General features: G+C 70.6%; 211 protein-coding genes, 1 tRNA gene, 1 other RNA gene, 4 pseudogenes and 2 riboswitches (2 of these 219 cut by a window edge). Of the genes and pseudogenes, 117 read left to right on the forward strand and 100 right to left on the reverse strand.

Annotated features, from left to right (window positions below):
• Nucleotides 1-245, forward strand: partial view of a hypothetical protein gene (locus ACFY10_RS03090; RefSeq protein ID WP_390663280.1) — the 3' portion only. The gene continues 181 nt to the left of window position 1, outside the view; 245 of the gene's 426 nt are visible here — the last part of the coding sequence; the start codon falls outside the window, past its left edge; the stop codon is at nt 243-245.
• Between the two features lie 358 nt (nt 246-603).
• Here ACFY10_RS03090 and ACFY10_RS03095 read toward each other — a convergent pair whose 3' ends face one another.
• The 4 genes and pseudogenes from ACFY10_RS03095 to ACFY10_RS03110 all read right to left on the reverse strand — a co-directional run bounded on the left by ACFY10_RS03095 (nt 604) and on the right by ACFY10_RS03110 (nt 5455).
• Complete coding sequence (locus ACFY10_RS03095; RefSeq protein WP_390663281.1) at nt 604-1824, reverse strand: MFS transporter; 1221 nt, start codon at nt 1822-1824, stop codon at nt 604-606.
• 95 nt (nt 1825-1919) lie between these two features.
• Nucleotides 1920-2868: pseudogene (locus tag ACFY10_RS03100) on the reverse strand (endonuclease/exonuclease/phosphatase family protein).
• Nucleotides 2869-3155: 287 nt separating this feature from the next.
• On the reverse strand, nt 3156-3800 hold the full coding sequence (locus ACFY10_RS03105; protein WP_390663282.1) for a TetR/AcrR family transcriptional regulator: 645 nt from the start codon (nt 3798-3800) through the stop codon (nt 3156-3158).
• 65 nt (nt 3801-3865) lie between these two features.
• Entirely contained in the window at nt 3866-5455 is a 1590-nt protein-coding gene (locus ACFY10_RS03110) for an MFS transporter (protein ID WP_390663283.1), read from the reverse strand.
• 189 nt (nt 5456-5644) lie between these two features.
• On the opposite strand from ACFY10_RS03110, the gene panB reads away from it, so the two are divergent.
• The 3 genes from panB to ACFY10_RS03125 all read left to right on the forward strand — a co-directional run bounded on the left by panB (nt 5645) and on the right by ACFY10_RS03125 (nt 8606).
• Nucleotides 5645-6520: a 3-methyl-2-oxobutanoate hydroxymethyltransferase gene (gene panB / locus ACFY10_RS03115; protein ID WP_390663284.1), complete on the forward strand. Its 876-nt coding sequence runs from the start codon at nt 5645-5647 to the stop codon at nt 6518-6520.
• Nucleotides 6521-6765: 245 nt separating this feature from the next.
• Nucleotides 6766-7794: an ATP-binding cassette domain-containing protein gene (locus ACFY10_RS03120; RefSeq protein WP_390663285.1), complete on the forward strand. Its 1029-nt coding sequence runs from the start codon at nt 6766-6768 to the stop codon at nt 7792-7794.
• On the forward strand, nt 7791-8606 hold the full coding sequence (locus ACFY10_RS03125; protein WP_390663286.1) for an ABC transporter permease: 816 nt from the start codon (nt 7791-7793) through the stop codon (nt 8604-8606). The genes ACFY10_RS03120 and ACFY10_RS03125 overlap by 4 nt, the downstream gene beginning before the upstream one ends.
• A 30-nt stretch (nt 8607-8636) precedes the next feature.
• On the opposite strand, the gene ACFY10_RS03130 is transcribed toward ACFY10_RS03125, so the two are convergent.
• Together ACFY10_RS03130 and ACFY10_RS03135 are read right to left on the reverse strand one after the other, a co-directional pair.
• On the reverse strand, nt 8637-12371 hold the full coding sequence (locus ACFY10_RS03130) for a BTAD domain-containing putative transcriptional regulator (RefSeq protein WP_390663287.1): 3735 nt from the start codon (nt 12369-12371) through the stop codon (nt 8637-8639).
• An 86-nt stretch (nt 12372-12457) separates the two neighbouring features.
• Nucleotides 12458-13042, reverse strand: a complete 585-nt coding sequence (locus ACFY10_RS03135) for a DUF6578 domain-containing protein (protein ID WP_390663288.1) — start codon at nt 13040-13042, stop codon at nt 12458-12460.
• Nucleotides 13043-13148: 106 nt separating this feature from the next.
• Here ACFY10_RS03135 and ACFY10_RS03140 point away from each other — a divergent pair, with 106 nt between their 5' ends.
• Entirely contained in the window at nt 13149-13949 is an 801-nt protein-coding gene (locus ACFY10_RS03140; protein WP_390663289.1) for a site-2 protease family protein, read from the forward strand.
• On the opposite strand, the gene ACFY10_RS03145 is transcribed toward ACFY10_RS03140, so the two are convergent.
• The 3 genes from ACFY10_RS03145 to ACFY10_RS03155 form a co-directional block, all read right to left on the reverse strand.
• Nucleotides 13939-14124 (reverse strand): hypothetical protein, encoded by a 186-nt coding sequence (locus ACFY10_RS03145; RefSeq protein WP_390663290.1) that lies wholly within the window; start codon nt 14122-14124, stop codon nt 13939-13941. The two genes, ACFY10_RS03140 and ACFY10_RS03145, sit on opposite strands and share 11 nt — an antisense overlap.
• An 84-nt stretch (nt 14125-14208) precedes the next feature.
• Complete coding sequence (gene npdG, locus ACFY10_RS03150) at nt 14209-14925, reverse strand: NADPH-dependent F420 reductase (protein WP_390663291.1); 717 nt, start codon at nt 14923-14925, stop codon at nt 14209-14211.
• A gap of 37 nt (nt 14926-14962) precedes the next feature.
• Nucleotides 14963-16036: an exo-alpha-sialidase gene (locus tag ACFY10_RS03155; RefSeq protein ID WP_390663292.1), complete on the reverse strand. Its 1074-nt coding sequence runs from the start codon at nt 16034-16036 to the stop codon at nt 14963-14965.
• Between the two features lie 79 nt (nt 16037-16115).
• On the opposite strand from ACFY10_RS03155, the gene ACFY10_RS03160 reads away from it, so the two are divergent.
• Nucleotides 16116-16718, forward strand: coding sequence for a hypothetical protein (locus ACFY10_RS03160; RefSeq protein ID WP_390663293.1), 603 nt, complete (start codon nt 16116-16118; stop codon nt 16716-16718).
• A 249-nt stretch (nt 16719-16967) separates the two neighbouring features.
• On the forward strand, nt 16968-18287 hold the full coding sequence (locus tag ACFY10_RS03165) for an MFS transporter (RefSeq protein ID WP_390663294.1): 1320 nt from the start codon (nt 16968-16970) through the stop codon (nt 18285-18287).
• Here the strand turns inward: ACFY10_RS03165 and ACFY10_RS03170 are convergent, their stop codons facing one another.
• A complete protein-coding gene (locus tag ACFY10_RS03170; protein WP_275771706.1) occupies nt 18288-18518 on the reverse strand; it encodes a hypothetical protein in 231 nt (76 codons plus the stop codon).
• Between the two features lie 58 nt (nt 18519-18576).
• Here ACFY10_RS03170 and map point away from each other — a divergent pair, with 58 nt between their 5' ends.
• Nucleotides 18577-19434, forward strand: a complete 858-nt coding sequence (gene map, locus ACFY10_RS03175) for a type I methionyl aminopeptidase (RefSeq protein WP_390663295.1) — start codon at nt 18577-18579, stop codon at nt 19432-19434.
• Nucleotides 19435-19587: 153 nt separating this feature from the next.
• Nucleotides 19588-20235, forward strand: a complete 648-nt coding sequence (locus tag ACFY10_RS03180) for a heme oxygenase (biliverdin-producing) (RefSeq protein WP_390663296.1) — start codon at nt 19588-19590, stop codon at nt 20233-20235.
• Here the strand turns inward: ACFY10_RS03180 and ACFY10_RS03185 are convergent.
• Entirely contained in the window at nt 20232-20888 is a 657-nt protein-coding gene (locus tag ACFY10_RS03185) for a PhzF family phenazine biosynthesis protein (protein WP_390663297.1), read from the reverse strand. The genes ACFY10_RS03180 and ACFY10_RS03185 overlap by 4 nt on opposite strands.
• A 358-nt stretch (nt 20889-21246) precedes the next feature.
• Here ACFY10_RS03185 and efeO point away from each other — a divergent pair, with 358 nt between their 5' ends.
• From efeO to ACFY10_RS03205, 4 genes are read left to right on the forward strand one after another with little or no spacing between them, the layout of a single operon-like run.
• On the forward strand, nt 21247-22386 hold the full coding sequence (gene efeO, locus ACFY10_RS03190; RefSeq protein ID WP_390663298.1) for an iron uptake system protein EfeO: 1140 nt from the start codon (nt 21247-21249) through the stop codon (nt 22384-22386).
• Between the two features lie 15 nt (nt 22387-22401).
• The gene (efeB, locus tag ACFY10_RS03195; RefSeq protein WP_390663299.1) at nt 22402-23679 is read left to right on the forward strand and encodes an iron uptake transporter deferrochelatase/peroxidase subunit; all 1278 of its coding nucleotides are present in this window, start codon (nt 22402-22404) and stop codon (nt 23677-23679) included.
• A 3-nt stretch (nt 23680-23682) separates the two neighbouring features.
• Nucleotides 23683-24555, forward strand: a complete 873-nt coding sequence (gene efeU / locus ACFY10_RS03200; RefSeq protein ID WP_390663301.1) for an iron uptake transporter permease EfeU — start codon at nt 23683-23685, stop codon at nt 24553-24555.
• Nucleotides 24515-25516 (forward strand): hypothetical protein, encoded by a 1002-nt coding sequence (locus ACFY10_RS03205; protein ID WP_390663302.1) that lies wholly within the window; start codon nt 24515-24517, stop codon nt 25514-25516. The genes efeU and ACFY10_RS03205 overlap by 41 nt, the downstream gene beginning before the upstream one ends.
• A 4-nt stretch (nt 25517-25520) precedes the next feature.
• Here the strand turns inward: ACFY10_RS03205 and ACFY10_RS03210 are convergent, their stop codons facing one another.
• From ACFY10_RS03210 to ACFY10_RS03230, 5 genes are all read right to left on the reverse strand, one after another.
• Entirely contained in the window at nt 25521-26258 is a 738-nt protein-coding gene (locus ACFY10_RS03210; protein ID WP_390663303.1) for a bifunctional DNA primase/polymerase, read from the reverse strand.
• A gap of 39 nt (nt 26259-26297) precedes the next feature.
• Complete coding sequence (locus ACFY10_RS03215) at nt 26298-26960, reverse strand: TetR/AcrR family transcriptional regulator (RefSeq protein ID WP_390663304.1); 663 nt, start codon at nt 26958-26960, stop codon at nt 26298-26300.
• A gap of 41 nt (nt 26961-27001) precedes the next feature.
• Complete coding sequence (locus ACFY10_RS03220; RefSeq protein ID WP_390663305.1) at nt 27002-27997, reverse strand: small ribosomal subunit Rsm22 family protein; 996 nt, start codon at nt 27995-27997, stop codon at nt 27002-27004.
• 247 nt (nt 27998-28244) lie between these two features.
• Nucleotides 28245-29432 (reverse strand): serine hydrolase domain-containing protein, encoded by a 1188-nt coding sequence (locus tag ACFY10_RS03225; RefSeq protein ID WP_390663306.1) that lies wholly within the window; start codon nt 29430-29432, stop codon nt 28245-28247.
• On the reverse strand, nt 29384-30682 hold the full coding sequence (locus ACFY10_RS03230) for a multidrug effflux MFS transporter (protein WP_390663307.1): 1299 nt from the start codon (nt 30680-30682) through the stop codon (nt 29384-29386). The genes ACFY10_RS03225 and ACFY10_RS03230 overlap by 49 nt, the downstream gene beginning before the upstream one ends.
• Before the next feature lie 101 nt (nt 30683-30783).
• On the opposite strand from ACFY10_RS03230, the gene ACFY10_RS03235 reads away from it, so the two are divergent.
• Nucleotides 30784-31584 (forward strand): SDR family oxidoreductase, encoded by an 801-nt coding sequence (locus tag ACFY10_RS03235; RefSeq protein WP_390663308.1) that lies wholly within the window; start codon nt 30784-30786, stop codon nt 31582-31584.
• Nucleotides 31585-31848: 264 nt separating this feature from the next.
• Here ACFY10_RS03235 and ACFY10_RS03240 read toward each other — a convergent pair whose 3' ends face one another.
• Nucleotides 31849-32997, reverse strand: a complete 1149-nt coding sequence (locus ACFY10_RS03240; protein WP_390663310.1) for a D-alanyl-D-alanine carboxypeptidase family protein — start codon at nt 32995-32997, stop codon at nt 31849-31851.
• A gap of 200 nt (nt 32998-33197) precedes the next feature.
• Here ACFY10_RS03240 and ACFY10_RS03245 point away from each other — a divergent pair, with 200 nt between their 5' ends.
• Both ACFY10_RS03245 and ACFY10_RS03250 read left to right on the forward strand, forming a co-directional pair.
• The gene (locus ACFY10_RS03245) at nt 33198-34679 is read left to right on the forward strand and encodes an ABC transporter permease (RefSeq protein ID WP_390663311.1); all 1482 of its coding nucleotides are present in this window, start codon (nt 33198-33200) and stop codon (nt 34677-34679) included.
• Nucleotides 34680-34762: 83 nt separating this feature from the next.
• Nucleotides 34763-35488, forward strand: coding sequence for an ABC transporter ATP-binding protein (locus tag ACFY10_RS03250; protein WP_390663313.1), 726 nt, complete (start codon nt 34763-34765; stop codon nt 35486-35488).
• A 40-nt stretch (nt 35489-35528) separates the two neighbouring features.
• Here ACFY10_RS03250 and ACFY10_RS03255 read toward each other — a convergent pair whose 3' ends face one another.
• Complete coding sequence (locus ACFY10_RS03255; protein WP_390663314.1) at nt 35529-36518, reverse strand: aldo/keto reductase; 990 nt, start codon at nt 36516-36518, stop codon at nt 35529-35531.
• A 107-nt stretch (nt 36519-36625) separates the two neighbouring features.
• Nucleotides 36626-36952, reverse strand: coding sequence for a nuclear transport factor 2 family protein (locus ACFY10_RS03260; protein ID WP_390663315.1), 327 nt, complete (start codon nt 36950-36952; stop codon nt 36626-36628).
• A 152-nt stretch (nt 36953-37104) separates the two neighbouring features.
• Between ACFY10_RS03260 and ACFY10_RS03265 the strand changes: the two genes are divergently transcribed.
• The 3 genes from ACFY10_RS03265 to ACFY10_RS03275 all read left to right on the forward strand — a co-directional run bounded on the left by ACFY10_RS03265 (nt 37105) and on the right by ACFY10_RS03275 (nt 39860).
• On the forward strand, nt 37105-37671 hold the full coding sequence (locus ACFY10_RS03265; RefSeq protein WP_390663316.1) for a DoxX family protein: 567 nt from the start codon (nt 37105-37107) through the stop codon (nt 37669-37671).
• A 22-nt stretch (nt 37672-37693) separates the two neighbouring features.
• Nucleotides 37694-38098, forward strand: coding sequence for a MazG-like family protein (locus ACFY10_RS03270; protein ID WP_390663317.1), 405 nt, complete (start codon nt 37694-37696; stop codon nt 38096-38098).
• Nucleotides 38099-38258: 160 nt separating this feature from the next.
• Entirely contained in the window at nt 38259-39860 is a 1602-nt protein-coding gene (locus ACFY10_RS03275) for an AMP-binding protein (protein WP_390663318.1), read from the forward strand.
• Nucleotides 39861-39878: 18 nt separating this feature from the next.
• Here the strand turns inward: ACFY10_RS03275 and ACFY10_RS03280 are convergent, their stop codons facing one another.
• A complete protein-coding gene (locus ACFY10_RS03280) occupies nt 39879-40280 on the reverse strand; it encodes a hypothetical protein (protein ID WP_390663320.1) in 402 nt (133 codons plus the stop codon).
• A 50-nt stretch (nt 40281-40330) separates the two neighbouring features.
• Here ACFY10_RS03280 and ACFY10_RS03285 point away from each other — a divergent pair, with 50 nt between their 5' ends.
• Nucleotides 40331-40933, forward strand: coding sequence for a TetR/AcrR family transcriptional regulator (locus ACFY10_RS03285; protein ID WP_390663321.1), 603 nt, complete (start codon nt 40331-40333; stop codon nt 40931-40933).
• Between the two features lie 70 nt (nt 40934-41003).
• On the opposite strand, the gene ACFY10_RS03290 is transcribed toward ACFY10_RS03285, so the two are convergent.
• The 6 genes and pseudogenes from ACFY10_RS03290 to ACFY10_RS03315 all read right to left on the reverse strand — a co-directional run bounded on the left by ACFY10_RS03290 (nt 41004) and on the right by ACFY10_RS03315 (nt 44788).
• The gene (locus ACFY10_RS03290; protein WP_390663322.1) at nt 41004-41267 is read right to left on the reverse strand and encodes a Txe/YoeB family addiction module toxin; all 264 of its coding nucleotides are present in this window, start codon (nt 41265-41267) and stop codon (nt 41004-41006) included.
• Complete coding sequence (locus tag ACFY10_RS03295; RefSeq protein ID WP_390663323.1) at nt 41264-41536, reverse strand: type II toxin-antitoxin system Phd/YefM family antitoxin; 273 nt, start codon at nt 41534-41536, stop codon at nt 41264-41266. Before ACFY10_RS03295 ends, ACFY10_RS03290 begins: the two co-directional genes overlap by 4 nt.
• 385 nt (nt 41537-41921) lie before the next feature.
• Nucleotides 41922-42324: RNase P RNA component class A (gene rnpB, locus ACFY10_RS03300), an RNA gene on the reverse strand.
• Between the two features lie 115 nt (nt 42325-42439).
• A pseudogene (locus ACFY10_RS03305) lies at nt 42440-43222 on the reverse strand (DMT family transporter); the annotation flags it as partial.
• 22 nt (nt 43223-43244) lie between these two features.
• Nucleotides 43245-44066 (reverse strand): helix-turn-helix domain-containing protein, encoded by an 822-nt coding sequence (locus tag ACFY10_RS03310; RefSeq protein WP_390663324.1) that lies wholly within the window; start codon nt 44064-44066, stop codon nt 43245-43247.
• A 74-nt stretch (nt 44067-44140) separates the two neighbouring features.
• On the reverse strand, nt 44141-44788 hold the full coding sequence (locus tag ACFY10_RS03315) for a TetR/AcrR family transcriptional regulator (protein ID WP_390663325.1): 648 nt from the start codon (nt 44786-44788) through the stop codon (nt 44141-44143).
• A 48-nt stretch (nt 44789-44836) separates the two neighbouring features.
• On the opposite strand from ACFY10_RS03315, the gene ACFY10_RS03320 reads away from it, so the two are divergent.
• From ACFY10_RS03320 to ACFY10_RS03330, 3 genes are read left to right on the forward strand one after another with little or no spacing between them, the layout of a single operon-like run.
• A complete protein-coding gene (locus tag ACFY10_RS03320) occupies nt 44837-46408 on the forward strand; it encodes an FAD-dependent monooxygenase (RefSeq protein ID WP_390663326.1) in 1572 nt (523 codons plus the stop codon).
• Nucleotides 46409-46441: 33 nt separating this feature from the next.
• Nucleotides 46442-47197 (forward strand): MerR family transcriptional regulator, encoded by a 756-nt coding sequence (locus ACFY10_RS03325; protein ID WP_390663327.1) that lies wholly within the window; start codon nt 46442-46444, stop codon nt 47195-47197.
• Nucleotides 47194-47808: a hypothetical protein gene (locus ACFY10_RS03330; protein ID WP_390663328.1), complete on the forward strand. Its 615-nt coding sequence runs from the start codon at nt 47194-47196 to the stop codon at nt 47806-47808. Before ACFY10_RS03325 ends, ACFY10_RS03330 begins: the two co-directional genes overlap by 4 nt.
• On the opposite strand, the gene ACFY10_RS03335 is transcribed toward ACFY10_RS03330, so the two are convergent.
• Nucleotides 47759-49198: an RNB domain-containing ribonuclease gene (locus tag ACFY10_RS03335; RefSeq protein WP_390663329.1), complete on the reverse strand. Its 1440-nt coding sequence runs from the start codon at nt 49196-49198 to the stop codon at nt 47759-47761. The two genes, ACFY10_RS03330 and ACFY10_RS03335, sit on opposite strands and share 50 nt — an antisense overlap.
• Nucleotides 49199-49262: 64 nt before the next feature.
• On the opposite strand from ACFY10_RS03335, the gene yaaA reads away from it, so the two are divergent.
• Nucleotides 49263-50045 (forward strand): peroxide stress protein YaaA, encoded by a 783-nt coding sequence (gene yaaA, locus ACFY10_RS03340; RefSeq protein ID WP_390663330.1) that lies wholly within the window; start codon nt 49263-49265, stop codon nt 50043-50045.
• 72 nt (nt 50046-50117) lie between these two features.
• Nucleotides 50118-50768, forward strand: a complete 651-nt coding sequence (locus ACFY10_RS03345; protein WP_390663331.1) for a bifunctional 4-hydroxy-2-oxoglutarate aldolase/2-dehydro-3-deoxy-phosphogluconate aldolase — start codon at nt 50118-50120, stop codon at nt 50766-50768.
• On the opposite strand, the gene ACFY10_RS03350 is transcribed toward ACFY10_RS03345, so the two are convergent.
• Genes ACFY10_RS03350 through ACFY10_RS03360 form a run of 3 tightly spaced genes read right to left on the reverse strand, consistent with a single transcriptional unit; the run spans nt 50743 to nt 53539 of the window.
• Complete coding sequence (locus ACFY10_RS03350) at nt 50743-51930, reverse strand: bifunctional RNase H/acid phosphatase (RefSeq protein WP_390663332.1); 1188 nt, start codon at nt 51928-51930, stop codon at nt 50743-50745. The genes ACFY10_RS03345 and ACFY10_RS03350 overlap by 26 nt on opposite strands.
• Before the next feature lie 11 nt (nt 51931-51941).
• Nucleotides 51942-52685 (reverse strand): zinc ribbon domain-containing protein, encoded by a 744-nt coding sequence (locus ACFY10_RS03355; protein ID WP_390664121.1) that lies wholly within the window; start codon nt 52683-52685, stop codon nt 51942-51944.
• Nucleotides 52682-53539 (reverse strand): Nif3-like dinuclear metal center hexameric protein, encoded by an 858-nt coding sequence (locus ACFY10_RS03360; RefSeq protein ID WP_390663333.1) that lies wholly within the window; start codon nt 53537-53539, stop codon nt 52682-52684. Before ACFY10_RS03360 ends, ACFY10_RS03355 begins: the two co-directional genes overlap by 4 nt.
• A gap of 222 nt (nt 53540-53761) precedes the next feature.
• On the opposite strand from ACFY10_RS03360, the gene ACFY10_RS03365 reads away from it, so the two are divergent.
• Complete coding sequence (locus tag ACFY10_RS03365; protein ID WP_390663334.1) at nt 53762-54925, forward strand: hypothetical protein; 1164 nt, start codon at nt 53762-53764, stop codon at nt 54923-54925.
• 96 nt (nt 54926-55021) lie between these two features.
• Entirely contained in the window at nt 55022-55177 is a 156-nt protein-coding gene (locus ACFY10_RS03370; protein ID WP_390663335.1) for a hypothetical protein, read from the forward strand.
• Between the two features lie 68 nt (nt 55178-55245).
• On the opposite strand, the gene ACFY10_RS03375 is transcribed toward ACFY10_RS03370, so the two are convergent.
• The 3 genes from ACFY10_RS03375 to ACFY10_RS03385 are packed head-to-tail and all read right to left on the reverse strand — an operon-like array spanning nt 55246 to nt 58177.
• Complete coding sequence (locus ACFY10_RS03375) at nt 55246-56184, reverse strand: 3-oxoacyl-ACP reductase (protein WP_390663336.1); 939 nt, start codon at nt 56182-56184, stop codon at nt 55246-55248.
• An 11-nt stretch (nt 56185-56195) separates the two neighbouring features.
• Nucleotides 56196-57272, reverse strand: a complete 1077-nt coding sequence (locus ACFY10_RS03380; RefSeq protein WP_390663337.1) for a Zn-dependent alcohol dehydrogenase — start codon at nt 57270-57272, stop codon at nt 56196-56198.
• A 29-nt stretch (nt 57273-57301) separates the two neighbouring features.
• Complete coding sequence (locus ACFY10_RS03385) at nt 57302-58177, reverse strand: MaoC/PaaZ C-terminal domain-containing protein (RefSeq protein ID WP_390663338.1); 876 nt, start codon at nt 58175-58177, stop codon at nt 57302-57304.
• 277 nt (nt 58178-58454) lie between these two features.
• Between ACFY10_RS03385 and ACFY10_RS03390 the strand changes: the two genes are divergently transcribed.
• The 3 genes from ACFY10_RS03390 to ACFY10_RS03400 are packed head-to-tail and all read left to right on the forward strand — an operon-like array spanning nt 58455 to nt 61359.
• Nucleotides 58455-59360: an ABC transporter ATP-binding protein gene (locus ACFY10_RS03390; RefSeq protein ID WP_390663339.1), complete on the forward strand. Its 906-nt coding sequence runs from the start codon at nt 58455-58457 to the stop codon at nt 59358-59360.
• Entirely contained in the window at nt 59360-60076 is a 717-nt protein-coding gene (locus tag ACFY10_RS03395) for an ABC transporter permease (RefSeq protein WP_390664122.1), read from the forward strand. Before ACFY10_RS03390 ends, ACFY10_RS03395 begins: the two co-directional genes overlap by 1 nt.
• Nucleotides 60077-60093: 17 nt before the next feature.
• Nucleotides 60094-61359: a sensor histidine kinase gene (locus tag ACFY10_RS03400; RefSeq protein WP_390663340.1), complete on the forward strand. Its 1266-nt coding sequence runs from the start codon at nt 60094-60096 to the stop codon at nt 61357-61359.
• On the opposite strand, the gene ACFY10_RS03405 is transcribed toward ACFY10_RS03400, so the two are convergent.
• Nucleotides 61337-62878: an alpha-L-arabinofuranosidase B gene (locus ACFY10_RS03405; RefSeq protein ID WP_390663341.1), complete on the reverse strand. Its 1542-nt coding sequence runs from the start codon at nt 62876-62878 to the stop codon at nt 61337-61339. The genes ACFY10_RS03400 and ACFY10_RS03405 overlap by 23 nt on opposite strands.
• 260 nt (nt 62879-63138) lie before the next feature.
• Here ACFY10_RS03405 and ACFY10_RS03410 point away from each other — a divergent pair, with 260 nt between their 5' ends.
• The gene (locus ACFY10_RS03410) at nt 63139-63771 is read left to right on the forward strand and encodes a response regulator (protein ID WP_390664123.1); all 633 of its coding nucleotides are present in this window, start codon (nt 63139-63141) and stop codon (nt 63769-63771) included.
• Between the two features lie 4 nt (nt 63772-63775).
• Here ACFY10_RS03410 and ACFY10_RS03415 read toward each other — a convergent pair whose 3' ends face one another.
• The 4 genes from ACFY10_RS03415 to ACFY10_RS03430 all read right to left on the reverse strand — a co-directional run bounded on the left by ACFY10_RS03415 (nt 63776) and on the right by ACFY10_RS03430 (nt 67903).
• A complete protein-coding gene (locus tag ACFY10_RS03415) occupies nt 63776-64594 on the reverse strand; it encodes a hypothetical protein (RefSeq protein WP_390663342.1) in 819 nt (272 codons plus the stop codon).
• Nucleotides 64594-65136, reverse strand: coding sequence for a SigE family RNA polymerase sigma factor (locus ACFY10_RS03420; RefSeq protein ID WP_390663343.1), 543 nt, complete (start codon nt 65134-65136; stop codon nt 64594-64596). Before ACFY10_RS03420 ends, ACFY10_RS03415 begins: the two co-directional genes overlap by 1 nt.
• A gap of 63 nt (nt 65137-65199) precedes the next feature.
• Entirely contained in the window at nt 65200-66648 is a 1449-nt protein-coding gene (locus ACFY10_RS03425; protein ID WP_390663345.1) for an MFS transporter, read from the reverse strand.
• 64 nt (nt 66649-66712) lie between these two features.
• Nucleotides 66713-67903, reverse strand: a complete 1191-nt coding sequence (locus ACFY10_RS03430; RefSeq protein ID WP_390664124.1) for a lipid-transfer protein — start codon at nt 67901-67903, stop codon at nt 66713-66715.
• A 201-nt stretch (nt 67904-68104) separates the two neighbouring features.
• Here ACFY10_RS03430 and ACFY10_RS03435 point away from each other — a divergent pair, with 201 nt between their 5' ends.
• The 6 genes from ACFY10_RS03435 (at nt 68105) to ACFY10_RS03460 (ending at nt 74016) form a co-directional block, all read left to right on the forward strand.
• Nucleotides 68105-69841 (forward strand): MFS transporter, encoded by a 1737-nt coding sequence (locus tag ACFY10_RS03435; protein ID WP_390663346.1) that lies wholly within the window; start codon nt 68105-68107, stop codon nt 69839-69841.
• A gap of 166 nt (nt 69842-70007) precedes the next feature.
• A complete protein-coding gene (locus ACFY10_RS03440; RefSeq protein WP_390663347.1) occupies nt 70008-70658 on the forward strand; it encodes a class I SAM-dependent methyltransferase in 651 nt (216 codons plus the stop codon).
• 22 nt (nt 70659-70680) lie between these two features.
• Nucleotides 70681-71649: an N-acetylmuramoyl-L-alanine amidase gene (locus ACFY10_RS03445; RefSeq protein WP_390663348.1), complete on the forward strand. Its 969-nt coding sequence runs from the start codon at nt 70681-70683 to the stop codon at nt 71647-71649.
• An 83-nt stretch (nt 71650-71732) separates the two neighbouring features.
• Nucleotides 71733-72551: a hypothetical protein gene (locus ACFY10_RS03450; protein ID WP_390663349.1), complete on the forward strand. Its 819-nt coding sequence runs from the start codon at nt 71733-71735 to the stop codon at nt 72549-72551.
• A 118-nt stretch (nt 72552-72669) separates the two neighbouring features.
• Complete coding sequence (locus tag ACFY10_RS03455) at nt 72670-73680, forward strand: LLM class F420-dependent oxidoreductase (RefSeq protein ID WP_390663350.1); 1011 nt, start codon at nt 72670-72672, stop codon at nt 73678-73680.
• Between the two features lie 48 nt (nt 73681-73728).
• Entirely contained in the window at nt 73729-74016 is a 288-nt protein-coding gene (locus ACFY10_RS03460) for a hypothetical protein (RefSeq protein WP_266954699.1), read from the forward strand.
• A 28-nt stretch (nt 74017-74044) separates the two neighbouring features.
• Here ACFY10_RS03460 and ACFY10_RS03465 read toward each other — a convergent pair whose 3' ends face one another.
• Genes ACFY10_RS03465 through ACFY10_RS03475 form a run of 3 tightly spaced genes read right to left on the reverse strand, consistent with a single transcriptional unit; the run spans nt 74045 to nt 77279 of the window.
• Complete coding sequence (locus ACFY10_RS03465) at nt 74045-75115, reverse strand: prenyltransferase/squalene oxidase repeat-containing protein (RefSeq protein WP_390663351.1); 1071 nt, start codon at nt 75113-75115, stop codon at nt 74045-74047.
• Nucleotides 75112-75861 carry a class I SAM-dependent methyltransferase gene (locus ACFY10_RS03470; protein ID WP_390663352.1) on the reverse strand — a complete coding sequence of 250 codons (750 nt, stop codon included), beginning with the start codon at nt 75859-75861 and terminating at the stop codon, nt 75112-75114. Before ACFY10_RS03470 ends, ACFY10_RS03465 begins: the two co-directional genes overlap by 4 nt.
• Entirely contained in the window at nt 75855-77279 is a 1425-nt protein-coding gene (locus ACFY10_RS03475; protein ID WP_390663353.1) for a glycosyltransferase family 4 protein, read from the reverse strand. The genes ACFY10_RS03470 and ACFY10_RS03475 overlap by 7 nt, the downstream gene beginning before the upstream one ends.
• A gap of 230 nt (nt 77280-77509) precedes the next feature.
• On the opposite strand from ACFY10_RS03475, the gene ACFY10_RS03480 reads away from it, so the two are divergent.
• Nucleotides 77510-78151, forward strand: a complete 642-nt coding sequence (locus ACFY10_RS03480) for a TetR family transcriptional regulator (RefSeq protein WP_390663354.1) — start codon at nt 77510-77512, stop codon at nt 78149-78151.
• Nucleotides 78152-78194: 43 nt separating this feature from the next.
• A riboswitch (TPP riboswitch) is annotated at nt 78195-78382 on the reverse strand.
• Between the two features lie 78 nt (nt 78383-78460).
• On the opposite strand, the gene ACFY10_RS03485 is transcribed toward ACFY10_RS03480, so the two are convergent.
• Together ACFY10_RS03485 and ACFY10_RS03490 are read right to left on the reverse strand one after the other, a co-directional pair.
• On the reverse strand, nt 78461-78694 hold the full coding sequence (locus ACFY10_RS03485) for a ferredoxin (RefSeq protein ID WP_390663355.1): 234 nt from the start codon (nt 78692-78694) through the stop codon (nt 78461-78463).
• A 6-nt stretch (nt 78695-78700) separates the two neighbouring features.
• Nucleotides 78701-80158 (reverse strand): aldehyde dehydrogenase, encoded by a 1458-nt coding sequence (locus ACFY10_RS03490; RefSeq protein ID WP_390663357.1) that lies wholly within the window; start codon nt 80156-80158, stop codon nt 78701-78703.
• 170 nt (nt 80159-80328) lie between these two features.
• On the opposite strand from ACFY10_RS03490, the gene ACFY10_RS03495 reads away from it, so the two are divergent.
• Nucleotides 80329-81357 (forward strand): MBL fold metallo-hydrolase, encoded by a 1029-nt coding sequence (locus tag ACFY10_RS03495; protein ID WP_390663358.1) that lies wholly within the window; start codon nt 80329-80331, stop codon nt 81355-81357.
• Between the two features lie 41 nt (nt 81358-81398).
• Nucleotides 81399-81866 (forward strand): nuclear transport factor 2 family protein, encoded by a 468-nt coding sequence (locus ACFY10_RS03500; protein WP_390663359.1) that lies wholly within the window; start codon nt 81399-81401, stop codon nt 81864-81866.
• Here ACFY10_RS03500 and ACFY10_RS03505 read toward each other — a convergent pair.
• Nucleotides 81863-82528: a phosphotransferase gene (locus ACFY10_RS03505; RefSeq protein ID WP_390663360.1), complete on the reverse strand. Its 666-nt coding sequence runs from the start codon at nt 82526-82528 to the stop codon at nt 81863-81865. The genes ACFY10_RS03500 and ACFY10_RS03505 overlap by 4 nt on opposite strands.
• 64 nt (nt 82529-82592) lie before the next feature.
• Nucleotides 82593-82730, forward strand: a riboswitch (cobalamin riboswitch).
• 108 nt (nt 82731-82838) lie between these two features.
• On the opposite strand from ACFY10_RS03505, the gene ACFY10_RS03510 reads away from it, so the two are divergent.
• The 6 genes from ACFY10_RS03510 (at nt 82839) to ACFY10_RS03535 (ending at nt 89187) form a co-directional block, all read left to right on the forward strand.
• Nucleotides 82839-84071 carry a prenyltransferase/squalene oxidase repeat-containing protein gene (locus ACFY10_RS03510; protein ID WP_390663361.1) on the forward strand — a complete coding sequence of 411 codons (1233 nt, stop codon included), beginning with the start codon at nt 82839-82841 and terminating at the stop codon, nt 84069-84071.
• On the forward strand, nt 84068-84694 hold the full coding sequence (locus tag ACFY10_RS03515; protein WP_390663362.1) for an SCO2322 family protein: 627 nt from the start codon (nt 84068-84070) through the stop codon (nt 84692-84694). Before ACFY10_RS03510 ends, ACFY10_RS03515 begins: the two co-directional genes overlap by 4 nt.
• Nucleotides 84687-85874 (forward strand): energy-coupling factor transporter transmembrane component T, encoded by a 1188-nt coding sequence (locus tag ACFY10_RS03520; RefSeq protein ID WP_390663363.1) that lies wholly within the window; start codon nt 84687-84689, stop codon nt 85872-85874. The genes ACFY10_RS03515 and ACFY10_RS03520 overlap by 8 nt, the downstream gene beginning before the upstream one ends.
• On the forward strand, nt 85871-87601 hold the full coding sequence (locus ACFY10_RS03525; RefSeq protein ID WP_390663364.1) for an ABC transporter ATP-binding protein: 1731 nt from the start codon (nt 85871-85873) through the stop codon (nt 87599-87601). The genes ACFY10_RS03520 and ACFY10_RS03525 overlap by 4 nt, the downstream gene beginning before the upstream one ends.
• A complete protein-coding gene (locus ACFY10_RS03530; RefSeq protein ID WP_390663365.1) occupies nt 87598-88455 on the forward strand; it encodes an ECF transporter S component in 858 nt (285 codons plus the stop codon). Before ACFY10_RS03525 ends, ACFY10_RS03530 begins: the two co-directional genes overlap by 4 nt.
• Nucleotides 88456-88767: 312 nt before the next feature.
• The gene (locus ACFY10_RS03535; protein WP_390663366.1) at nt 88768-89187 is read left to right on the forward strand and encodes a transglycosylase SLT domain-containing protein; all 420 of its coding nucleotides are present in this window, start codon (nt 88768-88770) and stop codon (nt 89185-89187) included.
• Here ACFY10_RS03535 and ACFY10_RS03540 read toward each other — a convergent pair.
• Nucleotides 89184-90431: an alpha/beta hydrolase family protein gene (locus ACFY10_RS03540; protein ID WP_390664125.1), complete on the reverse strand. Its 1248-nt coding sequence runs from the start codon at nt 90429-90431 to the stop codon at nt 89184-89186. The two genes, ACFY10_RS03535 and ACFY10_RS03540, sit on opposite strands and share 4 nt — an antisense overlap.
• Nucleotides 90432-90543: 112 nt before the next feature.
• On the opposite strand from ACFY10_RS03540, the gene ACFY10_RS03545 reads away from it, so the two are divergent.
• Nucleotides 90544-91239 carry a YoaK family protein gene (locus ACFY10_RS03545; RefSeq protein ID WP_390663367.1) on the forward strand — a complete coding sequence of 232 codons (696 nt, stop codon included), beginning with the start codon at nt 90544-90546 and terminating at the stop codon, nt 91237-91239.
• Nucleotides 91240-91272: 33 nt separating this feature from the next.
• Here ACFY10_RS03545 and ACFY10_RS03550 read toward each other — a convergent pair whose 3' ends face one another.
• The 3 genes from ACFY10_RS03550 to ACFY10_RS03560 form a co-directional block, all read right to left on the reverse strand.
• Nucleotides 91273-91740, reverse strand: a complete 468-nt coding sequence (locus ACFY10_RS03550; RefSeq protein WP_390663368.1) for a pyridoxamine 5'-phosphate oxidase family protein — start codon at nt 91738-91740, stop codon at nt 91273-91275.
• 2 nt (nt 91741-91742) lie between these two features.
• Nucleotides 91743-92195, reverse strand: coding sequence for a hypothetical protein (locus tag ACFY10_RS03555; protein ID WP_390663369.1), 453 nt, complete (start codon nt 92193-92195; stop codon nt 91743-91745).
• A gap of 70 nt (nt 92196-92265) precedes the next feature.
• Nucleotides 92266-92796 carry a GNAT family N-acetyltransferase gene (locus ACFY10_RS03560; protein WP_390663370.1) on the reverse strand — a complete coding sequence of 177 codons (531 nt, stop codon included), beginning with the start codon at nt 92794-92796 and terminating at the stop codon, nt 92266-92268.
• A gap of 174 nt (nt 92797-92970) precedes the next feature.
• Here ACFY10_RS03560 and ACFY10_RS03565 point away from each other — a divergent pair, with 174 nt between their 5' ends.
• The gene (locus tag ACFY10_RS03565; RefSeq protein ID WP_390663372.1) at nt 92971-93591 is read left to right on the forward strand and encodes a hypothetical protein; all 621 of its coding nucleotides are present in this window, start codon (nt 92971-92973) and stop codon (nt 93589-93591) included.
• Nucleotides 93592-93655: 64 nt separating this feature from the next.
• On the opposite strand, the gene ACFY10_RS03570 is transcribed toward ACFY10_RS03565, so the two are convergent.
• Nucleotides 93656-94825, reverse strand: a complete 1170-nt coding sequence (locus ACFY10_RS03570) for a steroid 3-ketoacyl-CoA thiolase (RefSeq protein ID WP_390663373.1) — start codon at nt 94823-94825, stop codon at nt 93656-93658.
• Between the two features lie 257 nt (nt 94826-95082).
• On the opposite strand from ACFY10_RS03570, the gene ACFY10_RS03575 reads away from it, so the two are divergent.
• Entirely contained in the window at nt 95083-96318 is a 1236-nt protein-coding gene (locus ACFY10_RS03575) for a cytochrome P450 (protein WP_390663375.1), read from the forward strand.
• Nucleotides 96319-96431: 113 nt separating this feature from the next.
• Here ACFY10_RS03575 and ACFY10_RS03580 read toward each other — a convergent pair whose 3' ends face one another.
• Entirely contained in the window at nt 96432-98477 is a 2046-nt protein-coding gene (locus tag ACFY10_RS03580; protein ID WP_390663376.1) for a bifunctional glycosyltransferase 87/phosphatase PAP2 family protein, read from the reverse strand.
• A gap of 150 nt (nt 98478-98627) precedes the next feature.
• Here ACFY10_RS03580 and ACFY10_RS03585 point away from each other — a divergent pair, with 150 nt between their 5' ends.
• On the forward strand, nt 98628-99761 hold the full coding sequence (locus tag ACFY10_RS03585; protein ID WP_390663378.1) for a DUF2330 domain-containing protein: 1134 nt from the start codon (nt 98628-98630) through the stop codon (nt 99759-99761).
• Nucleotides 99762-99863: 102 nt separating this feature from the next.
• Nucleotides 99864-100535, forward strand: coding sequence for an O-methyltransferase (locus ACFY10_RS03590; RefSeq protein ID WP_390663379.1), 672 nt, complete (start codon nt 99864-99866; stop codon nt 100533-100535).
• Nucleotides 100536-100581: 46 nt separating this feature from the next.
• Here the strand turns inward: ACFY10_RS03590 and ACFY10_RS03595 are convergent, their stop codons facing one another.
• Complete coding sequence (locus ACFY10_RS03595) at nt 100582-100974, reverse strand: hypothetical protein (RefSeq protein WP_390663380.1); 393 nt, start codon at nt 100972-100974, stop codon at nt 100582-100584.
• 81 nt (nt 100975-101055) lie between these two features.
• Between ACFY10_RS03595 and ACFY10_RS03600 the strand changes: the two genes are divergently transcribed.
• Nucleotides 101056-101523 (forward strand): DUF1992 domain-containing protein, encoded by a 468-nt coding sequence (locus tag ACFY10_RS03600; protein WP_390663382.1) that lies wholly within the window; start codon nt 101056-101058, stop codon nt 101521-101523.
• 114 nt (nt 101524-101637) lie between these two features.
• Nucleotides 101638-102132, forward strand: a complete 495-nt coding sequence (locus ACFY10_RS03605) for a GNAT family N-acetyltransferase (RefSeq protein WP_390663383.1) — start codon at nt 101638-101640, stop codon at nt 102130-102132.
• On the opposite strand, the gene ACFY10_RS03610 is transcribed toward ACFY10_RS03605, so the two are convergent.
• A complete protein-coding gene (locus ACFY10_RS03610; RefSeq protein WP_390663384.1) occupies nt 102125-104206 on the reverse strand; it encodes an MDR family MFS transporter in 2082 nt (693 codons plus the stop codon). The genes ACFY10_RS03605 and ACFY10_RS03610 overlap by 8 nt on opposite strands.
• 168 nt (nt 104207-104374) lie before the next feature.
• Here ACFY10_RS03610 and ACFY10_RS03615 point away from each other — a divergent pair, with 168 nt between their 5' ends.
• Nucleotides 104375-105325: a peptidoglycan-binding domain-containing protein gene (locus tag ACFY10_RS03615; protein WP_390663385.1), complete on the forward strand. Its 951-nt coding sequence runs from the start codon at nt 104375-104377 to the stop codon at nt 105323-105325.
• Between the two features lie 92 nt (nt 105326-105417).
• On the opposite strand, the gene ACFY10_RS03620 is transcribed toward ACFY10_RS03615, so the two are convergent.
• On the reverse strand, nt 105418-106086 hold the full coding sequence (locus tag ACFY10_RS03620) for an HAD family hydrolase (protein ID WP_390663386.1): 669 nt from the start codon (nt 106084-106086) through the stop codon (nt 105418-105420).
• A gap of 198 nt (nt 106087-106284) precedes the next feature.
• Entirely contained in the window at nt 106285-106866 is a 582-nt protein-coding gene (locus ACFY10_RS03625; RefSeq protein ID WP_390663387.1) for a TMEM165/GDT1 family protein, read from the reverse strand.
• 352 nt (nt 106867-107218) lie between these two features.
• Between ACFY10_RS03625 and ACFY10_RS03630 the strand changes: the two genes are divergently transcribed.
• The 5 genes from ACFY10_RS03630 (at nt 107219) to ACFY10_RS03650 (ending at nt 113044) form a co-directional block, all read left to right on the forward strand.
• Nucleotides 107219-107863 carry an HNH endonuclease family protein gene (locus ACFY10_RS03630; RefSeq protein WP_390663388.1) on the forward strand — a complete coding sequence of 215 codons (645 nt, stop codon included), beginning with the start codon at nt 107219-107221 and terminating at the stop codon, nt 107861-107863.
• 91 nt (nt 107864-107954) lie between these two features.
• Nucleotides 107955-109598, forward strand: a complete 1644-nt coding sequence (locus tag ACFY10_RS03635; protein WP_390663389.1) for an alkaline phosphatase D family protein — start codon at nt 107955-107957, stop codon at nt 109596-109598.
• Between the two features lie 148 nt (nt 109599-109746).
• Nucleotides 109747-111636, forward strand: coding sequence for an FAD/NAD(P)-binding protein (locus ACFY10_RS03640; RefSeq protein WP_390663390.1), 1890 nt, complete (start codon nt 109747-109749; stop codon nt 111634-111636).
• An 83-nt stretch (nt 111637-111719) separates the two neighbouring features.
• Nucleotides 111720-112175 (forward strand): DoxX family protein, encoded by a 456-nt coding sequence (locus tag ACFY10_RS03645; RefSeq protein WP_390663391.1) that lies wholly within the window; start codon nt 111720-111722, stop codon nt 112173-112175.
• Between the two features lie 257 nt (nt 112176-112432).
• Nucleotides 112433-113044, forward strand: a complete 612-nt coding sequence (locus ACFY10_RS03650) for a DedA family protein (RefSeq protein ID WP_390663392.1) — start codon at nt 112433-112435, stop codon at nt 113042-113044.
• A 215-nt stretch (nt 113045-113259) separates the two neighbouring features.
• Here the strand turns inward: ACFY10_RS03650 and ACFY10_RS03655 are convergent, their stop codons facing one another.
• Complete coding sequence (locus tag ACFY10_RS03655) at nt 113260-113484, reverse strand: DUF2277 domain-containing protein (protein WP_390663393.1); 225 nt, start codon at nt 113482-113484, stop codon at nt 113260-113262.
• A 94-nt stretch (nt 113485-113578) separates the two neighbouring features.
• On the opposite strand from ACFY10_RS03655, the gene ACFY10_RS03660 reads away from it, so the two are divergent.
• On the forward strand, nt 113579-114478 hold the full coding sequence (locus ACFY10_RS03660; RefSeq protein WP_390663394.1) for a ketopantoate reductase family protein: 900 nt from the start codon (nt 113579-113581) through the stop codon (nt 114476-114478).
• Between the two features lie 42 nt (nt 114479-114520).
• On the opposite strand, the gene ACFY10_RS03665 is transcribed toward ACFY10_RS03660, so the two are convergent.
• Together ACFY10_RS03665 and ACFY10_RS03670 are read right to left on the reverse strand one after the other, a co-directional pair.
• Nucleotides 114521-115033 carry a GNAT family N-acetyltransferase gene (locus ACFY10_RS03665; RefSeq protein ID WP_390663395.1) on the reverse strand — a complete coding sequence of 171 codons (513 nt, stop codon included), beginning with the start codon at nt 115031-115033 and terminating at the stop codon, nt 114521-114523.
• 51 nt (nt 115034-115084) lie between these two features.
• The gene (locus ACFY10_RS03670) at nt 115085-116047 is read right to left on the reverse strand and encodes a DMT family transporter (protein ID WP_390663396.1); all 963 of its coding nucleotides are present in this window, start codon (nt 116045-116047) and stop codon (nt 115085-115087) included.
• A gap of 257 nt (nt 116048-116304) precedes the next feature.
• Here ACFY10_RS03670 and ACFY10_RS03675 point away from each other — a divergent pair, with 257 nt between their 5' ends.
• The gene (locus ACFY10_RS03675; RefSeq protein WP_390663397.1) at nt 116305-116631 is read left to right on the forward strand and encodes a hypothetical protein; all 327 of its coding nucleotides are present in this window, start codon (nt 116305-116307) and stop codon (nt 116629-116631) included.
• A 73-nt stretch (nt 116632-116704) separates the two neighbouring features.
• Here the strand turns inward: ACFY10_RS03675 and ACFY10_RS03680 are convergent.
• Nucleotides 116705-116776 (reverse strand) — tRNA-Val (locus ACFY10_RS03680).
• Between the two features lie 208 nt (nt 116777-116984).
• Between ACFY10_RS03680 and ACFY10_RS03685 the strand changes: the two genes are divergently transcribed.
• Nucleotides 116985-118361 carry a hypothetical protein gene (locus tag ACFY10_RS03685; RefSeq protein ID WP_390663398.1) on the forward strand — a complete coding sequence of 459 codons (1377 nt, stop codon included), beginning with the start codon at nt 116985-116987 and terminating at the stop codon, nt 118359-118361.
• A 41-nt stretch (nt 118362-118402) separates the two neighbouring features.
• Nucleotides 118403-118624: a zinc ribbon domain-containing protein gene (locus ACFY10_RS03690; protein ID WP_390663399.1), complete on the forward strand. Its 222-nt coding sequence runs from the start codon at nt 118403-118405 to the stop codon at nt 118622-118624.
• A 63-nt stretch (nt 118625-118687) separates the two neighbouring features.
• Here the strand turns inward: ACFY10_RS03690 and ACFY10_RS03695 are convergent, their stop codons facing one another.
• From ACFY10_RS03695 to ACFY10_RS03705, 3 genes are read right to left on the reverse strand one after another with little or no spacing between them, the layout of a single operon-like run.
• The gene (locus tag ACFY10_RS03695; RefSeq protein ID WP_390663400.1) at nt 118688-119503 is read right to left on the reverse strand and encodes an HAD family hydrolase; all 816 of its coding nucleotides are present in this window, start codon (nt 119501-119503) and stop codon (nt 118688-118690) included.
• The gene (locus ACFY10_RS03700; RefSeq protein WP_390663401.1) at nt 119503-122085 is read right to left on the reverse strand and encodes a phosphoribosyltransferase; all 2583 of its coding nucleotides are present in this window, start codon (nt 122083-122085) and stop codon (nt 119503-119505) included. Before ACFY10_RS03700 ends, ACFY10_RS03695 begins: the two co-directional genes overlap by 1 nt.
• Nucleotides 122086-122109: 24 nt before the next feature.
• A complete protein-coding gene (locus ACFY10_RS03705; RefSeq protein WP_390663402.1) occupies nt 122110-123276 on the reverse strand; it encodes an HpcH/HpaI aldolase/citrate lyase family protein in 1167 nt (388 codons plus the stop codon).
• A gap of 209 nt (nt 123277-123485) precedes the next feature.
• Here ACFY10_RS03705 and ACFY10_RS03710 point away from each other — a divergent pair, with 209 nt between their 5' ends.
• The gene (locus tag ACFY10_RS03710) at nt 123486-124286 is read left to right on the forward strand and encodes a TerD family protein (RefSeq protein ID WP_390663403.1); all 801 of its coding nucleotides are present in this window, start codon (nt 123486-123488) and stop codon (nt 124284-124286) included.
• A gap of 100 nt (nt 124287-124386) precedes the next feature.
• Here the strand turns inward: ACFY10_RS03710 and ACFY10_RS03715 are convergent, their stop codons facing one another.
• The 6 genes from ACFY10_RS03715 to ACFY10_RS03740 all read right to left on the reverse strand — a co-directional run bounded on the left by ACFY10_RS03715 (nt 124387) and on the right by ACFY10_RS03740 (nt 128920).
• The gene (locus ACFY10_RS03715) at nt 124387-125124 is read right to left on the reverse strand and encodes a Tellurium resistance (RefSeq protein WP_390663404.1); all 738 of its coding nucleotides are present in this window, start codon (nt 125122-125124) and stop codon (nt 124387-124389) included.
• A 111-nt stretch (nt 125125-125235) separates the two neighbouring features.
• Nucleotides 125236-126384 carry a DUF475 domain-containing protein gene (locus tag ACFY10_RS03720; protein ID WP_390663405.1) on the reverse strand — a complete coding sequence of 383 codons (1149 nt, stop codon included), beginning with the start codon at nt 126382-126384 and terminating at the stop codon, nt 125236-125238.
• A gap of 50 nt (nt 126385-126434) precedes the next feature.
• Nucleotides 126435-127010, reverse strand: coding sequence for a TerD family protein (locus ACFY10_RS03725; RefSeq protein ID WP_390663406.1), 576 nt, complete (start codon nt 127008-127010; stop codon nt 126435-126437).
• 139 nt (nt 127011-127149) lie between these two features.
• The gene (locus tag ACFY10_RS03730; protein WP_390663407.1) at nt 127150-127725 is read right to left on the reverse strand and encodes a calcium homeostasis/redox stress adaptation protein; all 576 of its coding nucleotides are present in this window, start codon (nt 127723-127725) and stop codon (nt 127150-127152) included.
• Between the two features lie 112 nt (nt 127726-127837).
• Nucleotides 127838-128296: a peroxiredoxin gene (locus ACFY10_RS03735; RefSeq protein ID WP_390663408.1), complete on the reverse strand. Its 459-nt coding sequence runs from the start codon at nt 128294-128296 to the stop codon at nt 127838-127840.
• Nucleotides 128297-128488: 192 nt separating this feature from the next.
• Complete coding sequence (locus ACFY10_RS03740; protein ID WP_390663409.1) at nt 128489-128920, reverse strand: DUF3052 domain-containing protein; 432 nt, start codon at nt 128918-128920, stop codon at nt 128489-128491.
• A 353-nt stretch (nt 128921-129273) separates the two neighbouring features.
• On the opposite strand from ACFY10_RS03740, the gene aceE reads away from it, so the two are divergent.
• Together aceE and ACFY10_RS03750 are read left to right on the forward strand one after the other, a co-directional pair.
• Complete coding sequence (gene aceE / locus ACFY10_RS03745; protein ID WP_390663410.1) at nt 129274-132021, forward strand: pyruvate dehydrogenase (acetyl-transferring), homodimeric type; 2748 nt, start codon at nt 129274-129276, stop codon at nt 132019-132021.
• A 138-nt stretch (nt 132022-132159) separates the two neighbouring features.
• A complete protein-coding gene (locus ACFY10_RS03750; RefSeq protein ID WP_390663411.1) occupies nt 132160-132897 on the forward strand; it encodes a potassium channel family protein in 738 nt (245 codons plus the stop codon).
• A gap of 220 nt (nt 132898-133117) precedes the next feature.
• Here ACFY10_RS03750 and ACFY10_RS03755 read toward each other — a convergent pair whose 3' ends face one another.
• Complete coding sequence (locus ACFY10_RS03755; RefSeq protein ID WP_390663412.1) at nt 133118-134737, reverse strand: MFS transporter; 1620 nt, start codon at nt 134735-134737, stop codon at nt 133118-133120.
• A gap of 66 nt (nt 134738-134803) precedes the next feature.
• Here ACFY10_RS03755 and ACFY10_RS03760 point away from each other — a divergent pair, with 66 nt between their 5' ends.
• The 3 genes from ACFY10_RS03760 (at nt 134804) to ACFY10_RS03770 (ending at nt 137663) form a co-directional block, all read left to right on the forward strand.
• Nucleotides 134804-135430: a TetR family transcriptional regulator gene (locus tag ACFY10_RS03760; protein WP_390663413.1), complete on the forward strand. Its 627-nt coding sequence runs from the start codon at nt 134804-134806 to the stop codon at nt 135428-135430.
• A gap of 103 nt (nt 135431-135533) precedes the next feature.
• The gene (locus tag ACFY10_RS03765; RefSeq protein ID WP_390663414.1) at nt 135534-136751 is read left to right on the forward strand and encodes an alpha/beta hydrolase; all 1218 of its coding nucleotides are present in this window, start codon (nt 135534-135536) and stop codon (nt 136749-136751) included.
• Nucleotides 136752-136808: 57 nt separating this feature from the next.
• Nucleotides 136809-137663: a DUF4429 domain-containing protein gene (locus tag ACFY10_RS03770; protein ID WP_390664126.1), complete on the forward strand. Its 855-nt coding sequence runs from the start codon at nt 136809-136811 to the stop codon at nt 137661-137663.
• Nucleotides 137664-137741: 78 nt separating this feature from the next.
• Here the strand turns inward: ACFY10_RS03770 and ACFY10_RS03775 are convergent, their stop codons facing one another.
• Entirely contained in the window at nt 137742-138758 is a 1017-nt protein-coding gene (locus ACFY10_RS03775; protein ID WP_390663415.1) for an aldo/keto reductase, read from the reverse strand.
• On the reverse strand, nt 138755-139225 hold the full coding sequence (locus tag ACFY10_RS03780; protein WP_390663416.1) for a MerR family transcriptional regulator: 471 nt from the start codon (nt 139223-139225) through the stop codon (nt 138755-138757). The genes ACFY10_RS03775 and ACFY10_RS03780 overlap by 4 nt, the downstream gene beginning before the upstream one ends.
• Nucleotides 139226-139322: 97 nt before the next feature.
• Here ACFY10_RS03780 and ACFY10_RS03785 point away from each other — a divergent pair, with 97 nt between their 5' ends.
• The gene (locus tag ACFY10_RS03785; RefSeq protein ID WP_390663417.1) at nt 139323-139793 is read left to right on the forward strand and encodes a GNAT family N-acetyltransferase; all 471 of its coding nucleotides are present in this window, start codon (nt 139323-139325) and stop codon (nt 139791-139793) included.
• Nucleotides 139794-139811: 18 nt separating this feature from the next.
• Entirely contained in the window at nt 139812-140633 is an 822-nt protein-coding gene (locus ACFY10_RS03790) for a serine hydrolase domain-containing protein (RefSeq protein ID WP_390663418.1), read from the forward strand.
• A 100-nt stretch (nt 140634-140733) separates the two neighbouring features.
• Here ACFY10_RS03790 and ACFY10_RS03795 read toward each other — a convergent pair whose 3' ends face one another.
• On the reverse strand, nt 140734-141387 hold the full coding sequence (locus ACFY10_RS03795) for a pirin family protein (RefSeq protein ID WP_390664127.1): 654 nt from the start codon (nt 141385-141387) through the stop codon (nt 140734-140736).
• A 74-nt stretch (nt 141388-141461) separates the two neighbouring features.
• Here ACFY10_RS03795 and fasR point away from each other — a divergent pair, with 74 nt between their 5' ends.
• The 5 genes from fasR (at nt 141462) to fabF (ending at nt 146404) form a co-directional block, all read left to right on the forward strand.
• Nucleotides 141462-142667, forward strand: a complete 1206-nt coding sequence (gene fasR, locus ACFY10_RS03800) for a fatty acid biosynthesis transcriptional regulator FasR (RefSeq protein ID WP_390663419.1) — start codon at nt 141462-141464, stop codon at nt 142665-142667.
• An 89-nt stretch (nt 142668-142756) separates the two neighbouring features.
• Nucleotides 142757-143674 carry an ACP S-malonyltransferase gene (locus ACFY10_RS03805; protein ID WP_390663420.1) on the forward strand — a complete coding sequence of 306 codons (918 nt, stop codon included), beginning with the start codon at nt 142757-142759 and terminating at the stop codon, nt 143672-143674.
• A gap of 20 nt (nt 143675-143694) precedes the next feature.
• Nucleotides 143695-144696, forward strand: a complete 1002-nt coding sequence (locus ACFY10_RS03810) for a ketoacyl-ACP synthase III (protein ID WP_390663421.1) — start codon at nt 143695-143697, stop codon at nt 144694-144696.
• A gap of 108 nt (nt 144697-144804) precedes the next feature.
• On the forward strand, nt 144805-145053 hold the full coding sequence (locus ACFY10_RS03815) for an acyl carrier protein (RefSeq protein WP_030931809.1): 249 nt from the start codon (nt 144805-144807) through the stop codon (nt 145051-145053).
• A 79-nt stretch (nt 145054-145132) separates the two neighbouring features.
• Nucleotides 145133-146404: a beta-ketoacyl-ACP synthase II gene (gene fabF / locus ACFY10_RS03820; protein WP_390663422.1), complete on the forward strand. Its 1272-nt coding sequence runs from the start codon at nt 145133-145135 to the stop codon at nt 146402-146404.
• A gap of 153 nt (nt 146405-146557) precedes the next feature.
• Here the strand turns inward: fabF and ACFY10_RS03825 are convergent, their stop codons facing one another.
• Nucleotides 146558-147052, reverse strand: coding sequence for a DUF3145 domain-containing protein (locus ACFY10_RS03825; RefSeq protein WP_390663423.1), 495 nt, complete (start codon nt 147050-147052; stop codon nt 146558-146560).
• 266 nt (nt 147053-147318) lie between these two features.
• Between ACFY10_RS03825 and ACFY10_RS03830 the strand changes: the two genes are divergently transcribed.
• Together ACFY10_RS03830 and ACFY10_RS03835 are read left to right on the forward strand one after the other, a co-directional pair.
• Entirely contained in the window at nt 147319-148206 is an 888-nt protein-coding gene (locus ACFY10_RS03830) for an SGNH/GDSL hydrolase family protein (protein ID WP_390663424.1), read from the forward strand.
• A 15-nt stretch (nt 148207-148221) separates the two neighbouring features.
• Complete coding sequence (locus tag ACFY10_RS03835; protein ID WP_390663425.1) at nt 148222-149196, forward strand: aldose epimerase family protein; 975 nt, start codon at nt 148222-148224, stop codon at nt 149194-149196.
• Between the two features lie 91 nt (nt 149197-149287).
• Here ACFY10_RS03835 and ACFY10_RS03840 read toward each other — a convergent pair whose 3' ends face one another.
• The gene (locus tag ACFY10_RS03840; protein ID WP_390663426.1) at nt 149288-151732 is read right to left on the reverse strand and encodes a beta-glucosidase; all 2445 of its coding nucleotides are present in this window, start codon (nt 151730-151732) and stop codon (nt 149288-149290) included.
• 105 nt (nt 151733-151837) lie between these two features.
• On the opposite strand from ACFY10_RS03840, the gene ACFY10_RS03845 reads away from it, so the two are divergent.
• The gene (locus ACFY10_RS03845) at nt 151838-152416 is read left to right on the forward strand and encodes a TetR/AcrR family transcriptional regulator (RefSeq protein WP_390663427.1); all 579 of its coding nucleotides are present in this window, start codon (nt 151838-151840) and stop codon (nt 152414-152416) included.
• A gap of 9 nt (nt 152417-152425) precedes the next feature.
• Here ACFY10_RS03845 and ACFY10_RS03850 read toward each other — a convergent pair whose 3' ends face one another.
• Both ACFY10_RS03850 and ACFY10_RS03855 read right to left on the reverse strand, forming a co-directional pair.
• Nucleotides 152426-152764, reverse strand: coding sequence for a YrdB family protein (locus ACFY10_RS03850; protein WP_390663428.1), 339 nt, complete (start codon nt 152762-152764; stop codon nt 152426-152428).
• 11 nt (nt 152765-152775) lie between these two features.
• On the reverse strand, nt 152776-153165 hold the full coding sequence (locus ACFY10_RS03855; RefSeq protein WP_390663429.1) for a RidA family protein: 390 nt from the start codon (nt 153163-153165) through the stop codon (nt 152776-152778).
• Between the two features lie 49 nt (nt 153166-153214).
• Here ACFY10_RS03855 and ACFY10_RS03860 point away from each other — a divergent pair, with 49 nt between their 5' ends.
• Both ACFY10_RS03860 and ACFY10_RS03865 read left to right on the forward strand, forming a co-directional pair.
• Nucleotides 153215-154150 (forward strand): LysR family transcriptional regulator, encoded by a 936-nt coding sequence (locus tag ACFY10_RS03860; RefSeq protein WP_390663430.1) that lies wholly within the window; start codon nt 153215-153217, stop codon nt 154148-154150.
• 131 nt (nt 154151-154281) lie between these two features.
• The gene (locus ACFY10_RS03865) at nt 154282-155538 is read left to right on the forward strand and encodes a pyroglutamyl peptidase (protein ID WP_390663431.1); all 1257 of its coding nucleotides are present in this window, start codon (nt 154282-154284) and stop codon (nt 155536-155538) included.
• On the opposite strand, the gene ACFY10_RS03870 is transcribed toward ACFY10_RS03865, so the two are convergent.
• Both ACFY10_RS03870 and ACFY10_RS03875 read right to left on the reverse strand, forming a co-directional pair.
• Nucleotides 155516-156331, reverse strand: a complete 816-nt coding sequence (locus tag ACFY10_RS03870) for an EI24 domain-containing protein (protein ID WP_390663432.1) — start codon at nt 156329-156331, stop codon at nt 155516-155518. The two genes, ACFY10_RS03865 and ACFY10_RS03870, sit on opposite strands and share 23 nt — an antisense overlap.
• Nucleotides 156332-156436: 105 nt before the next feature.
• Nucleotides 156437-157300: a hypothetical protein gene (locus ACFY10_RS03875; protein ID WP_390663433.1), complete on the reverse strand. Its 864-nt coding sequence runs from the start codon at nt 157298-157300 to the stop codon at nt 156437-156439.
• Between the two features lie 196 nt (nt 157301-157496).
• Here ACFY10_RS03875 and ACFY10_RS03880 point away from each other — a divergent pair, with 196 nt between their 5' ends.
• Nucleotides 157497-160040 carry a M14 family zinc carboxypeptidase gene (locus ACFY10_RS03880; RefSeq protein ID WP_390663434.1) on the forward strand — a complete coding sequence of 848 codons (2544 nt, stop codon included), beginning with the start codon at nt 157497-157499 and terminating at the stop codon, nt 160038-160040.
• A gap of 15 nt (nt 160041-160055) precedes the next feature.
• On the forward strand, nt 160056-161207 hold the full coding sequence (locus tag ACFY10_RS03885; protein ID WP_390663435.1) for a serine hydrolase domain-containing protein: 1152 nt from the start codon (nt 160056-160058) through the stop codon (nt 161205-161207).
• A 123-nt stretch (nt 161208-161330) separates the two neighbouring features.
• On the opposite strand, the gene ACFY10_RS03890 is transcribed toward ACFY10_RS03885, so the two are convergent.
• Together ACFY10_RS03890 and ACFY10_RS03895 are read right to left on the reverse strand one after the other, a co-directional pair.
• Nucleotides 161331-161750 (reverse strand): organic hydroperoxide resistance protein, encoded by a 420-nt coding sequence (locus ACFY10_RS03890; protein ID WP_390663436.1) that lies wholly within the window; start codon nt 161748-161750, stop codon nt 161331-161333.
• A 116-nt stretch (nt 161751-161866) separates the two neighbouring features.
• Nucleotides 161867-162865 carry an NADP-dependent oxidoreductase gene (locus ACFY10_RS03895; protein ID WP_275775067.1) on the reverse strand — a complete coding sequence of 333 codons (999 nt, stop codon included), beginning with the start codon at nt 162863-162865 and terminating at the stop codon, nt 161867-161869.
• Nucleotides 162866-162986: 121 nt separating this feature from the next.
• Between ACFY10_RS03895 and ACFY10_RS03900 the strand changes: the two genes are divergently transcribed.
• Nucleotides 162987-163424, forward strand: coding sequence for a MarR family winged helix-turn-helix transcriptional regulator (locus ACFY10_RS03900; RefSeq protein WP_390663437.1), 438 nt, complete (start codon nt 162987-162989; stop codon nt 163422-163424).
• 246 nt (nt 163425-163670) lie between these two features.
• On the opposite strand, the gene ACFY10_RS03905 is transcribed toward ACFY10_RS03900, so the two are convergent.
• Nucleotides 163671-164474, reverse strand: a complete 804-nt coding sequence (locus ACFY10_RS03905; protein WP_390663438.1) for a hypothetical protein — start codon at nt 164472-164474, stop codon at nt 163671-163673.
• A 335-nt stretch (nt 164475-164809) separates the two neighbouring features.
• Between ACFY10_RS03905 and ACFY10_RS03910 the strand changes: the two genes are divergently transcribed.
• The 8 genes from ACFY10_RS03910 (at nt 164810) to ACFY10_RS03945 (ending at nt 175218) form a co-directional block, all read left to right on the forward strand.
• Nucleotides 164810-165967 carry a mandelate racemase/muconate lactonizing enzyme family protein gene (locus ACFY10_RS03910; RefSeq protein ID WP_390663439.1) on the forward strand — a complete coding sequence of 386 codons (1158 nt, stop codon included), beginning with the start codon at nt 164810-164812 and terminating at the stop codon, nt 165965-165967.
• Complete coding sequence (locus ACFY10_RS03915; protein WP_390663440.1) at nt 165964-166968, forward strand: zinc-binding dehydrogenase; 1005 nt, start codon at nt 165964-165966, stop codon at nt 166966-166968. The genes ACFY10_RS03910 and ACFY10_RS03915 overlap by 4 nt, the downstream gene beginning before the upstream one ends.
• Nucleotides 166969-167078: 110 nt before the next feature.
• On the forward strand, nt 167079-168059 hold the full coding sequence (locus ACFY10_RS03920) for a hypothetical protein (protein ID WP_390663441.1): 981 nt from the start codon (nt 167079-167081) through the stop codon (nt 168057-168059).
• Between the two features lie 142 nt (nt 168060-168201).
• The gene (gene chvE / locus ACFY10_RS03925; protein ID WP_390663442.1) at nt 168202-169311 is read left to right on the forward strand and encodes a multiple monosaccharide ABC transporter substrate-binding protein; all 1110 of its coding nucleotides are present in this window, start codon (nt 168202-168204) and stop codon (nt 169309-169311) included.
• Between the two features lie 62 nt (nt 169312-169373).
• Nucleotides 169374-170924, forward strand: a complete 1551-nt coding sequence (gene mmsA, locus ACFY10_RS03930) for a multiple monosaccharide ABC transporter ATP-binding protein (protein WP_390663443.1) — start codon at nt 169374-169376, stop codon at nt 170922-170924.
• The gene (gene mmsB, locus ACFY10_RS03935; protein ID WP_390663444.1) at nt 170921-172168 is read left to right on the forward strand and encodes a multiple monosaccharide ABC transporter permease; all 1248 of its coding nucleotides are present in this window, start codon (nt 170921-170923) and stop codon (nt 172166-172168) included. The genes mmsA and mmsB overlap by 4 nt, the downstream gene beginning before the upstream one ends.
• A 57-nt stretch (nt 172169-172225) precedes the next feature.
• Nucleotides 172226-173389 (forward strand): aldose epimerase family protein, encoded by a 1164-nt coding sequence (locus ACFY10_RS03940; RefSeq protein WP_390663445.1) that lies wholly within the window; start codon nt 172226-172228, stop codon nt 173387-173389.
• A 209-nt stretch (nt 173390-173598) separates the two neighbouring features.
• Nucleotides 173599-175218 carry a pyridoxal phosphate-dependent aminotransferase gene (locus tag ACFY10_RS03945; protein WP_390663446.1) on the forward strand — a complete coding sequence of 540 codons (1620 nt, stop codon included), beginning with the start codon at nt 173599-173601 and terminating at the stop codon, nt 175216-175218.
• Nucleotides 175219-175360: 142 nt separating this feature from the next.
• Here ACFY10_RS03945 and ACFY10_RS03950 read toward each other — a convergent pair whose 3' ends face one another.
• Both ACFY10_RS03950 and dnaK read right to left on the reverse strand, forming a co-directional pair.
• A complete protein-coding gene (locus tag ACFY10_RS03950; RefSeq protein WP_390663447.1) occupies nt 175361-176350 on the reverse strand; it encodes an arabinan endo-1,5-alpha-L-arabinosidase in 990 nt (329 codons plus the stop codon).
• Between the two features lie 128 nt (nt 176351-176478).
• Nucleotides 176479-178182, reverse strand: a pseudogene (dnaK, locus tag ACFY10_RS03955) (molecular chaperone DnaK); the annotation flags it as partial.
• Between dnaK and ACFY10_RS03960 the strand changes: the two are divergent.
• The gene (locus ACFY10_RS03960; RefSeq protein WP_390663448.1) at nt 178144-178398 is read left to right on the forward strand and encodes a DUF397 domain-containing protein; all 255 of its coding nucleotides are present in this window, start codon (nt 178144-178146) and stop codon (nt 178396-178398) included. The pseudogene dnaK and the gene ACFY10_RS03960 sit on opposite strands and share 39 nt — an antisense overlap.
• Here the strand turns inward: ACFY10_RS03960 and ACFY10_RS03965 are convergent.
• A complete protein-coding gene (locus tag ACFY10_RS03965; protein ID WP_390663449.1) occupies nt 178361-179329 on the reverse strand; it encodes a winged helix-turn-helix domain-containing protein in 969 nt (322 codons plus the stop codon). The genes ACFY10_RS03960 and ACFY10_RS03965 overlap by 38 nt on opposite strands.
• Nucleotides 179330-179464: 135 nt before the next feature.
• Between ACFY10_RS03965 and ACFY10_RS03970 the strand changes: the two genes are divergently transcribed.
• Complete coding sequence (locus ACFY10_RS03970; RefSeq protein ID WP_390663450.1) at nt 179465-180244, forward strand: intradiol ring-cleavage dioxygenase; 780 nt, start codon at nt 179465-179467, stop codon at nt 180242-180244.
• A 61-nt stretch (nt 180245-180305) separates the two neighbouring features.
• Here the strand turns inward: ACFY10_RS03970 and ACFY10_RS03975 are convergent, their stop codons facing one another.
• From ACFY10_RS03975 to ACFY10_RS03985, 3 genes are all read right to left on the reverse strand, one after another.
• Entirely contained in the window at nt 180306-180956 is a 651-nt protein-coding gene (locus tag ACFY10_RS03975) for a DUF4360 domain-containing protein (RefSeq protein ID WP_390663451.1), read from the reverse strand.
• Between the two features lie 168 nt (nt 180957-181124).
• Complete coding sequence (locus tag ACFY10_RS03980; RefSeq protein ID WP_390663452.1) at nt 181125-181694, reverse strand: redoxin domain-containing protein; 570 nt, start codon at nt 181692-181694, stop codon at nt 181125-181127.
• Complete coding sequence (locus ACFY10_RS03985) at nt 181691-182155, reverse strand: hypothetical protein (RefSeq protein WP_390663453.1); 465 nt, start codon at nt 182153-182155, stop codon at nt 181691-181693. Before ACFY10_RS03985 ends, ACFY10_RS03980 begins: the two co-directional genes overlap by 4 nt.
• A gap of 130 nt (nt 182156-182285) precedes the next feature.
• On the opposite strand from ACFY10_RS03985, the gene ACFY10_RS03990 reads away from it, so the two are divergent.
• The gene (locus ACFY10_RS03990) at nt 182286-182774 is read left to right on the forward strand and encodes a DUF3515 family protein (protein ID WP_390663454.1); all 489 of its coding nucleotides are present in this window, start codon (nt 182286-182288) and stop codon (nt 182772-182774) included.
• 3 nt (nt 182775-182777) lie between these two features.
• Here the strand turns inward: ACFY10_RS03990 and ACFY10_RS03995 are convergent, their stop codons facing one another.
• Nucleotides 182778-183236, reverse strand: coding sequence for an RrF2 family transcriptional regulator (locus ACFY10_RS03995; protein ID WP_390663455.1), 459 nt, complete (start codon nt 183234-183236; stop codon nt 182778-182780).
• Between the two features lie 224 nt (nt 183237-183460).
• Between ACFY10_RS03995 and ACFY10_RS04000 the strand changes: the two genes are divergently transcribed.
• Nucleotides 183461-186472: a beta-galactosidase gene (locus ACFY10_RS04000; protein WP_390663456.1), complete on the forward strand. Its 3012-nt coding sequence runs from the start codon at nt 183461-183463 to the stop codon at nt 186470-186472.
• Here ACFY10_RS04000 and ACFY10_RS04005 read toward each other — a convergent pair.
• The 5 genes from ACFY10_RS04005 to ACFY10_RS04025 all read right to left on the reverse strand — a co-directional run bounded on the left by ACFY10_RS04005 (nt 186459) and on the right by ACFY10_RS04025 (nt 192194).
• Nucleotides 186459-187970: an alpha-N-arabinofuranosidase gene (locus ACFY10_RS04005; protein WP_390663457.1), complete on the reverse strand. Its 1512-nt coding sequence runs from the start codon at nt 187968-187970 to the stop codon at nt 186459-186461. The two genes, ACFY10_RS04000 and ACFY10_RS04005, sit on opposite strands and share 14 nt — an antisense overlap.
• Before the next feature lie 93 nt (nt 187971-188063).
• Nucleotides 188064-189035 carry an arabinan endo-1,5-alpha-L-arabinosidase gene (locus tag ACFY10_RS04010; RefSeq protein ID WP_390663458.1) on the reverse strand — a complete coding sequence of 324 codons (972 nt, stop codon included), beginning with the start codon at nt 189033-189035 and terminating at the stop codon, nt 188064-188066.
• A complete protein-coding gene (locus ACFY10_RS04015) occupies nt 189032-189913 on the reverse strand; it encodes a carbohydrate ABC transporter permease (RefSeq protein WP_390663459.1) in 882 nt (293 codons plus the stop codon). The genes ACFY10_RS04010 and ACFY10_RS04015 overlap by 4 nt, the downstream gene beginning before the upstream one ends.
• Complete coding sequence (locus ACFY10_RS04020) at nt 189910-190848, reverse strand: carbohydrate ABC transporter permease (RefSeq protein ID WP_390663460.1); 939 nt, start codon at nt 190846-190848, stop codon at nt 189910-189912. Before ACFY10_RS04020 ends, ACFY10_RS04015 begins: the two co-directional genes overlap by 4 nt.
• On the reverse strand, nt 190845-192194 hold the full coding sequence (locus ACFY10_RS04025) for an extracellular solute-binding protein (RefSeq protein ID WP_390663461.1): 1350 nt from the start codon (nt 192192-192194) through the stop codon (nt 190845-190847). The genes ACFY10_RS04020 and ACFY10_RS04025 overlap by 4 nt, the downstream gene beginning before the upstream one ends.
• Nucleotides 192195-192405: 211 nt before the next feature.
• Between ACFY10_RS04025 and ACFY10_RS04030 the strand changes: the two genes are divergently transcribed.
• Entirely contained in the window at nt 192406-193008 is a 603-nt protein-coding gene (locus ACFY10_RS04030) for a toxin-antitoxin system, toxin component family protein (RefSeq protein WP_390663462.1), read from the forward strand.
• Entirely contained in the window at nt 193005-194243 is a 1239-nt protein-coding gene (locus tag ACFY10_RS04035) for a DUF6545 domain-containing protein (RefSeq protein ID WP_390663463.1), read from the forward strand. Before ACFY10_RS04030 ends, ACFY10_RS04035 begins: the two co-directional genes overlap by 4 nt.
• A 196-nt stretch (nt 194244-194439) precedes the next feature.
• On the opposite strand, the gene ACFY10_RS04040 is transcribed toward ACFY10_RS04035, so the two are convergent.
• Nucleotides 194440-195285, reverse strand: coding sequence for an SMP-30/gluconolactonase/LRE family protein (locus tag ACFY10_RS04040; protein WP_390663464.1), 846 nt, complete (start codon nt 195283-195285; stop codon nt 194440-194442).
• Complete coding sequence (locus ACFY10_RS04045) at nt 195282-196055, reverse strand: IclR family transcriptional regulator (RefSeq protein ID WP_390663465.1); 774 nt, start codon at nt 196053-196055, stop codon at nt 195282-195284. Before ACFY10_RS04045 ends, ACFY10_RS04040 begins: the two co-directional genes overlap by 4 nt.
• Before the next feature lie 135 nt (nt 196056-196190).
• Between ACFY10_RS04045 and ACFY10_RS04050 the strand changes: the two genes are divergently transcribed.
• Nucleotides 196191-197243: an NAD-dependent epimerase/dehydratase family protein gene (locus ACFY10_RS04050; RefSeq protein ID WP_390663466.1), complete on the forward strand. Its 1053-nt coding sequence runs from the start codon at nt 196191-196193 to the stop codon at nt 197241-197243.
• Nucleotides 197244-197267: 24 nt separating this feature from the next.
• Here ACFY10_RS04050 and ACFY10_RS04055 read toward each other — a convergent pair whose 3' ends face one another.
• Together ACFY10_RS04055 and ACFY10_RS04060 are read right to left on the reverse strand one after the other, a co-directional pair.
• The gene (locus ACFY10_RS04055; protein ID WP_390663467.1) at nt 197268-198509 is read right to left on the reverse strand and encodes a helix-turn-helix domain-containing protein; all 1242 of its coding nucleotides are present in this window, start codon (nt 198507-198509) and stop codon (nt 197268-197270) included.
• Between the two features lie 4 nt (nt 198510-198513).
• Nucleotides 198514-198666: a hypothetical protein gene (locus tag ACFY10_RS04060; RefSeq protein WP_390663468.1), complete on the reverse strand. Its 153-nt coding sequence runs from the start codon at nt 198664-198666 to the stop codon at nt 198514-198516.
• 164 nt (nt 198667-198830) lie between these two features.
• Between ACFY10_RS04060 and ACFY10_RS04065 the strand changes: the two genes are divergently transcribed.
• The 10 genes from ACFY10_RS04065 (at nt 198831) to ACFY10_RS04110 (ending at nt 211449) form a co-directional block, all read left to right on the forward strand.
• On the forward strand, nt 198831-199805 hold the full coding sequence (locus ACFY10_RS04065; RefSeq protein ID WP_390663469.1) for a DUF3068 domain-containing protein: 975 nt from the start codon (nt 198831-198833) through the stop codon (nt 199803-199805).
• A gap of 206 nt (nt 199806-200011) precedes the next feature.
• On the forward strand, nt 200012-201163 hold the full coding sequence (locus ACFY10_RS04070) for a glycosyltransferase family 4 protein (RefSeq protein WP_390663470.1): 1152 nt from the start codon (nt 200012-200014) through the stop codon (nt 201161-201163).
• Between the two features lie 155 nt (nt 201164-201318).
• Entirely contained in the window at nt 201319-202011 is a 693-nt protein-coding gene (locus ACFY10_RS04075; protein WP_390664128.1) for a class I SAM-dependent methyltransferase, read from the forward strand.
• On the forward strand, nt 202008-206402 hold the full coding sequence (locus tag ACFY10_RS04080) for an alpha-(1->3)-arabinofuranosyltransferase (protein ID WP_390663471.1): 4395 nt from the start codon (nt 202008-202010) through the stop codon (nt 206400-206402). Before ACFY10_RS04075 ends, ACFY10_RS04080 begins: the two co-directional genes overlap by 4 nt.
• Nucleotides 206399-208078, forward strand: coding sequence for a condensation protein (locus tag ACFY10_RS04085; RefSeq protein WP_390663472.1), 1680 nt, complete (start codon nt 206399-206401; stop codon nt 208076-208078). Before ACFY10_RS04080 ends, ACFY10_RS04085 begins: the two co-directional genes overlap by 4 nt.
• Nucleotides 208075-208821 (forward strand): methyltransferase domain-containing protein, encoded by a 747-nt coding sequence (locus tag ACFY10_RS04090; RefSeq protein ID WP_390663473.1) that lies wholly within the window; start codon nt 208075-208077, stop codon nt 208819-208821. The genes ACFY10_RS04085 and ACFY10_RS04090 overlap by 4 nt, the downstream gene beginning before the upstream one ends.
• A gap of 25 nt (nt 208822-208846) precedes the next feature.
• Nucleotides 208847-209776, forward strand: a complete 930-nt coding sequence (locus tag ACFY10_RS04095; RefSeq protein WP_390664129.1) for a hypothetical protein — start codon at nt 208847-208849, stop codon at nt 209774-209776.
• On the forward strand, nt 209773-210051 hold the full coding sequence (locus ACFY10_RS04100; protein WP_390663474.1) for a Trm112 family protein: 279 nt from the start codon (nt 209773-209775) through the stop codon (nt 210049-210051). The genes ACFY10_RS04095 and ACFY10_RS04100 overlap by 4 nt, the downstream gene beginning before the upstream one ends.
• Nucleotides 210048-210884 carry an FkbM family methyltransferase gene (locus tag ACFY10_RS04105; RefSeq protein ID WP_390663475.1) on the forward strand — a complete coding sequence of 279 codons (837 nt, stop codon included), beginning with the start codon at nt 210048-210050 and terminating at the stop codon, nt 210882-210884. Before ACFY10_RS04100 ends, ACFY10_RS04105 begins: the two co-directional genes overlap by 4 nt.
• A complete protein-coding gene (locus tag ACFY10_RS04110; protein WP_390663476.1) occupies nt 210850-211449 on the forward strand; it encodes a hypothetical protein in 600 nt (199 codons plus the stop codon). Before ACFY10_RS04105 ends, ACFY10_RS04110 begins: the two co-directional genes overlap by 35 nt.
• A gap of 25 nt (nt 211450-211474) precedes the next feature.
• On the opposite strand, the gene ACFY10_RS04115 is transcribed toward ACFY10_RS04110, so the two are convergent.
• Complete coding sequence (locus ACFY10_RS04115; protein WP_390663477.1) at nt 211475-211891, reverse strand: TIGR03668 family PPOX class F420-dependent oxidoreductase; 417 nt, start codon at nt 211889-211891, stop codon at nt 211475-211477.
• 104 nt (nt 211892-211995) lie between these two features.
• Here ACFY10_RS04115 and ACFY10_RS04120 point away from each other — a divergent pair, with 104 nt between their 5' ends.
• Nucleotides 211996-212580, forward strand: a complete 585-nt coding sequence (locus tag ACFY10_RS04120; protein ID WP_390663478.1) for an ArsR/SmtB family transcription factor — start codon at nt 211996-211998, stop codon at nt 212578-212580.
• A gap of 14 nt (nt 212581-212594) precedes the next feature.
• On the forward strand, nt 212595-212783 hold the full coding sequence (locus ACFY10_RS04125) for a hypothetical protein (RefSeq protein ID WP_390663479.1): 189 nt from the start codon (nt 212595-212597) through the stop codon (nt 212781-212783).
• 47 nt (nt 212784-212830) lie between these two features.
• Here the strand turns inward: ACFY10_RS04125 and ACFY10_RS04130 are convergent, their stop codons facing one another.
• Nucleotides 212831-213712 (reverse strand): RimK family alpha-L-glutamate ligase, encoded by an 882-nt coding sequence (locus tag ACFY10_RS04130; RefSeq protein ID WP_390663480.1) that lies wholly within the window; start codon nt 213710-213712, stop codon nt 212831-212833.
• A 167-nt stretch (nt 213713-213879) separates the two neighbouring features.
• Here ACFY10_RS04130 and ACFY10_RS04135 point away from each other — a divergent pair, with 167 nt between their 5' ends.
• The gene (locus ACFY10_RS04135) at nt 213880-214965 is read left to right on the forward strand and encodes a MerR family transcriptional regulator (RefSeq protein ID WP_390664130.1); all 1086 of its coding nucleotides are present in this window, start codon (nt 213880-213882) and stop codon (nt 214963-214965) included.
• A gap of 77 nt (nt 214966-215042) precedes the next feature.
• Here ACFY10_RS04135 and ACFY10_RS04140 read toward each other — a convergent pair.
• Nucleotides 215043-216146: pseudogene (locus tag ACFY10_RS04140) on the reverse strand (acyltransferase family protein); the annotation flags it as partial.
• The gene (locus tag ACFY10_RS04145; protein ID WP_390663481.1) at nt 216143-218524 is read right to left on the reverse strand and encodes a glycosyltransferase; all 2382 of its coding nucleotides are present in this window, start codon (nt 218522-218524) and stop codon (nt 216143-216145) included. The gene ACFY10_RS04145 and the pseudogene ACFY10_RS04140, both read right to left, overlap by 4 nt.
• A 157-nt stretch (nt 218525-218681) precedes the next feature.
• Here ACFY10_RS04145 and ACFY10_RS04150 point away from each other — a divergent pair, with 157 nt between their 5' ends.
• From ACFY10_RS04150 to ACFY10_RS04170, 5 genes are all read left to right on the forward strand, one after another.
• Nucleotides 218682-220139: an acyl-CoA synthetase gene (locus ACFY10_RS04150; protein ID WP_390663482.1), complete on the forward strand. Its 1458-nt coding sequence runs from the start codon at nt 218682-218684 to the stop codon at nt 220137-220139.
• Nucleotides 220132-221571 carry a carboxyl transferase domain-containing protein gene (locus ACFY10_RS04155; RefSeq protein ID WP_390663483.1) on the forward strand — a complete coding sequence of 480 codons (1440 nt, stop codon included), beginning with the start codon at nt 220132-220134 and terminating at the stop codon, nt 221569-221571. The genes ACFY10_RS04150 and ACFY10_RS04155 overlap by 8 nt, the downstream gene beginning before the upstream one ends.
• A 105-nt stretch (nt 221572-221676) precedes the next feature.
• Complete coding sequence (locus tag ACFY10_RS04160) at nt 221677-222048, forward strand: CU044_2847 family protein (protein WP_390664131.1); 372 nt, start codon at nt 221677-221679, stop codon at nt 222046-222048.
• Nucleotides 222045-223706, forward strand: a complete 1662-nt coding sequence (locus ACFY10_RS04165; protein WP_390663484.1) for a trypsin-like peptidase domain-containing protein — start codon at nt 222045-222047, stop codon at nt 223704-223706. The genes ACFY10_RS04160 and ACFY10_RS04165 overlap by 4 nt, the downstream gene beginning before the upstream one ends.
• A 33-nt stretch (nt 223707-223739) precedes the next feature.
• A protein-coding gene (locus ACFY10_RS04170; protein WP_390663485.1) for an AAA family ATPase crosses the window boundary here: on the forward strand, nt 223740-224184 show its 5' end (the start). It continues 560 nt past the right edge of the window; only the first 445 of its 1005 coding nucleotides appear in the window; it begins with the start codon at nt 223740-223742; its stop codon lies off the right edge, out of view.

Genomic DNA, 224184 nt, shown 5'->3' on the forward strand with positions numbered 1-224184 from the left:
TCTTCGTCGACCGGACCGGCATCCTGGTGGAGCGTCCGCACTCCGGTCCCGGTGTGTTCGCCATCGTGGCGGAACTCACGGCACGGCTGGCAGCGGTGATCTTCGATCCGAGCCAGGGCACGTTCTTCTGCGGCTCCGAAGCACATGCGCACCTTCCCACGGACATGCGGCAAGAAGCCGTATTGATCGACATGACCGGTGAAGCGATCGAGGCCGCGCTGATCGGCCGGAGCACCCAGAACTGACCGGCGCGGACTTCTCCATCGACTTCTTCAAGGCGGACCGGCGCTTCGTCGACCACGGGGTGAATCCCTACCTGCGCACGCCGGGACTGCCGGTGGTCGACTTCGCGCTGGGTATGTACACCGGAGGCCTCTACGTCCATTTGGTGGGTGATGAACCGCGTCGAGCACATCGCACCTGACCTGGCCTGGCCTGTCAGCGAGTGTCCGAGCCGAAGTACGCCGCGGCGATGCGCACGGCCCAGGAGGCCAACTCCCCACAGCGCCCAAGCCGCTGAGGTCGAGGACGGCGACTGAGCGGCGACCAGCCGTCCAGGAGATCCGGCCATCGGCCGCGACCCGTCTACGCCGGGCGCCGTCCTCAGTGGTGCAGCGCCTCCGCCTCCTGCGGGACGTGGGAGGCAACCACGCGCTGCCGCCCTGCCAAAGGGACCCGGCGCCGGTCCACCGTGTACGCCAGCCCCGCCACCGCCAGGCCGAGCGACGCCAGTGCCGCACCGGCAACCGCAGGCGACGTAACCCCGAAGCCCGCCGCCAGCGCCAATCCCCCGATCCAGGCGCCGCCGGCATTCGCCAGGTTGAACGCCGCCTGGTTGGCGGAGGAGGCGAGGGAGGGAGCCGCCGCGGCCTTCTCCATGACCATCAGCTGCAGCGGCGACCCGGTGATGAAGGCCGCCGCGCCGAGCAGGATCACCGCGAGGGCCGCGCTCCACTGCGCCGACATCAGCAGCGGGAACAGGCCGAGGACCACAACCAGGGACACCAGCCCCCCGAACAGCGTCCCCCGCAGCGAGTGGTCCGCGAGGCGCCCGCCCACCAGGTTGCCCGCCGTCGCACCCACGCCGAACAGCGCCAGCAGCCCCGTCACGCTGCCCTCGGCGTACCCGGCGGAGTCCGTGAGCATCGGCGTGATGTAGCTGTACGCGGCGAACAGCGCGCCGAAGCCGGCGACCGTGGTGCCGAGCGCCAGCCAGACCGGCACGGACCGCAGGGCGGCCAGTTCGCCGCGCAGGCCCGTTGCCGGGGCGGCGTGGGTGTGGTCGTGCGGGATCAGGGCCGCCAGAGAGGCGATCGCCGCCAGTCCGATCGCGCTGACGCCGAGGAAGGTGGCCCGCCAGCCCAGGTGCTGGCCCATCAGCGTGGCGACCGGAACACCGGCGATGTTGGCGATCGTGAGGCCGAGGAACATCAGCGAGACGGAGCGGGCCTTGCGCTCCGGAGCGACCATGTTCGTGGCGACGACGGCGCCGACGCCGAAGAAGGCGCCGTGCGGCAGACCGCTCAGGAAGCGGGCGGCCAGCAGGGAGTCGTAGCCGGGGGCGAACGCGGAGAGCGCGTTGCCCGCCACGAACAGGGCCATCAGGCCGATCAGCACCGTGCGGCGGGACATCCGGGCGGTGACCGCGGCCAGCAGCGGGGCGCCGATGACGACGCCCAGCGCGTACGCCGAGACCAGGTGCCCGGCGGTGGGGACGGAGACATGCAGGTCGTCCGCGACGTCGGGCAGCAGGCCCATCATCACGAACTCGGTGGTGCCGATTCCGAAAGCGCCGACGGCCAGAGCGAGCAGGGCCAGAGGCATGGAGGGGCCTGTGCCTTTCAAAGGGAGAGCGGAGTTCCGTACCAGTTTAAGTTCAGTTGCGGAACAAAGCCTCTCAGGCCCAGTATTCCGGGAGGTTAAGAGCTGGTGTCGAGGCTCACACGGGCCGCGATCGGAAGGTGGTCGCTGCCGGTCCTGGGCAGGGTCCACGAGCTCACCGGCTCGATGCCCTGGACCATGATCTGGTCGATCCGCGCCATCGGGAACGAGGCCGGCCAGCTGAACCCGAAGCCGCTGCCCGCCGCACCCTGTGTGGAGCGCATCTGGGAGGTGACGCCGTTGAGGGAGTGGTCGTTCATGGTGCCGTTCAGGTCGCCGAGCAGCACCTTCCGCTGCAGCGGCTCGTGGGCGATGGCCTCGCCCAGCGCGCCCGCGCTCCTGTCGCGCTGCCGGGCCGTGAACCCGGCCTCCAGCTTCACGCGCACCGACGGCATGTGGGCGACGTAGAACGCCACCTGCCCCTCGGGCGTGGTCACCGTGGCGCGCATGGCGCGCGTCCAGCCCAGCTTGATGTCGACGGCCTTGACACCGGTCATGGGGTACTTGCTCCACAGGCCGACGGTGCCCTGCACCGAGTGGTACCTGTACGTCGACGCCAGCGCCTTCTCGTAGACCGGGACCGCCGTCGCGGTCAGCTCCTCCAGGGCCACCACGTCCGCGCCGGACGCGGCCACGTCACGGGCCGTACCCGAGGGGTCGGAGTTGTCGGCGTTGACGTTGTGCGTGGCGACGGTGAGGTCGCCGCCGGCGCCGGTCTTGTCGGTGAGCAGCCCGCCGAAGAGGTTCAGCCACACGATCGACGGGAGCAGTACGGCGATCAGCGCGGTGGCCGACCTGCGCACCAGCGCCAGCAGGAGCAGCACCGGGATCAGCAGACCCAGCCAGGGCAGGAAGGTCTCGGTGAGACTGCCCAGGTTGCCGATGCGGTTCGGGATGCGGGCGTGCAGCAGCATGACCAGGGCGAGGAGCACCGCGAGCGCGGCGACGACGACGCCGCGGCGCCAGATTCTCGGGTCGCCGCGCCATCCGGAGAACAGGCGGTTCATCAGGCGCCGGAGCCGGTCTCCCCGGTGCTCGGGCCCCGAGCCGCCGTTGTCCGTCTCCGTCAAGTACGCCTGCTGAGCCATACCGCGTCGCCTCACTGCCTGCCGTGCATCCCGTCCGTCCCCCTGGCACAAAACCCTAGGGGATGATCGGTTCCGATCCTGCCGTCCCATGACGGCCGTACGGGCACGAGGACGACGAACCCGGCACGGGGAGTTCCGAATGCGACCCGGGAAAGCGCCCTCTGTGACGCAACGCGCACATTAGAGCTAGGTAGTTGAGGATTTGACGGGTCGAAGCCCTTCGAGCAGCGTGTCCACGATCCGTTCCGACAGGCCTTCGGAGAGGTCGGTCTCCACGTCCGCCTCCGGACGCATGACGGTACGCAGCAGCATCGGGCCCACGAACAGGTCGTTCACCAGCTCTACGTCGACGTCCTCGCGGAGTTCGCCGTTCTCCTGGCCGCGGCGCAGGATCTCGATCTGCAGTCTGCGCCGCGGCCGGACGACGGAGGCGTGGTAGGCGGCCCAGACCTTCGGGCTGCTCTTCATCTGGGCGAACACGTTGTGCAGGAGCACCGAGGTACGGGTCATGACGCCGCGCTGCCGCAACTGCTCCAGGAGGGCCACGAGGTCGTCGCGCATGGAGGTGCCGGGCAGTTCGGGGAACGGGGGCTCGGCGGCGCGTACGACGTCGACGAAGAGTTCCTCCTTGCCGCTCCAGCGGCGGTAGAGGGTGGCCTTGCCGACGCCGGCCGTACGGGCGATGCGCTCGATGGAGAGTTCGGCGAGCGGGACCCCGTCCTCCAGGAGCTTCATCACGCCCTCTATGACGGCGCGTTCGACCGCCTCACTGCGGGGGCGTCCCCGTGCGGGCACCCCCGGTGCGGCGGCTGGGCTGTCGGCGAGGCTCACTGTCTGCGTCCCTTTCCTCGTACTGGAACGATTCTCCCTGGTGCCCCCCGGTGCGGCGGAAGGTGTTATTCCGCCGCTGCCACCAACTCCTGCTCCTCCTCGCCCTTCTGACGGACCGGCGGCTTCCCGGGCAGGAACAGGAACGCCACCAGCGCGCCGAGGATCGCGACGACCGTGCCGCACAGCGCGGTGACGTGCATGGCGTGCAGGAAGGCGTCGTTGGCCGGGTCGACCAGGGCCTTGCCCCGCGGGCCGAGCTTCGCGGCGACGCCGAGTGTGGCCTCGATGGACTCGCCGGCCGTGTCCCTGAGGCCGGCCGGGAGGAGACCCAGCTTGTCCTCGATGCCGGTGCGGTACGCCGTCGACAGGACCGAGCCGAGGACGGCGATGCCGAGGGCGCCGCCGACCTGGCGGAAGGTGTTGCTCAGCGCGGACGCGGAGCCGGCCTTCTCGCGCGGCAGGGTCTGCATGATGACGACGCTGGTCGGGGTCATGACGTGTGCCATGCCGGCGCCCATGAGGAAGAACACGACCTCCAGGACCCAGATCGGGGTGTCCGCCTCGAAGCCCGCGAAGGCGGCGAGCGTCCCCGCGAGCAGCAGCAGTCCGGCCCCGGTGGTGGCCTTGTTGCCGAACCGGTCGACGACCAGCCGGGCCCGCGGCGCGAAGATCATCTGCGCGGCGGCCAGCGGCAGCATCAGCAGACCGGACTGCAGCGGCGAGTAGCCGCGCACGCTCTGGGTGTAGAAGACCGCGAAGAAGGTCACGCCCATCAGCGCGAAGAAGACCAGCGCGATGGCGGCCATGGCGGCCGAGAACACCTTGTTCTTGAAGTACGTGACGTCCAGGGACGGGTGGTCGCTGCGCTTCTCGAAGACGACGAACGCGGCGAGTACGACGAGGCCGGCACCGATCGTCGACAGCACCTTGGCGTCGGTGAAGTCGGCGAGCTCGCCGCCCTTGATGATGCCGTAGACGAGCAGGACCAGGCCGACGACGGACAGGACGACGCCGACGGGGTCGACACGGCCCGGCTGCGGGTCGCGGGAGTCGGGGACCAGCCACAGCATCAGCGCGAGGGCGAGCAGCACGATCGGCACGTTGATGAGGAAGACCGAGCCCCACCAGAAGTGGTCGAGGAGGACGCCTCCGGTGATCGGGCCGATGGCGATGGCGAGGCCGACGCCGCCGGCCCAGATGCCGATGGCCTTGGGCTGCTCCTCGCGCTCGAAGACGTTCATGAGGACCGCGAGGGTGGCCGGCATGACGAAGGCGGCGCCGAGGGCCATCAGCGCGCGGAAGGCGATGAGCTGGGTCGGCGAGCCGGACTCGGCGGCGAGCGCGGAGCCGACGCCGAACACGACGAGACCGCCGAGCAGCACCTTCTTGCGGCCCACCCGGTCGCCGATGAGACCCGCGGTGAACAGCAGGCCCGCGAAGACGAGGGTGTAGGCGTTGATCGCCCACTCCAGCTCGCTCTGCGTGGCGCCCAGCCCGGTGGGGGCCGGGGTCGAGATCGTCTTGATGGCGACATTCAGGATCGAGTTGTCGAGCACCACGATCAGCAGGCTGAGCATCAGGACGCCGAGGATCGCCCAGCGGCGCCGGTGCACCGCCTCGGGTATCCGGGGGGCGGGAACGGGTGGAGTCGTCATACCGACCAGGCTAGGGGAATTCCGATACGAGACCGACCCGTATCGTAAATGTTTTTACTCAGTCCTTACGTGTGCTACGTGACCGATCTCCCGCGCCCCGCTCTGGTCGCGAGTGGCACGAAGTGCCACCATGGAGGTGATCCGGGGACGCCGTCAGGGTGCCTCGAGATGACTGAAGGAGCCGTTGCAATGACGCAGCTTTCGGCTGCCCAGACTGTCCAGAACAGCCCCTCCGACGGCAGCAAGGCGCTGTACGGGGGGAAGGGCACACGCCGTATCACCGTTCGCGACATCGCTCTCGCCAAGGAACGCGGCGAGAAGTGGCCCATGCTCACCGCCTACGACGCGATGACCGCGTCCGTCTTCGACGAGGCCGGGATCCCGGTGATCCTCGTCGGCGACTCGGCGGGCAACTGCCACCTCGGGTACGAGACGACCGTGCCCGTCACCATGGACGAGATGACGATGCTGTCGGCCGCGGTCGTGCGCGGCACGCAGCGCGCCCTCATCGTCGGCGACCTCCCCTTCGGCTCCTACCAGGAGGGCCCGGTGCAGGCGCTGCGCTCGGCGACCCGGCTGGTCAAGGACGCCGGCGTCGGGGCGGTCAAGCTGGAGGGCGGCGAGCGGTCGCACGAGCAGATCCGGCTGCTGGTGGAGTCCGGCATCCCGGTCATGGCCCACATCGGGCTCACCCCGCAGTCCGTCAACGCCATGGGCTACCGGGTGCAGGGGCGCGGCGAGGAGGCCGCCCAGCAGCTGCTGCGGGACGCGAAGGCCGTGCAGGACGCGGGTGCGTTCGCGGTGGTGCTGGAGCTCGTGCCTGCTGAGCTGGCGGCCGAGGTCACGCGCGTGCTGCACATCCCGACCGTCGGTATCGGCGCCGGGCCGGAGACGGACGCGCAGGTGCTGGTGTGGACCGACATGCTGGGGCTGACCGGCGGTCGCGTGCCGAAGTTCGTCAAGAAGTACGCGAACCTGCGTGAGGTCATGGGCAACGCGGTCAAGGAGTTTGCGGAGGACGTCGTCGGCGGGACGTTCCCGGCCGAGGAGAACTCCGTCCACTAGAGCCACAGTGGCACAGAGGCAGCCCGCCGATCTTCCCCCGTCGGCGGGCTGCTGCTTTGTTTTCTCGCCCCCGCCGCCCCTACCCGTCCCGTCCCTGGGGGCTGCGCCCCCAGACCCCCGCTTTCGGCCTGAACGGCCTCGTCCTCAAATGCCGGACAGGCTGAAACTGCCGGTGTCGGTGACTTGTCAGTGGGTGTCGGTGAGCTGTCGGTCGTTTGTCGGTGGGCGCTGGCACCGTTCTCGGCATGACGCGAATCGACAAGAACCCCAGCGACGGCGGTATCGCCGTCACCGTGCGGGGGCTGGTCAAGCACTACGGCGAGACCAAGGCGCTGGACGGCGTCGACCTGGATGTGCGCGAGGGCACCGTGATGGGTGTGCTCGGGCCGAACGGCGCCGGCAAGACCACCCTCGTACGGATCCTGTCCACCCTGCTCGCCCCCACGTCGGGGCAGGCGACCGTCGCCGGCTACGACGTCCTGCGGCAGCCCCGGCAGCTGCGCCGGGTGATAGGCCTCACCGGGCAGTATGCGTCGGTGGACGAGAAGCTGCCCGGCTGGGAGAACCTCTACATGATCGGGCGGCTGCTCGACCTGCCGCGCAAGGAGGCACGCGCGCGTGCCGACGAGCTGCTTGAGCGGTTCTCGCTGACGGATGCCGCCAAACGGCCCGCGAGTACGTACTCCGGCGGTATGCGGCGGCGGCTCGACCTGGCGGCCTCGATGATCGGGCGGCCCGAGGTGCTGTTCCTGGACGAGCCCACCACCGGACTCGACCCGCGCACCCGCAACGAGGTGTGGGACGAGGTCAAGGCCATGGTCGGCGAGGGCGTGACCGTGCTGCTCACCACCCAGTACATGGAGGAGGCCGAGCAGCTCGCCACCGAGCTGACCGTCGTGGACCGCGGCAAGGTCATCGCGGGCGGTGCGATCGACGAGCTGAAGGCCAAGGTGGGAGGACGGACGCTGCGGGTACGGCCCACCGATCCGCAGCATCTGCGGCCGCTCGCCTCCACCCTCGACGACCTCGGCATCACCGGGCTCGCCACCACGACCGTCGACACCGAGAGCGGTTCCGTGCTCGTCCCGATCCTCAGCGACGAACAGCTGACCGCGGTGGCCGGCGTGGTCATCGCCCAGGGCATCACGATCAGCTCCATCACCACCGAACTGCCCAGCCTGGACGAGGTGTTCCTGTCCCTCACCGGCCACCGCGCCAGTGCCCCGCAGGACGCCGCACCCACCGACACCACCCTCGAGGAGGTCGCCGTATGAGCGCGGCAACCGCCACCGCTCCGGCCGTCGATGCGCACATCTCCCTGCGCGGCCACCTGCGCCACACCGGCGCCCTGATCCGCCGCAACCTGCTGTGGATCAAGCAGGACCCCGAGTCGATGTTCGACGCGCTGCTGATGCCGATCATCTTCACCCTGCTGTTCGTGTACGTCTTCGGCGGCTCGATCGGACAGGCGCTGGGCGGCGGACAGCACGGGTACGTCCAGTACGTGATCCCGGGCATGATCGCGATGATGAGCATGTCGATGTCCCAGGGCGTCGGCACCGGGTTCAGCCAGGACTTCAACTCCGGTGTCATGGACCGCTTCCGGTCGCTGCCGATCGGGCGCGGCTCGGTGCTGTTCGCGAAGATCTCGGTGGAGCTGGGGCGGATGCTCTTCGCGACCACCGTGCTGATGATCGTCGCCGTGCTGGTCGGCTTCGACATCAAGCACTGGGGCGGTCTGTTCGCGGCCGTGGGCCTGTCCGCCGTGTTCGCCTCGTCGATCATGTGGGTGTTCCTCACCCTGGGCGTGGTCCTGAAGAACGCGCAGTCCGTGCAGGCGATGGGCTTCCTGGTGCTGTTCCCGCTGCAGTTCGGCTCGTCGATCTTCGCGCCGACGAAGAACATGCCGGGCTGGCTGCAGACCTTCACCGACTACAACCCGCTGTCCACGCTGGCGGACGCCTCGCGCGGGCTGATGGTGGGCGGCCCGGTCGCGCACGACCTGTGGGTGACGCTCGGCTGGTCCGTGGCGATCACGGCGGTGGCGGCGCCGTACGCGATCCACAAGTTCCGCACCAAGAGCTGACGTTCAGGCTCTACGGCACTTCGGTCCGCGTCAGACCAGGGCGGCGGCCTCCTCCGGGGAGAGGCCGCCGCCCTCCGCGTGGGCGGCCTCGTACGCCTCGTCGCCGAGGGCGGCGCGCGCGTGCCGTTCGGCCCGGACGTACACCTCACGCTCCATGGACGTGGCGAAATGGCCGGCCGGCAGCAGCATGCGCGCGGCCCCGATGCAGCGGGCGGCGTCCCGGGCCCGGCTGCCGCCGTCGGCCCCGGCGAGGCCGATCGCGGCGAGGGCCAGGTACAGGGGCCGCATGTGCGGGGCGATGGCCTCGGACAGCGGGTCGCGGGCCCGTTGCAAGGCCTGCCGGGCCTTGTCCAGGGAGAACTCGTAGTTGCCGTCGACCGCCTCCACAAAGGCCTCCGAGCCGAGGATGAACGCGTCGAAGACGATGAAGTGGGCGATCCTGAACTCCTCGCGCAGCCGCCGCAGTTGCTCGCGCGCCTCCGCCATCCGGCCGGTCATGGCGAGCCGCCCGGCGAGGAACATCCGGGCGGCGGGCATGGCCTCGTTGCCCGAGCCGTCCTTCCGCTCGATCACCTCGCGCAGCAGCCGCTCGCCGCGCTCCGTCTCGCCCGACTCCAGCAGCGCGCTGCCGAGCCGGGCGCCCAGCACGGCCACCTGGGCGCGGGCGCCGAGCCGTTCGGCCTGTTCCGTCGCCGCCTCGTAGTCGGCGGCGGCCGCCGCGTACTCGCCGATCCGTTCACGGGCCTCGCCGCGGGCGGACAACGCCTCGGCGGTACCCCACAGGTCGCCGATCCGCCGGTAGATCTCCAGCGACTCGTCGGCGTCGCGCTGCGCGTCGCCCGCCCAGTCGCTGCGGTTGGCGAGCAGGTTCGCACGCATCTGCAGAGTGGCGGCGAGTTCCCAGTCCATGCCGGGGGTGGCGCGGCAGGTGCCGACGCTCGCGTCGAGGATCCCGGGCAGCCGGTCCACGCTGCCGGTCAGCATCACGGCGTAGAACCAGAGCAGGCCGGGGGTGCGGCAGGTCTGCGGGAGGCCGGGTGCGTACACCTCGGTTATGGTGCGCAGCTTCTCCTTCGCCTGCGGGGACTCCCAGGCCTCCAACTCGGTGTCCATGCAGGCGAGATGGGCGAGATGGACACCGCGCCGGGCCTCGGCGAGGAGTTCGCCGGACAGCGGGGGCGGGACGTCGGTGCAGCGCTGCCAGACCGGGGCGGCGGGTTGGGCGGGGGCGGCGAAGGGGTCGGGGCCGAGGGCCATGACCTCGGCGCACCAGTTGCGGGCCTCGATGCGCGCGTCACGCATCTGCCAGTACCAGGCCAGCGACAGGATGAGGCAGATGGCCTCCTGTTCGTCGCGCTCGGCGACGGCGTGCCGCAGGGCGGTGCGCAGGTTCTCGTACTCGCGCTCCAGCAGCTCGATGGCGGCGAACTGGCCCGGGCCGCGCAGCAACGGGTCGGTGGTGCGGGCGAGTTCGCGGTAGTACGTCAGGTGGGCGCGCTCGGTCTCCGGGCGCCGTCCGGTCTCGTCCAGGCGCTCGCCGGCGTACTCGCCGACGGTCTCGAGAAGCCGGTAGCGCATGCCTCCGTCCCCCGAAGGGGCGGCCACGACAAGGGACTTGTCGACGAGCGAACCGAGGGCCTCCAGCGCTCCGGACCCGCAGACGGCCTCGGCGGCGGTGAGATCACAGCCGCCCGCGAAGACGGAAAGCCGCCGCAGGACCTCCCGCTCGCCCTCGTCGAGCAGCTCCCAGGACCAGTCGACGACCGCGCGCAGGGTCTGCTGGCGGGGCAGGACGGTACGGCTGCCGGACGTGAGCAGCCGGAAGCGGTCGTCGAGCCGGTCGGCTATCTGGCGGGGCGTCAGCATACGGAGCCGGGCGGCGGCGAGTTCGATCGCGAGGGGGAGCCCGTCCAGCCGCCGGCAGATCTCGGCGCACGCCTCGGGGTCCTCGTCGACCCGGAACCCGGCCCTGGCCGCCGCGCCCCGGTCGGCGAGCAGCCGCAGCGCGACCGGCTCGGGCAGCGGCTCCACGGGCCGCAGCAACTCCCCCGGCACACCGAGGGGTTCACGGCTGGTGGCGAGCACCGTCAGCTGCGGGCAGCGCTCGAGCAGCTCCTCCACCAGCCGGGCGGCGGCCTCGACGACATGCTCGCAGTTGTCGAGGACGATCAGCATGCGCCGCCGGCCGCAGTGCTCGGCGAGCCGCTCGAGGGGATCGTCGTGCCGCTCGGCCCCGGCCGCCCGCATCGCCTCGGCCCCGGCGCCGTACAGCACGGTCTCCCGGGCGCCGACAGCGGTAAGTACGGCTTCCGGTACGGCGTCCGGGTCGTCGACGGGCGCGAGCTCGGCCAGCCACACCCCGTCCCGGGCCGCGTACCGCACGGTCTCGGCGGCCTCCTGCGACAGCCGGGTCTTCCCTGCCCCGCCGGGGCCGAGCAGCGTGACCAGCCGGGCCGCCGCGAGATCCCCGCGGATGGCCTCGATGTCGGCCTCCCGGCCGACGAAGGAGGTGAGGCGGGCGCGGAGGTTGCCGGGGAGCTGGGGGGCGGGGGCAACCGCCGCGAGGGCGATCGGGGCGTGCCCGGCCGCTCCGGCGGCGAGCGGGGCGCGGGCGCCCTCCCCAGGAGCGCCCGGAGCACGGACAGCCGCCCCGGGGTCGGGCTGAGCTCCGGCATCCCGCCCGGTAGCCGTCGAAGGTCCGGTGCCGGCCGGACCGCGGACGCCCACCCCGGAACCAGGCGAAGCCTCAGCCGGTCCCTCGAAAGCCGCCGGGCCGTGGGCGCCGCCGGGTCGCGAACCCGATGCCGCGCTGCCGCCGACGGTACCGGCCGGACCGCGGACGCCCACCCCGGAACCAGACGAAGCCTCAGCCGGTCCCCCGAAAGCCGCCGGGCCGTGGGCGCCGCCGGGGCGCGAAGCCGGTGCCGTGCCGTCGCCGACGGTGCCGAGCGTATGGGCCGATCGCCCGCCGAAGTCCGCCCCGTAGCCGTCGGCGGCCCCGCTGGGAGCGTCCCCGCGCCCGCGCGCGCCACGGGCGTCCGGGTGGAGCAACTCCCCGTACAGATCCCTCAGTTCGGCCCCCGGGTCCGCTCCCAAGCGGTCCGCCAGCAGCCGCCGTACGTCCTCGAACGCGGCAAGTGCCTGAGCCGTGCGGCCCGCGTCGCGCAGGGCGCGCAGGCGCAGGGCCTGGAGGGGCTCGTCCAGGGGGTGGGTGTCGCACAGGGCGGTCAGCTCGGGCAGGGACTGCTCGGCGTGGCCCAGGGCGAGAGCGGCGGTGTGGCGGGTGCGCAGGGCGTCGAGGCGGCGGGTGTCCCAGCGGGCCGCCTCCGCGGTGCGGTCGGGGAGGTCGGCCAGGGCGGGCCCGCGCCACAGGCCGAGGGCGTCGTCGAGAACGACGGCCGCCTTGGCCGGGTCGCCGTCGGCCAACGCGCGCGTGCCCTCGCCGGTAAGCCGCTCGAAGCGGTGCAGGTCGACGTCGTCGGGCCGGGCGGCGAGCCGGTAGCCGCCCTCGGCGGAGGCGACGGCGTCCGCGCCGAGCGCCCGCCTCAGCCTGCCGACCAGCGCCTGCAGCGCACCCGGCGCATCGGCGGGCGGGTCACCGTCCCACACCTCGTCGACCAGGACGCCGCCGGGCACGGTGCGCCCGGCGCGCAGGGCCAGCACGGTCAACAGAGCACGCAGCCGCGCCCCGCCGACCGGGACGAGGGTGCCGTCGGGGCGGAGCGCCTGAGTGGTGCCGAGGATGCGATAGCGCACGGGGTCCATTGTCTCTGTTGACGTCGGGGCCGGTCACGGGGTTCGGGATGGCGGGGTGGCGTGACCGGCGGCGGGGAGGAAGCGGCGAGCGTTGTTCAGCCGGCCGCCGGTGTCGCTTGTAGCTCCGGGTCGCCCTCCGCCACCTCCAGCGTCACCACCACCCCCGCCTCCATGAACCGCCTCCCCTTCTCCCCTCGCTCCCCGTCGGCGAACCACTTCGGGCACTCGTCCACCGACCGGAACCGCCGCGCCCCGGTCCCGCGCACCGGCTCCCAGGAGCGCGAGCCCGGTGGCATCTCCGCGTACTCCTGGCTCACCACCCGGACCGCCCGTACCCGGCCGCTCACCTCGGGCCACTCGTCCCCGTGCGCCTCCACCGAGAGGAGGCCGACCAGGCGGACCCGGTCCCCCGGACCGACGTCGGCGCCGGACTCGCCGCCCAGTGCCACGGTGAGTCCGGTCTCCTCCCGCAGGACCCGCACCGAGCCGTCCTCGTCGTCACCCTCAGGCAGATCCCCGACCGGCCCCACGACCTTGGAGAGCTCCTCGTGCCAGCCACCGCCGAGCATCCCGTCCGCGTCCGTGAACAGCAGCTGCCAGCTCACCTCGTCCCCCACCGAGAACGGAGTACCGCAGCACTCCATCTGCCAGCCCGCGTAGTACACATGCCAAAGACCCATGTCCCCCACCTTCCCTGGAACCCGGGACCCGGCGCGAGACGTTTTCCCCGTACGCCCGGTACCGTCGGGCAGTCCCACCGCGCGCACGCACAGTCCAGGGAGCCCCATGACCACCGCCACCACCAGCCGCAGCGACCGGAGGATCAGCCCCGTCTTCGTCGGGATCCTGGCCGTCACGGCGGTCACGGGATGGGCCACCTGGACCGGGTTCGCCGCTCAGCCGGGCCTGGCCGTGTTCCTGTTCGTGACGGCGGCCTGGATCGTCTCCCTGTGTCTGCACGAGTACGCACACGCGCGTACCGCCCTGCACAGCGGCGACATCTCGGTCGGCGCGAAGGGCTATCTCACGCTGAACCCCATGAAGTACACGCATGCGCTGCTGAGCATCGTGCTCCCGGTGCTGTTCGTGATCATGGGCGGCATCGGTCTGCCCGGCGGCGCCGTCTTCATCGAGCGGGGGCGGATCAAGGGCCGCTGGCGGCACAGTCTCATCTCGGCGGCCGGCCCGCTGACGAACGTCCTGTTCGCGGCCGTGTGCACCGCCCCGTTCTGGCTGCATGCGCTGGACGGTGTGCCGCGCGACTTCCAGTTCGCGCTGGCCTTCCTCGCCCTGCTCCAGGTCACGGCCGCCATCCTGAACTTCCTGCCGGTGCCCGGCCTGGACGGCTACGGCGTCATCGAGCCCTGGCTGTCGTACAAGATCAAGCGGCAGGTGGAACCCTTCGCACCCTTCGGCCTGCTCTTCGTCTTCGCGCTGCTGTGGGTGCCGTCGATCAACACCGTGTTCTTCGACGTCATCGACTCGATCCTGCGGAGCCTGGGGATCGGCGACTTCTCCACGTACTGCGGCCAGGAGCTCTACCGCTTCTGGCAGGGCACGAACGAGTTCTGCTCGGTCAGCCCGTGACGGAGGACCGGCGCTCGGCCCGGCCCCGCTTGACGTAGTACCAGCACATGTTGCTGGACAGCCCCGCCAGCAGCACCCACACGATCCCCAGCCAGCTGCCCTGCGCGAAGGAGACCACGGCAGCGGCCACGGCGAGCACACAGACGATCAGGGCATAGAGGCCAAGGCGGGGCATTTCAGTCGGCTCCTGTCGGGGGGACACTGCGGGAACTGCTCGTACTGCGGGTACTGCTTGCTCCGACCAGTGTCCCCCATCCCCTCACACGTCCGTGACGCGGAGCCCGGCGTGCGCCTTGTACCGCCGGTTCACCGAGATCAGGTTGGCGACCAGCGACTCGACCTGGTGGGCGTTGCGCAGCCGGCCGGCGAAGATGCCGCGCATGCCGGGGATGCGGCCGGCCAGCGCCTGCACGATCTCGACGTCGGCCCGCTCCTCCCCCAGCACCATCACGTCGGTGTCGATCTCGTCGATCTCCGGGTCCTGGAGAAGGACCGCCGACAGGTGGTGGAAAGCGGCGGTGACCCGGGAGTCCGGCAGCAGGGCGGCGGCCTGCTCGGCCGCGCTGCCCTCCTCGGGCTTGATCGCGTAGGCGCCCTTCTTGTCGAAGCCGAGCGGGTTGACGCAGTCGACGACGAGCTTGCCGGCCAGTTCCTCGCGCAGGGACTCGATGGTCTTGCCGTGTCCGTCCCAGGGCACGGCGACGATCACGATGTCGCTGCGGCGTGCGGTCTCGGCATTGTCGTGGCCCTCGACGCCGTGGCCGAGCTCGTCGGCGGCGGCCTGCGCACGCTCGGCCGCACGCGAGCCGATGATCACCTTCTGGCCGGCCTTGGCCAGCCGGTAGGCCAGGCCCTTGCCCTGCGGCCCGGTCCCGCCGAGGACGCCGACGACGAGCCCGGAGACGTCGGGGAGGTCCCAGGGGTCCTTGGCGGGGGCCTTCGCGGGGGTCTGTGCAGCACTGTCGGTAGAGGTCATGGGCCGACTTTACGTCCGCCCCGACCGGCCCTGTCCGTCAGGTGAGCCGCGTCACGGGCAGCCGCCTCAGCACGATCCGCTCGTAGGCGCCGAAGTCCCCGGTCTCGTAGAGGATTCCGACGGTCGAGGCGTCGATCCGGACGAGGTCGGAGTAGGCGGCGGGCAGGCCGTCCATCGCGTACACCGGGCGCCAGGTCGTGCCGTTGTTCGTCGAGGCGCGGATGGTCATCAGGGCGCGGGCGTCGGGGTGGGCGGGGCCGGAGAAGAGGAGGACGTCCGGGTCGCGGAGCTGGAGGAGGCTGCCCTCGCACACCGGGCCGTCCAGGCCGGCCTGGGGGCGGAAGGGCATGCGCAGGGTCTTGCCGCCGTCCTGGGAGTGGGCGTCGGCGCGGTTGCCCGGGGACGGGGAGTCGTTGCGCGTGTTGAAGTAGACGCTGCCGTCGGGGAGTTCGGCGGCGGTGGTCTCGTTGGCGTTGATGTAGCCGTCGGTGTTGTCGTCGACGTAGCCGATGGACCAGGTCTCGCCGCGGTCGTCGCTGAGCAGGCAGTGGCCGCCGTTGTACCGGGCCTCGGTGCCGAGGTCGGTGCCGGTGGGCGGGAGGCTGTGGTTGGCGGGGACGACGATCCGGCCGGTGTTGAGCTGGATCGCGTGGCCGGGGGTGGTGGCGTACCAGCGCCAGCCCGGCTTCTTCACCGACTTGGTGATCTCGGTCGGCTTGGACCAGGTGAGGCCGTCGTCGTCGCTGTGCTGAACCCATACCCGGCGGCCGTCGGCGTCCTTCACCTTGCCGAGCCGGATCGTCTCCTCGGAGGCGGAGGCGGCGTTGCGGACATGGACGAGGAGGACACGGCCGGTGTCGAGGACCACCGGGGCGGGGTTGCCTGCGAGGTCGGTGCCGTTGTTGGCGGCGACCTGCAGCGGGCCCCAGGTGCGGCCCCCGTCCGTGGAGCGCTTGAGCACGATGTCGATGTGCCCGTGGTCGCTCGCCGACCTGACCCGGCCCTCGCAGAAGGCGAGGAGAGTGCCCTTGGCGGTGACGACCACCGCCGGGATCCGGTAACTCGCGTATCCCTCACGGCCGGCACGGAAGGGAACGGTGGCTTCGGTCATTCGCGCACTGTCACCAAGCCGGGCGAATTCATGGTGAACGCCGGGTCACGAGTGGCCGACTGGTGCAGGATGCGGAGGCATGGACGCCGTACGTGTCGCGTTGCTGCGTGAAGTGCTCGCCGGGACCGAGTGGTTGGGGGCCGCGCGGCGGTTCGCGGGGGCGCTGCGCGGGTCGGTGGTGTCGCACGGCGGGGGGCTGCTGCTGGTGGGCACGCAGGAGTACGAGCCGTGGCATCTGGCGGCCCATCTGGTGGACGAGGCCGCGTGGTCGGGGACGCCGGAGCTGACGCCGACACTCGTACGGCATGGCGCGCGCCCCTCGGATCCGGCGCATCTGGCCGTCGGGCTTGGCCGGTTGGCGGCGGCGCGGCGGGGCGAGACGCTGCTGGTGGTGTCGCCCGCCGGGCCGGACTGCCGCCTTCTGGAGCGGGTGCACGATGCGCGGCGGGGTGGGGCGACGGTGTTGGCGCTCGGGCCCGGTGAGGGTGAAATCGCCTCGATGGCCCATGAGTCGCTGGCTGTGCCGGAGGGTTCCGAACTGGACCTGGACACCGTGCAGCATCTGGTCAGCGCGGCGGCCGGGGAGAATGCGCTGCCTGCGCCGAGGGGGAATCGGCGGCTGAGGGACCGCCTGTATCGGCTGGCGGAACAACTGACTGCGCCGCCGCCTGCTCGCTGGTGATCCGTGGTCCGCCTGGGAGTTTCGCCCCCGCCGCCCCTACCCGTCCCGACCCGGGGGCCAGCCCCCGGACCCCCGCTCCTCAAACGCCGGAGGGGCTGATTTTTTCAGCCCGTCCGGCGTTTGAGGACGAGGCCGTTCAGGCCGAAGCGGGGGTCTGGGGGCGGCAGCCCCCAGGGACGGGACGGGTAGGGGCGGCGGGGGCGAAAAACGGTTGCCCGCGGTGGTGGCCCCCGCCGACCATGGCCCTTCGTGACCGACGACGACTGCGAACCCCCCTCCCGCCTACGCGCGCTCCTCCCGGACCTCGCCCCCTGGCGGGCCTCCGTCGACTTCCGGCGGCTGTGGGTGTCGGGGACGATCTCGAACTTCGGGAGCTTTCTGACGTTCGTCGCGTTGCCGGTCCAGTTGAAGGAGCTCACCGGGTCGGCGGCAGCGGTCGGTGCGATCGGTGCCGTGGAGCTGCTGCCGCTGCTGGTGTTCGGGCTGTACGGGGGCGCGCTCGCCGACGCCCTGGACAAGCGGAAGCTGATCGTGTGGACGGAGGCCGGGCAGGGGCTGCTCAGCGCGGCGCTGCTGGCCAACGCCCTGCTCCCGCACCCCGCCGTCTGGCCGCTGTACGTCGTCGCCGCGCTGTCCTCCGCGCTCGTCTCCGTGCAGCGGCCGGCGATCGACTCGCTGTGGCCGCGGATCGTGGCCCACGAGCACATGCCCGCCGCGGCCGCTCTCAACTCCCTGCGCTGGACGGTCGGCGGCGTCGCGGGCCCGGCGGTCGCGGGCGTGGTCGTGGCGTACGCGGGGCTCGGCTGGGCGTACGGCGCGGATCTCGCGACCTTCGTCGTCTCGGTGGTCCTCATCGTCCGTATCGCTGCCTCGCCCGCCGCCCACGAGGCGGCGAAGCCGTCGCTCAAGGCGATCGCGGAGGGCGCCCGTTACGCCTGGGGCCGCAAGGAACTCCTCGGCACCTACGCCGTCGACCTCGCCGCGATGTTCCTGGCGATGCCGCTCGCCGTACTGCCCTTCCTCGCGGACGACTTGGACGCCGACTGGGCGCTGGGCCTGATGTACGCGGCGGTCCCGTTCGGGTCGATGCTGGTCGGTCTGACCGGCGGCTGGACCTCACGTGTGCACCGGCACGGGCGGATGGTGGTCCTGTCGGCCGCGCTGTGGGGCCTGGCGATCGCGGCCGCCGGCGTCGTCGGCGACGTATGGCTCGTTCTGCTGTTCCTGACCGTGGCCGGCGGCTGCGACATGGTCAGCGGGATCTTCCGCGGGGCCATGTGGAACCAGACGATCCCGGACGAGCTGCGCGGTCGCCTCGCCGGGATCGAGCTGCTGTCGTACTCGGTCGGGCCGACCGTCGGCCAGGTCAGGTCCGGCGGTTTCGCCGCGTGGTGGGGGGTGCGGGCGTCCGTCTGGTCGGGCGGCCTGCTGTGCGCGGGCGCGGTGGGGCTGCTGGCGCTGAGCCTGCCGAAGCTGATGACGTACGACGTGCGCACGAACGAGCACGCGGTACGGCTGCGCGATCAGCGGACGGCAGCGGCAGCCGCACCGGCCCGGGCTCAGGCCTGATCAGTCGTCGTCAGGGGTTGTGGCGGGTGCGTCGTGCCACTTGGGGTCGTTCTCCCACTCGAGGTTGCGCTCGCGCGCCGTCTCCATCGCGTGCTCGGCCTCCTGACGGGAGGCGTACGGCCCGAAACGGTCCTTGGCGGGGCACTCCGGCCCCTCCTCGACCTTCTTGTGTTCCAGGCAGTAGTACCACTCGCCGGGTTTGCCGACCGTGCGCTTCTTGAACAAGGCCATGACCTGCTCCTCTCGCCTCCGACATGTTCCCCCATGCCCGCTGGTTAGACTCGCTGGCATGTCTGGCCAGTCGCTGCTCGTACCAGGGGAGCTGTCCCCCACCCGTTCCGTACCCGGAAACATCCGCCGTCCCGAGTACGTCGGCAAGCCCGCTCCGACGCCGTACACCGGTCCGGAGGTGCAGACGCCCGAGACGATCGAGGCGATGCGGGTCGCCGGCCGGATCGCCGCGCAGGCGATGGCGGAAGCGGCGAAGCTCATCGTGCCCGGGGTCACCACCGACGAACTGGACAAGGTGGCGCACGACTACATGTGCGACCACGGCGCCTACCCGTCGACACTCGGCTACCGCAGCTTCCCCAAGTCCCTGTGCACCTCGGTCAACGAGGTGATCTGCCACGGCATTCCGGACTCGACGGTGCTGCGCGACGGCGACATCGTCAATCTCGACGTGACGGCGTACATCGGCGGCGTGCACGGCGACAACAACGCGACGTACCTGGTCGGGGACGTCGACGAGGAGTCGCGACTGCTGGTGGAGCGGACCCGCGAGTCCCTGAACCGCGCGATCAAGGCGGTCAAGCCGGGCCGGCAGATCAACATCATCGGCCGGGTCATCGAGTCGTACGCGAAGAGGTTCGGCTACGGGGTGGTGCGGGACTTCACCGGTCACGGCATCAACTCGTCCTTCCACTCCGGCCTGATCATTCCGCACTACGACAGCCCGCACGCGACGACGGTCATCCAGCCCGGGATGACGTTCACGATCGAGCCGATGCTGACGCTCGGGACGCACGAGTACGACATGTGGGACGACGGATGGACGGTCGTCACGAAGGACCGGAAGCGGACGGCCCAGTTCGAGCACACGCTGGTGGTGACGGAGTCGGGAGCGGAGATCCTCACGCTGCCCTAGCGATCCACACGCCCAGCGATCTTCGAGACCCGCCCTCCTGCCGGGGCGGGTCTTTTCTTGTACGCTTTTACCGACAGCGTGTCGGCAACTTTACCGACGAGGAGTCGGGAAGATTGTTGACTTAGGTAAGCCTTACCTTAGAAGATGGGGCTCATGGACTCCTTCTCGACCGTCATCCGCACCGCCTCCCACGAGCAGCACACGGAGGCGGAGACCTCGACGTTCATGAGTGACCTGCTGGGCGGGCGGCTGGGCGTGGCCGCGTACGCGCGCTACACCGAGCAACTGTGGTTCGTGTACGAGGCGTTGGAGGCCGGAGCCGAGCGGCTGGCGTCCGACCCGGTGGCCGGGCCCTTCATCCGGCCGGAGCTGTTCCGGCTGGCGGCACTGGAGCGGGACCTGGCGCATCTGCGGGGTGCCGGGTGGCGGGCGGGACTGAGCGCGCTGCCGGCGACGCGGGCGTACGCGGCCCGGGTGCGGGAGTGCGCCGAGCAGTGGCCCGGCGGCTACATCGCGCACCACTACACCCGGTATCTGGGGGACCTCTCCGGCGGGCAGATCATCCGGGGCAGCGCGGAAAAGACGTGGGGCTTCGAGCGGAAGGGCGACGGGGTCCGCTTCTACGTGTTCGAGGGGATCGGCAACCCGGCGGCATTCAAGAGGGACTACCGGGAACTGCTGGATGCGGTGCGGGCCGACGACCTGGAGAAGCAGCGGATCGTCGCCGAATGCAAGCGGGCGTTCACGCTGAACACGGCTGTCTTCCGGGCGCTGGGCGAGGAGTTCCCGCTGAGCGCCTAGCGTTCCGGCTGGCGTTCCAGATACACGCGGCCGCCGATCTCGACCCATCCGTACGGCTGGGGAGCCGTGAGGATCTGGGAGCCCGCGCCCTGCGTGATGTTGAGCGCCCGGCCGAGCCGGTCGGTGAGCAGCAACGCCGCCGCGCCCGTGGCCTCGTCCTCGTCGATGCCGTCGTCGCGGCCGGGGAAGCCGCGGGCGCGGATGCGGCCGGCGGGCTCGTCCTCCCAGGCCCAGGCGTAGATCCACTCCCCCTTCGGCGGGACGGGCAGGTCGTCGACCTCGGCGGCCGTGGCGTACTGGCGGAACGTGCGCGGCGGGGCCCACTCCGCGCGGGCCTCGATCCAGCAGAACTCGCCGTCCTGGCGGGCCCCGACCACACCGGCCTGCGTGACCAGTTCGGGCACGTCGAGGAGCCAGGCCGCGCCGACGCAGGGGTAGCCGGCGAAGGGCAGGCGCAGGGTCGGGGTGTAGATGTCGATGACCCCGCGCTCGGGGTCGTCGACGAACACGGTCTCGCTGAACCCGAGCTTCGCGGCGAACGCCTGCCGCTCCGCCCGGTCGGGCATGACGGATCCCTCGCGGACGACACCGAGTTCGTTGCCGTAACCGCCGTTCGGGGCGCAGAAGACGCGGAGCACGTCGTAGTCGGTCACGGGGGCATTGAAACATTGTCAAGGGGATGCGGTCGCGGTCGTGTTGCACGGCCTGGGGCTCGCCGCCGCCCGCGCGCACCGGGGCGCGACTCCGTGCGCCGGTCGTGTCGCGACCGGCGGCCCGACGGCCGCGACCTTCATCCCTTGAATTTCCCTTGACCATTTCTTGGGGTCCGTTTTTAGCCACCGTAATCGGCCCGTGCCCATACGCCGTCCATGAGAGCTGAATCACCGCATGGGTGGGTATCACGCAGGCAAGCCTTAGATAAGTTAGGCGAGCCTCACCATGCCTGTGTGAGGCCTGACACGCGATTTTTCGCCAGTACTCGAGCCGTTACTTGAGCCTCTTGGAGCCCGGATGCGAGCCGCCAGACTCTCCGTCGTCACCGCCGTTGCCACCGCGGCGGCGCTGACCGCCGTCACGGGGTGCACGGAGAAGAGCAAGGGCGACGGTGACGCCGCGATCCAGGTGACCGCTGCCGACTCCAAGTGCGACACGTCCACCAAGTCGGTGCCGGCCGGACAGGTCACCCTGAAGATCGAGAACAAGGGTTCCAAGGCGACCGAGGTCGAGATCCTCTTCCCGGACGACCGGATCGTCTCCGAGAAGGAGAACATCGGGTCCGGTACGAAGTACACGCTGACCGCCGAGGTGAAGGCGGGCGAGTACGAGATCGCCTGCCGGCCCGGGATGAAGGGGCACGGTGTCCGGCAGAAGCTGACCGTCGCCGGTTCCGGCGCCGTCGCCAAGCGGAACCCCAAGCTGGACAAGGCCGTTGCCGACTACCGCGAGTGGGCGCAGGAGCAGGCCGACGCGACGCTCCCGAAGGTCGAGGTCTTCGCCAAGGCCGTCAAGGCAGGCGACCTCAAGGCCGCCCAGGACGCCTACGCCCCGTCCCGTGTCGGCTGGGAGCGCACCGAGCCGATCGCCGAGTCGTTCGGTGACATCGACCCGAAGACCGACACCCGCGCCGACGGCCTGGAGAAGGGCCAGAAGTGGACCGGCTGGCACGCGCTGGAGAAGGCGCTGTGGCAGGACAAGAAGATCGGCGCCGCGCAGAAGACCCTCGCCGACCAGCTGGTCACCGACCTGAAGGACTGGCAGAAGCGGGTCGGCAAGGCCGTGATCACCCCGACCTCCATGGCCAACGGCGCCAAGGAGCTGCTCGACGAGGTCGCCACCGGCAAGGTCACCGGCGAGGAGGACCGCTACTCGCACACGGACCTGAGTGACTTCAAGGCCAACGTCGAGGGCGCGCAGCAGGCGTACGAGCTGCTCAAGCCGGTCGCCCAGAAGAACGACAAGGCGCTGGCCACCGAGCTCGACAAGCAGTTCGCGGCGCTGAACACGCTGCTCGACAAGTACCGCACGGACAAGACCTCTGACGGCTTCGTGTCGTACGACAAGGTCACCGAGGACCAGCGCAAGGAGCTCTCGGACGCGGTGAACGCGCTCGCGGAGCCGCTGTCCAAGCTCGCCGCCGCAGTCGTGAAGTAGGGGAGGGACGACACCATGACGGACACCCAGGAAGCCGCCACCACCGAGGCAGGCAACTCCAAGGTCCCCTCCCGGCGTTCGCTGATCGGCTGGGGCGGTGCCGGGCTCGCGCTCGGTGCCGCCGCGGCCGGCGGTGCGGTCGCGATGACCCGCGTCGGCAACGACGTGGATCCGACCGCCGCCGAGACCGGAGCCGCGGTCGCCTTCCACGGCGCCAACCAGGCCGGCATCGCCACGCCCGTGCAGGACAGGCTGCACTTCGCCGCGTTCGACGTGCAGACGGACGACCGTGCGCAGTTCATCCAGATGCTGAAGGACTGGACGGCGGCCGCGCGCCGGATGACAGGCGGGAAGGCCGTCGGGGAGGGCGCGTACGGCGGTCTCGCCGAGGCCCCGCCGGACGACACCGGTGAGGCGCTGGGCCTCAAGCCCTCGCGGCTGACGCTGACGATCGGCTTCGGTCCGTCCCTGTTCGAGAAGTTCGGCCTGAAGGACCAGCGGCCCGAGGCCCTCGTCGACCTGCCGCAGTTCCCGAACGAGAACCTCGACAAGAACCGCAGCAACGGCGACCTGTGCATCCAGGCCTGTGCCGACGACCCGCAGGTCGCCGTGCACGCGATCCGCAACCTGGCCCGCATCGGCTTCGGCAAGGTGACCATCCGCTGGTCCCAGCTCGGCTTCGGCAAGACGTCCTCGACGACCCCGGACGCGCAGACCCCGCGCAACCTGATGGGCTTCAAGGACGGCACCCGCAACATCGCGGGGACGGAGACCGACCGTCTGAAGAAGTTCGTGTGGGTCGGCGAGAAGGACGGGCCGGACTGGATGACCGGCGGTTCGTACCTGGTCGCCCGGCGCATCCGGATGCACATCGAGACCTGGGACCGCACCCCGCTCCAGGAGCAGGAGGACATCTTCGGCCGGGACAAGGGCGAGGGCGCCCCGGTCGGCAAGGCCAAGGAGCACGACAAGCCGTTCCTGAAGGCCATGAAGCCCGACGCGCACGTGCGGCTCGCGCACCCCGACTCCAACAACGGGATCACGATCCTGCGCCGGGGCTACTCCTTCACCGACGGCACCGACGGTCTCGGCCGCCTCGAGGCGGGCCTGTTCTTCCTCGCCTACCAGCGGGACGTGCGCGAGGGCTTCATCCCGCTGCAGCGCAACCTGTCGGCGAAGGATGCGCTCAACGAGTACATCCAGCACGTGGGTTCGGCGGTGTTCGCCGTTCCGCCCGGCGTCCGTGACAAGGACGACTGGTGGGGCAGCACGCTGTTCTCCAAGGAGGCGTAGCCCGTGTTCTCCAACTATCTGATCGGTCTGCGCGAGGGGCTCGAAGCCAGCCTGGTCGTCTGCATCCTGATCGCCTACCTGGTCAAGACGGGCCGCCGGGACGCCATCCGGCCGATCTGGATCGGTATCTCCGTCGCCGTCCTGATCGCAATGGGCTTCGGCTGCGCGCTCGAATTCGGCTCCCAGGAGCTGACGTTCGAGGCGCAGGAGGCGCTCGGCGGCTCGCTGTCCGTCGTCGCCGTCGGCCTGGTGACCTGGATGGTCTTCTGGATGCGGCGCACCGCCCGGCACCTCAAGTCGGAGCTGCACGGCAAGCTGGACGCGGCCCTCGCCATGGGCACGGGTGCCCTGGTCGCCACCGCGTTCCTCGCCGTCGGCCGGGAGGGCCTGGAGACCGCCCTGTTCGTGTGGGCGTCGGTCCACGCGGCCAGCGACGGCACCCCGCGCCCCCTGATCGGCGTCGCCCTGGGCCTGGCGACCGCGGTCTTCCTGGGCTGGCTGTTCTACCGCGGCGCCCTGAAGATCAACCTTGCGAAGTTCTTCACCTGGACCGGCGGCATGCTGGTCGTCGTGGCCGCGGGCGTGCTGGCGTACGGCTTCCACGACCTGCAGGAAGCCGACTGGATCCCGGGCCTGACGCATCTGGCCTTCGACATCAGCAACACCATCCCGCCGGACAGCTGGTACGGCACCCTCCTCAAGGGCGTCTTCAACTTCCAGCCGGACCCGACCGTCCTCCAGGTCACGGTGTGGCTGCTGTACCTGATCCCGACACTCGCGCTGTTCTTCGCCCCGGTAGGGTTCGCCTCCGGGAAGGGGAAGGTGAAGACACCTGATGAGCAGGGATCGCGGCCCTCGAAGGCTCCGCAGGCTTGAGCGAAGCGCACTGATTGCGGCCTCGGTGACCGCTTTGTCGTTGACGGCGAGCGGTTGCGTGGTGGTGCACGGGGAGCGCGAGGTGCTCCCCTCCACCACCCGCGCCGAGGCGGCCAAGGCGCTCGAGCAGTTCACGTCCGCGTACAACAAGGCGGACAAGGCGTACGACAGTTCGCTCGACGCCGACCATGTCACCGGCGCCCTGGGCGACATCGACGCGGCCCGTCTCAAGGCCGGTCATGCGCTCAGCGCGTCCGGCAATCCGGCGCACACGCCGCTGAAGCTGACCGACGTGACGTACACGATTCCCAAGAAGGCGGGCTGGCCCCGCTGGTTCGTCGCGGAGGCGCAGGGCAACAAGGGCGGCACCCTGCACTGGCTGCTGGTGTTCACCCGCGACGGTCTGGGCCGGCCGTTCAAGGTGGCGTACCTGACGCTCATCCGCCCGGGCACGCTGCCGAAGGTGAAGAAGGACGCCGCCGGCTGGGCCGAGGCCGTACCGGCGAACTCCACCGAATTCGCCGTCCCGCCCGCGGACTTGAGCAAGAACTACGCGACGTACCTGAAGAACGGCGGGAAGACCTTCGCCGCGGGTGAGCACACCGACAAGTGGCGCGCGAAGCGCAAGAAGGAGGAGAAGAAGCCGGGCCTCGTCACGCAGTTCATCGACGAGCCGCTGATCAGCGGCGACTACGCCCCGCTGGCGCTGCGCACGGCGGACGGCGGTGCGCTGGTGTTCTTCACCAACCGCCGCTACGAGAAGCAGACCGCCTTCGAGGGCACCGCGATCCCCACGCAGACCGCGAGCGTACGGGCGCTGACGACCGGTGAGATCAAGCAGTCGCTGACGCTGGAGTACATGTCCAACGGGGTGGCCCTGGACCCGAAGCAGGGCTCGGGCAGCGGGCAGGTGTCGGTCCTGTCCCGGCTGGAGGGACTGACCTCCGCGCAGGGGTCCTAGCAGCTCACCGTCGGAGGGGCCAGGCCGCGGTCGCGTGGTCGGGCTCCTCGTCGGCGTGGCGGGCGCCGGCGTCCGTGAGGATCTCGAGCAGGCTCAGCGGGTCCGGCAGCGGGTGCTCGAGGCCGCGTACCCAGTGCACGGTCTGGCCGTCGCCGGGCAGCCGGGCGGGCGGTACGAGGACGTAGGAGCCGCGGCAGTGCCAGCGCAGGCCGGGGTGCTCGTCCACCGTCTCGGGGTGGCAGTCCAGCTCGCACGGCCACCACTCGTCCTCGTCCTCGGGTGTGCCGCGGGTGAGGGTGAAGAAGAGCAGCCGGCCGTCGTCGCTCTCGGCGACGGGCCCGACCTCGATGCCGGAGGCGAGCAGCCGCTCCAGTGCCTCCCGCCCGGCCTCCAGGGGCAGGTCGAGGACGTCGTGCACCATGCCGGTCGCGGTGATGAAGTTGGCCTGCGGCTGATGCCGGGCCCAGCGCTCGATCTGCGCGCGGTCGGTGGTGGACTGCGTCTGCCAGGCGAACGACACCGGGTGCCGGGCCGGCGTGGGACAGCCCACGCGGTCGCAGGAGCACCGGTAGCCGGGGGCGGGATGGGCAGCGGGGGCGAGCGGCAGGCCCACTCCGGCGGCGGCGAGCAGCAGGGCCTCACGGCCGCCGTGATCGGCGCCGGTCTCCTTCGGGCGGCGGCCACGCAGCCACTGGGAGAGTTTGCCCTGCCTACCGGTCCGGCCGCCCAACTCCGCGCTCATCTATCACCCTCGCCTTGCTGTCGTGCGGAACAGCATGCCCTATGGTCCCACCGACCCGTGCTCCGGGGTACCAGAAGGGACATCCGGGGTACGAGGGGCAAGACCGTTCAGGGCGTACTCGACGAGGGTGTCGGTGTAGTCGTACGAGATCGGGCCCGTGTGCTGCAGCCAGCGCTGGGCGAGAGGTGAGACGAACAGCTCCAGGGCGATGCGCGGGTCGACCTCGGGGCGGACCTGGCCGGCCTCCTGTGCGGAGCGCAGCCGGGCGACGTACAGCTGGAGCGAGGGTTCGAGGAGCTTGGCCACGGACTCCCGGCCGAGCTCCTCGTTGACCAGACCCTCGGCGGCCAGGGCTCGGGAGGGGACCTCGAATCGGGGGTCCTTCAGCTGGTCGACGGTGACCCTCAGCACGGCCTTGAGGTCGGCTGCGAGGTCGCCGGTGTCCGGGATGGCGTACGGCTCCTGGCCCGCCTCCCGCGCCGCCTGCGCACTGAGGTCGAGAAACGCCTCCAGCAGGACGTCCGCCTTCGACCCCCACCACCGGTAGATCGTCTGCTTGCCGACGCCGGCCCGGGCGGCGATGCCCTCGATGGTCGTCCTCGGGTAGCCGACCTCGCCGACCAGCGCGAGGGCGGCGTCGTAGATCGCGCGACGGGACCTCTCGCTGCGGCGGGTGGCGTCGGGGGCGGGCTTCTTGACCATGGACCGACGGTACCGGCTCGTGGTTTGTGCGGTTCGTGGTTCTACGGCTGGGCGGTGTACGGCGGCCAGGGGTCTCCCCAGTCCGCGTCCCGGGCCTCCTTGTACAGGTCGCCGTGGCGTTTGGTGACCGTGGTGCGGCTGAGGGACGGTTCGGTCTCGCACAGGTCGAGGAGCACCTGGCCCTTGCGGATCTGGGGCTTGCGTACGACACGGGAGGGGGCCGGGGCGACCGGGAAGCGGGCGGCGGCGACGTAACTGAACTTCTCGTCCTCGTACGGCAGGGAGCCGCCCTTGACCTGGCGGTGCAGGGAGGAGCGGCTGACCCGGGCCGAGAAGTGGCACCAGTCCTCGCCCGGGACGATCGGGCAGCCGGCGCTGTGCGGGCAGGGCGCGGCGATGTGGAAGCCGGCGGCGATCAGACGGTCGCGGGCCTCGATGACGCGGGTGTAGCCGGCGGGAGTGCCGGCCTCGACGATCACCACGGCCTGGGCGGCGGCCGCGGCGGCCTCGACGAGGGCGGCGCGGTCGGCGGCGGTCAGCTCGTTGAGGACGTAGGAGACGGTGAGGAGGTCCGTGTCGTCGAGGGTGAGTGCGGCGCCGATGCGGGCGCGTTGCCAACTGGCTTGTTCCAGGGCGGGGTTGGCGGCGGCGAGTTCCTTGCCGAGGGCCAGGGCGGGTTCGGCCCAGTCGAGGACGGTGACGCTGCGGTTGCCGGGCCAGGTGGCGGTGACGGCCCACGTCGCGGCACCGGTGCCGCCGCCGACGTCGGTGTGGCTGCCGGGTGCCCAGTCCGGGACTGCCTCGGCGAACGCCTCCAGTGCCGAGTGCACCGCTTCGAAGGTCGCGGGCATCCGGTATGCGGCGTAGGCGGCTACGTCTGCGCGGTCGCGGAGGATGGGGGCGTCGGTCGGGGTTGCCCCGCGGTAGTTGGCGATGAGGCGGTCGACGGCTTGGGCGGCCTGCTTGGGCGGGAGGCCGTCGAGGAGGGCGGCGAGGCTGCTGCGCAGGGCTTCGGCCGGGGGTGCGGGGTCGTTCACCCGGCGATTCTATTTCGCCCCCGCCGACCCTACCCGTCCCGTCCCCCGGGGGCTCCGCCCCCGGACCCCCGATCGGCCTGAACGGCCTCGTCCTCAAACGCCGGACGGGCTGGAAGATGCCGGCCGGGGTTTGATCTTTTCAGCCTGTCCGGCGTTTGAGGACGAGGCCCCTTAAGGGCCGAAGCGGGGGTCTGGGGGCGGCAGCCCCCAGGGGACGGGAATGGGTAGGGGCGGCGGGGGCGAAGGATCAGGCTCCGGACGGGCTGCGATAGACCGCTCTCGCCAGGCGGGTCGCCGCCGCTGCCCTGGGGCGGCTATTGGCGTCCCGCCGTCGCGGATGCACCGTGTTGGCCAGCAGCACCAGGAACGTGTCCGTGACCGGATCCAGTACCAGCGACGTCCCCGTGAAGCCCGTGTGCCCGGCCGCTCCCCGTCCCGCCAGCTCCCCCATGAACCACGGCTGGTCCACGGCGAAGCCGAGCCCCGGCGGGGTCAGCAGGAGTTCCACGAAGTCGGCGCCGAGGATGCGGGCGGGGCCGTAGGAGCCCCCGGCGAGCAGGGTGCGGCAGAACACCGCCAGGTCCCCCGCGGTCGAGAACATGCCCGCGTGGCCCGCGATGCCGCCGAGCGCCCACGCGTTCTCGTCGTGGACCACACCACGCACCATGCCCCGGTCCGCCTTGGCCCACGGCCGCCGCTGGTCCTCCGTCGCCGCCGCGCCGGGGCAGGGGCCGAAGTCGGTCGACAGCATGCCCAGCGGGCGGGTGATCCCGTCGTGGATCAGGACGTCGAGGGTGCGGCCGGTGATCCGTTCCAGGACGAACTGGAGCAGGAGGAAGTTGAGGTCGGAGTAGGTGTAGGTGCCGGGCACTCCGATCGGCACCTCCGCCCGTAGCTTCGCCAGTCGCTCGGCGTCGTCGGCGCAGTCGTAGAGCGGGAGTTCGGGGCGCAGGCCGGAGGTGTGGGTGAGCAGTTGCCGTACGGTGACGTCGTGCCGGGCGGCCCCGCGGAACTCGGGGAGGTATGCGCCGACCCGGGCGTCGATGCCGAGCGTGCCGCGCTCGATCTGCTGCACGGCGGCGACCGCGGTGAACAGCTTGGTGAGGGAGGCCAGGTCGACGGGTGTGTCGACGGTCATCGGGACCCGTGCCGAGGGCGGAAGTTCGATGCCGCGGTCCGTGTCGGGGTCGTAGGCCGAGTACCTGACGGCCCAGCCCGCCGCCTCCTCGACGGCGATCACCGGACCGCGCCCGGCGACCACGACGGTGCCCGCGGCCCAGGGGTGTTCGCCGGTGCTGAGGTCGTGGACCTCTCGGACGAGGTGGCGGAGTTCGCCGGGGTCGAGTCCGGCCCGCTCGGGGCTGTCCCTGCGCAGTCTCGGTGCGCTCAGCTCCCCGCTCCTTCCGCACTCGTACGCCCGTTCCAGGGTCGGCACATTCCCACGAAGCAGGCCAGTGCCACCAGCGCTGCGGCCAGTTGGACGACGGCCATCGGGACGGCGGTGTGCTCTCCGGCGATCCCGACGAGCGGGGAGGCGACGGCGCCGATGAGGAACGAGGAGGTGCCGAGCAGCGCGGACGCCGAGCCGGCTGCGTGCTTGGTGCGCATCAGGGCGAGGGCCTGGGCGTTGGGCAGGGTCATCCCCATCGCGGACATCAGGACGAAGAGGGCCGCGGCGACGGGTGCCAGGCCGACCGTGCCGAAGACTCCGGTGGACATGAGCAGAAGGGCCGTCGCGGCGGTGATGACGACGGCCAGGCCCGCGCCCAGTGCCCGGTCCAGGCGGACCCTTCCGACCAGCAGCTTCCCGTTGATCTGGCCTACGGCCACCAGCCCCACCGAGTTCAGGCCGAACAGCAGGCTGAACGTCTGCGGGGAGGCGCCGTAGATCTCCTGGATCACGAACGGCGAGGCGGATATGTAGGCGAACAGGGCCGCGAACGCGAAGCCGCCGGAGAGCATGAAACCGGTGAAGGGCAGGTCGGCGAGCAGGCGGCGCATGGTGTGCAGGGCCTCGCCCACTCCCCCGCCGTGCCGCTCCCGCACCGGAAGGGTCTCGGGCAGCTTCGCCCAGACGAGCCCGGTCAGCGCCGTCCCGACGACCGTGAGCACCACGAAGACGCCCCGCCAGTCCGTCACCCGCAGGATCTGCCCGCCGATCAACGGCGCGACGATCGGGGCGACCCCGCCGATCAGCATGAGGGTGGAGAAGAAGCGGGCCATCGCCACGCCGTCGTACAGGTCGCGCACCACGGCGCGTGCGATGACGATCCCCGCCGCGCCCGCCAGCCCCTGTGCGAGCCGGAAGGCGACCAGGGACTCGACGGTGGGCGCGAAGGCGCACAGGACGGTGGAGACGACGTAGGCGACGAGGCCGGTCAGCAGCGGGCGGCGGCGCCCCCACCGGTCGCTCATCGGGCCGGCCACCAGCTGTCCGAGCGCCATCCCGAGCAGACAGGCGGTGAGCGTGAGCTGGACGGTGGCCGCGGGTGCGTGCAGGGACTTCGTGACCTCCGGGAGCGAGGGGAGGTACATGTCCATCGCCAGCGGGGGTGTCGCGGTGAGTCCGCCGAGGATCAGGGTGACGAGCAGTCCGGTACGGGGAACGGTACGGGCGGCGGCCGGTTCCGCTTCCGGTCCGGCCGCCTGTTCTATACGCGGTGTCGACGCCCCCTGCTCGGGCATGAGCCCCTCCCTCTCCGAGTGCTGCGCCCCCTATGGTCTCAGCTCGCACACAGTGCCGAACGTCACCTGGTGATCCGGACTCTCGCCTACGCTGCGGGCCCATGAATGCCATGGAGACTGAGAAGCAGGAGACCGAGAAGCAGGGGGCCGGCAGGCAATCGAAGATCGCGGTGGTGACCGGCGCCGGCTCCGGCATCGGGCGGGCGGTCGCCGTGGAACTGCTGGGTGCGGGCTGGTCGGTGGCGCTGGCGGGGCGGCGCCCCGGGACGCTGGAGGAGACGGCGGCGCTGGTGCCCGGCGGCGCCTCGCTCGCCGTACGCACCGACGTCTCGCAGCCGGACGACGTTGCCGCGCTGTTCGCCGCCGCGGTGGAGCGGTTCGGGCGGGTGGATCTGCTGTTCAACAACGCGGGGACGTTCGGCCCGGGCGGGGTGCCGGTCGAGGAGCTGCCGTACGACGCGTGGCGGCATGTGGTGGACACCAACCTCAACGGGGCGTTCCTGTGTGCGCAGGCGGCCTACCGGCAGATGAAGGAACAGGACCCGCAGGGCGGACGGATCATCAACAACGGGTCGATCTCGGCGCATACGCCTCGGCCGCACTCCGTCGCCTACACGGCGACCAAGCACGCGCTGACCGGACTGACCAAGTCGCTCTCGCTGGACGGGCGGCCGTACAACATCGCGGTCGGGCAGATCGACATCGGCAACGCGGCGACCGACATGACCGCGCGGATGCAGACCGGAGCGCTGCAGGCAAGCGGCGAGATCGCTCCCGAGCCGGTGATGGACGTCGCCGATGTGGCGCGCACCGTGCGGCACATGGCGGAGCTGCCGCTGGAGGCAAACGTGCAGTTCGCGACGGTGTTGGCGACCGCGATGCCCTACGTCGGCCGCGGCTGACCGCCCCGGCAGGCCCTCGGCTCATCCGCCTGGTCCCTCCTGGTTCATCAACTTGCACAAGCGGAATTCGACCTTCCGGGTCATTGCGGCCGGTCGTGGACCTATGCTCAAATCTCCTCCACAAGAGCTTCACATTTGGGGGAGCGTAGTTCCGTAGACCAAACCGAGGGGGGATACGGCAGCCGTTCCACGGCATCGGGTGGGGGTGGATCTCGCGTGGGACCGCGAGGTACGCACCGATACGTGGAACGGCTGCCGTGTACGTCAGTTGGCGTGCTTGCCGCCACGCTTCCCGCGCCTGCGCAGCGCCCAGACGCCGCCCGCCAGCAGGGCGACCGTGCCGCCCGCGCCCTCCAGCAGGCGCCAGGCCGAGGGGCCGCCGGATGCCGAGCCCGGAGCGCCGGCCGCCGCCTGGACCGTCTTCCGTGTGGGTGTCGCCCTCGCCCCGCCCTCGCTGATCGGCTGCACCAGCGTGCCCACCGGTTCGGCCGAACCCCCGTGCGTGAAGCCCCAGTCGAGCAGCGCGGCCGTCTCCTCGTAGACGGCGTTGTAGCCGCTCTTGGGGTGCATCACGGTGGCCAGCAGGGTCCGGCCGCCGCGGGTGGCGGCCCCGGTGAAGGTGTTGCCGGCGTTGCTGGTGAAACCGTTCTTGACGCCGATCAGCCCGTCGTACGTCTTCAGGCCCCACGCGCCCGTGAGCAGTCGGTCGGTGTTCTGGATCTGGAAGGTCTTCTTGCCGCCGGCCGGGAAGTTCGCGATCTTCGTGTGGCAGTACTCGCGGAAGTCGGCGTTCTTCAGTCCGTGCCGGGCGAAGAGGGTGAGGTCGTAGGCGGAGGACAGCTGGCCCTTGTGGTCGAAGCCGTCGGGGCTGACCACATGGGTGTCCAGGGCCTGCAGGTCATCGGCCTTGGCCTGCATCTCGGCGACCGTCTTCGCCACTCCCCCGTTCATATGGGCGAGCACATGCACGGCGTCGTTGCCGGAGCGCAGGAAGACGCCCTGCCACAGCTGCTCGACGGTGTACGTGATCCCGGGCTTGACGCCGACCAGGCTGGAGCCGGACGGGATGTCGGCCAGGTCGGCGTCGGTCACCTTGTACCGCTCGGTCCGGTGGAACTTGTTCAGCACCGTGTCGGCGAACAGCATCTTCAGCGTGGAGGCGGGCGGGAGGCGCCGGTGCGCGGCGAACGAGGCGAGCACCTCTCCGCTCTCGCAATCGGCGACGAGCCAGGCACTTGCGGTGAGCTTTCCGGGCAGACCTGTGGCGCCGCTCACCTGAATTCCCTTGCGGGCCAGTCGCTCACCGCCGACGACGGTGTCGACGGCGGATGCGGGAGTCGCCGCGGCAAGCGGAATGGCGGCTGCGGCGAGGCCGAGAGCGGCACGTCGGGAGAGCGGAGAAGAACCGTGCATCCCGGGACGGTAACACCCACCCAACAGGCGTTTCCTGGCAGTACGCCGTCTACGGCATAGGAATTGCCTGTCTTACGGAATTCTGACCCGGCATCCCACTTTCTCAGCTCTGACACATCCTTTACTCAGTCCGGCTCAAAGGTTTCTCCCTAGCTTGTGGCAGCGCCCACAGCGGGCGCCAAGAACCTTCGAGGAACGGGATGTTTGGCATCTATCTCAAGCGCGAACTGGGCCGCAGAAAGAAGGCGGCCCTGGTCATCGCACTGGGTCTGGCGCTCGGAATCGCCCTGGTCATCACCGTCAACTCGGTGTCGGCCGGTATGACACAGGCTCAGGACAAGGTCCTCAAGTCGCTCTACGGCCTCGGCACCGACATGACGGTGACCAAGGCGCAGTCGGCTCCCAAGGCGGGCAGCTCGCAGGGCCCGAACTTCAAGTTCGACGCCAAGCAGAGCAGCAGCACCAAGCAGAGCTCGGACCGGGTGATGACACAGGGTGGTCAGGCCCTGTCGTCCTCGCTGGTCACCAAGGTCGCCTCGCAGCAGGGTGTGTCCGCCGCGGTCGGCACGATCGCCCTGAACGTCACCAAGGTCGACGGCTCCTTCACCCAGGGCAAGGCGAAGTCCTCGACGTCAAGCTCGGGATCCAGCTCCCAGCAGCAGGGCGGCCCCGGCGGCAGCACCGGCAACAGCGGCGGCGGGCAGCCGCAGGTCCAGGGCGGCGGCGCCTCCTTCAACGTCAACTCCTACTCGGTGGCCGGCATCGACGTCACCGACCAGGAGCTCGGCCCGCTGGCCACCTCGAAGATCACCTCGGGCAGGACGTTCACGGCCTCGCAGACCAATGCGAAGGTCGCCGTGGTCAGCAAGTCGTATGCCAAATCGAAGAAGTACAAGGTCGGTTCGACCTTCAAGATCAACGGCACCAAGTTCACCATCATCGGCATCGCGACCCCCGACAGCAGCGAGTCCAGCACGGACGTCTTCGTCCCGCTGAAGCAGGCGCAGACGCTCGGCGACTCCAAGAACAAGGTCACCACGATCTACGTCAAGGCGACCGACTCCAAGCAGATCGCCACCGTCAAGAAGACGATCCAGAGCAACATCTCCGGTACGACGGTCACCACCTCCGCCGACCTGGCGTCCACCGTCTCCGGCTCGCTGTCCACCGCCTCCAACCTGGCCACCAGCGTCGGCAAGTGGCTGTCGATCGCGGTGCTGGCCGCCGCGTTCCTGGTGGCCGCGCTGCTGACCTCCTCGGCCGTGTCCCGCCGGGTGCGCGAGTTCGGCACCCTCAAGGCGCTCGGCTGGCCGAGCCGCAACGTGACCCGGCAGGTCGTCGGCGAGTCCATGGTCAACGGTCTGCTCGGCGGCGCCCTCGGCATCGGCCTGGGCCTCGCGGCGGCCTACGCGGTCACCGCGATCAGCCCGAAGCTGACCGCGCAGCTCGGCAACACCGGCGGCGCCGGTGGTGGCGGTATGGGCGGCGGCCCCGGCGGCGGCGGTCCGGGGCAGCAGGCCACCTCCAGCACCATGCAGATCGCGCTCTCCGCCCCCGTCTCCCTGACCACCATCGCGCTCGCGGTGGGCCTGGCGGTCACCGGCGGTCTGATCGCCGGCGCCATGGGCGGCTGGCGCGCCTCCCGGATGCGCCCGGCCGACGCCCTGCGCAGCGTCTCGTAACACCCCCTCCGAGCTGGGGCGCCGCCTTCGACAATCCCCCCGGGAGGCGGCGCCCCACCCCATACATTTCCTATGGAGAACCCATGTACAGACTCACCGGCGTCACCAAGCGCTACACGCGGGGCAAGGAGACGGTGGAGGCGCTGCGCGGCATCGACCTCACCATCGAGGACGGCGACCAGCTCGTCATCCAGGGCCCCACAGGCGGCGGCAAGTCCACGCTGCTGCAGATGATCGGCGGCCTGGACCGCCCGACCGAGGGCAGTGTCGAGCTGGACGGCGTCGACCTCGCGCGGATCAGCGAGGCGAAGCTGACCCGGCTGCGCGCCGAAAAGATCGGCATCATCTTCCAGTCGTTCAACCTCATCCCGACACTGACCGCCCAGGAGAACGTCGAGACGGCCCTGGTCCCCCTCGGCGTCAAGCCCGCCGAACGCCGCGAACGCGCGGCCGAGGCGCTGCGCTCGGTCGGCCTCGGCGAGCGCCTCGGCCATGTCCCGACCGAGCTGTCCGGCGGCCAGCAGCAGCGCGTCGCCATCGCCCGCGCGCTGGTCAAGAAGCCGAAGGTGCTGCTCGCCGACGAGCCCACCGGCAACCTCGACGAGGGCACCCGCGACGACATCATGGCCCTGCTGGAGGGCCTGTGGCGCGAGCACGGACTGACGTTCATCATGGTCACCCACGACTCGTCCATCGCCCGCCGCGCCCCACGCCTGGCGACCATCAAGGCGGGGCAGCTGACGCTGACGGAACAGAGCGGCGAGCAGTACGCACAGCAGCAGGCATACGGCGGCCAAGTCGCCTACTGACCGCACCTCACGGGCCCGGGGCCTGTCCTGGTGGGGCCGTTCACCGCCCGAGTATCCGGTCGATCTCGGCCAACTGCCCGGCGGTGAGCGGCCCCTTGGCGATCGCGCCGGCGTTCTGCTCGGCCTGGGCGACGGAACGGAAGCCGGGGATGGGGATCGCCCGCGGGCTGCGCGCCCACAGCCAGGCGAGGGCGCCCTGGGCGGGGGTGCGGCCGTCGCTGGTCAGGATCTCCCGGAGGGAGTCGACACGGGCGTACCACTCCTCGTCGACGCCCGTCCCGCCGACGAAGCCGCCGAGCCACGCGGGCGGCCTGCTGCGCACGTCCCCCGCTTCGAGCGCCTGTCCGGGCTTGCGCCTGCCACCGAGCAACCCCATCGCCAGCGGGCTGCGGTTGATGCTCGCGAGGCCCGACTCCTCGCACAGGGCGAACATCTCGGGGGTGTCCTCGAGGACGTTCACGGAGTGCTGTACGGCAGCACAGTGCGGCCCTTCGGCGAACACGGCGGCCCGCGCCGGGTCGTCGGTGCTCCACGCGTACGCCCGGATCAGCCCCTCTCGCACGAACTCCTCGCAGGTTTCGCGCAGTTGGGCGGCATGCTCGGGGTCGAGGTCGCTGAGGTGCAGCTGGTACAGGTCGACGTGGTCGGTGCCCAGCCGCTCCAGCGATGCCGTCAGCGCGCGGCGGGCGTACTCCGGGGAGTCGTCGCTGCCGGTGAGGGTGCGGGTCTCCTCGTCGAAGACGTTGCCCCACTTGGTGGCGACCACGACATCGTCCCGGTGCTTGCCGAGGGCGCGCGCGAGAATCCGCTCGCTGTGCCCGGCGCCGTAGGTGTCCGCGGTGTCGAAGAAGGTGACGCCGAGATCGAGGGCGCGGCGGATCGCCCGTACGGACTCCTCGTCGTCGACCTTGCCCCACCCCAGCGGCTGCCCGTCGGCGCCCTGCCACTCACCACCGATGGCCCAGCACCCGAACCCGAGCGCGCTGACCTCGATCCCGCTGCGGCCGAGTGTCCTGTTCGTCGTCTCCATGCCCGCAGACACTAGGAGTTGGAGCGCACACGAACACAAGCGGTCGTACGACTGCTACGCCTGACCGGTTGCTACGCCTGACCGGTTGCCACGCCCGTGCCCGGTTGCTACGCCTGTCCGGTCTCGAAGCGGGAGATCCTGCCGTCGTCCTCGATCGTGAAGTTCCAGCGGGTGCGCATCTCGCCCCAGGTGTCGTTGCGGTAGTGGGCGAGGAGGGCGCGGCCGCCCTGGGACTCGTTGTCGACGTCCAGGTGACCGTTGGAGGTGAAGATCTCCCGGTCGATCCACTCGTTGAGGTCGCGGTCGGAGCCGTCGTCCGCCATCGTCGCGTTCTCCGTGAGGAGGGCCAGGAAGGCGTCGCGGTCGTGGGCGTTGACTGCGGTGACGAACGCGCGGACGGCCGGATCGCTGAGTTTGGCTGGCTGAATCGTCATGCCAGCAGAGTCACACCGCCCGCCGGGACCCGCCACCCGAACGGCTGCGCGGACGGGTCCGCGAGGCGTGAGAAGTGGGACGGTGGACACGCGGAGGGGAGTGTTCCTGTTGTCCGGCCCCATTGTCTGTGTTCTCTGTCCCGGGAGAAATCATGAGCTCTTACGACCGGCGTGATCTGGGCCTGCTGCTGCTCCGGCTGGGTACCGGCGGCGTGCTGGTGGCGCACGGCGCGCAGAAGCTGTTCGGCTGGTTCGGCGGACACGGCATCGAGGGGACCGGCCAGTTCATGGAGTCGGTGGGCTATGCGCCGGGCAAGGCGAGCGCGACGGCGGCGGGCCTCGCGGAGACCGGCGGCGGCACGCTGATGGCGCTGGGCCTGGCGACCCCGGCGGCGGGTGCGGCGGCGGCCGGCGCGATGGCCGGGGCGGCCGCGGTGCACGCCCCCAACGGCTTCTTCGCCCAGGAGGGCGGCTACGAGTACGCGGCCACCCTCGCCCTGGCCGCCACCGGCCTCGCGGTCGCCGGCCCCGGCCGTCTCTCCCTCGACCATGCGCTCGGCCATGTCTTCGACCGCGGCTGGATGGTCCCGACGGCACTCGGCGTGACGGCGGCGGCCACGGCGCTGGTCGTGGGCGCGCGGAACAAGCGGCTGCGGGACAGGAAGCCGGACGAGCAGGAGGCCCTGTTCGCGGAGGAGGAGGCGCTGTTCAGGGAGTGACCCGGGCGGGCAGGCTGGGCCCATGACTGATCAGGCCCCGCTCCCCGAGACCCCGAATCTCCCCGAGGCCCCGACTCTCCCTGAGAGCCCGGCCTCACCCGACCTCCGGGCAGTACCCGACCTCTGGGCGGCCATCGACGACCTGTGGACCTGGCTCGACGCGAACCGTCCGCACAGCGGCCGGGAGGGCATGCTCCTGCGCATGCTCAAGCTGTCGGAGGAGGTCGGCGAGGTGGCGGAGGCGGTGATCGGCGCCACGGGCCAGAACCCGCGCAAGGGAGTCACCCACACATGGGAGGACGTCCAGGGCGAGCTCTGCGATGTCGTCATCACGGCTCTGGTGGCCCTGCGCACGCTGACGCCGGACACCCGGGAGGTGTTCACCGGGCATCTGGCGAAGGTCACGGCACGTTCTCTCGGGGGCTGACACGTCCCCGGCACGCCGCCCGACAACTGGTGTGCCCGGAACGGGAATTGGGCTCGCACCGGTTGCCCCGCGCGGGCCCGGGTCCTGGATACTGGCGCCGTGGCCGGCGGGCCACGGCACACCGGACCAGGTGGCAGGTTGCAGGGGGCAGGGGGCTGACATGGTGGCGACGTCGTACTGGCCGGGCGAGTCCGGCGAGGAGCTGCTGGACGAGACCGTCGGATCGTTGCTGCGCCGCGCCGCCGGGCAAGCGCCTGACACCGTCGCCCTGGTCGAGGGCGTGCCGGAGCCCGCCGAGCGGCGCCGGTGGACGTACGCCGAGCTGCTCGACGAGTCCGAGCGCGCGGCGCGGGCCCTGCTCGGCCGCTTCTCGCCGGGAGAGCGGGTGGCCGTGTGGGCGAACAACATCCCGGAGTGGGTGATCCTCGAACTCGCCGCCGCTCTGGCGGGCATCACGCTCGTCACGGTCAACCCGGCGCTGCGCGAGGCGGAGTTGCGCCATGTGCTCGGCCATTCCCGGGCGGCCGGCGTCTTCCTGCGCCGCGAGTACCGCGGCAACCCAATGGCCCGCACCCTGGCCGACATCCGCAAGGACCTGCCCGACCTGCACACGAGCGTCCTGTTCGAGGACTGGGCGGAGTTCTGCGCCGAGGGCTCCCCCGGCCGGGCGCTGCCCGAGGTCGACGCCTCGGCGCCGGCCCAGATTCAGTACACCTCGGGCACCACCGGCCTGCCGAAGGGCGTGGTCCTGCACCATCGCGGCATCACCAACAACGCGCGCATCTCCTACGTCCGCACCTTCGGACTGTGCCCGGGCGAGGCCCAGCTCAACCCGATGCCGCTCTTCCACACGGCGGGCTGTGTGCTGGCCACACTCGCGACGATCGACAGCCTCGGCACCCACGTCCTGCCCCCGTACTTCGACCCGGGCCTGATGCTCGAACTCACCGAGTCCGAAAGCTGCGTGGCGATGGGAGGCGTACCGACGATGCTCATCGCCATGCTCGAACACCCGGCGCTCCCCCGCACCGACCTCTCGTCACTGCGCTACATGCTCTCCGGCGGCGCATCCGTCCCACCCGAGCTGGTCCGCCGGGTCGAGCAGGCCTTCGGCGTACCGATGTCCATCATCTACGCCCAGACCGAGGCCTCCCCCGGCATCACCATCACCCGGCCCGACGACACTCCCGACGACCGCGCCCACACGGTCGGCCGGCCCCTGCCGCGGGCCGAGGTGAAGATCGTGGACGCTGCGGGCGCCGTCGTACCGACGGGGGTCACCGGCGAGCTCTGCACCCGCGGCTACCACGTCATGACCGGCTACCTCGACGCCCCGGACGCGACCGCTGCCGCCATCGACGCCGACGGCTGGCTGCACACCGGCGACCTCGCCTCGATGGACGCCCGCGGCTACTGCCGTATCGACGGCCGCCTGAAGGACATGATCATCCGCGGCGGCGAGAACATCTACCCGCGCGAGATCGAGCAGGTGCTGGCCGAGCATCCCGCCGTAGCCGAGGCCGCGGTGGTGGGCGTACCCGATCCGGTCTGGGGCGAACGGGTCGCCGCGTTCATCCGCCTCGACCCGAAAGGCGAGACGGTGGGCGAGAAGGAACTCTTCGACCACGTCCGCGCCCACCTGGCCCCGCACAAGACGCCCCGCACCTGGGTGTTCGTGGACGGCTTCCCGCTGACCGGTTCCGGCAAGATCCGCAAGAACGTGCTGCGGGAGGACTACGTGGCGGGCCGGCTGCCCATGTGATGTTCCGTGTGCCGCGAGCTATGTGATGCTCTGTGCCGCGAGGGCAAGCCGGCGATGGGTGCGGACCATCATGAGGCGGGCCATGAAGGGATGCACCCTCTTCACCACGCCCCAATACAGCCTGGAGCGCCACGCGTTGGTCTGCACGGAGCTGCACAGGACGACGTACTCGGCGTCGACGACGATCGACGCCCAGGCATCCAGCCCACCCGCGCTGACCTCCATGAGCACCTCGCCGCCCTCCCGCGCGACGACCGGAAAGGCGTCGCGCAGGATGCCCGTCCAGGCGGCCGGATCACGCGGCATCCCGGGCCGCAGTTCCATGGCGTACGCGTCCTGATAGTCGGGCCGTTCCAGGGCTGCCCTGATCAGCCGAGCGCCTTCGGGAAACCCCACCGCCACGGGCCTGTCCTTGCGCATCGCGCACCTCCATACGCTGGCGTATGGAAACCATACGGTAGCGTATGGACATGGTGCAACGGCAGCGGACGACGGCACGCCGGCAGTCCAAGAAACCCAGGCTCACCGCCCGAGACTGGGCGGAGGCCGCCCTCACCGCCATCCGGGAGGGCGGCGGCCTCGCAGCGGTGGCAGTCGAACCGCTCGCCACCCGCCTCGGCACCACAAAGGGCAGCTTCTACTGGCACTTCGCCAACCGCGAGGCCCTGATCGAGGCGGCACTCGCCCGCTGGGTCGAGGCGAACACGGACGAGATCATCGCGGCGGTGGAGACGGAGCCGGACCCGGAGCATCGCCTGCGCGCCCTGTTCAAGCGCGTCACCAAGCCGGGCGCGGCCGACCCCCTCGAGCTCTCGCTCCTGGCCAGCACGGACCACCCTCAGGTCGCGGCCGCACTCCGGCAGGTAACCGAGCGCCGTATCGGCTACCTGACCGGCCTCTTCGCCGACGTGGGCTTTGCGGAGGACGAAGCGCGAGAGCGGGGCTTGATGGCGTACAGCTTCTACCTGGGACACAGCCAGTTGGGGCATGCGGTGCCGACTGTGCTGCCTTCGCCGGAGGAGTTTCCGGGATATCTGGAGGGGGCGGTGGAGACGCTGCTGCGGCGGGACTGACGGCCGCACTACGGCTCAGCTGCGCAGCAGCACCGCCTTTTCTCAGCCAGGCCGACGCATCGACACACACCTAGTCGGTGTAGTGATAGCGCGCCTTGAGGATCTTGACCTCTTTGTCGTCGGCTCGGTAGACGAGGCGGTGTTCGTCGTCGATGCGTCGCGACCAGTAGCCGGACAGGTCTCCCTTGAGAGGTTCGGGCTTGCCGATACCGTTGAACGGATCACGCTGAATCTCGCCGATGAGACGAACGACGCGGCGCACCATTTTTCGATCGGTCTCCAGCCAGTGCTGAAAGTCGTCCCAGGCGCCCGGGTCGAAGTTGACGTCCCTCACTCGTCGCCGACCAGCCCTTGGAGCTCGTCGAGGGTCTTGGTCACGCCCGTCTGACCCGCACGGTCGCGAGCGACGGCTTCCATGAGACGGCGGGCATTGGCCGGCGACCGCAGGAGGTAGATGGTCTCCTGCCAGGCGTCGTAGTCCTCGGCGGACATGAGTATGGCGTCGCCGTGCTTGGAGTGGATGCGCACGGGCGCGTGGTCGTCGTTGACCTTCTTGATCAGAGGAAAGAGTTCCTTGCGCGCCTCGCTGGCGGTGAGGGCCATGACATACATCCTCTCCAAGACTGGTACGGAAAATCGTACCTGAGTGGTACTGAAATACGTACCGCTCTCCGTCCAGCGTCGAGGGCCCTGGCGCACGCTGCGGCCTGAGACCGAAAACGAAGGCAGCCGCCGCCCGAGTCGCCTGCGGCGCACGGCTCGGCCTCGCCGACCAGGTGCTCTCCGAGGACCCCGAGGCGCTGGCCACTGGCCACTGACCACGAGAAACAGCGTGCATTGCTGGTGCTCGACATCGCCTCCGGTCATCTCGCCGGCGGACGCGTCGAGGCAGCGTTCGCCCTCGCCTCTCGCGCGCTGAGCATTGGGCTCAAGTACAGGTCGGGGCGGATCCCGACCAGACCATAGGTCCAGGTCAGAGCCCCGATGGCAGACGAGTCGGGCTATACGCCGGGTTCTGTCACCCAACCACCTCGCGGTGGCCGGGGAGACGGCCATCCATCTAGGACCGGTGTTGCCACCGGCCTCGTGCGGTCTACCCGGGGACTCGGGCGGGCAGCCCTCGAACGTCTCCGCAGGAGCGCCGAGACGCTCCCTTTTGACCTTGCTCCGGGTGGGGTTTACCTAGCTGCCCAGGTCACCCTGGGCACTGGTGGTCTCTTACACCGCCGTTTCACCCTTACCGAGGGCCAAGACCCCCGGCGGTTTGTTTTCTGTGGCACTGTCCCGCGGGTTACCCCGGGTGGCCGTTAGCCACCACCCTGCCCTGTGGAGCCCGGACGTTCCTCGGGAAGCCCCTCAAGGGGACTCCACGCGGCCGTCCGCCCGGCTCGTCTGCCGTGTCGACCATGTTACCGGGCGGGCCGGACGAGCCGGACCAGTCGCCGTCGCCAGGACCGACCCCGCCAGGATGAGGGTGAACGCGATCGCGATGCCGAGAGTGAAGGGCTCGTCCAGGAAGAGGGCTCCCGCTGCCACCGCGATCGCCGGGTTGACGTACGTGAAGACCGTCGCGCGAGTCGGGCCGATCTCCTTGATCAGTTCCAGGAAGGCTACGAACGCCAGCGCCGTGCAGATCACGCCCAGGCCGATCAGGGCTGTCAGGACCGAGGCCGAAGGGACCGAGGAAGGCCATGTCGCCGCCGCGGCCGGCGCGTAGACCAGGGCCGCCAGCGCCAGGCACGGTGCCGTCAGCTGCAATGTCGGGACGTCCTTCAGCCACCGCGCCGCTATCAGCGGTGCCGTCGAGTAACCCAGCACCGTCAGCATGACCTCCCCGAGGGAACGGGCATCGCCGCCGGTCAGGTGCGGGACGGTCAGGACGCCTACGCCCGCCAGGCCCAGCCCGAGGCCCGTCATCCGCCGTACGCCCAGCCGCTCCGTGTCCCCGAAGAAGCGGGCCAGCGCCACACCCACGATCGGGACGCCCGCGATCAGCAGGCCCGCCGTGGAGCTCGACAGGTGGCGTTCCGCGTCCGTGAGCGTGAACCACGGGCCGATGATCTCTATGCACGCGAAGGCCAGCATCGGGAGCCAGTGCGTACGGACCGTGCGGATCAGGCCGCCCTGACGTATCGCGAAGGGGAGCAAGAGGAGCGCGCCCAGGGCGCAGCGTGTGAACACCACCATGGACGGGGAGAGGGGAGCGTCCACCGCCACCTTGATCATCAGGTAGGGGATGCCCCAGACGACTCCCATCAGGGAGAACAGGAACCAGCCGCGTGCAGTCATACGGCGAGTCTCGGCCGATTCCCTACCTGGTGTCTTGAACGCTGTTGCGGTATGCCGCCGGGGTCACCCCGAGGACCCGGCGGAACCAGCGGGTGAGGTGTGCCTGGTCGGCGAAGCCCACCAGGGGGGCCACCTCGGCCGGGCGGAGGCCGGTCTCGAGGAGTCCGCGGGCCTTGGTGACCCGGTGCTGGGCGAGCCAGGCGTACGGCGGTATGCCCATCGTCGTACGGAAGGCTCGGAGGAGCTGGTAGCGGGACAGGCCGAGGTCGGTGGCCAGGTCGGACAGGGAGGGCGGTTCCAGCAGTTCGTCGGCCAGGCGGTCGCGGACCAGGCGGGCGACGTGGTCGGCGCCCTGCAGGACGTCCGGTGCCGGGCGGGCCGTGGAGTGGCGGCGGGCCAAGGCCGTCAGCAGCCATGGGAGGCGGGACTCCGTCTCCAACGGGTCTGGGCAGACACTGAGTTCGGTGTGGGCGAGGCGGAGGGCGGTGACCAGCTCGGGGTCGTCGATCACGGGTTCGCGGAAGTGCGGGGCGCCGCCGCAGGTGCCGTCGGCGAGGAGGGCCGGGGCGGCGTACAGGGCGCGGTAGGCGTAGCCGTCGGTGGCGGTTTCGGGGCCGCCGGTGTGCACCTCGCCGGGGTCGAGGACGACGATCGAGCCGGGGCCGGTGCGGACCCGGCCGCCGCGGTAGTCGATGACCTCGGAGCCGCCGACGCAGACGCCGATGGTGTACTCGGCGTGCGCGTGGGGGGCGTAGACATGCTGCTGGAAGCGGGCGGTCAGGAGGTCGAGGGGCGGGCCGCAGCGGCCGAGGCGCGCGCGGGTCCACAGTGCCTGCTCGCTCACCGGGGCCCCTTTCCGTAGTCCTACGGCGGACAACACGTTCTGGCCCCTTTTCCATCCCCGGCCGGCCACGGCGGCTACGGCTGCATCCGCTCCAGTGCGTCGAAGGCCGCATCCATCCGCGCCCGGTGGTCGTCGATCAGCTCGGCCGCCGGGTCCCCGGCGAGCAGGCGGCGTGCGGTGGTGACGAAGACCGAGCGGTAGGCGGCGACGGTCAGCGCCGCGAGGAGGTGCGGGTCGGCTACGGAGGCCTCCGCGAGGGCCTCGGCCAGGGCCGTCTCCAGCTCCTCCGTGCCTTCGCGGGCGCGGGCCCGCAGGGCGGGCGACTCGATGACGACCCGCCAGAAGGCCGGGAAGCGGTCACTCACCCCGGCCAACGGGTGGCCCTGGTCTAGGAGTTCGAGTGCCATGCGGCGGAGTGCGGCCAGCGGGGTCTCGTCGGGGCGGCGCCCGCGGACTGCGGCGGCGAAGGTCTCGGCGGCCTCGGGGATGCGGTCGAGGTAGAGGTCCTCCTTGCGCGGAAAGTAGTTGAAGACGGTCATGGCGGAGACGTCCGCGGCCCGGGCGACTTCCGCCACGGTCACCGCATCGAAGCCGCGCTCCTGGAACAGTCCCGTCGCGATGTCGGAGATCCGCTGCCGGGTCTCTCGCTTCTTGCGCTCACGCAGCGGCAGTTCCGCGTCCGTCTGTCCCTTGCTCTGTTCCTCGGTCTGTTCCTCGGTCACGAGAAAATTGTAGCGAACAAAAAGTTTTAGTGACTACACTCCATGGCCATGAAGACCATGAAGACGACGAACACTGGAACGACGTACGACGTTGTGGTCGCCGGCGCCGGGCCCGTCGGGCTGCTGCTCGGCTGTGAGCTGCGGCTGGGCGGGGCGCGGGTGCTGGTCGTGGAGAGGCTGGCCGAGGTGGACGAGACGATCAAGGCGGGCGCGATCAACCTGCCCTCCGCCGAGGCGTTGTACCGCCGAGGCTTACTGCCCGCCTTGGCCGCGGTGCAGGAGGAGGCGATGAGCGGCTTCCGGAAGTTCTTGCGGGCGCGGGGCGAGGACGAGAACGCACCGCCGCCACCGAGGTTCGCCGGGCACTTCGCCGGCATCTGGCTGCACGGCGAGCTGCTCGACGAGACCGACCCCGACTTCGCCGGTTCGGGCCCGGCCGAGCGGGTCGGTTTCGTCCCGCAGGCCACGCTGGAGCGGATCCTCGCCCGGCGTGCGGAGGAGCTCGGGGTGGAGGTGCGCAGGCGGGTCGAGCTGACCGGGTTCGAGGCCGACGAGCAGCAGGTGGTCGTACACCTGACGCGCACCGACGACCCTTCCGTGACCGAGACGGTCGGCGCGGGCTGGCTGGTCGGCTGCGACGGCGGCCGGAGTGTCGTGCGCAAGCTCGCCGGATTCGACTTCCCGGGGACGGACCCGGAGATCACCGGGTATCAGGCGCTCGTCGAGATGACCGGCGCCGAGGGGCTGAAGAGCGGCTGGAACACGACGGACGTGGGGACGTACGTGCACGGGCCGATGCCGGGGCGCATCCTCACCGTGGAGTTCGACGGGCCTCCCGCCGACCGCCAATCCCCCATCAGCGCCCAGGAGTTGGAGGGCAGCCTGCGCCGCGTGACCGGCGTGGACGTCACCGTGACCGAGGTGCACTCGGCGACCCGGTTCACCGACAACTGCCGTCAGGCGAGCAGCTATCGCAAGGGCCGGGTGCTGCTCGCGGGCGACGCCGCGCATGTGCACTCGCCGTTCGGCGGGCAGGGGCTGAACCTCGGCATCGGGGACGCCATGAACCTCGGCTGGAAGCTTGCGGCCGTGGTGCGCGGGCGGGCGCCCGAGGGGCTGCTCGACTCGTACACCGCGGAACGGCATCCGATCGGCGCCTGGGTGCTCGACTGGACGCGGGCCCAGATCGCCCTGATGCGGCCCGAGTCGCATGCGCGTGCCCTGCGCGAGGTGATCACCGAGCTGTCGCGGACGGTCACGGGTACGACGTTCTTCGCGAAGAAGATCTCGGGGGTGTGGCAGCGCTACGACCTGCCCGGCGACCATCCGCTCGTCGGCCGCAGCGCCCCCGACCTGGAACTCGCCGACGGCAGCCGCCTCGCCGACCAACTGCACACCGGCCGGGCTCTGCTCCTCGACCTCGCCGATGACCCCAAGCTCCGGGCGCGTGCGGAGGGAAGCGGCGACCGGCTCACCGTCGTCACCACCAAGGCCGCCGGGCAGCCGGAGCTCGCCGGGATGCTCGTACGGCCGGACGGGTTCGTGGCGTGGGCGGCGGACGAGGGGCAGGACGGCGGGGATGCGCTGGAGGACGCCCTGAAGCAGTGGCTCGGTGCTTGACCCTGCCGCGACGTCAGCCTTTCTACTGTTGCCATGCGGATCGGAGAACTCGCCGCGGCCGTCGGCGTCACCACGCGGACCGTGCGGCACTACCACCATCAGGGCCTGCTGCCGGAGCCCGGGCGGCTGGCCAACGGGTACCGGGACTACACCCTGCGCCACGCGGTCGTGCTCGCCCGCATCCGGCGGCTGACCGAGCTGGGGCTCGGGCTCGCCGAGGTGCGGGACGTGCTCGCCGACGACGCGGGCCGGGACCTCGCCGAGGTGCTGGACGAGCTCGACGAGGACCTGGCCCGGCAGGAGGCGGCGATCAAGGAGCGCCGGGCTCGGCTGCGGGCGCTGCGCGAGTCGGAGAACGGCTTCACTGCCGAGGGGCCCGTCTCGCCCCAACTCGCCTCCCTGCTCGGCGACTTGGCGCATGTCGCGCCCGACTCCCCCATGGCCGCCAAGGACCGCGAGATGCTCGCGCTGCTCGACAGCATGGCGGCCGTGGAGGACCGGGAGCGTCTGATGGGTGTGCTGCGCGACGCTCTCACCTCCCCCGACGGCATCGCACGGACGGTGCGGGCCTACGGCCTCCTCGACGAACTCGCCGACGCGGAACCGTCCGACCCCCGCGTCGAGGAGGCCGCCCGCGCCCTCGCCGAGTGCCTGCCCCGCGACCTGCTCCCGGAGGCGACGATCAACGAGGCGGACAGCTTCATGCGCGCCTTCTATGCCGACTTCACCCCGGCCCAGGCGGAGGCGGTCCGCCGCACCCTCCGCATCCTGACCGAGGAACGGCCATGAGGACGGCGTACGTCCTCGTCCGCCACGAGCTGCGTCTGCTCGCGAGTCTCGCGATGTGGGCGGCCCGGCGCACCCACGGGGCGGACGGCGGGCGGGCGTTCGGGTATGCGCGGGGGCAGGGCGCGATGATGTTCGGTCTCGCGTTCGTGTGCCTGGTCGAGACGGTGACGATGTCGGTGCTGCTACGGGACTACCCGGCCGCCCACCGCACGGTGCTCGTGCTGGACGCGTACACCATCGTCTTCGTCGTAGGGCTGCACGCGGCATCCGTCGTACGGCCGCACGTGCTCACCCCCGACACCCTGCGCATCCGGCGCGCGGCATACGTCGATCTGCGCATACCCCTCGACCGGATCGCGACCGTGCGCCGCGAACTGCGCACCACCCACGAACGCACCGACGCCGAACTCGACCTCCCCGTCGGCGCCCAGACCACCGTCACCCTCCAACTCACCGAGCCGGTACCCCACTTCACCTTCCTCGGCCGCAGGCGTGACATCCGCCTCGTCCGCTTCCACGCCGACGACGCCGACACCCTCGTACAGGCCCTCGTACGGGCGATCACGCAGGCGCGAAACGCACCTTCGCCGCTGCCGGGTCGGCCTGGGTGAGACGGACCCGGAGTCGCTCGCCCAGGGGCAGGTGTTCGCCCTCGATGCGGCCGATGATCGCCGGGGACTCCAACTGGACGGTGCCGAGGGTGGGTTGGTGCTCCTCGACCTCCACCACGCAGCCGTCGAACACCTCGCCCACCCGGTCCTTGAGCAGTGCCGCCTCCACGATGTCGACGCACTCGCGCTCGACCGTGCCCGCGCGCCGGCTGCCGTCGGCCATCTCGTGCGGCAGTGTGTCCAGCGCGGCCAGTACCCAGTCGGGCGGGGGCTCGCCCGCCGCGGCTGCCAGGCAGAGCTCGGAGGCGTACCGGTCGGCCAACCGCCGCAGCGGGGCCGTGCAGTGGGCGTAGGGCGCGGCCACGGCGGCGTGCGTGGTGATGGCCGGGAGGTTGCCGTCCCGGAAGACGGTGTAGCCGGCTCCGCGCAGCAGCGTCGTGCACTCCTGGAGGAAGGCCGCGTGGTGCGGGCGGTGCGGGTCGAGGGAGCGGATGAGGCGGGCGTACGAGACGTGGTGCGGCCAGTCGATGTGCAGGGCGTGCGCGGTGCGGCGCAGGCGGCCGACGGCGCCGTCCGGGGCGGCCGGGAGGGTGCGCAGGACGCCGGTGCCGGCCGCCAGCATGAGATCCGCGGCTGCCATCCCCGTCAGCAGGGAGATCTGGGCGTTCCAGCCGTCCGCGGGGAGTGGGGCGCGGTAGCTGAGTTCGTACGCGTGGTTGCGCTCGACTATCTCCTGCTCGGGCACGTTCAGCGAGATGCCGCCCCGTTCCACCTCCAGCCGCTCCCGGGCCTGGCCGATCTCCTTGAGCAGCGCGAGCGGCTCCTCGGCCGTCTTGTCGTCGATCTGCCGTTGTACGCCCTCGTAATCGAGTTTGGCCCTGCTGCGGACGAGGGCGCGGCGGACGTCGACGGCGAGCGTATGGCCGTCCGCGTCGAGGTCGATCGTCCAGAGGGCGGCCGGGCGTACCTGGTCGGGCAGCAGACTCGCGGCGCCCTCGCTCAGCAGGGCCGGGTGCAGCGGGATCCGCTCGTCCGGGAAGTACAGGGTGGTCACCCGCCGGTGGGTTTCGGCATCCAGCGCCACCCCGGGTACGACGAAAGCCGCGACGTCCGCGATTGCGTACTGCACCCGGTAGCCGGTGCCCTGTCTCGACAGGTGCATCGCCTGGTCGAGGTCGGTGGAGGCGGGCGGGTCGATGGTGAAGAAGGGGATGTCTGTGGCGTCGTGGGGGTGGGCGGGGAGGGCCGGGGTCTTCGCTGCCCGCTCGGCCTCTGCCAGCGCCTCTGGCGGGTAGCTCTCGGGGACGCCTAGTTCGGTGCGCAGCGCGGTGAGGGCGGCCCGGAGGGGGGCTTCGGGGGCGCCGGTCACGCGGATGTGGCGGCGGGGCATACAGCGAGGGTAGGCGCATCGGGCCCCGTACGCTGTCCGGGAGCTCAACCGAAGGAGATCACCCGTGCTCGTCCTGCTGCCGCCCTCCGAAGGCAAGGCATCCTCCGGCCGTGGCGCCCCGTTGAAGCTGGAGTCGCTCTCGCTCCCGGGGCTGACTCCCGCCCGTGAGGCCGTACTCGGCGAACTGGTCGAGCTGTGTGCCGGGGACGAGGAGAAGGCGCGTGAGGTGCTCGGGCTGAGTGAGGGGCTGCGGGGCGAGGTCGCCAAGAACGCCGGGTTGCGGACCGTCGGGGCGCGGCCCGCAGGGGAGATCTACACGGGGGTTCTGTACGACGCCCTCGACCTGGCTTCCCTCGATGCGGCCGCGAAGAAGCGGGCGGCGCGGTCACTGCTCGTCTTCTCCGGGTTGTGGGGTGCGGTCCGGGTGACCGACAAGATCCCCTCCTACCGGTGCTCGATGGGCGTGAAGCTGCCCGGGATCGGGGCGCTGGGTGCGTACTGGCGGACGCCGATGGCCGCCGTCCTGCCCGAGGCCGCCGGGGACGGGCTGGTGCTGGACCTGCGGTCCTCCGCGTACGCGGCCGCTTGGAAGCCGAAGGGCGAGGTCGCCGGGCGTACGGCGAGCGTGCGGGTGCTGCATGCGCCCACCCGGAAGGTGGTCAGCCACTTCAACAAGGCGACGAAGGGGCGGATCGTACGGAGTCTGCTGGCGGCGGGCGCGGCACCCAAGGGTCCGGCGGAGCTGGTGGAGACGCTGCGCGAGCTCGGTTACGTGGTGGAGGTGGAGCCTCCGGCGGGGGCCGGGAAGGCGTGGATGCTGGACGTGTTGGTGGACGAGATCCACTGACCGACTCTCGACTGCGTTGCAGCATGCGCAATGCGCTTTGCGCATGCTGCACGGCGCGGGCACGATGACGGCATGGCTGCCTCATCGCTCCTTGACCTTGCCCCCGTCGTGCCCGTCGTCGTCATCGAGGACGCCGCCGACGCCGTGCCGCTGGCGCGGGCCCTGGTCGCCGGCGGGCTGCCCGCCATCGAGGTCACGCTGCGGACGCCGGCCGCGCTGGACGCGATCCGGGCGATCGCCGGTGCGGTGCCGGACGCGGTGGTCGGGGCGGGGACCGTGATCACGTCGGAGCAGGTGACGGAGTCGGTGGCCGCCGGGGCACGCTTCCTGGTCAGCCCGGGCTGGACGGACGTATTGCTGGAGGCGATGCGGGCGTCCGGGGTGCCGTTCCTGCCGGGGGTGTCCACCACCTCGGAGGTGGTGGCGCTGCTGGAGCGCGGGGTGCGGGACATGAAGTTCTTCCCGGCGCAGGCGGCGGGCGGCACGGCCTATCTGAAGTCGCTGGCCGGACCGCTGCCGCAGGCGCGGTTCTGTCCGACCGGGGGCATCGGCCCGGCCAACGCTCCCGACTACCTGGTGCTCCCCAACGTCGGCTGCGTGGGCGGCACTTGGATGCTCCCGGCGGACGCCCTCGCGGCCCGCGACTGGGGGCGGATCGAGTCGCTGGCCCGCGAGGCGGCGGGGCTCAAACAGGCTGTCAGCGCAGGTGGGACGTGTCGTTGAAGAGCCGTACGCTCGCGTTGCCGTCCGCGTAGTAGGCCACCGCGGACAGTGCGGCCGCCGAGAGTTCCATGCGGAACAGGGACTCGGGCGGGGCGCCCAGAGCCAGGCGTACGAACGTCTTGATCGGCGTGACGTGGGAGACCAGCAGGACCGTGCGGCCCGCGTACGCCGCCACCAGCTTTTCCCGGGTGGCTTCGATACGGGTCGCGGTCGCCGCGAAGCTCTCGCCGCCGCCCGAGGGCTGGGCCTCCGGGTCGGCCAGCCAGGTGTTCAGGTCGTCGGGGTAGCGCTCGCGGACCTCGGCGAACGTCAGCCCCTCCCAGGCGCCGAAGTCGGTCTCGCGCAGTCCGTCGTCGATGCTCACCTCGAGGCCGAGGTGGGCGGCGACGATACCGGCGGTCTCACGGGTGCGGGCGAGGGGCGACGCGACGATCGCCTGGATCGTGCCGCGCCGGGCCAGCGCGGCCCCGGCGCGCTCGGCCTGCTCCCGGCCGACGTCGGACAGGGACGGGTTGGTGCCGCCACTGCCCGAGAAACGCTTCTGCGGAGTCAGCGGGGTCTCGCCGTGCCGCAGCAGTACGAAGGTCGCGGGCGCGCCCATGTCGGCGGGGGCCCAGCCGGGGGTGGCGACGGCCGTCGCGGCCCGCACATCGGCGTCGGCCTTCGCGGCTTCGCCGGACGGCTCAGGAGCCGCAGCCCTCGCGGCGGACGCCTCCAGCTCCGCCGTCGAAGCCGACGGCGACCACTGCTCCCCCCGCTTCCCCGCGTCCATCGCCTCGTTCGCCAGTCGGTCCGCGTGCTTGTTCTGCTCCCGCGGGATCCACTCGTACGTCACCCGGTCCGGCGGGAAGACGCGGGCCGCCACCGCCGCCAGGGGCTTCATGTCGGGGTGCTTGATCTTCCAGCGGCCCGACATCTGCTCGACGACCAGCTTGGAGTCCATACGGACGTGGACCTTGGCGGAGGGGTCCAGCTCATGGGCGGCGCGCAGGCCCGCCAGCAGGCCCCGGTACTCGGCGACGTTGTTGGTCGCGACGCCGATGTACTCCGCGGCCTCCACCAGGGTCTCCCCCGTCGCCGCGTCGAGCACGACGGATCCGTAGCCCGCGGGTCCCGGGTTGCCCCGCGAACCGCCGTCGGCCTCGACGATGAACTCCCGCACGGTACAGGCTCCTAGAGGCCGGACTCGGCCGTACGCACCAGGATGCGACGGCAGTTCTCGCAGCGCACCACGGTGTCGGGGGCGGCCGCGCGGATCTCGTTGATGTCGGTGATGGCCAGCTCCTGGCGGCAGCCCTGGCAGGTGCGCTGGTACAGCTTGGCCGCACCGATGCCGCCCTGCTGCTCGCGCAGCTTGTCGTAGAGCTTGAGCAGATCCGCGGGGATCGTGCCCGCGATGACCTCGCGCTCCTTCGTCACCGTCGCCACCTCCCCGTCGATCTCCTCGAAGGCGGCCTCCCGGCGGGCGGTCGCGTCGTCGATCTTCGACTGGACGGAGGAGACGCGCTCGGTGAGCTCGGCGAGGCGCTCCTGCACGGACTCGATGCGCTCCATGACCTCCAGGACGATGTCCTCGAGGTCACCCTGCCGCTTGGCCAGGGAGGCGATCTCGCGCTGCAGGTTCTCCAGGTCCTTGGGGGAGGTGACGGCACCGGAGTCCAGGCGCTTCTGGTCGCGGGCGGCGCGCTGGCGCACCTGGTCCACGTCCTGCTCGGCCTTGGTCTGCTCGCGGGCGGTGTCGCTCTCCTCGGTCTGCGCGGCCACCAGCAGGTCGCGCAGCTGGGTGTGGTCCTTGGTCAGCGACTCGATCTCGGCGTGCTCGGGCAGCGACCTCCGCTTGTGCGCGAGCTGCTGCAGGCGTACGTCGAGGGACTGGACGTCGAGGAGTCGGATCTGGTCGGCGGGCGCGGCGTTCAGTTGGGGGCTCCCAGTGGTTCAGATGTGGCGGAGGATGCCGCGTGGGCGGTCCAGGGGTCGGTGACCGTCTTCGAGACGTGGACGCGCAGGTCCCATCCCTTGCGGTCGGAGATCTCGTCGAGCTGGGTTGCGGCCAGCTCGCACCAGGGCCATTCGGTGGCCCAGTGCGCCGCGTCGAGCAGCGCGACGGGGCTTTGGGCGACGGCCTCGGACGCCGGGTGGTGGCGCAGGTCCGCCGTGAGGAACGCGTCTACGCCGGCTGCGCGTACGTCGTCGAAGAGGCTGTCGCCGGAGCCGCCGCTCACGGCGACGGTGCGGACGATCGCCTCGGGGTCGCCGGCGACGCGGATGCCCTGCGCGGTGGCGGGCAGCCGCTCGGCGGCGCGGGCCGCGAACTCGCTCAGGGGCAGCGGATGGTCCAGCTCGCAGATGCGGCCGAGGCCGCGGCGGCCGGACGGATCGGCCGGGTCCGGCACCAGGGGGCGTACGACGCGAAGGTCCAGCGCGCCGGCGAGCGCGTCCGAGACGCCCGGGTCCGCCGTGTCCGCGTTGGTGTGGGCGACGTGCAGCGCGATGTCGTTCTTGATCAGCGTGTGCACGACGCGGCCCTTGAAGTGCGTGGCCGCGACCGTCGTCGTACCGCGAAGGTAGAGCGGGTGGTGGGTGACCAGCAGGTCGGCGCCCAGCTTCACCGCCTCGTCGACGATCTCCTGCACGGGGTCGACCGCGAACAGGACCCGGGTGACCTCCTGGTCGGGGTCGCCCACGACGGTGCCGACCGCGTCCCAGGACTCGGCCCGCTCGGCGGGCCACAGGTTCTCCAACGCGGCGATGACTTCAGACAGACGGGGCACGGACAAAAGGCTACCTGGCTGATCTGTGCCGCTGAACCGATGTCCGGAGTCGGTTGGAGCGGGACCGGTGCCCCGGGGCTCGCTCCCGGCCCCCTTCAGCACACCCGCCCCCGTTTCCTCAGGCGAATCGTTCCTCGGCCACCCTTATGTGTGAAGCAGGAGCCTCGTGGTCCCACGTGTGTGCGTGCGAAAACTAGCTTCGTCGCCGGAGGTGACCAGACCATGACGGCGTGTGCGATCGAGCCCGAGGCTGCCGCCGAGGACGGTGCCCCGCAGGCGGGCTGCACCATCACCGCGGACGGCGCCTATGCCGCCCGCCTCGCGCTGGACGGCGGCTCCTGGTTCCCGGAGCGCTGGACGCTGGACGGCCCCGAGCCGTACGCCGTGCCGCTGCCCGGCAACCAGCCCGAGGAGCCCGGCACCGAGGTGCAGCCGATGGGCGACGGGCGGGTCCTCATCCGCCGGCGGGCGGAGGGACGGCATGTCTTCTCCTTGCTGTATCCGACCGGACCGGGCACCGGCGAGCTGCTGATCGGCGCGGTCGAGTGCCCGGACGAGGGCGCCCGGCTGCGGCTGCTGCCGCCCGCACCCGGCGGCGAGAAGGCGTACGCCCTGGCCGTAGGGCGGCGTTCCAGCACGGTGTGGCTGGTGGCGGGCGGCGCCTTCGGACCGGAGCACGTGGCGGAGATCCCGGGGCGCTGCTCGGGCGGGGTGTGGCTGGACCGCACGGGGCGGATGCTGGCGCTGGACCGTGAGACCGGCGGCCGGACCAAGGCGGTCGTGGTCGACCTGGAGCGGGCCGGCGAGGTCTCGCCGCTTCTGCAGATCGCCGACGGCAGCGACGACCGGCTGCTGCTCGCCGACCCGGACAGCGGTCTGCTGCTGATCCGCTCGGACGCGCCCTCGCCGGGCGAGGACCGGCTGGGCTGGGGCGTGCTGGGCAGCACGCTGCCGGTGCGTTTCCCGGAGTGCCTACGGCTCCCGGACTGTGCCGTCGCGCCCTTCGCCGTCCAGCCGGGGCAGGTGCTGATGCCGGAGAGCTGCGGGGTGGCGCTGCGCATCGACGGGCCCGTCGGCAGCTGGGTGGGCCTGTGGCGGCCGGACCGGCGGCGGCTGCACCATCTCCCCGCGCCGGACGGGTGGTTGGCGGGCGCGGGGATCTGGACCGGGGACGGGGTGCTCCAACTGCCGTACGCCACGGCCGAGGTGCCGTGTGGCGTGGCGCGGGTGGCGGCGCCCTCGGGGGAGACGGGGGAACCGGGGGATGGAGGGGGATCGGGGGGCATGGGCCCGGAGGATCCGGTCCGGCCGGATCCTCCGGAGCCCGTCGCACCGCGTCCTGTGCCGTTGCAGCAAGCGCCCTTGGGACGTCTTGTAACGAAGTAGTGCCGATGGGCGTGCCCGTCTGGATTCGCACGGAGGGTGGCCGGTTAAACTCGCCCGGCTGTTAGAAAGATCATGTTGACGGGGTGAATCCTTCCGATGAGCGACGCAAGCACCATGCAGCCGCTGTCCGCCGAGGCCCAGGAAGACGCCGGTCACGGCCGGCACCGGGGTCCGGGTTCGGTTCAGGGCGGTGACACGGCCCCTCGCGGCCGGCACCGCAAGCCGGCCGAGGACAGCGAAGCGGCTGCCTGAGGGTACGCGAGGAAGGGGCCCGCACGTCGGCTGACGTGCGGGCCCCTTCCGTATCTCTACCCGTATCTCTACGCCCGCTTGAGGCCCAGCACTTCCGCCGCGCCGAACGTCTCTCCCGCCGGCCGGTCCGCGTAGTGCGGAGTGAGTACGGCGTCCAGCTCGTCGTAGGTGAAGGTGTCCTGCTTGCTGTCGAACTTGGCCTGCACCCGGGGCCGTTCGACGATCGCCACCATGCCGCCGTGCACGACCAGCAGCTGGCCATTGACGCGGGCCGCGGCGGGCGAGGCCAAGTAGCCGACGAGCGGGGCGACATGCTCGGGGGCGAGCGGGTCGAGGCCGTCGGCCGGCTGCTCGAAGCCGGCGAAGACGTCCTCGGTCATCCGGGTGCGGGCGCGCGGGCAGATCGCGTTGGCCGTGACGCCGTACTTGGCGAGGGCTAGGGCCGTGGAGGTGGTCAGGCCGACGATTCCGCCTTTCGCCGCCGCGTAGTTGGGCTGCCCGGCGGACCCGGCGAGGAACGCCTCCGACGAGGTGTTCACGATCCGCCCGTACACCGGAGCGCCCGCCGCCTTGGACCGCTCGCGCCAGTGCGCGGCCGCGAAACGGGTCGTGTTGAAGTGGCCCTTGAGGTGGACCCGGATCACCGAGTCCCACTCGCCCTCGGTCATGGAGAAGACCATACGGTCGCGCAGGATGCCCGCGTTGTTGACCAGAATGTCCAGCTTGCCGAACTCCGTGACCGCCAACTCGACGAGTTCTGCGGCCTGTTGGAAGTCGGCGACGTCCCCGGTGTGGGCGAGCGCCCTGCCGCCCGCCGCTCGGATCTCGGCAGCGACCTGTTCGGCGGGGCCCGCGGAGGCTTCCCCCGAGCCGTCCCGGCCCGGCTGCCCGAAGTCGTTGACGACGACGGCAGCGCCGAGCCGGGCGAGTTCGAGCGCCTCGGCCCGGCCCAGGCCGCGACCGGCACCGGTCACGACGGCGGACAGCCCCTCGAGTGGCAGTGACACAGGCACCCCCGTCAGATCTCGATGCACGTACGCAGCGCCGTGCCGGTCCGCATCTGGTCCAGCGCCTCGTTGATGTCGGCCAGCGGCACCCGGTGTGTGATCAGGCCCTCCAGGTCGACGCGGCCCGCCCGCCACAGGGCGATGGTCCGCTCGTAGGAGCGCAGGACGTCGCCGCCGCCGTACATCGACGGCAGGATCCGCTTCTCGTCGAAGAACAGCTCGAACATGTTGAGCTGCAGGAAGTCGTCCAGGGCGCCCGCGCCGACGACGACGAGCGTGCCGCCGCGCCGGGTGTTCTCGTATGCGGTGCGGGCGGTGGCCGACCTGCCGACGACCTCGAAGACGTAGTCGAAGCCCTCGCCGCCGGTGACGTTCTGTTTGGCGTCGGGCAGTTCGTCCGGTGAAACCGCCTTCGTGGCGCCGAACTTGAGGGCGGACTCGCGGCGCGAGGCGACCGGGTCGACGGCGACGATCTCGGCGGCGCCCTTGAGCCGAGCCCCCTGGATCGCGGAGATGCCGACGCCTCCGCATCCGATGACGGCGACCGACGAACCGGCCTCCACATCGGCCGTGTTGAGCGCGGCGCCGAGCCCGGTGGTGACGCCGCAGCCGATCAGCGCGGCGATGTCGAAGGGCACGTCGTCCGGGATCGGCACCGCGCAGCCCGCATCCACGACGACTTCCTCGGCGAAGGTGCCGGTGCCCGCGAAGCCGAAGACGTCACCGCCGGGGCGCCGGAAGTTGGGGGTGCCCGCGTTCATGAACCCGGCCAGGCACAGCTCGGTCTGCCCGCGCTTGCAGGCCGGACAGGCGCCGCAGGCCGGCAGCCAGCAGACCACGACCCGGTCGCCCGGCTTCAAGTTGCTCACGCCTTCGCCGACTTCGACGATCTCACCCGCGCCCTCATGGCCGGGCACGAACGGCGCCGGCTGGGGCAGCACCCCGCTCATCGCGGACAGGTCCGAGTGGCACAGCCCGGTGGCCCGCACCCGGATCCTCACCTTGCCGGGCCCGAAGCCCGTCGCCTCGACGTCCTCGAAGACCTCGAGTTTGTCCTGGCCGATCTCGTGCAGTACGGCTGCCCGCATGGTGCGGCTCCCCTCAACGGCGGTATGGCTCAGGAGTGTTCGACGATCGTGTCGGCGAGGACGGGCGCGTCGTCCCGCTCGAGGGCGCTGACCGCGACCCTGGTGGAGTCCTCGGAGTGCCACATACGGATGCGCAGGGTCTCGCCGGGATACACGACCCCGGCGAACCGGGTGGCATACGACCGCACCCGCGTCACGTCGCCGCCGAGCAGCGTGTCGACGACCGCCTTGAGCGTCATGCCGTACGTGCACAGCCCGTGCAGGATGGGCCGTTCGAAGCCGGCGGTCTTGGCGAAGTCGGGGTCGGCGTGCAGCGGGTTCCAGTCGCCGGAGAGGCGGTAGAGCAGGGCCTGGTCCTCGCGAATTGGACGCTCGACGGTGCGGTCGGGCTCACCGGCGGGCGGTTCGAGACGCGCCGACGGTCCGCGGTCGCCGCCCCAGCCACCTTCCCCTCGTACGAAGATCTGGGCGTCGTTGGTCCACAGGGGGCCGTCGGCGTCGGCGACCTCGGTGCGCATGACGAGGACGGCCGCCTTGCCCTTGTCGTAGACGGCGGCGATGCGGCCGGTGGCGGTCGCGGTGCCCTCGACGGGGATCGGGCGGTGGAGGGTCAGCGCCTGGCCACCGTGCAGGACGCGGGCGAGGTCGACGTCTACGCCGGGCATGGACAGGCCGCTGATCACCCCGGGTGAGCCGGAGCCCGCGACGGTGGCGAAGCTCGGCAGGACGTGCAGCCGGGACTCCAGGGTGTAGCGCAGCTCGTCGGGATCGGTCGCCGGGCTGTGTTTATCTGGATTTGCGGCGGCTCCGATGCCGAGGTGGTAGAGCTGGACGTCCTTGCGGTCCCAGGTGATCTCGCCGGAACGGGGTTCGGCGGCGAGGGCCTTCGCTGCATCGATGGGCATACGGCTCCTGATGGCTCGGATGGCTCAAGACCTCGGCGCGGCCGTCCGCACCGTCGGCCGCGGCCGAGGTCGCCACGAGTGCCGATCTAGAACGCGTTCCAGTCCGGCGCCCTCTGTATAGCCCAGCGCTCCGCACTTGTGAAGGCTCCTGACGCTGTGTCAGTTCAGTGTCTCGGGGTCGGCTCGGCGGGTGCCGGGCACCCGTGACATTTGTCCTGCCCGAGTCCGTACATGCGCATCTGCCGGACGGACGCCCCGGATTCGTAGCGTCGTAGGCATGACACAGACGGAATGCGCCGCCGTGTTCTTCACGGGGGCAATCAAGACCTTCGGCACCGTACGTGCCGTCGACGGCATCGACCTGAGCATCGCGGCCGGCGAGACGGTCGCCCTCCTCGGACGCAACGGCGCCGGCAAGTCCACCACGATCTCCCTGCTGCTCGGCCTGGACGAACCCGACAAGGGCACCGTCGAGCTCTTCGGCGCTCCCCCGGAGGCGTCGGTGCGCGCCGGGCGGGTCGGCGCCATGCTGCAGGAGGGGCGGGCGGTGCCCAGGGTCACCGTGCGGGAACTGGTGTCCTTCGTGGCCCGCCGCTACCCGAACCCGATGCCCGTCGCACGGGCCCTGCAACTGGCCGGGATCACCGAGCTGGCGGGGCGACGGGTGGACCGGCTCTCCGGCGGCCAGACCCAGCGCGTGCGATTCGCGGTGGCGCTGGCCGGGAACCCCTCGGTGATCGTCCTGGACGAGCCCACCGCCGCTCTGGATGTGGAGGCGCGGCAGGCGTTCTGGAGGTCGATGCGGTCGTACGCCCGTCTCGGCCACACCGTGCTGTTCTCCACCCACCATCTGGAGGAGGCGGACGCCCATGCCGACCGCATCCTCGTCATCGACCGGGGCCGGATCGTCGCGGACGGCACCGGTGAGCAGCTCAAACGGTCGGTGGGCGGCAGCCTGGTCGCCTTCGACCTGGCGGGGCGGGGCACGGAGGGTCTGGAGCTGCTGCCCGGTGTGCGGTCGGTGGAGGTGCGCGGGGACCGGGCACGGTTGCGCACCGACGACCCGGACGCGACGGTGGTCGCACTGGCGGAACTGAGCGCGATACGCGGCCTGGAGGTCGCCCCCGCGTCGCTCGACGATGCGTTCCTGGCCCTCACCGCACGCGTGACGGAGGCGGCGTGATGCTGGACTATCTGCGGCTCGAAGTGCGCCGGACCCTGCGCGACGCGGGATTCGTGATCGGCGGGATCGCGATGCCGGTGCTGATGTATCTGCTGTTCACCAACCTCGGTTCGGACGGCGGGAGTTGGAAGACGGGCGCGATGGTCGGCATGGCGGGCTACGGCGCCGTCGGCTGCGCCCTCAACACCGGCGGCGGGGTCGCCGAGGACCGGGCGATCGGCTGGCTGCGGCAGCTGAGGGTGACCCCGATGACCCCGCATCAGGTCGTCGTCGGCCGGACGCTGACCGGCTCGGTGACGGTACTGCCGGCCATCCTCGCGGTGCTCGCCGCGGGCGGCCTGGTCAACGGCGTACGGCTGGAGGCCTGGCAGTGGGCGGCGGTCGCGGCGCTGCTGTGGCTGGGCTCGGTGCCCTTCACCCTGCTGGGCCTGGGCAACGGCTACCGGCTGACTGGGCAGACCACGGGCGTGACGAACATGGCGTGCAACCTGGGCCTGGCGGTCCTCGGCGGCCTGTGGTTCCCGGTGACCCTGTTCCCGGACTGGCTGCGCACCCTGTCGGCGTACACGCCCACCTACCGGTTCGCCGAGCTCGGCACGTCGGCGGCCGAGGGCCGCGCCCCGGCGCTCGGCGCGATCACGGTCCTGACCCTCTGGTTGCTGGCCTTCGGTTCGTACGCTGTGCTGTCGTACCGACGGTCCGGACGGACCGTCTGAACGGGGGAACGAGGGACATGTCCTGGATGCAAGGAATCACCTGTCAGCTGGACGAGTGGCGTGCCGCACGCGCCCGGTGGCGGGGCGAACTGGAGCGGTTCAAAGAGGCGCGCCGCAGGGGCGAGAAGCCGGAGCACCCGGGCCCGCCGCCGACCGGCTTCGCGCTGCTGCCCTGGCTGCTGATGGGGATGGGCTCCTTCTCCAACCTGCTCCAGGGCAAGACTCCCAACCCCGTGATCGGCGGCCTGGGTCTGCTCGCCTTCAACTCCCTCTACATCTATGTGACGTTCCGCGCCTTCGACAGGCAAAGGCGCGAGGAGACGTCCACCCGGGTCGCCCTGCTGCTGATGTTCCTGCTGACCACGGGTCTGGCCCTCGGGTACGGCGGCAACTGGCTGATGTTCTTCCCGCTGCTGGGCCTTGCGACCGGCGCGGTCGTGCGCGGGCCGTGGCTGGGCAAAACCGGGCTCCTGCTGGCCGGGTTCGCCGCTGCCGTCTCCGCCGTCCGCGACGGATCGGACGCGGTGAACATCGGCTACGGCACCTTCCTGTCGACGATGGTCACCGCCGCGATCCTGTCCCTGTCCGAGGCGGTGCGCGAACTGCAGGCGGCCCGCGAGAAACTGGCGCACCAGGCGGTCGAGAAGGAACGCCTGCGCTTCTCCCGCGACCTGCACGACCTGCTCGGTCACACGATGTCGGTGATCGTGGTGAAGTCGGAGGCGGCCCGGCGGCTGGCCCCGCGGAACATGGACGCCGCCCTGGACCAGATCACCGACATCGAAGCCGTCGGCCGCCAGGCGCTCACCGAGATCCGTGAGGCCGTGACCGGCTACCGCGAGGGCAGCCTCGCCACCGAACTGGACCGGGCCCGCTCGGTCCTGTCCGCGGCGGCGGTCGAGCCGGTGGTGGTCCGCTCGGGCGCGCCCCTCGCCCCGCAGACCGAGGCGCTGCTGGGCTGGGTGGTGCGGGAGGCGGTCACGAACGTGCTGCGGCATGCCGGCGCCACGCGCTGCGAGATCACCGTGCAGAGCACATCCGAGCGCGTGAGCCTCACGGTGGCCGACAACGGCGAGGGCCTGCCGCCCTCTCCGTCGTCACCCTCCTTGCCGGGCATCGGCGGCACCGGTCTCAAGGGACTGACCGAACGCCTCGCGGCGGCCGGCGGCTCCTTGCGGGCCGGCCCGTCGCCGCGAGGCGGTTTCACGGTCACCGCCGAACTCCCCGTGGAGGCCGGCGATGCGTGCGAACCCGTGGCGGCTACGGCGCCCAGGGCGAGCTGACGACCCAGCTCACGTCGTCCGTCCAGGACGTGGAGCTGTCCCAGGTGTTGGAGCCGCCGTTGCTCGCTATGTAGACGTTGTGGTTGTAGTGGCGGATGAACTTGGCCGGGTAGTTGTACGAGGCGAACGAGGTCCCGGTGCCGCTCTTGCCGGTCGTCGGGCAGAAGGTGGCGTCGGATCTGAACTGCGCGGTGCCGTCCATGGGTTGGCGCAGCAGCTGGTAGTTGTAGTGCCGCAGGAAGTCACCGGGGTAGTTGCGCGACTCGAAGGAGACGCAGGAGCTGCTGGCCAGGCCCCGGCGGACGATCCAGGTGGCGTCGTTCTTGTCGAGCGTCGAACTGCTTGAGGTGATCGACGAGATGACCGCCGCGTTGTTCTGGTGGCGTATGTAGTCGCCGGTGCAGCACGAGGTCGTCGCCCGCAGCGAGATCTCCGAACCCGGGGTCAGTGAACCGGTGGAGCCGGTCGCGCCGCCGTAACCGACGGAGACGATGTTCGCCTGCACCGAGTTGTCGGCGGCGTCCGTCGGGATGCCCGAGGTCATGACGCCCTCGAAGAAGGACCCGATGGAGCCGTTGCTGTTGTCGCCGCCGGTGCCGAGGACGATCGCGCCCTCCTGGTGCATGGGCGAGTAGCCGCTGCCCGTGGTGGGTTCACCGCCGGAATAGGTGGTGGTGAGGCTGCCGGATTGCGCATTGCCGTACTTCAGCGCGAAATGGTCCTGACCGTTGTTCTTCAGCAAAGCGGTCACGAACGGCGTCGCCCCGGTGCCGGTGTTCGACGTGTTCTTGCTGTAGCCGGCGTCCGACTGGAACAGGCCGTTCTCCAGGTCGGCCTGCACCCAGGGGCCGCCGCCGTAGCACGGCGAGAACCAGCACTCGGTGCCGAAGTTGATGGCGTCCATGTGGCCGTTGCCGGTGTCCTTGTTGTTCGTCTCGGCGTTGCCGTAGTCGAAGCAGCAGCGGCCGTTCACGTGGGTGCCGGAGGTCACCATGTACATCCCCTCGGCCTGTCCGTTGACGGCGACGCCCGAGGTGGAGTTGTCCCGGTAGCCCATGCCGGCCGATATCTCCAGGCCGTAGACCTGGTGCCCGCCGACGGTCACCGGCAGGGCGTCGGCGGGCGAGCCGACGTCGGCCGCGCCGGCCCCGCCGGCCCCCTCGATCGTCAGGTCGTTGTGGCGTGACGACTGGTCGTAGATCTTGGTGATGATGCAGGTGGTGCCGGAACAGAAGGAGTCCTGGGCGGCCGCGTTGGCGTACCCTCCGGCGGACAGCAGCCCGATGTTCGCCGTGGCGCTGTCCGAGGCCCGCTGTACCTGGTAGAGCGAGCCGTTGTACGACGAGTAGAGCGCCCTGACGAGGCTGTGCGCAGCGACGCAGGGGGTGCCCGCGGCGGCGTAGATGTCGCAGGGCAGCGAACTCGCGGCCTGTGCCTGCGGCACGCCGACGGCGAGCGCAAGGACGGTGACGAGCGCGGACAGCGCGGCCAGGGTCGCGGTTCTGAGTCTGGAGAACAAGGTGGAGCCTCCTTCATGTCCGACATGCCGAACGTTGTTCGACTGAAATACCGAACCATTTCAACGATCGAAATGCCGAACAATTGCGGGTGGGGGTGCAGGCACAGAAATTGCAAAGGCGAACTCCCAATGCAGAGGCGATTGTTGGGCCGAACCCGGAGGCCGTCAAGACTCGCGGAACGGAACAATGACAAGTCTTTAGACGAGTTCTTAATCGGGCCCCGGTCCCGTCCGCGCCCTACTCTTGACCCGTGGACGAGATGCCCCGGGATCACCGGCCTTCGAAGAGCGTGCGGGTCCTGCTGGCCGAGGACCAGGGAATGATGCGGGGCGCGCTCGCCCTGCTGCTCGGTCTGGAGGAGGACCTGGAGGTCGTCGCTCAGGTCGCGGCGGGCGACGTCATCGTGGACGCCGCACTGACCCACCGGCCCGACGTGGCCCTGCTGGACATCGAACTGCCGGGCATGAGCGGCCTGGACGCGGCGGCCGAACTGCGCGAGCAGGTCCCGGACTGCCGGGTGTTGATCCTCACCACGTTCGGGCGGCCCGGCTATCTGCGTCGCGCGATGGAGGCCGGCGCGGCCGGCTTCCTCGTGAAGGACGGCCCCGTGGAGGAGTTGGCCGCCGCGATCCGCCGGGTGCTGACCGGCGAGACCGTGATCGACCCTGCGCTTGCCGCCGCCGCGCTCAGCGCCGGGCCCAGCCCGCTCACCGCCCGCGAGTGCGACGTCCTCAAGGCGTCCGTGGACGGTGCGACGGTCGCCGACATCGCCGCCAAGCTGCACCTGTCCGAGTCGACGGTCCGCAACTATCTCTCGTCCGCCATCGGCAAGACGGGCACCCGCAACCGCATGGAGGCGATGCGGGAGGCTCGTCAGCAGGGGTGGCTGTGACCCCTTACCCGGTCACCTCCGCCTTGTCGTAGCTCGTGCCCTTCGGCGCCAGGCACACGAACCAGTTGTCGGAGGAACCTTCGGCGGAGTGGATGCCCTGCGGGAGGACGCGGTTGACGTAGGTGTCTGCCGAAACCCTGTGCAGGACCGTGCTCGTACCGTCCTTCCAGGTGCAGGTGACCTGCTGGACCGTCTTGGCGATCCGGCCGATCACGAGACGCGCGGGCTCGGAGCTGGACTTCAACCCGCTCGCCCCGGAAACCAGGTCCGTGCCCGTCTGCTTCTCCCCCTTGGGGAGCGTCTGGTGGATCACCAACGAGCTCCTGTCCCCGTAACGCTTGTACACGAAGTAGGCGCTCTTGCCGATCAGGTCGGATGCCTTGCGGAGGTCTCCGGGGAATTCCCCGGAGTAGGTCATGGCGGTCAGCTGGGTCTGCGCCTCCTCGGCGTTGCGCGGCGCGGCCCACACGTCGACGGAGACCTCCCAGTACTTGCCGTTCTCGGTCCCGCTCGCCAGGAGCGTCGACCCCGGCTCGGTGAGCCGCGGCGTCACGCTCGTCGGCGGGTGCGTGGCCACCTGCGCTCCCCGATGCCCGTCCCCGTCACCCGGCAGCCCCGCAAGCGCCAGCGTCCCCGTCGAGCCGACGATCGCCAGTGCCGCCGCCGTGGCCACCGCCCAGCGCCGGGCCCTGCGGCGCCGTCCACCGCGGATCACCGCCTGGGTGGGGGCTATACCGATCTCGACCCCGTCCGCGGCCTCGGCCAGCAGGAGGGCGATGTCGGTGTTCGTCATGTCGTGGTTCGTCTCCCGGTCCGCACTCATCACTTGCGCCCTCCCCCATTGCTCACCATGTCCGCCAGTCCTGGTATGGCGCGGAGTTTCGCGATCCCCTTGGCCGCGTTGCTCTTCACCGAGCCGACGCTGCAGCCCATCGCCTCCGCCGTCTGTGTCTCGGTGAGGTCCTCCCAGTACCGCAGGACCACCGCCTCCCGCTGCCGCACGGGCAGCTGGGCGAGCGCCTTCAGCAGGACGCCCCGGTCGTCGGCCTGGGCGATGCGGTCACCCGTGTCGGCGACCTCGCGCGCCAGCCCCGAGTCGTCCTTCGGCGCCAGGAACTCCCGTAGTTTTCTGCGGTGTTTGCGCGCATGCGCGTTGATCATCACGCGCCGTACATACGCCTCCGGGTCGTCCGCCGAGCCGACGCGGCGCCAGGCCACGTAGACCTGCTCGAGCGTCGACTGGACCAGGTCCTCCGCGGCGTGCTGTTCCCCCGTGAGGAGAAATGCCGTGCGCAGCAGCCGCGGCCAGCGGCCGGTGACAAAGCTCTGGAACTCCTTGTCCCGAGCTTCCTTGCGATCCCCCATGGGCACCTCCTAGATGTCTAAAGGAGTCCATGGGCAGCCCGGATCGTTGCCTCACTCCCCCGACTACTTCGCCGGCTTCGCCGACTTCGCGGAAATTCTGCGCGGCAGCCACACCAGCATCAGCACCGCCCCCGCGAGCAGCACCCCGGTCCCCGTCCGGAACACCAGCGCGTACCCCTCCGTGAGCGCCCCCGGAGCATCGCTCCCCACCGTCCGCGTCGCCGCGATCGTCGACATCACCGCGAGCCCCAGCGAACCGCCCATCGTGCGCGAGGTGTTGACCAGCCCCGACACCAGCCCGGCCTCCCCGGGAGCCGCCCCGGACGTGGCGAGCGCGGCCAGCGGGGTCGCCGTGAGACCCGCCCCCAGCATCATCAGGATCCCCGGGAACATGATCTCCGTCAGATAGTTGCCCTCCGGCGTCATCATCGACTGCCAGCCGAAGCCCGCCGCCGCCACGACCGTCCCGACCACGGCCACCCTGCGCGCGCCGAACGCCGGCATGAAACGAGGCGCCGACTTGGACCCGAGGAGCACCGCCAGGGAACTCGGCACCAGCGCCAGCCCGGCCTCCAGCGGGGTGTAGCCGAGCACGTTCTGCGCGTACAGGGTCATGAAGAACCACATGCAGAACATCGCGGACCCGTTCACGAACATCGCCGCGTTGGCCGACGACACGGCCCGCACCCGGAACAGCCCGAGCGGCATCAGCGGCGCCGCCGTACGCGCCTCCACGACCAGGAACAGCGCGATCAGCGCAAGCCCGGCGGCCAGCGGCACGACCGTGGCCGCCGCCGCCCACCCCTCCGCCTCCGTCTGCGAGATCCCGTACGCGAGGGTCGCGAGCCCCGCCGTGACCAGCAGCGCACCCGGCAGATCGAGCCGCCGCCCGCCCCCGTTCCGGCTCTCCACCAGCCACCGCACCGACCCGGCCAGCACCACCGCCCCGATCGGCACGTTGATCAGCAGCACCCACCGCCAGGACAGCCCGTCCACCAGCGCCCCGCCGACCAGCCCGCCGGCCGCTCCACCACCGGCGCCCACCGCGGTCCAGGTCGCTATGGCCCGTGCCCGCGCGGCCCCCTCCGGGACGGCAGAGGTGAGGATGGTGAGCGTCGAGGGCGCAAGCACCGCCGCCCCCAGCCCCTGCACGGCCCGCGCCACCAGCAGCTGACCGCCCTCCTGCGCGAGCCCGCCGCCCAGCGAGGCCACCGTGAACAGCCCGAGCCCGACGAGAAACATCCGCTTGCGGCCGTACAGATCCCCGGCCCGCCCGCCGAGCAGCATGAACCCGGCGAAGGCGATCGCGTACGCGTTCACCACCCACTGCAGCCCCTGCGCGCTCAGCCCCAGGTCGGCCCGCATCGACGGCAGCGCCACATTGACCACAGACACATCGAGCACGACCAGGAACTGCCCGGCGCAGGCGAGCGCCACGACCAGCCAGGTGGGAGGTGCGGTACGGCGGGACGGGGTCCGGGTGACGTCAGCGGCTTCCAGCATGTCTGTCATGCTCTCAACCGGGTTACGCCCCTTGCATCGGGATTTCGCCCCACGGGGTCCTCCTTCGCAGGACCTACACCGCCCGCACGAGCGTCACCACCGCAGCCCCGCCCAGCCCGATGTTGTGCGCAAGCCCGACCTGCGCCCCCGGCACCTGCCGCTCCCCCGCCTCCCCCCTCAACTGCCACACCAGCTCGGCCACTTGGGCAATCCCGGTCGCCCCCAACGGATGCCCCTTGGAGATCAGCCCACCGGACGGGTTCACCACCCACCGCCCGCCGTAGGTGGTCGCTCCCGACTCCACCAGCTTCCCGGACTCCCCCTCCCCGCACATCCCGAGGGCTTCGTACGTCAGCAGCTCATTGACCGAGAAGCAGTCGTGCAGTTCCACGACGTCCACGTCGCCGATCCCGAGCCCGGCCCGCTCGTACACCTGCCGCGCCGCCTCCCTCGACATCGGCTGCCCCACGACGTCGATACACGACCCCGACGCAAAGGACTCCTCCGTGTCGGTCGTCATCGCCTGCGCGACGATCTCAACCGCCTTCCCGCCCAACTCCCGCCGTTCCACGAACCGTTCGGAGACGACGACCGCGGCCGCCGCCCCGTCCGACGTCGGCGAGCACTGCAGCTTGGTCAGCGGCCGGTGGACCGTGCGTGCGGCGAGGATGTCGTCCACCTCGTACACGTCCCGGAACTGCGCGTACGGATTGTGCGCCGAGTGCTGGTGGTTCTTGGCGGCCACGGCGGCGAGCTGCGCCTCGGTCGTGCCGTACCGCTCCATGTGCTCACGGGCCGCGTCGCCGAAGATCTGGGCGGTGGGCGGGGTCATCTCGAAGCCGTGGCGGGCGGCCATGATGCCGTAGTGCCGGGCGACCGGCGAGGTCGAGAAGTCCCCGCCATCCGCTCCTCCCCCGAGCGCGCCCTTCTTCATCTTCTCGAAGCCCAGCGCCAGTACGCAGTCGGCGGCCCCGCCCTCGACCAGTTGCCGGGCCAGCATCAGGGCGGTCGAGCCGGTCGCGCAGTTGTTGTTGACGTTGTACACGGGCACACCGGTGAGACCCAGCTCATACACCGCGCGCTGACCGGCGGTCGAGGGCTGGAAGCAGTAGCCGACGGGAACCTGTTCCACGTCCCGGTACGAGACCCCGGCATCCGCGAGAGCGGCGCTCCCCGCCTCCCGCACCATGTCCCAGTACTGCCACTCACGGGTCTCGGGCTTCTCGAACCGGGTCATTCCGACCCCGACGACGTATGCCTTCATGGCCCTCACTGACTTCATGGCGCGCGAGACTAGAACACGTTCCACCAACTCGCCAGACCTGACGATTGATCAGATTCCCATGACCGGGTCAAGAATTCATTAGAGACCCGAAGCAACGGAATAGTTGCCTGTGCATACGAGGTTTACCCAGCACTTATCTCGCACAGCTCTTCACTTTGTACGGCCTGGAGGCCTCACTCAATGACGCACACGACGACCGAACAGCCCGCCCGGCGGGCGAGCGGGGCCGTGGTCCCGGTACTCGCCTTCGCGGGCATCGTTGTCGCGGTGATGCAGACCCTGCTCGTCCCGGTCATCAAGGACCTGCCGCAGCTGCTGGACACCGCACCCAGCAACGCCACCTGGGTCCTGACCTCGACACTGCTCTCGGGCGCCGTGGCCACCCCGATCATGGGCCGCCTCGGCGACCTCTACGGCAAGCGGCGCATGCTGATACTCAGCCTCGCCGTCATGGTGGCAGGCGCCCTGGTCAGCGCCCTCACCAGCACCCTGCTCCCGATGATCGCCGGCCGTACGCTCCAGGGCTTCGCCATGGGCGCCATCCCGCTCGGCATCGGCCTGATGCGCGACATGCTGCCCCGCGAGAAGCTCGGCTCGGCGATGGCCCTGATGAGCTCCTCGATCGGCGTCGGCGGCGGCCTCGCACTGCCCCTCGCGGCCCTGGTCGCCCAGCACGCCGACTGGCACGCCCTCTTCTACGGCGCCGCAGGCCTCGGCGCCCTCTCGATCCTCCTCACCCTCCTCGTCGTACCGGAGTCCCCGATGCGCGCCGAGGGCTCCTTCGACCTGCTCGGCGCACTCGGCCTCTCGGCGGGTCTGGTCCTCTTCCTTCTCCCCATCACCAAGGGCAGCGACTGGGGCTGGACCTCCGGCACCACGCTCGGCCTGTTCGCCGCGTCGGCCGTCGTCCTGGTCCTGTGGGGCGTGTTCGAGCTGCGCTCCAAGGCCCCGCTGGTCGACCTGCGCACCACGGCCCGCCCGGCCGTCCTCTTCACCAACCTCGCCTCGATCATGGTCGGCGTCTCCTTCTACGTCGTCTCCCTCGTCCTTCCCCAGCTGCTCCAGCTCCCGAAGGCGACCGGCTACGGCCTCGGCCAGTCAATGGTCGTCGCGGGCCTGCTGGTGGCCCCGCTGGGCCTGACGATGATGTTCACGGCGCCGGTCTACGCCCGCCTCTCGGCGAAGTACGGCCCGAAGTTCACCCTGATCCTCGGCATGCTGATCATCGCGATCGGCTACGGCGCGGGGCTGGGCCTGATGAGCGCGGCCTGGCAGAGCCTCGTCATCGCGGTGGTGCTGGGCGCGGGCATCGGCCTCGCGTACTCGTCCCTTCCCGCGCTGATCGTGGGCGCCGTCCCAGCCTCCGAGACGGGCGCAGCGAACGGCCTCAACACGCTGATGCGTTCCATCGGTACGTCCGTGTCGAGCGCCGTCATCGGCATGGTGCTGGCCAACACCGCGAACAACGTCGGCGGGGTCGAGATCCCGACCATGCACGGCTTCCGGGTCTCGTTCCTGATCGCGACCGGTGCGGTTGCCGTCGGCCTGCTGATGGCCCTGTTCCTGCCGAAGCCGAACCGTGCGGCGCAGCTGCGTGCGAGCAGTGAGGAGGACGACGCCGTCGTGGAGAGCGCCGAGGAGGTTCTGCGCGGGTTCCGCGGCCGCGTCCTGGACGCCGAGGGCACCCCGGTCGCCCGCGCCAAGGTCACGCTGATCGACCGCCGGGGCCGCCAGGCGGGCGCGACGCTGTCCGACGAGGACGGCAGCTATGCACTGGCCGTGCCGGCGCAGGGGGCGTATGTGCTGGCCGCACGGGCCTCCGGGCATGGGCCGCTTGCGTCGTCCGCGACCCACCACGGCGAGGAGGGGGCGGTCGAGTTGGACCTGCCGCTGCCGGGGGAGACGGTCAGCGCGTAGCGCCTAGCGGGGTGCCTCGGGATGTCGTCTGGCGTGTGCGGGTGTGTCGTGGCTTGTCGCGCAGTTCCCCGCGCCCCTGAAAAGCCTTGCCGCACCCCCTGTCGAATCATCGGCCGGGGGTGCGGCAACATGGGCGCCCGGACTCACGTACGACCGAAAGGACCCCATGGCCGCGGCACCCAAGCCCGAGATCCTGGCCGCGTTCGAGGCCGCCAAGGGGTTCATGCCCGTGGACGAGGGGCTGGCGCTCTACGCCGCCGCCGTCGAAGCAGGCGCGCTCGGGCTGCCCCTGCTGGAAGTCGGTACGTACTGTGGCCGCTCCGCGATCCTGCTCGCCGACGCGGCCCGCGAGACCGGCGTCACCGCGCTGACCCTCGACCACCACCGCGGCAGCGAGGAGCAGCAGCCGGGCTGGGACTACCACGACCCGGAGACGGTCGACCCGGAGATCGGCCTGATGGACACGTTGCCGACCTTCCGGCGGACGCTGCACCGCGCGGGGCTGGAGGAGCACGTGGTGGCGCTGGTCGGCCGCTCGCCGCAGATCGCCAAGTTCTGGCGCACTCCCCTCGGCCTGGTCTTCATCGACGGCGGCCACACCGACGAGCACGCCACCGCCGACTACGAGGGCTGGGCCCCCCATGTGGCCGAAGGCGGCCTGCTCCTCATCCACGACGTCTTCCCGGACCCGAAGGACGAGTTCACCGGCCAGGCCCCGTACCGCGTCTACCTCCGGGCCCTCGACTCCGGCGCCTTCACGGAGGTCTCGGTGACCGACTCGCTGCGCGTGCTGCGGCGAACGGGAGCGGGGATCTGAGGGCCCGGTTAGAGTCGCAGACGTGTCGTACGTAGGCCCGGACTTCGATCCTCCCCAGCCCCGCCGTCCCCGGCGCAGCCCCCTGACCGTGGCGGTCGCCGCGCTCGTGCCGGGCGCGCTGCTGGGGTGGCTGGTGTACGAGGCAGTGGGCGGGAGCGGGGACGGCGGCGGGGCGAGCCGGGCGACCGTACGGTCGTCCGCGACGGCGACGTCCAGCGCGCCCGCCTCCTCCCCCTCCGGCGACGCCAAGAACCCGAGCAGTCCGGCGCCCACCCTCGCCTCCCCCACCTCTTCGGCGCCCGCCGCGTCCGGCCCCCTCAAGGGCAAGGTCGTCGTCATCGACCCGGGCCACAACCCGGGCAACTTCCAGCACGCGGCCGAGATCAACCGCAAGGTGGACATCGGTACGAACCTCAAGGAGTGCGACACCACGGGCACGTCCACCAACTCGGGCTACACGGAAGCCCAGTTCACGCTGGACGTGTCCCATCGGCTGAAGGCGCTCCTCGAGAAGCAGGGCGCCACGGTGGTGTTGACCCACGACGGCAACTCCCCCGCCTGGGGACCGTGCGTGGACAAGCGGGCGCAGATCGGCAACAAGGCCCACGCCGACGCCGCGATCTCCATCCACGCGGACGGCTCCGCAGCCGGCAACCGCGGCTTCCACGTCATCCTTCCCGGCTCCGTCCACGCGGGCGCCGCCGACACCCGCCCCATCGTCGCCTCCTCCGCCGACCTCGGCGAGCGCATCGCGGGCAACTTCGTCCGCGTCACGGGTGAACCGCCCTCCAACTACGTCGGCGGCGGCACCGGCCTCGTCACGCGTAAGGACCTGGGCGGTCTCAATCTGTCAACGGTTCCCAAGGTGTTCATCGAGTGCGGGAACATGCGCGATAGCAAGGACGCGGCACTGCTCACCAGCGGAGCCTGGCGACAGAAGGCGGCACAAGGAATCTCTGAAGGAATCGTGAGTTTCCTGCACGGTTCGTGATCGGCGGGCTGATCCCGGCGGACGCCTTGGTCGGACGGACGATAGTGTCTACCGACGACGAGACGACTTACGAAGGACCTGAAGTGAATATCCGCTCCCTCACTCGAGGCGACGGCGTGGTGATCGGAGCAGCGGTGTTGCTCTTCATCGCGTCGTTCCTCGACATCTACTCCGATAAGGGCGCCTCTGGTGTCGACCTGCCGAACGCCTGGGGCAGCGGACCGCTCCTGCTGGGTGTCATCCTGGCAGGCCTCATCGGCGCCGCACTCATCGTCGTCGCCCGCGGGCTGCCGCAGGTGCCCAAGGTCGCCGGTCTCGACCTCGGCCAGTTCGGCGTCGCTTTCACCGTCTTCGCGGCCTGGGGTGCGCTCGGCAACGTCTTCGACCCGGCCGGCGGCCTGAACAACGTAGGTGAGGGCACCTCCGGCCCCGACGCCGGCATCGGCCTGATCCTCGCGCTCGTCGCCACCCTGATCATGGCCGGCGCCGCCATCGCCACCCCCCTCGTCCCCGCCCTCCAGGCGGCGTTGATCCCCGCCCCCAAGCCCGCCGCCCCCCAGCCCTACGGCGCCCAGCCCCCCGGTGGCTACGGCTACCCGGGTGCCCAGCAGCCGCAGTACGGCGGGCAGCCGCAGGCGGGGCAGCCCTACGGCGCGCAGCCGGGGCAGCCGCAGCAGGCGCAGGCTCCGCAGCCGCCGGCCGGGGACTTCTCGCCGTTCTGGTTCGCCGTTCCGGTGCCGCGGCCGCTGTTCGCGGAGGACGGTTCGCCCACGCCGATCGCCGAACTCGCACCGGGCACCTGGTACCTGGCCGTCGAGCAGCGCGGTCCGGGTCTGGTCGCCCAGACGCAGGACGGCCGCCGCGGCGTGCTGCAGGACACCTCCGGGATTCAGCGCGGCTGACACCCGCTTCACGAACGGCCCCTCGCCCTTCCGGGCGGGGGGCCGTTGTCGTACAGTCGCAGCCCGCAGCCCCAAAACTGACTTGCCGTCAGATACCCGGATACCTGATGGAGGCGTCGTGCGACTCGGTCTCGCCCTCGGCTACTGGGGCCGCGGCCCCTCCCCCGACCACGTGCCGCTGGCGCAGGAGGCCGAGCGGCTCGGGTACGACTCCGTGTGGACCGCGGAGTCGTGGGGGTCGGATGTATTCACCCCTCTGACCTGGATTGCAGCGCAGACATCAACGATCAAGCTGGGTACGGCCGTTGCGCAGATGGCGGCCCGGTCGCCCACCACCACCGCGATGCACGCACTCACCCTCGACCATCTCTCCGGCGGGCGCATGATGCTCGGGCTGGGGCTGTCGGGGCCGCAGGTGGTGGAGGGATGGTACGGGCGGCCGTTCCCGAAGTCGCCGCTGACCGCGACCCGGGAGTACGTCGATGTCGTACGGCAGGTTCTGCGGCGGGAGGCGCCGGTCGCGCTCGACGGGGGGTTTCACTCCCATCCGTACAGTGGCGCGGACGGCACTGGTCTCGGCAAGGCCCTCAAGTCCATCACGCACCCCCTCCGTCCCGACCTCCCCATCCTCCTCGGCGCCGAAGGGCCGAAGAACGTCGCGCAGACGACCCGTATCGCCGACGGCTGGCTGCCGCTGTACTGGTCGCCGACCCGTCCGGACGTCTACGGACCGGCACTTGAGGATCTTCCCGAGGGGTTCGTCGTCGCTCCCCTGGCCCGTGTCCAGGTCTGCGACGACGTGGCCGAAGGCCTGCTGCCAGTCAAGACCATGCTCGGCTTCTACATCGGCGGAATGGGGCACGCGGCCCGCAACTTCCACGCCGATCTGATGGCGCGCATGGGGTACGAGGAGGAGGCCCGCCGGATCCAGGAGCTGTTCCTGTCCGGGCGGCGCGAGGAAGCCGTGCTCGCTGTTCCCGATGCCTTCGCCGACGAGATCTCCCTGGTCGGGCCGCGTGAACGGATCGCCGAGCGGCTGGAGTTGTGGCGGAGGGGGCCGGTGACGGATCTGCTGGCCCTCTCACCGGACCGCGAGTCGCTGCGGGTGCTGGCCGAGCTGAACTCCTGAGGGAACCCGTTCGGGTTTCATATAGCATCCGGCGGCAATCCGGAGAGTATGTCTCGATACAGCAGCGGCAATCGGGCCGGGGCGGTCGTAGCGATCGTCGCCGACATCATGGCCCTCATCCTGGGCCTGTGGATCCTGATGTACCTGTTGGACGCCAACCGTGCCAACGACCTGGTGCAGTTCGTCCACAACGCGGCGAACTGGCTGGCCGGCTGGTCGCGCGACCTGTTCACCTTCGACAAGGCCTGGGCCCGCGTGATCGCAGGCTACGGCCTGGCAGCGGTGGTCTACCTGTTCATCGGCCACGCGATCGCCGGACGGATGACGCGACACTGATCACCCGGCTGCGCCCGGAGGCGGCCGGTCAGGCGCAGCAGTCCGGATCCAGCCCCCTCGGCAGCTGCTCCCCGCCGAACACCGTGCAGGTCGCCTCGTGGCCGCCGAGGGCGGCGACCGCCAGCAGCAGCGATCCCGCGGTCCAGGTGGTCAGCTCGCGCGGCCAGATCGCCTCGTCCTCGAAGACGTAGCCCGTCCAGTACAGGCCGGTCTCGGCGTCCCGCAGGTGCTGGATCGACTGGAGGATGTCCAGCGCGCGGTCCGACTCGCCCATCGCCCAGAGGGTGAGGGCGAGTTCGGCGGACTCGCCTCCTGTGACCCACGGGTTGGGGACGACGCAGCGGACGCCGAGGCCGGGAACGACGAAGCGCTCCCAGCCTTCCTCCATGCGGGACTTGGCTTCCGTGCCCGTCAACGCACCGCCCAGCACCGGGTAGTACCAGTCCATCGAGTAGCGGTCCTTGTCGAGGAACCGCTCGGGGTGGCGACGGATCGCGTGCCTCAGGGCTCCGACCGCCAACTCCCAGTCCGGCTGCGGCTCTTCGCGCTGTTCGGCGACGGCGAGCGCGCAGCGCAGCGCGTGGTGGACGGAGGAGGAGCCGGTCAGCAGCGCGTCCGTCGTGAAGCTGCCGTCGTCCTCGCCCTTCCAGCCGATCTGGCCGCCCGGCTGCTGGAGCCGCAGCACGTACTCGATCGCCGAGTAGACGGCCGGCCACATGCGGTCCAGGAATGTGTCGTCACCCGTCGACAGGTAGTGGTGCCACACGCCGACCGCGATGTAGGCGACGAAGTTGGTCTCGCGTCCGCGGTCGGTGACGTCCGCGAAGTCACCGTCGGCGTAGGCCGCGTACCAGGAGCCGTCCTCGTTCTGGTGCCGTGCGAGCCACTCGTACGCCCGCTCGGCGGCCTCGTGCTCGCCCGCCGCGTCCAGCGCCATCGCGGCCTCGGTGTGGTCCCAGGGGTCCAGGTGGTGTCCCCGGAACCACGGGATCGCGCCGTCCTCCCGCTGCACGGCGAGGATGCCGCGGACGGTCGCGGCAGCCTGCTCGGCGGTGAGGACCCCGGGCAGGACGAGGTGTTCTGTCCGGGGGGTCGTCACTTGGCGTCCGCCCCGGCCTCGTTGAGCTTCGGCAGGTGGGGCTTGGTCGCGTACGCCACGAAGCTCTTGCCGATCAGGGGGTTGAGGGCCTGCTCGGCGACCCTGGTCGCCAGCGGCTTCTTCATGATGTCCCAGACCAGCAGCTTGTGGTACGCCTTCACCGGCAGCGCCTTGTCGTTGTCGACGCCGAACGCGCACTTCAGCCACCAGTACGGCGAGTGCAGCGCGTGCGCGTGGTGCGTGCCGTACGGCTTCAGCCCCGCCTCGCGGATCTTCGCGAGCAGCTCGTCCGCCTTGTAGATGCGGATGTGGCCGCCCTCGACCTCGTGGTACGCGTCGGACAGCGCCCAGCAGACCTTCTCGGGGCCGTAGCGCGGGACGGTGATCGCGATGCGGCCGCCGGGCTTCAGCACCCGGACCATCTCGGCGAGTACGCCCTTGTCGTCCGGGATGTGTTCCATCACCTCGGAGATGATCACGACGTCGAAGGACTCGTCGGGGAAGGGGAGCGCCAGGGCGTCGCCCTCCATGGCGGTCGCGGTGGCGCCTGCCGGGGCCTCGCCCGCCTCCTTCATCGCCGCGAACCACTTCGCGACCTCGCGGATCTCCTCGCCGTTCTGGTCGAGCGCCACGACCTGGGCGCCGCGCCGGTAGCACTCGAACGCGTGCCGGCCGGCCCCGCATCCGAGGTCCAGGACGCGGTCGCCCGGGGCGAGCGGGAACCGGGAGAAGTCGACGGTCAGCACGTGGCCCTGCTTTCGCGATCGGATGCAACATCTACAACTGCTGCGGCGTCTACAGCTGGTTCGGCGTCTACAAGTGGTGCGGCCTCGGAGCGGCCGGGATGCGTGGTCGCGGAGCGGCCGATGGCCTCGCGGTACCTGGCCACGGTTCCCTCGGCGGCCCGGGCCCAGGTGAAGTGCCGCAGCACCCGCTCACGTCCGGCGCGGCCGAGCCGCACCCGCAGCTCGGGGTCGCCCAGCAGGCGGCTCAGACCGGCCGCAAGTGCCCCCGGGTCACCCGGCGGCACTGCCAGGCACGTCTCGCCGTCGCGGCCCGCGACCTCGGGGATCGCCCCTCCTGTCGTCGCGACCAGCGGCGTACCCGTCGCCATCGCCTCGGCCGCCGGGAGGGAGAAGCCCTCGTACAGGGACGGCACGCACGCGACCTCCGCCGAGCGGACCAGGTCGACCAGTTCGGCGTCCGAGATGCCCTTCACGAACTCGACGGCGCCCTCGAGGCCGTAGCGCTCGATCGCCCCTGCCACCGGGCCCTCGGTGGGCCGTTTGCCGACGACCACGAGGTGTGCGTCGGGGTGCTCGGTGCGCACCTTCGCCAGCGCCTCCACCAGGAACACCAGGCCCTTGAGCGGGACGTCCGCGCTGGACGTCGTCACGATCCGGCCCGGGACGACGGGCACCGACGGGTCGGGCGAGAACAGGTTCGTGTCGGCGCCGATGTGGACCACGTGGATACGGTCGTCCCGTACGCCGAGGTGGTCGACGATCTCCTGGCGGGAGGTGCCGGAGACGGTGAGGACCGAGGGCAGCCGGCGGGCGACGCGCTTCTGCATGCGGGTGAAGGCGTACCAGCGCCGTTTGCCCCACCGCTGCTGCCAGTTCTCGGCGGCGTCCAGCTCCAACTGCCGGTCCACGGTGATGGGATGGTGAATGGTGGTCACCAGAGGGGCACCCACGTCCCCCAACAACCCGTACCCGAGCGTCTGGTTGTCGTGCACGACGTCGAACTCGCCGCGTCTGGCCCGCAGATGGCGGCGGGCGCGCAGCGAGAACGTCAGCGGCTCCGGGAAGCCGCCGGTCCACATGGTCGCGACTTCCAGCGCGTCGATCCAGTCGCGGTACTCGTCGCGCTTCGGGGTGCGGAAGGGGTCCGGCGAGCGGTAGAGGTCGAGGCTCGGCAGCTCGGTGAGGCTCAGCCGGCCGGCGTAGTCCTCGCCCTCGTCGAGGACGGGGTACGGCTGGGAGCCGATGACCTCGACGCGGTGGCCGAGGCGGGCCAGCTCGCGCGAGAGGTGGCGGACGTAGACGCCCTGTCCGCCGCAGAACGGGTTCCCTTTATAGGTGAGGAGCGCGATGTGGAGCGGTCGCTCGCCGTCGGCGGCGAGGTCCTCCTGGGGACCCGCCTGACTGGCCTCAGCGGTCACTCTGGGCCCCCTTCTGCGTGCACTGTCCCGCGAGATTACGCCGGGACGCTAATCTAGAACAAGTTTCAGACTTGATCGTCCAGGAGGCTCTGAATCTACCGGCAGGTAGGGGCACTGTGAGCAGTGGATCAGGTGATTCACGCCACGGCGGACGCCCTGCCGCGCCAGGTCCGATCACCGGGGCCGGACCTGGCCCTCACCGACTGTCACGGAACCACGGAACGGGACCCATGCCTGCGGAAGCCAAGGTGGCCAAGGTGGAAGCCAGTACCTCGCAGCCCGCCTCCCCGCCGCTCACCGAGCGGCAGGAGGCCCGACGCCGGCGCATCCTGCACGCGAGCGCGCAGCTGGCCAGCCGGGGCGGTTTCGACGCGGTGCAGATGCGTGAGGTCGCCGAGTCCTCGCAGGTGGCCCTTGGCACCCTCTACCGCTACTTCCCGTCCAAGATCCATCTGCTGGTCGCCACGATGCAGGACCAGTTGGAGCACATGCACGGCACGCTGCGGAAGAAGCCGCCACAGGGCGAGACGGCGGCCGAGCGCGTCGCCGAGACCCTGATGCGCGCCTTCCGCGCCCTGCAGCGTGAGCCGCACCTCGCCGACGCCATGGTCCGCGCCCTGACCTTCGCCGACCGCAGCGTCTCGCCCGAGGTCGACCAGGTCTCCCGCCAGACCACCGTGATCATCCTGGACGCGATGGGCCTGGAGAATCCGTCCCCCGAGCAGCTGTCCGCGGTCCGCGTCATCGAGCACACCTGGCACTCGGCCCTGATCACCTGGCTCTCGGGCCGGGCGTCGATCGCCCAGGTGAAGATCGACATCGAGACGGTGTGCCGACTGATCGACCTGACAACGCCGGAAGCGCGGGCCTAGGCACACAAAAGACCTGGGCACACATAGGACCTGGGCACACAAAAGACCTACGAGACGGGTTCCCTGCGCCGGTATTACCCGGATCAGGTAGTGGAGGTCGCCTTCCAGTCGCAGATCTCTCGATCTACGGCCTTCCGGCCTCTCAGCCCGGACCGTCGACGTCGGCCCCAGCGGACTGACTGCTTCACGCCAAAGTCGGCTACTCCGGTTCGGACTCCCTCACTCGCCCCGTAGGCCAATACCAGAATAGAACGCCTAAGGGAAGATGAACCCCCCGAAAGGGAGATTTTTTTCGGGCAGGCGCCAGTCCTACTCCTCCGGCGGAAACACAGGCTCCCCGCTCCCCAGCAGGGTGATCACGATCGCCTCCACCGGGCAGTTCTCGGCGGCCTCCAGGATGCGTTCGTTGGCGTCGGTCTCCGGCTCGGCGGGGTGGGACTGCATGGCGGAGTCGAGGCGGAAGGCGCCCGTGGCGCGGTGGACGCACTGGGCGGAGCCGATGCAGACGGAGCGGTCGACCTCGACGTGCCAGCGGTCGCCCATGGCCGCTCAGCCCTCCCAGCCGGCCGGGAGATGGATCATCTTGTGTTCGAGGTACTCGCCGTAGCCCTCGGGGCCGAACTCCCGCCCCAGGCCCGAGTTCTTGTAGCCGCCGAACGGGCCGAGCATGTCCAGGCTGAAGGTGTTGACGGAGTACGTGCCCGTACGGACCTGCCGTGCCACCTCGATGCCGTGTGCCACGTCCGCCGTCCACACGCTGCCGCTCAGCCCGTAGTCCGAGTCGTTCGCGATCTTCAGGGCGTCGGACTCGTCGCCGTACGGGAGCAGGCAGATCACCGGGCCGAAGATCTCTTCCCTCGCTATCCGCATCGAGTTGTCGACGTCGCCGAAGAGCGTCGGCTCGACGTACCAGCCGCGGTCCAGGCCCGGCGGGCGGCCGCCGCCGGTGAGGATCTTGGCGCCCTCCTCCTGGCCGATGCGGATGTAGTCGAGGTTGCGGCGCTGCTGGCGCTGCGCGACCAGCGGGCCGACCTGGGTCGCCGGGTCCAGCGGGTCGCCGACGACCAGGGCGCTCGCCGCCGCCGCGAAGGCCTCCGCGAACTCGTCGTAACGCGAGCGCGGCAGGAGGATGCGGGTCTGGGCCACGCACGCCTGGCCGTTGTTCATCCAGGCCGCCGGAACCACACCCGCGACGGTGGTCGCCACGTCCGCGTCCGGCAGGACGACCGCCGCCGACTTGCCGCCCAACTCCAGTGTCACGCGGGTGAGATTGCGGGAAGCCACCTCCATCACACGCTTGCCCGCCGCCACCGATCCGGTGAAGGCGACCTTGTCGATCCCCGGGTGCCCGACCAGGTACTCACTGACCTCGCGGTCCGCGGGGAGGATCGACAGCACACCCTCCGGCAGCCCGGCCTCGCGTGTGATGTCGGCCAGAATGTACGCGTCCAGCGGCGACTCGGGCGACGGCTTGAGCACCACCGTGCAGCCGGTGAGCAGCGCGGGCGCGAGTTTGGCGGCGGCCACGAACTGCGGGACGTTCCAGGGCACGACGGCCGCCACGACCCCGACCGGCTCCCGCCGCACCAGGATCTTCCCGAGCACACCGTCGCGCGTCTCCTCGTAAGTGAAGTTCCGCGCGACCGTGATCGCCGCGTCCCACACCATCATCGCGCCGAGGGCCTGCGCGAGGACGCTCCAGGAGTACGGCGACCCGTTCTCGGACGAGATCACGCGGGCGATCTCCTCGTGCCGTACGGCGATCGCGTCCTTGATCCGGGTGACGACCTCGATCCGCTCGTCGAGGGTCATCCGCGGCCAGGGCCCCTCGTCGAAGGCGCGGCGCGCGACGGCGACGGCGCGGTCGACATCCTCCCGCGAGGCGTGCGGCACCCGCCCGATGACCTCCTCGGTATGCGGGGAGATCACCTCGATGACGTCTTTGCCGAGGGGGTCGGTCAACTCCCCGCCGATGAACAGCTGTCCGTGTTCCACGAGCTCGGTCATGGCCGACTGCCTCCCCGGGAGCTGACTCTGACGGTTCATCAGATACGGGAACTGATACCAGTTCCACCGGGAGGAGTCCACAGGCCTCACAGCACCCCGGAAGGGTGACTTGGGCTCCCATCGAAACCCGTTCTAGTTATAGTGACTGGAACGCGGCGACAGGGGAGTCCATGACACAGGTCACCGACCACGGCGGCGGCGTGCGGTCCGTCCGAGTCCCCATTCCGGACAATCCACTTGGGTACACGCTCGTGTACGTCGTCGACACCGACCGCGGGCCGGTGCTGGTCGACACCGGCTGGGACGACCCCGCGTCCTGGGACACCCTCGCCGACGGGCTGGCCGCGTGCGGGACCTCGCCCGCCGAGGTACATGGGGTGGTGATCACCCATCACCACCCCGACCACCACGGCCTGTCCGGCAAGGTTCGGGAGGCGTCCGGGGCCTGGATCGCCATGCATGCCGCGGACACCGCGATCGTGCGGCGCACCCGGGAGACCCGGCCCGGGCGCTGGTTCGCGTACATGACCGCCAAGCTCGTCGCAGCCGGTGCCCCCGAGGAGCATGTGGCGCCGCTGCGGGACGCAGCCCCCCGCACCACCCTGCCGGGCTTCTCCCCCGCCCTGCCCGACCGGGAGATCGTCCCCGGTGAGCTCCTGGACCTGCCGGGGCGACGGCTGCGCGCGATCTGGACGCCGGGGCACACCCCCGGCCACGTCTGCCTGCACCTGGAGGAGGAGCACCCCTCCCTGCTCCCGGGTCACGGACGGCTGTTCTCCGGCGATCACCTGCTCCCCGGGATCACCCCGCACATCGGTCTCTACGAGGATCCCGACGACGCCACGATCACCGACCCCCTCGGCGACTACCTCGACTCCCTCGAACGCGTCGGCCGGCTCGCCCCCGCCGAGGTGCTCCCCGCCCACCAGCACGTGTTCGCCGACGCCCCCGCACGCGTACGGGAGCTGCTCGCCCACCACGAGGAACGGCTCGCCGGGCTCCGGTCCCTCCTGGTCGAGCCCCTCACGCCCTGGCAGGTCGCCGAGCGGATGGAGTGGAACCGGCCCTGGGCCCAAATCCCGTACGGCTCAAGGAACATCGCGGTCTCGGAGGCCGAGGCGCATCTGCGGCGGCTGGTGAAGCTGGGGCGGGCGGAGGCGGTGGCGGGGAGCGATCCGGTGACGTACGTGGCGGTGTAATTCGCTCGTGGGCCCTGGGTGCCCACTGGTACCCAATGACCATGGACCCGTTGCAGCAACTCCTCGCCGAACGCGCCTGTGAACGTCTGATCCTCGACTTCGTCCACCGGCTCGACCTCGGGGAGCCGGGTTCCGTGGCCGAGTTGTTCACCGAGGACGGCTGGTGGGAGTGGCCGCCTCCGGGGGACGGGCGGCGGTCCGAGGGGCGGGAGGCGCTGCGGAAGTACTTCGGCTCACGGCCGGCTGACAAGCTCTCGCGGCGGGTCATGTCCAACATCCGGGTCACCGTGACGTCCGAGGACATCGCAGAGGCCACCTCGTACTTCACGACGTACCGCATCGAAGGCTGGTCCGGCGACATGGTGCCCGCCGGCCCGCCCGTCCAGGTCGGCCACTACCAGGACACGTTCCGTCGTGTCGACGGACGGTGGCTGCTCGCCTCGCGGACCCTGCACCTCCCCTTCGGCGGCCCGACCCCGCGCCAGGACCGCGGCGCTCTCGACCGCTAGCGCAGGAACGTACGGATCAACTCCTCGGCCTCCCCGAGGAGTTCGACCTCCCGTCGGCTCATCGTCGGGTTGGCCGCGCGTCGGCGCCGGGCCTCCGTCAGGCCTGCCTCGGTGAGGTGGGAGGGGTCGGCGAGCAGGGCGGTCAGCATGGCGCGGGCGCTGTCGGCGATCGGTTCGTCGTCGACGGCGACCTGGGCCAGGATCATGGCGGAGATGGCCCAGTCGAGGCCCGGGTGGCCCTCCTCCGCGTTGGACCAGTCGATCACGTGCGGACCGTCGGGCGTGAGCATCACGTTGTCCGGATGCAGGTCGAGGTGGAGGACCCGGCAGTCGGGATCGGCGGAGTCGCGGGTGGGGACGGCGTGCAGGCGCCGCAGCAGGTCGGCCACGGTCGCGCCCGCCTCGTCGGCGCCCAGCGAACCATCCAGGCACGCCTGAAGCATCGTCGGCCCGGACAGCCGCTCCATCACCAGGTCGGTGCGTGTGGAGTCGGCGAGCCGCACGCGGGGCACGGGGTAGCCGTGGGCACGCACGTGTTCCATCACGACACCCTCGGCGGCCGCGTCGCCCCATCCGTGCCGGTCGCGGCGCAGCACCCACGCCTCGTCGATCTCGTACACGTCGTTGACCCGGCCCGTGCCGAGCAGTTTCCCCGTCGTCATGACCCTCCCCGTTGTCATGATCCGAACGTACCGGCCGGCGCCTCACAGGCGGCTCTCAGCGTGTTCCTACGGGCCGGTAGAGTGGCCGGGTCGTCATCACACCGTACGGGGGGAAGCCGGTGCAATTCCGGCGCTGACCCCGCAACCGTGAACCGCCCGTAAGGCGGTCAGCCGGACTGCCCCGCTCGGTCGTGACCGGCTCACGTGCGTCGGCAGCCCGTCGGCGCGCGGCACCGTCGAGGCATACGGAGCCGAGCCGCCCGGGGTCTCCCGTGCTGCCCGCTCCCGCAGGGAGAGGCACCCGCCGATCATGAACGTCGTCCGCCGCAGCGTCGCGGCTCTGGCCGCCGCCACCGCCGTACTGGGTGCCGCCGTCCCCGCTGTCGCCGCGTCCCCCGCCCCGTCGATACCCGACGGGTTGTACGGCACCTCCGACCCGAAGTACGACGGCGTCTGGCGCCAGTCGCTGGCGCTGCTCGCGCAGGACACCGTGGGCGTGAAGCCGGCGGCGAAGGCGGTGGACTGGCTGGCGGGACAGCAGTGCGCGAACGGTGCGTTCGCGGCGTTCCGCGCCGATGCCGCGAGGGCCTGCGATGCCAAGCTCGCGGTCGACACGAACAGTACGGCCGCCGCCGTCCACGCCCTCGCCGCGCTCGGCGGACACCGGACCGCCACCGGCAAGGCGGTCTCCTGGCTGAAGTCCGTGCAGAACAAGGACGGCGGCTGGGGCTACTTGCCGGGCGGGGCGAGCGACGCGAACTCGACGTCCGTCGTCATCGGCGCGCTGACCGCCGTTGGCGAAAAGCCGGGCGGGGTTGTGAAGGACGGCAAGTCTCCCTACGACGCCCTGCTGAAGCTCGCCCTCCCCTGTAACGGGGACGGCGCGGGTGCCTTCGCCTTCCAGCCGGACAAGAAGGGCAAGTTGGCCGCCAACGCGGACGCGACGGCGGCGGCGGTCGTGGGCGCGCTCGGCAAGGGGCTGGCCGGGGACGCCGCGAAGCCGACCGACACCGATCTGACGTGCAAGAACGCCACCGCTCCCGAGCAGGCGGCGCGCAACGGTGCCGGATATCTCGTCAAGGCCCTGGCCAAGGACAAGCACCTGACGTCGGTGCTGGCCGGCGCCAAACCCCAGCCCGACTACGGCAACACGGCCGACGCGGTCCTCGCCCTCGCGACCGCGGGCCACGGCGACAAGGCGGCCGACGCCATGCGCTGGCTGGAGACCAACTCCGGGGCATGGGCCCGGCAGGCCGGACCGGCCGCGTATGCGCAGCTGATCCTCGCCGCGAACGCGGCGACCTTCGACTACAACGACTTCGGCGGCCAGGACCTGGTCAAGCTCCTCAACGCGACCGGTCCGAAGCCGGCCGCCCTCCCGACGTCCGGCGCCTACCCCAGCGAGTCCTCGCAGAGCGCAGAGGACCACTCCGCCAAGAAGGGCTCCGGGTTCGGCGTCTGGTGGATCGTCGGTGTGGGACTCGTCGGCGGCATCGGGGTCGGGTTCCTGATCAGCGGCCGTAAGAAGAAGGCACAGCCGTGATCCGCCGCGCTGTCCTCCTGTTGGCGGTGCTGTTCCTCACCCTTGCCGGCGGCCAGGCGCAGGCCGCCGGTTACCGCTACTGGTCCTTCTGGGACTACGACAACGGCCGCTGGACGTACGCCACCCAGGGCCCCGCCACCGCCCGCCCCTCCGACGGCGACGTCCAGGGCTTCCGCTTCTCGGTGAGCGAGGACTCGGCCGACTCGGCGAAGCCGCGCGGCCAGGCGTCGTTCCCGGTGATCTGCTCGCGGACGCCGGCGCAGGACGGCAAGAAGCGCGTGGCGCTCGTCATCGACTTCGGTACGGCGGCGGACGCCCCGTCCGGCGAGACACCGCCGACCCGCCGTACGGTCTGCGCGCGGGTGTCTGCCGACGGCACGACGGCGGATGCACTGGCGTCGGTGGCGAAGCCGCTGCGGTACGACACGAACGCGCTGTTGTGTGCGATCGGGGGGTATCCGGAGAAGGGGTGCGGGGAGCAGGTCGCGGCGGGAAAGAAGCCGACGGCTGCGGGGAAGAAGGGGGACGGGGGCCCTGCGGTCGGGTTGTTCGTGGGAGCGGGGGCGGTTGCGCTGCTGGGCGCGGCAGCCGTGTGGCAGGCACGGCGACGCAGGCATGCGTAGCCGAGCACCTCACCCGCCGCAGCCTGCGGGCAGTCGTGCCGCTGGGGCGGCTCCCGCCCCAAGGAGAGGCGGCACCCCGTCGCGCCGGGCTGCGCACCCCACCCACCCGCACCCCCACCGCCTTGCACAACTCCACCCCGGCGCATGGTGGCTATGGTCCCTGGGCCTCGGCACCGCAGCCACCCGCACCACCAACCCCCTCCTCCTCTCCCTCCTCATCGCGACGTCCGCCTACGTGGTCGCCACCTGCCGCCCCCGAACCCCCTGGTCCCACTCCTACTCCGCCTTCCTCAAACTCGCCCTCGCCGTCCTCCTCATCCGTCTCGTCTTCGCGGTGGCTCTGGGCTCCCCCATCCCCGGTACACACGTGATCGCCACCCTCCCCGAACTCCCGCTCCCCCACTGGGCGCAGGGCATCCGTCTGGGCGGCAGGGTCACCGCCGAATCACTCCTCTTCGCGTTCTACGACGGCCTGAAGCTGGCCACGCTGCTCATCTGCGTGGGCGCCGCGAACGCCCTGGCCAACCCCGCCCGCCTTCTCAAGTCCCTCCCGGGCGCCCTGTACGAGACCGGCGTCGCGGTGGTGGTCGCCCTCACCTTCGCCCCGAACCTCATCGCCGACGTGCAACGCCTGCGCGCCGCCCGCCGCCTGCGCGGCCGCCCGGACGACGGCGTGCGAGGCCTGCTGCAGGTCGGACTCCCGGTCCTGGAGGGCGCGTTGGAGCGTTCCGTCGCCCTGGCCGCCGCGATGGACGCCCGCGGCTACGGCCGCAGCGCCGAGGTCCCGCCCGCCGTACGCCGCACCACCGCCGCCCTCACCCTCGGCGGCCTGCTCGGCGTCTGCGCGGGGACGTACGGACTGCTCACCGCCGAAGGCGGCACGTACGGTCTGCCCCTGCTGCTCGCCGGGCTCGCCGCGGCCCTCGCCGGTCTCCGCCTGGGCGGCCGCCGCAGCCTGCGCACGCGTTACCGCCCCGACCGGTGGGATGCCCGCGCCTGGCTGGTCGCGGGTTCCGGCGCCGCGGTCGCCACGCTGCTCACCCTCGCCGCCGACGCCGACCCGGCGGCCCTGCACCCCGGTGTCGTCCCGCTCGTCGCCCCCACGCTCCCCCTGTGGCCGGCGGCGGCCGTACTCCTCGCCCTGCTGCCCGCCCTCATCGCCCCCAAGGAGCCGTCGTGATCCGCTTCGAGGATGTCTCCGTGACGTACGACGGGGCGGCCGAACCCACCGTGCGGGGCGTGGACTTCGAGGTCCCGGAAGGCGAACTCGTCCTCCTGGTCGGCCCGTCGGGAGTCGGCAAGTCGACCGTCCTCGGTGCCGTCAGCGGCCTCGTCCCGCACTTCACGGGCGGCACCCTGCGGGGCCGCGTCACGGTGGCGGGCCGCGACACCCGTACGCACAAGCCGCGCGAACTCGCCGACGTCGTGGGCACGGTGGGCCAGGACCCGCTCTCCCACTTCGTCACGGACACGGTCGAGGACGAACTCGCCTACGGAATGGAGTCGTTGGGGCTGGCGCCGGACGTGATGCGCCGCCGCGTCGAGGAGACCCTCGACCTCCTCGGCCTGGCCGATCTCCGCAACCGCCCCATCGCCACCCTCTCCGGCGGCCAGCAGCAGCGCGTCGCCATCGGCTCCGTCCTCACCCCGCACCCCAAGGTCCTGGTCCTCGACGAACCGACCTCGGCCCTCGACCCGGCGGCAGCAGAGGAAGTCCTGGCCGTCCTCCAACGCCTGGTCCACGACCTCGGCACCACGGTCCTCATGGCAGAACACCGCCTGGAACGGGTCATCCAGTACGCGGACCAGGTAGCCGTCCTGCCGGCTCCAGGAGCACCACTACAACTGGGCACCCCGGCCGACATGATGGCGGTATCGCCGGTGTATCCACCGGTGGTGGACTTGGGCCGACTGGCAGGCTGGTCTCCGCTGCCATTGACGGTACGAGACGCGAGACGACGGGCAGTTGGGCTGCGCGAACAACTGGCGGAGCCTGCGGGCAGTCGTGCCGCTAGGGCGGCTCCCGACCCAAAGAGAGGCGGCGCCCCGCAAGCGCGGGCAAGCGAACCCGCCCCTACCTCAATCCCCACCCGCCGTTGGCCGTCCTTCTTCCGCAAGCACACAGCCCCCTCCGTCACTGCATCGCCAACTCCCGCACTCCCGGCTGAAGTTCGCGCCCTATCCGTCCGCCGAGCCCGAATCGAAGCCCTCCGCCACATAACCCTCACCGTCACCCCCGGCGAAACCCTCGCCCTAATGGGCCGCAACGGCGCCGGCAAGTCCACCCTCCTCAACACCCTCGTCGGCCTGACAGAACCCACCACCGGATCAGTCCGAGTCGGCGGCATCACCCCCCACCGCACACCACCCCCCACCCTCGTACGCCACGTAGGCCTGGTCCCCCAGGAACCCCGCGACCTCCTCTACGCCGACACGGTCGCCGCCGAGTGCGCGGCGGCCGACCGGGACGCGCAGGCCGCCCCCGGCACCTGCCGTGCCCTGCTCTCGGACCTCCTCCCCGGCATCACCGACGACACCCACCCCCGCGACCTCTCCGAGGGCCAACGCCTCACCCTGGCCCTCGCCGTCGTCCTCACCGCCCGCCCGCCGCTGCTGCTCCTCGACGAACCGACCCGCGGCCTGGACTACGCGGCGAAGGCCCGGCTCGTGGCCCTGCTGCGCGAGCTGGCAGCGGGCGGACACGCGATCATCCTGGCCACGCACGACGTGGAGCTGGCCGCCGAGCTCGCCCACCGGGTGGTTCTGCTGGCCGACGGCGAGGTGATCGCCGACGGGCCGACGGCCGAGGTGGTCGTCTCGTCCCCCTCCTTCGCCCCGCAGGTCACCAAGATCCTGGCCCCGCAGGAGTGGCTCACGGTCGCGCAGGTGAGGGAGGCACTCGGATGACCCTTCCGCACCCTCTGACCCCTCCGACCCCTCCGCCGCCTCCGACCCCTCAAGTCCGCCCCGTCCGGCTCGGCCCGCGTTCCGTCGCTGCCCTCGCCCTCGTCAGCGCCGTAGGCATCGTCGGTTTCGGCTGGCCCTTCCTCGCCCCGCCGTCCTCTCGGCTGAGCGCCCACGCACAGGACGCGCCCTGGCTCTTCGCGGGTCTGCTGGTGCTGCTGGTCGCCGTCGTGGCCGCGACCGTTGCCGAGTCCGGGCTCGGCCCGAAGGCGGTCGCCATGCTCGGGGTGCTCGCGGCGACCGGCGCCGCCCTGCGCCCGCTCGGCGCCGGGACCGCGGGCATCGAGCCGATGTTCTTCCTGATGGTGCTGAGCGGACGCGTGCTCGGCCCGGGCTTCGGCTTCACCCTGGGCTCGCTCACCATGTTCGCGTCCGCGCTGCTCACGGGCGGGGTGGGCCCGTGGATGCCGTTCCAGATGCTGGCGATGGGCTGGTTCACGATGGGAGCCGGGCTGCTGCCGGGGCCGGACCGCCTGCGCGGCCGCGGCGAACTCGCTCTCCTCGCCGTCTACGGTTTCCTCGCCGCCTTCGCCTACGGCACGATCATGAACCTGGCCGGCTGGCCCTTCATGGGTGCGCTCGCCTCGGGCATCGCCTTCGACCCGCAGGCCGCCGTCCCCGCCAACCTGGCCCGTTTCCTCGCGTACTGCGCGGCCACCTCGCTGGGCTGGGACCTGGGCCGGGCCGTCGTCACCGTCGTACTGACGCTCACGCTCGGCCCGGCGGTGCTCAGGGCACTACGCAGAGCCACCCGCCGAGCGGCGTTCGAGACCGCGGTCACATTCGAGCCCCACTGACCGGTGAAGCACCCCACATGACCCAGATCACCGACTATCTACCCTAGTAGTGCAAATCGGACGCCATGTCCACGCCATAACCGCCCCTGACCTGCACTTTGAGAGCCAGGTCACACGAGCCCCGCCCCTCCCACATACGACCACAACTAGCAAATAGGGTCATTGCGGACCCCTTCCGAGCCTGCTTCTCTGGATGACGTCGCACGGCGCCGACGTGCCCTCAGGGCCGCGGCGCCGACGCATGCCCCCCGGGTTTCCCGGGACTGCGTGCGACTCAGTGCGACTCCCCGTCCCCGAAGAAAAAGGTTCCTCGTGCTCGTCTCCCGCATCGCCCGCCGCATCGCGTCCCCGAAGAAGGCCCTCGCCTCCGCCGCCGTGGCTGCCGCCACCGCCGGCATGGTGCTGACCGCGGCACCCGCTCACGCCGCGACCGCCGACTCGGCCGCCAGTGCCCAGGCGATCGCGCACAAGATGATCCCGAGCGCGGCGCAGTACAACGCCTTCAGCAAGATCGTCGAGCACGAGAGCGGCTGGAACGTCACCGCCACCAACTCCTCCTCCGGCGCCTACGGGCTGGTCCAGGCCCTCCCGGGCTCGAAGATGGCCTCCGCCGGCTCGGACTGGAAGACCAATGCCAAGACCCAGATCAAGTGGGGCCTGGACTACATGAACTCCCGCTACGGCAGCCCGACCGCCGCCTGGGCGTTCTGGCAGGCCAACGGCTGGTACTAATCAGCCACCCGGTCGAAGAACCGCACCACATGGGGCGCCGACACCGCGAACGAACCGAAGTGGTCCACGGCCCCCTGATCCACCACCCGCACCCTCGCCCCCTCACCGGCGAGGGTGCGGGCGCATGTGCGGGCATTGCCGATGGGGACGTCGGTGTCGTTGTCCCCGGCGTACAGCCGCACCGGCACCTCCGGCTTCCAGTCGCAGGTGTGGTCGGCCGAGCGCATCGCGTCCAGCACGGGCCCGGCCGGATGCTGCAGGCGCTCGTGGAAGACGGGCGTGAGCAGCTGTTTCACGCTGGGCGCGAGGCCCTTGACCACGTCGTCCTCCTCGTGGCTCCCGTCGAAGAGGCCCTCGACGCGGCTCGCGTACGGGGCGCGGAAGACCTCGGCCGGGTCGTCGTAGAAGTGATGCAGTCTGTTCTGTGCGATGAGCCAGTAGGAGATGTACAGGACGCCGCTGGTGTCGTTGACCCGCCCGTCGAACAGGGCCGGCACCTCCTGGCCCTCCAGGTCGTACGGCCCGCTCACGGGGGCCAGCGCCTTCAGCCGGAAGTGCTGGTCCGCGCCTGACTGGAGCGCCTTGCCGAGCGCCATCGCGACCTGGCCGCCCTGCGAGAAACCGGTCGCGTAAACGTCCCCGGTGAGCGGGCGGCCGAGCCGGTCCGCGGCCGTGCGGGCGGCGCGCAGCATGTCGACGGAGGCCGTCACGGACGAGGCGGTGTCCATATACGGGTGCGGACCCGGGCCTGCGCCGAGGCCGAGATAGTCGGGGGCGGCCACCGCACGTCCGGCGCTCGCGTTCAGATACGACGGGACCCGTCCGAAGTCCTCGCCCGCGGAGGGCGCGTAGCTGCGCTTGACCATGGTCCCGTGGGTGTCGGAGACCAGGTCGAGCCGGTGGGCCCCGCCCCTGGGGAGCGTGAGGAGGCCGGTCGCGGTTGTCGGTTTGCCGTACGGATCCACCGTCCGGTACGTCAGCCGGTACGCCCGGACGCCGTACCGCACCGAGCCGGTTGCGATGTCCCGCCCGGCCAGGAACTCCCTGACCCCTCCGGCGTCGTGGTCGGCGACCGGGGTGATGGAGACGAGGCTGCCGCGATGGCCGGTGTGCGGCCTCTCCGCCGCCGCGGCGACCGGTGCGGCGGCGAGCCCGGCGAGCAGCAGGGCGGCCGCTCCGGCGAGTCCTCGCCGCGTCCGCCAACTGGCCCGTGTTTTATGGCATTTGCGCGCTTCATCACTCATATCACTCATGCCGTAGACGCTATGTACGAGACGATCGCGCCGACATCCGAGCGTCCCCCGGGTCCATGGTGGACTTGAGTACACCGCGTCCGTACCGCCCGCCGGAGAGGTCATGGCCGAACAGAGCACAGACACGCAGGCCGCAGCCGACCCCGAGGCGCGCGGACTGCGTCTGGTGGCCGTCCTGTTGGGGCTGACCGTGGTCAGCGGGCTGATCGACGCGGTGAGTTATCTGGGCCTCGGGCACGTCTTCACCGCGAACATGACCGGCAACGTGGTGGTGCTGGGCTTCGCCGCCGCAGGGGCGCCCGGCTTCTCGGTGCCGCACACGGCGACTTCGCTGGGCTGCTTCCTGCTGGGTGCGGTGGCCGGAGGGCGGGTCGCGCGACGGCTGGGCAAGGGCTCGCGCCGTACCTGGATGCGCCTCACCCTCGCCGCAGAAGCAGTCCTGGTCGGCGCGTCCGCCGTGGTCGCCTTCGCCGCCCCGCACGCCACCGCCACCGTCTACACCCTGATCGCCCTCACGGCCTTCGCGATGGGCCTGCGCAACGCCACGGTCCGCAAGCTCGGCATCCCCGACCTGACCACGACGGTCCTGACGATGACCCTCACCGGCCTCGCCTCCGACTCCCGCGCCGGCGGCGGCTCGGGCCACCACTCCCCGCGCCGCTCGGCCTCCGTCGTGGCGATGGCCGCCGGGGCCTGGCTGGGTGCCTGGCTGGTGCTCCATCACGGCCTGGGCATTCCCCTGCTGGTGGCGGCGGGGGCGGCGGGGGTGCTGGCGGTGGTGGCTTCGGGGCGCGAGTAGGAGAGGCGAATCAGGTCGAGCAGGGGATGCGTATCAGGTGAGGTCGGCCGGGATCCGGTGGTCCGGCCGCCCGTCCTTGGCCAGGACCGAATGGTCGTGGGCCACCGCTCGGTACAGCCGCATTCCGGAGTCGCCCCGTACGTCATCGGCCGTCCAGACCCGGCCGCCGTGCAGCACCGAGCGACGGGAGAAGACCTCGATCGCCCGCTCGACCGCCGGGCCGTCCACGCGTTCGGCGGCGGCGGACATGTACGCGCCCTGGCCCGTCCCGATCGCCGCCGACGAGTCGAAGACCGCGATCCCCACCTCGGGCCGCACCGCGATGTTGCGCGAGTGCACGGCCTCCGGGGACGAGACCCACAGGAACTCCCGGTACTCCACATGCGCGAAGTAGACCGGAGAACTCCACGGCCGCCCGTCCCCGTCAGCGGTGGCGAGCACCATGTACAGGCCGGCGTCGACGATGCCGCGCACTATCTCACCGGGCTCACCGGGATTCATGATCAGCGGCTCCTGCGGTAGGTGAGGGGGAAGTCCAGTTCCCACTCGGCCTTGTCGCCGCTCGCCTTCTCCCAGACGCCGCGGATGGTGTCGCCGTCCTCGCTCAGCTGTCCGGTGTACCGCTGCCGGAAGTCCAGCGGCGAGAAGTCCGCCACCTCGCGCAGCAGCCGCCACAACCCGCCGGCGAAGCTCATCGCATAGACCCGTACGACACCCCGTGAGTCGTAGTAGTGGTACGTGCAGCCGGTCTCGGCGTCGACCACGATGAGGGCCATGCTGTCCGGTACGGGGTTCGGGGCCTCGGTGCGCTGGACCAGGAACTGCCCGTCCAGGGTCCACTCGAACACGCTGCGCCCGTTCATCGGCGGCTGACCGGGCAACTCGGCCTCGACGACCCACTCGCCGACCAGGGCCTCCAGCTGCTTCAGCGTCTCCTGCCGTGCAATGGCATCCATCGCCTGCTCCTCACTGTCACTGCGGGTACCCCTCACTGTCACCGATGGAGACCGCGGCTACAGGTGGAGCTCATCGGTCGGCGAGTCGCAGCCGGGCCGTGCACAGACCGCTCTCCTCGGGCCGCCGCGTCCGGTTTCCCACCGTCCCGCCCGCCGAGGAGTCCTGCGGCGCACCGATCTCGAACCCCAGGCTCCGCAGAAACCCCAGCCCCGGCTCCCAGTTCCCCGGGCAGGTGGCGGCCACCTTCCGCATCCCCCGCCCGGCCACCTCCTCGATCAGGCGGCCCGCGACGTTCGTACCGATTCCCTCGCGCCGGGCCTCCGGGGCGACAAGAAACACGCCCACCGAACAGCTCTCGGCATCGGGATGGCGGTCCACGACATCGACCAGACCGACGACGCTCGCACCCCGGCACATCACCAGCAGCCGCTTCTGGTCGAAGTCCGCACCCTCGGGAAGCGCGTAGTACAGGCTCTGCACATCGCCCGGGAGGGCCGGATTGCCCGTCGCGGCGACGAAGTAGTCCTCGCAGGACGCGAACAGAGCGGCCACACCCGGCTCGTCCTCCGGGCGCATCTCACGCACCGTCGTCCCGTCCACGGTCTCACCGCCTCACGTCAGACACTCGAACCACTCCGTCCTACCACCACCGGCCGCCGGACCCACGCCCCATTTGTCGGCGACCGCATCCAGGAGTACGAGCTCGTTTGACAGCACCAACAGGCCGATCAAGAGTGCATTCCATGTCATAACGGACATGGATGGGAGTCAGGAATGCACTTGCTCATCGGTCGCGGGCATCGCACCGCCATCATTCCCGCACTGGCCGCGGGACTCGCCGTGGCTCTGATGCCGGCAACCCCCGCCGCGGCGGCCTCCACCGGCACGGTCACCCGCTCCGGTGGGACCGTCACCTTCGTACCGCTCTCGGGCGCGGCCAACCGGGTGACCTTCTACGTCGCGGGCGACCTCACCCACCTGCGGGTCTCCGATCCGGCCGGGATCACCGCAGGCGCCGGCTGCACCCAGACCAGCGCGACCACGGCGACCTGCGGAACGATCGCCGCCATCACCGGCATCCACGCCGACGGCGGCGACGGGGACGACCGGCTCTCGGCCGAGCATCTCAACATCCCCGCCACCTTCGACGGCGGGCCCGGCCAGGACATCCTCGTCGGCGGCACCGCGGACGACCATCTGTCGGACCCCGACGGCTGGCCCGCGCACCCGATCCGGGCCACCTTCCGCGGCGGCGCCGGAAACGACACGATCATCAGCCGCAACGGCGGCTACGACCGCGTCGAATGCGAGGGCGGCCTCAACGACACCGTCACCGCGGACCTCGCGAACCTGGACCGGGTCACGAACACCTGCGAGACGATCAACCGCGGCTGAAGTCCGAGCACGCCGGCCGGCCGTTCCCACGGACGCGTTCCCATGAACGCGTTCCCATCGACGACTACAGCCGCTGAATGATCGTCCCGGTGGCCAGTCCGCCCCCGGCGCACATGGTCACCAGGGCGAACTCCTTGCCGCTGCGCTCCAGTTCATGGAGCGCAGTGGTGATCAGCCGCGCCCCCGTCGCCCCCACCGGATGCCCGAGGGCAATCGCACCGCCGTTGACATTGACCTTCTCCAGGTCCTGCTCGAAGACCTGAGCCCAGCTCAACACCACTGACGCGAACGCCTCGTTGATCTCGACGACGTCGATGTCCTTCAGCGACATCCCGGCCTTGCCCAGCACCGCGCGCGTGGCGTCGATCGGGCCGTCGAGGTGGAAGTGCGGGTCGGCGCCCACCAGCGCCTGGGCGACGATCCGCGCCCGCGGCTTCAGCCTCAGCGCGCGGGCCATCCTCTTCGACGCCCACATGATCGCCGACGCACCGTCGCTGATCTGCGACGAGTTGCCCGCCGTATGGATCGCCGTCGGCATGACCGGCTTCAGGCCCGCCAGGGCCTCCATCGACGTGTCACGCAGGCCCTCGTCCCGGTCGACGAGCCGCCACATGCCCTGTCCGGCGCGCTGTTCCTGCTCCGTGGTCGGGACCTGGACCGCGAACGTCTCCCGCTTGAAACGCTCCTCGGCCCAGGCCGCGGCGGCCCGTTCCTGCGAGATCAGGCCCAGTGAGTCGACGTTCTCACGCGTCAGCCCCCGATGACGCGCGATCCGTTCCGCCGCCTCGAACTGGTTCGGCAGATCCACGTTCCACTCGTCGGGGAAGGGCTTGCCGGGCCCGTGCTTGGACCCGGACCCGAGCGGCACCCGGGACATCGCCTCGACGCCGCAGCTGATCCCGACGTCGATCACACCCGCGGCGACCATGTTGGCCACCATGTGCGAGGCCTGCTGCGAGGACCCGCACTGGCAGTCGACCGTCGTGGCCGCCGTCTCGTAGGGCAGGCCCATGGTCAGCCAGGCCGTGCGGGCGGGGTTCATGGACTGTTCGCCGGCGTGCGTCACCGTGCCGCCGACGATCTGTTCGACCGCGTCGGCGGGCATGCCGGTGCGGCCGAGGAGTTCACGGTAGGTCTCGCCCAGGAGGTAGGCGGGGTGCAGGTTGGCGAGTTGTCCGCCGCGCCTGCCGATGGGGGTGCGGACGGCTTCGACGATCACGGGTTCCGCGGCCATGGGGGGATCCTCTCCTCCGGTACCCGCGCGGCGCGGGGGCGTCCCGGCCGGCCCCGCCACGCTGAACTAGTACGTGTTCTAGTTCTGCCAGCAGTCTGCTGACAGTGCGTCCACAACCGCAAGGGTCGTGCACGCACTACGGCTCCAATTCGGCTTGCCGTACCTCTTGCACCTTGTAGAACCCGTTACTACCGTCACGGCAAACCTGAAACCTGATGGACCGTCAGAAGACGCTCGGAACTCAGCCGGAGTCGCCCATGCCCTGTCCAGCTCTCCCCGACGGGTTCGACTTCACCGACCCCGACCTGCTGCACCACCGTGTGCCCCTGCCGGAGTTCGCCGAGCTGCGGCTTGCCGAACCGGTCCGCTGGATCCCGCAGCCGGGCAACATCGCCGGCTTCCAGGACGAGGGGTACTGGGCCGTCACCCGGCACGCGGACGTCAAGTACGTCTCCACACACCCCGAGTTGTACTCGTCGTACCTCAACACGGCGATCATCCGCTTCAACGAGCACATCGAGCGCGACGCCATCGACGCGCAGCGGCTGATCCTCCTCAACATGGATCCGCCGGAGCACACCCGGGTCCGCCAGATCGTGCAGCGCGTCTTCACCCCGCGCGCGATACGGGCGTTGGAGGACCGGCTGCGCGAGCGCGCCCACAACATCGCGCAGAACGCCCGCGCACATCCCGGCCCCTTCGACTTCGTGACCGACGTCGCCTGCGAACTGCCCCTGCAGGCGATCGCCGAGCTCATCGGCATCCCGCAGGACGACCGGGCCAAGATCTTCGACTGGTCCAACAAGATGATCTCGTACGACGACCCGGAGTACGCGATCACCGAGGAGGTCGGCGCCGAGTCGGCCACCGAACTCATCGCCTACGCCATGAACATGGCCGCGGACCGGAAGCAGTGCCCGGCGAAGGACATCGTCACGACGCTGGTGTCGGCCGAGGACGAAGGCAATCTCAACTCCGACGAGTTCGGCTTCTTCGTACTGATGCTGGCCGTCGCGGGCAACGAGACGACCCGTAACGCCATCACCCACGGGATGCATGCGTTCCTGACCCATCCCGAGCAGTGGGAGCTGTACAAGCAGGAGCGCCCGGAAAGCGCGGCCGAGGAGATCGTGCGGTGGGCGACCCCCGTCAACTCCTTCCAGCGGACGGCCACTCAGGACACCGAACTGGGCGGGAAGTCGATCAGGAAGGGGGACCGGGTCGGGATCTTCTACGCCTCCGCCAACCATGACCCGGAGGTCTTCACCGACCCCGACGCCTTCGACATCCTCCGCGACCCCAACCCCCACCTCGGCTTCGGCGGCGGAGGCCCGCACTACTGCCTGGGCAAGTCCCTCGCGGTCCTGGAGATCGACCTGATCTTCAACGCGATCGCCGACGCCCTGCCGGGCCTCACCCTGGCCGGCGACCCGTCCCGGCTGCGCTCCGCGTGGATCAACGGCGTGAAGCACCTTCAGGTCCAGGCCGGTTGACGGTTCCGCTTCCGGTACGACGGTCTCGGGCCGGCGGCATCCCGGCGCCGCCGGCCCGTCCGGGCCGAAGCAGAGCCCGAGAGTGCCCGTGACGCTTCGCGAGACGCACGGAATCAATGCCCCGAAGACGCCCGATCGGCCTGCGCGGCCCGGGCGTCGGGCAGGGATTGGTCCTGTGCCGCGGTCGCGGTGGCCGCCCGCGGGCCCGACAGCAGGTACTGCAGCCCGAGGCCCGCCCCGATCACGGCGGCGCCGCCGACCGCGTCGAGGATCCAGTGGTTGCCGGTCCCGATGATCGCGGACACCGTGAACAGCGGATGCAGCAGCCCCAGGGGCTTCATCCACCACTTGGGCGCCAGCACCACGATGACGATGCCGCACCACAGCGCCCACCCGAAGTGCAGGGACGGCATGGCCGCGTACTGGTTGGTGAACGCGGTCAGCGTGCCGTAGTCCGGCTTGGAGAAGTCCTGGACGCCGTGCACCGTGTCGATGAAGCCGAGTCCCGGCATCAGGCGCGGCGGCGCCAGCGGGTACAGCCAGAAGCCGAGCAGACCGATCACGGTGGCCAGGCCCAGCACAGAGCGCGCCCAGCGGTAGTCCACGGGGCGCCGCACGTAGAGCACGGCGAGGATGGTGAGCGGGACCCCGAAGTGGAACGACTCGTAGTAGTAGTCGAGGAAGCTGCGCAGCCAGTCGACCTTCACCACGGCGTGGTTGGCCCAGTGCTCGATGTCGATGGACAGCCACTGCTCGATCCGGTGGATCTGGTGTCCGTGGTGTTCCGCGGTGGCCCGGTCGGCGGTCACCGCGAGCCGGATCTGCTGGTAGGCGGCGTAGGTGACGCGGATCAGGAGGAGTTCGAGGAGCAGGTTCGGGCGGGTGAGGACCCGCCGCAGGAACGGGACGACGGGTACGTGTGCGAAGCGGGCCGGGACCGGGGCGGCGTACTCGGCCGGGACCGGGGAGCTGTAGTACGGCGAGGTACGGGACAGGAACGGCACGACGGTGGCCGCGGCGAGGGCGGCGATCACCACCAGGTCGTCGCGCAGCGTGTTCAGCTGCGGCATGTGCGGCAGCATCATCTTCGCCGGCAGCGTCATCACCAGGACCACGGCGACCGGCCACACGAACCGGTCGGAGGCCCGCTTGCCGACCCGTCCGACGACCGCGAGGAGCACCCACAGCAGCTGGTGCTGCCAGGCGGTCGGCGACACGGCGATCGCCGCGCAGCCGGTGACCGCGACCGCGAGGAGCAGTTGTCCGTCGCGCGCGTAGCGCACGGCGCGGCGCACCCCGAGAACGGCGACCGCCGTGCCCAGCGCGCAGAAGAGGACGATCTCGAGGGGGCCGGCCGGCCCGAGCCGGAGCAGTGCGCCGTGCAGGGACTCGTTGGCGAGGTCGTCGGCCCTGCCGCCGAGACCGGCGCCCGCCATGTGGTGCACCCAGTAGGTGTACGAGTCGTGCGGCATCGCGGCCCACGCCAGCACCGTGCAGACGGCGAAGGTGCCCCCGGCGGACAGCGCGGCGCGGCGGCGTCCGGTGAACCACAGCAGCGGGGCGAAGAGCAGCACGGTGGGCTGGAGGGCGGCGGCGAGACCGATCAGCAGGCCGCTGGTGCGCTCGCCGCGGACGACGAAGCAGCCGACCAGCACCAGCAGGACCGGCATGATGCTGGTCTGCCCGAGCCACAGCGTGTTGCGCACCGGCAGTGAGAGCATCAGCAGGCTGATCGCGAGCGGCGCGGCGAGCAGGGAGGTCCGCCGGCTCACCGGCTGCGGCAGCGCACGGGCCACGATCAGGCCGAGCGCGACCACCAGCAGCAGCGTGCCGAAGGTCCAGCCCCAGCCGAGGGCCTGCTCGGCCGCCCGGGTGAGGGGCTTGAGAACCAGTCCGCCGAACGGTGTGCCGGTGAACCGCGTGGAGTCGTACAGCGATCCCTTCACATGCAGGACGCCGTTGGGACCGACCCAGGTCTCCAGATCCGTCAGCCGCTCACCCCTGGGCGTACGGAGGACGACGGCCATCTGGCGTACGGCGAGTACGGCCGCGACCAGCCACAGGCCCAGGCGGACCACATGCAGGCGTCTGGGACTCCCTCCGACAGCCGTCGCTCCGAGGGTTTCCGCCGGTCGGCCGCTGTGCTCCACGTTCGCCACGCCTGGTAGGCCTCCAGCCCCCCGCTTCTGCCGTACGCCCCCTCTGTGCCGGAATGACCATAATGCGCCCGCAGTGGGCGCGCCTCCGGAGGCGCGCCCGCACCCGTACTGTCAGAAGCCCTGTCCACGGCATCACGGAGGCTTCGGGGAATGGCCTGTTTCCTGCGGAAATGCGCACGCGCACGCTTACTGGCGGTCGTTCTGGCCCTGCTCGGGATTCAGCTGGGGTCACTGGTCGCACCGGCGTACGCGTGCGGCTGTGGCGCGATGATCCCCGAGGCGCAGCAGCGGGTGAGCGTCGGCCGTGAGGAGTCCGTCGTCCGCTGGGACGGCAGCCGGGAACAGATCGTGATGAGCCTGACGGTCGACGGGGACGCCGACCGGGCCGCCTGGGTCATGCCGGTCCCGCACCGCGCGACGGTCGAGCTCGGCGACCCGGCGCTGTTCACCCAGCTCGCCGCCGCCACCGCCCCCGTCCACCGCGACCGCTACCACTTCTGGCCGCAGGACGGCGACTGGCCCCTGGTCACCGGCGACGGCAGCAGCGCGGACGGCCCGCCCGGGGCCGGCGCCGTCGCGCCCGGCGTGGGCGTGGTCGGCCGCCAGAAGCTCGGCCCCTTCGACGTCGCCCGCCTGACCGCCACCGACCCGGCCGCCCTGAACACCTGGCTGGACACCAACGGCTTCGCCATGCCGCCCCGCCTTGAGGACGCCCTCCAGCCGTATGTGAGCCGCCGCTGGGAGTACGTCGCCGTCCGCCTGTCCCCCGACACCGCGAACGCCCCGCTGAACGGCACGCTCGACCCGCTCCACCTCACCTTCGCGTCCGGGCAGCCCGTCTACCCGATGCGCCTGTCCCGCCTCGCCCGCACCCCGCAGTCCCTGGGCCTGTACGTCCTCGCCGCGCACCGCATGGAGACCCGCTCCGCGATCGGCGGCGACCGCCCCCGGGTCACCTACGCCGGACGCGTCAGCGCGAAGTCGGGCCCGCTGGCCGAGCTGGCCGCGGGCACACCGTTCCTGACCGCGATCGGCCAGGAGTTCCCGCGCCCCTCGTCGATCTCCGGCGACCACGTACTGCGCCGGGCCTCCGCGGACACCCCGTTCCAGCAGGTGATCTACGAGGAGCGGCTGCGCAAGGTGGCCGGCATCCCGGCGTGGCTGCTGACGGTCGTCGGCACCTTCACCCTCGCCGTCACGGCCGTGACCGTGTTCGCCGTACGACGCTCCCGGCGCCCGGTGCCGCCTCCGCCGCCCGTGCACGCGCCTCCACCGATCAGCTGAAACCGCCCGTCATGATCTCCCTGAGGGGCACCCGGCCCGCGGCTATATTCATTAGGGCAGCTAGTTAGAAGCGCTAATTAGGCACACGGAAGGCACAGCTGAATGAGCGAGTCGCAGCTCTGGGACCGCGTGGACGACTACTTCACCACCCACCTCTCGCCGGACGACGCAGTCCTGGACGCCGCATTGCGCGACAGTGAGGCGGCCGGGCTCCCATCCATCGCGGTCACCCCGTCCCAAGGCAAGTTCCTGCAGCTCCTCGCCCAGATCCAGGGCTCCCGCACCATCCTGGAGATCGGCACCCTCGGCGGCTACAGCACCATCTGGCTGGCCCGCGCGCTGCCCGAGGACGGCCGCCTGATCTCGCTCGAGTACAGCGCCAAGCACGCCGAGGTCGCCACCCGCAACATCGCGCGCGCGGGCCTCGACCGGATCGTCGAGGTGCGGGTCGGCCCCGCCCTGGAGTCGCTGCCCAAGCTGGCCGACGAGAACCCGGCCCCCTTCGACCTGGTCTTCATCGACGCCGACAAGGTCAACAACCCGCACTACGTGGAGTGGGCCCTCCGCCTCACCAGCGCGGGCAGCCTGATCGTCCTGGACAACGTCGTACGCAGCGGCCAGGTCGCCGACGCGGACAGCAAGTCGCCCGACGTGCTGGGCACCCGCGCCGCCATCGAACTGATCGGCTCGCACCCGCGGTTGAGCGGCACGGCGATCCAGACGGTGGGCAGCAAGGGCTACGACGGCTTCGCACTCGCGCGCGTGCTGGCGTAGCCCTGCTCGTCGGCTTGTCGGCTTGTTGGGCTTCTTGGCTTCTTCGTCAGAACTCGTGGTAGAAGCCGACGTTGACGCTGCGCGGGGCGGTGCGGTCCTGGACGACGATCTCGCCGCTGCCGCCCCTGGGCAGTGCCACCGTGCCGCCGTAGACGAGCGGCTGCGCGTACTCCCCGACGATCAGCCGGACCTCGGAGGACGGGTCGGCCTGCGAGCCGCGCAGCCAGGTCACCTGCCAGGTCCCCTCGGGGCCGCACAGGAACTCCAGGTGGACCCGGGAGATGAACAGCCAGTCGTCGGGCGTCACCAGACGGCACACGGACGTGTCCCGCCCCACCCGCAGCACGGCACCGGGCTCACTGGGTGCGTCGGCCATGAGCATGCCGGCCGTGGCCCCCTCTTCCGCCCCGGAGACGGTGGCCATGGTCAGTTCGAGCACGCGCTGCTCCTCTTGAAGTGTCCTTACACAGCGGCCGCATGATAAATCGCCCGGGCATGCCGCGTCCGGCACAATGAAGTCATGACCGAGCGAAAGCCACCGGGTGTCCCGTTCGAGTCCTGGGTCGACAAACAGATCCGTGACGCCGAGAGGCGCGGCGAGTTCACCCAACTGCCCGGCGCGGGCAAGCCATTGCCCGCGGGCACCGACACCTCGTACGACGAGCTGTGGTGGATCAAGCAGAAGATGGCCCGCGAGGGTCTCTCCGTGCTGCCGCCCACGCTCGCCCTGCGCAAGGAGGCCGAGGACGCGCTCGCGGCGGCGTATGCGGCGCCCTCGGAGCGGATCGCGCGGAAGATCGTCACCGACGTCAACGTCAAGATCCGCGACATGATGTTCAAGCCGCCGCCCGGCCCTCCGCTCGGTATGAAGCCGTACGACGTCGAGGAGGTCGCACGGCAGTGGCGGGAGCGCCGGACGGCGGCCGATGCGGATACGGCCACGGACAGGGACGCGGGTACGGATACTTCGAACGGGTCACCCGTGTAGGGGCCGTTCTGTCAACTCCCCTTCGCCTGACGTCGGTTGATGACCCACGGCAGGTGGCCGCGGGGCCCCATATTCGGTTGCGCGCCCCGCACACCGTCTCCGCACAATGAGCGGGTGACCTGGACGATCGCCCCGGAACCCTTCGATTCCCCCGTCGCCGCAGCCCTTTGGCGGGCGTACTACACGGAGGTCAGCGACCGCTACCACCTTCTGCGCGAGGGTCGGCAGACCGATCCGGCCGAGCTGGAGCGGGAGATCGCGGCTCACACGGGTGCCGAACTCGCGCCGCCGAGCGGGCAGTTGCTGGTCGCGCGGTACGGCGGTGAGCCGGCGGGCAGCGCGGGCGTACGGCTGCTGGACGGCGGGGTCGGCGAGCTCACGCGGGTGTTCGTGTACGAGGGGATGCGCGGCAAGGGCGGGGCTGCGCTCCTCGTCAGCGCCGCCGAGGACGCCGCCCGGACCCTCGGCGCCCGGCAGCTGATCCTCGACACCCGAAGCGACCTCGTCGAGGCCCGCGCCCTGTACGTGCGGCTCGGCTACTCGGAGACCGAGCCGCACAACGACGACAAGTACGCCGAGCACTGGTTCCGCAAGGAGCTGCTCAACTGACGTGCTCCACATGCCCGTTGCGCGGCTGCTCCCGGTCCGAGCCGCACAGTTCGTCGTTGAGTTCCCCGACCAGTTGGACGAGGTCGGTGGGCCGGTCCGGCCCCCACCAGTCGCCGAGCAGCTCCGCAAGCGAGTCCGCCCGCGCCCGCGCGAGCCGTTCGGCCACCTCCAGGCCCTGGTCGGTGAGGACCAGATCGAGGCCTTCGCGGAAGGCCAGCCGCCGCTCCTCGACCTGGCGGGCGGCGGCGATGATGACCTGCATCGGCACCGCGCTGCGCTCGGCGAGCACGCCCGGCTCGGCCCAGCCGTGCTTCTTGATCCGCAGCAGCAGCCAGGCCGCCGCGGGCAGCAGGTCGTAGCCCGCCCGTTCGGTGATCTCCCGGTAGATCTCGCGCCGGCCCTCCCGGGTGCCCAGCACGGACAGCGCGCGGCACACCTCGTCGTACGAGGACCGCTCGACCGGATTGCTCGCAAGGGTCTCCGTCACGTCGGGCGCGGTGACGGAGCCGCGCAGCTTGTCCTCCTTGAGGAACCAGGCCAGCACGAAGCCGAGGAGGGCGACGGGGGCGGCGTACAGGAAGACGTCGGTGATGGCCGACGCGTACGCGTGCAGGGCGGGTCCGCGCAGGTCCGGCGGGAGTGAGCCGATGCCGCGCGGGTCGGACTTGAGAGCGTCCGCGGAGACGCCGGCGGGGAGGCGGGCGCCCCGGAAGGCGTCGGTCAGTTTGTCGCTGAGGCGGCTCGCGAAGACCGTGCCGAAGATCGCCACGCCGAAGGAGGCGCCGATCGAGCGGAAGAAGGTCGCGCCGGAGGTGGCGACGCCGAGGTCCTCGTAGGAGACCGCGTTCTGCACGATGAGGACCAGCACCTGCATGACCAGGCCGAGCCCGAGGCCGAAGACGAAGAAGTAGACGCTCATCTCGGCCGTGGAGCTGTTCTCGTCGAGCTGGTGGAGGAAGAGCAGGCCGAGGGCGGTCACCCCGGTGCCCGCGATCGGGAACACCTTCCAGCGGCCGGTGCGGCTGACGATCTGGCCGGAGGCGGTGGACGACAGCAGCATGCCGAACACCATCGGCAGCATGTGCACGCCGGACATGGTCGGCGTCACGCCCTGGACGACCTGGAGGAAGGTCGGCAGATAGGTCATCGCGCCGAACATGGCGAAGCCGACGATGAAGCTGATGACCGCGGAGAGGGCGAAGGTGCGGATGCGGAACAGCTTGAGCGGGAGGACGGGTTCGGCGGCTCTGCGTTCCACGGCCACGAACGCGACGGCCAGGCCGACGCCCAGCAGGATCAGCCCGACGATCTGTGTCGAGCCCCAGCCCCAGGTCGTACCGCCGAGGGAGGCGACCAGGATCAGACAGGTGGCGACCGCGGCGATGAGGAAGGTGCCGAGGTAGTCGATGACGTGCTGCGCGGCCTTGCGCGGGATGCGCAGGGCGGTCGCGATCACGGCGAGGGCGACGACGCCGACGGGAAGGTTGACGTAGAAGACCCAGCGCCAGCTGAGGTGTTCGGTGAACAGCCCGCCGAGCAGGGGCCCCAGGACACTGGTCGCACCGAACACGGCTCCGAACAGCCCCTGATAGCGGCCGCGTTCACGCGGCGCGACGACATCCCCGACGATCGCCATCGACAGCACCATCAACCCGCCGCCGCCCAGGCCCTGCACCGCCCGGAACGCGATCAACTGGGGCATGTTCTGCGCCATTCCGCAGAGCGCGGAGCCGATGAGAAAAATCACGATCGCGGTCTGGAACAGCCGCTTCCGCCCGTACTGGTCCCCGAGCTTGCCCCACAGCGGGGTCGCGGCGGTCGAGGCCAGCAGATACGCGGTGACCACCCAGGACAGGTGCTCCAGGCCGCCGAGGTCGCTGACGATGGTGGGCAGCGCGGTCGACACGATGGTCTGGTCGAGGGCCGCGAGCAGCATCCCGAGGAGCAGGGCGCCGATCGACACGAGTACGTTCCCGGACACGTGCTCCTGGGCGGCGCTGCCCCGCTGCGGGGGCCTCGCGGATGCCTGTGCGTCTCGCACATTCCCCGTCATACCGTGCGCATCCCCGGCCATGAAGACCTCCCGCGGCTCTCGTTACACGTCCATGGTGATCGGTGTGACCGGTTATGGCCTGTTGAGTCCTAGTGGAAGCCGATATTCCGGGGGCTACGGGCACGGCGTGGAGATGATCTGGATAACCTCTGAAGTTCGCGAGGGGAGCGTGAAGGGAGGGACGAACGCGTGACAGACCCGAAAGGTCACCAGTGCCCGGAGTGCGGAGCGCCCAGAGGGGCGGACAACACCCCGTCCTGCGGCTGCACTCAACGGGCGTCCGACGCCCTGCGCGACGCCCGTACGGCCGAGCAGGCCGCGGCGGAGGACTTCGACCCGCTGCGGATACGGCCGTATGTCGAGCTGGAGGGTGCGGGGAGTGAGCCCGCTGCACCTCCGCCGGTGCCGGCGGTCGAGGCGACGATGCCGTTGCGGGCGATAGGCACCGAGGTGCCGAGCACCGACGATCTGCGCCTGTTCGAGAGCGCGCACCCGGAAGACACGTACGACGAGGACGGCGAGGACGACGCGGCGCACAGGGTGCGCCGCAGACGCCGCACCGTGCTCCTCGGCGTCGGCGGGGCCTTCGCCACGGTACTGGCGGCGGCCGGGCTGGCAAGCGGGCTGTTCTCCTACGAGGCACCCTCGCGGGACACCGCCCTGCCCGACGACGTACGGGCGAGTGTCCCGGACGCGTTGCCGAGCTCGGAGTCCGCGTCGCCGTCCGGGCACGCCACGTCCGTACGGCCGCCCGCACGGCCGGCCCCGGCGGTCAGCGCGAGCCCGTCGCTCTCGCCGTCCCCGTCGGCGACGAGCGCCTCGCCGAGCCCGTCCCGGTCGCCCGAGCCGACCCGCACCCCGCCGACGGCCACCGCAAGCGGCAGCATCGGCACGACCGACACCCGCCAGACCACACCACCCGTCCTGCGCCGCGGCTCCGATGGCCCCGAGGTCACCGAACTCGAACTACGCCTGACCCAGCTCGGCCTCTACACAAGAAAGGCGAGCGGCCACTACAACGAGGGCGTCGAGGACGCCGTCGGCAGATACCAGTGGGCACGGGGAATCCAGGGGGACGAGCTGGGGGTGTACGGGCCGGAGACACGGTCACAACTGGAATCGGAGACGACGGAGCCGTAAAGCGCCAGTCAGTGCACTTCAGCCCGTCCGGCGTTTGAGAACGAGGCCCCTTCAGGGCCGAAGCGGGGGTCTGGGGGCGGCAGCCCCCAGCACTACCCCACGTACAGCCGGATCCCCCCGCCCGGCGCAGCCTCAACCCGCACCCGCGTCAGATCCCGCACCACCACATCCGGCTCATAAAGGTCGGCCCTCGGCCCGACCCCCACAACCCGCATCCCCGCGGAGCGCCCCGCCTGGATCCCAGCAGCGGAATCCTCGAAGACAATGCAGTCGGCCGGCTCGACGCCCAGTTCGGCCGCCCCCTTGAGAAACCCCTCGGGATCCGGCTTGCTCGCACCGACCGACTCGGCGGTCACCCGCACATCGGGAAGTTCCAGGCCGGCAGCGCCCATCCGGGCCGTGGCGAGGGCCAGGTCGGCCGAGGTCACCAGGGCGTGCGGCAGCCCGTGCAGGGAGGCGAGGAACTCGGGGGCGCCGGGGATCGCGACCACGCCGTCCAGGTCGGCGGTCTCCTCGGCGAGCATGCGCGCGTTGTCGGCGAGGTTCTGCTCCATGGGGCGGTCGGGCAGCAGCAGCGCCATGGAGGCGTGGCCCTGGCGCCCGTGCACCACCTTCATGACCTCGTCGGCGTCCAGCCCGTGCCGCTCGGCCCAGCGCCGCCAGATGCGCTCGACGACGGCGTCGGAGTTCACGAGGGTGCCGTCCATGTCCAGCAGGAGGGCGCGGGCGGTGAGGACGGTGGGCACGGTGGTGACCGTCATCGGCAGCTCCAAGGCGCGAAGGGCTCGAAGAGGGCGTACGGGTGGCGCCCGGAGAGACAAGGCGGCCCCGCCCGCCGGTCAGGGAAAACGGGCGGGAGCCACTTTGTTCCTACACGGTACAAAACCAGGCCGTCATCCGCCACCGCATCCGGCAACAGTTCACCGACCGTTCAGACTCGGCGACCCTTCGGACCCGGCTCAGCCGCTCACGGCCTCCCACAGGCTCCACACGCCGAGCGCCAGCATCAGCAGTGCCGCGACCTTGGTGATGAGAGCCAGCGGCACGCGCTTCATCAGCGCCTTTCCGCCGACGATCCCGAGCCCGGCCACCGCCCACAGCGCCAGCACCGCTCCCAGGCCGACGGAGAGCGGGTCGTCGTAACGGGCCGCGAGGTTCGCCGTCATGATCTGGGTCAGATCCCCGAACTCGGCGACCAGGATGAGCATGAATCCGGCGCCCGCGACCTTCCAGAAGGACTGGTTCTCAGGCTTGCGGATCTCCTCCTCATCCTCGCCCTTCTTCATCAGCAGCACAGCGGCGCCACCCAGGAAGAGGACGCCCGTCAGCGCGTGGACGATCTGCTGCGGAAGCAGGGTGAGCACGCTTCCGGCGGCCACGGCAAGCGCAACATGCAGCGCGAACGCCGTGGCCACGCCCGCGAAGACGTACGAGGCGCGATAGCGGGTGCCCAGCACCAGACCGGCGAGCGCGGTCTTGTCCGGCAGTTCGGCAAGGAAGACGACGCCGAAGACGAGCGCCGTGACGGTGAAGCTGATCAAGGTTCCTCAATCGGTCGGGGCTGCCCCGCCGAGAGTGCGACTGCTGTGCGCGGACACCTCGGCATGGCAGCACACACGGGTGCACTGCTTGCCGAAGGTCTCGCTGGCGAGGTCCACAGGGACCCACCTCCGGGCGCCGGCTCAGACGAGCTGAGCAGTATGTCGACGGTCCGGCGAAGAGCTACTCCCCTTCTGCGCCACCCAGGGTACGCAACAGAAAGTTCGACCGTAAAGCTTGTCGTGTCATGAACACGTCACTAGCTTCTTACCTGACACTCACCTTGCGGCAACACAGCGCGGCGAGCATTCCATCGCCCGCACCCCAACGCCCCCACACCCCCTGGGAGTTCGCATGCCGAAGTTCTACGCGCGTCGACGGCTCAGCATACTCGCGGCTCTTACCGGACTCATAGCTTCCGTCGGACTTTTCAACAGCCCGACCGCGTCCGCCGCGCTCCCCACCCCGGTCAGCGCCGCCACCGCCCGCACCTACCTCGCCTCGCTCACCGTGGCGACCGAGGACCGCACCGGCTACCAGCGGTCCCTGTTCCCGACGTGGGACACCATCAGCGGCACCTGCAACACCCGTGAGTGGATCCTCAAGCGGGACGGTTCGAACGTCGTCACCAACTCCGCCTGCACCGCCACCAGCGGCAGCTGGTACTCGGTCTACGACGGCGCCACCTGGACCGCCGCCTCCGACGTCGACATCGACCACCTCGTGCCGCTCGCCGAGGCCTGGGACTCCGGCGCCAGCCAGTGGACCACGTCCGAGCGCGAGGGCTTCGCCAACGACGTCACCCGCCCGCAGCTCCTCGCCGTCACGGACAACGTCAACCAGTCCAAGGGCGACAAGGACCCGGCCGAGTGGATGCCCCCGGTCAGCTCGTACGCCTGCACCTACGTCCGCGCCTGGGTCCAGGTGAAGTACTACTACGACCTCTCCGTCGACTCGGCGGAGAAGAGCAAGCTGAGCTCGGTCCTCAGCGGCTGCTGATCTCGCGGATGATCCGGCGGATTCTGTAAAGGAACCTCCCCAGCGACCTCCGTCGTTCCGTACCGTACGGGGCGACGGAGGAGGGTGCCGCGTGGCCGAACTGCGCCTGGGTCCACTGCTGAGGTATGCCGACGGCTCGTCCGCGACCGTCTGGGTCGAGGCGAGCCGTCCGTGCACCGCCGAGGTGCGCTGCGCGGACGGCGCCCGCGGTGAGGCCCGCACCTTCCAGGTCGCGGGCCATCACTATGCCCTCGTGCCGGTCACCGGCCTCACGCCGGGCACGACGACGCCGTACGACGTCCTCCTCGACGGCACGCAAGTGTGGCCGCTGCCCGACGCGACCGACCCCTCGCAGAGGTTTCCGCCCTCCGTCATCCGCACCTCGCACGGCGACGACGGCGTCCGTGTCGCCTTCGGCTCCTGCCGCTGGGCCGCCCCGCCCGCCGACGAACACGACCCCGTCGGCCCCGACGCCCTGGACACCCTCGCCGCGCGCATGGCGGCCGACCCGGACGGCGAACGCCCGGACGTGCTGCTGCTGTTGGGCGACCAGGTGTACGCCGACGAGACCTCCGAGGCGACCCGGCGCTGGCTGGCCGCCCGGCGCGACCTGAGCGACCCGCCGGGCAACGAGGTCGCGGACTACGAGGAGTACACCCGCCTCTACTACGAGTCCTGGCTCGACCCCGAGGTGCGCTGGCTGCTGTCCACCGTGCCGAGCTGCATGATCTTCGACGACCACGACGTCATCGACGACTGGAACACCTCCGCCGCCTGGCTCGACGACATGCGGGCCACCCCCTGGTGGCGCGAGCGGCTGCTGAGCGGCCTGATGTCGTACTGGGTGCATCAGCATCTCGGCAATCTGTCGCCGGTCGAGCTCGCCGCCGACCCGCTCTACGCCGCCGTACGCGAACTCCCCGACGGCACCGACGAGTTGCGCGCCTTCGCCTGCAAGGCCGACGGCGACCCGGCCTCGGTGCGCTGGAGCTACCGCCGCGACTTCGGCCGCGTACGCCTGCTGATGGTGGACACCCGGGCGGCCCGCGTCCTGGACGAGGAGAGCCGCGCGATGCTCGACCCGGGGGAGGCGGAGTGGCTGCGCGAGCAGGCCCTGACGGAACGGGGGTCGTACGACCACCTCCTCATCGGCACCTCGCTGCCCTGGCTGCTGCCGCACCTGGTGCACGACGCCGAGGCCTGGAACGCGGCCCTGTGCCGGGGCGAGCGCGGGGCGCGCTGGGCGCGGTTCGGGGAGGATCTGCGGCGGCGGGCGGACCTGGAGCACTGGGCGGCCTTTCCGGCCTCCTTCGCCGCGCTGACCGAGCTGATCGCCGAGGCCGGTTCGGGGGCGGAGGCGCCGGCGACGGTGCTCGTCCTGTCGGGGGACGTGCACCACGCGTACGTGGCCGAACCGGCCTGGCCGTCCGGCGCCCCGGACGCCCGCGTCCTGCAGCTGACCTGCTCCCCGGTCCACAACTCCATCCCCCTGTCCATACGGCTCGGCTTCCGCTTCGGCTGGAGTGCGGCGGCCCGGGCCCTCGGCCGGCGGTTCGCCCGGCACGGGAGGTGCGGGCGGCCGCCGGTCGACTGGCGCAAGAAGGGCGGGCCTTGGTTCGGCAACCAGATCATGACGCTGACGCTGCGGGGCCGTTCGGCGCGGCTGCGGCTGGAGCAGGCGCAGCCGGACAGCGCGCTGAAGACCGTGGAGGAGTCCGCCCTCACCCCCACATGAAGCGGCATATGAGGGACACATGAGTGACAAACGGGGTGACTGAGACCCACGTTGGCTTCTGTGACTCCCGACGGCATGATGAGGCGGACCGTCCGCTTCCAGTGGGCGGTTTGCTGCCAAGCGCCCCACACGCCCGGGAGTCACCCCTTTGTCTGCACCGACCGCGGAAACCCCCACCGTCTCCCTGGCCGTGGTCGGCGCCGGACCGCGCGGCACGAGTGTCCTGGAACGCCTCTGCGCCTCCGTGCCGGAGCTCCTCCCGCCGGGCGCAGGACTGACCGTCCACGTCGTCGACCCCGCACCGCCGGGCCCCGGCAGCGTGTGGCGCACCGCCCAGTCTCCCGAGCTGCTGATGAACACCGTGGCCTGCCAGGTGACCCTGTTCACCGACGACAGCGTGGACTGCTCGGGGCCGGTCCGGCCGGGCCCGAGCCTGTACGAATGGGCGGGCGGCGAGCTGGGTGCGGACGAGTACCCGACCCGCGCCCAGTACGGCCGGTACCTGGAGTGGGTGTTCGCGAAAGTGGTGCGCGAGGCCCCGCCCGCCGTACGCGTCGAGACGCACCGGGCGCGCGCCGTACGGCTGGACGACGCCCCCGACGGCCGCCAGGCCCTCACCCTCGACGACGGCCGCACCCTGACGGGCCTGTCCGCCGTCGTCCTCGCCCAGGGCCACCTCCCGGCCGCCGCGGACGCGGCGCAGCGCCGCCTTGCGGACTACGCCGACCGCCACGGCCTGCTCCACTTCCCGCCCGCCAACCCGGCCGACGTCGACCTCTCCCCCATAGCCCCCGGCGAACCGGTGCTGCTGCGCGGCCTGGGCCTCAACTTCTTCGACCACACGGCCCTGTTGACCACGGGCCGGGGCGGCCGGTTCGTCTCCGGTCGCCGCGGTCTGCGCTATGTCCCCTCCGGACGCGAACCACGCCTCTACGCCGGCTCCCGGCGCGGCATCCCGTACCAGGCGCGCGGCGACAACGCGAAGGGCCCGTACGGCCGGCACACCCCGCTGGTCCTCACCCCGGAGGTGATCGCGGGCTTCCGCAAGCGCGCGGACTCCGGTGAGGCGCCCGACTTCCTCGCCGAGATATGGCCGTTGGTGGCGAAGGAGGTGGAGACGGTCTACTACACGGCGCTGACCGGCAGTCCGGAGTTCGCGGAACACTTCCTCGCCGTGCCCCATCGCGATCCCCAAGAGGCATACGTACTCGACGAGTTCGGGGTCGCGGACGGCGACCACTGGAGCTGGGACCGCATCTCGCGGCCGTATGCGGAAGGGGAGTTCGAGGGCCCCCGGCAGTGGCGGGAGTGGCTGCTGGCGTATCTGCGCGAGGACGCGACGCAGGCCGCCCTGGGCAATGTGGACGGTCCGCTCAAGGCGGCCCTGGACGTGCTGCGCGACCTGCGCAACGAGCTGCGGCTGATCGTCGACCACGGCGGCCTCACCGGCACCTCCCGCCGCGAGCACCTGGATTGCTGGTACACCCCGCTCAACGCCTTCCTCTCCATCGGCCCTCCCCGGCGGCGCATCGAGGAGCTGGCCGCGCTGGTGGAGGCGGGGGTGGTGGAGGTACTCGGGCCCCGGCTGGAGGTGCGGCCCGAGCAGGGGGCTTGGGTGGCACGCTCCCCCGAGGTGCCGGGGTCGTCGGTGCGTGTGACAACCCTCATAGAGGCCCGCCTACCGGAACCGGATCTGCGGCGCACCGCCGACGAACTCCTCGCCCGGCTGCTGAAGACGGGGCAGTGCCGGCCGCATGCCGTCGGCGGTTACGAAACCGGGGGGTTGGACGTAACGGAACGGCCGTACCGTCTGATGGACCGTCAAGGCCGGGCGCATTCAAGGCGGTTCGCCTTCGGGGTGCCCACGGAGGGGGTGCACTGGGTGACGGCGGCGGGCGCTCGGCCCGGAGTGGATTCGGTCACACTTTCGGACGCGGATGCGGTGGCCAGAGCCCTGCTACGTGCGGCTGCGGGCGAAACGGAGCCGGAAGCGGAACCGGATCGATGGCCGAATGTTGAACTTGCAAGCATTGATTAGGTCGACCTAACGTAAATCACTCACTCGGCTCGTCCCCAGACCGGTCCGCCCCGGACCGGCCCGACCGAAGGAGTACCCCCCACATGACTGCTCGTCTCAACAACGCTCAGCCGTACGTCCTCGGGCTGTTCCGCGTCGTCGTCGGCCTGCTCTTCGCCTGCCACGGCGCCGCCTCGCTCTTCGGCGTACTCGGCGGCGTGGCCGGCACCAACGGCGGCACCGTCGAGACCGGCGCCTGGCCGTTCTGGTACGCGGCCGTCATCCAGCTGGTCGGCGGCATCCTCGTACTGCTCGGCCTCGGCACGCGTGCCGCCGCGTTCATAGCCTCCGGCTCGATGGCGTACGCCTACTTCAAGGTGCACCAGCCGAACGCCCTGTGGCCGATGGAGAACGGCGGCGAGGCCTCGGCGATGTTCTGCTGGGCCCTTCTGCTGCTGGTCTTCACCGGCTCCGGCGCCTTCGGCCTGGACCAGCTGTTCGCGAAGCGCTCCACGGCACAGGGCAAGCAGGCGGCGGAGCAGACGCCGGTCGCTGCCTGATCGGGTGCGCTGATCCGGCGCAGTGATCCGCGCACTGATCGGCGCACAGCAGGGCCTTCCCTCGCCGGCGGGGGAAGGCCCTGCGCGTTCAAGGGACCGGCGCCCGGGTGAACGTACTGTGCCGATCACACGCGCCCCCCATGAATCCCCCGTCACAGCCCAGGCGTACGCTGTATGGCTGTTATGGCCGCCCTTGCCGCTCCCTCGCAACGCTCGCGGCACGGTCCGGCCCACGGGGGAGTCACGGGGAGTTCGCGGTGCTGGAGAGTGTGGGGTCGCTGACCGGCAGCCCATGGATCTACGCAATGGTGGCGCTGTCGGTCCTGCTTGATGTGTTCGTGCCCGTTCTGCCGAGCGGGGTACTGGTGATCACGGCCGCCACGGCGGCGGCCGCGGGCTCGGCGACCGGCCAGGTGCCGCACGCGGTCCCCGACATCCTGGCCCTGACGTTCTGCGCTGCCACCGCCTCCGTCCTCGGTGACCTGGTGGCGTACCGGCTGGCCTGGCGCGGCGGCGAACGCCTGGACCGCGCGATCGCCCGCTCACGCCGGCTGACCACCGCGCAGGAACGTCTCGGCGCCGCCCTCGCCCGGGGCGGCGGGGCCCTGGTCATCCTCGCCCGGTTCGCCCCGGCCGGCCGCTCGGTCGTCTCCCTCGGCGCCGGCGCCGCCCACCGCCGCGCCCGCGACTTCCTCCCCTGGTCCGCCCTCGCGGGCCTGACCTGGGCGACGTACAGCGTGGCCCTCGGGTACTACGGCGGCCAGTGGCTGGGCACGACGTGGGTGGCCACGGCGGTGTCGGTGCTGGCGCTGTTCGGCGCGGGGGCGGGCGCGGCGTATGTGATGCGGCGCCCGGCTAAGGCCTCGTAGATCCTGGGCGCTGAACGGGTCCTGGGTCGTCCCTGGACGGGGCCCTGAGCCGGGCGGGCAAAGTCCGCGCCGTGAAGGGCAGCGCCCCAAAGGGGCGCGGGGCTCTGTCAATATGCGGCTCCGCCGCGCGGGCGCGACCAGCCACGACGAAGCCGCAGACGACCGACGGCCTGCGCCCCCGCGGCGGAGCCGCATATGGCGCATCCGGCGGCCCGCTAGGCCGACGCCTTCTGCCCCCGCACCTCAAGACCCGCCAGCAGTTCGGCCGTGGCCTCGGTGATCGCGTCGACGGCTTGGTCGAAGACCTCCCGGTTGTGTGCGGCGGGCGCCCGGAAGCCGGACACCTTCCGCACGAACTGCAGGGCCGCGGCCCTGATCTCTTCCTCCGTCGCCTCTTCGGGCAACGCGGGCGGGCGAAGTGTCTTGATGCTCCGGCACATGGAACCAGTCTCACGCACTTCTGCGGCGCCTGGCATGATCCGTCCCGAGGCGGCCACCGTTCCGGGGCCGACCGACGAAGGGAACAACAGAATCATGGCGAACGAACTCACCGTTGCCGTCCTGGGCCCCGGCGGCATCGGCGGCCTGCTCGCCGGGCTCCTGTCCCGCGCCGGCCACCGCGTGATCTGCCTGGCCGGCGAGGAGACCGCCGCGACGCTGCGCACGGACGGGATCCGCGTCCGCAGCGGCCTGTTCGGTGACTTCACGGCCCGCGTGGACGCGGACACCGTGCTGCGGGAACCGGTCGACGCATGCCTGGTCGCGGTCAAGCACACCGCCCTGGACGCCGCCCTCGACCGCGTCCCGCCCACGGTCCTCGGCGACGCCCTCCTCGTGCCGTTCCTGAACGGCGTCGAGCACCCCGCGGCCCTGCGCGCCCGCTACCGCCCCGACCTGATCGCCCCGGCCGTGATCCGCGTCGAGTCGACCCGGGTCGCGGCGGGAGTGATCGAGCACGGCAGCCCCTTCGCCGAGATCGACCTGACCGGCGAGGGAGTGCCCCGCGACCGGCTCGACTCCCTCGCCCAAGCCCTCGACACCGCCGGTCCGGCCACCCGCGTACTCGACGACGAGACGGCCGCCCTGTGGGCGAAGATGTCGTTCCTGGCGCCGTTCGCTCTCCTCACCACCAGGTACGGCCTCCCGCTCGGCGACGTACGCACCCGGCACCGCGACGAGTTGACGGCCCTGGTGGAGGAGACGGCCGCGGTCAGCCGCGCGAGCGGCGGCCCGGCGGATCCGGCCCAGGCGCTGGCCCGCTACGACGCCTTCCCACCGCAGACCAAGTCGTCGATGCAGCGCGACGCCGAGGCGGGCCGCCCCCTCGAACTGGACGCGATCGGCGGGGCGTTGCTGCGTGCGGCCGAGCGGCACGGGGTGCGTGTGCCGGTGACGGCGCGGGTGGTACGGGAGTTGGCGGGCACCGGCCACTGACGGCCGCGCAGACGCCCGTCCAGCCGGGGCGGAGCGGGACCGTCATATGGACCGCAGGTCCACCCGCCAGTCGTTGGACGTGATCCAGTGCCCCTTCGGGTACTCGAAGTCGACCCGCCCGAGCAGGGTGAACCCGGCCCGTCGGCAGACGGAGTTCGACGGGCCGTTGTCCTCCTTCGGGAAGGCGTGCAGATACCGGTGCTCGCCGGCGTCCCGCGCGGCCTCCGCAACGGCCCGCGCCGCCCGCACGGCCAGCCCCCGCCCCTGGAACTCGGGCAGCACACCCCACCCCGCCTCCCATACCGTGCCGCCCCGCCACTCCCGAGCCCAGAACCCGACCGAGCCCACGGTCTCCCCGCTGCCCGCCAGCGCGACCCGGTACATCTGCCCGGACCCCACCTCCAGGTACCGCCGATGCCGGTCGGCGAGCTTCTCCTCGCTCTCGGGCCCGCCCAAGTGCTCGGTCATCTCGGGGGTGTTGGTCCGCCGCAACAGCCAGAAGTCGCCCTCACCCCAGGGCTCCAGCCGCACCTTCTCCACGTCCGCGAAGTCCATGCCGCCAACCATAGGAGCCGGGTCTGACAGTGAGGATCTGCGTCGCCGCGGCTACCGTCCCCGGCTGCCCGCGCCGACGGGGACGGTCAGGAGAACCAGCCCCAGAGCGAGGACGGCCAGTCCGCACCAGGAGGCGGCCGGCAGGCGTTCACCGAGGACGGTCACGCCCAGGACCGCTGCCACGGCGGGCTCGGCCAGGGTCAGCGACGTGGCCACCGACGCCGGGGTGTGACGCAGTCCGTGCCCGAAGAGCCGGTAGGCCAGGAAGACGGTGAACAGGGCGAGATACACCGCCACCGCCGCACCGCGGGTGGTGGCGAGCCAGTGCATGTCGACGGAGAGGAAAAGCGGCAGGACGAGGAGCCCGGCGGCGCCGAACAGCACACCCATCACCGCATCGGACGGGTGCCCACGGCTGATGAGCCTGCCGCCGATCAGCGAGTAGGCGGCGTACGACAGCCCGGCGCATGCGGCGAGCACGACGCCCGTCAGGTCCATCGGCGCGGCGTGTCCGGTGAGTTCGGGGCCCAGCACCAGAAGGGTGCAGCCCAGCACGGCCGCTGCGGTGGCACTGGTCCAGCGGGCGGTCGGCCGGGCCTGTCCGGTGATCCAGGACAGCAGTCCGGCGAAGACCGGTGCGCTGCCCAACGCGATCACGGTGGCCACCGCCACGCCGGTCCGGGCCACCGCCGGATAGAAGGTGACCGGATACCCGGCCACCGCCAGGGCACCGAGGACGAGCAGCCACCGCTCGGCGCACGTGCAGGCGGCGGGCAGCGAGCCGGCGCCGCGGGAGGTGAGGAACAGCAGGATGCCGCCCAGGGTGAGACCGGCGCAGCCGATGGCCGCCGCCGGTGCGCCGGCCGGTGCCAGGGAACTGGCGGTGCCGGTCGTCCCCCACAGCACGGCCGAGGTGAGGATGGGGGCGGGGCCGCCGAGGAGACCGGTACGGGAAGGGCGCGGGCCGGCGGCGGCCGGGCGCGCGGGAGTCAGAGGGGTCGTGCGGTTCGGCACAGTCGTGATCTTCCGTCGTCGAATGCGTCTGGGACTCGATCCGAAACGGGCGCACGACAAAGGCCCCTGACCGCCCTGCGGGCGTTGGGGCCGGGAATCAAACCGTCAGTGTCTGCGCCCGGTCAGGCGCAGAGGGGCGGCAGAACGACGTGCCAGTAGCTGTTCACCCCGCGATGGTACCTGCCAAGGGACACCCGTCCGCATGAACCCCGGGAAGGAACTCGCATCCCAAATTCGAACAGGCGTAGCATTGCGCCGTGGCTACGACCTATGACTTTCCGAGTGACCTCCTCGCCGGTCAGGAGGAGCTGCATCAGGTCCGGGCGGAGCTGTCGGCCCTGCTCAAGCGGCTGCCCTGGTCGGTCGAGCCCCTGGACGGCTTCAGCGACACGGGCGGCTGGCGCAAGGTGGAGCGCCCCGCCTCCCCCGGCTGGACGGCCGACGAACAGGCCGAGGTGGAGAAGCTCCGGCAGCGCGAGCACGAGCTCGCCGTCTTCGTCAGCACCCATCGCTTCTGGGCGGAGGTCACGACCGGAGAGCGAGTGGACGCCCGCACCAGGCTGAAGCACGCGCGCGAGGCATGACACAAGAGGCATGACACAAGAGGCATGACACAAGAAGACCCCGGCCATGATCGGCCGGGGTCTTCTTCCCGTGTGGGCGCGGACGGTTTCGAACCGCCGACATCCTGCTTGTAAGGCAGGCGCTCTACCCCTGAGCTACGCACCCGAGACGAGTCGACAGCCTACCTTGCCCGAGGCAGTGCCCTGCAAACCCGTATCGCCTGCCCAGGTCCACGTGCCGGGTGTCCGCCCGCACCGGTGACGGCAAAGTCACCCCCGAGACCGCGAACTAACCGGCCCGTGTGTTCGTCCTTAACCGGTGGGAGAATGAAACGAGGCACCGGCCAGGACGGATGAATGCACGGGAGAGGGATGTGACGGCGACACCTTCGCAGCCGTACTCGCCGTTGGTGCCGCGTGCACACCGTCAGGCGCTCAGGGATGTCTGCACCCTCGTCGCCCTGCCCCTCGTCGCCGCGCTCGCGCTGCCCGCCGCGTTCGCCGGCGGCGGCACCCGGCGCTGGTTCGGCGGGCGGGCCGAGAGCCAGCGGGCCGAGGCGCAGGCCGCGAAGGACGCCGCGGCGGCCGCGTTCTACGAACTGGACACGGCCCAGCGCGACCTGCGGATCTCGATCGAGACGATCACGGCGGTCGACGACTCCCCGGCCGCCCGGCGCGCCGTGTCCGACTTCGAGGCGCTGGGGCGGCGCATCGACGAGGCCAGCCATCGCTACATCGAGGCCGTCGACGCACACGACCTCGACCGGGACGACCTGGAGGCGTCGGTCGCGGCACACGCGCGTACCGAGCTCACCAAGGCCAAGGACGACCTCTCGAACGTCAAGCGGGAGCTGGATCGTTTCGGCGACAGCCTCGGGCCGCTGCTCGGCAAGGCGGAGACCCAGCTGGCCCGGCTGGCCCCGGCGGTCGAGCGGGCCCGGCAGGGACTGCTCGCCGCTTCGAACGCCCTCGATGCCGTACGGGCCACGAACCTCAGGGCGGACGACCTCGCGGCCCGGCTGGCCGCCCTCGGCCCCGAACTGACCAAGCTCAACCAGGGCGCCGGACAGCACGGCGTGCCGGAGACCCTGGAGCGGGCCGAGCGCGTGGCGCGGGAGGCCGAGGCCATCCGGGTGGAGGCCGGGCGGCTGCCGGAGAAGGCCGCCGAGATCGACCACCGCCTCGTCTCGCTGCGCACCCGCGCGCAGGCGCTCACCACCCGTGCCGGGCAGGTCGATCCTGTGCTGAGCGAGCTGCGGCGGCGGTTCGTGGCGGCGTGCTGGCAGGACCTGCAGCACGTACCGGAGCAGGCCGCGGAGAACGTACGCCAGGCCGAGCTGAAGCTGAAGGAGGCACAGGCCGCCCGCGACGCCCAACGCTGGCCGGACGCGACCTCCTTGCTGTCGACGGTACGGGCGCTGCTCAACACCACCGACGAGTCCGTGTCTGCGGCACGGGATCGGCTGCAGCGCCTCAACGCCGTACAGAAGGATCCCCAGCAGGAGATCGACCGGACGCGGTTCGCGATCCGGGATGCGCAGAGGCTGGCGATGACGGGCCGGTCGACACCAGATCCTCGGCACGCCCGGCCGCTCGACGACTCCGTGGGCCGCCTGGACCGGGCGATCGCCTCACTACAGGGCCGCCACCCCGACTACTGGCACTTCCTCACGGAGACGGAGGCGGTACGGCAGACGGTGGCGAGGGTGGTCGCCCAGATCCGAGAAGATCGCGGTACTGCAACGCCCTGAATGGGGGCGGGGTCATCTGTTCCCGTCGCTAATCTGGTCGCATGCCTCGTTACGAGTACCGCTGCCGGACGTGCGGCGACACATTTGAACTGAGCCGGCCCATGGCTCAGTCCTCCGACCCTGCGACGTGCCCTGCCGGGCATGGGGACACGGTGAAGCTTTTGTCGACGGTGGCCGTCGGCGGTACGGCGTCCGCCCCGACCGCGGCACCACGAGGGGGCGGCGGCGGGGGCGGATGTTGTGGTGGAGGGTGCTGCGGCTAGGTGGGACCGGTGCGTTGTTGGCTGCGGGTAGTTCGTGGCTGGTCGCGCAGTTCCCCGCGCCCCTCAGGGGGTTGCTGTGCGCGTTGCCTTCAGGAACTCACGTAGGATCCGCTCCCCTGCCAGGACCCCCCGCTCCGGCAATGCGCTGATCTGCGGCGCCGTCCACTCCGCGTCGGCCAGCTCGCCGTGACCAGGGCGCCAGCCCCGGTCTGCCGCCAGCAGGAGGTCGGCGTCGAGCAGTGAGTCGCCGGCGGCCAGGGTGAGGGCCGCGCCCGTACGGCGGGCGACCTCGTGCATCGCCGCGCTCTTGGTCAGCGGCTTCGGGACGGCGTAGATCTTGCGGCCCTGGAGCGAGACCGTCCAGCCGCGGTTCTCCGCCCAGACCGCGAGTTCCTTGACCCACTCCTCGGGCAGCAACTCGCGCTCCACGACCAGGTAGGCGAAGAGGTCCTCGGCGACCCGGTGCTTGCGCACCCACACCGGGTCCGCCGTCGCCAGCAGATGCTCGCGCACCTCGTCCAGCGGGGCGCACTCGTCGGCCAGCCGTGCCGTCACGCGCGCATGCCAGTCGAGGTCGGAGACGCCGTCCACCATCAGATGGCCGCCGTTGGCGCAGATCGCGTACTTCGGCGCCGGGCCCGGCAGGTTGATGCGCTGGTACTGCTTGCGCGTCCGGGTCGTCGTCGGTACGAAGACCGCCGCGTCACCCAGGTCGGTCAGCAGCCCGGCCGCCGTCTCCGTCATGAACGACAGCGGCCTGCTCTCGTGCACCTCGACGCAGAGCAGCCGGGGCGCCCGCGCGTCCGGCATGGTCAGCGCGAGGGCCGCGGAGGAGTAGATGAGCGTACGGTCGAGGTCGCTCGCCACCAGTACCGGCATCAGACCGCCACCGCCTTGCCGTCGGCACCGGTCGCACCGCGCGTGAACCGGGGGTGGATCAACCCCACGCAGGTGTACGGCAGTTCGGTGACCTCCTCGACCGGTACGCCTCGCTGTTCGGCCAGCAGCCGTACGTGGTCCAGGTCGGCGCCCGCCCCCTGCCTCGCCAGGATCTTCCACGGCACCCGGCGCAGCAGCACGCGTGTGGTCTCGCCGACGCCGGGCTTGACGAGGTTCACGTCGTGGATTCCGTACTCCTCGCTGATCCGCTCGACGGCCGCCCAGCCCTCCCAGGTCGGCTCGCGGTCGCCGGACAGCAGCTCCTTGACCTGCGCGGTGACGGCGTCCGCGACCTCGGGGAAGCGGGCGGCGACGGCGTCCAGGAAGTCCACCGAGACATCGGTGCCGGCGAGTTCGCGGTAGAACTTGGCGCCGTGGAAGTCGTGCGGGCCGACCAGGTCCGTGCGCAGCACGGTCCGCGAAATCAGGCCCGAGACTGTCGAGTTGAGACAGGCCGAGGGTATGAGGAAGTCCTCCCGGGTGCCGTACGTCCGCACGCACGAGCCCGGGTCGGCCAGCACCGCGATCTCCGGGTCGAACCCGGAGATGCCGTCGGACGCCTCGAACTCCTTGATGGCGTCGGCGAGTTCGCGGGTGATGGCGCCCTTGCCGGTCCAGCCGTCGACGAAGACGACGTCGGACGGGTCGTGGTGGGCGGCCAGCCAGCGCAGCGCGTTGGCGTCGATACCGCGGCCGCGGACGATCGAGACGGCGTAGTGGGGAAGGTCGAGTCCGTGCCGGAACTGCGCCCAGCGCCGCATCAGCACGCCGACGGGCGTACCGGCGCGGGCGAGCGAGACGAGCACCGGCCGCGGCGACCGCTCGGCCAGCACGATCTCCGTCACGGCGCCGACCGCGAGGGCGAGACGCGCCGCGGACTCCTCGAGCGCCGCGTGGAAGAGCTCCTGGTACTGCTCGCTCGGCTGGTACTCCACCGGCAGCGACTCCGCGTAGTGCGCGCCCCCGCTCTGAATGGCCTCCTCCCGCTCCTCGGTCGGCGCCTCCAGCGTCACGTCCGAGAGGTCCTGCAGCAGCCAGCCGACCTCCTCGGGCGGATACGAGGAGAAGGCGGGGCCGCGGAGGGGCTCGGGCAGCATGGCGGGCCTTTCGGGGACGTACAGGGGCTCGGGGACGTACGATGGCACGACCGCCAGCAGGACCTGCGGGGCGTGGGCGGCCAGCTGGGCCAACAGGCCGTCCGGCGCGTGCAGTTCGGGGGTGTCGGCTGCCGAGTCGACCACGGCGACGACCGCGTCGAAGCCGGCACCGGCGACGTTGTAGGCGTAGCGCTCGCCGGGGCCGTCCGCCGGGTCGTCATGGGCGGGGAAGGCTATGCGGCTGCGTATCGCGTAACCCGGGTCGTCGACCGCGAGGACGGGTGAGCGGGTGGTCGTCGAGTACCTCACCTCGGCGTCGACGACCTGCTCCAACTCCCGGGCGAGGCGCAGGGGCGCGTACATCAGCTCCTCGAAGCCGAGGATGTGCACGCGGTGCGCGTCTTCGGGGAGTGCCTCTGCGAGGCGGGCTGCCATGGCGGGGAGCGCGCGTTCGAGGCGGATGCGGTGCTGGGGGGTGAAGCCGTGCCGGCCACCGTCGGGGAGGCCCCGGGGCCAGCAGAGCTCTACGCGGCTGATGCGGCCGACTGCCGGGTGCGGGTCCGTTGTGGCTGGTCGCGCAGTTCCCCGCGCCCCTGAGGGGGTGCTGCTGAAGTCGGCGTCGCCGGCACCGTTTTTCAGGGGCGCGGGGCTGTGTCGATATGCGGCTCCGCCGCGGGGCGCGACCAGCCCCCACTCACCCGCAGCCGACTCGTACCGCGCAACCAGCTCCTGCCCTTTCTCCAGCACCCCCGCGGGCAAGCGGACCGTCCCGGAAGCGGCCGCCACGAGGTCGACCTCCGCACCGATCTCCCGCGCAAAGTCCTCCAGCCGCCCCAGATCCGCCGCAGACCGCATGTCGACCAGGGCAACGACGACGTACCGCCGCCGCGGGTACCGCTCGTGCAGATCCCGGATGGTGTTCAGGACCGTGTTCCCGGTCGAGAACTCGTCGTCGACCAGGACCAGCGGCCCGTCGCCCACCAGCAGCGCCGGATCCTCCGGCAGCAGCAGGTGAGACGTGGCATGCGAGTGCGACTCCTCGAAGCCGCCCGCCGCCGCCACACCCGCGACCGGGCGGCGGGTGGAGTGCAGATAGGGGGCGAGCCCCACGCCGTCGGCGACCGAGTGGCCAAGACCCGTCGCCGTCTCCGCGTAACCGAGGACGACCGCAGAGGCCGCCTCCTCGGTACCCAGGAGCTCCCGTACCCGGCGCCCGAGCGCGAACCCGTACCCGTACACCACGGACGGCGACTGCGGCACATGCTTGCCGAGCACATTGGAGACGAGCAGATGCGCCCGCTTGGGATTGCGGCGCAGGGCCAGCCCCAGCAGGTCGGTCAGCTTGTCGTCGCCCACGAGTTCGAGCCCGAGCCGCTCGGCGACCCAGGTCCCGGACCAGACCGGGTTGTTCACTGCGTTGTTCATGCGTCCCTAGATGGTGAAGTGGGTTCAGCCGGGGATTCCGGCGGCGAGCAGGTCCACAAAGCTGACGTCCTCGCGGGCGACGCCGAACACCTCGGCCCGCAGCATGGTCCGCTCGGCCCATGCGCGGTGCGGCTTCACCTCGTTCATCTTGTTCGTGTACGCCGACCTCAGTACACCCCCGCCGCCCCGCTCGGGCCGCAGGATGTCCGCGGCGTCGCCGAACTCTTCGTGACTGACCACGGACAGCGCGTGTACGGGCAGTACGTGGGAGGGGTGGATGCAGGTCTTGCCCAGCAGGCCGTTGGCCTGGTCCAGGGAGATCTCCCGCAGCAGCCCGTCCATGGCGTGCTCAATCAGTTTCTCGCGCAGCTCGACGGCCTGCCCCTCGAGGAAGGGGCTGGTCCGCAGCATCGGCTTGAACATGCGCTCCGGGACCCGGAAGTACTCCCACACCGGCCCGGTCACCGTGAACCCGGTGCCGTCGGCCCGGCCCAGCAGGTTCACCACGTCGGAGATCACGGAGGCGACGACATGGACGTCGTACGCCGTCATGTCGGGGGCCCGGCGCAGGCCGTACGAGGAGCAGAAGTCGGTCACACCGAGGCGCAGCGCGAGCACGCGGTCGCGGTACTTGTCGACGGCGCGAGCGATGCCCTCCAGGCTCTCCACCCGCGACTCGCGGTAGAGCAGCTCGGGCGACTCCAGCACCGGCATGGCGAACAGCCGGTGGCCGCTCGCGGTCTCGGCGCTTGCCAGGGCCTCCAGGAAGGGGATCCCGCGCTCCTCGGTGAACTTGGGCATCACGAATCCGGACAGCAGCCGGACGCTCGCCCCGAGCCGCTGCGCAAGATCGGGGATCTGCTCGGGCGTACGGACCCGGACGAACAGCAGCGGGAGTTCGGCTCCGTCCCGCCCGGCCAGGTCGGCGAACTGGCGGACGAGGTTCTCCTCCCCCGCCACCACGTCCGCGTCGTCGATCGAGTCCTCCAGGCACAGCACCATCGAGACCACGCCGAGTCCGGCCTGCTTGACGATGTCGTCGGCAAGCCGCGGCCGGGTGGCCGGACTGTAGAGCGTGGCGCCCAGGGCCGCGGAGAGGACCCGGGCCGGGGAGTCCGTGGTGAACTCGCACGGCTCCTGATGGAAGAGGCGCTGCCGCACCTCCGGGGCAATGTGCCCGAAATGACGCATAGAACTCCCCCGTGACGCCAGGTAAGGCTGTGGATTCGGTAATGGGTGGCCGGTAATAGTACGTAGAGACCCATGTCAGGGGTTCCCGCAGGGCATGAATTTCTGGTAACTCGGCCATGTCGACGGCGATTCGACAAGCCGTCGACACGGCCACCGGGTCCCCCACCCCCGCGTTGTCGTGACCAGGACCGAGAGGGCAGGATGACCGCATGACGCACGCGATGCTGAAGGGGTCGAACGTCCCGCTCGAGGCCACCACGGTGCGCGCCGTGCTGCGCTGGACGCCCGGGCAGGGGGTCCCCGACGTAGACGCTTCGGCGCTGCTCCTCGGCCCCGACGGTCGTGTGCGCTCCGACGAGGACTTCGTCTTCTACAACCAGCCCCGGCACCCCTCCGGGAAGGCAAGGTGGCTCGGCAAGAAGCGCGTCGCCGACGGCCTCACCGACACGATCCAGACAGATCTGGCCGGAGTCGAGGCCGATGTCAGCCGGATTCTCCTGGTCGCATCGGCGGACGACGTCACCTTCGACCGCGTACAGGGACTGCGCATCCTGCTGTACGACGCCATGAGCGCGGCCGACGAGCCGCTGATCCTCTTCGACATCAAGCCCCAGACGGGCAGGGAAACCGTCCTGATCTGCGGCGAGTTGTACCGCCGGGACGAGGTCTGGAAGTTCCGCGCCCTGGGCGAGGGCTACCCGAACGGCCTGAAGGGTCTGGCCACGGAGTTCGGCATCTCGGTGGACGAGTCGGAGGCCACGGAGGAACCCGCCCCCGAGGCCTCCCAGCCGCTTCCCCCGGAACAGCCCACCGCGGTCCCCACCCAGCCGGCATACGGCTACCCCCAACAACCCCCCGCCACCCAACCCGCCTACGGCTACCCCCAGCCCGCAGCAGCAGCCACAGCAGGCGCCCCGTCCGGCTACGGCTACCCGCCACCGGTGACGGCCCCGGCTCCGAACCCGGATTTCCGGCTGCCGCCGCAAGGGCCGCAGTTCATCGGGCGTTAGCTGATACGCCGGTAAGGGGCGCGGGGAACTGCGCGACAAGCCACACACAACCCGCACCCGCCAACGAACACGGCCCCCCGAGCTCGTAGGCAACCGGGGGCTACTTCTCCACCTTGGACTTGTACCCCCGCCCCCACTGCAACCCCCACCCGTACAACCGGTCCAGCTCCGCCTGGAACCCGTACACGAACTTCACCTCACGCCGCACCACCAGCTCCCCCTTCACGTTCTCGATCATCACCACCGCACACGACCGAGCCTGCGGATGCCGCTCATCAAGATGGATCTCGATCCGAGGCCCATTGCTCGGATACAGCGTCACGATCGCGTGCGTACGGTCGAACGCCGGAGTCTGGTCGTAGATGTACACGAACACCAGCAGCCGCTTGATCTCGTCCCGGTGGTCGAGGTTGACGTACATCGTCTCGCCGGACGCCGACCCGAACCGGTCGTCGCCGCTGAGCTTGACGTACGGCGGCGCGTTGACGTCCCCGAAGTAGTTGCCGAGCGGCTGCACGACCCCCTTCGTGCCGTCCTGGAGCTCGTACAGACACGCCAGGTCGAGGTCGACATTGACCATGCTCTGGCCGTGCCCCATGACCTCCGCGGGCTTGAGCGCCTTGAAGGGGTGCCGAAACAGTGAGTCCCGCTGCGAACCGCCGATGTCGGACGTCCGCATCCGCCAGCTCAGGTTGACGCGCAGATGCCCGGTGGCCGCGCCCTGCTTGGTGAGGGATACCTGGTGGTGCCGTTTGGTCAGCTCGATGGAGTTGGTCGCGGCGCTGCCCGAGTCGAAGTCGGCCTCGCGCCCGCGCCAGAGTCCGTCCAAGAAGCCCATTCCCGCCCCCAGATTCACCCGGGTCCCGCTGGACCCGGCTTCACTTGAAAAACCGGCGGGGCGGCCGGAGGCCGGCCGCCCCGCACAGAGCGTTCCTCGCCCTGAGGCGTGTCACACCCCGGACGAGATCTCAGTCTTCTCGTCCGAGCCCGCCGCTTTTCCCTCGGCTTCCGCGAGCGCCTTGTTGCGGCGCACCGAGGACCAGAAGGACCAGGCGATCAGGATGACGCCGACGAGGCCGGTGATGACCTCGTTGATCTGGTACTGGATGGTGACCATGAGGATCACGGCCAGCGCGCCGATCGCGTAGTGCGCGCCGTGCTCCAGGTAGACGTAGTCGTCCAGGGTGCCCTGACGGACCAGGTACACGGTCAGCGACCGGACGTACATGGCGCCGATGCCCAGGCCCAGTGCCATCAGCACGATGTCGTTGGTGATGGCGAACGCGCCGATCACACCGTCGAAGGAGAAGGACGCGTCCAGGACCTCGAGGTAGAGGAACATGAAGAACGCGGCCTGGCCGGCGAGGGCGACCGCCGAGCGCTTCTTGCCGCTGCGCGCGGCCTCTTCCTCCTCCTCGTGCTCCCGCTCCTCCTCTTCCTCGAGCTTGTCCTCGAAGTAGCCGGAGAGACCGCCGACGACCATGTACGTGATCAGACCCGCGATGCCGGAGATCAGCACCGTCTGCGCCTTGTCGATGTGCGCGCCGCCGTGCTGGTGGGCGTGGGTGGCGAAGGTGAACGACGTGATCAGCAGGACGACCAGGGCGATGCAGACCGACAGCATGTCGACCTTGCCGAGCTTGGCCAGCGGCCGCTCGATCCAGCGCAGCCACTGGATGTCCCGGTCCTCGAAGATGAAGTCGAGGAAGATCATCAGCAGGAACATGCCACCGAAGGCGGCGATCGCCGGGTGGGCGTCGGTGACCAGCTGCTGGTACTGGTCCTTGTCGGTCAACGCCAGGTTGACCGCTTCGATGGGACTCTTCTTGGCCGTGACGGCGACGATGACGACCGGGAAGACCAGCCGCATGCCGAAGACCGCGATGACGACACCGACCGTGAGGAAGATCTTCTGCCAGAAGGCATTCATCTTCTTCAGGATTCCGGCGTTGACCACCGCGTTGTCGAACGACAGCGAGATCTCGAGGATGGAGAGGATAGCTACGATGCCGAAGGCCTCCCACCCCCCATAGAGGACACCCAACGCCAGACCGACCGCGGTAACCGCGAACGACCAGCCAAAGGTTTTCAGAAGCACTGGCTACCCAATCCGTATCGGTACGGGTCTCCCCCGCGCCGTACTCGGCTTTACGAAACGTTGACTCCAAAGTCTAGAGCGATGCCGCGCAGCCCCGACGCGTACCCCTGTCCCACCGCCCGGAACTTCCATTCGCCCTGGTAGCGGTAGAGCTCGCCGAAGATCATCGCGGTTTCGGTGGAGGCGTCCTCGCTGAGGTCGTAGCGCGCGAGCTCCTGGCCGTCGGCCTGGTTGACGACGCGGATGAAGGCGTTGCTCACCTGTCCGAAGGTCTGGGCCCGCTCGTCGGCCATGTGGATCGAGACCGGAAAGACGATCTTGTCGCACTGTGCGGGCACCTGGCCGAGGTCGACCAGGATCGACTCGTCGTCGCCCTCGCCCTCACCGGTGAGGTTGTCGCCCGTGTGCTCCACCGAGCCCTCCGGGCTCTTGAGCTGGTTGTAGAAGACGAAGTACTCGTCGCCCAGCACCCGCCCGCCGTTGCACAGCAGGGCACTGGCGTCGAGGTCGAACGGGGCTCCGGTGGTGGAGCGCGCGTCCCAGCCGAGCCCGATCATCACCTGAGTGAGGTTGGGTGCGGCCTTGGACAGGGAGACATTGCCCCCCTTGGCGAGCGTGACGCCCATGATGCTGGTCCTCCCCGATGTGGTGCTTTTTTGGTTGTCCTTCGCTCCCCCGGAGGGGCACCCCAGGCGCCGCACGCAAACGGTGCGGCGCCGGGTGATGTGATGCATGCAGACAGGTCCTGAGACCCGGTGACTTGTCTCAGACGTTCACGCCGAAGTCCTGCGCGATGCCGCGCAGGCCCGAGGCGTAGCCCTGGCCGATGGCGCGGAACTTCCACTCCGCGCCGTGCCGGTACAGCTCACCGAAGACCATGGCGGTCTCCGTCGAGGCGTCCTCGGAGAGGTCGTAGCGTGCGATCTCCGCCTCGCCCGCCTGGTTCACCACGCGGATGAACGCGTTGCGCACCTGGCCGAACGACTGCTGGCGGTTCTCGGCGTCGTAGATCGAGACCGGGAACACGATCTTCTCGACGTCGGCCGGGACGCCCGCGAGGTTGATCTTGATCTGCTCGTCGTCACCCTCGCCTTCACCGGTGATGTTGTCACCGGTGTGCTCGACCGAGCCGTCCGGGCTCTTGAGGTTGTTGAAGAAGACGAAGTTGGCGTCGCTGCCGACCTTGCCGGACGAGTTCAGCAGCAGTGCGCTGGCGTCCAGGTCGAAGTCGGTACCGGTCGTGGTGCGGACGTCCCACCCCAGACCGACGATGACCGCGGTCAGGCCCGGGGCCTCCTTGGTCAGCGATACGTTGCCGCCCTTGCTGAGGCTGACTCCCACGAGTCCTCCATTGGTTTCAGGGGCGGGGAGCCCCGCCGTGCGTTTGATACCGGATCAACGAGTCGATCCTAGTGACGGGTTCCCGCACCACGCATGGCTTGGAGCCGAAGAATCACAGGGTGTCGAGCGCCTTCACGTACTCGTTCAGGTCGCGGGCGTCCGGCAACGCGTTGACGACGGTCCAGCGCACGACGCCCTCCTTGTCGATGACGAAGGTGCCGCGCACCGCGCAGCCCTTGTCCTCGGCGAAGACGCCGTAGGCGCGGGAGACCTCGCCGTGCGGCCAGAAGTCGCTCAGCAGCGGGTACTCGAGGCCCTCCTGCTCGGCGAAGACGCGCAGGGTGTGGATGGAGTCGTTGGAGACGGCGAGCACCTGGGTGTCGCGGTCGGAGAACTTGGGCAGGTTGTCCCGCAGCTCGCACAGCTCGCCGGTGCACACGCCGGTGAAGGCGAAGGGGTAGAAGAGCAGGACGACGTTCTTCTCGCCACGGAAGTCGGAGAGCTTCACGGTGGCGCCGTGGTTGTCCTTGAGCTCGAAGTCGGGGGCCTTGTCGCCGACCTGGATCGCCATGGTCGTGTTTGTCCCTTCGGTGGGGGCTGTTCGGGTGGCATCCACCCTACGCAGCGATCACCGAAGGCCGACGGACGGGCTGAGCGAACTCAGCCCGCCCGGCGTTTGAGGACGAGGCCGTTCACGAGGCCGTTCAGGCCGAAGGGGGGTCCGGGGGCACCGCCCCCAGAATCCGGTCCATCCAGCGGAGCGTCATCGCTTCGACTTGGCCGCCTTGGGCGTCACGAGCCGGCTGCCGCTCCAGTCCTTGCCCACGCTGACGCTCTTGGAGGCGGACAGCCCCGCCGTCGTCGCGGCTTCGGAGATGTCGCTCGGCTCCACATAGCCGTCGCGGCCGGTCTTCGGCGTCAGCAGCAGGATCGAGCCGCCCTCCTCGATGTACGTGGTGGCGTCCACCAGCACATCGGTCAGGTCGCCGTCCTCGTCGCGGAACCAGAGCACCACGGCATCGGCGACGTCGTCGTAGTCCTCGTCCACAAGGTCGGTGCCGATGACCTGCTCAATGGCCTCGCGGAGTTCCTGGTCTACGTCGTCGTCGTAGCCGATCTCCTGGACCACCTGCTCGGGCTGGAACCCCAGCCTCACGGCAGGGCTCGTCTCCGCGTGGTCCGCGGTCGCGCTCACGGGTTGCCTCCTGATCATGTCTTGGTGAATATCTCAGCCACGCGCGTGCGCGAAGCATTGGCCGTAGTCCACACGGGCGGGGCGGATCGCGCAAGTACCCGGCCGTTCAGACCGCCGAAACGGTGACGATCCTGGCCGTGTCACCCCAACTTCAGGCATGCGACTACCGCCGTAAGTGACCTACACCACACCTTTCTGCCCCCTTTGTGGCATTGGGAACCAGCCGGAGCTGACGTAGGTCTCGGTTACCTCTCAGTAGAGATGACGTTTGCTTCCCCGAGGTACACGATGGGGAACGGTGCAGGCGTACCGAAATGCAGCTCAATGCAGCCCTCTGACAGGTAAGGAACAGCGTGGCTTCCGGATCCGATCGCAACCCGATCATCATTGGCGGCCTTCCGAGTCAGGTTCCTGACTTCGATCCCGAGGAGACCCAGGAGTGGCTCGACTCCCTGGACGCCGCCGTCGACGAGCGCGGCCGTGAGCGGGCCCGCTACCTGATGCTGCGACTGATCGAGCGGGCCCGCGAGAAGCGCGTGGCCGTGCCCGAGATGCGCAGCACGGACTACGTCAACACGATCGCGACCAAGGACGAGCCGTTCTTCCCCGGCAACGAGGAGATCGAGCGCAAGGTCCTGAACGCGACCCGCTGGAACGCGGCGGTCATGGTCTCGCGCGCCCAGCGCCCCGGCATCGGCGTAGGCGGCCACATCGCCACCTTCGCGTCCTCCGCCTCGCTCTACGACGTCGGCTTCAACCACTTCTTCCGCGGCAAGGACGAGGGCGACGGCGGCGACCAGGTCTTCTTCCAGGGCCACGCCTCTCCGGGCATCTACGCCCGCGCGTTCCTGCTCGACCGCCTCAGCGAGGAGAACCTCGACGGCTTCCGGCAGGAGAAGTCGAAGGCGCCGCACGGGCTGTCCTCGTACCCGCACCCGCGCTCGATGCCGGACTTCTGGGAGTTCCCGACCGTGTCGATGGGCCTCGGCCCGATCGGTGCGATCTACCAGGCGCGGATGAACCGGTACATGCACGCGCGCGGGATCGCCGACACGAGCAAGTCCCATGTGTGGGCGTTCCTCGGCGACGGCGAGATGGACGAGCCGGAGTCGCTGGGCCAGCTGACCATCGCCGCCCGTGAGGGCCTGGACAACCTGACCTTCGTCGTCAACTGCAACCTGCAGCGCCTCGACGGCCCGGTGCGCGGCAACGGCAAGGTCATCCAGGAGCTGGAGTCGGTCTTCCGCGGCGCCGGCTGGAACGTGATCAAGCTGATCTGGGACCGCTCCTGGGACCCGCTGCTGGCCCAGGACCGCGACGGCCTCCTCGTCAACAGGATGAACACGACGCCGGACGGCCAGTTCCAGACGTATGCCACCGAGTCCGGCGCGTACATCCGCGAGCACTTCTTCGGCGACGACCAGCGGCTGCGCGCGATGGTCGAGGGCATGACCGACGACCAGATCCTGCACCTGGGCCGCGGCGGTCACGACCACAAGAAGATCTTCGCGGCGTTCTCGGCGGCCAAGGCGCACAAGGGCCAGCCGACGGTGATCCTCGCGAAGACGGTCAAGGGCTGGACGCTGGGCCCGAACTTCGAGGGCCGCAACGCCACGCACCAGATGAAGAAGCTGACGGTCGACGACCTCAAGCGCTTCCGCGACCGCCTGCACCTGCCGATCTCCGACAAGGACCTGGAGAGCGGCGTTCCGCCGTACTACCACCCGGGGCGGAACTCGGAAGAGATCCAGTACATGCACGACCAGCGCAAGCAGTGCGGCGGGTACGTCCCGACGCGCGTCGTGCGCTCCGAGCCGCTCGCGCTGCCGGACGACAAGACGTACGCGAGTGTGAAGAAGGGCTCCGGTCAGCAGTCGATCGCCACGACCATGGCCTTCGTGCGACTGCTCAAGGACCTCATGCGGGACAAGGAGATCGGTCGGCGGTTCGTGCTGATCGCGCCGGACGAGTACCGCACGTTCGGCATGGACTCCTTCTTCCCGAGCGCGAAGATCTACAACCCGCTCGGGCAGCAGTACGAGGCGGTCGACCGCGACCTGCTGCTCGCGTACAAGGAGTCGCCGACCGGCCAGATGCTGCACGACGGCATCTCGGAGGCGGGCTGTACGGCCTCGCTGATCGCGGCGGGTTCGGCGTACGCAACGCACGGCGAACCGCTGATCCCGGTCTACGTCTTCTACTCGATGTTCGGTTTCCAGCGCACCGGCGACCAGTTCTGGCAGATGGCCGACCAGCTGGCGCGCGGTTTCGTACTGGGTGCGACCGCCGGCCGTACGACGCTGACCGGTGAGGGTCTGCAGCACGCCGACGGCCACTCGCAGCTGCTCGCCTCGACCAACCCGGGCTGTGTCGCCTACGACCCGGCGTACTCGTACGAGATCGCGCACATCGTGCAGGACGGTCTGCGGCGGATGTACGGCGGGGACGCGGAACACCCGCACGGCGAGGACGTCTTCTACTACCTCACCGTCTACAACGAGCCCATCCAGCACCCGGCCGAGCCGGAGAACGTGGACGTCGAGGGCATCCTCAAGGGCATCCACCGCCTGAGCGAGGGCACTTCGGGTGCGATTCCGGCGCAGATCATGGCGTCCGGTGTGGCCGTGCCGTGGGCGATCGAGGCGCAGAAGATCCTCGCCGCAGAGTGGAACGTCAGGGCCGACGTCTGGTCGGCGACCTCCTGGAACGAGCTGCGGCGCGAGGCCGTGGACGTCGAGCGGCACAACCTGCTGCACCCCGAGGAGGAGCAGCGGGTGCCGTACGTGACGCAGAAGCTGTCGGGTGCGCAGGGGCCCTTTGTGGCCGTGTCCGACTGGATGCGGGCGGTTCCGGACCAGATCGCGCGCTGGGTGCCGGGGACGTACCAGTCGCTGGGCGCGGACGGGTTCGGCTTCGCCGACACCCGGGGCGCTGCCCGCCGCTTCTTCCACATCGACGCGCAGTCGATCGTGGTGGCCGTGCTGACCGAGCTGGCGAAGGAGGGCAAGGTCGACCGGTCGGTGCTGAAGCAGGCGATCGACCGGTACCAGCTGCTCGACGTGTCGGCGGCGGACCCGGGCGCCGCGGGCGGAGACGCGTAGGCGCTCCGCTGGAAGGGCGGATTTAGGCTGCGGGCCGGCGGCGGCTGGTCGCGCCCACTCGGCGGAGCCGCATATCGATGCAGCCCCGCGCCCCTTACGGGGCGCTCAGCCCCCGTCCGTTGTCTTTACGATGCGGGCATGAAGGAACAAACGGCGCAGGGTCGTTGGGAGCAGGTGACCCAGCGGCCCTTGCTGGCGCTGGCCGTGCTGTTCGCCGTCGCGTATGCCGTGCCGATCGTGGACAGCGCGGCGGGACGGTCGCTGACGACCGTGTGCACGACGGTCGAGTGGGTGGTGTGGGGGGCGTTCGCCACCGACTATGTGGTGCGGCTGGGGCTGGCCCGGCGCCGTAGAGAGTTCGTCCGTACGCACTGGATAGACGTGTGCGCGGTGGTGCTGCCGATCCTCCAGCCGCTGCGGCTGCTGCGGATGGTGTCGACGCTGATACTCGTCGGGCGACGGGCGCGAATGGCCTCGCAGATCCAGCTGACGACGTATGTCGCGGGCGCCGTGGTCGGGTTGCTGATGTTCGGGTCGCTGGCCGTGCTGTCGGTGGAGCGGGAGTCGCCGAACGGGAACATCCGGACGCTGGGTGACGCGGTGTGGTGGTCGTTCACAACGATGACGACCGTGGGGTACGGGGATCATGCGCCGACCACCGGGCTGGGGCGGATGATCGCCGTCGGGCTGATGCTGTCCGGGATCGCCCTGCTGGGTGTGGTCACCGCGAACATCGCCGCGTGGTTCATCGCGCGGTTCGAGATGGACGATGTGGAGGAGCGGCGGCAGACGGAGGCGATCGAGGCGTTGACGGAGGAGGTGCGGGCGCTTCGGGCCGAGGTTGCGGCGCTGCGGGAGCCGTCGGTCAGACCGTGACCGAGCCGGGTACCCCCGGTGCGCTCCCTGATCGTCGGACTGCCGGCGCGCTGACCCCCTCCGTCAGCGCGCCGCAGCACCGGTCGCCCTCCACCCAGTACGAACTTGCCTGAGGAACATGCCGTGTTTGAGGGCTTGACCACTGTGGCCTGCGGCGCGCACCGGATGCGAGGAATCTTTAGCGTCTTCACCCTGATAGGCGAAGTCAGTTGAAAACCCGTCAGATGTGGGCCGCGCCCGCACCCGCCTCCGCGTTCTCGCCGCGCTTGGTGAGCAGGGCGACGAAGACCGCCACGACCGCGACTCCGCAGGCGACCAGGGACGCCAGGCTCATGCCGGAGATGAACGTGTCGTGCGCGACGTCCGCGATCTTCGCGGCGATCGCCTCCGGGGTGCCCTTGGCGACCGGGGCCACGCCGACCTGGACGGCCTCGGAGGCCTGGTCCAGCTGGGTCTGCGTGAGCGGCGGGAGCCCGGCGCCCTTCCAGTTGCCCGGGAGGTCGCTGTCGACCTTGGACGCCATCACGGCACCCAGGACGGCCGTACCGAGGCTGCCGCCGATCTGCATCGCCGCCTGCTGGAGGCCGCCGGCGACGCCGGAGAGCTCCATCGGCGCGTTGCCGACGATGACCTCCGTGGCGCCGACCATGACCGGCGCGAGACCGAGGCCGAGGAGGGCGAACCAGAGGGACATGACGGCGCTGCCGGTGTCCGCCTGCAGCGTCGACATGCCGTACATGGCGATCGCGGTGGCCGCCATACCGCCGGCCAGCGGGATGCGCGGGCCCAGCTTGGTGATCAGCGCGCCCGCGAGCGGGGAGCCGACGATCATCATGCCGGTGAGCGGGAGCAGATGCTCGCCGGCCTTGATCGGGCTCATGCCGTGCACGTTCTGGAGGTAGAACGTCACGAAGAACAGGCCGCCCATGAACGCGATGGCCATCAGCACCATCAGCACGACGCCCGCCGACAGCGGGACCGAGCGGAACAGGGTCAGCGGGATCAGCGGCTCCTTGACCTTCGTCTCCCAGAAGGAGAAGAGGGCGAAGCCGACGATCGAGACGGCTATGAACGTCCATGTCTTGCCGTCGCCCCAGCCCCAGGTGGGGGCCTTGATGAGCGCCCAGACCAGGCAGAACATCGCGCCCGAGAGCAGGGCGATGCCCAGGATGTCGAACGAACGCGGCGCGTTCTCGGCGCGGTGGTCCCGCAGGATCAGCAGGCCCAGGACCAGGGCGATCGCGCCGACCGGCACGTTGATGAAGAACACCGACTGCCAGTTGACGTGCTCGACCAGGACGCCGCCGAGGATCGGGCCGCCGGCGGTGGAGGCGCCGATGACCATGCCCCAGATGCCGATGGCCATGTTGAGCTTCTCGGCGGGGAAGGTCGCGCGCAGCAGGCCGAGTGCGGCCGGCATCAGCAGCGCGCCGAACAGGCCCTGGAAGACACGGAAGGTGACGACCGCGGCGATGCTGTTCGACAGGCCGATGGCACCCGAGGCGGCCGCGAAGCCGGTCACGCCGATCAGGAAGGTCTGGCGGTGCCCGAAGCGGTCGCCGAGCTTGCCGGCGGTGATCAGGGAGACCGCGAGGGCGAGGAAGTACCCGTTGGTGATCCACTGGACGTCGGCGAAGCTCGCCTTGAGGTCCTTCTGGATGGCCGGGTTGGCGATGGCCACGATGGTGCCGTCGAGGGCCACCATCATGACCCCGACGGCGACGGTGATGAGGGTGAACCACGGGTGGCCGCGCAGCCCGGAGGCCGGCGGCGCGTCCGACGGGGCTGCCGGCGCCTTGTCCCCCGGCCCCGTCGTGTCGATGGTGGTCTGACTAGTCATGTGTTCGAGGCTAGTGACAGCCGCTGACAATTGACAAACCAATTCACAAGTCAGTAACTGACGCATATGGAAACACTCCGCGAACGCAAGAAGCAGCGCACCCGGGACGCGCTGCTGCGGGCCGCTGTCGAACTGTTCACCACGCGCGGGTACGAGGAAACGACCGTCGACGACATCGCCGAGGCCGTCGATGTCTCGCAGCGCACCTTCTTCCGCTACTTCGCCGGCAAGGAGGAGGCCGCGCTCGCCCTGCAGGAGCTGGCCGTGGCACGGTTCGTCGAGGCCGTACGCGAGCGGCCGGCGGACGAGGCGCCGATGGAGGCGCTGCGCCAGGCGGTCCTGGAGGGCTGGGACACGCTCCACGAGGTCATCGAGGCCGTCGTACCGATCGAGCTGTATCTGCGCATGTACCGGGTGATCGAGTCGACGCCCGTCCTGCTCGCCGCGCATCTGCGGCGCAACGAGGAGACCGAGGACACCATCGCGCGCGTGCTCGCCGAGCGGGAGGGCCTCGACGTGGACGCCGATCCCCGGCCACGTCTGGCGGTGGCGGTCTTCGGCGGGGTGATGCGGGTGACGGAACGGCAGTGGTCCACCGGGGAGGACTTCAGCGTCGAGGCGATGCGCGCGTTGACGATTTCGTACCTCGAACAGGTGGGCCCGGCGCTCACGGAGAGCTGGCGAACACGCTGAGGCACGTATGAGACACGCTGAGGTCATGGGCACGTTTATCGAAACGTGATCCCCATCACTCGGCTCACGCGAGACCCTCTCGTTCTCCTAGTGTGTCCTCCCAGTGACTTCCTTCGACACCTCCCCGCAACTGAACGTCTGGCGCGCGCTGCTCGCTCTGGCCGTCGTGTTCGTAATGCTGGCGACCACCGGATGGACGGCCCTGCGCAGCCATCACGGAGCCACTCCGCTGCAGGCCTCGATCTCCTCCTGGGAGCACGGCCGCATCCACGGGCACCATCTGCCGGACCCAGACGCGTCCCCCGCGCGCCTCACCCGCTTCTTCGGCTCGCTCACTGCTCAGGAGCGCGCCCACCTCGCCCGCCGCTACCCCCTCGCGGTCGGCAACATGAACGGCGCTCCTGTCGCGCTGCGCTACCGCGCCAACCGTCTCGCGCTCGCGGAGCAGCGCAAGGTCGAGCGCGGGCGCATGCACGACAGCCGCCTCTCCCCCATCGGGCAGCAGGACGCCGGCCGCCGTATGCACCGCTACGACTCGCTGCTGCGGCACGGCCGGCAGATCCTCGCCTTCGACCCCGAGGGCTCGGGGCGGGTCGCGGAGGTGATCGGGAACCTGCAGCAGGCCGAGCGTGTGTCGGTCGTCGTCCCCGGCGTCGACACCGACCTGCTCACCTTCCAGAAGACCAACCGCCCGTACTCGGCGCCCGTCGGCATGGCCAAGTCGCTGTACGCGGCGGAGAAGGCGGCGAGCCCGACGACGCGTACGGCCGTGATCGCCTGGGCCGACTACACGGCACCCGCCGGGCTCGGCATCGACTCGGCGACGGCGATGCGTGCGGCGGAGGGTGCGCTGCGGCTGAACGCGATGCTGCGCGGCCTGCCCGGCAGCGCGCCGGTGTCGCTGTTCTGCCACAGCTATGGCTCCGTGGTGTGCGGAATCGCCGCACGCGAAATGCCCCGCCGGGTGGCCGACATAGCGGTGGCCGCCAGCCCCGGCATGCGCGTCGAGAAAGCCTCCCACCTGCGCACCTCCGCCCGGGTGTGGGCGATGCGGGACGCCACGGACTGGGTCCAGGACGTGCCGCACCTGGAGCTCGGCGGGCTGGGCCACGGGGCCGACCCGGTGTCGGCCGCGTTCGGGGCGCGGGTGCTGTCCGCGCAGGGCGCGCAGGGGCACGCCGGTTATTTCGAGCCGGGCACGCAGAGCGTGCTGAACTTCGCGGAGATCGGCGTTGGCGCGTACCAGTCAGTGCACTGTGCGCGTGAGGAGAACGTGTGCCGGGAGGGTTTGTCCGGCACGACCGCGGCCGGACGCGCGTAGAGGCGCAGAAACTGCGGTCTGCGCGGGGTGGAGACGAAGGAGCGGGTCATGCCTACGATGAGCCGCATGGGTGACGTACTGGCCGGATTTCATGCTGCCTGGGAGTTCGAGTCCGACTCTGTGCTCATCCGTTACGAACGAGGGATTCGAACACCCAAGCTCTTCCAGGCACTGGGGGAACGTCGTGTGCCTCTGGAGGCGATCTCCGGGGTGACGCTGTCCCCCGGGAAGCGCGGCACCGTCGTACTGCGGGCCGAGGTGCGGCCCGGAGCCGATCCCTTGCTGGAGGCGGCGGCGGGACAGCTCAAGGAAGGGTGCGATCCGTATCGGCTGGTGCTGCCTGCCGAGCGGGACGCTCTCGCCGAGTACTACGCCGACGAGCTGCGGGCGCAGCTGAAGGGCGACGGCGAGGCGGCCGAGCGGTATCTGGTGGCCGCGCCCGAGGCGCCCCGGCAGTTCAAGGCGTACGACGCGAAGGCGTCCTTCGACGGGAAGACCGTGCACTTCCGGTGGTTCTGGACGGGGGCGTCCTCCGCCAAGTGGAAGGCCGGGGACCAGAGCTTTCCGGTCGGTGAGCTGAGCGGGGTGGAGTGGCGGTCGCCGGAGGTGTTCGAGGGGCACTTGCGGTTGCTGCGGGGGGCTGCGCAGGCGGTGCCGGTGGATCAGGATCCGGCGGCTGTGGTGTTCGGGTTGGGGTATGGGCCCGTGCATGAGTCGTTGCCGTTTGCGGCGGCTGTGCTTGCCGCTGTGCGGGCCCGTGGGACGGCGGCCGCGGTGCCGGCCAGCGCGCCGAGGCGCGATCCGGCCGACATCGCGGAACGTATTCGTCACTTGGGGGAACTGCATCAGGCGGGCCTGGTGACGGATGAGGAGTTCTCCGTCAAGAAGGCGGAACTGTTGGCTGAGCTTTAGCGTCTGCCGGGTTCGGTTTGTTGGCTCGTGCGGGTTGTGGTGGGTTGCTCGCGCAGTTCCCCGCGCCCCTGAAAGCCGCTACTCGCGCCCGGCGGAAGCGAACCGCATGTCCGGGTAACGCGTCCCTGCCACCTTCGCGGCGATCGGCTCCAGCAGGGACAGCTCAGCGTCCGTCAGGACGATCCTCGTCGCCGCCGCGTTCTCCTCCACCCGGTGGCGTTTCGTCGTGCCCGGGATCTGGGCAACCGCGAGGCCGTGTACGGCTGCTCGCTGCTGGACCCAGGCCAAGGCGATCTGAGCCGGCGAGGCACCATGTGCTTCGGCCACCGTGCGGATCGGTTCCAGGAGGGTTGCGTTGGCGGCCGCGTTGTCGCCCTGGAAGCGGGGCATCGTGCGGCGGACGTCGCCGTCGGTCAGGTCCTTCTCCGCGTTGGAGAAGGAGCCGGCGAGGAAGCCGCGGCCCAGCGGGGAGTAGGGGACCAGGGCCACGCCCAGGTCGCGGGCGGCCGGCACCACATTGGTCTCGATGTCCCGGCTGAACAGGGACCACTCCGACTGCACGGCGGCGATCGGGTGCACGGCGTGTGCGGCGCGCAGTTCGTCGGCGGTGACCTCGCTGAGGCCGAGGTGCTTGACCTTGCCCTCGCCGACCAGCTCGGCCATGGCGCCGACGGTCTCCTCGATCGGGACGTTCACATCGCGCCGGTGCATGTAGTAGAGGTCGATGACGTCGACGTCGAGGCGGCGCAGGCTGCCCTCGACGGCCTGGCGGACGTACGGGGCGTCGCCGCGGATGACCCGCTTGGTGCGGTCGCCCGCCGGGACGCGTACGCCGAACTTGGTCGCGATGACGACCTCGTCCCGGTGCGCCTTGAAGAACGGCGACAGGAAGCGCTCGTTGTCGCCGTCGCCGTAGCCCTCCGCCGTGTCGTACAGCGTGACGCCCAGCTCCAGTGCCCGCTCCAGGGTGGCCCGCGACTCCTCCGCGTCGGAGGGACCGTACGCCCAGCTCATGCCCATGCAGCCGAGGCCCTGTACGCCCACCTCGGGGCCGTCGGCGCCGAGTCGTACGGTCGGGATCCTGCTGTCCGTCATCGCACCTTCTCCGCCTCGTAGGCACGGGCGCGCTCGGCGTCCGCGTAGAAACTGATCTTCCGGTCGAGCACCGCGAGGGTGTCCTGCAGCTCGGCGATCCGGGTCAGCACGTCCCGGCGGGTCTGCTCGAGCAGCTCGAACCGCTCGCCGAACGTGTCGTCGCCCTCGCGCACCAGCTCCGCGTACCGCACCATGTCGGCGACCGGCATGCCGGTGAGCCGGAGCTTGCCGACGAGGTCCAGCCAGTCGAGGTCGCGGTTGCTGTAGCGGCGCTGGCCCGTGTGCGAGCGGTCCACGTGCGGCATCAGGCCGATGCGCTCGTACCAGCGCAGGGTGTGCGCGGTCAGGCCGGTGACCGCGACGACCTCGCTGATCGTGTAACTGTCCTGTCCTTCGGGGCGCCGGTGCGCCTGGGGTGGGGCGCTGCAGCTGTCGGTCCTGGTGGGCGTGGTCTCCATCACCGTCATGACCTCAACGCTATGGCCTTCGAGTGCACTCCAAGCAAGCGGAACCGGTAAGAAATCGGCGGGACATGGCGCGATGGCGGTGACTAGCGTGCGGGTCATGAGTCTTGTACGCCGGGCCGTGCCCGAGGACGCGCAGGAAGTGCTGCGGCTGCGCCAGGTGATGATCGATTCGATGCCGGGGTCGGATCCTGCCACGGACTGGCACGAGGAGTCACTGCCGGGGCTGCGGGAGAGGCTGGGCGAGGCGGACGGGAACTTCGCCGCGTTCGTCGTCGACCATCCGGAGCGGCCGGGGGCGCTGGCGGCGCTGGTGGCCGGGACGATCGACTACCGGATCGGGAAGGCCGGTGATCCGCGCGGGACGGTCGGTTACGTCTTCAGCGTCGCGACCGACCTGGACGCGCGCCGTCGCGGGTATGCGCGCGCGTGCATGGACACACTGCTGGACTGGTTCCGGGAGCGCGGTGCCGCGCGGGTGCACCTGACCGCGTCCGCGGAGGCCGAGCCGCTGTACGTCTCCCTCGGTTTCAAGCCCAAGCCGGACCCTTTGCTGGAGCTCAGGTTGTGAGCGCTTAGGCTCGTCCGCATGTCCTTGCAGAGCCTTGCGCTGATCGAAAACTGGCCGGTTCCCACCGCCGCGGCGGGTGTGGTGCGCGGCGACGGCACGGTCCTCGGCACCCATGGCCCGGCAGGCCACCGCTTCCCGCTCGCCTCGGTCACCAAGCCGCTTGCCGCGTACGCCGCCCTCGTCGCGTACGAGGAGGGAGCGATCGAGCTCGACGAGCCGGCCGGTCCGCCCGGCTCGACGGTCCGCCATCTGCTGGCCCACACCTCGGGGCTCGCGTTCGACGAGCACCGGGTGACCGCGCCGCCCGGGGAGCGGCGGCTGTACTCCAACGCCGGGTTCGAGCAGCTCGGCGACCACATCGCCAAGGCTACGGACATCCCGTTCGGGGAGTATCTGCGGCAGGCGGTGCTGGAGCCGCTCGGCATGACGTCGACGACTCTGGAGGGCTCCCCGGCGAAGGACGGCGTCTCGACGGTCGACGACCTGCTCCGGTTCGCGGCCGAGGTGCAGGCGCCGCGCCTGCTGGACCCCCGTACTGTCGCCGAGGCGATGACGGTCCAGTACCCGGGCACCAAGGGCGTCCTGCCCGGCTACGGCCACCAGAACCCGAACGACTGGGGCCTCGGCTTCGAGATCCGCGACTCCAAGTCCCCGCACTGGACGGGGAGTTCCTCGTCGCCGCGGACCTTCGGGCACTTCGGTCAGTCGGGTACGTTCCTGTGGATCGACCCGGACGCGGGAGTCGCGGGCGTCGCACTGACGGACCGGGCGTTCGGGCCCTGGGCGGTCGAGGTGTGGCCGGTGTTCACGGATGCGGTGCTGGCCGATCTGCTGGGCTGACGTGGGCTTGGACTGAGGCCGAGGCGTTTTCGCTTGCCCGCGCTTGCGGGGTGCCGCCTGCGCCCACCCGTGCCGCCCCAGCGGCACGACTGCCCGCAGGCTACGCGGACATCTCCCAGATCAGCAGCTCCGCCTGCGTCGTCCCGACCGCCTCGAGGTCCTTCGCGTCCGTGATCCGCGCCGCATCCCCCGGCCCCAACTCCTCGCCGTCCAGGCGCACTTCACCGCGTACGACATGGACGTAGACGTATCGCCCGTCCGGCACCGCCGTCCGCTCGCCCGTGCCCAGACGTCGTACGTGGAGCATCGCGCCCGCGTCCGGGACCGCGTACGGCGTGGAGTCCGCGATGCCGTGGACGATCTCGTACGCGGGGTCGCCGCCGGGCTCGCGGGGGGCCAGCCACATCTGGACGAAGGTCAGGGGGGTCGGGCCGTCGTTGCGCTCCACATGCCGTACGCCCGCCGCCGAGCTCAGCCGCTGGACGTCCCCGGGCCGGACCGTCGTCTCGTGGCCGCCGGAGTCACGGTGGGTCAGCTCGCCCTCGATCACCCACGTCACGATCTCGGTGTGGCTGTGCGGGTGCTCGTCGAATCCGGCGCCGGGGGCGAGGCGCTCCTCGTTGCAGGCGATCACCGCGCCGAAGCGGAGGTTGTCGGGGTCGTAGTGGGGGCCGAAGGAGAAGGCGTGCCACGACTCGATGCCGGCTGCCGGGTCGCCCCCTGGATAGCGCTCCGCGGCGCGCCGTACGTCCATCACGCACACCACGGTAAACCTCGGCCTCCACCCGCCGACGCACACTCCCGTCCCGATAAGGCAGTCTTGTTCCCGTGCCCGAACCCGAAACGAGCAAGCCCGAAGCCGCCGCGCCCGGCCTCCACTCGCATGCCGCGACCCTGAAGCGACTGGAGAAGTCGTCCGGTTCTCTCGCCGCGCAGGCCATCGCGCGCATGGACGAGACGCTGCCGTGGTACCGGGCGATGCCCCCGGAGAACCGTTCCTGGATCGGGTTGGTCGCCCAGGCCGGTATCGCCGCCTTCACCGAGTGGTTCCGGCATCCCGATGCCCCGCAAGCCATCTCGACGGATGTGTTCGGAACCGCGCCGCGTGAGCTGACCAGGGCGATCACGCTGCGGCAGACCGTGGAGATGGTGCGCACCACCATCGAGGTCATGGAGTCCGCGATCGACGAGGTGGCGGCTCCCGGTGACGAGAGCGTGCTGCGCGAGGCGCTGCTCGTCTACGCCCGTGAGATCGCCTTCGCCACCGCCCAGGTGTACGCCCAGGCCGCCGAGGCACGCGGTGCCTGGGACGCGCGCCTCGAGTCCCTCGTCGTCAATGCCGTGCTGAGCGGGGAGGCCGACGAGGGGGCGGTCAGCCGGGCCGCCGCCCTGGGGTGGAACGCCCCCGAGCATGTGTGCGTCGTCCTCGGGACCGCTCCCGACGGGGACTCCGAGCTGACCGTCGAGGCGATCCGGCGGGCCGCCCGGCACGCCAAGCTGCAGGTGCTCACCGGGGTGCTCGGGGACCGGCTCGTCGTCATCGCGGGCGGCAGCGACAACCCGATCGCCGTGGCCAAGTCGCTGATCGGGCCGTATGCGGCCGGGCCCGTCGTGGCCGGGCCCGTGGTGGCCGATCTGCTCACCGCGACGCGGTCCGCACAGGCGGCGGCCGCCGGCCTCAAAGCGTGTTCCGCCTGGCAGGACGCCCCGCGGCCGGTACTGGCGGACGATCTGCTGCCGGAGCGCGCGATCGCCGGTGACCCGAGCGCACGCGAGCAGCTGGTGGAGGAGATCTACAGACCGCTGGAGGAGGCCGGGTCGGCGCTTCTGGAGACGCTCTCCGTCTATCTCGAGCAGGCGAGCAGTCTGGAGGGGGCGGCCCGGATGCTCTTCGTTCACCCGAACACCGTGCGCTACCGGCTCCGACGTGTGACTGACGTCACCGGTTGGTCGCCTTCCGATGTACGCTCCGCGTTTACGCTGCGGATCGCGCTGATCCTGGGGCGTCTGGCCGACGGGGATCTCCCCGCCTAGTCTTTTGTCGGGGGTCCACAAAACCCCCTCGTGTTCTTCGTCCCTGTCCTCACGGGCGGCCTTGGCCGTCCACAAGAGAGAGTGTGAGAGTGCTCGTACTCGTCGCTCCCGGCCAGGGCGCCCAGACGCCCGGCTTCCTGACTCCCTGGCTCGAACTGCCCGGCGCCGCCGACCGCGTCGCCGCCTGGTCGGACGCCATCGGACTGGACCTCGCCCACTACGGCACCCAGGCCGACGCGGACGCGATCCGCGACACCGCCGTGGCCCAGCCGCTGCTCGTCGCCGCCGGCATCCTGTCCGCCGCGGCACTCGGTGCCATCACGCCGGGCGCCGTCGCGGGCCACAGCGTCGGCGAGATCACCGCCGCCTCCTTCGCGGGCATCCTGGACGACACCGCCGCGCTGGCCCTCGTACGCAAGCGGGGTCTGGCCATGGCCGACGCCGCCGCGATCACCGAGACCGGTATGTCGGCGCTGCTCGGCGGCGACCCCGAGGTCTCCGTCGCGCACCTGGAGAAGCTGGGCCTGACCCCGGCGAACGTGAACGGCGCGGGCCAGATCGTCGCCGCGGGCACGCTGGAGCAGCTCGCCGCGCTGAACGAGGACAAGCCCGAGGGCGTCCGCAAGGTCGTCCCGCTGAAGGTCGCCGGCGCCTTCCACACGCGCCACATGGCACCCGCGGTCGAGGCGCTGGCGAAGGCCGCCGCCGAACTGACCCCCGCCGACCCGAAGTTCACGTACGTCTCCAACAAGGACGGGCAGACGGTCGCCACCGGCGCCGAGGTGCTGGAGCGCCTGGTCGGCCAGGTCGCCAACCCGGTCCGCTGGGACCTGTGCATGGAGACCTTCAAGGAGCTCGGCGCGACCGCGATCATCGAGGTCTGCCCCGGCGGCACGCTGGTCGGCCTCGCCAAGCGCGCGCTGCCGGGCGTGAAGACCCTCGCGCTCAAGACCCCCGACGACCTCGACGCGGCCCGCGAGCTCATCGCTGAGCACGCCAACGCCTGACCCCAAGGAGCCGTACGAAGATGTCGAAGATCAAGCCCAGCAAGGGCGCCCCGTACGCGCGCATCCTCGGCGTGGGCGGCTACCGCCCGACCCGGGTGGTGCCCAACGAGGTGATCCTCGAGACGATCGACTCCTCCGACGAGTGGATCCGTTCGCGCTCCGGCATCGAGACCCGGCACTGGGCCTCCGACGAGGAGACCGTCGCCGCGATGTCGATCGAGGCGTCCGGCAAGGCGATCGCCGACGCGGGGATCTCCGCCGAGCAGATCGGCGGCGTGATCGTCTCAACCGTCTCGCACTTCAAGCAGACCCCGGCCGTGGCGACGGAGATCGCCGACAAGCTCGGCACGAACAAGGCCGCAGCCTTCGACATCTCGGCGGGCTGCGCCGGCTTCGGCTACGGCCTCACGCTCGCCAAGGGCATGATCGTCGAGGGCTCCGCGGAGTACGTCCTCGTCATCGGCGTGGAGCGGCTGTCCGACCTCACCGACCTGGAGGACCGCGCGACGGCCTTCCTGTTCGGCGACGGCGCGGGCGCGGTCGTGGTCGGCCCCTCCCCGGAACCGGCGATCGGCCCGACCGTGTGGGGCTCCGAGGGCGACAAGTCCGAGACGATCAAGCAGACCGTGCCGTGGACCGACTACCGCGACGGCGAGGTCGCCAAGTTCCCTGCGATCACGCAGGAGGGCCAGGCGGTGTTCCGCTGGGCCGTGTTCGAGATGGCGAAGGTCGCCCAGCAGGCGCTGGACGCGGCCGGGATCACCCCGGACGACCTGGACGTCTTCATTCCCCACCAGGCCAACGAGCGGATCATCGACTCGATGGTGAAGACGCTGAAACTGCCGGAGCACGTCACGGTCGCGCGTGACGTACGTACCACCGGCAACACCTCGGCCGCCTCGATTCCGCTCGCCATGGAGCGGCTTCTGGCGACCGGCGAGGCGAAGAGCGGCGACACCGCGCTCGTCATCGGCTTCGGGGCGGGTCTCGTGTACGCCGCGACGGTCGTTACCCTCCCCTAGGCACTCCGTGCCGGATCATCATCGGATCCGGTGCGGAAAGCACTGCAACACCTGCCGCTGACGCGGCGGGCGCCACACCCTCTGGATTACTACGAAGGAGCGCCTGACATGGCCGCCACTCAGGAAGAGATCGTCGCCGGTCTCGCCGACATCGTGAACGAGATCGCCGGCATCCCGGTTGAGGACGTCCAGCTGGACAAGTCCTTCACCGACGACCTGGACGTCGACTCGCTGTCCATGGTCGAGGTCGTCGTCGCCGCTGAAGAGCGCTTCGACGTCAAGATCCCGGACGAGGATGTCAAGAACCTCAAGACGGTCGGCGACGCGACCAACTACATCCTCAAGCACCAGGCCTGAGCCTTATAGGCCCGGCTGCATTGCCCCGCCACCCGGCGGTGGCGCCGCTGAATCCCGATCCGTTGGAGAAAGAATTCCCGTGAGCCCGACCAATCGCACCGTGGTCGTCACCGGTATCGGCGCAACCACACCGCTGGGTGGCGACGCAGCCTCTACCTGGGAGGGCCTGATCGCCGGCAAGTCCGGCGTGAAGCCCCTGGAGCAGGAGTGGGCCGCCGAGCAGGCGGTCCGCATCGCCGCGCCGGTCGCCGTGGAGCCCTCCGAGGTCATCCCGCGGCCGCAGGCCCGCCGCCTGGACCGCTCGGCGCAGTTCGCGCTGATCGCGGCCAAGGAGGCCTGGGCCGACGCCGGTTTCACCGACAAGGCCGGCGAGGACGCCGCCATCGACCCGGACCGTCTCGGTGCCGTCATCGCCTCCGGCATCGGCGGTGTGACGACCCTGCTCGACCAGTACGACGTGCTCAAGGAGAAGGGCGTCCGCCGCGTCTCCCCGCACACCGTCCCCATGCTGATGCCGAACAGCCCGTCCGCCAACGTGGGCCTGCTCGTGGGCGCCCGTGCGGGCGTGCACACGCCGGTCTCCGCCTGCGCGTCGGGCGCCGAGGCCATCGGCTACGCCATCGAGATGATCCGCACCGGCCGCGCCGACGTCGTCGTCGCGGGTGGCACGGAGGCGGCCATCCACCCGCTCCCCATCGCCGCGTTCGGCAACATGATGGCGATGTCCAAGAACAACGACGACCCGCAGGGCGCCTCGCGGCCCTACGACGTCGCCCGTGACGGCTTCGTCCTCGGCGAGGGCGCCGGCGTCCTCGTCCTGGAGTCCGCCGAGCACGCCGCCAAGCGCGGCGCCCGCGTGTACGCGGAGGCGGTCGGGCAGGGCGTCTCCTCCGACGCCCACGACATCGTGCAGCCCGAGCCGGAGGGCCGCGGCATCGCGCACGCCCTGCAGAACCTGCTGGAGCGCACCGACCTGGACCCGGCCGAGATCGTGCACGTCAACGCGCACGCCACCTCGACGCCGGCCGGTGACGTGGCCGAGTTGAAGGCGCTGCGGAAGGTGTTCGGCGACGAGGCCGACCACATGGCGGTTTCCGCCACCAAGTCGATGACCGGTCACCTGCTGGGTGGTGCAGGCGGTGTCGAGTCCGTCGCGGCGATCCTCGCGCTGTACCACCGGGTTGCTCCGCCGACCATCAACATCGAGAACCTCGACCCGGAGGCGGAGGCGGCGGCGGACATCGTCCGTGGCGAAGCCCGGAAGCTTCCTGTCGAGGGCCGGATTGCCGCTCTGAACGACTCGTTCGGGTTTGGTGGGCACAACGTGGTGCTGGCGTTCCGTACGGTCTGAGTATTTGCCGTTAACGGCGTGTGGCCCGCACCCGGGTTGGGGGCGGGCCACATGTCGTTTGTTTGTCTGCGGGCCGGTGGGGGCTTGTCGCGCCCACGCGGCGGAGCCGCATATCGATACAGCCCCGCGCCCCTAAAAGCCTAAAGCCTTGCCTCACACCACCTGGTGCAGCCAGCGCACCGGGGCGCCCTCACCCGCGTACCGGAAGGGCTCCAACTCGTCGTCCCACGGCTTTCCGAGCAGCTTGGCGATCTCGGCTTCCAGTTCCGTTTCGCCCTGTTGTGAGCGGGACAGGGCGGCGCGCAGGCGGTCCTCCGGGATGAGGATGTCGCCGTGGATGCCGGTGACGGCGTGGAAGATGCCGAGGTCGGGGGTGCAGCTGTAGCGCTCGCCCTCGGCGGTGGGGCAGGGCTCGGCGGTGACCTCGAAGCGCAGGAGGTGCCAGCCGCGCAGCGCCGACGCCAACTTGGACGCCGTGCCCACCTCGCCCTGCCAGGAGAACTCCGAGCGCCAGGTGCCGGGGGCGGCGGGCTGCCGGATCCAGTCGAGGTTGACGCGCGTGCCGAGCACCCCGGCGACGGCCCACTCGACGTGCGGGCACAGCGCGCGCGGCGCGGAGTGCACGTACAGAACCCCACGTGTCGTCACCGGGACCTCCGGGCAGAGCAGGACAATCTGGCGAACTGGCGGACGGTGTGGCCGGGCAGCCACGTTGATGGCGAGGCTACCGTGCGGCGGCGCAAGGAGTGTGACGTACCGTCGGTCCCGATGCGCTGAAACGTCCGCCATTCACCCGGCAGGACGCTTGTACGGGTGTGAACCGTTGCATGGTGCGTGGATCGGGAACTCTCGCGCGTTGTTATGGGGGGACACATCCGTACGTAGCCGGACTGGACCGAGGGGATCGCCGACGTATGCGGAAGCCAAGCCACCGTTCACGGGCCGTACTCGCCGCCGTGGCGGCGACCGTCCTGGGCGTCGCCGGCTGCGACGCCGTGGGTGGCAACTCCGCCGGGCCGACGGGCACCAAGGCGCACAGCGCGAAGCCGGCACCGACCTGGGACGTGAGCCCCCGTTCGATCGCCGCGGTCGGTGACTCCATCACACGCGGCTTCGACGCCTGTACGGTCCTGTCGGACTGCCCCGAGGTGTCCTGGGCGACCGGCAGCAGCGCCAAGGTCGACAGTCTCGCCGTACGGCTGCTGGGCAGGGCGCAGGCGGCGTCGCGCAGCTGGAACTACGCGGTGACCGGGGCGCGGATGGCGGACCTGCCGGGCCAGCTGGCGCAGGCGGTGACGCGCAGGCCGCAGTTGGTGACGGTGATGGCGGGGGCGAACGACGCCTGCCGGGCCAGCACCTCCGCCATGACCTCGGTGGAGAGCTTCCGCGCCGACTTCGAGGACGCGCTGGGCATCCTGCGCAAGTCGCTGCCCAGGACGCAGGTGTACGTGGCGAGCGTGCCGAACCTGAAGCGGCTGTGGTCCCAGGGCCGTACCAACCCGCTGGGCAAGCAGGTGTGGAAGCTCGGCATCTGCCCCTCCATGCTGGGCGACGCGGACGCGCTGGACTCGGCGGCGACGCTGCGGCGGGACACGGTGCAGAAGCGGGTGGAGGCGTACAACAAGGTGCTTCAGGAGGTCTGCGCGAAGGACCGGCGCTGCCGGTTCGACGGGGGCGCGGTGTACGAGTACCGGTTCGGGACCGACCAGTTGAGCCACTGGGACTGGTTCCACCCGAGTGTGAACGGCCAGGCGCGGCTGGCGGAGATCGCGTACCGAGCCGTCACCGCCAAGAAGGCGTGACCTAAAGTTCCGCACATGAACGAACTCTTCGGCACACTTCCCGACGGCACCGCGGTTCACCGCTGGACCCTGGAGCGGGCCGGTGTGCGGGTGCGGATCCTGTCGTACGGCGGGATCGTGCAGTCGGTGGAGCTCCCGGACCGGGACGGACATACCGGGAACGTGGTGCTGGGGTTCGCGGATCTGGACGGCTATCTCAACCACCCGGAGCCGTACTTGGGCGCGCTCATCGGCCGGTACGCCAACCGGATCGCGGGCGGCCGTTTCCCGCTGGACGGGGTGACCTACGCCCTGGAGCCGAACAACGCGCCCAACTCCCTGCACGGCGGCCCGCGCGGCTTCGACAAGCGCGTATGGGACGTGACGCCGGACGGGGAGCACGGGGTGCGCCTGAGCCGGGTGAGCCCGCACGGGGAGGAGGGCTTCCCGGGGCGGCTGGAGGTTTCGGCGACGTACACGCTGGACGCCGACGGTGCGCTGCGGATCGCGTACGAGGCGGTGACGGACGCGCCGACCGTGGTGAACCTGACGAACCACAGCTACTTCAACCTCGGCGGCTCCGGCAACGCGGGCGGCCACGAACTGCGGCTCGCCGCCTCCCGCTTCACCCCGGTCGATTCCGACCTGATCCCGACCGGCGAGCTCGCCGACGTGACGGGCACCCGCTTCGACTTCCGTCAGGCGCGGAAGGTCGGCGCCGGGTACGACCACAACTTCGTGCTCGACGGCGGGGTGACGGATGCCCCCCGGGAGGTCGCCGAACTGTACGACCCGGCGTCCGGCCGGGTCCTGACCGTGGCGACCACCGAACCGGGCCTCCAGCTGTACACCGCCGACCACCTGTCCGCCCCCTTCGCCCCCGGCGACGGCATCGCACTGGAGACCCAGCACTTCCCAGACTCCCCGAACCGCCCGGACTTCCCGAGCACGGTGCTGCGGCCGGGCGGGGTGTTCCGGTCCGAGACGGTGTACGGCTTCGGCGTGCGGTAGAGCGCCCTCAGGGGCCGTGAAACGCACTTGCCCCGGTCCAGGGGTCAGGTCCCGGACCGGGGCTGTTCGTGGGGGGAGGCTTGCCCCCGTCTCAGACGTTAATCGTCGCGGTGAGGCGGCGGTCGGTGATCGAGCGGCTCACCTGGATCTCGTACGAACCCTTCACAAATGACCATGAGTCGGTTGCCTCGTCCCAGACCTCGAAGGCGCGGCGGGGAACGGAGATGACCGCTTCGACGGTCTCGCCGGGGGCCGCCTCGACGCCCGCGAAGCCCGCCAGCCGGCGTGCCGGGCGGTCGGGGCCGGGCTCGGTCGGCGCCAGGTAGACCTGCACGACCTCGCGGCCCGCGCGCTCACCGGAGTTGCGGACGCGGATCCTGGCGGTGGTGCCGTCGACCTCGACGGATTCGTAGGTCCAGTCGGTGTAGCCGAGCCCGTGGCCGAAGGGGTAGGAGGGGGTGCGGCCCTGCTTCTCCCAGGCCCGGTAGCCGATGAAGACGTCCTCGGTGTACGGGAGTTCGCCGCCCTCGGGCACCACCTGGGTGACCGGGGCGTCGGACAGGGAGCCCCAGGTGGTGGGCAGGCGGCCGCCCGGCTCGTACGCGCCGGTCAGCACGTCCGCGAGGGCCGCGCCGCCCTCCTGGCCGGGGAACCAGCTGAGCAGGACGGCTGCGGCCTCGTCGCGCCACGGGAGCTCGACCGGGGAGCCGGAGTTGACCACCACGACGGTGTTCGGGTTGGCGGCGGCGACGGCGCGGACCAGTTCGTCCTGGCGGCCGGGGAGGGTGAGGTCCTTGCGGTCGAAGCCCTCCGACTCCACGCGGTCGGTGGTGGCGACCACGACCACGGCGGTGTCGGCGGCACGGGCGGCCTCGACGGCCTCGGCGATCAGCTCGTCGGCGTCGCGCTGCGGCTCCTGGTGGGCGAGGGCGAAGGCGACGACCTTGAAGGGGACCTCCTCGGGGAGCGCGAAGACATGGGTGAGGGAGACGTCGACCGGTTCGCCGGCGGTCAGTTCGGGCTGGGCGCGGGGCACCGGGGAGCCGAAGAACGCCTCAAAGGGGTCGCTGTCGTCGGCGGGGCGCTGGACGTCGTCGTAGTACGTGGTGCCGGCGACGGTGAGGGTGAAGTGGCCCGTGCCCTTGATGCCGAAGGTGTGCGGGCCGGTGTCGCGCGGGGTGAAGGTACCGGTCAGCTCGACGGTGTGGAGCCTGTCGTGGGTGACGCCCTCGGGGAGGTCCGAACCCATCCACTGGATCTGGCCGTTGGGCGCGGAGCCCGTGCCGATGACGTTCCCGTCCGCGTCCCGGCACACGGCCCGCAGCTCGAAACCCTTGTCGGCCACGGCGAGTTCGGTGTTGGGGTCGGCGCCGACGGCGTAAGTGAGGGTGCCCTCGGGCAGGGCGGCGGTGAGGCCGTCGAGCGGGGAGACGACACGGGCCGGGAAGACCGTCGCCGAACCCCCGCCGAGGACGCGGGCGTCGCGGGCGGCGGCGCCGATCAAGGCCACCGTGCCCGGCTTGAGAGGCAGGGCGTTGCTGTCGTTCTTCACGAGGACGAAGGCTCGGCGGGCGATCTCGCGGGCCAGTCCGATGCCGTCGACGGTCTCGGGCAGTTCGGTGACGGCCGGCTCGGCGCTCTCCAGGGCGCCGACGCGGGCGGCCAGCCGCAGGACGTTGCGTACCGCCTCGTCGACCACGGTCTCCTCGACCTTGCCGTCCCGTACGGCCTGGGCCAGCGGGGCGCCGTACACGGTCTGCGGGCCGGGCATGGCGACGTCGAGACCGCCCTCGATGGCGTCGACCGTCGACCGGGCGGCCATCCAGTCGGAGACGTTGTAGCCGTCGAAGCCCCATTCGCCGCGCAGGACTTCATTCACGAGATACCGGTGCTCGGTCATCGTCGTGCCGTTGACCGTGTTGTAGGCGGTCATGATGCCCCAGGGGTGGGCGTTCTCGACGATGAGCTCGAAGGGGGCCAGGTAGAGCTCCCGCAGGGCGCGTTGGGAGACGAGGTTGTTCACCGTGAAGCGGTCGGTCTCGGCGTCGTTGGCGACGAAGTGCTTGACCGTGGTGCCGACGCCGCCCGACTGAACGCCTTGCACATACCCGGCACCGATGAGTCCGGTCAGATACGGGTCCTCGCTGTACGCCTCGAAGTGCCGCCCGCCGAGCGGAGAGCGATGCAGATTGACCGTGGGGGCGAGCAGCACGTGCACGCCCTTGCGGCGGGCCTCCTGCGCCAGCAGCGTGCCGGCCCGGCGGGCGAGTTCCGGGTCCCAGGTGGCGGCCAGGGCGGTCGGGGAGGGCAGGGCGATGGACGGGTCGTCGGCGGTCCACCGCACACCGCGCACCCCGATCGGACCGTCGGACATGACGAGGGACTTCAGGCCGATCTCCGGCAGGGCGGGCAGGGACCACATGTCCTGGCCGGACAGCAGCCGGGCCTTGGCGTCCAGGTCCAGCTTGCCGAGCGCCGCGTCGACCGCGGCCTCGCGCGCCCGGTCGGCCGGAGAGGTTCCAGGGGTTCCCGCCATCGCGGTGCCTCCTCATCGAGTCAGGTCGTCCTGGGTCCCATCGTGCACCCGTCACCTGTAACACGGTAGGTTTCGTTATCGGGCCGTAATATTGACTCTACGAGGATGTCGTACGGTGACGCCATGAACGCCAGGGTCAGGAGCGAGGAACGGCGCGCGGAGATCGTGCGGGCGGCGCTGGAGGTGATCGCCGAGCGCGGTTACCGGGGTGCGAGCCTGGCCGCGGTGGCGGAGCGCGTCGGGCTCACCCAGCAGGGGCTGCTGCACTACTTCCCGACCAAGGACGCGCTGCTGGTCGCCGTCCTGAAGGACCGGGACCAGTGGGATGCCGTACCGGCCACGCACTGGCGGGTGGACCTGCTGGCCTCGCTGGTCGAGTACAACGCGATGCGGCCCGGCATCATCCAGACCTTCTCGGCGCTGCTGGGCGAGAGCGTGACGGAGGGGCATCCGGCGCGGGCGTACTTCACCGAGCGGTACCGGCAGGTGCGGGAGAGCATGGCGGCGGTGCTGCGCACCGAGTACGGGGACCGGCTGCCGAACGGGCTCACGCCTGAGCGGACGGCTCCGCTGCTCGTCGCCGTGATGGATGGCTTGCAGTACCAGTGGCTGCTGGACCCGGAGTCGGTGGACATGCCGGGGGCGTTTCGGGACTTTCTCGCGCTGCTGGGCGAGGAGGCGTGAACTCGCCTGCTACTGGCGCCAGACGACGGCGAGGGTCTTGCTGACGGCGCACACGAGGGCGAAGGCGATCGCCCATGCGTACGCCCCGGCGGCGACCAGCGCGGCAACTCCCGCTCCGAACCAGAGGAGTTCGAAGGCGACACGGACCCCGCCGCGGGTCTTGTACGACGCCTTCTGCGAGCCGAACAGCGCCCACAGCACGATCAGTACGGCCGGGGCGCCGAGGCCAAGGAGCCAGACGAGCGGGGTCGCCACGTCCCGCGTGAACCCCCAGCAGCCGACGGCCGCGAGGGCGCCGAGTTCGATGAGGAAGAGGACGCCCAGGTTGAATGCCTTCGCTGTCTTCACGCGCGGCAGTATCACCTGCCGGCCGGCACCGCCGCCACGATTTCGATCTCGACCAGGGCCTGGGGCCGGAACAGCCGGGGCACCTCGAACGTCATGCTGGTGGGCGGCGTCCCGGTGAGGAACTCCCGCCGCACGGAGCCGTATTCCTCGAGCCGACCGATGTCCGTCAGGTACGTACGGATGTTGATGACGTCGGCCAGGGTCGCGCCGTGGGCCTTGAGCAGAGCGTCGATCGTCTCGAAGACACCCCGGGTCTGCTCGGCGAGGGTGGCACCCTCGGCGATCTGGCCGGAGAGGAACAACAGGGCGCTGCCGTCGGCGTGTTCGACGCGGGCGACCTGGGAGTAGTAGGGGCTCAGCGGCTGGGGCGCGGAGGCGGGGTTTCCGATGGTGACCTGCATGCCCTCGACGCTAGGCACGACCGCGGGATGCGACAAGCGAATGTCTAGCATGGCTGCCATGCCGAACACGCATCACGAGCCGGAGCTCTCCACCGTGTGGCTGCGGGTGTTCCTGGAAGTGGCCCGGCACGGGTCGTTCACGGTTGCCGCGAAGTCGCTGGGGTGGACGCAGTCCGCGGTGTCGCGACAGATCGCCGCGCTGGAAGGGGCGTTGGGCGGCGGCCCGCTCTTCGACCGCCTGCCGCGCGGTGTGCGAATGACGGAGGCCGGCCGCGTCCTCGTGCCGCACGCGGAGGCCGTCCTCGAAGCCCTGCACGGCGCCGTGCGCGAACTGGCCGCCCTGCGTGAAGTGGCGGGCGGGCGGCTGCGGTTCGGGGCGTTCGCGACGGCCGACGCGGCGCTGGTGCCGCACGCCCTGGCCGCGTTCCGGGCCCGCCACCCCCGCGTCCGGCTCTCCCGCGAGGAGGGCCTCACGCCCGGCCTCCTGGACCGGCTGGCCGCGGGCCACCTGGACCTGGCGGTCGTCTCGACGACCGGCCGTGCACCCCTGGAGTCGTACGAACTCCACCACCTCCTCGACGAGTCGCTGTACGTCGCCGTCCCCGCCGACCACCCCCTGGCCGGCCGCGAGGGCCCGGTACGGCTCGCTCAACTCGCCGACGCCGACTGGATCTCCGGCAGCTCCCGCCCCGAGGGCACCCTCCTGGACGCGGCCCTGCGCCAGGGCTTCCGCCCGCGCGTGACGCATGTCGTCGGCGAGTGGACCGCCAAGCAGGGGTACGTCGCCGCAGGACTGGGCGTCACCCTGGTCCCGGCCCTGGCCGCCGAGTCCGTACGCCCGGACATCGCACTGCTGCCGGTCCTCGACGAGGGAGCTCCGGCCCGGGCGGTGTACGCGGCGACGGCACGGGGGCAGGCGCCGACACCGGCCGTTGAGGCGTTCGTCGGAGCGCTGCGGGAAGCGGTGGCCCGTATCCCCGGGTAGCTACACGTATTCAGGTGGCCGGAAGCACAACTGACACACGCACACCATGGCGTAGACCACTTCCGTCGGGCGATACTGCGGCCGTCCGCACCACGCTCCCCCACGACGGCGACGGAAGGACCTGAACTCCCTTGAATTCCATACGCGTTCGGATCGGTGTACTCGGACTGGCCCTGGTGGCCGGGTTCGCCGCCCCCACCACGGCGACCGCCGCCGGGACGGTCCCATCCCCCACCGTCGAGGAGCAGCGGCTCGACAAGGCCGTGCCCCAGGAGATCCTCGATCGGTCCGGATTCGACGACGTGGCACCCGGGCTCACCCACGCGCTGGACGGGGCCCGCTCCTACGCGCAGGCCCACCGCATCGTCGTACACGAAGGGTCGGCGCTGTGGCGGCGGGCCGTGGACCGGGCGCAGGGGCGTGGGCCGGCGGGTGGGGATCTGGCACGGGACGACGACCGGCCGTTGTACTGGGCGCGGCTCGGGATGACGCGGGAAGTGCGCACCTGGAACCCGGAGTTCGGGCTGAGCGAGGGGCAACGGGCGGCGCTGATCGATGCGTTGGAGCGCACCTCGCGCGGACAGACGGAAGTGCGTTACCCGCAGCACGGCAAGGGCTTGAGGCGGGTTCTGGTCACCGGCTTCGACCCGTTCACGCTCGACCGGGACATCCGGATCTCCAACCCGTCCGGTGCCACCGCGCTCGCGCTCGACGGCACGGTGATCGAGACGGCGGACGGGCCGGCCCGGGTCGAGACGGTCGTGTTCCCGGTGCGCTGGCAGGATTTCGCCGACGGCACGGTGGAGCGGACGCTGCGGCCGTATCTGAAGAAGGTGGATCTCTTCACGACCGTGAGCCAGGGCCGGGTGGGGCGGTTCGACGTGGAGCGGACCAACGGGGCCTGGCGGGGCGGGTTCCCCGACAACGACAACATCAGCCGGACGGAGACCGTCCCGGTCAGCGATCCCGCCTCACAACCGCAGTGGACGACGACCACTCTGCCGTACAAGGAGATCGTGGCCGCGAACACGGGACGCTTCCCGGTGTACGACCACACGGAGGTGACCGAGATCCCGGCGGGCGGCACCGATCCCGTCGTACGGCCGGACGGGCCGACGGCCGGGTCCACCGCGCGGGCGGGTGGCGGCGGGAACTACCTGTCCAACGAGATCGCCTACCGGGCCACCCTGCTGCGGGACCGTCTCGGGCTGCACGACACCCTGCCCGGCGGCCATGTGCACACACCCGTCCTGCAGTTCGGCACGGGCAACACCGATCCGGCGACCGGGACGGTCACGGACCCGCAGTTCCTGCAGAACAGGCAGGACATCATCACGCAGGTACGAGCGATCCTGACCGTGGCGGTCAATGCCACGGCCGCTGGGTGACGGCTTCCCCTTCGGGCTCCTCGGCGGCGTCGGCACCGTCCTCGTCGGTCTCCTCGCCCAGCAGCTCCCGCGCCAGCAGCGTGGCGCCCGCGACGGCGCCCGGCATCAGGAACACCGCGACGAACGGGACCAGGAAGGCCAGGCCCAGCGGGGTGCCGAAGCCCCAGACCAGGGTCTTGCGGGAGCGGAGCAGGGTGAGGCGGGCGCGCAGTTCGACGCCACGGCGCTGGAGGGCCACCGCGGTGAGTTCCTCGGTGAGGAAGAAGCCGGTGACGAAGAAGCCGATCACCGGGACCACGGTCTGGCCGACGAGCGGGACGAAACCGAGGGCGAAGAGCAGGACGCCCCAGAGCAGTGCGCGTCCGACGATCCGGAGGCTGTCGCGGGCCGAGATCCACAGTTCGTGCCAGAGGGGGAGGCCGGACTCGGGGGCGGTGCCGTCGGGCGACACGTCCGCGTCGACCTTCTCGGAGAGGTTCTCGTAGAAGGGCTGGCCGATCAGCAGCGTCACCGCGGTGAAGGTGAGGACGGCCAGGAGGAGGGCCAGGGCGAAGAGCACGGCGGTGAGGAAGCCGCGGAAGAGGCCTTGCCAGGGGCTGGACCAGGTGTCGGCGAAGGGGGTTGCCCAGGTGACTGCGTCTTCGCCCCGGAGGGCGAGCGCCACCAGGGCGGCGACGTAGAGCACGAGGGTGATCAGGCCCGGCAGCAGTCCGAAGCCGTACTGCTTGCCGTGCCTGGCCACCCATCGTTGGCCTTGCAGAAGGTAAGTGAAGCCCGCCCCGAGATCACGCATGGGGGAACTCTATCGGTGAGGGGGTGGGGGTCTTTCTGGGCTGCGGAGTGCGGGTTGTTTGTGGCTTGTCGCGCAGTTCCCCGCGCCCCTGAAGGGCGCTGCAGCTCACGGCGTTGAGACTGCGACCACGACTCCCCGGTCCGCCGCCGGCGAAACAGCCGCCGACACCCGTACTGCCGCCGCCCGTGCCACCCGTCCCGCTCGGGAGGCCGCGGCCAGCAGCAGGGGCTGGAGTTGTTCCAGGCCGGTCACCAGCAGTTCTTCGCTCGCGACGAGTAGCGGTCGGGCCGCCTTCGTCGTTGCCGCTGCGGCCTCCGCGAGGTCGGCCAGTGGGGGCAGGGCCGCTCGGACGACGCCCGCTCCGGCGGCCGCGGCGCGTTCCGCGAGGGCGACCTGGAGGGGCATCAGCGGGGCCAGGGCCGCGGTCAACGCGTCGGCCACGCGGCGGAGTTCGGGCGAGGACTCGCGCAGGACGTCCGCCGCTGCCCGCAGTACCGGTGTCACCGCGAGCAGCGCCCCGGCGGCCACGCCGGCCGCCGCGGGCAGCAGTGGGGAGGTCGCCTCGACCAGGTCGCCGAGGGCGTCCGCGAACTCCTCGACGGCCGGCTCGACCGCGTCCAGCACCGGCAGGAGGCTGTCGCCGATCGCCGTCAGCAGTGCCTGCGCAGGTTCGCTCACGGGGTGCACGGCGAGCGGCGCGCCGCTGGTGCCCAGCCGGGTCAGGGTGTCGACGATCCGGTAGAACGCCTCCTGCGCCTGCGGCGACGCGCTCGCCTCGGCCAGTTCCGCGGTGGTCTCGCGCAGGACGCGCAGCACCTCCGCGCCCGAGCCGTCCCGTGGGTCGAAGGTGTTCATCGCGATTCTGGTGATGTTCTGGGCCGTGTCCAGGAGCTGGCCGGTGATGTCGGTGGTGTTGCGTGCCATGCGCAGCACGTCGTCCCTGCTGGGGAGCGAGGGGATCGTTGCCATGGGCTCTCCTCGGCTGGAGCCTGTGTGCCGGCGGTCGCCCTCAGGATGCCCCCATCCGGCGGGCCGCGTCGCCCCCTCCCTCCCACCCGGCGATGGGCCATCCGGGCCACCCGTGACGCGAACTCCCTCTTGTTGCGGTTGAGTCGAACAGGTACATCTCGCCGTACCGATCTCAGGAAGCCCCGAGGAGGTACGCGTGCGCACCACGAGAACCGTCCTTGCGAGACCTGCCCTGATCGCCACTCTCGCCCTGACCGGATCGTTCCTGCTCACCCCCTACGCCGCCGACGCCCGCCCCAAGCCGCCACCGGTCCGCGAGGGCTCGCCCCTCGACCACCAGGCCGCCCGGACCCCCGCGAGCACGGCCCGACGAGCCCTCGCCGCCGAAACCCCCGCCCTCGACGCCACCCGCGGCTACCCGCGCCGGCAAACCCTCTCCCCCGACGCCGAGAACCCCGCCGACAAGTCCATCAAGCTCGGCCTCACCCCGTACCACGCCATCGCGCCGGAGCTGAACGCCCTGCAGCGGCTCGGCGACCGGGTGAGCGTCGAGGTCACCGGCCGTTCGGCCGGCGGACACCGGCTCTATCTGGTCACGATCACCGCCCCCGAGACGGCTCGCGAGGCCGGCGCCCAGGAACGGATGCGCGAACTCATCGAGAACGCGCCCGTCACAGCCGCCAAATCGCCTGAAATCACGGCGAGTTACAAAGCCCCCGTCTTCTTCAACAACAACATCCACGGCAACGAGTGGGAGGGCACCGACGCCTCCCTCAAGCTCATCGAGCAGCTCGCGACCGCCAAGGACACCAAGACCAAGGACCTCCTCGCCCACACCCGCCTCTACTTCAACATCACCGCCAATCCGGACGGCCGTATCGCCGGAACCCGCACCAATGCCAACGGCTTCGATCTCAACCGGGACTTCGTGACCGCCTCGCAGCCCGAGGTGCGGGCGATGCGGCAGATCGAGATCGACAAGCAGCCGGCCGTCATGCTCGATCTGCACGGCTATGTCAACGGCACCCTCATCGAGCCGACCACCCCGCCCCACGGCGAGAACTACGAGTACGACCTCTTCCTCAAGAACACCTACGCGAACGCCCTCGGCATGGAGGCCGCCGTCAACGGCCTCGGTTACACCCCCGCGAAGGACGGCGTGGAGCCGGTCCAGATCCCCTTCCGGGACCAGCAGGAGGGCTGGGACGACTGGCCGCCGATCTTCACCCCGCAGTACGCGGCCTTCCACGGCACGGTCGCCGCGCACACGGTGGAGATCCCGATGACCGTGAACAACGAGGCCTACGACACCCTGCCGGTCACCGAGCTGCGCCGCCGTTCCGCGATCAACGTCGACGTCGCGGGCGCGGCCCTGCGCGCGACCCTCGACTTCGTCCGGACCCACCGCACCTCCCTGGTCGCCGACCAGATCGAGGAGTTCCGGCGCGGGGCGACGGGCGCCCGGCAGGTACCGGTCTCGGCCGAGACCGTCCCGGGCGTCCCCGGCATCGGCCCGGAGGACGTCTACACGACGACCTTCCCGCGGGCGTACGTCATCCCCGCGGGCGGCCGGTCCGACACCGCCGCCGCCCGCCTCGTCGACCACCTGGTCGCGAACGACGTCCGCGTCGAGCGCGCGAGCGGCGCCTTCCGGCTCGGCGGACGGTCGTACGCGAGGGGCTCGTACGTCGTCGACATGCATCAGCCCAAGCGGGGACTCGCCAATGTGCTTCTCGCGGACGGGCGGGACATCAGTGGCAAGGTATCGGTCATGTACGACATCTCGGGCTGGAGTCTCGGGCGGCTGTGGGGCGCCACGGTCCGTGCCGTGCCCGGCGGCAGCCTCACCGGCGTACCCCTGCACCGCGTCTCGGCCGCCGCGCCCGTCGGGTACGTCGCCCCGCAGGGCACCCTGCGTCTGCGGCTCGACGACCCCCGGGAGTTCGCGGCCCTCAACTCCCTTCTCCGGCAGGGGGTTTCGGTACGGCAGTCCGGGGACGGAAGCGCGATCGTGCCGTCGTCGGCGCGCGCCCTGGCCACGGTGGCGGCAAAGACTTACGGCGTCGCCTTCGACGCGACGAAGGACACCGGCGGACGCGAGCTGCGTCGCATCCGCGTGGCCGCCGCCGTCACTCCGGGTGAGCTCTTCGCGCTGCGGGAGATGAACTTCGAGGTCACGCCGGTCTCGACGGACGTCCTCAACGCGGGCTTCGACTGGTCCGCGGTGGATGTGCTCTTCGTGTCGGCCGGGCTCGAACGCGACGACCTCACCCCGGCCGCGCGCAGCGCCCTCGACGGCTTCCTGGCCGCCGGTCATGGTTTCGTCGGCCGCGGGAGCGTCGGTGCGGCGCTCGGCTCGGCGGCCGGGCTGCTGGCGGTGAAGCCGGTCGAGGGCAACGGGGACGCCAACGGCGTGGTGCGGGTGGTGAATTCGGGGCCGGTGACGGCCGGTGCCACCGACTACGGGTTCGTCTATGCGCCGGTGTGGTTCACGGATCTCGGTCCCGGGGTGCGGGTGGAGCAGTCGTACGCGACGGGCAGTCCGCTCGTCTCCGGGCACTGGAGGCCGCTCGACGACGGCTCGGGAGGTCCGGCTGCCGCGGCCGGACAGGCCTCGGTCGTCAGTGGCCCGCATGCCGTCCTGTTCGGCACGGAGCCCCTCTTCCGGGACCATCCGAAGGGAGAATTCCCGCAGGTCGGACGGGCATTGATCACCATGGCACACGCGAGCAGCGGCTGAGATCGAGGAGTACGGATGACGCGAGAGATCCACGGCACCGTCGAGGACGGCTTCGAGGTGGTGCGCGAGGAGTTCGCCGCGTTCGCGGCGGGGGAACTGCCCGACTACGAAGGACAGTTGTGCGCGTATGTGCACGGCCGGAAGGTCGTCGACCTGTGGGCCGGGGACGGCAACGACGCCGAGTCCCTCTACGGCGTGTTCTCGTCGACCAAGGGGGCCGCCCACCTGGTCGTCGCGCTCCTCGTCCAGGACGGCACGCTCGAGCTGGACCGCAAAGTGACGTACTACTGGCCGGAGTTCGGAACCGACGGCAAGGCGGCGCTGACGCTGCGGGACCTGCTCGCGCACCGCGCCGGGCTGATCGGGCTCGACGCCGGGTTCAGCGAGGACGAGCTGGCCGACGACCGCGCGATCGCCGAGCGGCTCGCGGACCAGCGGCCGTTCTGGCGGCCGGGCACGGCCTTCGGCTACCACGCGCTCGTCATCGGCGCGCTCGCCGGAGAGGTGGTACGGCGGGCCACGGGCCACACCCTCCAGGAGCTCTACGAGGAGCGGGTGCGGGCGCCGTACGGGCTGGATTTCTTCCTGGGGCTGCCCGAGGAGCTGGAGCCCCGCTTCCGGTCCGTGCAGCCGATGGCCCCGACGGCGACGCAGCAGGCCCTGCTGGATGCGACGCCGAGGGGGCCGCACACGCTCGCCTCGATCGCGTTCAACGCGCATGTGCCCGAGCCGGGGGACCTGGTGGACTACCCCAACTCCCGTACCGTGCGCGCCAAGGGCCCGGCGTCGGCGGGCGGAGTGGCCGCCGCGCGCGGGCTCGCCGGGATGTACGCGGCGGCGATCAGCGAGGTGGCCGGGCGGCCGCCGCTGCTGAAGCCGGACACGGTCGCCGAGGTCGGCCAGATCCACTCGATCGGCTACGACCTGGTGGCCCGCACCCACCGCGCCTTCGGCCTCGGCTTCCAGGCGACGGCCGAGGCCTGGTACCCGTTCCTGGGCGCCGGGACCTTCGGGCACAGCGGGGCGGGCGGCTCACAGGCGTTCGCGGACCCGCGCAGCGGCCTGGCGTACGGCTACACCCGGCGGCGCATGGCCTACCCGGGCGGGGCGGCGCCGGAGAACGAGCGGCTGGTGAAGGCGGTCCACACGGCGGCGCTGGCCCGCTGATCGCGGCATGAGCCGTACGGGCCGTACGAGCCGTACGAGCCGTACGAGCCGTACGAGAGTTACGACAAGAGGCCGCACCCCACGTCCTAGGGTGCGGCCTCTCGTCGTACGCAACGAGCGACGTCAGACGAGCGTCACGGTGATGTTGCCGCGAGTCGCCTTCGAGTACGGGCAGACCTGGTGGGCCTTCTCCAGGAGGCCCTTGGCGGTGTCCGCGTCGACGTTCGGGATCTCGGCCGAGATCTCGACGACGAGGCCGAAGCCGTCGTCGTTCTTGCCGATGCCGACCTTCGCGGTGACCGTCGAGCCGGAGATGTCGGCCTGCTCCTGACGGGCGACGACGCCCAGGGCGCCCTGGAAGCAGGCGCTGTAGCCGGCCGCGAACAGCTGCTCCGGGTTGGTGCCGGCGCCGCTGCCGCCCATCTCCTTGGGCGGGTTCACGACGACGTCGAGCTTGCCGTCGTCGGTGGCGACCCGGCCGTCGCGACCGTTCTCGGCGGTGGCGACGGCGGTGTAGAGGACGTCGGTCTGCTGGATGGACATGCGGTTGTCTTCCTCCTCGGTCCGCCGCGACTCGCGCCCACGATCGACGACGGTTTCGGAAAGAAGTTACCGCATGTCGGAAATCCGGCAACAGCCCTCTTGGGGCGCTCGAAGGGTCAGAGCTTGACGATCATCTTTCCGGTGTTGTCGCCGCGCAGAACCCCGAGGAAGGCCTCCAGGTTGTTCTCGATGCCCTCGACGACGGTCTCGCGGTACTTCAGCTGCCCCGAGGCGACCCAGGGGCCGACCTCCTGGACGAACTGCTGCTGCAGGTCGTAGTGGTCGCCGACGAGGACGCCCTCGATGCGGAGCCGGTTCTGCACGATCTTGACCATGTTGCGCGGACCGGGGGTCGGCTCGGTCGAGTTGTACACCGAGATCATGCCGCAGATCACGGCCCGGCCCTTGAGGTTGAGCGCGCCGATCGCGGCCTCCAGGTGCTCGCCGCCGACGTTGTCGAAGTAGACGTCGATACCGTCCGGGGCGGCCTCCTTGAGCTGCTCCCGGACCGGGCCGTTCTTGTAGTTGAAGGCGGCGTCGAAGCCGTACTCCTCCACGAGGAGCTTGACCTTCTCGTCCGAGCCGGCGGACCCGATGACCCGCGAGGCGCCCTTGAGCTTGGCGATCTGGCCGACCTGGCTGCCGACGGCACCCGCGGCGCCGGACACGAAGACCGCGTCGCCCTCCTTGAAGGCGCCGACACGCAGGAGGCCGGCGTAGGCGGTCAGGCCGGTCATGCCGAGGACACCGAGGTACGTGCTCAGCGGCGCCGCGTCCGGGTCGACCTTGACGGCGGTCTTCGGGTCCAGGACCGCGTACTCGCGCCAGCCGAAGAAGTGCAGCAGGTGGTCGCCCACGGCGATGCCCTCGGCGTTGGACTCGACGACCTCGCCGACCGCACCGCCCTGCATGACCTTGCCGAGCTCGAAGGGCGCGGCGTACGACTTCGCGTCGCTCATACGGCCGCGCATGTACGGGTCGACCGAGAGGTACTTGTTGCGGACCAGCACCTGGCCCTCGCCCGGCGCTCCAACCTCCGTCTCGACCAGGGCGAAGTCCTCGGGCTTCGGCCAGCCGACGGGGCGGCTGAGCAGGTGCCATTCGCGGTTGATCATGACGAGCGCCTTTCAAGCGTGCGGGCAAGACTTCAATACTTCAGCACCGAATACTTCAGTACCTGAAACAACCATGCTCCTGAATATTTCATGTTGTCAAGTAACGGGGTATCCTGGAGTCATGTCCACACCCGAGAAAACCCGCCGCCCCGACGCGCTGACCATGGAGGTCGTCGAGCTCATCGGCGATGTCGTGGCCCGGTTCTACGCGGACTACGAGGACGCGGCGGGCGAGCACACCCTGACCGGGGCGCAGGCGCGGCTGCTGAGTCTGCTGTCGCTGGAGCCGCTGCCGATGCGGAAGCTGGCACAGAAGCTGAAGTGCGAGCCGTCGAATGTCACGGGGATCGTGGACCGGCTGGAGTCGCGGGGGCTGGTGGAGCGGCGGCCCGATCCGGCCGACCGGCGCGTGAAGCTGGCTGCGGCTACGGAGGAGGGGCTGCGGGTCGCTCGGGAGCTGCGGGATGGGTTGCGCTTCGCGCGGGAACCGTTGGCCGGGCTGTCGGAGGAGGAGCGGTTGTCTTTGCGGGATTTGCTTCTGCGGATGTTGGCCGCGTGATGTTTGGCACCCGGGGGTTTGCGGCACCGCGCGGTGGTGCGTGCCGTACTGGGGGCTGCCGCCCCCAGGCCCCCGCTTCGGCCTGAACGGCCTCGTCCTCAAACGCCGGACGGGCTGGAATGCCGTGACCGGGGCTCGAAAGGCACGCCGGGCGGGGTGGGGTGCCCTGACCGGCGGCGAAAAGCGCGCCGGACGGGCCGGAATGGCGTGACCGGCGGCCGAATGTGCGCCCGGTCAACCCGAGCCTCAGGTGCACCACCAGAGGAACTGCTTGCACGTCTTCGACGGTGACGGGTCCGGGGTCGGGTCGGAAGTCGTCGGGTTGGATGTCGGGGTGGGGGTCGACGCCGGGGGCGCCTGGGTGGGGGCCGTCGTCGTGCCCGGGGATGTGGCCTTGGAGGACTCGGTGTCCTTGGAGGGCTTGTCCCCGTCCTTCTTGGACTTCGGGGACTTGGAGGCGGAGGGGGAGGCCGAGGGGGCGCCGGTCGTGGAGCCTGTTGTTCCGTCGCCCGTCTTGTCGCCGACCTGCTTCTTCGTGCCGGCCTCCGCCGATGCCGCGCCGTCCGCCGAGTCGTCCCCGGCGGCGGCCGGCTTGGGGGGGGAGAAGGGTGCGTCCATGCCCAGTTCCGCGAGGCTGAGGCCGCCGGCCGCGAGTACGGCGGCCGCGGTGATCAGCAGGACCCGGCGGCGGCGCCGACGGTGTGCGGCGGCTTTGCGATCGCGGCGGCTGGCAGCGCCCGAGGGGCCCTCGGCGGACCGGCCGCCGCGCCCGCGGCCCCGCGACTGCGCACGTCGGGCGGCGGCACGGCCGACCGGTGCGTCGTCGCCCCGGTCCTCGTCGGGGTCGGCGTCGTCCTCGTCGTCGTACGCGCCCTCGTCGTCATACGTGCCCTCGTCGCCATGGCCGTCGTACGCCACCTCGTACCCGCCCCCGTACGCGGGCACGTCCGCGTGGCCCGCGGAGGCGCGGAGCCCTTCGGCGGATGCGCCGCACCCGGGGCAGGCGAGAGCGCCGTTGAGGTGCCGGCGGCACGGGTGGCAGTAGTCCATGACGCGGGAAGAGTAAGTTCCTCAAAGGTAACGTTCATAGTCACAGCTGTGAAAGTTGTGTAGGGAACTGCCTGTTCCGGCGTGGCGAGTTGAGGACACGTCGGACATCTCCCCGCCGCCTCCCCGGCATCTCCCGGGCATCTCTACCGATCATGCCGAAACCGCCTCCGAAAAGCCTGTCGAAAGCAGTGTCGAAACCGTTATGTGTTCGACCCATTGACACTGCTACCGCCCCGTCCTTACTGTCACGCCAGCATTTCGAACGTGTGACGAAATCTCGAACACGCTCGACCGAGCCGACGCAGCAGACGACGACGCAGCAAGGGGCAACCGCCGTGCGCATCACCGGAATCAGCACACACGTGGTCGGGACGCCGTGGCGCAACCTGACATACGTGCAGGTGCACACCGACGAGGGGATCACGGGAGTCGGCGAGACCCGGATGCTGGGCCACACCGACGCGCTGATCGGCTATCTGCGGGAGGCGGAGGCCAACCACATTCTGGGCTCCGACCCGTTCGCCGTGGAAGACCTCGTACGCCGGATGAAGTACGGCGACTACGGGCGGGCCGGTGAGATCGTGATGTCCGGCATCGCGGTGATCGAGATGGCCTGCTGGGACATCAAGGGCAAGGCCCTCGGGGTGCCCGTGTGGCAGCTGCTGGGCGGCAAGGTGACCGACAAGGTCAAGGCGTACGCCAATGGCTGGTACACGACGGAGAGGACGCCTGAGGCCTATCACAAGGCCGCCCAGGGGGTCATGGAGCGCGGGTACAAGGCGCTGAAGATCGACCCCTTCGGGACCGGGCACTTCGAGCTGGACCACGAGCAGACCCTGTATGCCGTGTCGCTGATCGAGGCGGTGCGGGACGCCATCGGGCCCGACTCCGAGCTGATGCTGGAGATGCACGGCCGGTTCTCCCCCGCCACCGCCGTCCGGCTCGCCCACGAGCTCGCCCCCTTCAAGCCCGCCTGGCTGGAGGAGCCCTGCCCGCCGGAGAACCTGAAGGCGCTGGAGAAGGTCGCCGCCAAGGTCGACATCCCGGTCGCCACCGGTGAGCGGATTCACGATCGCATCGAGTTCCGTGAGCTGTTCGAGAGCCAGGCCGTCGACATCATCCAGCCGGACGTCGGCCATATCGGTGGTATTTGGGAGACCAGGAAGCTGGCCGCCACCGCCGAGACCCATTACGTGCTCGTCGCTCCCCACAACGTGGGCGGGCCGGTGCTGACCGCCGCTTCCCTGCAGGTCGGCTTCACCTCCCCCAACTTCAAGATCCTCGAGCACTTCAACGACTTCGCCGACGCGGAGATCAAGAAGGTGGTGAAGGGCGCCCCGCAGGTCGTGGACGGGTACTTCCATCTGTCGGACGCTCCCGGTCTCGGCGTCGAGCTGGATGTCGACGCGGCCGCCGAGTTCCCCCAGCAGCAGGCCCGGTTCGACCTGTGGGCCGAGGGCTGGGAGCAGCGCAAGCCGAAGGGCAGCAAGTGACCTCCCAAGTCGTCATCGAGGCGCCGGGCGAGCACCGGGTCACCGCGCACGAGCCGCGCCGGCCGGACGCGGGCGAGGCGCTGGTCCGCGTCCACGCGGTGGGCATCTGCGGCAGCGACCGCGAGGTGTACCAGGGCAACCGGCCCGAGGGGTACGTCCGTTACCCGCTCACGCCGGGCCACGAGTGGTCCGGGACGGTCGAGGCCGTGGGCGCCGGGGTGCCTTCGACTCTCGTGGGCCGCAAGGTCGTCGGCGAGGGCTTCCGCAACTGCCAGGTCTGCGATCGTTGTCATGCGGGCGAGACCACGCTGTGCACCGCCGGGTACGAGGAGACCGGGTTCACCCAGCCGGGCGCGATGGCCACCACGCTGACTCTCCCGGCCCGCCTCCTGCACGTCCTGCCGGACGACGCCGACCTGACGGCGGCCGCCCTGCTGGAGCCCGCCGCCTGTATCGCGGCCGCCGCGCTCAAGGCGAACGCGCTGCCGGGCGAGCGGGTCGCGGTGGTCGGCACCGGGACGCTCGGGATGTTCGCCGTTCAGTTCCTGAAGGCGGGCTCGCCGGCCGAGCTGCTGGTCGTGGGGACGCGGCCCGACCGGGCGGAGCTTTCGAGAACTTTCGGTGCGACCGACTTCCGCACGAAGGACCAGGAGCTCCCCGACGACTTCGACGTCGTCATCGAGACCGCCGGGTCCGCGTCCGCCGCGCGCACCGCCGCCTCCCTGCTCAGGCGCGGAGGACGCCTGGTCCTGACCGGCATTCCGGCGCCGGGCGCCGAGGGCCTCGACCCGACCGACCTGGTCGTACGGCAGCTGGAGGTGCACACCGTCTTCGGAGCGCCGCCGGATGCCTGGGCGCACACGGTGCGGGTGTTCGGGGCCGGTCTGCTCGATCCGCTGCCGCTGGTCACGCACGAGCTGCCGCTGGACGAGTTCCCGCAGGCCATCGAGCTCGTCGGGTCCGGTGATCCGAAGGTGGGCAAGGTGCTGCTCCGCCCCTAGACGTACGCCGGTACGGGGGCGACCTGACGGCACCCGTACCGGCGTACAACCAGCCCCCCATGACTTGAGCCGCGAACCTCGTCCGAAATATCGAACACGAAGGACAGCTTGTGACGACCGACGCCTCCGTTACGGCGGCCCGCCGACCCGGTGAGCAGGCGCTCACCGCGCTCGGCCTGGGTGCGCCCGCCCTCGACCCCGCCGACGCCTCGCCGCACACCTTCCCCGGCGGCGGCCGCTGGCGCACCGAGATCCCCTCGTGCGAGGGTCCCGAAGCGCTGGCCGTCATCCTCAAGGAGTCCTCGCGCCTGGACGTGCCGATCCACCGGATCAGCCAGGGCAGCGGCGTGTGGATGCTGACCGACGCCGAGATCACCGAGATGGTCGAGGCGACCGCCGAACGCGACATCGAGCTCTGCCTGTTCACCGGACCGCGCGGCACGTGGGACATCGGCGGGTCCGTGCGCTCCGACTCGCGTGGCGGGGGCCTGCGCGCCCGCGGCCACGACGCGGTCGCCGGCTGCCTCGAAGACGCCGTCCGCGCAACCGAGTTGGGCGTCAAGTGCCTGCTCGTCGCCGACGAGGGCGTGCTGTGGACGCTGCACCGGGCGCGCACCGCCGGGATCATCCCGGCCGACACCACGCTGAAGGTGTCCGCGCTGATCGGGCCGGTCAACCCGGCCAGTTACGCGGTCTACGAGCAGCTCGGCGCCGACTCGCTCAACGTGCCCAGCGATCTGACGCTCGATCACCTCACCGAGATCCGGCGGGTCTCCGCCGCACCCATGGACATGTACATCGAGGCCCCCGACGACCTCGGCGGGTACATCCGGATGTACGAGGTCGCCGAGCTGATCCGGCGCGGCGCGCCGCTCTATCTGAAGTTCGGTCTGAGCAAGGCTCCCGGTATCTATCCGTGGGGCACCCACCTGCGGGACGTGACTCTGGACACCGCGCGGGAGCGGGTGCGGCGCGGGCGGCTCGCTCTTGACCTGCTTGCCCGGCACGGGGCGGATGGCGATATGGCGCCGCTCGGGTCCCGGTTGCCGGGGGCTCTCAACCGCTTCCCCGTCGAAGGTTCTGCTGGATGACCGATGGGGGCTGCGGGTCCGTCGTGGCTGGTCGCGCCCACGCGGCGGAGCCGCAAATGTCCCCGCCCCGCGCCCCTTGCAGGGGCGCTTCAACCGACCTCGCCAAAACATCTCAACGAAGAGAAGAACAGGGACGATCACTATGCGCACTCGTAGAAGCGCCCTCACCCTCATAGCCGGAGCCGCCTCGCTCGCTCTCACGCTGTCCGCCTGCGGTCAGAGCGGTGAGGGCGGCAGCAAGGAGAAGGCGGGCAGCGCCAAGGGCGGCACCATCGGTATCGCGATGCCCACCAAGTCCTCCGAGCGCTGGATCGCCGACGGCAAGAACGTCGTCAAGGACCTTGAGGCCAAGGGCTACAAGACCAAGCTGGTCTACGGCGAGGACGACCCCGACCAGCAGGTCTCGCAGATCGAGAACCTGATCACGCAGGGCGTCAAGGGCCTGATCATCGCGGCCATCGACAACAAGTCGCTGAACAACGTGCTGCAGCAGGCCGCGGACGCCAAGATCCCGGTGATCTCCTACGACCGCCTGATCCTCGGCACGAAGAACGTCGACTACTACGCCTCGTTCGACAACGAGAAGGTCGGCAAGCTCCAGGGCACGTACATCGTGCACAAGCTCGGCCTGGACAGCGGCAAGAAGGGCCCGTTCAACATCGAGCTGTTCGCCGGCTCCAACGACGACAACAACACCAAGTACTTCTTCAACGGCGCGATGAGCGTGCTCCAGCCGTACATCGACAAGAAGCAGCTCGTCGTCAAGTCCGGCCAGACCAAGCTCACCCAGGTCACCACGCTGCGCTGGGACGGTGCCACCGCGCAGAAGCGCATGGAGGACATCCTCACCTCCACGTACGGCAGCGCCAAGGTCGACGCGGTCCTGTCGCCGTACGACGGCATCTCCATCGGCATCATCGCCGCCCTGAAGTCGGACGGTTACGGCTCCGCCAGCAAGCCGCTGCCCGTCATCACCGGCCAGGACGCCGAGCTCGCCTCGGTGAAGTCGATCATCGCGGGCCAGCAGACGCAGACCGTCTACAAGGACATCCGCAAGCTCGCCAAGGTCGCCTCGACCATGGTCGACGACGTCCTCAACGGCAAGAAGCCCGAGATCAACGACACCAAGTCGTACGGCAACGGCGTCAAGACCGTTCCCGCCTACCTGCTGCAGCCGGTGAGCGTCGACAAGACCAACTACACGAAGGAACTGGTCGACACCGGCTACTACACGGCGGACCAGCTGAAGTAGTCCCCCCTGTCGGTGCAGTCGGTGAACAGGCCGGCCATTCCTACGGATTGAAAGGGCACACCATGGCGGGACCCGTCCTGGAAATGCGCTCGATCGTCAAGACCTTTCCCGGGGTCAAAGCGCTGTCGGACGTCACGCTGACCGTCCGTCAGGGCGAGGTCCATGCCATCTGCGGTGAGAACGGCGCCGGGAAGTCCACCTTGATGAAGGTGCTCTCCGGCGTCCATCCGCACGGCACGTACGAGGGCGACATCCTCTTCGAGGGTGAGACCGTCGAGTTCAAGGACATCCGGGCGAGCGAGCAGCACGGCATCGTGATCATCCATCAGGAGCTGGCGCTGGTGCCGTTCCTGTCGATCGCGGAGAACATCTTCCTCGGCAACGAACACGCCTCGGGCGGGTTCATCAACTGGAACGAGACGCTGAAGCACGCCACGGAGCTGCTGCGCCGGGTCGGTCTGACCGACCACCCGGAGACCCGGATCGCCGACATCGGCGTGGGCAAGCAGCAGTTGGTGGAGATCGCCAAGGCGCTGTCGAAGAAGGTGAAGCTGCTCATCCTCGACGAGCCGACCGCGGCGCTGAACGACGAGGACAGCGGCAAACTCCTCGATCTCATCCTGGAGTTGAAGAAGCAGGGCATCACCTCGATCATCATCTCCCACAAGCTGAACGAGATCCGGCGGGTCGCCGACTCGGTGACGATCATCCGCGACGGCAGGTCCATCGAGACCCTGGACGTGAAGTCGGCGGAGACCACCGAGGACCGCATCATCTCCGGCATGGTCGGCCGCGACCTCGACCACCGCTTCCCCGAACGCACTGCGTACGAGGGCGAGTCGGACGCGGCGCCCGCGCTGGAGATCCGCAACTGGACGGTGCACCACCCGATCGACCAGCAGCGCAAGGTCGTCGACGATGTGTCGATCCATGTGCGGCGCGGGGAGATCGTCGGTATCGCGGGCCTGATGGGCGCGGGTCGCACCGAGCTCGCGATGAGCGTGTTCGGGCGCACCTACGGCCGGCACGCGGGCGGCACGGTCTTCAAGGACGGCAAGGAGATCCGCACCAAGACCGTCTCGGAGGCGGTCGACCACGGCATCGCCTACGTCACCGAGGACCGCAAGCACTACGGCCTCAACCTCATCGACACCATCAACCGCAATATCTCGCTGACGGCGCTGCACAAGGTCGCGAGCCGTGGTGTGGTCGACGAGCACGAGGAGCGCAAGGTCGCCGAGCGCTTCCGCAAGTCCATGAACATCAAGGCGCCGACCGTCTTCGAGCCGGTGGGCAAGCTGTCCGGCGGCAACCAGCAGAAGGTCGTCCTCAGCAAGTGGATCTTCGCGGGTCCCGAGGTGCTGATCCTGGACGAGCCCACGCGCGGCATCGACGTGGGCGCCAAGTACGAGATCTACACGGTCATCGACCAGCTGGCCGCAGAGGGCAAGGCGGTCGTCTTCATCTCCTCCGAGCTGCCGGAGCTGCTCGGTATGTGCGACCGCATCTACACCATGGCCGCCGGGCGGCTCACGGGCGAGGTCCCGCGGGCCGAGGCCACGCAGGAAGTGCTGATGCGCCAGATGACGAAGGACAAAGAGGTAACCCGATGAGCACGGATGTGACGGACAAGGTCCCGGCCTCGGCGCCGCCCGGCAAGAGCGGAGGCCCGGCCGCCGACGGCAACCTGCTGCAGCTGATACTCGGCGGCCTGCGCCGCAACATGCGGCAGTACGGCATGCTGATCGCGCTCGGCCTGATCGTGGTCCTGTTCCAGGTGTGGACCGGCGGCGACCTGCTGCTGCCGCGCAACGTCTCCAACCTGGTGCTGCAGAACAGCTACATCCTGATCCTGGCGATCGGCATGATGCTGGTGATCATCGCCGGCCACATCGATCTGTCGGTGGGTTCGCTGACGGCGTTCGTGGGCGCGTTCGCGGCCGTGCTGACGGTGCAGCACGGTGTGGCGTGGCCCGTCGCGCTGGTGCTGTGCCTGCTGGTGGGCGCGCTGGCAGGCTCGGTCCAGGGCTTCCTGATCGCGTATCTCGGCATACCCTCGTTCATCGTGACCCTGGCCGGCATGCTGCTGTTCCGCGGTCTGACGGAGATCTTCCTGCAGGGCCAGACCCTCGGCCCGTTCCCGAACGGTCTGCAGAAGCTCGGCAACGGCTTCCTGCCGGAGGTCGGCCCGCACACCAACTACCACAACCTCACGCTGCTGCTCGGCTTCGTGCTGCTGGCCTTCGTGATCTACCAGGAGATCCGCGACCGCAAGCGCGAGCAGGAGTTCTCGCTGGCCGTGCTGCCGCGCAACGCCTTCCTGCTGAAGCTGGTCGCCATCGCCGCGGCGGTCCTCGCCGTCACGATGCTGCTCGCCAGCTACCAGGGCGCGCCGATCATCCTGATCGTCCTCGGTGTGCTGGTGGTCGGCTACGGCTACGTCATGCGCAACGCGGTCTTCGGCCGTCACATCTACGCGATCGGCGGCAACCTGCCGGCGGCGAAGCTGTCCGGCGTCAAGGACAAGAAGGTCACCTTCCTTGTCTTCCTGAACATGGGCGTGCTCGCGGCCCTGGCGGGTCTGGTGGTAGCCGCCCGTCTGAACGCGGCCTCTCCGAAGGCGGGCCTCAACTTCGAACTCGAGGCGATCGCCTCGTCGTTCATCGGTGGCGCTTCCATGAGCGGCGGTGTGGGTACCGTCCTCGGTGCGATCATCGGTGGTCTCGTCCTCGGCGTGCTGAACAACGGCATGAACCTCCTCAGCGTCGGCACCGACTGGCAGCAGGTCATCAAGGGCCTGGCCCTGTTGGCCGCGGTCGGCTTCGACGTGTGGAACAAGCGCAAGTCAGGTTCGTAAGTCCAGCTGGGCCCCGTCCGAAAGGCGGGGCCCCACCCTTTATGGGAGCCGCACAACATGGAACTGAACAGACGCACAGTCATCGCGGGCGCCGCGGCAGCGGGCATCGCCGCGACCACGCTCGGCACGGGCAGCGCGCAGGCCGCCCCGTCCGCCTCGGGAGGCAAGAAGCCCGTGAAGGAGCTCTTCGGCAAGCTCGCCGACGGCACGAAGGTCTACCGCTGGTCGCTGGAGAACGGCGGCACCCGGCTGAAGGTCCTGAACTGGGGCGGTGTCGTCCAGGGTCTGGAGATCCCCGACCGGCACGGCCGCTACACCAACGTCTCCCTGGGCTTCGACAACATCGAAGACTACGTCGCCAAGACCCCGTACTTCGGCGCCCTGATCGGCCGCTACGGCAACCGCATAGCCAAGGGCCAGTTCACCCTGGACGGCAAGAGCTACCAGCTGTCCGTGAACGACGGCGTCAACAGCCTGCACGGCGGCAAGCAGGGCTTCGACAAGCACATCTGGGACGTCGAGCCGTTCGCCAAGGGCTCCGACGTCGGCCTGGTGCTGCACTACACCAGCATCGACGGCGAGATGGGCTATCCCGGCACCCTCAAGACGAAGGTGACGTACACGCTCACCAAGCACGGCGACTGGGTCATCGACTACGAGGCCACCACCGACAAGGCCACGGTCGTCAACCTCACCAGCCACGTGTACTGGAACCTGGCCGGCGAGGGCAGCGGCACGATCGAGGACCACGAGCTCACGATCGCCGCCGGCCGCTACACGCCCACCGACACGGGCCTGATCCCCACGGGCGAACTGGCGAAGGTCTCCGGCACCCCCTTCGACTTCCGCAAGACCAAGCCGATCGGCCGCGACATCCGCGACGGCCACGTCCAGCAGGTGCAGGCCAAGGGCTACGACCACAACTGGGTCCTGGACAAGGGCATCACCTCCAAGCCCGAGCACGTCGCCACGCTGCGCGACCCGCGCTCCGGCCGCACCCTGAAGATCGCCACCGACCAGCCGGGCCTGCAGTTCTACTCCGGCAACTTCCTCGACGGCACCCTCACCGGCACCGGCGGCCGCACCTACCGCCAGGGTGACGCCCTGTGCCTGGAGACGCAGCACTTCCCGGACTCGCCGAACCACGCGAACTTCCCGTCGACGACGCTGCGGCCCGGGCAGACGTACAAGACGAGGACAGTGCACACCTTCAGCGCGTGACGGTGCACTCGTCCGGTGTGTGACGCCGGGCACCGGAACGGGGACGATGAGCAACGCCTTCCGGTTCCCGAACTCACGCTAGTTTCACATTGGTTGAACAGCGCCACCGCTGTCTCCGTATGAATGGGTGGCCCGTGCTCCCCCGCACGGGCCACCTGAACACGACGGGCCCGGTCGTCCCTGCCGGGCCCGCCTCATACGGAGGTTCCATGGCCGACAACGTCACCTCGCTGTTCCGCAGCAACGCGGCACACAGCCCGTCGATGGCGGCGTTGACGCGTGAGGGCGGCGACGGGACCGGCCCCGTGGACTTCTGCATCCCCTGCAATCCGTACTTCCCCACCCCGGCGATGTTCGACGACATGTCGGCCCGTCTGCGCGACATCGTCACGTACTACCCGAGCAGCGCCGACACGATCACGGCCGAGCTGTGCAACCTGCTCCAGCTTCCGCCGCAGTGCGTGGCGATGGGCAACGGCTCGACCGAACTGATCACCTGGATCGACCACTTGATGGTCCGCGAGTCCCTCGCCATCCCCGTCCCCACCTTCGGCCGCTGGACCGACCAGCCGATGGAGACCGGCAAGCGGGTCGACATGTTCCCGCTGCAGGAGTCCAGCGGCTTCGCCCTGGACCTCGCCAAGTACGCCGAGTTCATCCGGGCCCGCGGCACCCGGGTCGCCGTCATCTGCAACCCGAACAACCCCGACGGCGGCTTTCTGCACCGGCAGGCCCTCGTGCAGTTCATGGACGCGATGGCCGACCTGGACCTGATCGTCATCGACGAGTCGTTCCTGGAATTCGCGGACGCCGAGGCCGAACCGTCCGTCGTCCAGGAGGCGATGATCCGCCCGAACGTCATCGTGCTGCGCAGCCTCGGCAAGAACTTCGGTCTGCACGGCATACGTTTCGGCTACCTGGTCGCCAACCCGGCACTCGCGGGCCGCGTCCGCTCCATGCTCCCGAAGTGGAACCTCAACGCCTTCGCCGAGTACGTCGTGTTCATGCTCAAGGAGCACGGCGCCGAGTACGCGCAGAGCCTCCACCAGGTACGCCGCGACCGCCTGGACATGGCCAGCCAGCTCTCCGCCCTCCCCGGCCTCACCGTCTACCCCTCCCAGGGCAATTTCCTCTTCGTACGCCTCCCCGTGGGCGCCGAAGGCACCGTGGTCCGGGACCGGATGCTCACCGAGCACCGGATCCTGGTCCGCGAATGCGGCAACAAGATCGGTTCGTCCAGCCGCTTCCTGCGACTCGTGGTGCGCCCCCAGGTGGATGTGCGTCGCCTGGTGTCCGGCCTGGAACAGGTGCTCTACGGGACCAGGAGGGGAGCCGCCGTACCCGAGCTGGGCACCGGGACCAGCTACAGCTCGGGTACGGCGGCCGTGGACCGACTGGTCGGCGCGACCAACGGGGCGGGCATGCAGGGCCTTGCCGCTCAGGCCGTCGGTGCCGGCGGCTATCCGGGACTCGCAGCCGCCCCGGCCGCCGGCACCGGCATGCCCATGCCTATGCCGGTACCTGCGGCGCCTCAGCAGGTTCCGGTTCCGCAGCCCATGCCCGTGCCGGCGGCGCCTCAGGAGTTTCCGCAGCCGATGCCCGCAGCGGCCCAGGCGCCGATGCAGCCCGCACCGGCTCCGATGTCGACGCCTGCACCGGCGCCTGTGCCCGGTCCGACACCGCCCGGCGTCCCGGCCCGCGGGGGCCTCACGGCCGCGCAGGTGCGGGGTACCACCGGGCCGGCCCCGGGTCTCACCCCGGCCCCGGCGACGGGGTGGCCGAATGCCCAGAGTTGGCCGAACGCTGCCGGGATGGGGCAAGCAGGCTAATCGTCATAGGGGTGCGGTGAGTGGCCGGGTGCGGGCTCGTTGTGGCTTGTCGCGCAGTTCCCCGCGCCCCTGATAGGGGCGCGGGGAACTGCGCGATCGGCCACGACGCACCCGCAGCCGCCAACGCACCGAGCGCCCCCGCTCAGTGGGCCACAGGCCACCCCGTACTCCAGCTCAGCAGGTTGATGCCCAACTTAGGCGTGCCGTTGTCGTTGCCGTCGTAATAGTGGTAAACGATCACGTCATCGTCGGAGTCGTTCATGATGGACTGGCCGCCAGGCCCGATGATGCTGCCGTGGGACTCCAGCACCGGCGTCCCGCCATTGCTCGTCATCGCGACGCCGCTCTTGTCGTAGTACGGCCCGGTGACGCTGCCGGCACGCCCCACCTTCACCTTGTACGTCGAGCTGGTGCCCTGGCAGCAGACGTCGTACGAGGCGAAGAGGTAGTAGTAGCCGTTCCGCTTCACGATGTACGGCGCCTCGATCGCCTTGGTCCCGGTCGGGCGGGAGGCGATGGAGTAGCGGGTGGTGTTGGAGGCGAGCTGCTTCCCGCTGCTCGGGTCGATCTGGATCATCTTGATCCCCGTCCACCAACTCCCGAACGACAGCCACCACTTGCCGTCGTTGTCCACGAACAGGTTCGGGTCGATGGCGTTGTAGTCGCTGGAGGTGGTGGAGGTGTAGACGACGCCGTAGTCCGACCAGGAGCCGGGCAGACCGGTCGACGAACCGGCCAGTCCGATCGCGGACTTGTTGGAGCCGAAGGTCGAAACGGCGTAGTACATCAGGTACTTGCCACCGTGATACGAGATGTCCGGTGCCCAGGCCTCCGTGGCGTACGACGACCACCAGCCCGGCTTGGTGGAGAAGGCGTCGCCGCCCGCCGTGAACGCGATCCGGTCGGTGGAGGTCTTGTAGGCCAGGCCGCCACCCGTGGAGTACAGCAGGTAGCGGCCGGCGGAGGTGCGGATCATCGTCGGGTCGTGGACGACGACGTCGCCCGTGACCGTCCCGGGGTTGGGGTACGCCGACGCCGTGCCCGGGACCAGGGCGAGCAGGACGGCGGCGGGGACGGCGAGAAGAGCGGTTCTCCTGCGCAGAGTGCGGGAGGTGCGGGAGGTGCGGCTCACGCTGACGCTCCTTGGATGGGGGGTTCGGTTCGAAATACCGATCGCCGATCAGAGCTTCGGACGGGACCGTAGAATCGAACCCCTTGCGCGTCAATGGTCCGCGCAGCCTCAGTGGCGCCTCAACGGTGGAGATTCTGCGCGGTGGTGGCGGCCTTTTCGGTGGCCTCCCGGACGGCCGCGCTGTCCCCGATCGCCAGGGCCAGCTTGAGCTCGCGGACCGCGGCCTCGGCCTCGGCCCTGATGTCGCCCGGCACGGTGTCCTCGTGGTCATTGATGAACTTCTCGGTGGCGTAGACGAGTTGAGCGGCCCGGTCGCGGATCTCGGCGGCCTCGCGGCACTCCCGCTCCCACTCCGCGTAGCGCTCGGCCTCACGCACCATGCGCTCGAGGTCGGCTTTCGGCAGCGCGGAGCCGCCGGAGACCCGCACGCGTTGCTCCTTGCCGGTGCCGAGATCCTTGGCGGAGACGTGCAGGATGCCGTTGCCGTCGATGTCGAAGGCGACCTCGATCTGCGGCTCGCCCGCCTTCGCCGGAGGCAGACCGGTCAGCTCGAGCGTGGCGAGCTTGTTGTTGAACGCCGCGATCTCGCGCTCGCCCTGGTAGACCTGGATCTCCAGTGCCGCCTGGTTGTCCCGTGTCGTGGTGAAGATCTCGGAGCGCTTGGTCGGGATCGTGGTGTTGCGCTCGATGAACTTGGTCATGATGCCGCCCTTGGACTCGACGCCGAGGGACAGCGGAGCGACGTCGAGCAGCAGGAGGTCCCTGACCTCGCCCTTGAGGATGCCCGCCTGCAAGGCGGCGCCAACGGCGACCGGGTCGTCCGAACGGATGCGTTTGCGCTCCTTGCCTTCGGTCAGTTCGTCGACCAGGTGGATGAGGGCGGGCATGCGTGTCGAGCCGCCGACGAGGACGACGTGGTCGATCTCCGAGAGCCTGATGCCGGAATCCTTGATGACGTTGTGGAACGGCGTCTTGCAGCGCTCCAGCAGATCGGCGGTGAGCTGCTGGAACTCGTCCCGGGTGAGCCTCTCGTCCAGGTGCAGCGGCCCCTCGGCGGAGGTCGTGATGTAGGGCAGGGCGATCGTGGTCTCGGTGGTCGAGGAGAGCTCGGCCTTCGCCCTCTCCACGGCCTCGCGCAGGCGCCGCAACGCCAGCCTGTCCTTGGACAGATCGACGCCGTGGCCCTCGGCGAACCGCTTGACCAGGTGGTCGACGATGCGCTGGTCCCAGTCGTCACCGCCGAGTCGGCTGTCGCCGCTGGTGGCCTTCACCTCGACCACGTCGTCGCCGATTCCCACGAGTGACACATCGAAGGTGCCGCCGCCGAAGTGGATGACCATGGCTGTCTCGTCGTCCTTGTCCACGCCGTAGGCGAGAGCGGCGGCGGTCGGCTCGCTGATGATGCGCAGCACGTTCAGCCCTGCGATCTCGCCGGCTTCCTTGGTGGCCTGCCGCTCGGAGTCGTTGAAATAAGCAGGAACGGTGATCACCGCATCGGTGACCCGCTCCCCCAGGTACGACTCGGCGTCCCGCTTCAGCTTCTGCAGGATGAACGCGCTGATCTGCTGCGGCGTGAAGTCCGTGCCGTCGATGCCGATCTTCCAGCCGGTACCCATGTGGCGCTTGACCGAGGAGATGGTGCGGTCCGTATTGGTCACCGCCTGCCGCTTGGCCGCCTCGCCGACCAGCACGTCATGGTTCTTCGTGAAGGCGACGACGGACGGCGTACTCCTGTCGCCCTCCGCGTTGGTGATGACGGTCGGTTCGCCGCCTTCTAGAACACTGACCACAGAATGCGTCGTACCAAGGTCGATCCCGACAGCACGAGCCACCGTGCGCTCCCCCCAGCCGCCGCGGCGACAGCCGCGCGTGAACTTCCCCTCAATGAGGTTTCCCTGACGGATGGTTCGTACACGGCTCTTCAACGGACCTCAGGCCGCGACTCCAAGAGCAAGCAGGGCCCCCACCTCACCCTCCCCTCCACCACCTGGGAAGCCTTCCTTACGCACCTCACCGCCCGCCCAGAAGGGCCAGCCCCAACGGCGTGACCGTGTGAAGCAACACCCTGCCCGCCCTGCACGTGCTGACCAGGCCCGCCTTGCGCAGGATGCCGATGTGGTGGCTGGCGGTGGCCAGGGCAATGCCCGTGTCGTGGGCGAGTTCGGTCGTCGTCACGCCACGGTCGGCGACGGATTCGAGGATCTCGGCGCGGGTGCGGCCGAGGAGGGCGTTCAGGGAACGCAGGCCGGGTGCGGGGCTCAACGCGGCCTCGTGCGCCATCGGGTACACGACGACGCACGGCAGCGTCGGATCCTTGAGCAGCGTGGGCCTGCGCCAGCAGAAGTACGAGGGAAGTACCAGGAGTCCGCGGCCGTCGAGGTGGACGTCGCGGTCGATGCCCAGGCCGGCGAGCTCCAGGATCGGCCGGTGCCAGGTGAGTCCGGGGTGCAGGGAGTTGAGCAGTCCGCCGAGGCCACCGTCGGCCAAGTAGCGGGTGTGCGCGGCGCGTTCGGCGGCGAAGCGGGTGCGGACGCTGTTCCACCAGGGGGCCAGCGCGGTCGCGAAGTAGTGCCGGTGCAGGCGTCCGAGGTGCGTGACGGCGCCCTTGTCGCCGTCGGCGAGGAGCCGGGCCCAGGAGGGCAACCGGTGTCCGTCGCGAGCGAGTTCGGCCAGATCGTGCCCGAGCCGCTGCCGTGGCGTGGACAGCAGGGCGCCGACACCGGCGTCCAGGCCACCCGTGCCGGCGGCCGGGGTGAGGAAGTCCGCCGAGTAGCCGACGGGTGGCGCGAGCCGGAGCAACTCACCGGCTGGGACCGGCAGTTGGCTGCGTACAGTGCGCCGCCAACTGCCGAAGACCAACGACGCGGTGTCCGTCTGCAGCATGTGCATGCTGAGCAGCGCTTCCCACATCGGATCGGGAGCCTGCGCGAGCCGGATCTGGGCGAGGTCGTCGTCGGTGAAGTGAATGCGTACCGCCATGTTTCCCATGCTGCGCGGTCCCGCGCCGCTTGCCATCCTCAGAAATCATGGGGTGACCGGCAAGGAACTTGACGGATCGTCACTTTGCCGAACTGACAGCTCACCAACAGCAGCCCTTTCTACGCTGCCGCGTCCATGACAGACACCTCAGAACCCGCCGGGCCGACCGAGCCCGCCATCGGGCGCAGAACCGTACTCATCGCCACGGGCGCCACGGCCGCGACGCTTGCCGTTGCCGCCGCCGCGCACGAAGCCCCCACCACCGTGAACACGGCCGACACCGCTCCCGTAGCCGCGGCAGCGGTCTGCACCCTCACCAAGGAGATGACCGAAGGTCCCTACTACCTGGACGCAGCGCTCGTCCGCTCCGACATCACGGAGAGCAAGCCGGGCATCCCCCTCAAGCTCGCCCTCACCGTCGTGAACTCCGCCTGCGCCGTCATCCCCAAGGCGCTGGTGGAGATCTGGCACTGCGACGCCCTCGGCGAGTACTCCGGCTACGTCGGCAACAACGGCCACAACGAGACGGACGACGGCACCTTCCTGCGCGGCGGCGTCCTGACGAACTCGTCCGGGGTCGCCAACATCACCACGATCTACCCGGGTTGGTACCGCGGCCGCTGCATCCACATCCACGTCAAGGTGCACACGGGCGTCACGCTGACCTCCGACGGCTCGTTCACCGGCGGCACGGAGCTCCACACCGGCCAGCTCTTCTTCGCCGAGTCGATCACCACCAAGGTCGCCGCCATCTCGCCGTACTCGACCAACACGGTCACCCGCACCACGCTCTCCCAGGACTCGATCTACGACGGCGGAGGCGCCGCATCCGGCCTCCTCACCCTCACCGCCCTGGGCAGCTCGACCTCGTCCGGCTACACCGGCACGCTGACGCTCGGCGTCGACCAGTCCTGACCGCCCCCCGTCCCCCCACACAGGGGTGGCCCGCACCGCGGGCCACCCCTGTTCACACACGTCAGGAGCTCGGACACTCCTTCCACGCCAGGTGGTACACCGTGCTGATGTCCCCGTCCGTCGAGTCCATCGTCATGAAGCTGACCTTGTCGGCGGACGTGGAGCCGGCGGCCACCCGCAGCTCCGTGTTGATGTTGAAGTTGCGTTCAACTCCACAGGGGGCCCAGACCAGTTGGGCCCAGTCGGTGGAGTCCGTGGCCTGCCAGTTGTCGTTGTAGGGGCCGCTGAAGGGGTGGGTCTTCTGCGCCGTGTTCGGGGAGCCCTGGAAGTAGTACGAGGCTCTCTGGGTGCCGCTCGCGCCGGACTGCAGCGAGGCGAAGCCCCGGTAGTCGGCGCTGGCGATGGCGTAGGTGAAGCCCTGCGGGACGTGGACGATCAGGTTGAGCTGGCAGTTCCTGCGGAACGCCGTGGGGTCGGAACTGCCGCCCGCCTGGGCGAGGTAGGCGCTGTAGGTGACCGTGAAGGCCGTGTTGTCCGGGGACACGGCGACCGCGGTGGTGCCCTGCGGGCAGCCCGAGCCGTTCACCGTGGCAACCTTGATGATGATCTTGTCCGGGGGCGGGTCGTCGAACCCGCCCGACGGGTTGTGCGCGGGTATCGCGGTGGTGAGCAGAGCGGCTACCGCGCCGCCCAGAAGGAGTCCACCAGGCATGGTCTCTCCGGATTCTGTGAGTGGGGGGTGGCACACCCCGACCGACCCGGGACCCTTTGAAGAAACCGTGGGGATCCTGTGAAGGCGCGAGGCGATCGAATCGTAGGGAGGCGCCTACGAACCCGTCAGGGCCAACTCAAGCCATTCACAGGTGTGGATTTCACAGGCTCACAGCAGCGGCTCGATGATCTTCGTCAGCCTCGCTTCCGTCACCCCGCCCATCCGTATCGCCGCCACCTTCCCGGACCGGTCGACGACGATCGTGAACGGAATCCCCTGGGTGGTGAGCACGCCCCGCGGCAGCCTCAGCAGCTGCTTTCCGGAGGGGTCGTGCAGCGACCGGTATTCCAGCCGGTACCGCTTCTGGAAGGCGAGGCCCGCGGCCCGGTCGCCGTCGTTGTCGAGACCCAGTATGCGCAGCCCACGGGCGCCGTACTTCTTCTGGATCTTCTTCAGCTCGGGTGCCTCCAACCGGCAGGGGCCGCAGTAGGAGGCCCATGCGTTGATCAGGACGAGCTTGCCCCGGTAGTCGGACAGGCTGACCTTTCCGCCCTCCAGAGAGGGCCCGGAAAGGTCCGGAACAGCGGGTCGCTGTCCTTCCTTCCAGGTCCTGATCAGCGGATCCCCCGGGCTGGTGTCGCTGATCGGCGCCGTGGAGGAGCAGCCGGCGAGGACGGCACAGGCCGCCACCGCCGTCGCCATGAACATGCGTCGGGTCTTCTGCCGCGTCTTCGTCATCGGGCGGCCAGCCCCCCGTGCAACCCGTCCGTCCCCGCCTTGGCGAGCACGACCTCCAGGCTCCCCGACCGCCATACGCACAGCAGCCATGCGGCGGGCAGCTGGAGCGAGAACAGCGCGAGGGTCGCCATGAAGAAGGCCGCGTCCACCGGCGCCCCGTCGCCGGCGACCCAGGACGCAACGCCCCAGCAGACCAGCAACGCGACCAGGTAGACGCTCCCGTCGACCAGCATCACGCGCCAGCGCGGCAGGGGATCCATCAGACGCCGGGCCAGGGTCAGGGACACGGTGGCGGCACCCAGGAAGACCGCCTGCCACGGCTCCTTCACCCAGAACGAGGCCCACATCCCGAAGTCTCCGGAAGCAGCCGACCAGGCCAGGTCGACGGCCGCACCGATCAGCCAGGACACCACGACGACGGTGAGCGCGTAGGAAACCGCGCCACGCCAGGTGACAGTCACGTCACTCCCCCTTTTCGACAGCACACCGCCCAACAGCCGTGCGCCACACGATCATTGTCCTCCCCACGCCCTCGGCGACCGGGGCGGGGGCGGTGCTCTCCGGCCCGACGGCGGTGTCTAACGTTCTGCCATGCCGCCGATACGCCGGACCCGACTCGCCGTGACCCTGGGAGTGTGCGGCCTGGCCGCCGGCGCCGCGCTCACCGCCCATGTCCTCGTGGCCACCGACGCCGACGCCGGCATCACCCCCGCCAAGGCCTCCGGCGCACCGCACTGCCACCGCATCGCCGACAGCGCCCCCGCCTCCCTCGGCGGCTTCTCCCGCCGGGACGGCAGCCTGCCCGGGGTCGCCGTCTGGGGGGACCAGGACATCATCCTGCGCTGCGGAGTGACACCGCCCGGGCTCACCGGCAACCCCTGTTTCGCGGTCGACGGCGTGGACTGGGTCTACGACGAGGCGCAGTCCACCCACGGCCGAAAGGTCGTCGTCACCTACGGCCGCAACCCGGCCACCCAGGTCGTCTTCGACAGCCCGGGCCAGACCGACGCGGCCCTGATCGACCTCTCCCGCATCGTCGCCCCCGTCCGGCAGACGTCCCGCTGCCTGGCAGCCCGGTAACCGCTACGGGTTCTCCCAGGCCGTCGGCTCCGCCGCCAGTGCCCGTACCGGCTCCGGCAGGGCGTCCGCCGCGATGTCGGCGATGGTGACGCCCTCGAGGATGCGGCGCACATTGGCCCGCAGCGCGATCCACAGCGGCAGCAGCGGCTGCGCGGACCCCGTGTACTCCAGGCCCGTGGGCCGCTCCCCGCGCACGGACACGATCGGGCCGTCGACGGCCCGGATCACGTCCGCGACGGTGATCTTCGCGGCCTCGCGGGCCAGCCGGTAGCCGCCGCCTCCCCCGCGCCGGCTGTCGACGATGCCGCCGCGCCGCAGGTCGCCGAGGATCCCCTCCAGGAACTTGTGCGGAATGTCCTGCGCGGCGGCGACGGCCTCCGCCTTCACCGGTCCGTCGTTCCCGCGGACCGCGAGTTCAAGAACCGCCCGTACCGCGTAATCCGCCCGTGCCGAGATCCTCATAGGACCATTGTGCTGGGTGCGGCCGTACACAATGATCTAAGCGCTGTCGGTGAAGCCGCTGCGGTTCGACCGCGCCCCGAAAAGGGCGCGGGGCTGTGTCAATATGCGGCTCCGCCGCGGGGCGCGACCAGCCACGACGGCGCCGCAGAAAAAAGACGGCACATCGCGGCACATCCCGCGGAGCGCCACGCACCGCCGACCGACCGTCACGACGGGAGGCTCCCTTGGGGCTCAGCAGACGTACCTTCAGCGCGCTCGCCGGCACCACGGCCCTCGGCCTGGCACTCGGCGGCAGCGGCGCCATGACCTGCGCCTACGCCGCCCAGACCGCTCCGACGGGCCCGCCGCCCGGCACGCCGGGCGCGGACGGGCGACGGCACACGGTCGGCTTCGACCGCTACTCGCTCCTCGTCGACGGCAGACGGCTGGTCGTCTGGTCGGGCGAGATGCACCCCTTCCGGCTGCCGAGCCCCTCCCTGTGGCGCGACGTGCTGCAGAAGATGCGTGCCCACGGCTACAACACGGTCAGCATCTATGTCTCGTGGAACTACCACTCCCCGGCTCCGGGACGGTTCGACTTCACCGGCATCCGCGACCTGGACCTGTTCCTGCGGACGGCGAGCGAGACCGGCCTGTACGTCATCCTGCGCCCCGGCCCCTACATCAACGCCGAGATCGACGGCGGTGGCTTCCCCGGCTGGCTGACGGCCACCGAGGGCAGGGCACGGACCTCCGACCCGACATACCTGTCGCACGTCGACGAGTGGCTGACCCAGGTGAACGCCGTCGTCGCCCGGCACCTGTACACCAAGGGCGGCGGGACAGTCCTGCTCTACCAGATCGAGAACGAGTACGACGCGTACGTCACCGAGCCGACCGGCCGCGACTACATGGCCCACCTGTACCGGAAGGTCCGGGCCGACGGCATCGACGTACCGCTCTTCCACAACGACAAGAGCAGGAACGGGTACTGGATCCCCGGCTCCTTCGACACGGGCGGCGAGAAGGGGCGTTGGCTGTACGGCTTCGACGGCTATCCGTCGCCGACCCTGGCCCCGCCCGACTGGGGGCACTTCGGGGTCGGCGGGGCCAAGGGCGGCGCGACCGCCAGCCCCCAGACCCCTGGTTTTGTACCGGAGTTCGGGGGCGGCTGGTTCGATCCGTGGGGCGGCGCCTGGTTCGACGGCAAGGGGTACGCGGAGTCGCGGCGGCAGCGGGACGCGGCGTACGAACGGCGCTTCTACCTCACCAACCTCGCCAACGGCATCACGCTGCACAGCGTCTACATGACCTTCGGCGGCACCTCCTGGGGCTGGCTGCCCGCGCCGGTCGTCTACACGTCGTACGACTACGGGGCGGCCATCGACGAGGGCCGGCAGCCGACCGACAAGCTCATCCCCATGCACCAGCTGGGGCATCTGCTGCGGCACGTGCCGGACTTCGCCAAACTGGACCGCGCGGCGGATGTCGCGGGGCATGCCGGGGCGGAGGTCACGGCGGACGGCCTGAAGGTGTACCACCTGACCAACCCCGACACCGGCGCCCATGTGTACGTCCTGCGCAACGACGGCGAGGTGCCGGTCGCCTCCGAACTCCCCCTCCACGGCGCCGAACTTCCCGTCCCCGTGGCCGTCCCGGCACAGGACGCGCGGCTGCTGGCCGCCGGGATCAGGCTGGGCCGGCGGAGGCTGCGGTACTCCAACGCCCAGCCCATGCTGGCCCTCACCGCCGGGCGACAGGAGATCGCCGTGCTGACCGGGCGGTCGGGGGAGGCGACGGTGACCGCGCTGGAGTGCGCGAGCAGCCCGACCGTCACGGTGCTGGAAGGGGAGGCCGAGCATGCGTACTCGGACGGGCTGCTGCACATCGAGGCCCAACTCGACGGCCTCACCCGGGTGCTGGTGACCGGCGGCGGAACCTCCACCCCCCTGCTCCTGCTCCTCGCCGACGACGAGACCTCCGTACGGCTGTGGCCCCACGACACCCCCTCCGGCGCGGTGCTGGCGTACGGGCCTGCCCTGCTGCGGACCGCGGCCGTCGAAGGGACGGCGGTCCGGCTGACCGGGGACACGATTCAGGCCGCCGAGCTGGAGGTGTGGGGACCGCGCGGAATCAGCGAAGTCACCTGGAACGGGCGGGAGTTGGCGACACACGCCACCTCCTCCGGCAGCCTGCGCGGCGCGCAGCCGCTGGCCGGTGCCGGGGCGGTCGCGCTGCCCGCGCTGCGCACCGACTGGCGGCGGAAGACGGAGAACCCGGAGTCCGCGCCCGGCTTCGACGACTCCTCCTGGAAGGCCGCCGACAAGACCACCACACACAGCACCACACCGGTCCCCGCCGGACAGCCGGTGCTCTTCGCCGACGACTACGGCTTCCACTACGGCGACGTCTGGTACCGCGGGCACTTCACCGACGCGACCGGCGCCGGGCCCGTGTCGCTCTCCTACAGCACGGGCACGCAGGGGCTGCTGATGGCCTGGCTGGACGGGCGATCCCTGGGCGCGCACCGGATGCCCGTGCCGAACAACAAGACGGTGCGGCAAGGGAGTTGGGCGGCCACGGCGGTCTTCTCCGTACCGGAGCCGCTGCGTACGCCCGGACCGCACGTCCTGTCCGTCCTGGTCCGCCGTATGCAGCACGACCAGGACGGCAGGACGCAGGACACACACAAGGTGGCGCGCGGGCTGACGGCGGTCACCTTCGCGGGGGCCGCCCCGCAGGTGAGCTGGCGGCTGCAGGGCGAGGCGGCGCCCGACCCGGTGCGCGGGCCGCAGAACAACGGCGGGCTGTACGGGGAACGGGACGGCTGGCATCTGCCGGGGTACGGCGACGACGGCTGGGAGCCGGTGCAGCTGCCGCGCGCCGACCGGGGGCAGGGGGTGACCTGGTACCGGACGTCCTTCCGGCTCGCGGTCGACGCCGGCACCGACGCCTCCATCGGGCTGGTCCTGGACGACGACCCGGCCCGCGCCTACCGCGTCCAGATCTTCCTCAACGGCTGGAACATGGGCCAGTACATCAACGACGTGGGCCCGCAGCACACCTTCGCGCTCCCGAACGGGATCCTGCGCACACGTGGCTCCAACACACTCGCCCTGGCCGTCCTGTCCGACGGGGCCACACCATCGGGACCGTCGGACGTACGGCTGACGTTGTTGGGCGCGGCGGCCGGAGGAGTACCGGTGACACCGGTCGCCTCCCCCGGCTGGTCGGCGTCAGGCCCTAGGCCAGCCTGATCACGTTCCAGGACAGCGGTTCCAGTACGGCGGTGAGGGCGCCGTCCGTCAGGGCGGTGCCCTCGACCTCGTGCGGGGCCACCCGCTCGGGGTCGTCGAGGGTGTTCCGCGCGTCCGGGTCGGCGTCCGCGAGGGCGCTGTGCTCGACGACCGACGTCAGGTCCAGGCCGTTCAGGGCGACTTCGAGCGGAAGCGCGTCCGTCCGGCTCCGGTTGACGGCGAAGACGGTGACGGTGCCGTCCTCGGCGCGCACCGCAGTGGCGTGCAGGAGGTCGGCCTCGCCGTACTTCTTCGTCTCGTACGTCGGTGAGTCGACCCGGACGTCGAGGACCTGGCCGCGGCCGTGCTGCGCGGCCTGGGCGAAGGGGAAGAAGGTCGTCTGGCGCCAGGCCGGGCCGCCGGGCTCGGTCATGATCGGGGCGATGACGTTGACGAGCTGGGCGAGACAGGCGACGGTGACGCGGTCCGCGTGCCGCAGCAGGGCGATGAGCAGCGAGCCGAAGACGACGGCGTCGGTGACGCTGTAGCTGTCCTCCAGGAGGCGGGGGGCCTCCGCCCAGTCCCGCGCGCCGGAGTTCTCGATCGCGTGCCACTCCGAGATGTACCAGACGTTCCACTCGTCGAAGGAGAGGTTGATCTTCTTCTTGGACTTCAGCCTGGCGCCCACGTGATCACAGGTGGCGACCACGTTCTCGATGAAGGACTCCATGTCGACGGCGGAGGCCAGGAAGGAGTCGACGTCGCCGTCCTCGGGCTGGTAGTAGGCGTGCAGGGAGATGTAGTCGACGAGGTCGTACGTCTCCTCCAGGACCGTCGCCTCCCACGTGGCGAAGGTCGGCATGGACTGGCTGGAGGAGCCGCAGGCGACGAGTTCGACGCCCGGGTCGATCTGGCGCATCGCGCGGGCGGTCTCGGCGGCGATCCGGCCGTACTCCTGGGCGGTCTTGTGGCCGGTCTGCCAGGGGCCGTCCATCTCGTTGCCCAGGCACCAGAGGTTGATGCCGAAGGGGTCCTTGTCGCCGTGCGCGGCACGGAGGTCGGACAGGGCCGTGCCGGCGGGGTGGTTGGCGTACTCCTGGAGTTCGAGGGCCTCGGCGACGCCCCGGGTACCGAGGTTGAGGGCCATCATGGGCTCCGCCTGGGGGCCGACCTTCTTCAGGAAGGCGATGTACTCGGAGAGGCCGAAGCGGTTGGTCTCGGTGGAGCGCCAGGCGAGGTCGAGGCGGCGGGGGCGGTCCTCGACGGGGCCGACGGAGTCCTCCCACTTGTAGCCGGAGACGAAGTTGCCGCCGGGGTAGCGGATTGCCGTGACGCCGAGTTCACGGACGAGGTCCAGGACGTCCTGGCGCAGGCCCGCCTCGTCCGCGGTGGGGTGGCCGGGTTCGAAGATGCCGGTGTAGACGCAGCGGCCGAGGTGCTCGACGAAGGAACCGAAGAGACGGGGGTTGACCTCGCCGATGGTGAAGGCGGGGTCGAGGGTGAAGCGGGCGGTACTCATTTTTTCCTTTCCAAGGTTCAGATTCGTCTGCGGGTGCGTGGGGGCTGGTCGCGCCCACGCGGCGGAGCCGCAAATGGACACAGCCCCGCGCCCCTAAAAAGCCGCTGGCCAGCCGTCGGGTGTCCAGTTCAGGCGGTTTAGGCCTAGCTTGGGGGTGCCACTGTCGTCTGCGTCGTAGTAGTGGTAGGCCAGCCAGTCCTGGCCGTGGTCCCGGAAGACCGACTCGCCGCCCGGGCCTATGTAGCGGCCGTGAGACGCGAGGAGGAGGTCGCCGCCGCCCTCCAGCATCGGTTTGCCTGTGCTGTCGACGTACGGGCCGGTGACGGAGGCCGATCTGCCCACTCTGATCTTGTACGTGGAGTTCACGCCCTGGCAACAGGCGTCGTACGACGCGAAGAGGTAGTAATAGCGGCCGTGGCGGACGACGTACGCGCCCTCGACGGCGTACGGAGCGTCAGGGCGGGTCGCCAGGTGCTGGACCGTGGCTCCCTCGACCGCCTTGCCCGTCCTGGGGTTCAGTTCGACCATGCGGATGCCCGTCCAGTACGAGCCGAAGGCCATCCACAGTCTGCCGTTCGCCCGGACGATCGCCGGGTCGATGGCGTTCCAGGTGTCCGTGGTGTCGGAGGTGAACGCCTTGCCTTGGTCGGTCCAGGTGCCGGGGAGGCCGGACCGGGAGGTGGCGACTCCGATCGCGGAGTGGTTGGTGCCCCAGGAGGAGACGGCGTAGTAGAGCCAGTAGCGGCCGTCGCGGCGGGAGATGTCCGGGGCCCAGGGGTCGCCGGTGTTGTTGTACTCGTACCACCAGCTCGGCGGGGTGGCGAAGGCGTTGCCTGCGTCGTCCCAGTGGTGCAGGTCCGTCGAGAGGCGGGCGCCGATCACGCCGCCGGTCGAATAGGCCACGTAGCCGCCGGACTTGAGGTGGATGACGGTCGGGTCGTGGATGATCTGCTGACCGGTCAGCGGGAGGGGGTCGGGATAACTCTCGGCTGCCTGCGCCGCGTTGGGGAGGAAAGCCAGGAATGCCGCGACCGCAACGGCCGTCACTGCTCTGCGTACGCTCACTGTCCCGCCAATCCTGTGTGTGCGACGCCCGCCACGATCTGGCGCTGGAAGAAGACGAAGACGACGATCAGCGGCAGGCCCGCCATGAGGCCGCCGGCCATGAGCTGGGCCCACTGGATGCCGTAGGAGTTCATGACGGTCGCGATGCCGTTCGGCATGGTCATCAGGTCGGGGTTGTTGGTCACCATGTACGGCCACAGGAAGTTGTTCCACGAAGCGATGAAGGTGAAGATGCCGACCGCCGCCAACGACGGCCTCGCGAGCGGGACGACGATCGTGAAGAAGACGCGCCAGCGGCCCGCGCCGTCGATGAATGCGGCCTCCTCCAGTTCGCGCGGGACGCCCTGGAAGAACTTGTAGAGGATGTAGACCATGGCGGCGGGCGCGCACTGGGGAAGGATCATGCCCCAGTAGGTGTCGACCATCCCCATCTGCTGGACCGTGGTGAAGAGGGGGACGCCGAGGACGGCGGGCGAGATCATCAGGCCCGACATCACGATGCCCATGAGGACGCTCTTGCCGCGGAACTCGGTGCGGGCGAAGCCGTATCCGGCGAGGGCGCTCACGACCAGCACGACGGTCGTCACACACACCGAGACGACCAGCGAGTTGACGAACCAGTTGGTGATGTTGCCGGTGTCGTAGAGGGCCTTCCACGCCTGGCCCGTCCAGATCTTCGGCAGCCAGTGCGGCGGGATCTCGGCGGCCTCGGCCTCGGACTTGAGCGAGGTGAACAGGGCCGCCGCGATCGGCGCCACGAACACGGCGGAGACGGCGACACCGAGCAGCGTGAGGACGATCTGGCCGGCCGTCCAGGGCTTGCGGGACTTGGTGCGTACGGTCGTCACGGTGCGTACGGTCTGCTCTGCGGTGGTCATCGGCCGCCCTCCTCACGGTTGCGCAGCAGCCACATCCGGGCCAGGGCGACGGCTGCGATGATCACGAAGAAGATGATGGACATCGCGGAGGCGTAGCCCACGCGGTAGCTGGTGAAGCCCTGTTCGAGGGTGTACTGGACGAAGGAGCGGGTGCTGAGCTCCGGTCCCGGGCTGAAGTCCATCATCACGACGGCCTGGTCGAAGAGCTGGAGCGAGGCGAGGACCTGGAGCGCGATGACGAGGCCGGTGATGTTGCGCAGCATCGGCAGCGTGATGTGGACCATGCGGTGCCAGGCGTTCGCGCCGTCCAGCTTGGCGGCCTCGTAGAGGTGGTCGGGGATGCCCTGGAGTGCGGCGAGGTAGAGCAGGAAGGAGAAGCCGACCGTCCACCACAGGGTCTCGATGACGATGGCGAGCATGGCGTACGACTTGTCGGTCAGCCAGGGCGTGTCGATCCCGAGGGTGTGGTTGAACATGCCGATGCCCTGGGTGAACAGCCACTGGAACAGGTTGCCCGCGACGGTCGACGGCAGCAGGAACGGTGCGAAGAAGCAGAGCCGCCACAGCCATTTGCCGCGCTCGATGTTGTGCGCGAGCATCGCGAGCAGGAAGGCGAGGACCGTGATGCAGGGCACGACGAGCAGCGTGAAGTACGCGCTGTGGCCGAGCGCGTCCCACATCATCTGGTCGTGCAGGGCCTCGCGGTAGTTGTCGAGGCCGATGAAGCTCGCGCCCTCGCCGGAGATGTTGGCGTCGGTGAAGCTGAGGTAGACGCCGCGCAGCAGCGGCCAGACGACGAACAGGACGAAGAGCGCCAGGAACGGGGCGATGAACCAGCCGCCGTGCTGGAAGCCCTGCTTGCGGCGTACGGTCGCGGTCGCGGTGGTGGTCCTGGCGGGTGCGCCGGTGAAGACGGTCTGAGCGCTGGTCGTCATGCGACCGCACCTCCCTGCGCGGCGGTCCTGCCGTCCATCGGGTTCTTCGAGACGAGAAGCTTGGCGAGCTCTTTCTTCATCCGCTGGGCGACGGTGGCCGGCTTGGCGGAGCCCATCGTCGAGGAGACGACCATCGGGCCGAGGTCCTGGGCGAGGACGCCGGTGGAGCCCGCGAACCACACCTTCGGCTCGGTGGCCTGGTGGTTCATGGCGCTGACGTACTCGTTCTGCGGGGTGAGCTTCTTGTACGCGCCGGTCGACAGCGTCGGCCGGTACGCGGGGATGTGTCCGCCGGCCGCCCACTGCAGGGCGTGCGTGACGACGTACGCGGCCAGTTCGTGCGCGGCCTCGTTGGTGGCGCCGCCGCGGCCCGACTGGTGCGGCAGTACGAAGGAGTGCGACTCGGCGTGGGTGGCCTGTCTGCCGAAGACGGGCGGCAGCGGGGTCGCGCCGTAGTCCAGCTCGGCGCCGGAGAAGACCGGCACGGACCAGTTGCCCTCCCAGGTGAACGGGGCGCCGTTGATGAACTGTTCGCCGGTCGGGGCGCCCGGGATGACGTACCCGTCGGTGACGTGCTTGCGGAAGAACTCCAGGACCTGGGTGGCCTTGTCGGCGTCGAAGAGGACCTGGGTGCGGGCGTCGTTGAACCACTCGCCGCCGAGCTGGGTGTAGAAGGCGACGAAGAACCACCACTGGAAGTTCTGGTCGTTGGTCCACAGGCCGATGGTCTGCAGGCCCTTCTTCTGGACCTTCTTCGCCTTCTTCAGGACGTCGAACCACTCGTCGGTGGAGGTGACCGGGATCATCAGACCGTCGTCGCCGAGCAGGTCCGCCTTCTTCAGCACGTCCCGGCGGTAGAAGCAGAGCTGGACGTGGATGTCGAGCGGCAGGGCGTAGAGCTTGCCGTCGATGACACCGCGGTTCCAGAGGGCCGGGTTGTAGTCCTGCTGCCGTACGCCGTACTTGGCGAGCAGGTCGATGTCCCACGGGTCGAGGAGCCGGCCCGGCGAGAAGCCGGCGACCCGGCCCATGTGCATGACCGAGAGCTCGGGGGCCCGGTTGCCGGCGGCGGCCATGGCCAGCTTGGTGTAGAAGGGGTTGCCCCACTGGAGGGTGGAGTCCTTAACGGCGATGTCGGGGTGCTCTTTGCGGAAGGCGTCCAGCATCGCGATCATGTTGGCGCCGTCGCCGCCGCTGAAGAGGTTCCAGTAGCGCACCCGGGTGTCCGCGCCGGAGGCCAGTGCGTCCGCGCCGGTGCCGAGTGCGGCGAAGCCGAAGCTGCCTGCGACCGCCAGACCACCTGCCGTGGCCAGAAGTTGCCTGCGATTCAGTTCGGGTCGTCCCATGCCCTGCCCCCCTGCCCTGACTGCTCGGTATCGTGTCTTCGCATTCCCGTTCGGTATTTCGAAATGTGCTCGTAACTTCGAACGGGACCGTAGATAGGAAGCGCTTGCTAGTCAATGGGTTGGGCGGGACTTTCCAGCCAAGGCAGCGGTTCGAGGTTGAACGACGGCGTAGGCTCGGACGGCCTGTTGCGCGGCGTACGAAGGGGGAGCGATGGACATCGCGGGCGCGCGGAGGAAGGCGGCCCGGATCGCCGCTGGGCTGCGGCGCTCGCGGAGGGGTTCCGGGATGCGGAAGCTGACGGACGGCCTCGGGGCGGCCATGCGGGCCAGACCTCGCCCGCCGGCCGATGCGCGTGAGCTGTGCCGGGCGCTGTGCGAGGAGATGAGCGTGCTGCGCGGCGGACGGCCGGTGGAGCTGCGCTTCGAGCGGTTCCCCGACGAGATCGAAGTCACCGGGTTGTGGGTGGAGTTCTCCGACTTCGACCTGGTGATCGTCGAGGATCGGGCCGAGGCGGTGCAGCAACTGGTCATCCTCGGCCATGAGTTGTGGCATCTGCACGCCGGGCACAGCCATCACCATGTGGCGGGGGCGGCGCTGGCCGACCGGCGCAAGTGGAACGCCGTCAAGGACGCGGCGCTTTCGGTGGCCGCGCGCGACGGCTCCCGCGTCGCCGACGAGGCGGAGGCCGACGACTTCGGGCACCGGCTCGCGGCCGCGTTCCGGCCGCTGCTGTCCGGGCCCGACGCCGACGCCCCGCTCGGCCGTATCCAGCGGTCCCTGGGCTACCGCGGGCGCGGGGGAACGGGTCGGTGACCGCGGCCCTCGCCCAACTGGCCTGGTCCCCCGCGGGCTTCGTCAACGAGTTCTACCCCTCCTTCTGGTGGATCCCGGCCGGCGTCCTGACCGCCGCCCTCGCCATCAAACTGCCGACCATCGTCCGCCTCTGGAGCGACCCGCTCCTGCGGGCCGTCGGCGGCGTGCTGCTGATCGCCTGCGCGGTGTTCGTGTTCGTGGCGCCGTCGACGATCGCCCGGGTCAACCGGATCACGGGCGTGCCGAACATCTCGGCGCCGTGGGTGTATTCGCTGCTGACGGCGTTCTGCGGGTCCTGTCTGCTGCTGATCATCGCGTGGCGCAACGGCCTGTCGGACCGCTCGGCGTCGACCGTGCGGGCCGTTCGCTGGGTCGTCGCGGGCTCGCTGGGGGTGATCGCCGCGCTGTGGGTGCTGTTCGCGCTGGCGGACGCGCCGGTGGAACGCCTGCGCGACCTGGACACGTATTACGCCAACACCCCGTACATGCGCGAGATGATCCTGCTGTATCTGCTCGCGCAGGCGGTGGCCACGGTGATCACCTCGGGGCTGATCTGGAACTGGGTGCGCACCGACGGGCTCGACGCCTGGCTGCGCTGGGGCCTGAAGTTCCTCGGTGTCGGCTACGCGGCCCAACTCTCCTTCTACGCCGTCAAGTTGCCCGCGGTGGCGGCTCGCTGGACGGGCCGTGACCTGGACTGGCTGAGCACGGCCGTGGCACCCCCGCTGGCCTGTCTGTCCGCCATCCTGATCGCGGTCGGCTTCATCCTCCCGCACGCGGGCCAGTACCTTGCCGAACGCCGGAGGGTCCGGCTCGCCCACCGCCGGCTGCGGCCCCTGTACCTGCTGATGCGCACGGTCAACGGGAGCGGCGTGTCCTTCGTCCTGCGTGCCACGCCGGAGCTGCGGCTCATTCGGCGGGAGACGTTCATCCGGGACGTGCTGTTGCCGCTGGCGCGGCGTATCGACGAGGGGCGGCGGGAGCGGTTCTACGAGGCTGCGGTCGCCCTCGGTTTCGAACCGAAGCGAGCGAGGGCGCTGGCGTCCGCGGCGGCGATTCAGGATGCGGTGGTGGCTCGGCGGGGGTCGGCCGACGCCGAGGACGGGCACGATCCTGATACGACGGAGTTGTTGCGGGAGATCGGTGCGGTGTCCGAGGCTCTGCGGAAGGCCGAGGAGCTGGAGGCGATTCGGACTCGGGTGGGGGGTGTTCTGCGGCCGGGGGTGCGGAGCTGAGCGGTGTAGGGGCTGACGGCGGGTGGGTGCGCTCGCCCGCGCTTGCGGGGTGCCGCTGCGCCCACCCGTGCCGCCCCAGCGGCACGACTGCCCGCAGCTACGCCAGGGATACGGTGCCGACTGCTCGGGTGGGCGCCGCCCCTAGCGGCACGACTGACCGCAGCTACGCCAGGGATACGGTGCCGACTGCCCGCAGCTACGCCAGAAACGCCGGTTGTGGCAGGCCCTTTCCCGCGCCCGGGACTACCAGCAGGGAACCCGCCACCGGGTGTGGTGTCGTGAGGCCGACTCGGGCTGTTGTGATGTAGAGGTCGGTGAGGTCCGGGCCGGCGAAGGTGCAGGCGGTGACGCGGGGTGTGGGGAGTTCGATCACGCGGTCGAGTTCGCCGTCGGGTGTGTAGCGGCGTACCGCTCCGCCGTCCCACAGGGCCACCCACACACAGCCGTCGGCGTCCACCGTCAGCCCGTCGGGGTAACCGGCGCCGTCCTCGATCTGTGCGAACCGGCGGCGGTCGGTGGCCCGGCCGTTCTCGTGGTGGAAGACGTCGACCTGCCGCGTCGGCGAGTCGACGTAGTACATCAGGCGGCCGTCGGGGCTCCAGCCCGTGCCGTTGCTCACGGCCACGTCGTCGAGGACGACCTCGACCGAACCGTCCCCGGTGATCCGGGAGAGCGTGCCGCCGCCGGCCGCCTCGTCGTAGCGCATGGTGCCGGCCCACAGGGAGCCGTCGGGGGCGACGGCGGCGTCGTTGGCGCGGCGGCCGGGGACGGGTTCGTGGTGCAGCCAGCGGAAGGTGCCGTCGGGGTCGACGAGGCCGACTCCGTCCCGGAGGTTCAGCACCAGCCCGCCGCCGGCCCTCGGCTTCGCCGCGCCCACGTGCTGGTCGGTGACACGGACCGTGCGGCGGCCGGTCACCGGGTCGTACGTGTACACACGCGCGCCCAGGATGTCGATCCAGATCAGCCGCCCGGCGTCCGCGTCCCAGGTCGGCCCCTCGCCCAGGGTCGCCTCGGCGCGTACCGCCACCTCGTACGCCGTCATGCGACGGTCCGGTGGCCAAGGCGCTCCGACAGCTCGACGGCGCCCTTGGCGGCGAGCTGCTCGAGCTCGGCGCGGCGCTCCTCGCTCCATCGGATCATGGGTACGGAGATCGAGAGGGCGGCGACGACCTGCCCGGTACGGTCCCGCACGGGCGCCGCCACACAGCTCACGTCCGGGTTGGACTCGCGGCTCTCGACCGCGATCCCGCGCTGACGGATCTGCGCCAGGGCCTCGCGCAGGGCGGACGGCTCGGTGATGCTGTTGGGAGTCATCGCGACGAGCTCGGCGTCGTCCGGGATACGCGCGGTGAGCTCCTGCTCCGGAAGGGAGGCCAGCAGCATTTTCCCCACGGACGTGCAGTGCGCCGGCAGCCGGCGTCCGGCCGCCGACACCATGCGCACCGCGTGGGTGGAGTCCACCTTGGCGATGTAGATGACGTCGGTACCCTCGAGGATCGCCACGTGCACCGTCTCGTCACAGGTCTCGGCGACGGACCGGGCCACCTGCTGCCCCTCGGCCGCGAGGTCCAGCTGCTCGGCGTACCGGCTGCCGAGCTGGTACGGGCGCACACCGAGGCGGTAGCGTCCCGGCTGTCCGGGCACCTGGACGATGTACGACCGGGCGGCGAGCGTGGTGACCAGCTCGTGCACGGTGGTGCGCGGCAGCTGGAGCTTGCGCACTATGTCGGGGGCGGAGAGCGTCCCGTCCCCGTCGAGGAAGAGCTCAAGAATGTCGAGAGCCCGGGTCACGGCAGGTACAAGGCGTCCCACGACCGGCCCCCTCCCTTGTTATCTGAGGTTGTCTGAGGTTTCATCCTAGGCGGCTGTTCGAAATTTCAACAGACGATCGGCATGACGAACACAGGCTACGCATAGTGCGTTTGCCCGGGCAATGGTTCTGACCGAATGATCGGAGTGCGCGTGGACGTGCTGGTGACCGGGGGCAGCGGGTTCGTCGGTTGTCATCTGGTGGGGCGGCTGCTGGAGCGCGGGTATCACGTGCGCACCACCGTCCGCAGTACCGCGAACACCGCGAAGGTAGCGCCCCTGAAAGCGTTGCAGGACCGCTTCACCGGCCGGCTCGAGCTGTTCGAGGCCGATCTGCTCGTCGACGGCGCCTTCGACGAGGCCATGAAGGGGTGCGAGGTCGTCTTCCATGTCGCCTCGCCCTTCTTCATGCCGGAGAAGATCAAGGACGGCCGGCGGGACATGGTCGAGCCCGCCCTGCTCGGTACCCGCAATGTGATCGCGAGCATCGAGAGGACATCCAGCGTCCGGAGGCTCGTGTTCACGTCCACCGTCGGCGCCATATTCGGCGACTACGCGGACGTACGCGACATGGAGGGGCAGGTCCTGACCGAGGCGTACTTCAACACCACCAGCACGGTCGAGAACAACCCTTACCACTACGCCAAGACCATGGCGGAGCAGGCCGCCCGGGATGCCGAGAAGGGACAGGAGCGGTGGCGCATGGTGGCCGTCAATCCGGGGCTGGTGCTCGGCCCCTCCCTCACGCCCGCCTCCGAATCCGGCAGCCTCTTCCTCCTCGAAGAGCTCTTCAAGGGCTACTTCTTCTACGGCGCCCCCGACTTCAGCTTCACCACGGCCGACGTGCGGGACGTCGCGGACGCGCACATCGCCGCCGCCGAGAAACCGGACGCGCACGGGCGTTACATCGTCGCGGCGGAGCGCATGACGTCCTTCCACGAGATGGCGCGGATCATTCGGGGCCGGTATCCGAAGGATCTACGGCTGCCGCGAACCCGCCTTCCGCACTGGCCCGTTCGTATCCTCGGGCCCGCCTTCGGGCTCACCCAGGACTACATCCGCAAGCATCTCGGCATCCGGTTCCGGGTGGACAACAGCCGTAGCGTGCGGGACTTGGGCATGGTCTACCGGCCCGTCGAGGAGACCCTCATGGACCATTACGAAGCGTGGCGCGAACAACGCAAGAAGTGACGCGGAGCTCTGCCGCCCCTGGCTTCACCGCCGCCCCGGCTCCCCCAGCACCCCCCTCAACCTCTGTGCCCGCAGCACCAGTTCCAGCTCGAAGCGGCGGTCGGGGTTGTCGATCTCGTCGCCCCACAGCTCGCGGATCTGGCGGAGGCGGTAGCGGACGGTCTGGGGATGGACGCCGAGGCGGGCCGCCACCTCCGGTGCCCCGCCTCGCGTCTCCAGCCACGCCAGTAACGTTTCCGCAAGCCGGCGCCCGTGCGCCGGACCGCAGTGCGCGAGGGGGGCCAGACAGCGCAGGGCCAGGTCGTCGATCAGCTCCTCGGGCTGGAGCAGGACCAGGGCCTGAGTGTGTTCCGTGCAGTACAGGACGTCCCCGGCGGGCAGCAGCCCCCGTTCCATCAGGTGTACGGCCGCCTCGGCCCAGCGCAGCGACTTCCCCGCGTCGGACAGGGGTACGGGCGGTCCGATCGCCCCGGACCAGCCGGTCAGCGCCCGGTGCAGCAGTTCGGGGCGGCCGGCCGCGTCGGGCTCGGGGACGACCATGCGGGGCTGCTCGTACTCCATGTCGAGGAGCACGCCCTGTCCCACGGCGGGCGCGACCGCCTCGCGGGCCGGGCGGAGCAGGACGCCGACCGCGACCTTGCGCGGCAGCGGCCAGCCGACCCGGGCGGCGCGTTCGGTCAGCGCGTCGGCCGGATCGCCCCGGTGGTGTTCGGCGAGGAGCAGCTCCATCAGCCGGCGCTGGAGCCGCAGCCGCTCCCCGGCCTGCCTCGCCGCCGCCTCCGCGTAGCCGCGCACCGACTGGTCGACCAGGCCGTCCAGGTACTCGTAACCCGCGTCGACGAGTTCGTACATCGCGGGCGGCGGGATCTCCACCCGCTGGCCGATCTCGGCGAAACGGCGCCAGGCCAGGCGTACGCCCATGCGGTAGATCGCCTGCAGGGAGTCGAGGGAGCGGCCGTGCAGGCCTTCGCCGCGGCCGAACTCCTGGAAGACGCCCGGCGGGACCGACGGCCGGCCCTCCGACTGCTCCAGGTGCTGGACGAAGACCTCTATGGCGCGGCGGATGCCGACCAGGGCCATCGGCTCGCCCGACTCGTCGAGGACGACGGGCAGGTGCGGGTACTCGCGGCGGATCTCGCGCAGGATCTCCTCGGCGAGCGCGGGCGCCTCGGCCATGGCGAGGGCCGCGAACCGGCGGACCTGGAGGCGGGGGACGTCGTGCCAGGCCGAGCGGGTGGTGACGGCCGGTGAGTGAGCGGGCGTCACGGGGTCAACTCCCTTGCCCGGCTTGCTCGTACGTGATCAAGGGGGTGTTGGGCTGGGCGGGCGTCGCGTCGAGCAGCGCGACGATGCCGAGGGCGGCGCCCACGGCAAGTGCGGCGGCGGCCACGACGGTGAGCGCTGCGGCGAGCAGTCTGGACATCGCAGGGTCAGCCTCTCTGTCCGGAGGTCGTCCCACCCCGGTGCCCCACCCCTGCCTGTCCGCCCCAGTCTCGACAAGCATTGACACCCCGTCAAGAGCAGCCTACGGTTCCCGGCCCATAGAGCGGCCCGAACTCCGTCATCCTTCGCCCCTGGAGTGCCCGGATGCGCCGTACAGCCTCCCCCCTTTCGTTGATCCTGCTGGGACTCGGCACGTTTCTGCTGGTCCTGGCGCCGATGCTGGTCTGGTACGTCGAGCCGCGGGCCGCCGTGAACCCGATCGACATCGACACCACAGCCGTTTACAGAGGCACCGGAAGCTACTTCGACACCGACGAGATCGAGACAGTCCACGACAAGCGGATCACCGTCACCCAGCAGGTGCGCGGCAATGTCGCGGACAGCGAGAAGAGCGGGCGGGCGGTGTGGGACGTGACGACGACGGTCGACACGGACAAGTCGCTGCCGGCCGCCGATCCGCACGACGCGCTGGAGTTCTTCCTCAACCGCTGGGTGACGAATCGCCACACCAACCAGCCGGTGCACTGCTGCAAGGAGAACCCGTACTTCGAGGGGGACGCGTATCTGAAGTTCCCCTTCGACGTGGCGCGAAAGTCCTACCAGTGGTGGGACAACTCCCTTGGCTCAACTGTCACTTTGCACTACTCCGGCACCAAGAAGATCCTGGGGTACCGGGGTTACCGCTTCACCGGCACCGTCTCCCCGACGAAGATCGGGACGCGGCTGGTCCCCGGCACCATCGTCGGCCAGAAGAACAAACCGCAGGTCCTGGCCGAGGAGTGGTACTCCAACCACGGCATCGAGCTGGTCGCCGACCAGCGCACCGGCCGGGTGCTCTACGCCCAGGTCGGCCCGCGGCGTACCCTGCGGGCGCCGGGCGCCAAGAAGGACGCGGTGGTGCTGCTGGACAGCCAGAAACTGGCCTTCACCACCGCGACGCAGAAGGACCAGGTGAAGCTGGCCAAGAAGGAGAGTGGCCAGCTGCGCATGGTGGGACAGACGTTGCCGATTACCGCCGCTGTGGCCGGATTCGTACTGGCGGTACTGGGTGGGGTTTTGGTGGTACGAGGACGGAAACATCCTGATTTGCCGGAGACGCCCCAGACTTCCCAGGCTTAGCTCACGATGTGACATGACGTCAGTTCTAATAAGGCGGAAATTTGTCACCCCGGTGAGTAGCCGTGGCGAACGGCTGGGCGAAAACTGTCCAACCCCACCCAAGCACAACGTGTCCACACCCCCCGCCCACGAAGAGCTCAGTCCCCCCACAGCAAGTCCAGAAAGCCACCACTGAGTTCCGCACCCTGAGACGAGTTGGAGCACCCATGCCCCAGCACGTGCCCTCCCCGCTGCGCGCCACGCACCCTTCGGCTCCGCAGCACCCTTCGGCGCTCCCCCCACAACCGCGCCGAATCGTTTTCCTCGCCCACCGGGATCTGGACAATCCGGCGGCCGGCGGCTCGGAGCTGCTGGTCGACCGGCTCGCCGAGGGCCTGACCGCTCTCGGCCACCAGGTCACCCTGATCTGCGGCGGCCCCGCGGCCTTCCGGGACTACCGGGTCGTGTCGGCCGGCGGCGAGTTCGCCCACTACCTGCGTGCCCGTTCCGCCTTCGCCCGTCAGGTCGGCGAGACCGACCTGCTGGTCGAGGTCTGCAACGGCATGCCGTACCTCGCACCCTTCTGGCACCACGGCCCCACCCTGTGCCTGGTCAACCACGTCCACTCCGACCTGTGGAAGATGCGGTTCGGCGGACCCCTCGCGCCGGCCGCGCGGATCGGCCGAAGACTCGAGCAGTGGGCGCTGACCGGTGCGCAGCATCGGAGCCTGCTGGTTGCCGTTTCGCCGTCCACGGCCCATGCGCTGCGGGCGATCGGTGTCTCGCGGGACCGGATCCGCGTCGTCCACAACGGCGTGGAGGAGCCCGGGCCGCGGGACGAGCGGTCGGCCGAGCCGCTGTTCGTGGCGGTGGGCAGACTTGTCGAGTACAAGCGGATCGATCTGCTGCTGAGACTTTGGGAACGGGTGCGGCCCGTGACCGGGGGTCGGCTGGTCATCGTGGGCGATGGGCCCGAACGGGGCCGGCTGGAGCGACTTGCCGGGCCCGGCGTCGAGTTCGCGGGCCATGTTTCCGAGGCGGAGAAGCACCGGTTGCTGTGTGCGGCCTGGCTGTTGCTGCATCCCTCTGCCGTGGAGGGGTGGGGGCTGGTCGTCACCGAGGCCGCCACCCGTGAGACGCCCACGATTGCGTTCGATGTGCCTGGTCTGCGGGATTCCGTCGTGGACGGGGAGACCGGTGTGCTTGCGCACGGGGAGTCTTCGTTTGCGGCTGCCTGGTGCACGCTTGCCCTGTCCGGGCGGCGGCGTGAGGCGATGGGGAAGGCTGCACGTGATCGCGCTGCGCGTTATCGCTGGCATCGGACCGTCAGACAGTTCCGTGCCGTTGCCGCGGAGGCTCTGCGGAGCTGGGCGCCGTGACGCCCAAGCGCCGTGCCGGTGAGGTCGTGTCGCGACTGCGGGATCGTCGGGGCTGGTCGCGCCCACGCGGCGGTAGCCGCAAATCCGACACAGCCCCGCGCCCCTATTCCGCTGACCGGCGCTTCAAAGATCCGTCCTTTCGGCGGTCCCTCGCCCTGTTCCGTGCCTTTCGGCACGAGCAGGACGATCCGGAAGGGTGCTACGAGCTGCTCGCCCGTGACGCGGCCGATCAGATCGAGGCCTACGACGGGCCCGTCATCGGCCGCACCGTCGTGGATGTCGGCGGTGGCGGCGGGTACTTCACCGAGGAGTTCCGCAAGCGGGGTGCGAACGCCTACCTCTTCGAGCCGGACGTACAGGAGCTCGGTGAGAAGCCGCCCGAAGGGGCCGTGATCGCGGACGGGTATCTGTTGCCCCTGTCCGACGGGGTCGCCGACGTGACCTTCTCCTCCAATGTGCTGGAGCATGTCGCCGATCCGGAGACCTTCCTGAGTGAGCTCGCCCGGGTGACGCGGCCCGGTGGGCTGATCTATGTGTCGTTCACCAACTGGCTGTCCCCGTGGGGCGGTCACGAGTGGGCGCCGTGGCACTACTTCGGTGCCGAGCGGGCCCGCGCCCGCTACCTGCGCCGTACCGGAAAGCCCGCCAAGCACACCCTCGGCGAAAACCTGTTCGCCGTGCACATCGGCGCCACCCTGCGGCAGGTGCGCGCCCGCGACGACGTCACGGTCGTCTCGGCGCGCTCCCGCTACTGGCCGTTCCTCGCGGAGACCGTCGTGAAAGCGCCGGGGATACGTGAGGTGGCCACCTGGAATCTTCTCCTCATCCTCCGGCGGTGTCCCCCATGACGACCACGGTCCAGGCCCCTCCTCCGGCAGCCGTTCCCACCACCGCGGCCACCTCGGGTCCGCCGGAGGGCCCGCGGTCGCGGCGCTGGCTGGCGGGGTTCTGGGCCGTGGCGTTCATGCTGTTCCTGGTGGTGCACCCGGGGCGGCAGACCTTCGACACCAAGCTGGGTGTGACGGTCGATCCGGGTGCGTTCTTCTCCGACCTGGGGCAGTTGTGGCACGACCAGGGCAGCTTCGGGGGCATCCAGGACCAGTACGCCGGCTATCTGTGGCCGATGCTGCCGTTCTACTGGCTGGCCCATGCCCTGCACCTGCCGGTGTGGCTGGCCGAACGGCTGTGGCTTTCGGTGATCGTGTCCGTCGCCTTCTGGGGTGCCCTGCGGCTGGCCGAGCGGCTGCGCATCGGAAGTGGTGGCTCGCGGCTGCTTGCGGGTGTCGCGTATGCGCTGTGGCCGGTGTTCACCATCGTCGTCGGTTCCACGTCGGCCGCCGCGCTGCCCGGTGCCTTTCTGCCCTGGGTGCTGCTGCCGCTGACCAACGAGCGGTACACCGCCCGGGTCGCCGCCCTGCGCTCGGCGCTGATCGTGCCGTTCATGGGCGGCGTGAACGGCGCCTCCACGCTGGCCTCGCTGCTGCCGGTCGGGCTGTATCTCCTCTCCCGCCCGCCCGGGCCACGGCAGCGCAAGCTGATCGCCTGGTGGGTGCCGGGCGTGATCGTGGCGACGGCGTGGTGGTGGATCCCGCTGGTCATGCTCGGTGTCTACGGCGAGAACTTCCTTCCGTACGTGGAGACTTCGCAGACCACGACGGCCACCATGTCGGCGACGGAGGCACTGCGCGGGGCCGGCAACTGGGTCGGCTATCTGCATTTCGGGGAGGCTTGGCTGCCGGCCGGGTGGGCGGTCGCCGCGTCGGTGATCGTCGTCGTGTGTTCGGCGCTCGCTGCCGGGCTCGGTCTCGCGGGGCTCGCGAGACGGGACATGCCCGAGCGGCGGTGGCTGGTGCTGACCGTCGTGTCGTGCGTGCTGGTGCTGCTCGCCGGGTACGGCGGCGCGTTCGGCGCTCCCTTCCACGGGGTCGTGCAGGACTGGCTGAACGGCGGGCTGGTCCCCTTCCGGAACATCTACAAGTTCCAGACGGGCCTGGCGCTTGCGCTCGTCCTGGGCCTCGCCCATCTGGTGGGCGTTGCCGCCGAGCCGCGTGGCGCCCGGCCGGTGCGCGGGCGGCGCTTCGCCCCGCTGATCGCGGCGGTCCTGATCCTTCCGGGCCTGATGTGGCCGTATCTCAACGGCTCGATCCTCAACCCCGGGTCCTTCCAGGAGCTTCCCAAGTACTGGAAGACAACGGCCAGTTGGCTGGAGAAGTACTCCCCCGACTCCCGCGCCCTGGTCGTCCCGGCCACCTCGCACGGCATCTACACCTGGGGCTCCCCCATCGACCAGCCCCTCGACGTCCTCGCCAAGTCCCGTTGGGCACAGCGGGACTACGTCCCCTTCGGCACCCCCGGCAACCGGCGTGCGATGGACGCGGTGGAGAACGCACTGGCCTCCGGGAGTGACGTCCCGGGCCTGGCCGACTACCTGAGCCGGGCGGGCGTGTACTACGTCGTCGTGCGCAACGACCTCGACCCCGACCAGATCGGCTCCGTACCGACCACGACGGTGAAGCGGACCCTGGAGCAGTCGGGGTATGTCCGGGTGACGGGCTTCGGGCCGGTCATGACCGGCGGGAAGATCGCGCACGACGCTCCGCTGCAGGTCGAGGGGTTGTATCCGCGGCAGCGGGCGGTCGAGATCTACGAACCCTCGGGCGAGGGAGTCCCGCGACCGGGGCAGGCGCATCTGCTGCCCGTGTCCGACACCGCCGTCGTCTCCGGCGGCCCCGAGGCCCTGTTGCCGCTCGCCTCCGAGCTGCGCGGCCGTGCGACCGTGCTGACCGGCGACAACCACCCCGGGCTCGGCTCCGCGCCGCTCCAGGTGGTCGGCGACGGGCTGCGCCGCGCGGACACCCGGTTCGGGCTGGTCGACGCCAACACCTCGTACACCTACACCAGTTCAGAACGGAACGCGCCGGACGCCGTGCAGGACGCGGGGAAGAGACCGCACCAGATCCTGCCGACCAAGGGGCTCGACCACCAGACGGTGGCCCAGCTGCGGGGCGCCCGCTCGGTGACGGCGTCCTCGTACGGCAACTGGCTCTTCCACCTCCCGCAGTACGACCCGGTGAACGCCTTCGACGGCAACCCGGACACGGCCTGGGCGGAGGGCGCACCCGGCTCGCCGAACGGGCAGTGGCTGCGCATCGGCTTCACCGACGACAAGTACGACATGCCGTCCTCGTTCAAGGTGACCCCGCTGCCGCAGGAGAGCGTGCGGTCGGCGGCGACGAAGGTGAAGGTGGAGACGGAGAAGGGGTCGCGGACCAGTTTCCTGCGGCCGAACGGTCAGACGCAGACCATCAAGGCACCGGCAGGCGCGACGAGTTGGATGAAGCTGACGATCGTCGGCTCGGTGGAGCGCCGCTCGGGTCTGACGGGTGCGGGCTTCTCCGAGATCGCCCTCCCGCACGTCCAGGTGACCCGTCTGCTGCGGCTGCCGACAGACGCGGACAAGGGGGGCGACTCCGACGCCGCCGCCACGCAGATCTCCCTGCACCGCACCCCCGACCCCACCGGCCTCTCCTCGACCGGCACCGAGGCGGGCCTGCACCGGCGCTTCACCACGGCCACGGCAGGGACGTACGAGGTGAAGGCGGGCGCCGTGCCGGTGAACGGCGAGGCACTCGACAAGCTGCTCTACCAGGTCGCCCCGGACCAGCAGAACCGCATCGTCGCCACCGCCGACTCCACGGCGGCCCTCGGCGCGGGTGTGTCGGCGCGCAACCTCACCGACGGTGATCTGACGACGGCGTGGATCGCGGGCGACCGGCCGACGATCCATCTGAGCTGGAGCGGCAAACAGCCGATCGGGGAGATCGTGCTGGCGCCCGCGGGCGGTCTGTCGACCCGTCCCACCCAGGTGGACATCAGCTCCCCCGACGGCTCGACCATCGCCGGCGTCGACGAGAACGGCGTGGTCCGCTTCGACCCGATCACCACCGACCGCCTGGACATCACGATCACCCAGACAGCCCCCCTGACCCTGCACAACCCCGTCGCCGACGAGGACCTGCAACTCCCGGTGGGCCTGACCGAGGCGTACATCCCGGCACTCGACCAGTACCGCACCCCGCAGCCGAGCAGCACCCGCACCTTCTCGCTGCCGTGCGGACAGGGGCCGGACGTGGCGGTGGACGGCAAGCTGTACCAGACCAGCGCGAAGGGGACGGTACGGGACCTGACGGAGCGCCGGACCGTGGATGTGACGCTCTGCCAGCAGGGCCGCAACGACAGCGAGTTGGAGCTCACCGCCGGCACCCACCGCGTCGAGGCCGGGGACGCCGGACCGCTCACCCTGACCGACGTGACCCTGACCCGCGGCACGGTCGCCGAACCCACCGCCACGGAGCGGCAGTTGACGATACGGGACTGGCTGGGCGACCGCCGCGAGGTGGCGGTCGGCTCCGGTGCGGCCACCTACCTCACGACGTACGAGAACTACAACGACGGCTGGAAAGCCACCCTGAACGGCAGGGAACTGACCCCGCTCCGCCTCGACGGCTGGCAGCAGGGCTGGCGGATCCCGGCCGGTGCGGGCGGCACGGTCAAGCTGTCGTACGAACCCGCGACGACCTACGAGGGCGGACTGATCGGCGGCGCGGCGGGCCTGGCGGTCCTGGTCGGGCTGGTCGTCTGGCGCCGCCGCGCACCGAACCCCGACGCGCCGCAGCCGGTACCGCCGCTCCCCGGGCTGTGGCTCGGCACGGTGGCCCTGACGGTGGTGGGCGTGCTGATCGCCGGATGGTTCGCCCTGCTGGTGCCCGCGCTGGCGCTGCTGGCGTATCGCCGGCACTCGGTGCTCGTGCCGGTCGCGTTCGTCGCCCTCGCGGGGGCCGGTATCGCGGCGGCCACGGGGGCCGGGGAGCCGGTGGGCGCGGGCGAGGGGGCGTTCGGGCACACGGCCCAACTGCTCGCGCTGATCGGCCTGTTCGCGGGAGTGGTGAGCGTACGGGAGCCCGACGAGGGGACAGGCACGACGGCGGTACTGCCGCCGGTACCCGGCTCCGGGGCACCGCCCCAACCACTCCCGCAACGGCGCCGGGGCGAAGCCGGCGCACCCGCGCCACTCCCCCACCCCGACGCCGGGCCGACCGTCTCGGCACGCGGCCCCGGCGGGCCCGATCCCGACCCGCCGACCGCGCGGATCCAGTTCCGCAAACCGAAGTTCCGGCCGACCCCGCCCGAGGAGCCACAGCAGCCGGAAGCCGACAGGGGGAGGGATGAACCCACATGACCGCACTCCAACACCCCGCCCGCGCCGACGGCCCGCCCCGACCGCCGGCCCGCATCCCCTTCCCCGTCGTCGACGAGGTCGCCCGCCACTGCCTCCAGGAGGAGGAACCGGAGACGGTTCATATTGAGGTCCACCTGCCGGGGCAATTGGACAGGGACCGGCTGCGCTCGGCCTTCACAGAGGCCCTGCGCCGCCACCCCCGCATCCTGATGCGCGAGGCCTCCGGCCACTGGTACCGACGCCGCTACGAGTGGGAACTGACGGGCGAGCCGGACTTGGAGGTGGTGACCTTCCCGGCGGCGGGCCCGGACGCACTACGGGACGCGAGGACACGAGCCCTGACGACCGCGCCACCGCTGACCTTGTCCCCGCCGATACGGCTGGAGGTGGTGGAGAGGGCGGGACCACCGGAGGGCAGCGAGGCAACAGACGCGGTCGGCCAAACACCCCTGCCCGCGGGAGCCAACCCCGCCACCGCTGGGGACACCGACCCCGCCTCAGCAGCGGCCGCCAACCCCGGCGCAACTGCGGCCGCCGACGCTGCCGCAGCAGCGGGCGCCAGCCCCGCCGCAGCTGCGGCCGCCAACCCCGCCGTAGCAGCGGGCGCCGACACCGCCGCAGCTGCGGGCAGTCGCGCCACTGGCGCTGCGGACGCCCACACCCCCGCAGCTGCGCCCACCCGTGCCGCTGGGGCGGCACGGGTGGGCGCAGCGGCACCCCGCAAGCGCGGGCAAGCGAACCCACCCTCCGCCAGCACCAACTCCGGCACCGCCAAGGGAACGGTCCTGTTCCTCACGATCAACCACACGGCCCTGGACGGCCCCGCGTGCCTCCGCGTCCTAGCCACCGCCGCAGAGATCTACGGCGGCAAGAACAACTCCCCCACCGCACCCCCCATCCGCACCCCCGACACCCCCCAAGCCCCCGAAGACACCCCCTCCAATTGGTCCCCACCCGCCAGGGTGGCCCCCGGCACCCCCGAGCCCTCCCCCGGCAACGGCATGCTCGTCACCGAACTCCCCCTCCCCCACCGCCCCAAGGGCACCCCCTACACGGTGAACGACCAGCTCATGGTCACCACAGCCCTCACCATCGCCCACTGGAACAGAGAACACGGCGCCACCCCCCGCCCCCTCCGCATCACCATGCCCGTGGACGACCGCCCCCGAGACACCACCATGCCCATAGGCAACGGCACCCGCCTGGTAGAAGTCCCCTTCTCTCCAGAGGAGTTGGACGCACACACCCCCACCGACATGCCCGCCCTACTGCGCCGCACGGCAACCCGCACCCGAGCCCTCAAATCCCTCCCCCGCCCCCAACTGGGCCACGGAGCCGCCCTCCTCACAGCGCCCCTCACCCCCGTCGCCTGGCGGGCAGCCCTCACAAGGGGCCTGCGCAGAGCCGCCGCGCCATGGACATCGACAACGCTCCTCAGCAACATCGGCCGCATCCCGTACCCCCTGGACTTCGGCGAGGAGGCAGGCCGCGCGCACGCGGTCTGGTTCTCGGCGCCCGCCCGTATGCCGCGCGGCCTCACCGTCACCACCGCCTCCACCGCGGGCCGCCTCCACCTCGCCCTGCGCTGGTCCCGAGCCCTGCTCAGCCACGGCGACGGCGCCCACCTCCGCGACTTGTTCGAGCACTATCTGCACTCCACGGAGGTGACCCCGTGAACGCGACCACCGCCCCCGAGCACCACCCCGACCTGCGCGAGTTCTACGAGGACCCCTCCGTCCCCGTCGCCTCGGGCACCCCTCGCAGCCTCCGCCAGGCCCGCATGCTGGCCGCCGCCCTGGGCCCGGCCACCGGCACCCCCCGCACCATCCTCGACATCGGCTGCGGCGACGGCACCGCGGCCGCCACCGCGGCCCCCCTCCTCCCCGGCCACCGCATCATCGGCGTCGACTGGTCCCAGGACGCCCTCAAACGGGCCCGCACCCACCTGTCGTACGCCATCCGCGGCGAACTCACCGACGGCGGGCTCCCGTTCAGGACGGCCTCCGCCGACGCCGTGCTGTTCAGCGAGGTCATCGAGCACCTGGTCGACCCGGACGCGGCGCTCGACGAGATCCGCCGCATCCTGCGCCCGGGCGGCCACCTCATGCTCTCCACCCCGAACCTGGCCGCCTGGTACAACCGCGCCCTGCTGCTGGCCGGCGTGCAGCCGGTCTTCTCCGAGGTCAGCCTGCGGGCGATCCACGGCCGGCCGGGCACGGAGGTCGTCGGGCATCTGCGGCTCTACACCGCCCGGGCGCTACGGGAGTTCGTCGCGGCGTCCGGCTTCGAGATCGTGGCCGTCAAAGGCGCCCCCTTCCACGGCGTACCCCGCCCCCTCCGTCCCCTCGACCGGCTGGCCTGCTCCAGACCGTCGCTCGCCTCGATCCTTCTCCTGCACGCGCGAAAGACAAAGACGTAGAGGGGGGCACACCATGTGGTGGGGAGTGGTCGCAGCCCTGGTGGCGAACACGCTGTACAGCCTCGGTTTCGTCCTGGAGAAACGGGCGCTCACCTCCCTTCCCGAGGTGTCGATCCGTCAACCCGCCCGGCTGCTGCGGCTGGTGCTGGGCAGCCCACTGTGGATCGGCGGCTCCCTCGCCCTGGCCTCCGGCTTCGGCGCACAGCTCGTTGTCTACCGCACCCTGCCGATCGCCGCCGCCCAGGGCATCTTCGTCTCCGGCCTGGTGCTGCTCGTCCTGCTGTCGGCCCGGTTGCTGGGCGAGGAGACGACCGGCCGGGAGCGGTACGCGCTCGGCGCGATCCTCGCCGCGCTGCTGATGGTCGTGCTGTCGCTGAAGGAGGCCGGGGCGGGTGCGGACACCGTCAGCCGCAGCGCCCCGTATCCGCTGATCCTGCTGGTGTGCGTGCCGTCGCTGGCGGGCGGGGTGTGGCTGTACGGGGCCGCCGAGCGCCGGACCAAGCACCGCCACCGCGCGCCGACCACGGGTGTGGAGTACGGGGTGGCGGTGGGCCTGCTGTACGGGGTCAGCTCGCTCGCCATCAAGGGCGTGTCGAGCTACCTGACGACAAGTGGGCTGGGTGGCGCGGTGGTCGGCCTGCTCAAGTCCCCGTACCCCTACCTCCTCCTCTTCACCGGCGCGTTCGGCCTGGTCATGTCGCAGGCCGCGCTGCAGCGCTGCCGGGCCTCGCTGATCGTGCCGGTGTGCACGACGGTGACCTGCCTCTACACGGCCGTACTCGGCACCCTCTCCTTCGGCGAGGCACTCCCGCACGACCCGCTGCGGCTCGCCCTGCGCCTGGCGGGCACGGTACTGGCCGTCTCCGTTCTGCTCGCCATGCCCAAGCACGACCAGCCCGCACCTCAGGCTCCGCCCCAACCCCCCATTGCCACCAAGGAGTTGACCCCTCCATGAACCCCGACGACCCGCTGCTGCGGATCCTTGCGTGCCCGCTCGACAAGGGCCCGCTGCACCTCGTCAAACCGGACGGCCCGACGGCTCCCGAGGCCCTGTACAACCCGCGCCTGCACCGCCGTTACCCGATCGTCGACGGCATCCCGCAGCTGCTGCCGTCGTCCGGGGAGCAGGTGACGGACGACGAGCACGAGGCCCTCCTGCTGCGTCTTTCTGGGGGCAGTGACATCAGCGGCGACCGCCGCGGGCCCCAGACCCCCGGGATGGCCCAGTGACAGTGCCCCCACCCCGCACCCTGGCCGCCCGGCTGGCCCCCTTCCTCCCCACCCGCCTGGTGGCCGCCGCCGCCCGGGCGGTCTACCCGCGCTTCGAGCCCGAGCTGGCCCGGCTGGCCGACCTGTGCCCGCCCGGCTGCGGCACCGCCGTGGACGTCGGCGGCTGGTACGGCCCCTGGACACGGCGTCTGGCCACACGTGCCCGCCAGGTGGTGACCGTGGAACCGGTCCCCCACCTGGCCCGCCTCCTCACCTCGGCCGCCGCGCCGAACGTCCGCGTCGTCCAGGCCGCCGCCTCGGACCGCCCCGGCACCGCCCGCCTGTGGCTCCCCCCGGACGACGCGGGCGACCGGGGCGTGTCCTCCCTGGTCCGCCGCGACATCCACGCCCGGGCCCTGCACGTCCCCTGCGTCACCCTCGACGAACTCGGCCTGCGGGACGTCGATTTCATCAAGATCGACGTGGACGGCAACGAGCTCGCGGTACTGCGCGGCGCCACGGGCCTGCTGGCCCGGGACCGCCCGGCCCTCTTCGTCGAACTGGAGTCCCGAATCCAGCCGATCACACCGGTCATCACCTACCTCTCCCTCCTCCGCTACGACGGCTGGGTGCTGCCCGGCGACACCTGGATCCCGCTGTCCCGCTTCCCCCTGGAGGCCCACCAGGCGACCGTCTCGCACGTCGTCACCCAGGGCCTGCTGGGCCGCGTCCTGCCCTTCCGCAGCCACCCGCGCTACGTCAACTCGGTCCTCTTCCTCCCGGACGGCCGCCGTCCCGGTGTCAGTGGCGTGGGCCACCATGGTTCCCATGCCGTCCGCCAAGCGCCCCGCTAGCCCGTTCACCCCCCTCGACTTCCAGCTGGTCCTGCTGCGCCGCATGGCCGACCACAACCCGGACCTGGTGGAGGACGCCCGCCGCGAACTGGGCGTCTCCATCGCCGACATGAGAGAAGCCAACAAGCGCTGGCAGGCCATGCTCCACTCACCGCGCTCCCGCGCCGCCGCCTCCCGCTACCGCTCGATCCTGGGCACGCCCGAGTCCACGATCACCCGGAAGATCGGCGACCTGGACTGCGAGGCCCTGCTCTGGCCCGTCCCCCTCTGGCCCGACCTGCGCTTCGAGGTCCTCCTCGCCCCGAACGGCGCCGTCTGGAACGAGTGGCTGATCCGCGCCCCGGGAGCCCAGGGACCGGATCTCAAGACCCTCGACGACCTCACTCCGTGGTCCTGCACGGTCGACGAGGTCGCCCGCGCCTTCGCCCCCGCCCGGCCCCTGGAGGGCACGGCGCCCACGCGGTGGGGGCTGGCGTTCACGGCTCCGGACGGGGAAAGCGTACGGCGGCGGGTGGTCGCCGAGTTCACCTGGGGCCTGTTGCAACGGACGGCGATCGACGAATGACCAGCGCCTTGAACGGACGGCGAGGTCAGGCGAAGGACCAGCCGCTCCACCGCTCGACCCGAACGGCGACTGCGGGGCCTTCGGGAGGAGAGTCCTTGTACTGCTCGTACTTGCCGCACAGCGAATCCAACGCGCGGCGCCGCTCCTGCCCGCCCTCCAGCACTTCGCCACGGCCGTCGGCGCGAACCCACCACAGCGTCGACCAGTCCTTGTCGTAGTGGTCCACCAGCACGGTCACCGACGGGTTCTCCCGGATGTCGCGCAAGCGCCGAAGATCCCACGTGCTCTTGGGCTTGTGGTCGACCGCGAAATAGAGGACGTCATCCAGGGCGACGAAGGTGATAGGGACCGCGTGGGGCACCCCGTGAGCGTCGGCTGTCGCCAGCCTGGCGACGGGTGATGCGGCAAAGCGTTCCCGGGCGACGAGCGGCGAGAGCTTCATATCTCCCACCGTAGCGAGGCCCTGGAAGGCCCTGGCCGCCTTACAAAGGTCCCTTTGCAAAGAACCTGTTGCAACGGATCCTTTGCAAGGCTACTTTTGTACGCATGAACGAGCCCCAGGACCCCCAGGTCCGCAGTCTTGACGCCCGCTCCCTGCGCGGGCTCGCACACCCCCTGCGCATGCAGCTGCTGGACGCCCTGCGCTTCGGCGGTCCGGCCACCGCCTCCCAACTCGCTGAAAAACTCGGCGAGTCGAGCGGTGCCACCAGCTACCACCTGCGGCAGCTCGCGACCCACGGCTTCATTGAGGACGCCCCCGAGCACGGCAAGGGGCGGGAGCGGTGGTGGAAGGCGGTCCACAAGGGGCTGCGCTTCGACGACGCACTGCTCACGGACGCCAACCCGGACGTGCGCGGGGCCGCCGACCTGTACCTCCACGAGGTCGCGACCGCCCAGACCCGGGACCTGTCGACCTGGCTCGGCAACCGCCAGGCATGGCCTCAGGAGTGGAACCGCACCTGGGACATGAGCAGCGCGACGCTGCGGCTGACGCCCGAACTCACCCGGGAACTCGTCGAGAAGATGCACGCGCTCGTCGACACCTACCGCGACCGGGCCGCCGACGAGGACGACGACGCCACCGCCCAGGTGCGGATCCACACGCACGCGTTCCCCCTGACCACGGAATGAGAGGCCGCAGCCCGATGCACCCCGAGACCCACCTCGCCCTGCACCACGCCCGCGCCGCCGAACTCCGCGCCGAAGCGGACGCGTACCGTCTCCCCACCACGGCCCGGCACCGCCGGGACCTCCGTACCCGCCTCGGCTGGACCCTCGTGGAGGTCGGCCTGCGGCTGGCGGCCGCACCCAAGGCGGCAGCCGCTGTTTCCTAGTCGTTCCGTCGGGGAGGCTCGCCCGGACAGCCGGCGAAACCACGCGGTCAGAGCAACTGGCGACCGCCCTCCGCCAGGATCGCCCCCGCCACGGCGGATACCGAGCCAGGATGCAGATCGAGAAACAGATTCGGCTCGACCAGCTCCAGCTCCATCAGCCGCGGCTCCCCGTCCGCCCCGTCGACGAGGTCCACGCGCGCGTACAGCAGCTCGGGCGCATCGGGTACGGCTGCCAACGCGCGTTCTGCGACGGCGAGTTCGGCCGGGGTCGGGGTCCACGGCACCAGGTTCGGGTGGGCCACCTTGGCGGCGTCGTACGCCGTGCCCGGGGCCAGCACGGCGCCCTTGCGGCTGGCGTGCAGGAAGCGGCCGCCGAAGAACTGCAGGGCCCGCTCGCCGCTGACGTCGATGCCGGACAGATACGGCTGGACCATCGCGGTCAGCCCCTCCTCGTGCATGCGGGCGAGGTGCCGTACGGCCGTGTCGTGGTCGTCAGGCGTGTAGCGGGCGGCGTACCGGGCGCCCGCGCCCGAGGTCGGCTTGACGACGTACTCGTGGTCGTCGGGGAGGTCGGGGGCGTCGCCGGGTGCGAGGTACCGGGTGGGGACGGCGGGTACTCCCGCATCCGCCAGTTCGCCGAGGTACCGCTTGTCGGTGTTCCAGCGCACGACCGACACTGGATTGGCGAGTCGGGTGACGGACGCGCACTTCTCCGCCCACGCCACGAACTCGTCCGCCCGCCAGCTGTAGTCCCAGGTCGACCGGATGACAACCAGGTCGAACCCGCTCCAGTCGGTGTCGGCGTCGTCCCAGGGCACGGCGACGGCCTCGGCCCCGGCGTCCCGCAGCGCCGCCACCAGCACGGGAAGACCGCGGTCCTTGCTCGGCTTCGTGCCGGGGTCGTAGGTGGCGAGGGCGACACGGACCACGGGGGGCCTCCAGTCTCGTACGTCATACGTCGTTCGATTGCTTCGCAGGCTAATCACGGCGCCCGCAACCGAAGCAACCGAATTGACCTTCCCCTTCGGGGAAGCCCCAGCATCGGTGGCGGGAACACGGAGAGGCCTGCGAGGTGCACATGGAGCACATGAAGCGCATGGACATGCTCACGATCGGTGCCTTCGCGCGGGCCTGCCGGCTCTCGCCGAAAGCCCTTCGCCTCTACGACGAGCTGGAACTGCTGCGCCCCGCCCGGGTCGACCCGCACACCGGCTACCGCTACTACGCCGTCGGGCAGTTGGAGCAGGCCCGGCTGGTGGCGTGGCTGCGGCGGCTGGGCATGCCGCTGGCCCGTATCCGTGCGGTGTGCGCCCTCGAACCGGCGGCAGCCGCCCGGGAGATCCGTGCGTACTGGGCGCGGGTGGAGGCCGAGACGGCGGTACGGCGGGACCTCGCCGCGTTCCTCGTGGACCACCTGACGGAAGACCCGAGGAAGGACACCACCATGCTGGAACTGCGTTACTTCGCCCACTCCGACCGCGGCCTGGTCAGGCCCGCCAACCAGGACACGGCATACGCGGGCACACGCCTGCTGGCAGTGGCCGACGGCTGCGGCCCGGCGGGTGCACTGGTCAGCAGCGCGGCCGTGGAGGCCCTGCGGTTTCTGGACGACACCGAGGAGTTGCCGGCCGGCGGCGTCCTCAATCTCCTGGAGGACGCCGTGCAGGGCGCGACCGAGGCGGTCCGGGATGCGACGGACGGCAGCGACGAGAACGGCACGACCCTGACGGCCCTGCTCTGGACGGGGTCCCGCCTCGCCCTCGTCCACATAGGTGACTCCCGTGCCTACCTGCTGCGCGAGGGGGAGTTGTTCCGCATCACCCACGACCACACGGTGGTCCAGTCGATGATCGACGAGGGCCGCCTGACCGAGGAGGAGGCCGCGGCCCATCCGCAGCGCGCCCTCCTCCTCAAGGCCCTCGGCACCGGAACCCCGGACCTGCGTCTGCAGGACGCCTCCCGTGGGGACCGCTACCTGCTGTGCTCGGACGGTCTGTCGGGCGTCGTCTCCGACGACCGGATCCGCGAACTGCTCGGCTCGGTCGCGGCCCCCGACGAGGCGGTCCGCACGCTGGTCGCCGAGGCGAACTCCGCCGGCGGTCCGGACAACGTCAGCTGTGTGGTGGCGGACGTGGTGGAGCTGGTGGACGGGGCGGAGGGAGTGGAGGCAGCGGCCGGATAGAACTCCCGCGGCCGTCCCTTCTTGTCCCGCAGCCCGGCCAGCAGGCTGCCCGGGTACTCCACGGTCCAGTAGCTCACCGTCGCCACCAGCACCGATGCCGCGAGCACCAGCACCAGCACCATCGGGAAGCCCGCCTGGGTGCGTGGCAGGGCGCCGGAGTCGTACAGGAGCAGCATCACCGGCTCGTGCCAGATGTACAGGCTGAAGCTGACGAGGCCGACGGCGGTGAGCCAGTCGGCGCGCAGCAGGCCGTGCCAGCGGGGGCGCGCGGACGGGCGGATGTGGAGCGTGCAGTGGAGGAGGGCGAACCAGAGGAGCGCGGCCAGGGGGTGGTAGTACGTGTGCCAGATGTTCTCCGGTGAGGAGAAGTACGACAGCGCGTACAGGCCCGCGGCCGCTGCCGCCGCGATCACGCTCGCCGTCCGGGCGCCCATCCGGCCCCGGTCCCCCAGCGCCACGGACAGCACCGCCAGGCCCATGCCCGCCGCGAAGCCGCCGAAGCGGGCCTGGGGGCCGAAGTACACCGGCCAGTCGGTGTGCGGGATGCCGAGGCCGTGGTGGGCGACGGCGATCCAGGCCACCGGTGCCAGGTAGAGCACCGCGCAGCCCGTCGCGCACAGGGCCACCCGGGCACGGCGGGTGCGCAGGCGGCGGCAGGCCCGGATCGCCAGGGGGCCGACGGCGACGAGTGTGACGTAGAACGCGATCTCCAGGGAGAGGGACCAGGTCGGGCCCAGGGTGTAGAAGATGCGTTTCTGGTCGAAGACGTGCGTGAACGTGAGGTGTTCGAGCAGGTCGCGCCAGTCGCCGGGGAGGGCCGGGTTGCGCAGCGACCAGACCAGGAGGACCGCCAGGACGTACAGGGGCAGGATTCTTGTCGCCCGGCGGAACAGGAAGTCCCGGGCCGGGCGGGTGCGGTCCTCGCCGTCGATCGCCGCCCGGGCGTAGGAGAGGGTGAGCAGGTACGCCGACATCACGAAGAACAGGTCGATGACCTCCAGGGAGATCAGTGCGCCCAGGTAGGGGTTGTCGAACGGCGGGTGGGCGCCCTTCGTGTCGTAGACGTAGTACTGCTGCCAGACGTGGAAGACGACCGTGCTGATGGCCGCAAGGCCCCGGTAGCCCTGCAGTTCGAGGTTGCGGGGCCGCGAGACGGCGGCTGCTTTGGGTGGACTGGTCACTGCTGGGCCACCGCCTTCGCCGTCGCCGTCGCCGCTCGGGGTGTGACCCGCCAACGGCGGTCCCCCAGCAGCTCCTTGAGGTGCGACTGCCTGGCCACGATGTTCTTGAAGTGGGTGTAGAAGACGGTCGAGATCAGGGCGTGGCGCCAGAACCAGCCGCGCCTGCGCCGGAGTTCGGGCTCGGCGAGGCGGCCCGCGAAGGCCGTCTGGACCAGTCCGGCCGAGAGCGTGAAGCCGAAGGCGAGCAGGCAGGCCGGTGTGGCCCAGTGGATCCGGTCGGCGCCGCCCGCCCGCAGGACCGAGTGGAGGAGGATCGGGAGGATCTGGAGGGAGAGCCAGGGCTGGACCTCGCGCCAGCCCAACAGGACCACGAATCCCGTCTTCTGACGGAGCGTGAAGGACGGGTTGCGCAGTGCCTGCCACAGATGGCGCAGGGACACCTGCAGCCAGCCCTGCGCCCAGCGCGACCGCTGGTTCCAGAGTGGCTTGAGGCGGGTCGGCGCCAGCTCCCTCGAGATCAGCGTCCGGTCGCTGGCGATCCGCGCGCCCTCGTTCAACGCGCGTAGCGTCGAGTCGATGTCCTCCGTCAGCATGGAGCCGTGCATCCGGATGCGGGCCAGCAGATCGGTGCGCCAGAAGCCGTTGGAGCCGCCGAAGATGCCGAAGCCGTACAGCCGGGACCGTCCGGGGTGGCTGACGGCGTAGATCGCCTCGAACTCGGCGGCCACCTGCCTGGCCACCCAGGAGCTCTCGCCGTTGCGGATGACGCAGTGGCCCTGGACGACGTCGTAGCCGCCCGACAGCCAGTCCCAGGCGTGCCGGAAGGCGTGCGGCGCCGGGTGGTGGTCGGCGTCGAAGATGCCGACGAACTCGCCGCGCACGCGTGAGACGGCCGCGTTGACGTTCTGCGCCTTGGAGGTGGAGCCGGCCACCGGGAGCAGCACGAGCCGCGGGTCGCGGCGCGCGATCTCGCGCAGGGTGTCCTCGACGGGCAGCGGGTGCGGCGTGTTGTACGCGAGGACGATCTCCAGGTCGTTCGGGTAGTCGACGCGCAGGAACGACTCGACGGTGTCGACGATCGTCGCGGCCTCGTTCGGCAGATACGCGGCGATGACCGCACTCGCGGGCGGATACGGCTGCGCGGGCGCGGCGGGCCGGGCGGGCGCGTCGAGCGAGAAGAGGCATTCGAGGAGGATCAGCGTCGCCGACAGCACCAGCCCCGCCACCACGACCCAGTACACCGTGGACGCGATGTCCCAGCCGAGCACGGTGTACGCCTGCTCGTACAGGGCGAACGGCACTCCTACGCCGACCAGCAGCGCAAGCAGCGGGGACAGGGCCAGCAGCAGCGGTCGTACGACGGCCCTGGCGCGGCGGCGGTGGCTGGTCGCCCGCATCCACGGCTCGTAGCGGACGGGCCGCAGGTCGCGGTGGCGCAGCGCCTCGGCGACCGCGTCGGCGGCCCGATCGACCGCGCGGGCATCCGCGTCCGCCAGCGGAACCCAGCCGATCGCCGGAGTCAGCCGTACGTTCTCGTCGGCCACCACGAACCGAGTGCCGGCCACGGCGACCGCGAACTCCTGGAGCGCGCGGCGTGCGGTCTCCTCCTCCACGCCAGGCATGAGGACGAGCAGCCGCCCTTCCTCGTCCCGGCCGAGCCGGTCGCTGCCGTTGCCGAGCCGCTCCGCGACACCGGCGAGCCGTTCCGCGACCTCGCGGCGCACGCGCGGCCCGAAGCGTTCCTCCAGCGCCTCCGCCTCGGCCACGCCGACCACCGCAAGAACGCCGCCCTGGCGGCCGGGGCGGCTTCCGGGGCGGCGCAGTTCGCGGTCGAGTTCGTCGCGGAAGTGGGGCGCGGAGTAGAGGCCGGTGCGCGGGTCCTGGGGCAGCCGGTCGACGGGGACCGGGACGCGGTGGAGCTTGGCGGCGATACGGGCCGACAGTTCGACGGGGTCGGCCGCCTCGGCCAGGCAGTCGTCGGCGCCGCTGTGCAGCAGCCGGGCGACCCCGGCGGACTCGTGGCCGTCGGTGACCATGACGAGCGGGAGCGCCTGCCCCAGGGGGGCGGTGCGTATCTCCCGTACGACGTCGACGGCCTGTTCGACGCCGTTGCCGTCGAGGGCGACGATCGCGTCGGGCGGGGTCTGCGCGACCCGGCGGCCGATCTCGCCGGGGATCGCGTGGGTGACGGCGTAGCCGGTGGACTCGAGGGTGCGGATGAGGTTTTCGCGCCTGGGGCCGGGGGCGCCGACGGCCAGGACGTGGCCGACGTGCCCCTGGGGCGGCGCGTTGTCTGTGGTCGTCTCCTCTGTCGTATCTGCCGGAGGGCAGGCGAGAGCGTTCCGGGGTGCGGGTGAGCACCTCAGTTCGGAGTGCATGTGTAGGGTCCAATCCTGTTCGGATGTGGGGGGAGGACCTGGTTGTCTGTACGTGTGTTGTCCGTACGCATCCGTAGCCTCACCGAGCGCTGTGACATCACACCTGCAGCGGTGTAACACCTTCATTTCGTTTACGTGCACACGACAAGGAGATGGCGTGCTCCCTCTCTTCCCGGCCCTGGAGAGCCCGAGCGATCAGGTCGCCCTCCGGTTCGGCGACCGGTCCCTGACGTATGCCGAGCTCGCCACCGCGACCGGCGCCCTGGCGGCCCGGCTCCCGCGCGGCGGACGGGTGGCGATCTGGGCCACGCCCGCGCTGGAGACCGCGGTGGCCGTGGTGGCGGCACTGCAGGCGGGGGCGGCCGCGGTGCCGCTCAACCCGAAGTCGGGCGAGAAGGAACTCGGGCACATCCTGTCCGACAGCGCGCCGGCGGTGGTGCTGACGGCCCCCGGTGACGAACTTCCCCATCCCGTACGGGACTTGGTGCGCGTCGATGTAGATGTGGATGTGGACGTGACCGGCGCGGGAGGCCCCGCCCCCACCCCCTCCCTCGGCGAGGAGGACCCGGCGCTGATCGTCTACACCTCCGGCACCACCGGCCCGCCCAAGGGCGCCGTCCTCCCCCGCCGGGCGATCGCGACCACGCTGGACGCGCTAGCCGACGCCTGGCAGTGGACCGGTGACGACGTACTCGTGCACGGGCTGCCGCTGTTCCATGTGCACGGTCTGGTGCTGGGCATCCTGGGCCCGCTCCGGCGCGGCGGATCCGTCCGCCACCTGGGGCGGTTCAGCACGGAGGGCGTGGCGCGCGAGCTGAACGACGGCGCGACCATGCTGTTCGGCGTGCCGACGATGTACCACCGGATCGCCCAGGCGCTCGCAACGGAACCGGAGTTGGCGAAGGCCCTCGGCCGCGCGCGGCTGCTGGTCTCGGGTTCCGCCGCCCTCCCCGTCCACGACCACGAGCGCATCACGGCGGCGACCGGACGGCGGGTCGTCGAGCGCTACGGCATGACGGAGACCTTGATGAACACCAGCGTGCGGGCGGACGGCGAGCCGCGTGCGGGCACGGTGGGCGTGCCGCTGCCGGGCGTCGAGCTGCGGCTCGTGGAGGAGGACGGGTCGCCGATCACGTCGTACGACTCCGAGACCGTGGGCGAGATCCAGGTGCGCGGCCCGAACCTGTTCACCGGCTACCTCAACCGGCCCGACGCGACGGAGGCCGCCTTCACGGCCGACGGCTGGTTCCGCACCGGTGACATGGCGGTGCGGGACCCGGATGGCTACGTCCGGATCGTCGGTCGCAAGGCCACCGACCTGATCAAGAGCGGGGGTTACAAGATCGGGGCGGGTGAGATCGAGAACGCACTGCTGGAGCATGCGGGGGTGCGGGAAGCGGCGGTCACCGGGGAGCCGGACGAGGATCTGGGCGAGCGGATCGTGGCGTGGGTGGTGCCGACGGACCCCCAATCACCGCCGGGCGCCGAGGAGTTGGCGGACCATGTGGCCGCCCGCCTCGCCCCGCACAAGCGCCCGCGCGTGGTGCACTACCTCTCGACCCTCCCCCGCAACGACATGGGGAAGATCATGAAGCGGGCGCTGCACCGTGCCTGAGCAACGCCTCTCCGCCCGCGAGATCCTGGCACTGGTCACCGACCCTTCGACCTTCACCGAACTCCCCGCCCCCGCAAGGGAGTCCGGGCCCGACGGTCCCCTCGCCTGGCAGGGCTACGACGCCTCGCGCGCCCGCGCGGCCGAACGCACCGGCGAGACGGAGTCGGTCGTGTGCGGCACCGCGAGCGTCGAGGGAACCCGGGCGGTCCTGATCGCCTTCGAGTTCGGCTTCCTCGGCGGCTCGCTCGGCGAACGCACCGGCGACCGCCTGGAAGCGGCGTACACGCACGCCCGCGCCCACCGCCTCCCGGTCGTCCCGCTGGTGGCCACGGGCGGCAGCCGTATGCAGGAGGGCATGCTCGCCCTGACCCAACTCCAGCGCGTGGCCCGCCAGTCGGCACTCACCCGGGAGGCCGGCCTCCCCCAGATCGCCGTCCTCCGCGACCCGACGACCGGCGGCGGCTGGGCCACCCTCGGCGCAGGCGCCGACGTGATCCTCGCCCTCCCGGGCGCGCAGGTGGGCTTCGCGGGATCACGGGTACGACCGCCGGACGCGGACCCAACGGCGTACACGGCGGAGGCACAGGTGGCAGCGGGGTCGGCGGACGCGGTGGTGCCTGCGGGCGAACTGCGGGAGACGCTCGGGTTGTGGCTACGGCTGCTCACCGTCGTAGCTGCGGGCAGTCGTGCCGCTGGGGCGGCACGGGTGGGCGCAGCGGCACCCCGCAAGCGCGGGCAAGCGACACCTCCCCCGAGCCCCAACCCCGCTGAGCCCGCGCCCGTCCCCGCCGCCCTAGGCACCGGCACCCTCCCCGCCACCGGCTGGGACGCAGTCCAACATGCTCGCTCACCTCAACGCCCGTGCGCAGAGACGTACTTGGCGGCATACTTCACGCACCGTGTCGCCATCAACGGCGACCGCTCCGGCGGCACCGACACAGAGGGCATGCTCTGCGGCTTCGGCGACCACGCGGGACGGACCGTCGCGTACGCCGCCCAGACCGGCACCCCCACCCGCCCGGCGGGCTACCGCACAGCCGCCCGCCTGGTACGGCTGGCCGACCGCCTGGGCATCCCGGTGCTGACCCTGGTCGACACACCGGGCGCGGCCAACGACGCGGAGGCGGAGCGGCAGGGCGCGGGCGCCTCGATCGCGGAGCTGTTCGGCGCGGTGGCGGCCGCCCGCGTACCGGTCACCACGCTGGTGATCGGCGAGGGCGGCTCCGGCGGCGCGCTGGCGCTGGCGGCGCCGGGCAACACCTGGGCCACGCCGGACAGTTACTTCTCGGTGATCGCACCGGAGCTCGCGGCCGCGATCCTCAAGCGCCCGGCCGACCAGGTCGAGGCAACCGCCGACCAACTGCGCATCCGACCGCAGGACTTGGTGGAGCTGGGGGTGATCCGGGGCATCGCCGGCCCGGCGAACCCCTGACATGCCGGCCGGCACACCAAGCCGCAGAACCCGGGACATCACCAAGCACCGTCCGCAACAATGAAGTTCGGCGAGGTCACACAGCACGGGGGAGCGAGCGGCGCCATGGACGGGTTGATGGAGTTCAGGACCGAGGACGGTGCCCGGGTCGTCGTGGAGGGCGTGGAGAGCGAGTCCGGCGCCCGGCTCGTCTCCCGCGGCGGGGGTCCCGTCCAGGCCGCGCGGACCTTCGAGGGCGCCCTGGACGGTGTGCGGGCGGCGGCCGAGTCGGCGCTCAGGGTCTTCAGGGACGGCTCGCTCAAGCCCGACTCCGTGGAGCTCGAGTTCGGGGTGAAGCTCAGCGCGGAGACGGGCGCGGTGATCGCGAAGGGCGCGGCGGAGGGCCATCTGGTGGTGAAACTCCGCTGGTCGCCGGAGCCGTCCCGCCCGGATCCGGAACCGCCGCATCCGGCTCCCGCGGCCCCCGGCCAGTCATGAGCACAGCCGCCTGGCACGCCCGTATCGAGTGCGGGAACGAGGTCGGCGCGGGTTTCCTCGTCTCCGCGCGGCGGGTGCTGACGTGCGCCCATGTCGTCAGGCAGAGCGACGCGGCGGAGGTGACCGTGTCGTTCCCGCAGCGCAAGGAGCTCGGTGCGCTGTCCGCCACCGTGGCGGTACACGGCGGCTGGGAGGGCGCCGCGGCGGACCCCGGTGATCTGGCCGTACTGGAGCTGGACCGCGAAGTGCCGCTGGCCCCGGCCGTGTTCGCACCGCCGGGGACCGAGCACGGCGTCCCCTCGCCGCTGCTGGAGGCGTACGGCTTCCCGGTCGGGTACGACGAGGGCACGCTCGCCCAGTACCGTGCCGTGTCGAGCACGCTGATCGCCGACGAGTGGGTGCAGCTGGAGGCCGCGACGGCGCACGGGCAGCCGCTCGCCGCCGGGTTCAGCGGAGCGGCGGTGACCCTGGGGGACGGCAGGGTCGTCGGCATGGTCTCGGCGATCGCGGGCGCGAAGGACGTACGAGTGGGCCGGATGCTGCCCACCCAGGTGATGGCCCGCTACTGGCCCGAGCTGGGCGAGCTGGTCCCCGCGCCCGAGCACCGGCCGGACGCCATGAAGCGGCTGTACACGCTGGTGCGGCGGGCGGTGGCCGAAGGCACGGACTGCAACCCGGACCGGCTGTACGTCGACGCCGTGGGCCCGTTCGGGCCGCCGCTGCCCGAGGGCGGGTTCGGCTCGCTGTGGCACGCGACCGTGTATGTGCAGTGGGAGGTGCCCGACCCCGGGGCGGCCACCCGGCTCGCCGACCGGCTGGCGGAGCTGCTCGATGTCCCGGACGCCGTCGCCGCCGCGTCCGCGTGGTCCCCGATCCTCGTCGAGATCGACCACAGCGGCGCGGGCGCCGACCAGGTCACCGTGGAGGTGTCCGCGTACCGGGACGGCCGGAGGCGGCGGGTGGGGTCGCACCGGCTGCCGCGCACCGCAGTACGCGCCTATGTCCAGGAGCGCATCGACGAGGCGTTCACCCAGCTCGCCCCGGACGCGGACGAGCTGATCACGTTCGTCCTGCCCCGAGAGTGGCTCAACGAGCCGGTGGCGCAGTGGGAGTGCGGTGCCGACGACTCCACACCGCTGGGTTGCGCCTACCCTCTCGTCGTGATGGACCGGGCCCGGCACCACAGCGGTGGTCTGCGCCACCGGCTGGCGAAGAAGTGGCAGACGCTGGATGCCCGTCGCGGGGCGCGTCTGCACCGCGTCGAGTGCGGCACCCCGGAGCATCCGCCGAGCCTGCGCAAGCGGCTGCGCGACGACGACGCCGAGCTGGCCGGCTTCGGCTTCCCGCCCGCCACCGCACGGCACCACTTCGAGATCGGCCTCAACACCCCCGTCCCGGTGCTGCTGTGGCCGAGGACGGGCTGCGCCGACTCCCGGCACGACGCCCCGTGCACCGGTGCCGCGTTCCTCGACGAGCTCGCCGCCTCCGTCGCCGGTATACCGCCCGCCGAACTCCCGCACCATGTAAGGGCGTTGCGCGAGACCGCGGAGGCGGACGCCGAGCCGGAGCGGCACTGGGCGAAGGACGTACAGCTCCTCTGGGACGATCCGCGCTGCTTTCCCGAGCCCGCCGCCAGCCTCCGCTCCCCCGTCGACTGAGCCGCCCGCCACACCCTCACGGAGAGAAGTCCCATGCCCCTGTGGCCCGTCTACACCGGCACCAACGAGCCGCACGACGGCATCACCGAGCTGCCGCCACCCCCGCCCTGGCGGGCCTTCGACGGCGGACCGGTCCTCGGCCTGCCGGACGCGGGCGACGACGCCGCGGCCACCTCCCCGGACCGCACCCATCGCGCCGAGACGTACCGGGCCACGGAGCAGACTGTCCAGCTGGTCAACGCTGCCCTGTATCTGCGCCGCCCGCTCCTGGTCACCGGTCCGCCCGGCACGGGCAAGTCCTCGCTGGTCTACGCGGTCGCCCGCGAGCTGCGCCTCGGCCCGGTGCTGCGCTGGAACATCACCAGCCGCAGCACCCTGCACGACGCCCTCTACCAGTACGACCCGCTCTCCCGCCTGTACGCGGCCCGGCACACCACGACCCCGGAGACCGGCATCGAGGACCATCTGCGCCTGGGCC

This window comes from Streptomyces sp. NPDC001401 (assembly GCF_042895385.1).
Lineage (GTDB): Bacteria > Actinomycetota > Actinomycetes > Streptomycetales > Streptomycetaceae > Streptomyces.

What these genes read in the sequence shown, in the direction of transcription:
- ACFY10_RS03095 (WP_390663281.1), bottom strand. Translation starts at nt 1,824, where the DNA reads ATGCCTCTGGCCCTGCTCGCTCTGGCCGTCGGCGCTTTCGGAATCGGC.
- ACFY10_RS03110 (WP_390663283.1), bottom strand. Translation starts at nt 5,455, where the DNA reads ATGACGACTCCACCCGTTCCCGCCCCCCGGATACCCGAGGCGGTGCAC.
- panB (WP_390663284.1), top strand. Translation starts at nt 5,645, where the DNA reads ATGACGCAGCTTTCGGCTGCCCAGACTGTCCAGAACAGCCCCTCCGAC.
- ACFY10_RS03120 (WP_390663285.1), top strand. Translation starts at nt 6,766, where the DNA reads ATGACGCGAATCGACAAGAACCCCAGCGACGGCGGTATCGCCGTCACC.
- ACFY10_RS03125 (WP_390663286.1), top strand. Translation starts at nt 7,791, where the DNA reads ATGAGCGCGGCAACCGCCACCGCTCCGGCCGTCGATGCGCACATCTCC.
- ACFY10_RS03130 (WP_390663287.1), bottom strand. Translation starts at nt 12,371, where the DNA reads ATGGACCCCGTGCGCTATCGCATCCTCGGCACCACTCAGGCGCTCCGC.
- ACFY10_RS03135 (WP_390663288.1), bottom strand. Translation starts at nt 13,042, where the DNA reads ATGGGTCTTTGGCATGTGTACTACGCGGGCTGGCAGATGGAGTGCTGC.
- ACFY10_RS03140 (WP_390663289.1), top strand. Translation starts at nt 13,149, where the DNA reads ATGACCACCGCCACCACCAGCCGCAGCGACCGGAGGATCAGCCCCGTC.
- ACFY10_RS03145 (WP_390663290.1), bottom strand. Translation starts at nt 14,124, where the DNA reads ATGCCCCGCCTTGGCCTCTATGCCCTGATCGTCTGTGTGCTCGCCGTG.
- npdG (WP_390663291.1), bottom strand. Translation starts at nt 14,925, where the DNA reads ATGACCTCTACCGACAGTGCTGCACAGACCCCCGCGAAGGCCCCCGCC.
- ACFY10_RS03155 (WP_390663292.1), bottom strand. Translation starts at nt 16,036, where the DNA reads ATGACCGAAGCCACCGTTCCCTTCCGTGCCGGCCGTGAGGGATACGCG.
- ACFY10_RS03160 (WP_390663293.1), top strand. Translation starts at nt 16,116, where the DNA reads ATGGACGCCGTACGTGTCGCGTTGCTGCGTGAAGTGCTCGCCGGGACC.
- ACFY10_RS03170 (WP_275771706.1), bottom strand. Translation starts at nt 18,518, where the DNA reads ATGGCCTTGTTCAAGAAGCGCACGGTCGGCAAACCCGGCGAGTGGTAC.
- map (WP_390663295.1), top strand. Translation starts at nt 18,577, where the DNA reads ATGTCTGGCCAGTCGCTGCTCGTACCAGGGGAGCTGTCCCCCACCCGT.
- ACFY10_RS03180 (WP_390663296.1), top strand. Translation starts at nt 19,588, where the DNA reads ATGGACTCCTTCTCGACCGTCATCCGCACCGCCTCCCACGAGCAGCAC.
- efeO (WP_390663298.1), top strand. Translation starts at nt 21,247, where the DNA reads ATGCGAGCCGCCAGACTCTCCGTCGTCACCGCCGTTGCCACCGCGGCG.
- efeB (WP_390663299.1), top strand. Translation starts at nt 22,402, where the DNA reads ATGACGGACACCCAGGAAGCCGCCACCACCGAGGCAGGCAACTCCAAG.
- ACFY10_RS03205 (WP_390663302.1), top strand. Translation starts at nt 24,515, where the DNA reads ATGAGCAGGGATCGCGGCCCTCGAAGGCTCCGCAGGCTTGAGCGAAGC.
- ACFY10_RS03210 (WP_390663303.1), bottom strand. Translation starts at nt 26,258, where the DNA reads ATGAGCGCGGAGTTGGGCGGCCGGACCGGTAGGCAGGGCAAACTCTCC.
- ACFY10_RS03215 (WP_390663304.1), bottom strand. Translation starts at nt 26,960, where the DNA reads ATGGTCAAGAAGCCCGCCCCCGACGCCACCCGCCGCAGCGAGAGGTCC.
- ACFY10_RS03230 (WP_390663307.1), bottom strand. Translation starts at nt 30,682, where the DNA reads ATGCCCGAGCAGGGGGCGTCGACACCGCGTATAGAACAGGCGGCCGGA.
- ACFY10_RS03235 (WP_390663308.1), top strand. Translation starts at nt 30,784, where the DNA reads ATGAATGCCATGGAGACTGAGAAGCAGGAGACCGAGAAGCAGGGGGCC.
- ACFY10_RS03240 (WP_390663310.1), bottom strand. Translation starts at nt 32,997, where the DNA reads ATGCACGGTTCTTCTCCGCTCTCCCGACGTGCCGCTCTCGGCCTCGCC.
- ACFY10_RS03245 (WP_390663311.1), top strand. Translation starts at nt 33,198, where the DNA reads ATGTTTGGCATCTATCTCAAGCGCGAACTGGGCCGCAGAAAGAAGGCG.
- ACFY10_RS03250 (WP_390663313.1), top strand. Translation starts at nt 34,763, where the DNA reads ATGTACAGACTCACCGGCGTCACCAAGCGCTACACGCGGGGCAAGGAG.
- ACFY10_RS03255 (WP_390663314.1), bottom strand. Translation starts at nt 36,518, where the DNA reads ATGGAGACGACGAACAGGACACTCGGCCGCAGCGGGATCGAGGTCAGC.
- ACFY10_RS03260 (WP_390663315.1), bottom strand. Translation starts at nt 36,952, where the DNA reads ATGACGATTCAGCCAGCCAAACTCAGCGATCCGGCCGTCCGCGCGTTC.
- ACFY10_RS03265 (WP_390663316.1), top strand. Translation starts at nt 37,105, where the DNA reads ATGAGCTCTTACGACCGGCGTGATCTGGGCCTGCTGCTGCTCCGGCTG.
- ACFY10_RS03270 (WP_390663317.1), top strand. Translation starts at nt 37,694, where the DNA reads ATGACTGATCAGGCCCCGCTCCCCGAGACCCCGAATCTCCCCGAGGCC.
- ACFY10_RS03275 (WP_390663318.1), top strand. Translation starts at nt 38,259, where the DNA reads ATGGTGGCGACGTCGTACTGGCCGGGCGAGTCCGGCGAGGAGCTGCTG.
- ACFY10_RS03280 (WP_390663320.1), bottom strand. Translation starts at nt 40,280, where the DNA reads ATGCGCAAGGACAGGCCCGTGGCGGTGGGGTTTCCCGAAGGCGCTCGG.
- ACFY10_RS03285 (WP_390663321.1), top strand. Translation starts at nt 40,331, where the DNA reads ATGGTGCAACGGCAGCGGACGACGGCACGCCGGCAGTCCAAGAAACCC.
- ACFY10_RS03295 (WP_390663323.1), bottom strand. Translation starts at nt 41,536, where the DNA reads ATGGCCCTCACCGCCAGCGAGGCGCGCAAGGAACTCTTTCCTCTGATC.
- ACFY10_RS03320 (WP_390663326.1), top strand. Translation starts at nt 44,837, where the DNA reads ATGAAGACCATGAAGACGACGAACACTGGAACGACGTACGACGTTGTG.
- ACFY10_RS03325 (WP_390663327.1), top strand. Translation starts at nt 46,442, where the DNA reads ATGCGGATCGGAGAACTCGCCGCGGCCGTCGGCGTCACCACGCGGACC.
- ACFY10_RS03330 (WP_390663328.1), top strand. Translation starts at nt 47,194, where the DNA reads ATGAGGACGGCGTACGTCCTCGTCCGCCACGAGCTGCGTCTGCTCGCG.
- ACFY10_RS03335 (WP_390663329.1), bottom strand. Translation starts at nt 49,198, where the DNA reads ATGCCCCGCCGCCACATCCGCGTGACCGGCGCCCCCGAAGCCCCCCTC.
- ACFY10_RS03345 (WP_390663331.1), top strand. Translation starts at nt 50,118, where the DNA reads ATGGCTGCCTCATCGCTCCTTGACCTTGCCCCCGTCGTGCCCGTCGTC.
- ACFY10_RS03365 (WP_390663334.1), top strand. Translation starts at nt 53,762, where the DNA reads ATGACGGCGTGTGCGATCGAGCCCGAGGCTGCCGCCGAGGACGGTGCC.
- ACFY10_RS03370 (WP_390663335.1), top strand. Translation starts at nt 55,022, where the DNA reads ATGAGCGACGCAAGCACCATGCAGCCGCTGTCCGCCGAGGCCCAGGAA.
- ACFY10_RS03380 (WP_390663337.1), bottom strand. Translation starts at nt 57,272, where the DNA reads ATGCGGGCAGCCGTACTGCACGAGATCGGCCAGGACAAACTCGAGGTC.
- ACFY10_RS03385 (WP_390663338.1), bottom strand. Translation starts at nt 58,177, where the DNA reads ATGCCCATCGATGCAGCGAAGGCCCTCGCCGCCGAACCCCGTTCCGGC.
- ACFY10_RS03390 (WP_390663339.1), top strand. Translation starts at nt 58,455, where the DNA reads ATGACACAGACGGAATGCGCCGCCGTGTTCTTCACGGGGGCAATCAAG.
- ACFY10_RS03395 (WP_390664122.1), top strand. Translation starts at nt 59,360, where the DNA reads ATGCTGGACTATCTGCGGCTCGAAGTGCGCCGGACCCTGCGCGACGCG.
- ACFY10_RS03400 (WP_390663340.1), top strand. Translation starts at nt 60,094, where the DNA reads ATGTCCTGGATGCAAGGAATCACCTGTCAGCTGGACGAGTGGCGTGCC.
- ACFY10_RS03410 (WP_390664123.1), top strand. Translation starts at nt 63,139, where the DNA reads ATGCCCCGGGATCACCGGCCTTCGAAGAGCGTGCGGGTCCTGCTGGCC.
- ACFY10_RS03415 (WP_390663342.1), bottom strand. Translation starts at nt 64,594, where the DNA reads ATGAGTGCGGACCGGGAGACGAACCACGACATGACGAACACCGACATC.
- ACFY10_RS03420 (WP_390663343.1), bottom strand. Translation starts at nt 65,136, where the DNA reads ATGGGGGATCGCAAGGAAGCTCGGGACAAGGAGTTCCAGAGCTTTGTC.
- ACFY10_RS03425 (WP_390663345.1), bottom strand. Translation starts at nt 66,648, where the DNA reads ATGACAGACATGCTGGAAGCCGCTGACGTCACCCGGACCCCGTCCCGC.
- ACFY10_RS03430 (WP_390664124.1), bottom strand. Translation starts at nt 67,903, where the DNA reads ATGAAGGCATACGTCGTCGGGGTCGGAATGACCCGGTTCGAGAAGCCC.
- ACFY10_RS03435 (WP_390663346.1), top strand. Translation starts at nt 68,105, where the DNA reads ATGACGCACACGACGACCGAACAGCCCGCCCGGCGGGCGAGCGGGGCC.
- ACFY10_RS03440 (WP_390663347.1), top strand. Translation starts at nt 70,008, where the DNA reads ATGGCCGCGGCACCCAAGCCCGAGATCCTGGCCGCGTTCGAGGCCGCC.
- ACFY10_RS03460 (WP_266954699.1), top strand. Translation starts at nt 73,729, where the DNA reads ATGTCTCGATACAGCAGCGGCAATCGGGCCGGGGCGGTCGTAGCGATC.
- ACFY10_RS03480 (WP_390663354.1), top strand. Translation starts at nt 77,510, where the DNA reads ATGCCTGCGGAAGCCAAGGTGGCCAAGGTGGAAGCCAGTACCTCGCAG.
- ACFY10_RS03485 (WP_390663355.1), bottom strand. Translation starts at nt 78,694, where the DNA reads ATGGGCGACCGCTGGCACGTCGAGGTCGACCGCTCCGTCTGCATCGGC.
- ACFY10_RS03490 (WP_390663357.1), bottom strand. Translation starts at nt 80,158, where the DNA reads ATGACCGAGCTCGTGGAACACGGACAGCTGTTCATCGGCGGGGAGTTG.
- ACFY10_RS03495 (WP_390663358.1), top strand. Translation starts at nt 80,329, where the DNA reads ATGACACAGGTCACCGACCACGGCGGCGGCGTGCGGTCCGTCCGAGTC.
- ACFY10_RS03500 (WP_390663359.1), top strand. Translation starts at nt 81,399, where the DNA reads ATGGACCCGTTGCAGCAACTCCTCGCCGAACGCGCCTGTGAACGTCTG.
- ACFY10_RS03505 (WP_390663360.1), bottom strand. Translation starts at nt 82,528, where the DNA reads ATGACGACGGGGAAACTGCTCGGCACGGGCCGGGTCAACGACGTGTAC.
- ACFY10_RS03510 (WP_390663361.1), top strand. Translation starts at nt 82,839, where the DNA reads ATGAACGTCGTCCGCCGCAGCGTCGCGGCTCTGGCCGCCGCCACCGCC.
- ACFY10_RS03520 (WP_390663363.1), top strand. Translation starts at nt 84,687, where the DNA reads ATGCGTAGCCGAGCACCTCACCCGCCGCAGCCTGCGGGCAGTCGTGCC.
- ACFY10_RS03530 (WP_390663365.1), top strand. Translation starts at nt 87,598, where the DNA reads ATGACCCTTCCGCACCCTCTGACCCCTCCGACCCCTCCGCCGCCTCCG.
- ACFY10_RS03540 (WP_390664125.1), bottom strand. Translation starts at nt 90,431, where the DNA reads ATGAGTGATGAAGCGCGCAAATGCCATAAAACACGGGCCAGTTGGCGG.
- ACFY10_RS03545 (WP_390663367.1), top strand. Translation starts at nt 90,544, where the DNA reads ATGGCCGAACAGAGCACAGACACGCAGGCCGCAGCCGACCCCGAGGCG.
- ACFY10_RS03550 (WP_390663368.1), bottom strand. Translation starts at nt 91,740, where the DNA reads ATGAATCCCGGTGAGCCCGGTGAGATAGTGCGCGGCATCGTCGACGCC.
- ACFY10_RS03555 (WP_390663369.1), bottom strand. Translation starts at nt 92,195, where the DNA reads ATGGATGCCATTGCACGGCAGGAGACGCTGAAGCAGCTGGAGGCCCTG.
- ACFY10_RS03565 (WP_390663372.1), top strand. Translation starts at nt 92,971, where the DNA reads ATGCACTTGCTCATCGGTCGCGGGCATCGCACCGCCATCATTCCCGCA.
- ACFY10_RS03570 (WP_390663373.1), bottom strand. Translation starts at nt 94,825, where the DNA reads ATGGCCGCGGAACCCGTGATCGTCGAAGCCGTCCGCACCCCCATCGGC.
- ACFY10_RS03575 (WP_390663375.1), top strand. Translation starts at nt 95,083, where the DNA reads ATGCCCTGTCCAGCTCTCCCCGACGGGTTCGACTTCACCGACCCCGAC.
- ACFY10_RS03585 (WP_390663378.1), top strand. Translation starts at nt 98,628, where the DNA reads ATGGCCTGTTTCCTGCGGAAATGCGCACGCGCACGCTTACTGGCGGTC.
- ACFY10_RS03590 (WP_390663379.1), top strand. Translation starts at nt 99,864, where the DNA reads ATGAGCGAGTCGCAGCTCTGGGACCGCGTGGACGACTACTTCACCACC.
- ACFY10_RS03600 (WP_390663382.1), top strand. Translation starts at nt 101,056, where the DNA reads ATGACCGAGCGAAAGCCACCGGGTGTCCCGTTCGAGTCCTGGGTCGAC.
- ACFY10_RS03610 (WP_390663384.1), bottom strand. Translation starts at nt 104,206, where the DNA reads ATGGCCGGGGATGCGCACGGTATGACGGGGAATGTGCGAGACGCACAG.
- ACFY10_RS03620 (WP_390663386.1), bottom strand. Translation starts at nt 106,086, where the DNA reads ATGACGGTCACCACCGTGCCCACCGTCCTCACCGCCCGCGCCCTCCTG.
- ACFY10_RS03630 (WP_390663388.1), top strand. Translation starts at nt 107,219, where the DNA reads ATGCCGAAGTTCTACGCGCGTCGACGGCTCAGCATACTCGCGGCTCTT.
- ACFY10_RS03645 (WP_390663391.1), top strand. Translation starts at nt 111,720, where the DNA reads ATGACTGCTCGTCTCAACAACGCTCAGCCGTACGTCCTCGGGCTGTTC.
- ACFY10_RS03655 (WP_390663393.1), bottom strand. Translation starts at nt 113,484, where the DNA reads ATGTGCCGGAGCATCAAGACACTTCGCCCGCCCGCGTTGCCCGAAGAG.
- ACFY10_RS03660 (WP_390663394.1), top strand. Translation starts at nt 113,579, where the DNA reads ATGGCGAACGAACTCACCGTTGCCGTCCTGGGCCCCGGCGGCATCGGC.
- ACFY10_RS03665 (WP_390663395.1), bottom strand. Translation starts at nt 115,033, where the DNA reads ATGGACTTCGCGGACGTGGAGAAGGTGCGGCTGGAGCCCTGGGGTGAG.
- ACFY10_RS03690 (WP_390663399.1), top strand. Translation starts at nt 118,403, where the DNA reads ATGCCTCGTTACGAGTACCGCTGCCGGACGTGCGGCGACACATTTGAA.
- ACFY10_RS03695 (WP_390663400.1), bottom strand. Translation starts at nt 119,503, where the DNA reads ATGCCGGTACTGGTGGCGAGCGACCTCGACCGTACGCTCATCTACTCC.
- ACFY10_RS03700 (WP_390663401.1), bottom strand. Translation starts at nt 122,085, where the DNA reads ATGAACAACGCAGTGAACAACCCGGTCTGGTCCGGGACCTGGGTCGCC.
- ACFY10_RS03705 (WP_390663402.1), bottom strand. Translation starts at nt 123,276, where the DNA reads ATGCGTCATTTCGGGCACATTGCCCCGGAGGTGCGGCAGCGCCTCTTC.
- ACFY10_RS03710 (WP_390663403.1), top strand. Translation starts at nt 123,486, where the DNA reads ATGACGCACGCGATGCTGAAGGGGTCGAACGTCCCGCTCGAGGCCACC.
- ACFY10_RS03715 (WP_390663404.1), bottom strand. Translation starts at nt 125,124, where the DNA reads ATGGGCTTCTTGGACGGACTCTGGCGCGGGCGCGAGGCCGACTTCGAC.
- ACFY10_RS03725 (WP_390663406.1), bottom strand. Translation starts at nt 127,010, where the DNA reads ATGGGCGTCACGCTCGCCAAGGGGGGCAATGTCTCCCTGTCCAAGGCC.
- ACFY10_RS03735 (WP_390663408.1), bottom strand. Translation starts at nt 128,296, where the DNA reads ATGGCGATCCAGGTCGGCGACAAGGCCCCCGACTTCGAGCTCAAGGAC.
- ACFY10_RS03750 (WP_390663411.1), top strand. Translation starts at nt 132,160, where the DNA reads ATGAAGGAACAAACGGCGCAGGGTCGTTGGGAGCAGGTGACCCAGCGG.
- ACFY10_RS03755 (WP_390663412.1), bottom strand. Translation starts at nt 134,737, where the DNA reads ATGACTAGTCAGACCACCATCGACACGACGGGGCCGGGGGACAAGGCG.
- ACFY10_RS03760 (WP_390663413.1), top strand. Translation starts at nt 134,804, where the DNA reads ATGGAAACACTCCGCGAACGCAAGAAGCAGCGCACCCGGGACGCGCTG.
- ACFY10_RS03770 (WP_390664126.1), top strand. Translation starts at nt 136,809, where the DNA reads ATGAGCCGCATGGGTGACGTACTGGCCGGATTTCATGCTGCCTGGGAG.
- ACFY10_RS03775 (WP_390663415.1), bottom strand. Translation starts at nt 138,758, where the DNA reads ATGACGGACAGCAGGATCCCGACCGTACGACTCGGCGCCGACGGCCCC.
- ACFY10_RS03780 (WP_390663416.1), bottom strand. Translation starts at nt 139,225, where the DNA reads ATGACGGTGATGGAGACCACGCCCACCAGGACCGACAGCTGCAGCGCC.
- ACFY10_RS03785 (WP_390663417.1), top strand. Translation starts at nt 139,323, where the DNA reads ATGAGTCTTGTACGCCGGGCCGTGCCCGAGGACGCGCAGGAAGTGCTG.
- ACFY10_RS03790 (WP_390663418.1), top strand. Translation starts at nt 139,812, where the DNA reads ATGTCCTTGCAGAGCCTTGCGCTGATCGAAAACTGGCCGGTTCCCACC.
- ACFY10_RS03795 (WP_390664127.1), bottom strand. Translation starts at nt 141,387, where the DNA reads ATGGACGTACGGCGCGCCGCGGAGCGCTATCCAGGGGGCGACCCGGCA.
- ACFY10_RS03810 (WP_390663421.1), top strand. Translation starts at nt 143,695, where the DNA reads ATGTCGAAGATCAAGCCCAGCAAGGGCGCCCCGTACGCGCGCATCCTC.
- ACFY10_RS03815 (WP_030931809.1), top strand. Translation starts at nt 144,805, where the DNA reads ATGGCCGCCACTCAGGAAGAGATCGTCGCCGGTCTCGCCGACATCGTG.
- ACFY10_RS03830 (WP_390663424.1), top strand. Translation starts at nt 147,319, where the DNA reads ATGCGGAAGCCAAGCCACCGTTCACGGGCCGTACTCGCCGCCGTGGCG.
- ACFY10_RS03835 (WP_390663425.1), top strand. Translation starts at nt 148,222, where the DNA reads ATGAACGAACTCTTCGGCACACTTCCCGACGGCACCGCGGTTCACCGC.
- ACFY10_RS03840 (WP_390663426.1), bottom strand. Translation starts at nt 151,732, where the DNA reads ATGGCGGGAACCCCTGGAACCTCTCCGGCCGACCGGGCGCGCGAGGCC.
- ACFY10_RS03845 (WP_390663427.1), top strand. Translation starts at nt 151,838, where the DNA reads ATGTCGTACGGTGACGCCATGAACGCCAGGGTCAGGAGCGAGGAACGG.
- ACFY10_RS03855 (WP_390663429.1), bottom strand. Translation starts at nt 153,165, where the DNA reads ATGCAGGTCACCATCGGAAACCCCGCCTCCGCGCCCCAGCCGCTGAGC.
- ACFY10_RS03860 (WP_390663430.1), top strand. Translation starts at nt 153,215, where the DNA reads ATGGCTGCCATGCCGAACACGCATCACGAGCCGGAGCTCTCCACCGTG.
- ACFY10_RS03870 (WP_390663432.1), bottom strand. Translation starts at nt 156,331, where the DNA reads ATGCGTGATCTCGGGGCGGGCTTCACTTACCTTCTGCAAGGCCAACGA.
- ACFY10_RS03875 (WP_390663433.1), bottom strand. Translation starts at nt 157,300, where the DNA reads ATGGCAACGATCCCCTCGCTCCCCAGCAGGGACGACGTGCTGCGCATG.
- ACFY10_RS03885 (WP_390663435.1), top strand. Translation starts at nt 160,056, where the DNA reads ATGACGCGAGAGATCCACGGCACCGTCGAGGACGGCTTCGAGGTGGTG.
- ACFY10_RS03890 (WP_390663436.1), bottom strand. Translation starts at nt 161,750, where the DNA reads ATGTCCATCCAGCAGACCGACGTCCTCTACACCGCCGTCGCCACCGCC.
- ACFY10_RS03895 (WP_275775067.1), bottom strand. Translation starts at nt 162,865, where the DNA reads ATGATCAACCGCGAATGGCACCTGCTCAGCCGCCCCGTCGGCTGGCCG.
- ACFY10_RS03900 (WP_390663437.1), top strand. Translation starts at nt 162,987, where the DNA reads ATGTCCACACCCGAGAAAACCCGCCGCCCCGACGCGCTGACCATGGAG.
- ACFY10_RS03905 (WP_390663438.1), bottom strand. Translation starts at nt 164,474, where the DNA reads ATGGACTACTGCCACCCGTGCCGCCGGCACCTCAACGGCGCTCTCGCC.
- chvE (WP_390663442.1), top strand. Translation starts at nt 168,202, where the DNA reads ATGCGCACTCGTAGAAGCGCCCTCACCCTCATAGCCGGAGCCGCCTCG.
- mmsA (WP_390663443.1), top strand. Translation starts at nt 169,374, where the DNA reads ATGGCGGGACCCGTCCTGGAAATGCGCTCGATCGTCAAGACCTTTCCC.
- mmsB (WP_390663444.1), top strand. Translation starts at nt 170,921, where the DNA reads ATGAGCACGGATGTGACGGACAAGGTCCCGGCCTCGGCGCCGCCCGGC.
- ACFY10_RS03940 (WP_390663445.1), top strand. Translation starts at nt 172,226, where the DNA reads ATGGAACTGAACAGACGCACAGTCATCGCGGGCGCCGCGGCAGCGGGC.
- ACFY10_RS03945 (WP_390663446.1), top strand. Translation starts at nt 173,599, where the DNA reads ATGGCCGACAACGTCACCTCGCTGTTCCGCAGCAACGCGGCACACAGC.
- ACFY10_RS03960 (WP_390663448.1), top strand. Translation starts at nt 178,144, where the DNA reads ATGCGTCGTACCAAGGTCGATCCCGACAGCACGAGCCACCGTGCGCTC.
- ACFY10_RS03965 (WP_390663449.1), bottom strand. Translation starts at nt 179,329, where the DNA reads ATGGCGGTACGCATTCACTTCACCGACGACGACCTCGCCCAGATCCGG.
- ACFY10_RS03970 (WP_390663450.1), top strand. Translation starts at nt 179,465, where the DNA reads ATGACAGACACCTCAGAACCCGCCGGGCCGACCGAGCCCGCCATCGGG.
- ACFY10_RS03975 (WP_390663451.1), bottom strand. Translation starts at nt 180,956, where the DNA reads ATGCCTGGTGGACTCCTTCTGGGCGGCGCGGTAGCCGCTCTGCTCACC.
- ACFY10_RS03980 (WP_390663452.1), bottom strand. Translation starts at nt 181,694, where the DNA reads ATGACGAAGACGCGGCAGAAGACCCGACGCATGTTCATGGCGACGGCG.
- ACFY10_RS03990 (WP_390663454.1), top strand. Translation starts at nt 182,286, where the DNA reads ATGCCGCCGATACGCCGGACCCGACTCGCCGTGACCCTGGGAGTGTGC.
- ACFY10_RS03995 (WP_390663455.1), bottom strand. Translation starts at nt 183,236, where the DNA reads ATGAGGATCTCGGCACGGGCGGATTACGCGGTACGGGCGGTTCTTGAA.
- ACFY10_RS04005 (WP_390663457.1), bottom strand. Translation starts at nt 187,970, where the DNA reads ATGAGTACCGCCCGCTTCACCCTCGACCCCGCCTTCACCATCGGCGAG.
- ACFY10_RS04015 (WP_390663459.1), bottom strand. Translation starts at nt 189,913, where the DNA reads ATGACCACCGCAGAGCAGACCGTACGCACCGTGACGACCGTACGCACC.
- ACFY10_RS04020 (WP_390663460.1), bottom strand. Translation starts at nt 190,848, where the DNA reads ATGACGACCAGCGCTCAGACCGTCTTCACCGGCGCACCCGCCAGGACC.
- ACFY10_RS04025 (WP_390663461.1), bottom strand. Translation starts at nt 192,194, where the DNA reads ATGGGACGACCCGAACTGAATCGCAGGCAACTTCTGGCCACGGCAGGT.
- ACFY10_RS04030 (WP_390663462.1), top strand. Translation starts at nt 192,406, where the DNA reads ATGGACATCGCGGGCGCGCGGAGGAAGGCGGCCCGGATCGCCGCTGGG.
- ACFY10_RS04040 (WP_390663464.1), bottom strand. Translation starts at nt 195,285, where the DNA reads ATGACGGCGTACGAGGTGGCGGTACGCGCCGAGGCGACCCTGGGCGAG.
- ACFY10_RS04050 (WP_390663466.1), top strand. Translation starts at nt 196,191, where the DNA reads ATGATCGGAGTGCGCGTGGACGTGCTGGTGACCGGGGGCAGCGGGTTC.
- ACFY10_RS04060 (WP_390663468.1), bottom strand. Translation starts at nt 198,666, where the DNA reads ATGTCCAGACTGCTCGCCGCAGCGCTCACCGTCGTGGCCGCCGCCGCA.
- ACFY10_RS04065 (WP_390663469.1), top strand. Translation starts at nt 198,831, where the DNA reads ATGCGCCGTACAGCCTCCCCCCTTTCGTTGATCCTGCTGGGACTCGGC.
- ACFY10_RS04070 (WP_390663470.1), top strand. Translation starts at nt 200,012, where the DNA reads ATGCCCCAGCACGTGCCCTCCCCGCTGCGCGCCACGCACCCTTCGGCT.
- ACFY10_RS04080 (WP_390663471.1), top strand. Translation starts at nt 202,008, where the DNA reads ATGACGACCACGGTCCAGGCCCCTCCTCCGGCAGCCGTTCCCACCACC.
- ACFY10_RS04085 (WP_390663472.1), top strand. Translation starts at nt 206,399, where the DNA reads ATGACCGCACTCCAACACCCCGCCCGCGCCGACGGCCCGCCCCGACCG.
- ACFY10_RS04100 (WP_390663474.1), top strand. Translation starts at nt 209,773, where the DNA reads ATGAACCCCGACGACCCGCTGCTGCGGATCCTTGCGTGCCCGCTCGAC.
- ACFY10_RS04110 (WP_390663476.1), top strand. Translation starts at nt 210,850, where the DNA reads ATGGTTCCCATGCCGTCCGCCAAGCGCCCCGCTAGCCCGTTCACCCCC.
- ACFY10_RS04115 (WP_390663477.1), bottom strand. Translation starts at nt 211,891, where the DNA reads ATGAAGCTCTCGCCGCTCGTCGCCCGGGAACGCTTTGCCGCATCACCC.
- ACFY10_RS04120 (WP_390663478.1), top strand. Translation starts at nt 211,996, where the DNA reads ATGAACGAGCCCCAGGACCCCCAGGTCCGCAGTCTTGACGCCCGCTCC.
- ACFY10_RS04125 (WP_390663479.1), top strand. Translation starts at nt 212,595, where the DNA reads ATGCACCCCGAGACCCACCTCGCCCTGCACCACGCCCGCGCCGCCGAA.
- ACFY10_RS04135 (WP_390664130.1), top strand. Translation starts at nt 213,880, where the DNA reads ATGGACATGCTCACGATCGGTGCCTTCGCGCGGGCCTGCCGGCTCTCG.
- ACFY10_RS04145 (WP_390663481.1), bottom strand. Translation starts at nt 218,524, where the DNA reads ATGCACTCCGAACTGAGGTGCTCACCCGCACCCCGGAACGCTCTCGCC.
- ACFY10_RS04160 (WP_390664131.1), top strand. Translation starts at nt 221,677, where the DNA reads ATGGACGGGTTGATGGAGTTCAGGACCGAGGACGGTGCCCGGGTCGTC.
- ACFY10_RS04165 (WP_390663484.1), top strand. Translation starts at nt 222,045, where the DNA reads ATGAGCACAGCCGCCTGGCACGCCCGTATCGAGTGCGGGAACGAGGTC.